This window comes from Mesorhizobium escarrei (assembly GCF_935825525.1).
GTDB classification, from domain to species: domain Bacteria; phylum Pseudomonadota; class Alphaproteobacteria; order Rhizobiales; family Rhizobiaceae; genus Mesorhizobium; species Mesorhizobium escarrei.
The window spans coordinates 94,508-324,607 of sequence record NZ_CAKXZT010000126.1; the positions used below are offsets into that span (position 1 = coordinate 94,508).

Sequence of the window (230,100 nt, forward strand, 5' to 3'; positions counted from 1 at the left end):
ATCTGGGAGCGGTAGCCGTCGAATTTGGCTTCATGCATCCAGTCATCGCCTTGGGGCGACTTTGCTACCAAGGTAGGCATCATCGGAGGAATAAAATCTAGCCGGCCGCCAGCACTCACTCATCTACGCACAGATTCGAGTCTAGGCCGGCCCGAACTGGCGAATAGGGGAACGGATCATGATCATTTTACTAAATTAGCAATTATGCATGAAATCGCCTATAATTCGCTCCAGCCGGCGAGTGCGAGACCTCACGAGCCGGTGAGGCCTGGCGGCCGGTTGGTTCACCCCCTAAGGCTGTCGGGCCATTCACAGACCACTGTAAATTGGTAGCGAGAAGATAAATAACTCCGTGTTGTCAAATATTGATACGACACGAGTATAAGCTTTGGAGGAATACCCATGAAAGTGACTATATTGGCAAACTATGCGCCCAATGCCTATAAAGGATTGATACAGGGCTCAGACCGAGAAGCTGCAATCAAAACGCTTTTTGAAAGCGTTGGCGGCAAGGTTTACAGTGTGATGTTTACTCGCGGCGCCTATGATATCGTGGTCAATGCTGAGGTGCCGGACCAGGCCGCTGGGATGGGGCTAGCCCTGGCGGTGCGGGCAAGCGGCTCGGTGACCGACCTCGTTGTCCTCGAAGAGCTCGACATGAAGGCGGTGCTCGCAGTGGCCAACAAAGCTGCCAAAGTCTACAAGCCAGCCGGCTGATTGGACTAACTGTGCATTGATGGCAGCACGGCCCACCGCACCGTAAAGAAAGCCCGCGCCTCTGGCGGAGAGCGCGGGCCCGATCGGGTTAAGGGCCCCGATCTGCAGCGGGCAACGGAGGTCATGCCCCGCTGGTCACAGACAATCATTAGGATTTACTAAAGTTCCACCGACGGCTGCCCTGGGTGTCCTCGCCCGCCGATGAAGAGCATGGCCCGTTGGTGCCCTGTGCTAAACTTCTAGGCTGACTTGCCGGACGCCGATCACGTCCATGCACATCATGAAGAACGCGGCAGTGAAGCTGTCCCGGCTTATCTTGTTGGCCAGAAGCGCCTCGGAATGGGCGGACAGTAGCATGGTCATTTCCTTGAACCTTTCGCGGTGCGCGCCTTTGCCCTGGCAACGGCTTGTTTCTGGGCCTTTCGCAGCTTGGCCGCGTTCGCGGGGGCTGAGTTGGTCGATGCAGACATTTCTGCCTCCTATTTCGGGTTGACGGGAAACCAGCTGTCCAGGTTTTCCCCGGCAGCCTTGCAAAGAAGGATCGCCTTGCGCGGATCGGCCCGGCACAGATTGGCGATTGCCGTCAGATTCGGGATCTTCCCGTCTTCGCCGCGAATGAACGGTTTTCGGCCGGCTTGGAGGAAGGCCACTTTTCGCCGATGGTGGTCATTTCTTTGATCCTTTCAGATTGCTGATCCTTTGCGCCCCTGTGCCCTGTGCAGCGGAATGCATCAGTATTCCTCCGCTAGCATGACCGTCATGATCCGAATAGTAACGGCCGGGTCAGCAGGATTCGGCGATAGGTTGCTCAGCGTCCGGTCATAGTAGTCGACCTTCCAGAAGAGCTGCCAGTCGCCCACGTGAAGCAGAGCGCAGTCGTGCTCGCCCCAAGGATCGTTGTCTCCATCGAAGGCGTCGAAGTTGGCGACGGCCATCAGAATATCGGCAATGTCCTTTGCTGACAGTGCTGCGATGCCAGCGGTGAGCACCACTCGCCCCCCGGTGCCGGTCTGGCGTAATTGGTCATTAAGCGTTCTGACGCGGGTCCGCTTTTCGGCCGCGGTTGTTCGATCGACGCACTCTGTCGAGCAGGTCATGGGTTTGGTTCCTTCGAATTGGTGATTGTCGAGGGGTGACGGGCCGGACGAACCCGGCCCGTTGCAGCGCCGGTTACTTGTTCGCCAGCTGGCGCGGGTGGATCAGCCCGAGTTGATAATAGCTACGATCGATCTGCGGCGTGTCCGGGTAGTCACGAAATTTTAGCGTGAACATCCCCTTGGCTTTGACCTTCATTATCCGGGCCTCGAAAAAACCCTCGTCTGGGCCTTCGGAGGCCAGCACGACGCTGCCGACGGCAAGGCCAGCCCAAGGGTCGGTCAACCCGCCGCTACCGCTTTGGTCGCCACTGCCGCCACCCTCGCTTTGGCCCGCCACGGGCTCAGACGAGGGCGCTGAAGCGTTTTCAGGGGTGTCGGCGGCCTTGTCATCGCCCGGCCCGCCGTCGCGCTCGTCAGCGACCCCCGCGAGGGCCACGATGCGCTCATAGACCTCCGCCTTGGTGAAGGGGACGAAAGCCTTGCCACTGTCAAACAGCTTGCCAGCCGGAAGACGCATGACGATCTCGGGCGCTTCGCCGGGCCCAATGCGGTGGGAGTGCATCCCCATTAGCTTCGCTGCCCCTTCCGCCGCCTCGACATCGGGCAGCAGGAAGACCGAGGCATGGGGTTTGCGGCTTTCATCTCGGCCAAAAACAATCAGCGAGGGAGTGGTTTCGGAGGCGACGTTCATTGGCCTACCTCCAGATATGACAAAGGGCCCAGAGGGCCCCTTTTGATGTGTGATTTGAGTGGTGCCGACATGGCGCGTCGGGTCGATCTGTCAAAGGCATGTTAAGGCTCCTGTTAGGGTCTGACCCAAGCCGCGCCAAACGACGCAACTGGCCGCCGTCAGCGTACAGGAATATTTTCCCAAAATCAAGTATCCCTGAAAAACCATCATCGACCGATTCAACTTTGCGCGCTGGGGCAAGATGGTTAGTTTGTTCGTCGATATTGGAGGGCGTGGTCATAAATGCCGTCTGCTTCCGGAAGACGACACTGCTGCTTACTCGGCAATTTTGCAGACTTGGATCTATCCGCTCAGCACCCGGGCATTGGCCTAAAACGAGCGCGCTCGACATACTCCCTTCTGTATCGCCCCAGCCCATGGCCGGGACGTGTTGCAAGTGCCCGCCCATTGCGGCAATCTCAGAGGAACAAGAGGTCATCAAGTGGATTGTCGGGTAAATGGCCTTGTCGCCTAGCTTGCGTACTGCCGCAGCCTTCGGGGTCCTTATTCTGGTGATCGCCATATTGATCGCAGGTTTGTTGACGGGCTTTTCCCTTGATGAGAAGCAAGCATCATTCTGGGACGTTGTACTGAAAGCAGTAGGTGGCATCATCGCGTTGGCGGGCGCGGGCGGCGCCGTTTATAAGTATTTTGAGGAAAAGGCCAAAGAGACCGACGAAAAAGCTAAGGCAAACCGAGCGGCCAAATCGAGGCAGACAAGCCATTCTTTGAGAAGCGCCAGCAGGTCTATTGGGAGCTATGCAACGCGACCTCCCTTATCGGGAACAACGACCCTGATACACTCCTACGCCAAAAAGGAGCTGAACAGTTCTGGCTTCTCTATTGGGGCGGCCTGCCGATGGTCTTAGACGAAAACGTAGCAAGCATAGTTGATAACTAGCACGATTTTCTTCTCGATCACCCAACCGAGATGGTGGAGCTAAGAAATCGTAGCCTGACCATTGCCAGAGCATGTCGGCACTCCCTTGGATACACCGAGCAATAATCTTCTCATGGGACTAGCGCCGCTGACCACCGCCAAGCTGCTCTCGAGGTCAAAGCCGAGAGGACCGTCCGCGACGGCGATGCTAACGCAAATGGGCCGTTCGGACTGGCTTCCCTTGGCTCGTGCAATATCAAAGCAACATCTCTACCGGCGGAGCGCGCATCTAACACGGCCCCGGACAAGCCTACTATGTCACTGGGATAAACGAGAGCGCCGGAGAGCGTTGGTTCTGTTCGGAAGCCGAGCCCCAGTCTGCGGATTGGCGGTGTTCAAAGTGATGATGATCGCTCGGTAGGCGCATGTCTCGCCTGACTGGCTCGACATTGCGCCACATCAGTGTTACACAGGCTGCAAATCAGGGCCAGCCAACAAATTGATTTTGCTGTCTTTTTTCTGCGTTTTGCTCATTCCGCCTCTGGGCACCATTTTTCCTAGCAATTTCATCAGCAAGTTGTGCATGACGCCCGCTTGGCTGAAATCGGTTGGAGGAATTCAGGTCGCCGCCTTTGCGGCGTGTTGCGTAGCGTTCTCGGCGACCTCCAATCATTTCCCGCGCCTGGCATGGCCGGCACATTGGCGAAACTGTTTGCTCGCATTGGGCGAATGACGGATTTGATTTGCTTGGTGATCGCCTATCCTTAGGGCAAAATGCCCGCAGGGGCTCCAGGAGGCGAAATGAGAGCACGCGCAGCAACGATTGGAGATCTGGAAAATGTCTTCCGTGATCTGTCCAAGCGGATATCGGACGAGTACGTCGCGGCCGGCAAGGACAGCAAGATCGCCTACGACAATCTGATGATGAACTTGAAAGAAGGCCGTGCTCATGCGCTCGTGCAGGGTGAAAAAACCGTAGCGCTCATCGCCTGGCACGAGAATAGCGACGCTGCTGATACGCTGTTCGCCGCGCAGGAAGATTTCTTCAGCGCCGCGACCGTTCGCTTCTGCAAGCGGCACATTCGCCATATCCAGGCGCTCGCCGGCAACCTCCCCATTCACTCGCGCAGCTGGCTCCATAGACCGGACGTCGCAAAATGGTTCCGGGTAATCGGCTATATCGAGCGGGGCCAGGAGAATGGCTCCAAACTGTTCGAGTTGCCGCCGGCTCCCGCAGCCTAAGAAATCCAGGCGTGCTGCGAAACGCTGCCACAACGGGCCCCGCTTTTGCTCCAATGCTCTAGCCAAAAAAGGCCCGCCGCTCCATTTGCGAAGCGGCGAGGCCCCATTTTCGGGAACAACTTCCGGGCCGTTGCCCGGCATTGCTTACGATGCAATTCAGGTGCCAGACGGTTTTGACCGATAATGGGACACCGCACAGGGAAAGCGCGAACCATCTTCCGCGATCACACCACTGCCATACCGCGCCATGCCTGTTATGTTTGCTTGCGGCGGACCTGATTTCCGCCTGGCCGGCGCCCATCAGGCAACCTACCCCAACGCCCCCCAAAGTGGCGCCGGCCACCCTTCACCACCGACCCAATCTTCGCCACCGGCCCAATCTTCGCCACCATTACGTCACGCGCGGTCAAGCCGAAGCCAGGGGCAGCGGTTCGTATCCGCCTCCAGAGCGGCGGACTTTCAGGTCAATACGCCCCGACTGGCGATTCCAGTGCGATAGATCGCCTGGAACGGCGGCACGATCCGACCTGAAGCGCGTCGCGCTTGACCGGGCGACGCGCTTCAGGTTGTTGTTTTTTGCATGTCGTTACCGCAAACCCGCTGCACAGTTTTGCGCGAGATGCATTAAATCCAAAAAAGACGGTAGCAAGCCGCGGCCAGAAAGTGTTGAAGACCGTGCCGATCGCATTGAACGCGTAGCGATCCGGTTGCACTCGGCAAGGCTTGATGATTTGTTGCCGCTTCAAGGAGAATGAACGATGCACGAGCCTGCCGGTCAAGACGAATATGGGTCGGCCAACCCCTTCGACCCGGACGACCTGACGACGTTGAACGTGATGGGTCCGGGGGTGGCCAACAACGATTTCGAGAAATACGCGGTCGCCGTGATCATCGTTTTCGGCGCTCTCATCATTGGTGGCTTGATGGCCGCAACCTTGGCCCTGGGGCACCGCAACGGCTTCCTCTACGCGCTTGGCGGCGCCACCGCGGCTTGGATATCGGGAAATGCGCTCCTGCTCGATCGGCCGCGTATCTATGCCTTGTTCGTCGGCATCGCGGCGGTGATGCTGATTGCGTCCACCATAACGCTGGTCATCTGACGGGTCTGCCGATATTCGGGTGATGCCGGCCTGCCCTGAATCTCAACAGACCCGGGCGCACGAATTCTAAAGCGCGTCGCGTTTGACCGGCCTCATGCGACGCGCTTTAGATTCTTGTTTTTATGCATGTCGTTATCGCAAAACCGCAGCACACTTTTGCGCGACATGCATTAATATCCGATCGCGTCGCCGGATGCGGCGCGGCTGTCGATAGCGCCGTTGTAGCGGGCGCCGCCCCCCTTTTCGATCTCGGCCAGGCTCTTGCCGCCGACCAGGATGCCAGCCGCCTGGCCCCAGGTCGCATCGGTGACATCGAGGCGGTAGCCCATGCCGGCAAGCAGTTTTTCGGTATCGGGCGACAGGCCGAACGGTTCGATATAGACCGTGTCGGGCAGCCATTGGTGATGGATGCGCGGCGCGTCGATCGCCTCCTGGATGTTCATGCCGTGATCGACGACATTGACGATCGCTGCCAGCGTGATGGTGATGATGCGCGAGCCGCCGGGGCTGCCGATGACCATGAACGGCTTGCCGTCTTTGGCGACGATAGTCGGGCTCATCGACGACAGCGGCGTCTTCCTCGGGGCGATCGCATTCGCCTCGCCCTGGACGAGGCCGTAGAGATTGGGCACGCCTGGTTTCTGGGTGAAATCGTCCATCTCGTTGTTGAGCAGGATGCCGGTGCCGCCGGCGACGACGGCGGCGCCGAACGAGCCGTTCAGCGTGTAGGTCACCGCGACGGCGTTGCCGTCATTGTCGACGATCGAATAATGCGTCGTCTCCTGGCTCTCGCCAAAGCCCTTCGGCATTAGATCCTGCGACACGCCGGCCCGGAACGGATCGATCTTTTCGCGGATTTCCTTCGCATAATTCTTGTCGAGCAGTTTTTCCACCGGATTGTCGACGAAGTCGGGATCGCCGAGCGCCGAGTTGCGGTCGACATAGGCATGGCGCATCGCCTCGACCATGATCCGGACCGTTTCAGCGGAACCCGCACCGAGATAGGACAGTGGGTAACCTTCCAGCACGTTGAGGATCTCGCAGATGATGACGCCGCCCGAACTCGGCGGCGGCGACGAGGTGATCTCATAGCCGCGGTAGTTGCAGGTCACCGGTTTTAGCTCGCGGACCGCGTAGGTCTCGAAATCCGCCTTGGCCAGAATGCCGCCCTTCTCCGCGCTCGCCTTGACGATGCCGTCGGCGATCGGTCCTTTGTAGAAGGCATCGTGACCTCGTTCCGAAATCGCCGAGAGCGAGGCGGCGAGATCGGCCTGGACAAGGCGCTCGCCGACGGCATAGGGCTTGCCGTCAGGCTTCAGGAAGATGGCGGCCGCGGCCGGGTCCTTGGCCAGTCGCTCAGCGCCGCCTTCGAGCGAAGCGACGTCGCCCTGCTCCAGCACGAACCCGTCTTTGGCATAGCGGATGGCCGGCGCCATCAAGTCCTGCCGCGTCAGCGTGCCGTATTTTTCCCGTGCCGTCTCGAATCCGGCCACCGAGCCCGGCACGCCGACAGCGAGATAGCCGTCGAGGCTGGCGCCTTTCACCGGCTTGCCGTCCTTGTCGAGATACATGGTTTTCGTCGAGGCGAGCGGCGCGCGCTCGCGGAAATCGAGGAACGTCGAGCGGCCGTCCTTGAAGCGGATGGTCATGAAGCCGCCACCGCCGATATTGCCGGCGTTTGGATAGACCACAGCCAGTGCGTAGCCAACGGCGACCGCGGCATCGACGGCGTTGCCGCCCTTCTTCAGCACCTCGACGCCGACTTCCGACGCCAGATGCTGGGCGGTCACCACCATGCCATGTTCGCCCATCGCCGGCTGCGGCGAGGCGGCGAATGCGGCCGCCAGCGGCGCAAAGGTCAAGGTGAGGGAAAGACTGAGTGCGATTAGGGTGCGGCGGTGCATGGCCGTTTCCTCCGAGGCGTGGGATGTGCCTAGAAGAAACTGTTGGAGGGGGCGAGTCCATGGCAATAGAACGGAAAGGGATTGGTGCAGCCATCACCGGCCGCTTCGCAAGCCGCCGTTGCGATCTTCGGCTGATGTAACGGCATGGATCCTAGGGTCTCCGCGACGTCGCTTCGCTCCTGCTCCGCCCTAGGATGACGAAAGCGTGTTGGCTTGTGGCTAATCGCGGATGTAGGAGATTGGCGGCTAATGGCAACCTTGGAGATTGGCCGATACGATTTTCCCTTCGTCATCCTAGGGCGGAGCAGTCGCGAAGCGACGTCGCGGAGACCCTAGGATCCATGCCGTGACCTCTCAGCGTCGCAGTGTTGATGGCAAGCCCCCAACCTCAACCTTCAGCCATTTTGTTCTTGCTTTGTGCCGGCAGTTATGCTAGTGATTTCCGCACGGTGCTGATTTGCGCTGCGACCCGCCTCAGGCGGGCTTTTTCGTTTTCAGGCCGATATCAAACAATCCCGCCGCCGCCGCTCGCGATCGCCGGCCGTTCTGCCGCGACCTTGGCTCGGTAGCCGGCGGCGCGATAGGTGGCGACCGGATCGATGGCGCCGCCCGTGTTCAGCCGCGCCATGGCGAGGATCGGCTCGACATCGGTGCGATAGGCGGTTTTCAGTGTCTGCGTCGCCATCAGCGCGTCATTGGCGTCCTGATGGCCTTCCAGCGCCTGGCGATCGACCAGCAGCGCCTGCGCATAGGCGCGCTGCACCTCGACCGCCGACAACATCAGGCTTTCGATCGGGTCGGTGACATTGTGGCTCTGGTCGAGCATGTGAGCCGGATCAAAACCTTCGGCGCCGGCAAGCTCGGCATCGACCAGCTCGTTGAAGACGAGGAACAGCCGGTAGGGATCGATGGAGCCGGCGTCGAGATCGTCGTCGCCATATTTCGAATCGTTGAAATGGAAGCCGCCGAGCTTCTTGAACTGGATCAGCCGCGACACGATCATCTCGATGTTGACGTTGGGCGCGTGATGGCCGAGGTCGACCAGGCAGAACGCCTTGTCGCCGAGCTCCTTGGCGATGATGTAGTTGGTGCCCCAATCCTGCACGACCGTCGAATAGAAGGCCGGCTCGTACATCTTGTGCTCGGTGAACAGTTTCCAGTCGTCCGGCAGTCCGGCGTAGATCTCCTTCATTGCGTCGAGATAGCGCTCGAACGCCTTGGCGAAATTGACTTGGCCGGGGAAATTCGAGCCGTCGCCGATCCACACCGTCAGTGCCTTGGAGCCGAGCATCTTGCCGATCTCGATGCATTCGAGATTGTGCTCGACCGCCTGCCGGCGGGTGCTGGCGTCGGCATGCGACAGCGAGCCGAACTTGTAGGACAGTTTTTGATCACTGGCGTCGGAGAAGGTGTTCGAGTTCATCGCGTCGAAGCCGAGGCCGAAGCGCGATGCCGCCTGCTTCAGCCGGTTCGGGTCGGCCTTGTCCCAGGGAATGTGCAGCGAGACGGTGGGTGTCGCCTGCGTCAACTGCCGGATCAAGGCGCAGTCCTCGATCTTGTCGAAAATATCGCGCGGTTCGCCGGCGCCGGGAAAGCGGGCAAAGCGGGTGCCGCCGGTGCCGACGCCCCAGGAGGGGATCGCCACTGCGAATTTTTCGACCTTGTCGCTGATAGCGTCGATGGCGATGCCGCGGCGGTCGAGGCGCTCGCCGAGCGAGTCGTAGTCGCGCTTGAGGTCGGCCGCGCGCGCGGCGTTGTCCTTGTCGATGATGTCGGCGGAGATGATGGTTTCGGACATGGTTCCTCCCAGTATATGTTTGGTCGGCCCTGCCGGGGCCTTCTGCCCGTATAGTGACGGGGAGAAGGGGGCGCGCCGGCGCTGGCTCCAAACCTCAAATGATCGGCTACCGCGTAAAGCTCTGCGCGTTGCCCGCGTCGACATTGACGATATTGCCGGTCGACTTGGCCGACATGTCGGAGGCGAAGAAATAGATCGCCTCGGCGATGTCTTCGGGGAACACCGAACGCTTCAGCATCGAGCGCGAGCGGTAGTGCTCCTCGAGGTCGTCGGTCGACATCTTGTAGGCGGCGGCGCGCTGTTCCTTCCACTCGCCGGTCCAGATCTTCGAGCCGCGCAGCACGGCGTCGGGATTGACGACATTGACCCTGATCTGGGCTTCCGCGCCTTCCAGCGCCAGGCAGCGCGCCAGATGGATCTCGGCGGCCTTGGCGGTGCAATAGGCGGCGGCATTGGGCGAGGCGGCAAGCCCGTTCTTGGAGGCGACGAAGACGACATTGCCGCCGATCTTTTGCGCCCGGAACAGCCGGAATGCTTCGCGCGAAACTAGGAAATAGCCGGTCGACAAGATGTCCATGTTCTTGTTCCACAGCGCCAGAGTCGTCTCCTCGATGGGCGCCGAGGTTGCCAGGCCGGCATTCGACACCAGAGTATCGATGCCGCCGAACTCGACCGCGGTTTCGGCGAAACCGGAGATCACCTGGTCCTCTGACGTGACGTCGATGACCAGCGGCCGCACGAAATCCTTGCCATGGGCTTTCGTCAGTTCGTCGTTGGCGCTGGCAAGGGCTGTCTCGTCGATGTCGGCCAGCACTACGCAGGCGCCCTCGCGCAACAGCCGGTTGGCCGTCGCCCGGCCGATGCCGCCGGCGCCGCCGGTGACCAGCGCGATCTGGCCGGCAAGCGCTTTCGGCTTGGGCAGGCGCTGCAGCTTTGCCTCTTCGAGCAGCCAGTATTCGATGTCGAACGCTTCCTGCTCGGGCAGTCCGACATAGGTCGACACCGTCGAGGCGCCGCGCATGACATTGATGGCGTTGACGTAGAACTCGCCCGATATGCGCGCCGTCGCCTTGTCGCCGGCGAAGGTGAACATGCCGACGCCGGGCATCAGATAGACCACGGCGTTCGGATCACGCACCGGTGGCGAATCCGCATGCTTGCACCTGTCATAATAGGCCTGGTAGCCAACGCGATACTCCGCCACATCGTCGGCAAGACGGGCAATGACGGCATCGACATCGGGATTGTCGGGATCGAACTCGATGACCAGCGGCCGGATCTTGGTGCGCAGGAAATGATCCGGGCAGGAGGTGCCGAGCGCCGCCAGCGGGCGCAAATCCTTCGAATTGACGAATTCGAGCACGGCGGGCGAATCGTCGAAATGGCCGAGCTTGTGGCTCTTCTCCGAGATCAGGCCGCGGATCCTCGGCATCAGCTTTGCCGCAATGGCGCGACGCGCCGGCGCGTCGCGCGATTTGACGACTTCGCCACCGAAGACCGGCTTGCCTTCAGACTTGCGCTCGAACCAGTCAATCGCCTGGTTGATCACCGAGATCGTCGTCTCGTAGCATTCCCGAGGGCTGTCGCCCCAGGTGAACAGGCCATGGCTTGCCAGCACAACGCCCTTGGCCTCGGGGTTTTCGGAGCAGAATTTTTCCAGCCACAGGCCGAGTTCGAAGCCCGGGCGCTTCCATGGCAGCCAGCCGATCGCGTCACCGAAGATCTCCCTGGTCAGCGCCTGCGAATCCTTGGCGGCGGCAATCGCGATGATGGCGTCGGGATGCATGTGGTCGACATGCCGCTTCGGCACGAAGGCGTGCAGCGGCGTGTCGATCGAGGCCGCGCGTGGGTTAAGATTGAAGGTGCAATGGGGCAGATAGGCGACCATCTCGTCCTCATGCTCGAGGCCACGGTAGAGACCCTTAAGCGCGCGTAACTTGTCCATGTAGAGGGTGGCGAAACCGTCTGTTTTAATCGAGGCGCTGTCGCCGCCCGAGCCCTTCACCCACAGCACTTCCACGCTTTCGCCGGTGAGCGGATCCTTTTGCCAGATCTTGGAAGAGGTGTTGCCGCCGCCATAGTTGGTGACTCGCCTGTCGGAGCCAAGAACATTCGAGCGATACACGAGACATTCCGGCTCGCTCATTCCCAGGGCTTTCGCCTCATCCCAAAGATTGGCGAGGCGCGTGCCGGAGCGCTTGTCAAGCATAGGTAATCCTCCCGTGACGTGAGACGCGCAAACGGTGCGGTCAATTGCGACCGCATAGCGGGTCAGCTTCGGTCGAATGTCCACGGAAGCGGCGTCATTGTCAATCACAAACGATCAAGATTGATCATATTGCACTGCACAATGGAATTATATGATCGGAAATGATTGACACTGCGCGTTTTGAGTGCCTAGATGTGCTGGCAGGGAGGAACCATGCACGAAAAAGAGCGCCACAGGATCATTTTGTCCGCCGTCCAGGAAAAGCCTGTGGTGACGGTGCAGGAGATGGTCGACCTGACGGACTCGTCCGAGGCGACGATCCGGCGCGACATCGCAGCATTGCATGTGCAAAAGCGCCTGCGCCGCGTGCGTGGCGGCGCCGAGGCGATCACGCCGCCGCAATTCATCGGCCTTGCCGGCCGGCCTTTTTCCGTCAACGAGACGATCAACGCTGCGCAGAAGCGAACGATCGCGCGGGACGCCGTGGAACTGTGCAAGGACGGCGAGCCGATCATCATCAATGGCGGAACCACAACCTTCCAGATGGTGCATTTCCTGACCGGCCGCCGCATGCCGATCTTCACCAATTCCTTTCCGATCGCCGAGCACCTGCTCAAGCACTCCAAGAACACGGTGATGCTGTCGGGCGGCACCATCTACCGTGAGCAGAACATCATCCTGTCGCCGTTCGACAATGACGTGACGCGCAATTTTTATGCGCGCCGCATGTTCATGGGCGCGCAAGGGCTCGGGCCGCTCGGCCTGATGGAAGGCGATCCGCTGCTGATCCAGGCCGAGCAGAAACTGATCGATCAGGCCGACGAGCTGGTGGTGCTGGTCGACTCGTCGAAATTCCGCAAACGCTCCAGCCTGATCCTGTGTGGCCTGTCGCGCATCGCCACCGTCATCACCGACGACGGCATCGAGGATCGCGAGGCCAAGATGTTGGAGGCCGCCGGTGTGACGCTGATCGTCGCCCGCACAACGGCAGCCAATAGGGAAGAATCTTCGCTGCAGGCCTGAGGGTTCGCAGCGGCGATGGAATGCAACGCTCAAGGGAGGATATTCGATGAGCTTTCTGAAGAAATTGATGGTTACGGCGGCGTTTTCCGCCGCCATGTTCGTGAATGCCGCCTATGCCGAGAACGTCAAGATCGCGCTGGTGGTGAAGTCGCTCGGCAACGGCTTCTTCGATGCCGCCAACAAGGGCGCCGAAGAGGCGGCCAAGGAACTCGGCGGCGTCGATATCATCTACACCGGCCCGACCAAGGCGACCGCCGAAGCGCAGATCGAGGTGATCAATTCGCTGATCGCCCAAAAAGTCGACGCGATCGCCATTTCGGCCAACGACGCCGACGCGCTGGTTCCGGCGCTGAAGAAGGCGATGGATCGCGGCATCACCGTCATCTCGTGGGATTCCGGCGTCGCTCCGGAAGGCCGCCAGCTCCACCTCAACCCCTCGGACACCAACCTGATCGGCGAGACCATCATCAAGCTTGCCGCCGACTATCTGCCGGAAGGCGGCGATGTCGCCATCCTGTCGGCTTCGTCGACCGCGACCAACCAGAACGCCTGGATCGACGCGGCCAAGAAGGTGCTGCCGGAGAAATTCCCCAAGATCAATCTCGTCGCCACCGTCTATGGCGACGACGACTCGGCCAAGAGCACGGACGAGGCCAAGGGCCTGCTAAAATCCTATCCGAACCTCAAGGCGATCATCGCACCGACCACGGTCGGCGTCGTTGCCGCCGCGCAGGTGGTGACCGACCAGGGCCTGATCGGCAAGGTCAACGTCACCGGCCTGGCGCTGCCGTCGGAGTTCAAGAAGTTTATCGACAACGGCGCCAGCCAGGCGGTTGCGCTGTGGAACCCGATCGATCTCGGCTACTCGGCCGTCTACCTCGCCCATGATTTGGCGGTGAAGAAGGAAGAAGCCAAGCCGGGTGCGACGCTGTCGATCGGCCGCGTCGGCAAGGTCACGCTGGACGATACCAATTCGGCTGCCATGGCTCCGCCCTTCAAGTTCGACAAGTCGAACATCGAAGAGTTCTCCAAGATCTATTGATCCTGGAGCGCCACCCTCCCTTTGTGGGGAGGGTCGGCGAGGCAGCTTCGCGAAGCGATGCAGGCGAGACGGGATGGGGGTGGCGACATCTCCATACACCAGGACCCAGATATGCTAGTAGACCCCCACCCCGCTCACTTCGTCCGCGACCCTCCCCACAAGGGGGAGGGTAAGGCGGCTCCGCGCCTGACCCTGTCAGGCATTTCGAAAAGTTTTCCCGGCGTGCGCGCGCTGCACGACGTCAGCCTGTCGCTCTACCCCGGCCAGGTAACCGCGCTGATCGGCGAGAACGGCGCCGGCAAGTCGACGCTGGTCAAGATCATGACCGGCATCTACCAGCCCGACGCTGGCACCATCAGCATCGACGGCCAGGCCGTCACACTGCCCAGCGCGCATGCCGCCTTCGGGCACGGCATCACCGCCATCCACCAGGAAACCGTGCTGTTCGATGACCTGACGGTGGCCGAAAACATCTTGCTCGGCCATGCGCCGCGATCGCGCTTCGGCACCATCGACTGGCGCACCATGCGCAAGAATGCCCGTGAAGTATTGAACACCATGGGTGCCGGCCACATCGACGCCGACGCGCGGCTGAAGGACCTTGGCATCGCCAACAAGCACCTCGTCGCAGTCGCCCGCGCCATGTCGATCGACGCCCAGATCGTCATCATGGACGAACCCACCGCAGCGCTGTCGCTGAAGGAGATCGAGGAGCTGTTTTTGCTGGTCGAGTTCCTGAAGAGCGAAGGCAAGGCGATCCTGTTCATCAGCCACAAGTTCGACGAGATCTATCGCATCGCCGACCGCTATACGGTGTTCCGCGACGGCGAGATGGTCGGCGAAGGCCTGATCAGGGATGCCGGCCAGAGCCAAATCGTGCGCATGATGGTCGGCCGCGCCGTCGATCACATCTTTCCGCAACGCAAGGCCGAGATCGGCGCGCCGGTGCTTGCCGTCTCCGGCCTGTCGCACCCGACCGAGTTCGACGACATCGGCTTCGAGCTGCACAGAGGCGAGATCCTCGGCTTCTACGGACTTGTCGGCGCCGGCCGCAGCGAGGTGATGCAGGCGATATCAGGCATCACCCGCACCAGCAGCGGAACCATCACGCTGGAAGGCAAGGCGATCGTGCCGAAATCGGCGGCGGATTCGATCGATGCCGGCATCGTCTACGTGCCGGAAGAACGCGGCAAGCAAGGCGTGGTGATCGGCCTGCCGATCTTCCAGAATATCTCGCTGCCCTCGCTGAAGCGCACGTCCAAATCAGGTGTGTTGCGGCTGGCCGAAGAGTTCGCGCTGGCCCGTTCCTACACCGAACGGCTCGACCTGCGCGCCTCCTCGCTCAGCCAGGATGTCGGCACGCTGTCGGGCGGCAACCAGCAGAAGATCGTCATCGCCAAATGGCTGGCGACCACGCCCAAGGTGATCATCCTCGACGAGCCGACCAAAGGCATCGACATCGGCTCCAAGGCCGCCGTGCACGGCTTCATGGCCGAGCTGGTCGCGCAAGGCCTGTCGGTGATCATGGTGTCGTCCGAACTGCCCGAGATCCTCGGCATGTCCGACCGCGTCGTCGTCATGCGCGAGGGCCGCATCGCCTCGGTCTATGACAATAAGAGGCTCGACGCCGAAACGCTGGTCAAGACGGCAGCGGGGATCGCAGCATGAAGGTTTTTCCTAGATACCGCGAAGTCTGGCTGCTCGCCGCCATCGTCGTGCTGATCGGGCTGATCTCGATGCGCTTTCCGGGCTTTGCTGCCTTCGGCAATCTGCGCCAGCTGTTCAACGACACCTCGATCCTGATGATCCTGGCGCTGGGGCAAATGGTGGTGATCCTGACCCGCTCGATCGACCTATCGATGGCGTCCAACCTGTGCTTCACCGGCATGGTGGTGGCGATGCTCAACGCCGCGCATCCGGCAATCCCGATCCCGCTGCTGATCGTCATCGCACTTCTGGTCGGCCTGGTGCTTGGCGCCATCAACGGTTTTTTGGTATGGCGGCTGAACATTCCCTCGATCGTGGTGACGCTCGGCACGCTCACCATCTATCGCGGCGCCACCTTCGTCATTTCAGGCGGTGCCTGGGTCAATGCCGATCAGATGAGCCCTGATTTCATCGGCCTGCAGCGCGCGGCCTTTCTCGGCATTCCGGTCCTGTCGTGGATCGCCATACTGGTCATCGCCTTGTTCTTCCTGTTGATGACGCGCACCGCGCTCGGCCGCTCGATCTATGCCATCGGCGTCAATCCGACCGCATCGGTCTACGCCGGCATCGATGTCGGCCGTACCAAGTTCATCGTCTTCTGCATCTCGGGGATGGCCGCCGGTCTGTGCGGCTATCTCTGGATCTCGCGCTATGTCATCGCCTCGGTCGAGGTCGCCAACGGCTACGAGCTCAACATCATCGCCGCCTGCGTCATCGGCGGCATCTCGATCGCCGGCGGCATCGGCTCGGTCGGCGGCGCGGTGCTCGGCGCGCTGTTCCTCGGCATCATCTCCAATGCGCTGCCGGTGATCAACATCTCGCCGTTCTGGCAGATGGCGATTTCGGGCAGCGCCATCATCCTGGCCGTGGTGCTCAACGCGCGCGGCGAACGCCGGCAAGGCCGCATCATTCTCAAGAAGGCGGAAGCGGCATGACCGACACCCCTGCCCCACGCTACATTCCCGACCGGCTCGACAAGCCGCTCAACGCGGCGATCTTCTCATGGGAGGCGCTGCTGGTCGCGGTGGCGGTCGCCATCTTTGCCGTCAACAGCTTCGCCTCGCCCTATTTCCTCGACGTGTGGTCGCTGTCGGACCTGACCTTCAACTTCACAGAAAAGGCGCTGATCGCGCTCGCCATGGCGCTGCTGATCATTTCCGGCGAGATCGACCTGTCGGTCGCCGCCATCATTGCGCTGGCCTCGACGATGATGGGCATGGCGATGCAGGCCGGCGCCGGCACACCGGTGCTGGTGGCGATCGGCATCCTGGTCGGGCTCGGCTGCGGCGCCTTCAACGGGCTGCTCGTCACCAGGCTGGGACTCCCGTCGATCGTCGTCACCATCGGCACGATGAGCCTGTTTCGCGGCATCGCCTTCATCGTCCTCGGCGACCAGGCCTACAAGGGCTATCCCTCTAGCTTCGCCTTCTTCGGCCAAGGCTATGTCTGGTGGGTGGTGTCGTTTGAGCTGACGCTGTTCCTCGTCGCGGCGGTCATCTACTGGTTCCTTCTGCACCGGACGAGCTTCGGCCGCCGCGTCTTCGCCATCGGCAACAACCCGGTCGCGGCGCAGTTTTCAGGCGTGCGCGTCGGCCGCATCAAGTTCATCCTGTTCTGCCTGACCGGGCTGATGGCGGGCATCGCCTCGGTGCTGATCACCTCGCGGCTCGGCTCGACCCGGCCATCGATCGCGCAAGGCTACGAATTGGAAGTCATCACCATGGTGGTGCTCGGCGGCGTCAGCATCCTGGGCGGCGCCGGCAGCATCGTGGGCGTGGTGCTCGCCGCCTTCATCATGGGGCTGGTGACTTTCGGCTTGGGGCTGCTCAACGTGCCTGGCATCGTCATGTCGATCTTCATCGGCCTGCTGCTGATCATCGTCATCGCGCTGCCCATCGTCTGGCGGCGGGTGCGGCGGGAGCGGTTGACCTGATGGCCGAAAAATACGCGTTCAAGATGAAACTAAATCCGGGGATGAAGGCCGAATACAAGAGGCGCCATGACGAGATCTGGCCGTCGCTGGTGGCGCTGCTCAAACAGGCCGGCGTTTCCGACTATTCGATCCATCTCGACGAAGAGACAAACATACTGTTCGGCGTGCTGTGGCGGCTCGACGACCATGGCATGGACGAATTGCCGAAGCACAAGCTGATGCAGCGCTGGTGGGCCGAGATGGCCGACATCATGGAGACCGGGCCTGATAACGAGCCGGTGGCGGTGCCGCTGGAGACCATGTTCCATATGAAATGACCCGCCACGTCGCCGTCATCGATATCGGCAAGACCAACGCCAAGCTGGCGCTGGTCGATCTCGCCGATATGCGCGAAGTTGCGCTGCGCCGCATGGCGAACGCGCCCGTCGCCGACGGTCCCTACCCGCACCACGATATCGAGCTTCTGTGGTCGTTCATCCTCGACAGCCTCGCCGGGATCAATCGCGAACAGCGCATCGACGCGATATCGATCACCACGCATGGTGCGACGGGCGTGCTGGTGGACGCTGCCGGTGAGCTGGCGCTGCCGGTGCTCGACTATGAATTCACCGGGCCCGACGCCCTTGCCCAGTACTATGACGCGATCCGTCCGGCCTTCGCCGAGACGGGCACGCCGCGCCTGCCGGTCGGCCTCAATCTCGGCGCGCAGTTCTTCTGGCAACAGAAGCGCCTCCCGGCGGAGTTCGGCAAGGCCGCCGCGATCCTGATGTATCCGCAATACTGGGCGTTGCGCCTGACCGGTGTCGCTGCCAACGAAGTGACCTCGCTCGGCTGCCACACCGACCTGTGGAACCCGTGGAGAGCGGATTTTTCGTCGCTGGTCGACAAAATGGAATGGCGCCGGCTGATGGCGCCGGTGCGGCCGGCCAAGGATCGCCTTGGCCCGATCCTGCCCGCGCTTGCGACACGGACCGGGCTCGACCCGCAGACGCCGGTGTTGTGCGGCCTGCATGATTCCAACGCCTCGCTGCTGCCGCATCTTCTGTCCGACAGACCGCCTTTCTCCGTGGTCTCGACCGGCACCTGGGTGGTGTCGATGGCGGTCGGCGGCAACAAGATCGCACTCGACCCGGCGCGCGACACGCTGGTCAACGTCAATGCGCTCGGCGATCCCGTGCTTTCGGCGCGGTTCATGGGCGGCCGCGAGTTTTCGCTGCTGACGGAAGGCCAATCGGAAGACTGGACAGAAGAGGGTGTCGCCGCAGTGCTCGCGCGGAAGACGTCCCTACTGCCTTCGACCCAACAGGGCTCGGGGCCGTTCCCGCATCACAGAGCCGCATGGCTCAACGCGGACGGCATCAATAACGGCCAACGCTTTGCCGCCATCTCTTTCTATCTGGCGCTGATGACCGCGGCCTGCCTCGATCTGATCGGCGCCGACGGCCCGACCATCGTCGAGGGCCCGTTCGCCCGCAACCGGCTTTTTGTCAGCATGCTGGCTGCGGCGACGGCGCGTGCGGTCATTGCGTCCGAGGCGGCGACCGGCACCAGCATCGGCGCTGCCTTGCTGGCGTCGGACCAAAGAATGGTCCAAGGCAAAGGCGAAAGGATCGAACCGCCGGCCGACCCAGCCTGGGCGGATTATGCACGTTCATGGCGCGCGGCGGTCGACGCGCAGGGCTGATCACAAAATCCGCTTGCCGAAAGCCGACATGACGAAGTTGACGGTGTCTATCGCAACCCGCGGTTCCAAACCTGATGTCAGGCCGGAAACATCCATCGACAACAGACCGCCGGACAGCGCGATCGCCTCCATCGCCTGATGCGTTTCGCGCACCGTGATGCCGCCGGAGCCAGCCGCCCAGCCGGCGAATTCGGTCACCTCAGGCGAATAGCTGACATGGAACCCCTGCGTGCCGGAGGTGGCGATGCGGATCGCCTCGTGCATCAGGTCGCGCATGCCCATAGCGTCGATGTCGGTCATGGTGAAGGCGGAGACGCGCGAATCCTTCAGCACCCGGGCCTCGGCCGGATCGGCATGGCGCAGCCCGACGATGACGACGTTTTCCGGCGACAGCTGCGGCTGCAGCGCGCCGGGCTTGTGATCGAGACCGAGCGCCCGCGCCAGCACCGAGCGTTCCGGCAGATCGATGCCGTCCTCGTCTTCGGGCATCAGTGCGGCGATGGAATCGATCCAGATCAGGCCGAAGGAGTGTGTCGCCCGCGCGGTCGTCGACAGCGCCTTGTGGGCGACGCGCCGGTCACTGCCGGCGGTGAGCCGGACCAGGCCGGATGGCGGCCGCTCGATATCGGCCAGTTCGACGACATCGAAATTCATCGCCTCCAGCCGGGCGCCGGTCGCTTCCCTGGCGAGGATGCCGGCGGCCGCCGGTTCGGCTGATATCGACACCATCTTGCGGCCGGAGAAATCCTCGACATCGTGCATTGGGGCCTTTTCGACATATTCCGAGGTCATCGCCAGCAGCATGGCGCCATAGCTCATGCGGAAAGCGACACGGTCGCCGACGGCGGGTGGCGGCTCGGCATCGGTCACGTCGAGAAGCAGATGGTCGCTGGAGGCGCCGAGCACCCGCACGCCCTTGGCAATCGGCGTCAAACCTTCGATCAACACGTCCTCGCGGCCGATATTGGCGATGGCGCGCAACCTGTCGCCCTCATCGGCAAACACCGGCTGGTTGCCGAAAGCGTCGTAGCCGGATTGGCCGATCGGCCGCGACGGCTTCAGCTTGACTTCGATGATGTCGCTGGTCACGCGGCAGGCATCGGGTTCCAGTTCGGCCCACGGCGTCTCGCGGAAGGTTTCGACGCCACCCTGCAGGATTGCTTCGCCGACCCGCAGATTGTTGATGCCGGCGGGCAGCCTGCCTTCGAGCAACAGTGTCAGCGACGATGACGCCCCACCAGAGATCCAGTCGAGCCTTGCGCCGGACAGACGCTCGGTCTTGTAGGCATGAGCGACAAGTTGCCCGAGATTTTCCTCCGTCGGCATGATGGCGCCGAAGCAGCCGAGATTGGTACCGATGCCGGCGATGCGCACGCCCCTGAGTGCCAGAATCTGCTCGACCGTCGGGATGAGGTCGTTCGGCCAGATGCCTTCCCTGAGATCGCCAAGGTCGATCATCAGCATGATGTGGTGGACCCGCCCCATGCGCTCGGCGATGCGCGATATCTCGCGGATGGTGGCGAGCTCGGATTGCAGGCTGATGTCGACGGTGCGCACCACTTCTTCGACGCGCGCCATCGGTGGACTGCGCAGCAGCATGATCGGCGCATTGATGCCGCTGTCACGCAGCCGGCGGATGTTTTCGAAACGCGATTCGGCAATGCCGGCGACGCCGCCGCGCAGCATGGCTCGCGCTACTTGCGGCATGCCGCAAGTGCCCTTGGTGACGCCGAAGACCCTGATACCGGACATGGCGCAGCGGTCGACGATCGTGCGTGCATTGCGCTCGATGCGGCCAAGGTCGATGGCGACTTGCGGTCCCGACATTGCTTAGTTCCTGTAGACCAGTCCTTGCGGGTCGATCTCCGGCTTGCGGCCGGCGACCAAATCGGCAAGGAATTTTCCCGAGCCGCAAGCCATGGTCCAGCCGACATGGCCGTGGCCGGTGTCGAGGTAGAGGTTCTTGTACCGAGCCTGCCCGATCACAGGCACCGAGTTCGGCATCATCGGCCGCAGACCGGCCCAAAGCTCGGCCTTGTTCTCGTCGAAGGCGCCGGGAAAAAGCTCCTTGCCGGTCCTGAACATGGCGGCGAAATCGCTTGGCTTGTGAGTCCGATCGAAGCCGGTGAACTCGGCGGTCGAAGCAAGCCGCAGCCGATTGCCGAGCCGCGAATAAGCGATAAGCTGATCCTCATCGGCGCCGCCCATGGTCGGCCCCTTGCTCTCGTCCTCCAGCGGCACCGTCGCGGTGTAGCCCTTGACCGGATAAACCGGCAGGTCGATACCATAGCGGCGACCGAGCAGGCCGCTCTCCGGTCCCATCGAGATGACCAGGGCGTCGCCTGTTATCGGGCCGGCCAAGGTCATCACCGCCCGCACCCGATCGCCTTCGATGTCGAGGCCTTCGACCGTCGTGCCGTAGAGAAACTGGACGCCGAGTTTCTCGGCGGCATAGGCAGCGATGTTTCGGGTGAACTGGCTGGAGTCGCCGGTCTGGTCGATCGGCGAATAGACGCCGCCGGCTATTCTGTCCCTGGCGCCGGCAAGGCCGGGCTCGAGCTCGACCAGCCGCTCGCGGCCGACGATCTCGATTGGCAGACCGTGCTCGGCGAGATAGCGGTAATTGTCGGTGCCGGCATCAAAACTCTGCTGCGAGCGGAAGAAATAGAGAATGCCCTTCTTGCGCTCGTCATAGTGAATGCCGATGTCGGCCGAGATGGCGTTGATGCAGTCGCGCGAATAAAGCGCCAGGCGCAGCTTGATGTCGGTGTTGGCGCGCAGTCTCGCATGCGTGCATTGGCGCAGGAAGCGCAGGCTCCAGGCGAAGAAATAGGGATCGAAGCGCAGCCGCACCTTGATGCCGAGATCGTGGTTGTAGAGCGCGCGCAAAAAAATCTTCAGCGCAGCGGGCGAGGCCCAGGCGGTGGCGTCGCCGGGCGACACCAGGCCGGCATTCGATTGGCTGGTGCCTCGCGCCGCCATCGGATGGCGCTCGATGACGGTCACCTCGTGGCCGTCGCTCGCCAGATAGTAGGCGGCCGCCGTGCCGACGACGCCAGCGCCAAGGACCAATATCTTCATGCCGCCCCCAAAGGATCAAATACGGCCGAAACGCCTCCACGTTTCAGCCGCAGCTCCTTCAATAGCGCTTCTACGCTCGATCTACGAGCCCACGGAGGAAAAACCGGGACTTCAGCTCCGCGCCGAATTCTTGCCGGTCAGGATACGCTCCCAGGCGAGCGCGTCGGCGACGATCTGGTCGAGGTCGTCGCGCTGTGGGGTCCAACCGAGTTCGCTGCGCGCCAGCTCCGAGTTGGCAACCACCGCAGCGGCGTCGCCCGCACGGCGCTCGCCGATCCGCACGTCGAAATCATGGCCAAAGACGCGGCGCACGCTGTCGATCACCTCGAGCACCGAATAGCCGTGGCTGTAGCCGCAATTGGCGACGAGGCTTCGTCCCCCGGCGCGCAGCCGTTCCAGCGCCAGCCGATGCGCCGCCGCCAGATCGCTGACATGGATGTAGTCGCGCATGCAGGTGCCGTCGGGCGTCGGATAGTCGGTACCGAACACCTGCATGAAGGGACGCTTGCCGAGCGCCGTCTCGCAGGCAACCTTGATCAGATGCGTGGCGCCAGGCGTCGACTGGCCGGTGCGGCCCTTCGGATCGGCGCCGGCGACGTTGAAATAGCGCAACGCCGTATAACGCAAGCCATAGGCGATTGCGGCGTCACGCAGCATCCATTCGCTCATCAGCTTGGACAGGCCGTAGGGCGATTCCGGTGCAAGGCGCCCATCCTCGCGCACCGGCTCCAGCCCGGCGCCGCCATAGACGGCGGCGGTCGAGGAGAAGATGAAATTGGGCACGCCTTCGCGCACCGCGGTCTCGATCAGCGTGCGCGTCTTGCAGGTGTTGTTCTCGTAATAGCCGAGCGGGTCGGCGACCGATTCGGGAACCACGATGGAGCCGGCGAAATGGATGATCGCGTCGACATGATTGTCGCGGATGACCCCGCCGACCAGCTCCTTGTCGGCGACATCGCCGACGACGAGCTTTGCCTCCGGCGCCACCGCCCACTCAAACCCAGTCGAAAGCCGGTCGAGGACGACAACGCTGTCGCCGGCGTCCAGCAGTTCCCAGACCATATGGCTGCCGATATACCCGGCGCCGCCTGTCACCAAAACCGTCATCCGCGTCCTCACTGCTCAAGATTTATCGGAAACTGTCTCAACACCCGCCCTACTGGAAAGCCTGCCGCCAGGCCATTGGTCCATGCCCATCAGTGCCTGGTAACCAGTCTCGTCGGCGCATGGCATCGTCCTGAAACAAAATTGATCCACATCAAGGGAATAGGCCACGATCCGTGGCCGTTAGGAACAGGCTTGGGGCGTGGCATTTTGACCAAAAAGGCCAAGTAGACGTCGAATAGGGCAATGATTATGATCCCACGCAAAAATTGGGAAGCCGAAATGAACTATCAGCGGTTCTTCGAAGACGCGATCGACCAGCTCCACGCCGAGCGTCGCTACCGCGTCTTCGCCGACCTGGAGCGCATCGTGGGGAAATTCCCACGCGCCATCTGGCGCGCCAACGGCCGCGCCCAGGAAATCACCGTCTGGTGCTCCAACGACTATCTCGGCATGGGCCAGCACCCAGACGTCATCGCCGCGATGCAGAACGCCGCCGGCAAGATGGGATCCGGCGCCGGTGGCACCCGCAACATCTCCGGCACCAGCAATCCGCTGGTCGAGCTCGAACTGGAACTGGCCGACCTGCACGACAAGGAAGCCGCACTGGCCTTCACCTCCGGCTTCGTCTCCAACGAAGCCTCGATCTCGACCATTGCGCGGCTGCTGCCCAACTGCCTGATCGTCTCGGACGAGTTGAACCACGCCTCGATGATCGAGGGCGTGCGGCGTTCGGGCGCCGAGAAGAAGATCTTCCGCCACAACGACGTTGCGCATCTCGAAGGCTTGCTGCAGGCGGCGGGCCGCGAACGCGCCAAACTGATCGTCTTCGAGAGCGTCTATTCGATGGATGGCGACATCGCGCCGATCAAACAGATCGTCGAACTTGCCGAGCGCTACAACGCCATGACCTATATCGATGAGGTGCATGCCGTCGGCATGTACGGACCGCGCGGCGGCGGCATCACCGAGCGCGAAGGGCTGGCCGACCGTATCGACATCATCGAAGGCACGCTGGCCAAGGCGTTCGGCACGCTCGGCGGCTATATCACCGGCACAAGTGCGGTGATCGATGCCGTGCGCTCCTATGCGCCGGGCTTCATCTTCACCACGGCGCTGCCGCCGGCCATTGCCGCCGCGGCGACCACGTCGATCCGCCATCTCAAGCGCTCGCAGGCCGAACGCGCCGCGCAGCAGCGCCAGGCGACGCGGACCAAGCAGGTTCTTACCGCCGCCGGCCTGCCGGTGATGGACTCCGCTACCCACATCGTGCCGCTGCTCGTCGGCGATCCCGAGCTGTGCAAGATGGCCAGCGACCGCCTGCTCGGCATCCACGGCATCTACATCCAGCCGATCAACTACCCGACCGTGCCACGCGGCACCGAACGGCTGCGCATCACGCCGACGCCGTTCCATTCGGATCATCTGATCGCAGAACTTCAGGACGCGCTGGTCGAAACCTGGGATGCTTTGGGTATCTCTTACGGTTCTGCGGGCCGGCCGGCGCTGAGGGAAAGCGACCGCGTCATTCCGCTGCTGGTGCCGAAGTCCGGCGGCTGAAGGTCGCCGCCGCGGGTGCCGTCTTGTTCTTCGACGCCGCGGCATTCGAAGGTCACGGCATGGATCCTAGGGTCTCCGCGACGTCGCTTCGCTCCTACTCCGCCCTAGGATGACGAAGGTGTGAAGGCCTGACTCTCACACACTCTTCATCCATTTCGCCAGGCGGTGCGCGGCCTCCTCGAGCTGGTCGAGGCGGCGGTGGAAGCACAGCCTGAGGAAGGCTTCGCCGCCGGGACCGAATGCCGTTCCGGGCGCCAGGCCGACATTGGCGCGGTCGACGATGTCGAAGGCGGCGGCGCGTGAATCGGTGATGCCGTCGACTGCGAAGAACAGATAGAACGCGCCCTGCGGCACGGTGAAGCGCGCCCTGCCGGTTGCAGCCAGGATGCCGCAGACCAGGTCACGCGCCGCCCTCGCCCGCTCCACCTGCTCGACGATGAAGGCGTCGCCTTCGTCGAGGGCGACGACGGCGCCACGCTGCATGAACTGGGCAACGCCGGAGGTCGAATACTGGACCAGGTTCTCGAACACCTGCTGCAGGCAAGGAGGGGTCTTGATCCAGCCGACCCGCCAGCCGGTCATCGACCAGTTCTTGGAAAAACTGTTGACGAACAGGATGCGATCCTCGTCGGCCATGATGTCGATGAAGGACGGCGCGCGACTGTCGCCATAATGGAACAGCGAATAGATCTCGTCGGCGATGATCCACAGGCCCCTTTCGCGGGCAAGATCGAGGATCGCCTGCAGCGTCTCGCTGTCGGCGGTCCAGCCGGTCGGGTTGGACGGCGAGTTGACGAACAGCGCCTTTGTCCTTGGCGTGATCGCCGCCTCGATCTTGCCGACGTCGCAGGACCAGCCATTGCCGGACTGGTCGAGCGTGACAGCGACCGGGACGGCGCCCGCCAGACTGGCGGCAGCGGCAAAGTTTGGCCAGGCCGGCGACAGATAGACGACCTCGTCGCCATTGCCGGCGACGGCGTCGAGCGCCAGCTGGATGGCGTGCATGCCCGACCCGGTGACGATGAATTCTTCCTCGGCGAAGCACTTGCCGAAATGCCTGACGTAGTAGCGGGCGAGCGCCTGCCGCAGCTCGGGGATGCCCCTCTGCCAGGTATAGAAGGTCTCGCCGCCGGCCAGCGCCCGGGCAGCGGCGTCGCTGATGAAGGCGGGCGTCGGCAGGTCGCCCTCGCCGGCCCAGAGCGGGATCATACCGTCGCGGTCGCGGCCGCGGTTCATGACGGCGACAATGCCGCTTTCCGGCGCGGCCCGGGCCTCGGCGCGCAAATTCTCGATCAAGGTCATGGATGGATCCGTTTTTCGCCTTCTGGACAGCTAGCGTGTTTTACGACAGGCGAAAATAGAAAACCCCGGCCGAAATCGACCGGGGTTTTGGTCCAGAGATCTTGCCCCTGCGCTATTTCCTGGCGAGGAGATCGCGAATTTCGGTGAGCAGCGCAATATCGGCCGGCGGAGCGGCGGGGGCGACCGGCTTTTCCTGTTGCAGCCGCCGGCGCAGATTGTTCACCGCCTTGACCATCAGGAAGATGATGAAGGCTAGGATGATGAAATTCAGCGCCACGGTGATGAAACTGCCATAGGCGAAGACTGCGCCCTGCTTCTTGGCCTCCGCCAGCGATGTGGCGTTGACGGCTGAGGACAAGGGCAGGAAATAATTGTTGAAGTCGAGTCCGCCGAAAATCGCTCCGATGATCGGCATGATGATGTCGCCGACCAGGGAATCGACGATCTTGCTGAAGGCGGCGCCGATGATGACGGCGACGGCCAAGTCCATGACATTACCCCGGGAAATGAATTCCTGGAATTCTTTCAGCACCCGACCCTCCTTGTTCTGACGGGCCAGGCTGCCGCCTCTGCCCGCTTCGTTCGGCCCCGCTTCGTTCCCCCACTGGCACAATAGCAAAAACCTGCGGTTGCAGCATTGGCAAAAGACCGGTTCCGGCCAAAATCTCCCGAAGCCGCGGCCATTCTGCGCCGAAAGCCGCGATGGACTTGATCGCCAAGCTGTGATTGCGTCTTAGCAGGCCGGATGCAAAAACCGGCAAGGGAGGATTATCGGGCCGTGCAGGGCTGGTTCATCGTCATCATCGCGATCGCCTATGTGACGTTGCTGTTCGTCATCGCCAGCCTCGGCGACCGGCGCTCAACGACATCCGGGCCTGACCGGGCCCGGCCCTTCATCTATGCGCTCAGCCTGGCGATCTACTGCACCTCCTGGACCTTCTTCGGTTCGGTCGGCCTTTCCTCCGAGCGCGGCCTCGAATTCCTCGGCATCTATATCGGCCCGGTGCTGGTATTCGTGTTCGGCTTTCCGCTGCTTCGGCGCATCGTCAGGCTGGCCAAAACAGAGAAGATCACTTCGATCGCCGACTTCCTCGGCGCCCGCTACGGCAAGAGTTTTGCCGTCGCAGCGATCGCCACGCTGATCGCGACGATCGGCGCGGTGCCTTACATGGCACTGCAGTTGAAGGCGATCTCCGGTTCGGTCAGCCTGATGGTCGAGCATTACACCGGCTCGCCACCTTCCTTCGATCCCTTCGTCAGCGACATCTCGCTGGTCGTCGCCATGCTGCTTGCGCTGTTTGCGGTGCTGTTCGGCACGCGCCATGCCGACGCCACCGAACACCAGGACGGGCTGGTGCTGGCGGTAGCGGTCGAAACCGTGGTCAAGCTCGCCGCCTTCCTGGCGATCGGCCTGATGGTGACGTTCCTGATCTTCGGCGGCCTGGGCGATATGGTCGACAAACTCGCCCAGAATTCGCAAGTTCAGCAAGCGATGGGCTACAGCACCTCGCTCGCCACCTGGCTGGTACTGACATGTTTGAGCGGTTTCGCCATCATCATGCTGCCGCGCCAGTTCTACGTCACCATCGTCGAGAACCGTAGCGAGGCCGAACTGCGCACCGCGACCTGGGTGTTTCCGCTCTATCTGGTGGCGATCAACCTTTTCGTGCTGCCGATCGCGCTCGCCGGCCTGGCGCTGGTCGGCACCAGAACCAGCAGCGATCTCTATGTCTTGTCGCTGCCGCTGCTCAGCGGTCACGATGTGCTGGCCATGGCGGCGTTCATCGGCGGCCTGTCGGCGGCGACCGCGATGGTTATCGTCGAAAGCGTCGCGCTGTCGATCATGATCTCCAACGACCTGGTCATTCCGCTGTTCGTGCGTCGCCTGCTCAAGACCACGACGTCCGAGAACGAGGACTGGTCAGCGCTTATCCTCAACGTGCGACGGGCGGCGATCTTCATCATGCTGTTCATCGCCTTCCTCTACTATCGCGAGAGCACCGACAGCGCGCGGCTCTCCTCGATCGGCCTGATGTCGTTCGCCGCGATCGCGCAGTTCGCGCCGGCCTTGATCGGCGGACTGATCTGGCGCGGCGCCAACGGCAGGGGGGCCGCACTCGGCATGGTCGCCGGCATCGTCGTCTGGAGCTACACGCTGCTGCTGCCTTCGCTTGCCGCGTCCGATACCGGCATCGTCGTCCACGGCCTGTTCGGTTTCGAAGCGTTGCGGCCGCAAGCGCTGTTCGGCACCGTCGCCGAGCCGCTGAACCACGGTGTCCTGTGGAGCCTGTCGGTCAACACGCTGTTCTTCGTGTTAGGCTCGCTGTCGCGCGCGTCGGTGCCGCTGGAGCGCATCCAGGCGTCGATTTTTGTGCCGCGCGAGGCGAGCCCGATGCCGAGCCTGCGCCGCTTCCGCACCACCGTCACCGTCAACGACCTCAAGGACACCATCGCGCGCTATCTCGGCGTCGAACGCACTGAACGGTCGTTTCAGTCGTTCGAAAAGAGCAACGGCGCTTCGCTGCACGGCAACGAGCAGGCCAGCATGGACGTCATCCGATTCTCCGAGCAGCTTCTAGCAAGTGCCGTCGGCTCCTCTTCGGCGCGGCTGATCCTGTCGCTGCTGCTGCGCCGCAACGATCGAGAGGCGAAGGACGCCTTTCGCCTGCTCGACGACGCCACCGAAGCGCTGCAGCACAATCGCGACCTGCTGCAGATCGCGCTCGACCAGATGGAACAGGGCATCACCGTCTTCGACAGGGATTTCCGGCTGATCTGCTGGAATCGCCAATATCGGGCGCTGTTCGACCTGCCCGACGAGATGGGCCAGGTCGGCGTCTCGCTCGACCGCATCCTGCGCCACCTTGCCGAGCGCGGCGACATTCCGGCCGACCAGCGGGTGGCGATGCTCAACCGCCTCACCAGTTTCGTCAGCCCCTGGCAGATGGAGCTGAAGACCAGCGGCCGCATCCTGGAATTGCGCTCCAACCCGATGCCGGACGGCGGCATCGTCGCCACCTATGCCGACATTTCCGGGCGCGTCGAGCAGGACCTGGCGCTGAAGCGCGCCAACGAAACGCTCGAACAGCGCGTCAAGAACCGCACTGTCGAACTGACGCGCGTAAACGAGGAGCTGGCACAGGCGCAGATGCTGGCGGAGGAGGCCAATCTCGGCAAGACCCGCTTCCTCGCTGCCGCCGGCCATGACATCCTGCAACCGCTGAACGCTGCTCGCCTTTATTGCTCATCGCTGATCGAAAAGGCCGGCAAGGGGCCAGCGGGCAAGGCCGCGACCAACATCGAATCCTCGCTGGAATCGGTCGAAACCATTCTTGGTGCGGTGCTCGACATTTCCCGGCTCGATGCCGGCGCGATGAAGCCGGACGATACGGCCTTCAGCCTGGACGAACTGCTGCGCCAGATCGGCAACGACTTTCAGCCGCTTGCCGCCGAGAAGAGACTCAGCCTGACGATCATGCCATCGTCGCTCAGCGTGACGACGGACCGCAATCTGCTACGCCGCCTGATCCAGAACCTGGTGTCGAACGCCATCAAATACACCCGCCATGGCCGCATCCTGGTCGGCGTGCGGCGGCGCGGCGAACTGGCCGAGATCCAGGTGATCGACACCGGAATCGGCATTGCCGCCGACAAGCTGAACACGGTCTTTCACGAATTCACCCGGCTCGACGAGGGTGCGCGCGAGGCCGACGGCCTCGGTCTCGGCCTTTCCATCGTCGACCGCATCGCTCGCGTCTTGCGCCTCGAACTCCAGATTTTTTCAAGCCCGGGCAAGGGCACGCGCTTTTCCGTCATCCTGCCGGTCGCGGCAGTCCAGCAGCCGCGGCGCGAGGTCGAGGCCAAGGCGCCGGTCCGCACTGCTGCTTCACTTGCCGGGCTGCGCGTGCTCTGCATCGATAACGACGCCCGCATCCTCGACGGCATGCGGCTGCTGCTCGAAGGCTGGGGCTGCAGCGTCGACACGTTTGCCGGCTCGGGGGATCTCGAGGGGTCCGGCATGCGTCGACCCGACATCGTGCTTGCCGACTATCATCTCGACGGCGAGACCGGCCTTGACGCGATCGCCAAACTGCGCGCTATCCATGGCCATGACATGCCGGCCGTGCTGGTCACCGCCGACCGCTCGAGCGAGGTGCGCGCCAGCGCCGGCAGGCTCGACGTGCCGGTGATCAACAAGCCGCTCAAACCAGCGGTGCTGCGCTCGATGATGGCGAGGGTCAGACCGCTGGCATCGGCGGCGGAGTAAAGCCTGAGGGTCAGCCGACCGCCGGCAGCGGGTCGCTGCCGATCTTGGACAGCAGGATCACCGCCTGGGTGCGGCTATCGACGCCAAGCTTCTGCAGGATGGCCGAGACATGCGCCTTGATCGTCGCTTCGGAGACACCGAGCTCGTAGGCGATCTGCTTGTTGAGCAGACCTTCGGCCAGCATGCCGAGCACGCGCGTCTGCTGCGGCGTCAGCGTCTGCAGCCGCTTGATCAGATCGGATATCTCGGGATCGCGCTCAACGCCGAGATCGATGCCGGTGGGCGCAGCGATGTCGCCGGCAAGCACCGACTGCACAGCACTGCGGATCTCCTCCATGCTGGCCGATTTTGAGATGAAACCCGAGGCACCAAGGTCGAGCGCGCGCCGGATGGTCACCGGGTCGTCATGTGCCGACACCACCACCAGCGGCACCGTCGGATGGATGCCGCGCAGCGAGATCAGGCCGGAAAGGCCGCTGGCGCCCGGCATCGACAGGTCGAGCAGCACCAGATCGACTTCCTCATTGGCCACGACCAGCGCCTTGGCGCTTTCGAAATCGCCGGCCTCGTGAATGCCGGCGACGTCGCCGATGCCGGCAAGCGCCTCTCTCAGCGCGCCGCGAAAAAGCGGATGATCGTCAGCGATGACGAAAGTGTAGCCTGGCGGCACATGACCCTCCCCGAATCCCATTGATGATTGTCTGCTTCTTACGGGATCAGTCGAACGATTATGCGGCGACATCAGCCGTTTTCAAGCGGCAAGCCTGTTCGCCGGGTTTCCCCGGTGAACGGTGCTCGGGTTTTTTGCGAATTGGGCCTGGCGCCATCCTCGCCGCTGTCCTTTTCCATGTCCTTGACGATCCCCATGAAGCCGCGCAGGAAGCGCTCCATGTAGCTCATCGTCTTGTTGAAATCCTCCTCGCTGGGCAATGTCGACTCAAAGCGGGCGGCAAGCGAGTTCTCGAGCTTGACGACGCGCTGGTCGAGTGCCTTCACCGAACTTTGCAGCCGGTCGATCTCGTCCTGGAAGGCCGCGCGTTCGTCGGCCGCCATCTTGCAGACGAGCTGGCCGGAACGCTCCTCGCAGATCGACATCGCACCAGTCTGCGTGTCCATGCGGACATAGCCGGTGGCCGACTTTTCCAGCCGGTAGCGGTCGGCTTCCTCGGAAAATGCTGATGCCGCGACGAGCGAGACGAGTGCTGCGGGAATCAAGACGTGCTGCGGACGCATTTTGTCCTCCATGGGCCAGTAAGCGCAATTTATCGCATGTTTGCGCCGGAAATGGGGAAGAACCCTGGCCTTTGCCTTAACGCAGATTCCTGTCGGAAAACCGTGTGACACTTTTCCGGAACCTGCTTGCCTCTTCCCCGTATGGTTGGTTCGGACTATAGCGCAATCATGTCTCAGAATATCTACAAGATAGTACCTGAACGGCTGTGGCGCGAGGCCGAAAGAAATGGCCGCTTCACCGGCGCGCCGATCGATGTCGCCGACGGCTTCATTCATTTTTCCACCGCCGGCCAGGCCAAGGAAACGGCGGCCAAACACTTTGCCGGCCAGACCGGGCTGCTGCTGGTCGCCATCGATGGCGCCAGACTGGGTGATGCGCTGAAATACGAGGTCTCGCGCGGTGGTGCGCTGTTCCCGCATCTTTACGGCCCGCTCGACCTCAACGCGGTCGTCTCGGTGCAACCATTGCCGCTCGGCACCGATGGCCTGCATCAATTCCCGATGCTGGAGGCCGAATGAGCGTGCTAGACCGGCTCGGCCAGAGGTTTCTGTTCGCATTCGATCCGGAAGCCGCCCACGGCCTGTCGATCGCGGCGCTGAAATGCGGGCTGCCGATAGGCGGGAGACCAGTGCGCGACGACAGGCTGAAAGTCAGCGTCTGCGACATCGATTTCCCCAATCCGCTCGGCATGGCCGCCGGCTACGACAAGAACGCCGAGGTTCCCGATGCGCTGCTTGGCCTCGGCTTCGGCTTTGCCGAGGTCGGCACGATCACCCCACTGCCGCAGGCCGGCAACCCGAAGCCGCGCATTTTCCGGCTGACAGCCGACGAAGCGGTGATCAACCGGCTGGGCTTCAACAATGAGGGTCACGCGGCTGCCGAACAACGGCTTGCCGCCCGCAAGGGCCGCGCCGGCATCGTCGGCGTCAATATCGGCGCCAACAAGGACAGCACCGACCGCGTCAGTGACTATGAACACGGCGTTGCCAGGTTTGCGCCCTTCGCCAGCTATCTGACGGTCAACATCTCCTCGCCGAATACGCCGGGCCTGCGCAACATGCAGGCGCGTGAACAGCTTGGCGAACTCTTGTCGCGCGTCATGGCCGCACGTACGGCAGCGGCCGCGCAGCCGGCCATCTTTCTGAAGATCGCGCCGGACCTGGTCGAGGCCGAACTGGAGGATATCGCCGCCGAGGTCACCGAGAAAGCAATAGACGGCGTCATCGTCTCCAACACCACCATCGCGCGGCCGCGGCTGCGCAGCGCCGATCTTGCCGGCGAGACCGGCGGGCTTTCGGGAAAACCGCTATTCGAGCGATCGACCATCGTGGTGGCAAAGATGCGCAAACTGCTCGGCCCGGACCCCGCCATCATCGGCGTCGGCGGCGTCGATTCCGCGGAGACGGCACTTGAAAAGATCCGCGCCGGCGCCGATCTCGTCCAGCTCTATACCGGCATGATCTATGCTGGGCCGGCACTGCCGGGCCGCATTCTTGCCGGTATGGCCCGGTTCGCGGACATGCAACGGCTCAAATCACTGCGCGAGTTGCGCGATACCAGCCTCGACCGATGGGCGTCCAAGCCGCTCTAAAACGCTGTCCGCATCCGCACGCGCAAAATGGCAAGCAGGCTGAAGCCGCGCACCAGCAGGAAGACGTGCAGCGCCGCCCACAGGCCGTGATTGCCGAAGGCCGGCGCCAGGATGAGCAAGGCCGCGCTGAAGACAAGGAACGACAAGAGCATCATGTTACGCATGTCGCGCGACCAGGTCGCGCCGATGAAGACGCCATCCATTTGAAACGCCAGCACGCCGCTGAGCGCGGTGAACGCCGCCCAGGGCAGATAGATGTCGACAACCGCGCGTACATCTTCCGACGTCGTGATCAGGGCGACCAGATCAGTACCGCCCAGCAAAAGGACAAGCGTTGCCGTGGCCGCCAACCCGAAGCCCCAGAACAGGGTCAACCGCACCGCCTGCCGGAATTGCATCGCGGCACGCGCGCCCACGGCACGCCCGGCGAGCTGTTCGGCCGCCGTGGCGAAACCGTCGAGGAAATAGCCGGCGATGAGGAAGAAGTTCATCAGCACCGCATTGGCGGCCAGCGTCACCGTGCCGAACTGTGCGCCCTGGCGGGTGAACAGCGCGAAAGCGGCGAGCAGCGAAAACGACCGGATCATGATGTCACGGTTGAGCGACATCATGCGCAGGAATGCCGACAGGTCGAGGATGCGATGGCGCGGCAGCCGGGGCGCTGCCCAGAAACGCCGGCCGATGATCGCCAGGCCAAGCAGCATGGCGACGAATTCACCGGTGACGGTCGCCCAGGCGACGCCGGCGACGCCCCAGCCGAGCTCCAGCCCCAGCAGGATGCAGAGCGCAATGTTGATGCCGTTCAGCACCAATTGCAGCATCAGTCCCAGCCCGCCCTCGCCGCGCCCCAGCACATAGCCGAGGATGGCGTAGTTGATCAGCGAGAAAGGGGCGGCGAGCAATCTGATGCGAATATAGACGGCCATCGCCTCGCTGACGCGCGTCTCGGCGCTCATGAACCATTGTCCGGCGATGGCGACCAGTGGCGCGAGGGCGGCAAGCACAATGCCGGCGACGACCGCGATCAGCACGGCGCGCCAGAACACCGCCTGTTCCTCCAGTTCGTCGCCGCGTCCGAGCGCCTGGGCGACGAGACCGGTGGTGCCGGAGCGCAGGAAATTGAAGGAGGTGAAGACGACGTCGAAGACCAGGGCGCCCGCCGCCAGGCCGCCGAGAAGGGCAGCGTCGCCCAACTGCCCGACCACGGCGGTGTCGACGACGCCGAGCAGCGGCGTCGTCAGATAGGCAAGCGTCATCGGCACCGCGATGGCGAGCACCGAGCGGTTGGTGACTACGAAAGACCGGCCGTTGGCCGCTGCTGACACCTGATCCAGGATCCGCTTCCCCATCGTGGCTTGATCGAACAGCCGATGTGGCCCAGATTCCGGACGCCGCGCAACCACTCATCCCGCCACGGCCAACCGAAACCCGCCTCTGGCGCACCCGCCGTAAACCACCCAAATGCCCCTGCAGATCGTTCATCATCCCGACTACGACGCCGGCTTCGCCGTCAACCATCGATTCCCGATGAGCAAATACAAACTGCTGATGGAAGCCTTGGGCGCGCGCGGGCTGGCTGGCCACGCCGCACTCAACATGCCCGAGCCGGCCCCGGCATCATGGCTGAAGCTTGCCCATGCCGCCGGCTATGTCGACCAGGTGCTGGCCTGCGAAGTGCCAGAAAAAATCGAGCGCGAGATCGGCTTTCCGGTAGGCCCGCGCGTCTCGCTCAGGGCGCAGCTCGCAACGGGTGGCACCGTGCTGGCGGCGCGGCTGGCGTTGCTGAACGGCATCGCCTGTAATACCGCCGGCGGCAGCCATCATGCGCGGCGCGCGCAAGGCGCCGGCTTCTGCACCTTCAACGATGTTGCCGTGGCTTCACTGGTGCTGCTTGCCGAAGCAGCCGCCGGCAATATCCTGATCGTCGATCTCGACGTGCATCAGGGCGACGGCACGGCCGACATTTTGGGCGATGAACGGCGCGTTTTCACCTTTTCCATGCATGGCGACCGTAACTATCCGACGCGCAAGATCGCTTCCGACCTCGACATCGCCCTGCCCGACGGCACCGGCGATGCGGCCTATCTCGAAAGGTTGGGCGGCATCCTGCCGGAACTCACCGCCAGGGCGCGCTGGGACATCGTTTTCTACAATGCCGGGGTCGACGCTCATGCCGAGGACCGGCTTGGCAGGTTGTCGCTGTCGAACGAAGGGCTGCGTGCCCGCGACGACATGGTGATCCGTCATTTCCGCGCGCTCGGCATCCCGGTCTGCGGTGTTATCGGCGGCGGCTATTCGACTGACGTGGCGGCTCTGGCCGCGCGCCATGCCATCCTGTTCGAAACGGCTTCAGGCTTCGCCTGACGGCCTTCGGTTTCGGCGTCTGCTCTATTTCCGGTAGTTGGCGATCCTGAGCAGGATGAAGGCTGGAAGGACGATCGCCGCGCCCAGCAGGATGTAGCCGAGGAAACGGTCAATAGCGCGGAAGCCCAGGTTCCAGAGATCGACGAAGAAATTGCGGATGCCGTAGAGCACATCCATCGGCGACCAGCCGAAAGCGTTCATGACAAGGCCGACGAGGAACGATACCACCAGCAGCTTCAGCAGCACCCGGAGCGGCGTGTCGCCGAGAAAGCGCGTCAGTGCGGACAAGGCGTGTCTCCAGATTCGGTTGCCCCGACTCGGGCACAGCTCCAGAAATACGCACTTGGCCGCCCGGCATCAAGGTGATCGCTCAGTTGCTCCGGTCGGCGCTTTGCCGAATTGTGCTCTTGACACTTATGTTGCAGCGCAGCAAAATTGGACGACAGAGGGTAACCAGTTGATATCGAACTGCCAGACTCATCGCCCGGCCATCGACGGACTGCGCTGTCTCGCCGTGACCTGCGAACACAGGACTTCTTGAATGCAGTACAGGCGCGATATCGATGGTCTTCGGGCCGTTGCGGTACTGCCGGTTGTACTCTTCCATTTCGGAATTTCGGCAATTCCAGGTGGTTTTACCGGCGTCGATATCTTCTTCGTCATATCCGGCTATCTGATCACCGGAAGCCTTCTGGACGACCTTGAACGCGGCCAATTTTCGATCATCAGCTTCTATTGGCGCCGTGCCCGGCGCATCCTGCCGGCTCTGATCTTTGTCACGCTTCTCAGCTGCATTGCGGCATTGTTCATTCTTCTGCCGTCGGATCTGCACGAATTCAGTCTCAGCGTCATCGCGGCCTCGACTTTCTGGTCGAACATCTATTTTTGGAAGACGTCAAATTACTTCTCGATCGATGCCGAACTCCGACCGCTGTTGCACACGTGGTCGCTTTCGGTCGAGGAGCAGTACTATATCTTTGCCCCGATCCTGATGTTCCTGATCTATCGCTATTTTGGCAAACGCTGGCTGACGATCCTCCTGCCGATCATTCTCGGCAGCTTCGTGCTGGCGGTCATGGCGACATGGCTGGCGCCAAGCGCGGGATTCTACCTGCTGCCGACACGGATCTGGGAACTCATGCTGGGCGCGGTGCTCATGCTGAAACGGCCCCCGCCCTTGAGCAGCCGGTTCCTTATGGAACTGCTGGGGCTGGCCGGATTTGGCCTTCTTGCCATCGGGTTCTTTGCGGTCTCGGAGAGCGACCCGTTCCCGGGCTACAACGCTTTGTATCCTTGCGTCGGAACGGCCCTCCTTATCTATGTCGGCCAAAACAGCCCCTCGACGATCGCCAGCCGCATACTCGAAGTCCGGCCGCTGGTCTGGATCGGTCTCATCTCGTATTCGCTGTATCTTGTTCACTGGCCGATCAATGCGTTCGCGCACTATCTCTCACTAGAAGAGCTCGACCCGTCGATGACCGTTGCGTTGACGGTTGCAAGCTTCGCATTGGCTGCATTTTCGTGGAAGTACATCGAGCAGCCGTTTCGGCAGAAAAGGAGCTTCACCGCCCCGGTGCCCATCTTCGCCTTTTCAGCGGGCGCGATCGCTGTTCTTTGCCTTGGCGGGGCGGCCGGGGCGCTCGGCAACGGCTTTCCGCAACGCTTTCCAGACTATGCCCAACAGCGGATTCCTGTCGGGGACTGGGGCAATGGCACCTGTTTCAACGAGGGCTCCAGCCGGATCGAAAGCTGGAATATCGAGGATTGCACGCGCACACGCGGCTTCCCGACAACCGTATTGTTGTGGGGTGACTCGTTCGCCGCCCACTATGTTCCAGGCCTGGACGCCAACATAAATCAGCTACAGGCCAACATCGTGGAATATACCTACGCAGGCTGTCCACCGATTCTCTCTTACTTCTCCTATGCACGCCCGGATTGCATGCGGTTCAATCAGCACGCCCTGAAGATCGTCCAGGACGCCGGCATCAAGACGGTTGTACTCAGCGGTCGGTGGACCGACTACGAGGCCAGAAGTTTCGACGGTCTCCAGCAAACGATCGATACGCTTCGTGGCCTGGGTGTGCGTGTGTTTGTCATCGGCCAGTCTCCACAGTTCATAACCGACGTTCGGAAAATCGCGTTCTTCGCAAAACGGGAAAATCTGGATGATGCGTCCTGGCCAATGGCCATGGATCCCGACATCAACAACCGTGTGCGCGCATTTACCAAAGGCGCCACCTTTATCGATCCCCTGAATTTCCTCTGTAGCGCGGGACGCTGCTCCTACGCCGACGCAGGCCAGTTCCTCTATTTCGACTATGGCCATTTCTCTTCAATCGGGGCCACGCTGGCAATTTCGAAATACTGGCCGGCCTTTGCCTCAGACGATGCCCTTGCCACGACGGAGTAACAGTCTGGCAAGGCACGAGTGCACGCTCAACCATTGCCCGAACGCCGGCTTGCGTGGTAACGAGGCTGCTGCGCGGGTATGATGTAATGGTAGCCTGTCAGCTTCCCAAGCTGAACGCGCGGGTTCGATTCCCGCTACCCGCTCCAGCTTGCCCAGAAAGGGATTGAGGTTGATGACGAACTGCGGTCGATAGAATCCGTTCGTCACTTTGGCGCGGCCTGGCCACCAAGGAAGGCATCACCTGCGCAATGAAGTCGGGCCGGCCGGCGCCGCACCTCACAGGACCACATGATCACGTCCCGGTGGGCGGCCTATATCAGCTGAACAGAACATAACGTGATTCTAATAAAAGGCGGCAACAAAAGACGCTGATCCGCGTTGCGTTTGATCTGAAGGCCAGCCAGGGAGGAACCGCAAATGGCCGACGACAAGAGCAATAGAGGTTCTGGCGACGGAAACCGCGTCGCGCGCGACCAAGACTATGAGTTCCGCTATTTCGCTACCAAGTTCGGCCTCTCAATACCGCAGATCCGCGAGCTTTTTGGCAAACACGGCACTGATCGCGAGACCCTGTATCGGGAGGCTCGGAAGCTCGGAAACGCCGTGACCACACAAGAGCGGATCTCGAACGACGACCGGACTTTTCACAACCAGGGCCGCCCATGACCGGCAAGCGACATAGAGAAGAAGTCGAACATGAGAGCGACCATATTTATGCGTATCCGACAGGCGGCCAAGTCGTAGATGCTCGGGACCTGCGGTACGTCAACTGGCACGAGCCGCTGGAACTCGATGCCTGATCTGCTCAAAAGGCACCGCGATGTTCGGCAAAGACCTCCTGGTTCGCATGCTCGACCGCCGCGACGCCCTGCCGCCAGACGAGATCGCGCTCATTGAGGCTCTTCCGGTTCGGCCGGTAACTTTCGGACCCGATGAGGAGATCGTCAGGGAGGGTTCCCGCCCCACCGAAAGCTGCCTTGTCGCGAATGGGTTCGCAGTTCGAAACCAGGCTATTCGGGAAGGAAAGCGTCAAATAACGGCAATTCACGTGCCGGGAGACTTTGTCGATCTGCATAGCTTACCGCTAAAAGTGATGGATCACAGCGTGAGCGCCCTGGGTTCGTGCGATGTAGCTTTCATTCGACACAAAGACCTGCTCACAGCAATGGGTGGAAGTCCACATCTCACCCGGATGCTCTGGCTTTCGACGACTATCGATGCCTCGATCCAACGAACTTGGATAACCTGCCTCGGGCGTCGCTCCGCCAAACAGCATCTCGCACATATAATTTGCGAGTTGTATGTCCGGTTAGAAATAGTTGGATTGGCCTCTGACCAGACGTTCGCAATTCCACTGACGCAAGCGGAATTGGGCGACGTGCTTGGTCTATCAGTAGTTCACGTGAACCGGACGCTGCAGGAACTTCGAGCGAAGGACCTGGTTAGCTGGAAAGACAGGAGGATTGTTATCCTGGATTTCCAGCGATTGGCCTTACTGGCCGACTTTGATGCGACCTACCTGAATCTCTTCCATGAACCGCGGTGACCGCCTCGGCCAGGATGCGCCAGCGCGCTGATGTGGGATCAAGATTTCTCGTCAACTAAACAATGTGAATGAGCCCTCGCTCCGGATCGATTACAGCGGGTTCAATTGGCACAGTTGACGTCAAAGAAGGATTGCATATGCGTGAACTCGAAAATCTCATCGAACATTATGTAAATATTCGGAGGCGGCGCCATAGTTTCATATCGACGGGGCTCGCCGTTAAGGCGCTCAAACAGATTGTTCCGGCATGTTCGGTCTCAGATTCCGACCTGGCGAACATGATTGCCAATCGTGCAATAGACTACAACCTTCCGGTGAGCTTTGACCTTAATGAGAGCTAGGCGTGGCGCGTCATTATGCTAGCCCGACCATGAGCCTATGAGGTCCGCTGCACCGAGGCGCGGACCTGGCTCCGCATGTCGGCCTAGGTCTCCGCGTCTTGGCTCACGGCGCGTGCGAAGTTCCGAGAGACTTCACCCGGCTCAGCGATTGGTTAGCGATTGCTATTTTAGCTGGAAGTGATGGAACATGTTTGCCCCCGGCAAGTTCGTTAGGCAATGGAGGAGATTGCCGCCATGAACAGTGTCATTTATCTCATCGGCCTTGTCGTCGTCGTGCTTGCGATCCTCTCCTTCCTCGGATTCCATTAGGAGACACCATGCAGGGCGAAGACGATCAGGGCCGTAAGCCGGCCGATTTCGAAACAGCCAGAAGCGAGCTGTCCGAACGGTTCCAGCAGGAATCGCAGACCGCGACAGAGGCGCTTCACGGCGCTCGCGACGAACTCGCCAGGAAGGCGGGCGACTACGCTGCTGAAGCGAAGCAGGCGTTGTTCGACAAGGCCGAGGGAACACAGCGCGATATCAGTTCCAGCCTAAAGGCCTTTAGCGGAGCCTTGCGAGCAGCAAGCGAGCATCTGGCCAATAATGATCAACGGACCGCTTCGAAGTTCACCCTCGATGCCGCCGGCTCGCTTGAACGCCTTTCATCTTCGTTGAAGGACAAACCATTCGAAGATGTTCTTGGCGAGATGCGGTCGTTCGGCCGCGAAAACTCAGGGGCGCTGATAGCCGGCTCAGTATTGGCAGGCTTGGCGCTGGGGCGGTTTATCAAGAGCTCGCCGCCATCTGCCCGCGCCGAAGCACAGCGTCGATCGGGAACAGATCGGCCGTCCGGAACGATTTCGAGCTCGGATAAGTCCGCCACGCGATCGGCAGAGGCACCCGACACGACGCCGCCCCGCTTCAATCAGCCCAGAGACGACAGGGCCGGCGAAAGCCTGGAGCGGAACCCATGACCAACAACCAGGAAAGTCGCGGCCTCGCAACCCTCGTCAGCGATCTGGCACAGCAGGTCACAACCCTGCTTCAAACCGAGAGTAGGCTGCTGCGGGCCGAAATGTCGGAAAAAATCAGCAAGGCCGGCGCAGGCGCCGCCGAGGTTCTGGCCGGCGCCATATGCCTTCTCGCAGCCTTGATGGTGCTTTTGCAAGCACTTGTAATCGCCCTGGCGAGTGCCGGCCTGGGAGCGGGATGGTCCTCGCTGCTGGTCGGGATCGTCGTCGCGGTACTGGGGATCATTCTCTTGCGCTCTGGCACGAAAAGCATGGCTCCTTCCGAGCTGACGCCCGATCGCACACAAGACCAACTGAAGCGCGATGCACGCGTGATCAAGGATCAAATGAGATGAGCGACAAATCCGCAGCCGAGCTTGAACGCGATGCCGAGATCGCCCGGGCCAAAGTAGCAGACACCGCCGATTCGATCCGCAGCAAGATGACACCGGGTCAATTGATCGATGAATTTACCGGAATGTTTTCCGGCGGCGAGGGGTCTGCTATGCTTGGCAACCTCAAGTCGCAAGTCAGGGACAACCCGTTGCCGCTGACGTTGATTGGAGCCGGCCTGGCCTGGCTGATCCTCGGCAACGGCGCGTCGGCAACCAACTCAGCTGCCGCCGCTTATCGGACAGGCACGGCTCGTGACGCGTTCTCGGACCCGCGCAGCGATGAGGATTTCAGCCAGGGCAGCGAAGCGTCCGGAATCGGGGCGATGCTCTCGGATACCGCCGGTTCGGTTACATCAGCAGCAAGCGGCGCGGCCGAAGCTGCGGCAAACGCTGCAACGGGCGCCAAGGAGAGGATGACAAACACCGCCGGCCAACTCGGCTCAAGCGCCAGCGATATAGCGGCGCGGACGCGCCAATCGGCACAAGACCTCTTCGAGCGCGAACCGCTGGCTATCGCCGCAGTCGGCCTTGCGCTGGGCACTGCCATCGGGGTGATGCTGCCACACACAGCCACAGAGGATGAGCAACTTGGCGCCTACCGCGACAAAATTCGCGACAGTGCGGAGGAGGTTTTCGAAACGGGCCTGGAGCAAGCAAAGCAAGTTGCCGCCGAGACCTACGAAACGGTCAAGGAAGAGGCCGACCGGCAAGGCTCGGGTGGAGATGCCGACACGCTGGCAGGCAAGGTCGGCAAAGTTGTCGAATCGGCGGCAAAGCGAACCGAGGAAGCCATTCGCGATCGTTTGCCGGGGTCGTCGGACGGGTCTTCCACCAACTCGTAGCTCGCCACCGGCCTGAAGGCCAGGTCCATAGGACGTCATCCGGCATCGTCTCCGGCGCGCGCCCGGGCCTTTGCGAGAGCAGGTGGCTGGCCAGTCCGCTTTGCTACGGAGCAAGCTCGTCGACGGCGCCGGCGATCTCGTTCTTGAACTCGACTTTCGTGCCCGGCTGCACCATGGAGCCGAGATCTTCGGCATCCCAATTGGTCAGCCGGATGCAGCCATGCGAGAAGGTCGTGCCGATCTTACCAGGTTCGGGCGTTCCGTGGATGCCGTAGCTTTCGATGGAGAGATCGATCCACACCGATCCCACAGGATTGTTCGGCCCGGCAGCGATGGTGAAGGGACGCTTGGCCTTGACTCCCTTGAAAGCGAAATCCGGATCGTAGTGATAGGTCGGGTTGCGCACCACGCGCTTGACCTCCGCCATGCCGCTTGGCGCCGGGTTTTCATCGCTGCCGATCGAGGCGGGGTAGACTGCGAGCCATTTGCCGGAAGGATCGAGCACGCGCACCAGGCGAGCGCCCTTGTCGACCTCAATGCCGGCAACGGCCGCGGGAGGATCGCCCCGGCCAACATCAGGCACGATCAAGGTCTTGCCGGGCCTCCTGAAGCCGACGCCCGGATTGAGCATCTTGAGCAACTCTTCGCTGACATGGAAGCGCTCCGCCAGCTTCTCCGCCGCGTTGCGATAGGCGAGCCGCCGCAGACGGGCCATCCTCTCCATGCGAGCCGGAATACGCCTGGTGAAGGGTCCGCGCACATCCTTGCGCGTCACCTCATAGGTGACCAGCACCGGGTCGGAGGAGGTCTCCGTGAGCTTGCTCCAGGTCTCCGCAGTGAGCTTGCCATCGGATCGGAGTCCGTTCGCCTGCTGAAAGGCGCCGACTGCCTTAGCGAAGTTCTCTGAGAGGCGACCGTCGATCAGCCCCGGCGAGAAGCGGGCGCGATCCAAAAGAATCTGCGCCTTGAGCAGCGTCGGATCGACATCCTCTGATTCGCCGGCGGTGAACTGGGCCTGATTGACGGTCGCCAAGTCCAGTTTGGCCGAACGCGCCCCGCCGCATGCGAGGGCAAGCATCGCGGCGAAGACGAGGAGAAGCCTGACCATCGATAGCCTTCCTGGGACCCGCAACAGGAGCCCGCTTCTATGACGCGGCACGGCCCTGTGTGGTTCCTTCGCTCGAGCGATATTCTGATTGAAGCGACATGGGATTGAAGCGACTTGCTGAATTGAAGCGACTCGGGCCGAAGCGCCGTAGCGCCGTCAGCCCACCTCTCGCAAAATGAAGTCGTGCAGCATCTTGGCTGCCGGCGACAGCACGCGATTTTTAACGGTGATCAGGCTGTAAGGCCTGACCTCGATGTCGAATTCGGTCTGGACGACGTCGATGGCGCCGGCCAGCCCCTCTGGGTTCTGGATGAATTTCGCCACCTGGATCGACACCGGCGCGATGGCGTCCGACTGTGCGACCATGACCAGGGTGAGCAGCAGCGAGCTGGTGTTGAGGATGCGGTCCGGCAGCGCGATGTTGCGGTTCAGGAAATTGCTCTCCATCGCCTGGCGCAGCGGCGAGCCGCCCGACTGGAAAACCCAGTCATAGGCGGCGGTCTCCTCCAGCCGCACCGCCTTGCCCTTAGCCAGCGGGTGGCCGCGGCGCACGATGAGGCAGGCTTTTTCGACGCCGATGACGCGGGCCTCGAACAGCCGCGGATTGAGGTCCTCGGGGATGCGCGCGATGATGAAATCGTGACGTGTGGCGATCAGCTCGCGCGCCAGCACATTGGAGGTCTCGACCTGCATGGTGATCTCGATACGCGGATAGATGCGCCGGATCTCGCGGATCGCCGGCACGGCGAGCTCGATTGCAGGGGCCGTCACCGCGCCCAGGAACACCGAACCGCCCTTGCCCGCCTTGAGCTCGGATATCTCGCGGTCGACTTCACGCATCTCGAGCAGGATCGAACGCGCGCGCCTCGCCAACGCCTTGCCATAGGGCGTCAGCGTGATGCCGCGCGGCAGCCTCTCGCACAGCTTGACGTCGAGCACCGCCTCCATCTCGGCGATCATGCGCGAGGCGGCGGGCTGGGAGATGTTCATGACCTGGGCTGCCGCGCTGACCCGGCCATGGTCATCGAGGGCTGCGATCATGCGCATGTGGCGCAGACTGAGGCCGCTGCGCAGCAAGGTTTCACTCCTGCCGGGACTTTCCCCATAACCCTCTGAAAGTCCGCCAGGATCCCGTAGCGCCGCCATGATGTCCGTTTGCTCCTCGCTGGTGGCCGGCCGGCAATCCCGGCCCGATCTTTTGGCCACTTTGAATTCTTTTGGCCAGTTTCAGTATATCAGCTTGGGTATAGCAACTACCAAAGATCGCATTTGACAGTTATGGCAAAGCGCCACACGTTTGCGCGTCCTGAAACCTGACCGTCGCCAGCGAGAAAGATCGCATCGACCGGAACCAGAGTCTCAGGGCCGATTGGGAGGATACCGGAGATCGATATGGCGGCAGCGGCGCGTTTTGGCGCTCCTGCACGATCGCGCGGCCCACGAAACCCAGGGTGCGCGTCCATCAACCAGGGAGAGTTAATGTGAAGATCATCAAGACACTGGCCGCCGTCGCGGCCCTTAGCATCGCGGCCATGACGGTCCCGGCGCAGGCAGGCGAAGGCCTCATCGGCGTGCTGATGCCGACCAAGACCTCGCAGCGCTGGATCAACGACGGCGACGCCGTCAAGTCCCAGCTCGAGGCTCTGGGCTACACTGTCGACCTGCAATATGCGCAGGACGACATCCCCAACCAGCTCAGCCAGCTGGAAAACGAAATCACCAAGGGCCCAAAGGCGCTGATCATCGCCTCGATCGACGGCACCACTTTGTCGGACGCGCTGCAGAAGGCGGCTGACGCCGGCGTCGTCGTCGTCGCCTATGACCGACTGATCAAGAAGACTCCGAATGTCGACTACTACACCACTTTCGACAATTTCGGCGTCGGCGTCATCCAGGCGAAATCGCTGCTCAAGGGCCTCGGCTATCCTGAGAACAAGGGTCCGTTCAACGTCGAACTGTTCGGCGGCTCGCCCGACGACAACAACGCCTTCTTCTTCTACGACGGCGCCATGTCCGTTCTACAGCCGCTGATCGACGACAAGACCCTGGTCGTGAAGTCCGGCCAGATGGGCATGGACAAGGTCGGCACGCTCCGCTGGCTGGCAGCCACCGCCCAGGCCCGCATGGACAATCTGCTCTCCGCCAACTACTCGGATGGCAGCCGCGTCGATGGCGTGCTCTCGCCGTATGACGGCCTGTCGCGCGGCATCATCGCCTCGCTTCGCGCCGTTGGTTACGGCACGGCCGATCAGCCATGGCCAATCGTCACCGGCCAGGATGCCGAAACCGCTTCGGTCAAGGCGATCATCGCCGGCGAGCAGTACTCGACCGTGTTCAAGGACACCCGCGAACTCGCCAAGGCGACGGTCGAGCTCGTCGACAAGGTGCTCTCGGGCGGCAAGCCGGAAGGCCTCGACACCAAGACCTACAACAACGACGTCAAGGTCGTCCCCTCGATCCTGCTGACGCCGCATGATGTCGACAAGTCGAACTACCAGGCCCTGGTGGTCGATTCCGGCTACATCAAGGCCGAAGAGCTGAAGTAACCGCAGACGTAAAACCCGGGGTCCTGCGTAACGCAGGGCCCCGCTTCGTCAGTGAACGACCCCGGTATGTTTCCGGACCTCGCAGGAGTGATATTGCCGATGGCCTCGACGATTTTGGAGATGCGTGACATCACCAAGACGTTTCCCGGCGTCAAGGCGCTTTCGAATGTCAACCTCAGCGTCGAGGAAGGCGAGATCCACGCCGTGGTCGGCGAGAACGGCGCCGGCAAGTCGACACTGATGAAGGTGCTGTCGGGCGTATATCCAGCCGGCACCTATGACGGCGAAATCGTCTATCGCGGCGATGAGTGCCATTTCAAAGGCATCCACGACAGCGAGCGCCGCGGCATCGTCATCATTCACCAGGAACTCGCGCTGGTGCCGATGCTGTCGATCGCCGAAAACATCTTCCTCGGCAACGAGCACGCCAGCTACGGCATCATCGACTGGAACGCCAACGAGACGCGCACCAGCGCTCTGCTCAAGAAGGTGGGCCTTAGGGAAGACCCCAAGACGCTGATTACCAATATCGGCGTCGGCAAGCAGCAACTGGTCGAGATCGCCAAGGCGCTCAGCAAGGAAGTGCAGTTGCTGATCCTCGACGAGCCGACGGCGAGCCTGTCCGAAAAGGACAGCCAGGCGCTGCTCGAACTGCTGCTCGAATTCAAGCGGCAGGGCATCACCTCGATCCTGATCTCGCACAAGCTCAACGAAATCAACCGGGTCGCCGACAAGGTCACGATCATCCGCGACGGGCGGACGATCGAGACGCTGGCGAAAAAGGACATCTCGGAAGACCGCATCATCACCTCGATGGTCGGCCGCTCGCTGGACGACCGTTATCCGTCGCGCGAGCCTAACATCGGTGAGATCGTGCTCCAGGTGAGGAACTGGTCGGTCTATCATCCGATCCATGCCGAGCGGCAAGTGATCAAGGGTATCGATATCGACGTCCGCAAGGGCGAGGTGGTGGGTATCGCCGGGCTGATGGGCGCCGGACGCACCGAATTCGCGATGAGCCTGTTCGGCCGCTCCTATGGCCGCCGCATCACCGGCGAGGTGCTGCTCAACGGCAAGCCCATCGATGTCTCCTCTGTCAGCAAGGCAGTGGAACACGGCATTGCTTACGTCACCGAAGACCGCAAGACCTACGGTCTCAACCTGATCGATCATATCAAGCACAACATCACGCTGGCCAATCTTCCCGGCGTGTCGCGCCACAGCGTGATCGACGACATGCGCGAGCTGGCCGTCGCCAACGACTACAAGGCCAAGACCAACATCCGCTCGTCCAGCGTTTATCAGATGACCGGCAATCTATCGGGCGGCAATCAACAGAAGGTGGTGCTGTCGAAGTGGCTGTTCGCCAATCCGGAGGTGCTGATCCTCGACGAGCCGACGCGCGGCATCGACGTTGGCGCCAAGTATGAAATCTACACGATCATCGCGCGTCTCGCCTCGGAGGGTAAGGCGATCATCGTCATCTCGTCGGAGATGCCCGAACTGCTCGGCATCACCGACCGTATCTATGTCATGAACGAAGGACGTATCGTCGGCGAAATGGCGGCGAGCGATGCCAGCCAGGAAAAGATCATGCGCGCCATCGTTCGCGGAGAAGGAAAAGCATCATGAGCACCGAAAGCGGTCCCGTCCCGAAAAGCGGCGTCGCCGAAGATGTGCAGCAAGGGCCGCGCGTTGCCGTCTCGGCGCTGGTCACCAATTTGCGCGAATACGGTCTGATCCTGGCGCTTATCGCCATCATGGTGTTCTTCCAGTACACGACGTCCGGAACGCTGTTCAAGCCGGTGAACTTGAGTAACCTGGTGCAGCAGAACAGCTTCATCATCGTGATGGCGCTGGGCATGCTGCTGGTGATCGTCTCCGGCCATATCGATCTCAGCGTCGGCTCCGTCGCCGGTTTTATCGGCGCGCTGGCGGCGATGATGATGGTCATCTGGCCGCTCGGCCCTTTCAGCAATCCGCTGGTGGTGTCGATCATCTGCCTGATCGTCGGTGGTGCAATCGGCGCGGCACAAGGCTACTGGATTGCCTATCACCGAATACCGAGCTTCATCGTCACGCTGGCGGGGATGCTGATCTTCCGCGGCATCTGCCAGGCGCTGCTGGGTGGGGGGTCTTCCGTGGGGCCGCTTCCGGTCGGCTTCAAGGCGCTCAGTTCCGGCTTCATTCCCGACGTGATCGGCTCATTGACGCTGATACCGCCGGTCGTGAACGCCGCCGGCAAGACAATCGTCGGCAGCGGCCTGACGCTGCACATGACGACGATCCTGCTCGGCATCGTCGCCGTGGTCGCCTATGCATATTTCGGGCTCAGGGCACGGCGCAGCCGCGAGCGGCATGGCTACGAAGCCGAGCCGTTCTCGCTGTTCGTCATCAAGACCCTGGTGACCAGCGCGCTGGCGCTGTTTCTGGTCTACCAATTCGCCACCTACAGGGGTCTGCCAATCGTTCTCGTGGTGATGGGCGTGCTGATCGCGCTGTTCGTCTTCGTCACCAAACGCATGACGGTCGGCCGCCGTATCTACGCAATGGGCGGCAATGCCAAGGCGGCGCAGCTTTCGGGTATCAAGACCGAGCGGCTGACCCTGATGGTGTTCATCAATATGGGCGTGCTCTCGGCGCTCGGCGGGCTGATTATTGCGGCGCGCCTTGGTCAGGCGGTGCCGGCGGCCGGCCTCGGCAGCGAGCTCGACGTCATCGCCGCTGTGTTCATCGGCGGCGCTTCGGCGATGGGCGGCGTCGGCCAGGTTGTTGGCGCGGTGGTCGGCGGTTTCATCATGGGCGTCATGAACAACGGCATGTCGATCATGGGCGTCAATGTCGATTGGCAACAGGTGGTCAAAGGCCTGGTGCTGCTCGGCGCAGTGGTCTTCGACGTCTACAACAAGAACAAGGCTTGAGGGCGAGGGAACTCATGCATGTCGCCAAAAATGTGCAGCGTATTGGGACAACGGCATCAATAAAAGCAAGGATTAAAGCGGGCCCCTTTTCAAACGCGGCGCGCTTTTAGGAGGCACGGGTCACATCGCGGCGCTGCCGGGCGGCGCAAGGAAGTCCCCCAGGGGACCGGGCCCGCGAGCGCAATCCGGACGAAGAATTTCACCCGTGGCGCGGACACCGTCCGAGCTGCGCCAGGAAAGGCTTGCCAGACCGGCAGGCCGGCCAAGGCAATTGAGAGAGGGTACGTCATGCTGATTTCCCAGATCCTCGACGAGGCGGAGACCATCCGCGTCGTCGCCCGCAACGGCGGCAAGACCAGAATCATCAACGGCGCCCGCAGCGTCTATTCGCTGGCGATGGAGGCCGCGCGCACCGGCACCGGGCTCGTCGCCCTCATCGAGCGCAAGGGTTTTGGTGAAGCGGTCGACCTCGATGCCGCATACAAGAAGGGGCGGCTGTTGTCGCCGATCAACCATCCCGACCCGGCGCATCTCCACCTCACCGGCACCGGGCTGACACATCTCGGCTCCGCCGCGACCCGCGATTCCATGCACAAGAAGCTCAGCAGCGACAGCGAGGAGCAGCTCACCGATTCCATGAAGATGTTCCGCATGGGGCTGGAGGGCGGCAAGCCAGCCAAGGGCCAGACCGGCGTGCAGCCGGAATGGTTCTACAAGGGCAACGGCACCATGGCAGTGGCGCCCGGTGCGGCACTTCTGTCGCCCGCCTTCGCCCAGGATGCCGGCGAGGAGCCGGAAGTCGCCGGCATCTATGTCATCGGCGACGACGGCGTCCCGTTCCGCGTCGGCTTCACGCTGTCAAACGAGTTTTCCGATCACGTCACCGAGCGCGTGAACTATCTTTTCCTCGCGCATTCCAAGCTGCGCAACGCTTCGTTCGGGCCGGAGATCCTGATCGGCGACCTGCCGTCCGACGTCAGGGGTTCCTCGCGCATCCTCCGCGACGGCGAGCTGCTGTGGGAGAAGCCGTTCCTGTCGGGCGAGGCGAACATGTCGCACACCATCGCCAATCTCGAACATCACCACTTCAAATATTCGGCCTTCCGCCAGCCGGGCGACGTGCATGTGCACATGTTCGGCACCGCGACACTGTCCTTCGCCGACGGCGTCAGGACCGAGGCCGGCGACGTCTTCGAGATCGAGGCCAGGGATTTCGGCCTGCCGCTGCGCAACCCGCTTGAAATCGAGCAGCCGGTGAAGGTGGCGGTGAAGGCGCTTTGAACGCCAGCCTTCTCCTTCTCCCCTTGTGGGAGAAGGTGGATCGGCGCCCAGCGCCGAGACGGATGAGGGGTGCTGGACGGAATGAGGCGTCGGCGCTCCCTGGAACACCCCTCATCCGACCGAGCGGAGCCTGTCCTCGGGCTTGCCGGAGGCAAGACCCGTGGGCTCGGCCACCTTCTCCCACAAGGGGAGAAGGAAGAAAGCGCACCCCTCAACCTCAATAAATATCGAAATCGAAATATTTGGCCTGGATCTTCTTGTAGGTGCCGTCTGCGACGATCGCATCGATCGCGGCGTTGAGCTTTTCGCGCAGCGCATTGTCTTCCTTGCGCACGGCGATACCGGCTTCGGTCTCTGTGCCCTTGACGTCGCCGACCATCTTGCAGCAGCCGTCGCTCGATTTCTTCATCCAGTCCATCAGCACGAATTTGTCTGAAAGGACGGCATCGAGACGGCCGTTCATCAGGTCGGCGACCGCCTCCTCCTGGGTTGGATAGAGCTTCGCCTCGGCGCCCGCCTTGCTATAGACATCCTGGGCATAGTCGGCCTGGGTGGTCGAAGCCTGGGCGCCGACCGTCTTGCCGGCGAGTGCCGCCGGTTCGGTCGAGGCAATATCGCTGTCCTTCAAGGCCACCAGCGAAAGCGGCGTCGTATAGTATTTGTTGGTGAAGGAGACCTGCTTCTTGCGCTCCTCGGTAATGCTCATGGACGCGATGATGGCGTCGAACTTTCTGGCCTGGAGCGCCGGGATCATGCCGTCCCAGTCCTGCGTGACAAGTTCGCATTCGACCTTCATCTGAGCGCAAAGCGCATTGGCGATGTCGATGTCGAAGCCGACGAGCTTGCCATCGGCGGTGATGGTGTTGAATGGCGGATAGGCGCCTTCAGTGGCGATCTTCAACTTTTCCTGTGCTTGCGCCGACAGGGAACCGGCTGATATCGCCAGCATGACGGCTGTTGCTGCCGATGCGATCCATCTTGAAATCTGCATTTTTTGTTCCCCTTGTTCCAACCGTATTGACGGCCAGGCACAGCCAAGCACGACCCGCGGGGTTCAGGCAAGCACGGTCTGGTCGTGACGAGCGATCAGCGCGCCGCGCGAAAATGCTTGGACAGTTTCAGGCCCTGTGCCTGATAGTTCGAGCCGAGATCTGTGCCGTAGAGCGCCTGCGGCCGCTTCAGCATGTGCTCGTAGACCAGCCGTCCGACGATCTGGCCGTGATCGAGGATGAACGGCACTTCGTGGCTGCGCACCTCGAGCACGGCCCGGCTGCCGGTGCCGCCCGACGCCGAATGGCCGAAACCCGGATCGAAAAAACCGGCATAGTGGACGCGGAATTCGCCGACCAGCGGATCGAAGGGCGTCATCTCGGCGGCATAGAGCGGCGGCACATGCACCGCCTCGCGGGACACCAGGATGTAGAATTCGTCCGGGTCGAGCACCAGTTCGCCGGCGCCGCTCTTATAGAGCGGCTCCCAGAAATCGACGACATCCTGCGCGGCGCGCTTATCGACATCGACCAGGCCGGTGTGGTGCTTGCCGCGGTAGCCGACCAGCCCGTCCTTGTCGCCATCGAGGTCGATCGACAGTGCGATGCCGCCGCCGGAAATGTTCGGCGGCTCGGTGGCGACGAGCGTCTCGGCACGATGCAATTCGTGCAGCTCGCTTTCCGACAAAAGCGCATTGCCGGTGCGGAACCGGATCTGCGACAGCCGCGAGCCGGCGCGAACGACGATCGGAAACGTGCGCGGGCTGACTTCCAGATAGAGCGGGCCGTTGTAGCCGGCAGCGATCTTGTCGAACTCGTGGCCGCGATCGGTCATCACGCGGGTGAAGATGTCGAGCCGTCCGGTCGAGCTCTTCGGGTTGGCCGAGGCGGAAATGTTTGCCGAAAGCGCCAGGCTCTCGAGCAGCGGCACAATATAGACGCAGCCCGTCTCCAGTACCGCACCATCGGCGAGATTGATTTCGTGCAGCTTCAGGCGGTCGAGTTTTTCAGCAACCCTGTGGTTGGGGCCGGGCAGGAAGGAGGCGCGCACCCGCCAGGCCTTGTCGCCAAGCCTGAGGTCGAGGCTGGCCGGCTGCACCTGGTCGGCGTCGAGCGCGCGCGCTGACTTCAGGGCGCCCGACTGGTACAGCGCGGAAATATCCTGATCCGGAAGAATGCCTGTCTGCCGCAAAGTCTGGCTCCGCTCCAAGGCCGGGCGTGGTCTCGCCTGTCGCAGGTTCTTGCCGTGGAACCCGCTGGTACAAACCTCTTAATCATGCCGGCAATTGACGCAAGCGCGGTGCAGGTCTAAAGGATCGTTATCCCGTGGTGATTTGGCCGGTCGGCTTGCAGCCACGTTAAACAAGTCGCTAAAGGACCGTCGGGCCGAAAGGCCGTATGGACCGGTTGCGACTTTCGCGGCCGGTTTTTTTGTGTTTGAACCATTTTTTGTGTTTGGAACAAGGTGATGACGAGCAACACGCGCAACTGGAAGCCTCAGACCGCCCTCGTGCATGCAGGAACGCTGCGTTCCGGCTTCGGCGAAACCTCCGAAGCGATGTATCTCACGCAGGGCTATGTCTACGACACGGCGCAGGCGGCGGAAGCCCGCTTCAAGGGCCAGGAACCGGGCTTCATCTATTCGCGCTATGCCAATCCGACGGTCGACATGTTCGAGAAGCGCATGTGTGCGCTTGAAGGTGCCGAAGATGCCCGCGCCACCGCATCCGGTATGGCGGCGGTGACAGCGGCGTTGCTGTGCAGTGCCCGGGCGGGCGACCACATCGTGGCGGCGCGCGCGCTGTTCGGCTCCTGCCGCTGGGTGGTCGAGACGCTGGCGCCGAAATACGGCATCGAGGCGACGCTGGTCGACGGCACCGAAATCGTCAATTGGGAAAAGGCGGTCAGGCCCAACACCAAGTTGTTCTTCCTTGAAAGCCCGACCAATCCAACGCTGGAGGTCGTCGACATCGCAGCCGTTGCCTCGCTTGCGGATTCGATCGGCGCGCGGCTGATCGTCGACAACGTCTTTGCCACGCCCTTGCAGCAGAAGCCGTTGCAGCTCGGCGCCCATATCGTCGTTTATTCGGCGACCAAGCACATCGACGGCCAGGGGCGCTGCCTCGGCGGCATCATACTGTCGGACAAGAAGTGGATCGACGAGAATTTGCACGACTACTTCCGCCACACCGGTCCCAGCCTCTCGCCCTTCAATGCCTGGACGCTGCTGAAGGGCCTGGAGACGCTGCCGCTGCGCGTGCGCCAGCAGACGGAAAGTGCCGGCCGGATCGCTGACTTCCTCGCCGAGCGATCGGAAATTGTCCGCGTCATCTATCCCGGCCGAGCCGATCACCCGCAGGCGGCGGTCGTCAAGAAGCAGATGTCGGGCGGCTCGACGCTGATCTGCCTCGACGTCAAGGGGGGGAAGCAGGCGGCCTTCGCCTTCCAGAACGCGCTCGATGTCGTGCTGATCTCCAACAATCTCGGTGACGCCAAGAGCCTGATCACCCATCCAGCGACGACGACACACAAGAACCTGAGCGACGAGGCGCGGGCCGAACTTGGTATCGGGCCAGGCACGCTCAGGCTGTCCGTCGGACTGGAGGACACTGACGACCTGCTCGAAGACATCGAGCAGGCCTTGAAAGCCGCTGGATAGGGATACGCGCCGAACTGCTGCGCTCTATTCTGCAAAGCAGGCGCGGTCAGGCGCCCGACGGCGTCTCTTCCAATTCCGCAACGGCGCTGGTGTGGATGGTCATCGTGTTGCCGCGCCAGTCGACGGCACCGCTGAGCCAGCCGCGCACCCAGATGGCGGGAAGCATCACATCCCGCGCAACCAGCGCCGGGATCATGCGCAGCGACAGGTGCCAGCCCTTGGCCGAGGCGAGAGCGCATTCCGGGAGATAGGCGACGATCAGCACGGCGATGGCTGTAGCCGGCAGGCTGAAACCGGCGCCTGCTGCCGCAACCAGCGCAAGCACCAGCGGCGGCGCCGCTCCGATCAGGATCTCGGGCGCGAAGAACAGTGGGAAGGTGACGCGACGCAGTCGTGCCCAGCGGGCCTGGCGCGACCAGATTTCGCCAAATGTGCGCAAACCGAGCGGCTGCTCGAAGGGTGCGGCAACGAGATTGACGCGCAGTCCGAGCCCGTTGACCAGCTTGGTCGCAGCGGCATCCTCGGCAATCTCAGCAGCAAGCGCACGGATGCCGCCATTGGCGTCGAGCAATGGCTTGTTCCACAACATGCTCTTGCCCTGGGCAAAACCGAGCCCGAGCGCCTCGCCGGTATATTGCCAGCGCGCCTGCAGCGTATTGAGGAAAGCGCATTCGACCTCCGCCCAGAACCCGTCCGGCCGCGAGCCGATCGGCGTCGAGCAGACGAGGCCGGTGTCCTGCCGCCATGCCGTCATCAGATGCTGGACATAGTCCCTCGGCATCAGGACGTTGGAATCGGCAAGGATGACCCAGTGGTGGCGCGCGGCCTCCCAGCCCTTCACGCAATTGTTGAGTTTCGGATTGCCGCTGATGCGGTCGTCGCCGACCAGCAGCCGGGCCGGCACGGCCGGAAAGCGGGCGATCGCATCGGTGATCGGCCCGACCACCGAGTCGTCGGCATGGGCGACGCAGAAGATGAGCTCATAATGCGGCCAGTCGAGAGAGAAGGCGCGCTCGAGCGTCTCCTCGGTAAACGGCTCGACGCCGCGCGACGGCACGACGATCGACACCGGCGGCGCCTTGCCGGCTGGCGGCGTGATCCTGCCAGGCCGCTTCAGCTTCAACGAAGCGAGCAGGATGCTGGCGAGATTGACAAGAAGCAGAGCTATGGAAAGCAAGGCGGCTGTGACTGTCAATTCCATCAATATCTGGTCGCTCCAGAAAAAAACCGGCCGCATGAAAGCCGTTTTCAACAGTTCGACAGAATGCTGAGTCGCCCGGCCCTGCACACCATCATTGTCATGTGTCACTTAAATGACATTGTTCTTCGGCACCTGCGCTCAACAGATTCGGGCAACGATGGCAGGCACCGAACGAAGGGAGGCCCCCGTTGACCGAACTGCGGAGAGCGTCGAATGTTCCGTCTGCATACTGTGGAGTAATTTATGTACAGCGCCGTAACGCGCAACATCGAAGTTCAGGTCAGGCCGTTCTATCTGGAAGATCGCTCCGACCCTTCGGAGAACCGCTATGTCTGGGGCTACCAGGTAACCATCGACAACCAGTCGGATGAATTCGTGCAGCTTCTGTCACGCTACTGGCATATCACCGACGGCACCGGCCGGGTCGAGGAGGTGCGCGGCGCTGGCGTTGTCGGCGACCAGCCTGAACTCAATCCCGGCGATAGTTATCAGTATACGTCTGGCTGCCCACTCTCGACGCCATCCGGCATCATGGTCGGCCACTACACGATGCGCAACAAGCGGGGCGAGACGTTCGACGTTGCCATCCCCGCCTTTTCGCTCGACCTGCCGGGCACGCGGCGCACCGTCAACTGAGGCTCACTTGGGCTTCTCGCCCCAATGCGTGGGGCGAGAAACCAAGCTCTGCGAAGACACCGAGGCAGCACTGACGCCCGCTATTGAGCCGCAGCAAATTCCGCCGGATCGAAGTCATATTGCTTCGAGCAGAATTCGCAGGCGACGTGAATGCCGCCATCCTCCGTGCTGTCCCTGATCTCGTCTGCGGAGAAGCCTTCGAGAATGCCGCGGATCTTCTCCCTGGAACATGAGCACTGGTCGGCTACCGGTACGCCGCCGAAGACGCGCACGCCGTGCTCGTGGAACAGCCGGTAAAGCAACCGCTCGGCGCCGATCGTCGGGTCGATCAGTTCCGTCGGCTCGATGGTGCCAAGCAACGCCAGCAGCTCCTGCCAGGAATTGTCGGCCGGATCATGGATCTCCTCGCGCGGATCGCCGTCGCCACCCGGAAGATCGGGCACGCGCATGCGTTCGGGCGACTGCGGCAGGAACTGCGCCAGGATGCCACCGGCGCGCCATTGCTCGCGGGCACCGCCGATGCCGGGCGTCAACAGCTTGGCCACCGAAAGCCTGAGATCGGTCGGGATCTGCTCCGACTGCCGGAAATAGGTGCGGGCGGCCTCCTCCAGCGTCTCGCCGTCGAGCTGGACGATGCCCTGATAGCGCTGCGTGTGGGCGCCCTGGTCGATAGTCAGCGCCAGGACACCACTGCCGAGCAGCGTCCGCTGCGAGGTCTCGCCGGCAGACGTCAGTGCCTCCAGCCGGTCGGCGTCGTAGCGGGCATAGGCGCGCAGCGCATGCGGCGTGGAAAAATCCGCCACCAGCATGTCGACCGGCCCGTCGGTGCGGGTCTGCAGGATGAACTTGCCTTCGAATTTGAGCGAGGTGCCGAGCAGCACCGTCAGCACGCAGGCTTCCGCCAGCAGGCGGGCGACCGGCTCGGGATAGTCATGACGGCTGAGGATCGCGTCGAGCATCGGCCCGAGCTGGACGGTGCGGCCGCGCACGTCGAGCGGGCCGACCTCGAAGGGCACGACATGATCGTCGCCGGCGTAGCCGAATTCGCCGAGTTTGGGTTGATGTTCAGCCAATTGACGGGTTTCCAACATGACAAAGCTCCGGGGCGCGGCGATGCCGCCCTCCGGGGCGCATGCGTCGAAACGCGCTCGATTTGCGTGATGCGCCTGAGATAGGCATCACGCACTCCCGGATCAAGGCGGCCCGGATCACGGCGGCCCGGATCAAGCGCCGAGGCACCAAGCCAAAACCGCCTTCTGGGCGTGGAGCCGGTTCTCGGCCTCGTCGAACACCACCGAATGCGGCCCGTCGATTACTTCGTCGGTGACCTCCTCGCCGCGATGCGCTGGCAGACAGTGCATGAACAACGCGTCGGGCTTTGCCCTCGCCATCAGTGCCGCATTGACCTGATAGGGTGAGAAGACATTGTGGCCGCGAGCACGGTGCTCCTGGCCCATCGACACCCAGCAATCGGTAACGACACAGTCGGCCTCGTGGACGGCCTCCTCGGGCGAGCGGGTGAAGTTCAACTTGCCGCCATGCGCCCTCGACCAGTCGACATGCTTCTGCGCCGGCTCGCTGCCTTCCGGCACGGCGACGTTAAGGTTGAAGCGGAACCGTGCCGAGGCCTCCAGCAGCGAATGCAGCACGTTGTTGCCGTCGCCGGTCCAGGCGATGGTCTTGCCGGCGACCGGGCCGCGATGCTCCTCGAAGGTCATGATGTCGGCCATCAGCTGGCAGGGATGGGTATCGTCGGTCAGCCCATTGATGACGGGGACGGTGGCGTTCTCGGTCAGCTCCAGCAGCCGGTCATGCGATGTGGTGCGGATCATGATCGCATCGACATAGCGCGACAGCACCTTGGCCGTGTCGGCGATGGTTTCGGAGCGGCCGAGCTGCATCTCGGCGCCGGTCAGCATGATGGTTTCGCCGCCGAGCTGGCGCATGCCGACGTCGAAGGACACGCGCGTGCGCGTCGACGGCTTGTCGAAGATCATCGCCAGCACCTTGCCTTCAAGCGGTTTTGTCCGCTCGCCAGCCTTGAGCCTTGCCTTTCGCACGACGGCATCGTCCAGCATAAGGCGCAGATCGCCCTCGGAAACGGCGGAAAGATCGGTGAAATGGCGAAGGCTCATTTGGGTCTTCCGACTGTTATTTCGCCGCAGCCGCGGCGATGGCGTCCGACAGACCCCGGGCGCCGGCGCGGATGCGGTCAAGCGCCTCATGGATCTCGGCGTCGGTGACGGTGAGCGGCGGCAGCAGGCGAAGAACGTTGTCGCCGGCCGGAACCGCCAGCAGATGCTGGTCGCGCAACGCCATGTTCACCTTGGTGTTGGGCGCGGCGCATTTCAGGCCGAGCATCAGGCCGGTGCCTCTGATGTCTTCAATGACATCGGGAAATTCGTCGGCGATACCCGCCAGCCCCTGCTTCAGCAGCAACGCTTTGCGCTGCACATCCTCCAGAAAACCGTCTTCCAGCACCACGTCGAGCACGGCGTTGCCGACCGCCATCGCCAGCGGATTGCCGCCGAAAGTGGTGCCGTGCACGCCGGCGGTCATGCCGACGGCCGCCTCGTCGGTGGCGAGGCAGGCGCCCACCGGGAAGCCGCCGCCGATGCCCTTGGCGACGGCCATGATGTCGGGCGTGACGCCAGCCCATTCATGCGCGAACAGTTTTCCGGTACGGCCGATGCCGCACTGGACCTCGTCGAAGATCAACAGCAGATCATGCTGTTCGCAGAGCTGCCTCAGCCGCCTCAGCGACTGCGTCGGCACCGGGCGAATACCGCCCTCGCCCTGCACCGGCTCGATCAGGATCGCGGCGGTCTCTGATGTGATCGCCCTTTCGACGGCGTCGATGTCATCGAAGCCGACCTGGTCGAAACCTTCGACCTTGGGGCCGAAACCTTCCAGGTATTTGTACTGGCCGCCGGCGGCGATGGTCGCCAGCGTGCGGCCATGAAAGGCGCCTTCGAAGGTGATGATGCGAAAGCGCTCGGGATGGCCGTTGACGAAATGGTAGCGCCGCGCCGTCTTGATGGCGCATTCCAGCGCCTCGGCGCCGGAATTGGTGAAGAACACCTTGTCGGCGAAGGTTGCGTCGGCCAGCCGCTCGCCCAGACGGCTCTGCCCCGGAATCTCGTAGAGGTTGGAAACATGCCAGAGCTTGGCCGCCTGCTCGGTGAGTGCCGAGACCAGATGCGGATGGCTGTGGCCCAGCGAATTCACGGCAACGCCGCCGCCAAAATCGAGATATCGCTCGCCCTTCTCGGTGACCAGCCAAGTGCCTTCCCCATGGTCGAAGGCCAGGGGTGCGCGGGTAAAGGTCTCGAAAAGCGCCGAACCGCTCATTATATGCGTCTCCGGAACCGGAAAATCAAAAAGCCGCCAAAGCGGCGGCTTGTGCGGCTTATCGTGTTTTTCGGCCATGAAGTCAACGAAAACGTCGCGCAAGAACGCGCGGCAAGCTTTCCAGCGAGACGCCGGCTCATCAGCGACCGGGCAAGTTGGGGAAAACCGAAAAAACCGATTCGTGTTGGCCCTCGGACTCTTGTCACCGAGTCAGCGCATAAGGTAATTATAGGTCGAGAAATAACTAGATTTCGTGCGGCGGACCTAATCACCCGATATATGTGGTGTCTGCCCGGCGGAAGCCGGATCGTGGAAGGATTCCGATCGCCGCACATTTCAGCAGGAGCGCGGTCTCATGAATTGGACTGACGAGCGGGTCGAACTTCTTAGAAAATTGTGGTCGGAGGGACTGAGCGCTAGCCAGATCGCCGCCCAGCTCGGGGGCGTCAGCCGCAATGCCGTCATCGGCAAAGTGCATCGGCTGAAACTGTCGGGCCGCGGACGCTCGACCGCCACGCCGGCACGCCAGAAGAAGAGCGTGCAGGGATCGAGCGTCCAGAAATCGGTGTCGCGGGCGGCAAGCACCGCGCGGCATATCACCACGTCGATCGGCGCGACCGCGTTGCAGGCGCAATTCGACACCGTACCGGTGGCGCGTCATTACGTCCGTCCGGTCGAGAACGTCGTCGTGCCGATCTCGCGGCATCTGCAGCTGGTCGAGTTGACCGAGCGGACATGCAAATGGCCGAATGGCGATCCGCTTTCGGAGGAGTTCCATTTCTGCGGCAACGACGCGGCCGAAATCGGCCCCTATTGCAAGTACCACGCCCGCATTGCGTTTCAGCCCGCTTCGGAGCGGCGCCGCAGTAGGTAAGCGAATAGCGAATAGCGAATAGAAGTAGCTTGATCGCTTGTGAATCGGAAGCAAGCCGTCTTTCGCTATTCGCTATTCGCTATTCCCTGCCCTTCGAGAGCTCACTTCGCGTTCCCGGAATAACAATCCTGTCTGTCTTGTCGCCCTTCGGCCGCTCGGGCGGCATCTGGTCGCCGGTGACGATGTAGTAGATCGTCTCGGCGATATTGGTGGCGTGGTCGCCGATCCGCTCGATGTTCTTGGCGCAGAACAGCAGGTGCGTGCAGGGTGTGATGTTGCGCGGATCTTCCATCATGTAGGTCAGCAACTCGCGAAACAGCGAGGTGTACACGGCGTCGATCTGATCGTCGCGGTCACGCACGAAGCCGATCTTTTCCACCGAGCGCGACGCATAGACGTCGAGCACTTCCTTGAGCTGCGTCAACGCCAGATCGGCTAAGGCCTCGATGCCGCGGAACAGGCTAGTCGGCTGGCGCCCTTCTATGACGGCAACCACGCGCTTGGCGACATTCTTGCCGAGGTCGCCGACCCGCTCGAGATCCGCCGAGATGCGGATCGCGCCGACGATCTCGCGCAAATCCGTCGCCATCGGCTGGCGCCTGGCGATGATGATGATCGCCTTATCGTCGATCTCGCGCTGCCCTTGGTCAAGAACGGCATCGTCGCGGATGACCTTCTGGGCAAGGCCGGGGTCGGCGTTGACCAGGGCAGCAATCGCCTGTTCGACCATGCGTTCGGCATGCCCGCCCATCGCGGCAATGCGCTTCGACAGATATTTCAGTTCCTCGTCATAGGCGCTGACGATGTGCACGGACTGCATGGAGATGCCTTCCCGGGTCTTCAGGTCCGAGTCGTTTCCTCGAATCCCCGCTGATACGCTAGCCGGATGACAGAAAAAAGAAACCGTTGGAGCGACGTGCGTCCACTTGGAAACAGAGTACGCTCTAAGCGCCTTATCCACGCATTCGGCTATCTTAAAATCTTCCGGTCTTCGGGCCGGCGCGTTTCTTAGATAGTGAGGCGTCAGTGCGCCGGCAAATGCACCGTGAAAGCTGCGCCGTGGCCGACCTCCGACTTGATCGAGAGTCTGGCGTTGTGGCGCGTCAGGATATGCTTGACAATGGACAGGCCAAGGCCGGTGCCCTTCTGGGTCCGGCTGTTTTCGACATCGACGCGGTAGAAGCGTTCGGTGATGCGCGGGATGTGCTCCTCGGCAATGCCGGGGCCGAAGTCCCGGATGGTGATGTCGATGCCCGGTTCGGGACCGTCATCGCTGTGGGCAATCGTCACCACGACACGGCCACCCGACTGTCCGTATTTGCAGGCGTTTTCCAGCAGATTTTCGAAAACCTGGAAAAGTTCGTCGCGATCCCCCGGCACATTGAGTGGTCCTTTCGCGAAATCCCGCTCGATGGCAACGCCGTTTTCCCTGGCAAGCGGCCCAAGCGAATCGATAACGCTGTCGAGGGTCCGGTGGAGATCGACCTCGGTTCCCTGCTTCAAATAGGGTTTCATCTCCAGCCGCGACAGCGACAGCAGGTCGTCGATCAGGCGCGCCATGCGGCCAGTCTGGTCGTGCATGATCTGCAGGAACTGCTCGCGCGCCGCCGGGTCGTTGCGGGCCGGGCCGCGCAGCGTCTCGATGAAACCGGAGATCGAGGCGAGCGGAGTTCGCAGCTCATGGCTGGCATTGGCGATGAAGTCGGCCCGCATCCGGTCGATGCGGCGCGCTTCGCTCTGGTCCTTGAAGACCAGCACATAGAGGTCGGTGCCGTGGCCGACCGACGATGCACTCACCCGATAGGCCCGTTCGACCGGCAGCTTTTCGGTATAGTCGACGACATCCGAAGCGGCGGCGCCCGACAAAATACTGTCCAGCAGGGCCTGCATCTCGGGCGCGCGGAATTTCAGCGACAGCGACATGCCCGGTGCGATGCCGCCGAAGGCGGCGAAGGCGGCGGCGTTGGCATGGACGATCGTCGCGGTGCGATCGAAGATGATCAGCGGATCGGCAACGGCGGCCGCCAGATATTCTCCCGACAGCTGTTGTAGCCCGCCTGCCTCGATCGCCGCGGCATCCTCCGGGGACTGGCGCGCAACGCCGGCCGGCAGCATCGCGGCGGCAAGCAGCAGCACAGTACATGCCAGCAGCACCACATAGCCAGACATGTCCGCGAAACCATAGACCGTCAGCACCGCGACGATGCCGGCCGCCAGCAGCCAGCGGCTGTTCCACAACCGGGTGGCGACCGCTTGCGCCGTGCTTCGCTCTTCTGCGCCGCCCATATCAGCCATTGTCAGCCACTGTCAGCCATTCGCGCGCACTGTGCCTCCGTCCCGACCCGGCCGGCCGGGTGGACCTTCCCGCTGGCCGGCGCTAGAGCGCCTTGCGTCCAATTGGACGGACCAAGGACGCTCTACCACTTCTAATCCGCTGCATCGTTCTTTCCGAAATCGATTCCGATTTTCGGGCCGATGCAGTAAGGCTCCCAATAGCATGTGTCCGGAAACTGGAAAGGTTCGTCTCGATGAAAAACCCCAAGGAAGATGCCGCCGCGCCCGTTCCAGGTCCGCTCAAGATCCACATCGACGGCAAGGAACGCGAGTTCGACATCGAGGATCCCAAGCTTCCCGACTGGGTCGAAGACAACAAGCTGACCGCCGGCGGATACCCCTATGACAAGAAAATGAATAGCGAGGAGTATGACGAGACGCTCGAGCGGCTGCAGATCGAGCTGGTCAAGGCGCAGGCATGGCTGCAATCGACGGGCAAGCGGGTGATGTCGCTGTTCGAAGGACGCGATGCCGCCGGCAAGGGCGGGACGATCTTCGCGCTGCGCCAGTACATGAACCCCAGGACAGCGCGCAACGTAGCGCTGACCAAGCCGAGCCCAACCGAACTCGGGCAATGGTATTTCCAGCGCTATGTCGCGCACTTTCCGACATCCGGCGAGTTCGTCACCTTCGACCGCTCCTGGTACAATCGCGCCGGCGTCGAGCCGGTCATGGGCTTCTGCACGCCGGAGCAGCATCAGAAATTCCTGGACGAGACGCCGTATTTTGAACGGATGATCTGCAACGAGGGCATCCATTTCTTCAAATTCTGGCTGAACATCGGACGGGAAACACAGCTTGAGCGGTTTCACGATCGCCGCTGGAGTCCTTTGAAGAGCTGGAAATTCTCGCCGATCGACATTGCCGGCATCTCCAAATGGGACGATTACACCAAGGCGCGCGATCTCATGTTCGAACGCACGCATAAGGAATTCTCGCCCTGGATCATCGTACGGGCCAACGACAAGCGGCGCGCGCGACTTGCCGTCATCCGGCGCATCCTGTTGTCGCTTCCCTATGGCGGCCGCGATCTCGACGCCATCGGCAAGGAAGACAGGAAGATCATCGGGGAAGGGCCTTCGTTCCTGGGAACACAGGGCTGAAGCACCCGCCGCGCGCCCGCAAAGGACGCGCGGCACGATTCCGGATGTTCCTGTCATTCTGCCGAATGACTTCTCATGCCGCCAGCCGGGCAATCCGCTGCAGCCGCCGCAGCGTGGTATCGTCCTGCAAAGCCTGCTGAAACAGCGAAATCTCCTGGTCGATGCGATCGCAGAGCGCGCCTGTATCGCCCTTGAGCAGGTCGCGGGTCTGCAGCAGTGCGGCAACCGGCTTCTTGGCGAGTTGCCTGGCTCTGCCAAGTGCGGCTTCCTCGACGTCGCCCACCACGATCTCCGTGACCAGGCCAAGCATCCTGGCGTCCGCGGCACTGAGCGTGTCGCCCAGGCAGAAGAAACGGAAAGCGCCGGCATAGCCGAGTTTCTGCGGCGCCAGGATGCTGGTCGCCGCGTCCGGCACGAGGCCGAAATCGACGAACGGCACCCGAAACGTGCTTTCGTCAGATGCGATCACCATGTCGCAATGGAACAGGATGGTGCAGCCGACTCCGACGGCGTCGCCGTCGACACAGGCAAGGACCGGTTTGGGGAACGTCGCCAACGTGCGGAACATGTCGGTGACGGCAGCGATCAACCGTTGATGCTTGGTGGCGTCGAGGAACTCGGAGAAATCGCCGCCGAGGCAGAAGCAGCCGGCGAGGCCGCGCAGCACCACGACGCGCACATTGTCGTCGATTGCGGCTTCGTGGAAGATCCTGGCCAGGCTTTCATAGGCTCGACCGTCCAGCACCGGCCGGCCGTCATCCGACGACACCGTGACGATCAACGTATGATTGCGGAACTCTGTTTGCGGGTGGATGTTCATGGCTGTCTCCAATTCTCACGAGGCCTGCCTCATTCCGAGCCTGTCGGGATATCCCCTGGCCAGCACTGGCGCGAAATGACTGCGACGCGACCGCACCACATCAAGCGTATGCTCGTTGAAGGTGAGCAGTGTGGCGACGACCTGCTGGTTGCCATAGGTGCGCTGGTAGCCAAGCGGCTTCGCCAGGAAGTGCAACTGCAGCGCCCGCAGAACCCACATCGGCTCGAACTCGATGATCACCTGGTTGACGTTCCGCTTCAGCCCCCACTCGACGAAGCCGGCAATGAGCTCGGTGCCGACCGTCGAGACGCCGCGCTTGCCGTCGCGAAAGCCCGGCGCCACCGCATAACGGGTCAGTTCCCACACGTTCGGCCCGGATGGCGGCGTCCCTTCATAGAGGTCCGCCAGCACCTCGGTCAGAAGATGCGCACGCGTTGTCGGCAACATCCGCTGATAACCGGCGAGCTCGCCATTGCGGATGACGAGCTGGTGCACCGCCTCGTCATGGTCGAACTGATCGATCTCAAGGCCGTCGGGGCGCTGCAGATCGGTCCACCCCATCTCCTCGACGAAAATCTTGTAGCGTAAGCGATGAACGGCCTCCCAAAGGTCGGGACGTTCCATAAGTTCTTGTGTGGTAAGGGAAAAAAGCATCTGCCGTCTCCTAGGTTCAATAGGAAGATACGGCCGGGCTGTCCCGAGAAAATTACGCGATCACGTAGGCAAGAATTTCTAGGCCGGCACGGCCGAGCTAGCTAATATAGCCGCGCCTTATCGCTTCCGCGACCGCCTGCACCCGGTTGACGGCACCGAGTTTGCTTTTGGCGTTAAGAAGGTGTTTCTCTGATGTGTGTTCCGAAATGCCGAGAATCTGTGAAATCTCCCATTCGGACTTGCCGACGGCGGCCCATTGCATGCATTCGCGCTCACGCGGCGTCAGTTCGACGTGGTCAATGGTCTTGGCCGCCATCGTGTGGATCTGCATGGCGCGACCAATCGCATAGGTCGCCACCAGCGACACCAGCCCAAAATCGGCGCCCGACAATTCGACGGCCTCGCCGCCCAGCGACACCATGACGATCTCGCCATCGAGCGTGATCAGCGGGAAGGCCAATCCGTCGCGCAGCTTGAATTCGCCGGCGTCGCCCATCACTTCGCCGCTGCTCTTGTCGATGCGGATGCTCTGGGACGCTTCCCGCCACTGGAACGGCGCCTGCAGCCGCTTCATGTGGCTGACAACGGGGTCATGGTCGACATAGTTGCGCGCCACATAGCGCTCCAGCCATTCTCCCGGCCACTCGCAAAGCAGCACATGGTCCTTTTGCTGGCCTCTTGGCGTGCCCGGTTGCGGAACCGTTCCGGCCATCAGCGCCGTCAGGCCGAACTCCGAGGTTATCCCAAGCAGCTTTTCGCAGACCGCGGCCGCCGTATCGGCGTGCTGCAGCTGATCTATGAATTCCAGTGTGCGATCGAAGTGGCCCATTGCAACATCTACCCCATGTTGCCTTCCCGCGTTGAGATCAACGGCCCAGTGCTTGACCCGCACTTTGCCTCGACCCCGGATTACAAACCTGCTCCTCCCAGTTTGCAGCGGCTTGCGGCTACCCTCCCAGCCGACCGCCACACATGTTTGCAAGCTCGCTGAAGCATAGCCCTAAATCGGCGTGATGAAATCAAAAACCGTTGTGCCTGTGGCATTTTCGTACCAAAAGCCACATTGGACAGGACAGGGCGGAGCTCGATCGTGGCAATTCGGTGGATAACCATCGTCTTGATGCTGGCAATCACCGGGGCACAGTGGCTCACGGGAGCGCGTGCCGCGGAGCCGCAAGTGCCGGTGCTGTGGGATGCCAAGGAGCGGCTGCCGAAGCCTGACCTTGCCGCGCTGCCGCGTCTGAGATTCCTGACCACCATCGATTTCCCGCCGTTCAACTTCTTCGACGGGGCGGGCCGCTTGTCCGGCTTCCACGTCGATCTGGCGCGCGCGATCTGCGCCGAACTCGGCATCGCCGAAAAATGCCAGATCCAGGCGCTGCCCTGGGCCGAGCTCGATGTGGCGCTGCAGAAGGGCGAAGGCGAAGCGATCATTGCCGGCATCGCCGCCACGCCGGAGTCGCGGTCCAAATATGCCTTCTCGCGTTCCTACCTGCAGTTTCCGGCGCGCTTCATCATGCCGAAGACAAACGCGCTCACGGAACCTATCTTCGACAGACTGCGCGGCAAGCGCGTCGGCGTGGTCGCAGGCTCCGCGCATGAGCGGATGCTGCGCGATTACTTCGGGACCGTTCAGGTCGTTCCCTTCGCGCAGTTGGAAGAGCTCTACGATGGTCTCAAGGCCGGCAAGGTCGACGCCGGCTTCGGCGACGGCATGCGCTTCGCCTTCTGGCTGGGCAGTTCGAATGCCGCAGCCTGCTGCCGCTTTGCCGGCGGTCCCTACCTGGCGCCCGAATATCTGGGGTCGGGTATGGCCATCGCCACCAGGGCCAACGATCCAGCGCTGGCCGCAGCGTTCGACTACGCACTGCAGGAGATTTCGGTGAAGGGCATCTTTGCCGAATTTTATCTGCGCTATTTCCCGGTCAGCTTTTTCTGATCCGGCCCCGGTCAGTTTCTTCTGATCCGGCCCGGTCAGTTTTTTCTGATCCGGCCCGGTCAGCTTCTTCTGACCCGTTGGGTCTAATCAAGTCAGCGTGCGCAAGCGGGCCTTGGCAGCACGGGCGATGGCGGCGACGGTGAGCGTGTCGAGATCGAGCTGGCGACGGATAAGCTGCAGCACCCTCACCTCCTCCAGGCGCATTTCGAGGTCGACGGCCGCAACCTCGAAGGCTGCGGCATAGGCAGTGTCAAGCAGGCGTTCGGGCAGCGCCTCAGCGACGCGCGTCAAAACGCCTTCCAGCCCTTCCTTTTCGTGCAGCATCTTTTGGCAGTCCTGGGCGACGCCGACCAGCCGGCCGTGGTCGAAATCCTCGAACACCGGCCATGAGCGGACGACGTCGCCGATCCGCGCCAGCTCGACATCGGTCATGTCGCGGTCGGACGCGGAGGTGATGACCATCAGATAGATCAGGGCTTCATGCAGCGGCAATGGCATTTAAAAACTCCTCAAACGGGCTCCGAAGTTAGGAACGAGGCACCGACGTCGCAAGGAAAAAGAGCCGCGGTCGTTGACGCCCACGGCAGGCGCGCCTAGAGACCGATTGAAAAAATCATCCAGCCCCATTTTTTGCGGCGATGCCGGCGAATAATTTGGAAAACAGTGACATGGCGGGATCAAACATCATCGATCTCAATCCCGAGGTGCTTGCGGCAGCGGCTGAAAGCAAGGCGTGGCCGTTCGAGGAAGCCAGGAAGATCGTCGAGCGCTACAAAGGCACTGACTTTCCCGAGACCGTCCTGTTTGAGACCGGCTATGGTCCGTCGGGGCTGCCGCACATCGGTACTTTCGGCGAGGTCGCACGCACCTCGATGGTGCGCCACGCCTTCCGCGTGCTCACCCGGGACACGGTCAAGACCAAGATCTTGTGCTTTTCCGACGACATGGACGGTATGCGCAAGATTCCGGACAACGTCCCCGATCGCGCCGCACTCGAGCCGCACCTGCACAAGCCGCTCTCGTCCGTCCCTAATCCTTTCGGCGGCGACTATGCGAGCTTCGCAGACCACAACAACGCAATGCTTTGCCGCTTCCTGGACACGTTCGGCTTCGACTACGAGTTCGCCAGCGCGACGGAATACTACAAGGCTGGCCGTTTCGACGACGTTCTGCTGCGCGCTGCCGAACGTTTCGATAAAATTATGGACGTGATGCTGCCGACGCTCGGAGAGGAGCGTCAGGCGACCTACAGCCCGTTCTTGCCGATTTCTCCCAAAAGTGGCCGCGTGCTTTACGTCCCGATGAAGCATGTCGACGCCAAGGCGGGCACTATCACCTTCGATGATGACGGCACCGAAACCACGCTGCCGATAACCGGCGGCAGGGTGAAGCTGCAGTGGAAGCCGGATTTCGGCATGCGCTGGGCGGCGCTCGGCGTCGATTTCGAAATGTTCGGCAAAGACCATCAGACGAATGCGGTGATCTACGACCGTATCTGCAATATACTGGGCGGGCGCGCGCCCGAGCATTTCGTCTATGAGCTGTTCCTCGACGAGAACGGCCAGAAGATTTCGAAGTCGAAGGGCAACGGACTCACCATAGACGAGTGGCTCACCTACGCGCCGACCGAAAGCCTCGAGCTCTACATGTACCAGCGGCCGCGGCAGGCCAAGAAGCTTTATTTCGATGTCATTCCGAAGGCGGTGGACGAGTATTACGCCTTTCTGTCCGCCTATCGCCGACAGGAGTGGAAGGAGCGGCTGGGAAATCCCGTCTGGCACATGCATGACGGTAACCCGCCTGTCGTAGACCTGCCGGTGTCGTTCGCGCTGCTGCTCAATCTGGTCAGCGCCTCGAACGCCCAGAACAAGGACGTGCTGTGGGGGTTCATTTTGCGCCACACATCGGGCGTGACGCCGAAGACCCATCCCGAGCTCGACCGGCTGGCCGAGTATGCGATCCGCTATTTCGACGATTTCGTGAAGCCGGCCAAGGTGTATCGGGCCGCCGATGCGGTCGAGCGCGAGGCGCTGACGAAACTATCCGAAGCGCTCGCCGCATTGCCGCCAGGGGCCGATGGCGAGGTGATCCAGAATGCCGCCCTCAACGTCGCGCGCAAGATCGACCGCTATCAGGACCATTCGAAGCAGAGCCCGGAGGGCGGGCCGGGCGTCTCCGTCGCTTTCTTCCAGATGATCTACCAGGTTTTGATCGGACAGGAGCGCGGCCCGCGCTTCGGTTCCTTCGCTGCGCTCTACGGCATCGCAGAAACCCGGGCGCTCATTCAGAAGGCGCTGGCTGGTCAGCTGGCGGCGTAGCCGTCGTCTCTGTTGGCGTAGCCGCCGCCGAAGGATCGAGAATCGGCTGCGTCGGCGGCGCTGTGGCCGCAAAAGGGGCTGGTGCCGGAGGCAGGCCGGAGAGGCTCGGCGCCGGCCCGAAAATACCCTTCCTCGCCATACGGGCCTTCTCGCCGGCCTCGACGTAAGGGCCACCCTTGGCGGCGCGCGCCCAGCCGTTTTCGATCAACCACTGGCCGACATCCTGGTTGCCAACGCGGCATTCGGCGGTGATCAGGTCGCGGCCGCCCTCGGGTGGCACCGTGCAGACCACTGCCCGGCCGCGCAGGAAGGCACGGAACGCCGTTCGCGCCCGGGTGCCGCACGTCCAGGACTTGCCGCCGTCCGTGCAAGTTTCGTCCTGCCTGACGATGTCGACGCCGGAAATCGCGACGGAGTAGCCCCTGGCCTGGATCACACCGGCGGCCGATGCAACCGGCTGGAACAGTTTTGTCCCGTTCCAGTCGTCAGGCATTTTCGTTTTGGGCGGCTTGGGCGGTCCGGCCAGCGCCAGCTCACTCAACGGCGCGCGCGGCTCGACCCGTTCAAGCTCTTCGGCCTGAAGCTGCGGCGGCGCGACGATTTTGGGATCGATGGCCCTGGAATACACCTCCGGGCGTGCCATCTTGGGCTGCGGAATCGCTGACGTGGCGGGCGCTTTGGATTGCGCCGCCATGCCGGCCTGCGCCCGAGCTGCCACTCGACCGTTTTCGCCATGCAGCACGGCGCGGCCACCGGCGGCAATCGCAGCCCCCATCGCGAGGATCGTCAACACAGCAGCGGCTGCATGAAGCGGGCGCACCGGCGGCCCTTACTGGCTTGCCCAGACAATCCGCGCCACCCATTCGACATCGCGCATCGGGATGTCGCGGTCCGGGTGATCGGGATTGAGCGAGACCAGAACGATAGACTTCGCCGTCTGACGGTCCAGCACCTTGGCCATCACCTCGCCGGCATTGGTCTTGACGACGACGCGGTCGCCCTTGCGGGTGGTGGCGCCCGGCTCAACGATCAGCACGTCACCATTGCGGTAGAGCGGCAGCATGGAATCGCCCTGGACCTGCAACGCATAGGAGGTTTCGGTCGCCCGTGCCGGAAGCTCGATCAGGTCCCAGCCCTGCCCCACGGGAAAGCCGGCATCGTCGAAGAAGCCGCCGGCGCCGGCCTGGGCGAAGCCGAGCAGCGGCACCGAAGACGTCTGTGCCGGCAGAGATCCGGGAACGGTCTTGCCCCGGCCTTCGACCAGTCCGGTGAATTCGTCGAGCGAGGCACCGGTCGCCTCGATGATCTTGGCCAGCGACTCGGTCGACGGCCAGCGCGGCCGCCCGTCCGAGGACAGCCGCTTGGACTTGTTGAAGGCGGTCGAATCGAGGCCCGCGCGTTTTGCTAGCCCCGAGGCCGAGAGCGAATAGCGCTCGGCGAGAGCATCGATTGCGGCCCATACGCGGTCATGCGAGAGCACTTTTGCTCTCCTTCCGGACAGGAAAAAATACCTTGTCCGTTCTAACCGGTGGCCGTGATTTTGTCCACCACCGAAGGCGGCGTCACGCCGCCTTCTTGGCCTCGCTCCTGGCATAGGGATCGAAGCGTTGGTAGAAAGTCTCGCCCTTCTCTGCCATGTCGAGCAGGAGCTTCGGCGCTTTGAACTCGGCGCCGTACTTCTTTTGAAGACCCTTGGCGATCTTGACGAATTTCTTGGCGCCGATGCCGTCGATGTAGGACAGCACGCCGCCGGTAAAGGGCGCGAAGCCAAAGGCGAGGATCGAGCCGACATCGGCCTCGCGCGGATCGGTGACGATGCCCTCCTCTATCACCCGGGCCGCCTCCAACGCAATGGTGACCAGGAGCCGCTGCTTCAGTTCCTCATAGTCGACCCTTTCAGGCGGCAACTGCCCATAGAGATCCTTCAGGCCCGGCCACAATTTCTTCTTGGCAGGTTTTTGCGGGTAGTCGTAAAAACCCTTGCCGTTCTTGCGGCCGAAGCGGCCATGCGTATCGACCAGCGTGTTGATCAGCGCCATCTGCTTCGGGTCGACCGCCTTTTCGCCGAGATCGCGCATGGTCTGCTTCATGATCTTCTGCGCGAGGTCGATCGCCGTTTCGTCGGTGAGCGCCAAAGGACCGACCGGCATGCCGGCGGCCTTCGCCGCATTCTCGATCATCGGCGCCGGAACGCCCTCGATAAGCATCTTGTAGGCTTCCGACATGTAGCGCAGCACGCAGCGGTTGACGTAGAAGCCGCGCGTGTCGTTGACGACGATCGGCGTCTTCTTGATGGCGCGGACGAAGTCGATCGCGGTGGCCAGCGCCTTGTCGCCCGTCTTCTTGCCCAAAATGATCTCGACCAGCATCATCTTGTCGACCGGCGAGAAGAAATGGATGCCGATGAAATTCTTTGGCCGCACCGAATTCTTCGCCAGCGACGTGATCGGGATGGTGGACGTGTTCGACGCGAAGACCGCCGCCGGCTTCAGCACGGCCTCCGCCTTTTCGGTGGCGTCCTTCTTGACGCCCGAATCCTCGAATACCGCCTCGACCACCAGGTCGCAGCCTGCGAGGTCGGCATAGTCCGCCGTCGGCGTGATCAGCGACAGCAGCCTGTCCTTGTCCTCAGGCTTGGCGCGGCCTTTCCTGACCTGATCCGAGATCAGGCTGTCCGAATGCGCCTTGCCCTTGGCGGCAGCTTCCATGTCGCGGTCGAGCAGCACCACCGGAATGCCGGCCTTGGCCGTGACATAGGCGATGCCGGCACCCATGAAGCCGGCGCCGAGCACGCCGATCTTCTTGAACTTGGTTTCCGGCATGCCGGCCGGGCGACGCGCGCCCTTGTTCAGTTCCTGCAACGACACGAACAGCGAGCGGATCATCGCCGCCGCTTCCCTGGTCTGCATGATCTCGGTGAAATAACGCTGCTCGATGCGCAAGCCGGTGTCGAACGGCACCAGCAAGCCTTCATAGACGCATTTCAGGATGGCCGCGGCGGCCGGATAATTGCCATAGGTCTCGCGACGCAGGATGGCGATTGCCGGTGGCCACAGATTGGCGCCGGCCACCGAATAGACCGGGCCGCCGGGCAGCTTGAAGCCCTTCTCGTCCCACGGCGCCACTGGCTTCAAGCCATTTTTGATCATGGCCTTGGCGGTTTCGACCAGCTTCGTCGGTTCGGCAATCTCATGGATCAGGCCCATCGACTTGGCCCTCTGCGGCGACAGCGCCTGACCGGAAGTCAGCATCTGCAGCGCCTGCTGCTGGTCGGTCAGCCGAGGCACGCGCTGAGTGCCGCCGGCACCCGGGAAGATGCCGATCTTCACTTCGGGGAGCGCCATCTTGACCTTGTCGGAATTGGCCGCGACGCGGCCATGGCAAGCGAGCGACAGCTCGAAGGCGCCGCCCATGCAGGTGCCGTTGATCGCCGACACCCACGGCTTCCCCGAGGTTTCCAGCTTGCGGAACAGGCCGGTCATGTAGCCGGCATTGTCGAACAATACCTTGGTCGCCTTGTCCAGGTCCTTGGCTTTATCGGCCGCGAACTTCGACAGCATCTTCTGCAGCATGGTGATATCGGCGCCGCCCGAGAAACTATCCTTGCCGGAGGTGATCACCGCCCCCTTTATCGACGCGTCGCTCGCCACCTTGTCGACAATGGCGTTCAGCTCCAGCATCGCCGCTTCGGTGAAGACGTTCATCGAGCGGTCGGGCATGTCCCAGGTGACCAGCGCGATGCCATCGATGTCGATATCGAACGTGAAATTGGTGTAGCTCATCGGTCTCTCTCCCGTCAGACGCGTTCGATGATCGTTGCGGTGCCCATGCCGGCGCCGATGCAGAGCGTCACCAGCGCGGTGTTCAGGTCGCGGCGCTCCAGTTCGTCCAGCACCGTTCCGAAGATCATCGCACCGGTGGCGCCGAGCGGATGGCCCATGGCGATGGCGCCGCCATTGACGTTGATCCTGTCATGCGAAATGTCGAAAGCCTGCATGTAGCGCAGCACCACCGAGGCGAACGCCTCGTTGAGCTCGAACAGATCGATGTCCGACAGCTTCATCCTGGCGCGCTTCAGCAGCTTCTCGGTCACGTCGACCGGACCGGTCAGCATCAGCACCGGTTCAGAACCGATATTTGCGAATGCACGGATGCGAGCGCGCGGCTTCAGGTCGAGCGACTTTCCAGCCTTCTTTGAGCCGAGCAGAACGGCCGCCGCGCCGTCGACGATGCCGGACGAATTGCCGGCGTGGTGGACGTGATTGACCTCCTCCACCTCGGGATGCTTCTGCACCGCGACGGCATCGAAGCCGCCCATTTCGCCGGGCATGACGAAAGACGGGTTGAGGGCCGCCAGCGACTGCATATCGGTCGAAGGCCGCATGTGCTCATCGTGGTCGAGGATGGTCAGGCCGTTCTGGTCCTTGATCGAGATCACCGAATTCTTGAAGCGGCCCTCGCCCCAGGCTTTGGCGGCGCGCTTCTGGCTTTCGACCGCATAGGCGTCGACGTCGTCGCGCGAAAAGCCGTACTTCGTGGCGATCAGATCGGCCGAGATGCCCTGCGGCACGAACCAGCCCGGCAGGCCGACCGAGGGGTCCATGAACCAGGCGCCGCCGGATGCGCCCATGCCGACGCGCGACATCGATTCGACGCCGCCGGCGATGACGATCTCGTCGGCGCCTTGCGCGATCTTGGCGGCGCCGAAATTGATGGCGTCCAGGCCAGAGGCGCAGAAACGCGAGATCTGCATGCCTGGCGCTTTCGTGTCGTAACCGGCCTCGAAGGCGGCGGCGCGCGGAATGACAGAACCCGCCTCGCCGACCGGATCGACGCAGCCGAAGATGATGTCGTCGACGGTGCCGGTGTCCAGCCCATTGCGGTCACGGATCGCCTCAAGCACCTTGGCGCCGAGCCGCACCGCCGGCACCTCGTGCAGCGAGCCATCCTTCTTGCCCCTGCCGCGCGGCGTGCGCACGGCGTCATAGACATAAGCTTCGGCCATTTTCCTGCTCCTTGGTTTGCTGAAAGTCTCTCAGAGAGAGCGCGCGATCAGCAATTTCATGATCTCGTTGGTGCCGCCGTAGATGCGCTGGACGCGGGCGTCGCGGAACATGCGGGCGATGGGATACTCATTCATGTAGCCATAGCCGCCATGCAATTGAAGGCATTCGTCGACGACTTTTCCCTGCAGGTCGGACAGCCAGTATTTGGCCATCGAGGCCGTCACCGGGTCGAGACCACCATCGATATGGCGGGCGACGCAGTCATTGTAGAAGACCCGGCCAATGGTCGCCTCGGTCTTCAGTTCGGCCAGCTTGAACTGGGTGTTCTGGAAATCGATGATCGCCTTGCCGAAGGCCCTGCGCTCCTTGACGTAGTCGATGGTCAACGCCAGCGCCCGTTCGACCATGGCGATGGCGCCAGTGCCGATCTGCAGCCGCTCCTGCGGCAATTGCTGCATCAGCTGGGCGAAGCCCTGGCCTTCCTCGTGGCCGAGCAGATTGGAAGTCGGCACACGCATATCGTTGAAGAACAGTTCCGACGTGTCGTTAGCCTTGAGCCCGATCTTGTCGAGGTTGCGGCCGCGCTCGAACCCTTCCACCTCGTCGGTCTCGACGACGATCAGCGAAGTGCCCTTGGCGCCCTTCTCCGGATCGGTCTTGGTGACGATTATGATGAAATTGGCGAGCTGGCCGTTGGTTATGAAGGTCTTCGAGCCGTTGATCTTATACTGGTTGCCGTCCTTCTCGGCGCGCGTCTTGACGCCTTGCAGGTCGGAGCCGGCGCCGGGCTCGGTCATGGCGATGGCGCCGATCAGCTCGCCGGTCGCCAGTTTCGGCAGCCATTTGTTCTTCTGCTCCTCCGAGCCGTAGTGGAGGATGTAAGGGGCGACGATCGAATTGTGCAGGCCGATGCCAAAACCGTCGACGCCGACATGGCCGATCGCCTCGATGATGGCGCTCTCATGCGCGAATGTCCCGCCCGAACCGCCATATTCCTCCGGCATCGAGGCACAAAGCAGACCGGCCGCACCTGCCTTCAGCCAGCTCTCGCGGTCGACCATCTCGTTCTTCTCGAACTCGTCATAGCGCGGCGCGATCTCTTCCGACATGAAGCGGTGCGCCATGTCGTAGAGCATGCCGACCTCGTCCGCCGCCCAGGCGGGTTTGCGCAAAGCAAGTACTTCGGCAGGATTTGTCATGCTACTTCCCCCTTGCGCCGGCGTTCCCCTCCCCCTTGAGGGGAGGGTGGCCCGAAGGGCCGGGTGGGGTCGCCGATGAAGTGCTCGATCTTATCTCTTACAACCTGCGCCACATGCCACAGCATTGCGATCATTCTCCTCCCAAGGCGCCAACCAGGTCGGCGCGCTACACGCAGGACCCCTCCCGGCCGCTTCGCGGCCACCCTCCCCCTCGAGGGGGAGGGTAACGTCGAGCTTAGAACGCTTCCGCCGGCAGCGCCATTAGCGTGTCCGCGCCGCTGGAGATGCGGGCGAGATGCGCCGACGTCTCCGGCATGATCCGCTCCATGAAGAAGCGCGCCGTCACCAGCTTGCTGCCGTAGAAGGCCGAAGAACCATTGGCGTCATTCGCCAATCTCGCCCCGGCTGCCTTGGCCATCTGCGCCCACATATAGCCCAGCGCCACCAGACCGAAGAGATGCATGTAGTCGGTCGAGGCGGAGCCGGCGTTATCGGGCTTGGCCATGCCGTTCTGCATCAGCCACATCGTCGCCGCCTGCAGATCGTTGAGGCCCTTCTTGAGCGCCTTGGTGAAGGGCGCCATCTTGTCGTCAGTGCGGTTCTCCTCGCAGAATTCGACGACCTCCTTGAAGAAGGCCTGCACGGCGCGGCCGCCATTCAACGCCAGCTTGCGGCCGACCAGGTCAAGGGCCTGGATGCCGTTGGCACCCTCGTAGATCATGGCGATGCGGGCATCGCGCACGAACTGGCTCATGCCGTGCTCTTCGACATAGCCGTGCCCGCCGAACACTTGCTGCGCCATCACCGCGTGGTCGAAACCCTTGTCGGTGAGCACGCCCTTGACCACCGGCGTCATCAGGCCGGTGTAGTCGTCGGCGGCCTGGCGGTCGTTGTCGTCGCTGGCGCGGTGGGCGATGTCCGACTTGATCGCCGTCCACAGCGCCAGCGCGCGACCGGCCTCGTTGAAGGCCTTCATGGTCATCAGGCTGCGGCGGATGTCGGGGTGGACGATGATCGGGTCGGCCTTCTTGTCCGGCGCCTTCGGCCCAGACAGCGAGCGTCCCTGCAGGCGATCCTTGGCATAGGACACAGCGTTCTGGTAGGCGACCTCCGACAGAGAAAGCCCCTGCAGGCCGACGCCGAGCCTCGCTTCATTCATCATGGTGAACATGGCTTTCAGCCCGCCATTCGTCTCGCCAAGCAACGTGCCTTGTGCCTCGTCATAATTCATGACGCAGGTCGAATTGCCATGGATGCCCATCTTCTCCTCGATCGAGCCGCAGGAGACGGTGTTCTTCTCGCCAGGATTGCCTGATGCATCGAGCTTGAGCTTCGGCACGATGAACAGCGAAATGCCCTTCACGCCTTCCGGCGCGCCCTCGATGCGGGCCAGCACCAGATGGACGATGTTGTCCGACATGTCGTGCTCGCCGGCCGATATGAAGATCTTCTGGCCTGAGATCTTGTAGGTGCCGTCGCCGTTGGGAACCGCCTTGGTGCGCAGCAGGCCGAGATCGGTGCCGCAATGCGGCTCGGTCAGGTTCATGGTCCCGGTCCAGACGCCCTCGACCAGCTTCGGCAACCAGATCGCCTTCTGCTCCTCGGTGCCATGGGTAATGATCGCCGCGATCGCGCCCTGCGTCAGGCCGGGATACATCATCAGCGACATGTTGGCCGAAATCATATATTCGGAAACAGCGGTATGCACCGCGTAAGGCAGGCCCTGGCCGCCAAATTCGACGGGTGCGGCCAGCCCCATCCAGCCGCCCTCGCGGTATTGGTCGAAGGCCTCCTTGAAGCCTTTCGGCGTTGTCACCGAACCGTCGCCATGGCGCACGCAACCTTCCATGTCGCCGACGCGGTTCAGCGGCTGCATGACATTTTCAGCGAGCTTGGCGCCCTCGGCGAGGATGGCCTCGACCACGTCCGGCGTCGCGTCGGAAAATCCGGGAAGATTGGAATAGCGCTGGTAGCCCAGCACTTCGTTCAGCACAAACAGCGTGTCCTGCACCGGCGCCCTGTAGATCGGCATGCTTTCCCTCCACCATGCGGACTTGGCCCCAAAATCCCCCAATGTGAAGTCAGGGGGACATACGGACCAATATTCAGGTCGGAATAGCAAAAGTTGACGTTTGCGTAAACGTCAATTTTTTGATGCGACAAATTATCCCCGCCGCTCGCTCATAAGCGTAACGGCGCTGGCCGTAGCCAGTCCGGACAGATTAAAAAATATTCGTCCCGACGCAGCCGCAAGACAGCGGAAAGAGCCGCGCAGCCAAGGCCCACGCGGCTCTCTCCCAGAAGGCCGTTCACCGGAGGCCGGCGAAGAATTATCTGGCGACGCTGGCCTGCGGCGCCGAGCGTTCGCTCAGCATCTGACGCACCGACGCCATAGAGTTGCTCAACTCGTTGATGGCATCGTCGATCAGCGCCCGCTGCTTCTGCAGACGGGCAAGCTGCTTCTCCGACTTGTCGAGCGTCAGCCGCAACTGCTTGGTGTTGGAGCCGGTTGGGTCATACAGATCCATCATCTGCTTGACGTCGCGCAGCGAGAATCCGACCTTGCGACCGAGCAGGATCAGCTTCAGCCGCGCCTTGTCGCGGCGCGTGTAGAGACGGGTCGAGCCGTCGCGCTGCGGATTGAGAAGGCCCTTGTCCTCGTAGAAACGCAGCGTACGCAGCGTTACTCCGTATTTCTTGGCCATCTCTCCGATGCGGACAAGATCCTCGCCGGCTTTGTCAGAAATGTCATTGGTATTGGCCGCGGCTTCGCCGGGCGAAACAAGTTTCATGGTCACTGGCTTTCCCCATCTGGTGGCGCCGCGGTCCCGGACCGTGCGTCGCCTAAGTCGAAGCGGGGGCGTGCTTCCACTCGTGGTTTCAACAAACAAATCGCAAACGGCACGTCTGTGCACCCTTACGTTTACGTCAATTCTATACCGATAGCCGCCTCACGAAGCAAGGGCGTTGTGCGGGACGAACTTTTTGCCGCATCCGCCAGCACATGGCCCGGCGGCGCTTCAGGCGCTCGCAACAACGTTGTAACTTCTTAAGCTTGGTTAACGCGTTGTTTACCACGTTGGGCGAAATGTGCGCATGTCGGTTACCCGTGGTTATCCTGTAGCGAGTTTTTTCACGGTTTTTCGGAGCGCGGGTGAAACCCGGGAAGCTGGTCTTCCACCGCAGCAAAGCCGCGCGGCCGCCTTCGTTTCCGGCAGGACTTTGGGAAACTGGTCATAAAGCCAGCAGTGAAACTGAACGGGCGCATCGATGAACAGCAAGCGGTCCTATCTCGATACACTCAACGCAGGCCGGCAGCGCAGGCCGCACACCACGCTTGAACAGCTCAATCGTTCTCTGGAAACGCTGGAGCAGCGGCTTGAGCGGACGCGCGAGGACATGAGCGAGCGTCCCGATCCGCGCCGGCTGAGCGCGGAACCGCGCTATGCCAGCGCCCGGCCCTATGAGGATCCGCGCCCCGCGCAGCCGCCGAAAAGCCCGGCGCCGACTGGCTTCGACCAGAATTACCAATCGATCGCCCGCGACATCGACCGCGTGCGCGGCCAAGAAGACGGCGTCGCCGTGGTCGGCAAGATCGCCGGCGAATTGCGCGGCCTGCGCGAGGAACTGCGCCACCAGATGACCGCCGGCCTGCAGCGCGAATTCGAAGCGCTGCGCAAGGATATCGAGCGGGCTTTCCAGGCAAGCGCCCAGCCGGGTGGCCAATCGGCAGGGGGCAAAGGCAGCGCCGAACTCGGCGTCGAGTTCGAGCGGCTTTCCGGCGCCATCCAGTCCCTGGCCGAAAAGAGCGACGACAGAAGCGTCAACATGCTCCGGCTCGAGCTAGAGCAGGTCAAGGCCGCGCTCGACACGTTGGCGCGCGAGGAGAGCGTGCAGGCGGTCGGCCGCCGTTGGGACGAGTTCGACCGCCGCTGGACCGCGTTCGAGGACCGTGTCGACGCCGATCAGCGAAAGCGGTCGGAGGCGCCCGGTCTTTCGATGCTGACCGAACGGCTTGAACAGATCAGCAATGCCGTCAACAATCTGCCGGAATCGCTGTCGCTGCGTTCGCTCGAAGAGAAGGTCCGCACGCTTGCCGGCGCGGTCGAACATTTCGCCCGCCAGCAGGACAATCGCGGCAGCGATACATTCAGCCAGATCGACGAGCGACTCGACGAGATTTCCCGCGCCATCGTCGCCTCGACCGTCGCTGCGCAAGCCAATTCGTTTGACCCGGAGCCATTCGAACGCATCGAGAAGCGGATTGATTCGCTGGCCCAGCAAATCGATGAAGTGTCGCAGGATCGTCCGAGCCGGGAGGTCATCGACCGCCTCAACACATTGTCGAGCCGCGTCGACGAGTTGGCCAGCCGAGCCAATCTGCCGGAGCAGGCGATGGAGCGCCTTGCCAGGCAAGTCGCGCTTATCGCCGACAAGATCGACCACGCACCTGCCATGCCCGACGCCGACCACATCTTCCATGGGATCGAGCAGCGCTTCGACGTGCTGTCCAGCATGATGGAGCGCCGCCAAGGCGACGCGATCGAGCAGGGCAACCTGCTGTTTCGCGATCTCGAGCGCCGTCTGGACGAGGTCGCCGACAGGCTGGACCAGCGCATGCCGCAGCAGATCGACGGGGCCGGCATCATGGACGCCATCGACGCCCGCTTCAGCGCGCTGGCCAAGCGCTTGGAGACGCGCGTCCCCGATCCCGCAGGTGAAGCGGCGATCCGTGGCCTGGAAAGCCGGCTCGAAGACATTTCAAGCCGGCTGGATTCATCCGCGGCGCAGGTCGCCGGCATCGACCCGGCCCTGATCCGTAGCCTGGAAGCGCAGGTCGCAGGTCTGTCGGCACACCTTTCGAAACCCGAAACGCCACTGCCGGAATTCGAGGATATCAGCCCGCGTCTCGACGAAATCGAGAGGTCGCTGGCTGGCACCCGCGATTCCATCCTCAGCGCGGCGCGCGAGGCAGCCGAGAGCGCCGTCCGTTCGCTGGCGGGCTCCAGTGCCAACACGGCGGCCGTTTCTGGCCTCGCTCAGGATCTGAAGACACTCGAAGCACTGACGCGCCGTTCCGACGAGCGCAATTCGAGGACCTTCGAAGCCATCCACGACACGCTGCTCAAGATCGTCGACCGACTGGGCTCACTGGAAACCGGCGAGCCGACCGACGCGGTGAGCGAACTTCTGAATACGCAACCGGCCGAGCCGGACAGCTGGCGCGGCGTGCGATCGTCAAAGATGGCCGTACGTGACGCTCCGTCCATGGACATCGACCAGCCATTGCCGCTGACGGAAGACATGGCCGACCTCGACAGCCATGTCTCTGCCATGATGAGCAATGAGCAGGGTTCGCGTAGCGAACCGGGTACGCATAGCGAACCGGGTACGCGTAGCGAACCGGGCACGCGTAGCGAACCGGGCACACGTACGCCAGCCGAAGCCGCCGCGGCCGCGGCCATGGCGGCGCTTGGCTCGGACACGGCGGAAAAGACCCAGCCGACCGGCGGCCGGAAGTCGATGCTCGGCGGATTGGCGCGCGCCTTCAAGGCCAAGAAGGAGACGATCGTTCCACCGCTTGCCGGCTCCGCGCCTGATGTCGAGATACCGATTGCCGATCTCGATGAGCCGCTGGACCCGAAAGTTGCCAACCGGCCGCTGGAGCCCGGTTCCGGCCCACCTGACCTCAACGCCATTATGAAGCGCGTGCGCGACGAACGCGGCCCGCCCGTCAGGGCCGGCAATGCCGATGCATCGAAATCCGACTTCATCGCCGCAGCCAGGCGCGCGGCGCAAGCGGCCGCTGCCGAGGCCGACGCTCTCAAGCGGCAATCGACGATGAGGGGGCCGGTAAAGGCGCTCAGGATCGGCGATCTGCTCAAGGCGCGACGCAAGCCGATTCTGATGGCAGCCGCCGCGGTCATGCTGGCGCTCGCCGGCCTGCAATTGGGCAAGGCCTTTGTCTCCGACCCGGTCGAAATGGCCAGCAACGATACGGCGCCGATGGCGGCAGCGCAGCCAACGGAAACCGCATCGATCGGCACCGTCAACGAGCCGAAGACGGACGCAGAAACTGCAGCACAGGATAGCGCACCAGACCGCGCTGTCCGACGGGCAGAGCCATCCGAATCGGTAGCCGAGGACGACATGCCGGCGCAGGCCGCCATCGCCACGCCGTCATATAGCGAAATATCGGCGAATGCCGAAACGCCGATGGGCCCAGGGTCCGCGGCCGAGCCTATTCCTGCGCCAATGGCTTCAACGACGTCGCCCGATCCGGCGGCGGCCGCCGTGACAGCGTCGGCACCTGCGGGCCCGACGGCTGCGGACGCCGAGCCAATGGCGACGGCGCCGGCCGCCACGCCCGCGACCCAGGACATGACCGGCACGGTCACGCCGGCGGATGCTTCGACAGCGACGGCCCCTGACAAGATCGACATTCCAGCCGATGCCGGCCCGGCTGCCTTGCGTGACTCAGCGGCCGGCGGCGACGCCAAGGCACTGTTCGAAATCGGCTCGCGCTACGCCGAATCGCGCGGCGTCAAGCAAGACATGGCAGCGGCGGCAAAATGGTACGAGAAATCAGCCGAACTCGGCTTCGCACCGGCGGAATACCGCATCGGCAACTTCTACGAGAAGGGCACCGGCGTCGCGCGCGACGTCAAGAAGGCGAAGACCTGGTACCAACTCGCCGCCGAGCAGGGCAACGCCAGCGCCATGCACAATCTCGCCGTGCTCTTCGCCATGGCGGCGGACGGCGTGACCGACAATGAATCGGCCGCGCACTGGTTCCAGGCCGCCGCCGAGCTCGGCGTCAAGGACAGCCAGTTCAATCTCGGCATCCTGGCGGCGAAGGGCGTCGGCATGAAGCAGGATCTCGAAGAGTCCTACAAATGGTTCGCGCTCGTCGCCAAGACCGGCGACAAGGATGCGGCGGCAAAGCGCGACGAGATCGCCAAGGCGCTCAGGCCCGAGCAGCTCGAACGCGCACGCGCCGCCACGGAACTGTGGAAGGCAAAGCCGCTCGATCCTGCGGCCAATTCGGCCGATATTCCCGAATCGTGGCAGGACGGCACGCCGCAGACGACCGCCAGCGTCGACATGAAGAAGGTCGTTCAGAACATCCAGCGCATTCTCAACAAGAACGGCTATGCGGCCGGCAATGACGACGGCGTGATGGGCCAGAAAACCAAGGATGCCATCATGGCTTTCCAGACCGACAACGACCTGAAGCCGACCGGCGCGGTCGACGAAAAGCTGGTCAAGGCGCTGCTCGCGCGCAAATAACGTCAGATGCGTCGTTTCCGCGACGCCTTTGCCACACATTTGCCTGTTAACTGATTGAGTTGTTTTTTGTTTCGGCGACGTGGCGAGGTTTGACTTCGCCGCCCGGCCGGCGCAAGAACGAGACAGGCTTTTTGGCGCGAATGCCCGCAATGGTTGCATTCGCTGACGGGCAAACTGATCGAGACTGACGGGTGGGCATCTATCTCCCGATCGCGGAAATTTCCGTCAACATCTTCGTGCTGCTGGCCATGGGCGCGGCGGTGGGTTTCCTTTCGGGCATGTTTGGAGTGGGCGGCGGCTTTCTGATCACGCCGCTGCTGATCTTCTACAACATACCGCCGGCGATCGCGGTCGCCACCGGCGCCAACCAGGTCATCGCCTCCTCCTTCTCCGGCGCATTGTCGCACGTGAAGCGCGGCACGCTCGACTTCAAGCTCGGCGGTGTGCTTTTGGCAGGCGGTATCGTCGGCTCGACCGGCGGCATCTTTGTCTTTGGCTTCTTGCGCCGGCTCGGCCAGCTCGACCTGTTCATCTCGCTGCTCTATGTCGTGCTGCTCGGCACCGTCGGCGGGCTGATGCTGGTCGAGAGCGTCAATGCGCTGCGCGCCACGCGCAGCGGCGCGGCGCCAGTGCTGAAGAAATCCGGCCAGCACAATTGGATCCACCGCTTGCCGCTGAAAATGCGGTTCAGGGCCTCGAAGCTTTTCGTCAGCGTCATCCCGGTGCTCGGCCTCGGCGCCGGCATCGGCTTCCTGTCGTCGATCATGGGCGTCGGCGGCGGCTTCATCATGGTACCGGCGCTGATCTATCTCTTGAAGGTGCCGACCAACGTCGTTATCGGCACCTCGCTATTCCAGATCATCTTCACCTCGGCCTACACCACGCTGGTCCATGCCACCACCAACCAGACGGTCGACGTCATGCTCGCCTTCCTGTTGATGGCGGGCGGCGTCGCCGGCGCGCAATACGGCGCCAAGGCCGGCCAAAGGCTGCGCGGCGAGCAGCTCAGGGCGCTGTTGGCATTGCTGGTGCTGGCGGTTGCCTTCCGGCTCGCCATCGATCTGTTCGTGACGCCGCCCAGCCTGTATTCGCTGTCCGGCGTGGACCCGACCTGATGGCGGATTTTAGGGCGTTCCTGGCTGCTGCCTCGCTGTCGCTGTTCGCCGCAGCGTCACCGGCAAGAGCGCAGACGCCGGCTACCGAAAACATCCAGATCGGCCTGTCCACCGACCATGTCTCGATCACCGCCGGCTTTTCCGGTGCCGACCTCACCATTTTCGGCTCCTTGGAAAATGCCGACCCGCGTGTCGCCCGCCAGGGGCGCTACGACATCGTCGTCGTGCTCGAGGGTCCGGCTCGGCCGGTCGTCGTGCGCCGCAAAGACCGGGTGCTCGGCATCTGGATCAACCTGGAGTCCGAGACCTTCGAGAATGTGCCGGTGTCCTATTCGGTGGCGACGACGCGCCCACTGCAGGACGTCACCGACCCCAACAGCTACAAGCAACTGTCGCTCGGCGCCGCCAACATCTACATGCAGCCCGCCGACGATGGCGACAGTCCGGCGACCATCCAGGAATTCACCGCGGCGCTGCGCGAGCGCAAGACGGCGACCGGCCTCTACAGCGTGAATGTCGGCGGCGTGCAGTTCCTGTCGCAGAACCTGTTCCGCGCCACCGTCAGGCTCGCCCCCAATGTTCCGGTCGGCACCCACAAGGCGCGAGCGTTCCTGTTCAAGAGCGGCCTGTTCATCAAGGAAAGCTCCGCCCAGCTCGAAATCCGCAAATCCGGTTTCGAACAGTCGATCTTCCGCGTCGCCCACGATTTTTCTTTCCTGTATGGCGTCTTCGCGGTGTCGTTGGCCATGCTGACAGGCTGGCTCGGAAGGCTCGTCTTCCGGAAAGATTAAACTCTCTTCAAAAGGCGGTTCCCCTTTTTACGCTCGTGGGTTAGACCGCGACCCCGGCCCGACCGGACACGAGCTGTCGCTCCCCACCATCAAAAGTACAGGACTTTGCGATGCGACCAGCATTCGGCGGTATCGACTTCGGCACTTCGAATTCCACCGTCGGCGTGATCAGGAACGGGCAGCCGCGATTGGTGGCGCTGGAAGACGGCGAGGTGACGCTGCCGAGCGCCGTGTTCTTCAATTTCGAGGACAACCGCACCTGTTTCGGGCGCCGCGCCATCGCCAATTATACCGACAGTATCGAAGGTCGCCTGATGCGCTCGCTGAAGAGCGTACTCGGCGGTACGCTGGTCCATGAAAAGACGCGCATCAAAGCCCGATCGATCGCCTTCACCGAGATCATCGGTCTGTTCGTAGGTCACCTCAAGAGAAGGCTGGAAGAGGATGCCGGCGACGTGGTCGAGAGCGTGGTGCTCGGTCGTCCGGTGCAGTTCGTCGACGACGACGCCGAGGCCGATGCCAAGGCCGAAGGTGAACTCGAAAACGCGGCCCGCACCCAAGGCTTCAAGCATATTGCGTTCCAGTTCGAGCCGATCGCGGCGGCGCTCGACTACGAGCAAAAGGTGACGCGCGAAGAGCTGGCGCTGATCGTCGACATGGGCGGCGGCACGTCCGACTTCTCGATCGTGCGGGTCTCGCCCCAGCGCGCCGGCTCCCTCGATCGCAAGGACGACATCCTGGCCAGCCGAGGCATCCACATCGGCGGCACCGACTTCGACCGGCTGTTGAACATCGCCCATGTGATGCCGCAGCTCGGCTATCTCTCGCCGACCAAGGACGGCAAGCGCAACTTGCCGGCCAGCTACTTCATCGACCTGGCGACATGGCAGCGCATCAATCTGGTCTACACCGCCCGGGCGATGACGCATCTGCGCCAGATCCGCTACGAGGCGGAACGCGCCGACCTGGTCGACCGTTTCATCCACATCGTCGAGCATCGTTACGGGCACGCGCTGGCGGCTTTGGTCGAGAGGGCCAAAATCGCGCTGACGGAGCAATCGTCCGCAGAGGTGATGGTGGCGCTGACGGGAGCGAAGTTTGCGACCGAAATCACGCGCGCCGGGCTCGACGCCACGATCGCCAGGGATATCGAACGGGTGGTCGCGACGGTTGGTGAGACCATCCGCGACGCGCAGCTGAAACCGTCCGACATCACCGCGGTGTTCCTTACCGGCGGATCGACCGCCATCCCGCTGGCAAGGCAGCAGATATTGGCCCTGGTGCCGCAGGCGTCCGTCATCGAAGGTGATATGTTCGGCTCGGTCGGGCTTGGGCTGGCGCTCGATGCGCAGCGGAAATTCGGTTGACCCGGCTACCCGCGGACGGTCTCGCCGGCCTTCGCGCCGAGATGCGCCTTGAGCGCCATCTGGGCCAGACTTGCCTGCCGGTCACGATGCGTGATCATGGCGAAATCGCGTTTCGGCAGATCGATCGACACGGACCGCAAGCTGCCTTCGGCAACCGCGCGTTCGACGACGAGCTCCGAAATGATGGTTGCGCCGGCGCCGGCCTCGACCGCCTGACGGACCGCCTCGTTGCTCGGCAGCACCAGGAATATCCGCAAGTCTGCGAACGAGATCCCTTCGCGGCGGGCAAGATCTTCCAGCACCTCGCGCGTGCCTGATCCGCCTTCCCTGATGATCCAGCGGAGCTCCCTGATATCGGGATGCCCGCGTGAGACTTCGGCGATCTCGGGATGCGAATGCGCCACGACCAGCATCAGGCGATCCACATCGACCTTGGCGCGCCGCAATATGTCGGATTCAGTGCGCCCCTCGACCAGGCCAAAATCAGCCGTACCGTCCAGTACGGTGGTCTCAACCTGCCTGGTGTTGCCGATGGTCACGCTCAGCCTGACGGCGGGATAGGCCTCGTGGAAGGAGGCCAGCCGGCGCGGCAGCCAGTAGCTGGCGATGGTTTGGCTGGCGGCGATGGAAAGGCTGCCGGTGATCGTCTGCGAGACGTGCTCCAGCACGTCGTGGGCGGCAGCCGCCCGTTCGAGCACGGCCTTGGCCTCGGGCAGAAACCTGCGCCCGGTCTGCGCCAGCTCGATGTTGCGACCGACCCGGTTGAACAGCTGGACGCCATGCTGCTGCTCGAGCGAGCGGATGGCGGCCGAGGCGGCCGACTGGGAAATGCCCAGCAGTTCGGCCGCCTTGGTCATGTGGCCCCGTTCGGCGACAGCAACGAATATCCGCAGTTGGTCCAGGGTCATGGGGAGAATTAAGAAAGAAATTCGATTGGAATTACAAGAGCAACTTGTTAGACGGATCGATTGCTTTGTTCTAATTTTCGGGGCGGAGTGGGAAAAAAATCGCGGCCAACCTGCAACGGGTAGAAAAGTGATCGGGCAGTTCAAATCCTTGTTTGCCCATTGGACCCGCGCTCTGCGGCGTCGGCTTGCCGGCAACATTTATCATCCGGAAGAACACTACATGCGCGGCCCCGGGCCGAAGACGAGAGCCAAATTCGCAGACCGCAAAAGCGCCGGATCATGAACCACGGACCGTTGCGCGGCGCCAATTCCGCACCGTCCCAGCGGTCGCTTGCCGACACGCGCGCCCCCAACGAGGGTGATGGCGTCGATACGTCGCCTGACGTCTCCGACAGCATAGCCAAGACCACCTGCTACATGTGCGCCTGCCGCTGCGGCATCGAAGTCCACATCAAGGACGGCAAGGTCCGCTACATCAACGGCAACAAGGACCATCCGGTCAATCGCGGCGTGCTGTGCGGCAAGGGCAGCGCCGGCATCATGCAGCACTACAGTCCGGCCCGGCTGAAGAAACCATTGCTGCGCACAGGTCCGCGCGGCTCGGGAGAGTTTCGCGAGATCGAGTGGGAGGAGGCCTTCTCGATCGCGACGGAACGGCTTTCAAGGATACGCCGCACCGACCCGAAGAAACTCGCCTTCTTCACCGGGCGCGATCAGTCGCAATCGTTGACCGGCTGGTGGGCGAGCCAGTTCGGCACGCCGAATTTCGCCGCCCATGGCGGCTTCTGCTCGGTCAACATGGCGGCCGGCGGGCTCTATACGATCGGCGGCTCGTTCTGGGAGTTTGGCGAGCCCGACTGGGACAACACCAAGTACTTCATGCTGTTCGGCGTCGCCGAAGACCATGATTCCAATCCGATCAAGATCGGCCTCGGCAAGCTCAAGGCGCGCGGCGCCAAGGTGGTTTCGATCAATCCGTGCCGCACCGGCTACAACGCCATTGCCGATGACTGGATTGGCATCCGGCCCGGCACCGACGGCCTGTTCGTGTTTGCTCTCATCTACGAACTGCTGAAGGCCGGCCGCGTCGATCTCGATTATTTGCTGCGCTACACCAACGCCCATGTCCTCGTCATCCAGGAGCCGAATGCTGCCGATGACGGGCTGTTCGCGCGCGACAGTGGCGGCAATCCGCTGGCCTGGGACAGGGTGGCGAAAGCGCCGGTCAGCGCCACCGATAGCGATGCAAAACCGGCGCTGACCGGCAACTTCCAGGTCGATGGCCGCCGCTGCGTTCCGGTCTTCCAGCTCGCTGCCGAGCGCTATCTGCAGGAGAGCTATTCTCCCGATGCGGTCGCCGAGCGCTGCGGTGTTGCCGCCGACACCATCCGCCGGATTGCCGCCGAACTGGCGCATGTCGCCTTCGAGCAGGCGATCGAACTGCCGGTGGCGTGGACCGACTGGGCCGGCCGCCGGCATGAGACGATCAAGGGCCGGCCGGTGTCGATGCACGCGATGCGTGGCATCTCGGCGCATTCTAACGGTTTTCATACCTGCCGCGCCATCCACCTGCTCCAAGTACTCCTGGGTACGGTGGACGTGCCCGGCGGATTTCGCTTCAAGCCGCCCTATCCGCGGTCGGCGCCGCCGGGTCCGAAGCCGGCGGGCAAGGACGTCGGGCCGATGACGCCGCTCGAAGGCATGCCGCTTGGATTCGTCTGCGGCCCGGACGATCTGCTGGTCGACGACGTCGGCACGCCGATCCGTATCGACAAGGCCTATTCCTGGGATGCGCCGCTGGCAGCACACGGGCTCATGCACACGGTCATCCGTAACGCCTGGGCCGGCGATCCCTACAGGATCGATACGCTGATGATGTTCATGTCCAACATGGCCTGGAACTCGTCGATGAACACCGTCGAGACCATGGCGATGCTGACCGACAGCGACGAGGCCGGAAACTACAAGATCCCGTTCATCATCTATTCCGACGCCTATTATTCCGAGACCGTGCCGTTCGCCGATCTCGTGCTGCCGGACACGACCTATCTCGAGCGTCATGACTGCATCAGCCTGCTCGACCGGCCGATCAGCCATGCCGATGGACCGGGTGACGCCATCCGTCATCCGGTCGTCGAGCCGGATCGTGATGTCAGGCCGTTCCAGACGGTGCTGATCGAACTCGGCGCGCGGCTCGGCCTGCTCGGCTTTGTCGACGACGACGGCTCGGCCAAATACCGCGACTATGCCGATTACATCGTCAATCATGAGCGCACGCCCGGCGTCGGCCCGCTCGCCGGCTGGCGCGGCAAGGACGGAACTTCGATCGGCAGGGGCGAGGCCAATCCCGACCAGCTTCAGCGCTACATCGACAATGGCGGCTTCTGGCACCATGATTTTGCCGACGACCAGCGCTATTACAAGATGGCCAACCGCTCCTATCTCGACTTCGCCGAGTATATGGGTTTTATCCCGAAGGCCGAGCCGATTGTGTTCCAGCTCTATTCCGAGCCGATGCAGCGGTTTCGCCTCGCCGCGCGCGGCCATGGCCGGGTGCTGCCGCCGGAGGCGGAGCGCAGCCGCATCGAGACCTATATGGACCCGCTGCCGTTCTGGTACACGCCCTTCGAGGAGGCGGCTGTCGACCTCGAGAAATACAAGCTGCACGCGCTGACGCAGCGGCCGATGCACATGTATCATTCCTGGGGCTCGCAGAACGCCTGGCTCAGGCAGATCACCAGCCAGAACCGGCTGTTCGTGCACAGCCGGACCGCCGCCGGCCTCGGGCTTGTCGACGACGACTGGGTTTGGATCGAAAGCATCAACGGCAGGGTCAAGGGACAGATCAAGCTGGTCGACGGCGTCAACGTGGACACGGTATGGACCTGGAACGCGATCGGCAAGCGGCGCGGCAGCTGGGGTCTGAAGGACGACGCGGCCGAATCCAACCGCGGCTTCCTGCTCAATCACATCATCGGTGACCAGACTTCTGCCGATGCGAACGGCAAGCGCTACTCGAATTCCGATCCGGTCACCGGCCAGGCGGCATGGTTCGACCTGCGCGTCCGCATCGTCAAATGCGCGGCTGAAGAAGCCGGCTTTACCGAGCCGCAGTTCGAGCGCTTCCGGCAGCCACCGCGTTTCGAACCCTCGCCCGACAAGCTCAGTTTCGGCGCTGAATTCCGCCGGGAAAGAGAAGCTGCCGAATGACCTGCCTTCCCGCCCATACCGACAAAAAACTCGGACTGGTCATCGACCTCGACACCTGCGTCGGTTGCCAGGCCTGCGTTACCGCTTGCAAGGAATGGAACACCGGCGGTTACATGGCGCCGCTGACCGACATCGATCCCTATGGCGGCGATGCCGACGGGGTCTGGTTCAACCGCGTGCACAGCTATGAGCACATGACGGAGATGGGCGGGCGAACGGTCAATTTCCCACGCTCCTGCCTGCATTGCGAAACACCGGCCTGCGTCACCGTCTGCCCGACTGGCGCCTCCTACAAACGGGCCTCGGACGGCATCGTGCTGGTCGACGAGGACAAGTGCATCGGCTGCAAATTATGCAGCTGGGCCTGCCCTTATGGGGCGCGCGAGTTCGATACCGATGTCGGCGTGATGAAGAAATGCACGCTGTGCGTCGACCGCATCTACAACGACAATCTGGCGGAAGAAGACCGGGTGCCGGCCTGCGTCGCCGCTTGCCCGACCAGCGCGCGGCATTTCGGCGATCTCGGCGACCCGGCGTCGGCGATCTCGCAACTGGTGGCCGAGCGCAGCGGTGTCGACCTGATGCCCGAACTCGGCTATCACCCGACCAACAAATATTTGCCGCCGCGCGCCCACACGCCGCGCGCCGCATCGGTGCCGGCGCCGAGGCTCGAACCGGTGCAGGCCGAAGGCGGTTTCCTTGGCTGGGTCGACCGCATGCTTTCGCATTGATCAGCATCCAGCCTCATGCATCCAGCCTTCTCCGTCGTCTTCTTCACCACTGCCACGGGCGCCGGTTACGGCCTGCTCGCGCTGCTCGGCGTGCTGGCCGGACAAGGATTTGTCTCGCCTGACTTCTGGCTCGGCCTCGTTAGCATGGGGCTGGCGCTCGGCCTGATCTCGGCCGGCCTGTTGTCGTCGGCCGGCCATCTCGGCCGACCAGAACGCGCCTGGAGAGCATTCTCGCAATGGCGCAGCTCATGGCTGTCGCGCGAAGGCGTTGCGTCGGTCGCGACCTTCGTGCCGGCGGGATTGTTCGCCGTCGGCTGGGTGTTCTTCGGCCGCACAACCGGCTGGGTGGCCGTCGCCGGGCTGCTGGCTGCGGTCGGCGCGGTCGCCACCGTCTGCACCACCGGCATGATCTACGCCTCGCTGAAGCCGATCGCCCAGTGGCACAGCCGCTTCACTTTGCCCGGCTATCTCATCTTTTCGGCGATGAGCGGCAGCGTGATTTTGAACGCGCTGCTGCAGGGCTTTGCCGTTGGCTCAAAGACTATGGTGGCGTTCTCGCTGCTCCTCACCTTTTTCGGCTGGGGCTGGAAGCTGGCGACCTGGCGCCACAACGACAGGCTGGAAATCCCGACCAACGCCAACACCGCGACCGGACTTGCCGGCGGTACGGTGCGGTCGCTGGAATGGCCGCATACCGAGGAAAACTACCTGCTCAAGGAGATGGGCTTTCGCATCGCGCGCAAGCACAGCGCGAAGCTAAGGCGGATCACGCAGGTGCTGGCCTTCGCTCTGCCCGTCTTGCTGCTGATTGCTGCGTTCGCCTTGCCATGGCCCTATGCGGCGGTGCTGTCGGCACTCGCCACAATCGCCCAGTTCGCCGGCATGCTGGTCGAACGCTGGCTGTTCTTCGCCGAGGCGAAACACACCGTCACCCTCTACTATGGCCGGTAGAGCAGCTCAGCCTGGTCGCAGCATCGAGCCGGAAATCGCAAAAATGCGCTCCGTGCCGAGCATATAGGCCATCAGTGTTTCGCGGCGGAACAGCCCGGCATAGGCGCGGTCGAGCACATTGAGCGAGCCGGTATAGGCGCCGAAGGCCGGCATGATCATACGGCCGCCGTCGCCGGCAAAGCAGCGCCGTCGCACCGAGCGGCCTTGCTGCACGACGCGGGCGCAAGGGTGCAGATGGCCCGAAATCTCGCCTTCCACTCTCACCGCCGAAGGCTCGTGCCGGAATACGAGAGCGCCTATGGCCAGGTCGCGCACCGTCTCGCCGGGCAGATCGGCCGGCGCATCCGGGTCATGATTGCCGGCAACCCAGAACCAGTCGCGGCCGGCCATCAGCGCTTCCAGGCGTTCGCGAAAGCTTGAATGCATGCGCGCGGCGCCGCCGCCGTCATGAAAGCTGTCGCCGAGGCTGATGACGATCGCCGGCTGATAATCGGCAATCACCGCCTGCAATCGCAGCAACGTCGCACCGGTATCATAAGGCGGGATCAATGAACCGCGCCGGGCCAGCGACGAACCCTTTTCCAGATGCAGGTCGGACACGGTCAAAAGCCGAAGCTCGGGAAAATAAAGCACGCCGCGCCGATCGCAGATCGCACGCTCGCCGGCGATGCCGATGGGATCGGCATCCGCCAGGAGCGCAGTCATGGCGAGTGCGAATGTCATTTCGTCCCCATGGCCTCCTCGACCAGCGTTGCCGCATCCATCAGCAGCGTATCATCAGCCTCGCCATGCACCGGCATCTTGCCGATCTCGAGCATGATCGGCACGGCGAGCGGCGAAATCTGCTCGAGGTGCTTATGCACGATTCGGCCCTGGATGCGCGAGAGCATCTCGGCAAGTCTGCTGACATCCAGCAGACCAGTGGCCGCGTCGGCACGCGTCGCCTGCAGCAGGATGTGGTCGGGCTCATGGCTGCGCAGAACGTCGTAGATGAGGTCGGTCGAGACGGTGACTTGACGGCCGCTCTTCTCCTGGCCCGGATGTCGTTTTTCGATCAGTCCGGAGATGAGCGCGCAATTGCGGAAGGTGCGCTTCAACAGCCAGCTGCCGGCCAGCCAGGCTTCGAGATCGTCGCCCAGCATGTCCTGGTCGAAAAGCTGGCTGAGCGATGGTTTCTTCGCCAGGAACATCCTGCCCATATCGGCCAGCGACCATATGGCAAGTGCATAGTCGGTGGCGACGAAGCCGAGCGGCCTGGCTCCCGCCCTGTCGAGGCGGCGGGTAAGCAGCATGCCGAGCGTCTGGTGCGCCAGCCTGCCCTCGAACGGGTAGGCCACCAGATAGAAGCGGTTGCCGCGCGGAAAGGTCTCGATCAGCAGGTCGTCGCGTTTCGGCAGCACCGATTTGTCGGCCTGGAAGCGTAGCCAGTCGGCAACCTGTTCCGGCAGCTTCTTCCAGCGCTGCGGGTTGTCCAGCATGATGCGGACCTGTTCGGCGAGGTAAGTCGAAAGCGGGAATTTGCCGCCGCCATAATAGGGCACCTTGGCGTCACTGCCGGGCGCATTCGACACGAAGCACTCATTCTCGCGGATGCCCTCGAAGCGCAGCACCTTGCCGGCGAACATGAAGGTGTCGCCATGCGTCAGCGTCTCGAGAAAAGCCTCCTCGATCTTGCCAAGAACCCGGCCGCCACGTGAGGCAGAGCCTTTGCTGCCGGCCTTGATATAACGCACGTTGAGCGCCGGCACCTCGATGATGGTGCCGACATTCAGCCGGTATTGCTGGGCGATGCGAGGATTGGACACGCGCCACAGCCCGTCCTTGTTCAGGCGGATGCGGGCGTAGCGCTCGTAGTTCTTCAGCGCATAGCCGCCGGTGGCGACGAAGTCGATGACACGATCGAACGTCGGCCGATCAAGACTGGCATAGGGCGCAGCGGTTCGCACCTCCTCGAACAGCGCATCGGCATGAAAAGGCGCGCTGCAGGCGCAACCCAAAACATGCTGCGCCAGCACATCGAGCCCGCCATTGACCAGCGGCGGCGTGTCCTGGGCGCCGAGATAATTGGCGTCGAGCGCAGCCCTGCATTCCAGCACCTCGAAGCGGTTGGCGGGGATCAGGATTGCCTTCGACGGCTCATCCATGCGGTGGTTGGCGCGGCCGATGCGCTGCGCCAGCCGGCTGGCGCCCTTCGGCGCGCCGACATGCACGACCAGGTCGACGTCGCCCCAGTCGATGCCGAGGTCGAGCGTCGAGGTGGCGACGATGGCGCGCAGCGCGTTTTCGCCCATCGCCTTTTCGACGCGCCGGCGCTGCGCGACATCGAGCGAGCCGTGATGCAGCGCGATCGGCAAGGTGTCCTCATTGACCCGCCACAATTCCTGGAACAGCAGCTCCGCCTGGCTGCGCGTGTTGACGAACAGCAGCGTCGTCTTGTGGCGTTTGATCTCGTTGTAGATTTCCGGTGTGGCGTAGCGGGCCGAATGTCCAGCCCACGGCACGTGCTCCTCCGAATCGAGAATGGAGATCTCGGGCTTGGCGCCGCCGGTGACCACGATCAATTCGGCCATGCTGCCCGGTGGATTCTGGCTGACCAGCCAGCGCCGCAATTCGTCCGGCTCGGCGACCGTCGCCGACAGGCCGATCGTCTGCAAGCCGGGAACAAAGGATCGCAGCCGGGCCAGCCCGAGCGACAGGAGATGCCCGCGCTTCGACGTCACCAAAGAATGCAGTTCGTCGAGCACGACGTAGTGCAGATCCTCGAAGAAGCGCCTGGCGTCGGGTGCCGCAATCAGCAGCGCCAGTTGCTCGGGGGTGGTCAGGAGGATTTCGGGCGGCGCCAGCTTCTGCCGCTGGCGCTTGTGCGCGGGCGTGTCGCCGGTGCGCGTCTCGATGGTGATAGATAGACCGATCTCTTCCACCGGCTTGCCGAGATTGCGCTCGATGTCGACGGCCAGCGCTTTCAGCGGCGAGATGTAGAGCGTGTGGATGCCGCGACGCGCCTGCCCCGGTCTTTTCCCTGGCCGCCCGGCCAGTTCGGTCAGTGAAGGCAGAAACCCGGCCAGCGTCTTGCCGGCGCCGGTCGGCGCGATCAGCAGGACCGACTGGCCGGCCTGGGCAGTCGCCAGCAACTCGACCTGATGGGCGCGCGGTGACCAGCCTCTTTGCGCGAACCATTGGAGAAATGGCTCGGGCAAGCGCACGGCGGCAATTTGTTCGGTGAGGCGCGGCTGCTCTGTCACCCGCCAGAGGTAGCGCGGCGGCGCGTAATCGCCAAGAAGAATCGGAACAAAAGGTGATCGTTTTGTTTCCTTCCCCCCTTGTGGGGGAAGGTGGATTGGCGCGTTAGCGCCAAGACGGATGAGGGGTGTTGGACGAAGTGCGGCAATGCCAAGCTGGAACACCCCTCATCCGACCGAGCTTCGCTCGGCCACCTTCTCCCACAAGGGGAGAAGGAAAAGCGCTTACATCACGGCCGCCGGAACCCTGTCGGGCCGCCATAGAGATAGCCGATGCGGGCGACGGCTCCTCTGAACCCTTCACGCGAGACCAGCATGGTGTGGCCGTTGGCGTGGATCATCGTTTCCGGGTCGGTCATAACAGCGACATGGCCTTTCCAGAACACCAGGTCGCCGCGCCGCAACCCGGCAAAATCCGGGCCCGGGTCGAGCGGCTCGCCGATGGTCGCCGCCTGCATGTCGGAATCGCGCAGCACTTGCCTGCCGGCCATGTGCATCGCCAGTTGCACGAGGCCGGAGCAATCGATGCCGAAGCCGGAGGCGCCGCCCCACAGATAGGGCGTACCGAGAAAAGCCTCCGCGACCGCGACATAGTCGGCAGCCGGCTCTCCCAAGGGCCTGAGATGGCCTGATATGACAGCCTCGCCGGACGGCAGCAGCGCATAATGCGTGCCGCGCGTTTCTGCCGCGCCGGTCACCGTCACCGCCGATCCCATCGACAGTTGCCCGCTCAGCGGAAGCCGCAAATCGGGTCCGGGATAGAGGAAGGTGCGCGGCACGGAGACGACATGGGTTGGCTCATGGTCCCGCGCGCTTAGCACGGTGTCGGCGACATAGCCGACATAGCCGTCGCGCTCGGCCTGGATCCAGGCCCAGCCCTCAACGTCTTCGAAGACGAGGACGTCGTCGCCGAACAGGGCTTGCGTGTTGACGCCGACATCCGGCCGCGGCGCCTTGCGGATATCGGCCACTGCGGCTGAAACCCGCGCTGGCCGCCCGGCGACGAAGCGATCGGCGGCGACCTCGCCCTCCAGCCTGGCATCGGCGAGATCGGAACGGAAGGCGTGAAGGCGGGCATTCCTGGCGGTCAAATCGGCAACTCGGTCAGAAGGGGGGTCGTTCAGAAGGGCATTTCAGTCAGATAGGCAATTCCTGGGCTCTGGCGATGATAACATCGCCGAAGCGCTCGACAAAGAGAGCACCTTCTACGGTTCGCTTGACCAGCACGTTGCGCTTGTCGAGCTCATCGCGATGGCGCGAAACCAGCTTCATTGCGCCCATCGTGTCGAGCGCGCGGGTGATCACCGGCTTGGTGACATTGAGCCGGGCGGCGAGCCCGCGCACCGTATGCGGCGGCGGGTCGAGATAGATGGTGAACAGGATCGCCGTCTGGCGCATGGTGAGGTCCGGGGCGTCGTCGCGCACCTGAGACAGCACCACCTGCTGCCACAGTCGCAAGGCCTGGCTTGGACGCATGGAGATCGACATCCGACCAGAATGACGGCAAATTGTTTCGGTTCCGTTTCAGTCCTGAGACCTTCGCGCTGAACAGGAACTGTCAGGCGTAGCGTTTCGAAATAACCCTTTCCAGCGCGCGGATGCCTTGCGCCTCGCCGCCGGCCAGGCCCTGCGGACGATCGGACGGATTCCAGGCGAAGATGTCGAAATGCGCCCAGGCGGCGGTCTTCTCGACGAAGCGCTTCAGGAAAAGCGCCGCGGTGATCGAGCCGGCGAAACTGTCTGACGTGACGTTGTTGATGTCGGCGATCTTCGACGACAGCTTTGCGTCATAGGGTTTCCACAGCGGCATGCGCCATAGAGGATCCTCGACCGCGACAGAGGCCGCAGCCAGGTCGCAGGCCAACGCTTCATCGCCGGTGTAGAAAGGCGGCAGATCGGGACCGAGCGCGACGCGAGCAGCCCCGGTCAAGGTCGCCATGTCGATCAGCAGCTGCGGCTCGTCGTCGTCTGCCAGTGCCAAGGCGTCCGCCAGCACCAGCCGCCCCTCGGCGTCGGTGTTGCCGATCTCGACGGTGATGCCCTTGCGGCTCACCAGCACGTCGCCGGGCCGAAAGGCGTTGCCGGCAATCGAATTTTCGACCGCCGGGATCAGCACACGCAGCCGGACCTCCAGCCCTGCGGCCATGATCATCGAGGCGAGGCCCAATACGTTGGCCGCGCCACCCATGTCCTTCTTCATCAGGAGCATGCCCGAGGACGGCTTGATGTCGAGACCACCGGTGTCGAAGCAGACGCCCTTGCCGACCAGCGTCACCTTCGGGGCGTTCTCCGGTCCCCAAATCATGTCGATCAGCCGCGGTGCGCCGACGGAAGCGCGGCCGACCGCATGGATCATCGGGAAATTCTTTTTGAGCAGGTCGTCGCCCTTGGTCACCCACACTTCGGCCTTGTACGTCCCTGCCAAGGTCCGAACTGCCTTCTCCAACTCGTCCGGTCCCATGTCGCTGGTCGGCGTGTTGACCAGATCGCGCGTCAGGAAAACGCCATCGGCGATGCGACGAACGTAAGCCTCTTCAGCGCCCGGCGGCAGCGAAAAGCGCAGCGTCTTGCCAGGCTTTTTGCCGTAGCGGGTGAAGACATAGCCGCCGAGCGCCAGTGCGATGGCCGCGATTTCCGGCTCGGCCAGCGTGGAGGCGAAATGCCAGTCGCCTTCGGGCAAGGCTCTCGCCAGCGCGCCGATGGCAAGCGCGCCTTCGCCGTCGCCCGTGCCGAACAGTGCTCCGGCAAGCGCGCCGTTTTCGTCGGGCAGGATCAGCGTCCTGCCGGCCTGACCGGAAAAGCCGTTGGCCTTAGCCCAGGCGAGCGAAGACGAGGCAAGCGCCGCTGCATCCAGTCTATTCTTCGCCACCAGATAAACCGGCAGCGTGGTCTTCAGTTTTCCCTCGATGAATTCGACTGGCATTCGATCGTCTCCGGCTTCCGAGTCGGCGCTTTTTAACTATCCGTTAGGGTTAACAGAATATTTCTGCGGGAGGGAAGATGGCCACGTAATAGCCACGTTGACGAATGGAGGCCCTGGTGCAGATGCCGACCAACAGCATGACGAACGCCAGGGGAAAGCGGCTGATCACCACGGCATTCATAATAGCGCTCGCGGCCAGCGTTGCAGGCTGCGGAACCAGCAAGTTGACGACCGGCTCGATCGGACGCCCCAGCGGCAAACCCTTGGAAACTATGTCGGCCGGCGAGTTGCACAAGGCGACGATCGCGCTGGGTCAATCCTACGCCAAGAACCCCAACGACAAGCGGATCGCGACGAATTATGCCGCGGCGCTGCAAATGGATGGCGACGCCGACCAGTCGCTCGCGGTGATGCGCAAACTGGCGATCGTCCTGCCGAAAGACCGCGACGTGCTCGCCGCCTATGGCAAGGCACTTGCCGCCAACGGGCAGTTCGAGCCGGCGCTCGACGCGGTGCGCCGCGCGCAGACACCGGAATATCCCGACTGGAAGCTGGTGTCGGCGGAAGCCGCGATTCTCGATCAGCTTGGGCAGAGAGACGAGGCGCGCCAGAATTACCGCAAGGCGCTTGACCTCAAGCCGAACGAACCTTCGATCCTTTCCAATCTTGGCATGTCCTATGTTCTGGAAGGTGATCTGCGCACGGCTGAAACCTATATGCGCTCAGCCGCCCAGCAGCCGAACGCCGACAGCCGCGTCCGCCAGAACCTGGCGCTGGTCGTCGGCCTGCAGGGCCGCTTCGACGAGGCCGAGACGATCGCCTCGCAAGAACTCTCGCCCGAGCAGGCACAGGCGAATGTGGCTTATCTTCGCCAGATGCTCGCCCAGCAGAACGCCTGGAGCCAGCTCAAGGACCAGGACAAGACAAAGCCCGCCACCAACTGACCGCGCTTCGTCCCGGCGCCGGACCGGCCAGTCCTGACGCGCGCAAAATTGCGCAGCGGTTTCGCGCGACATGCACTAGGTCCTCGACAGATTGATTTTGACAGATCGGCAATCGGCAGCGAAGGTCGATAATTCGCGTCAGTGGCAAATCGCAAACCTCTAGGATTGGCTGAGACACCCCTCCACTTCGTCATCCCAGGGCAAGCAAGGATCGAAGCGACGCGGCGCAGACCCTGGGATTCATTCCGTGACATCAGAGCGTCACGACTGTGCAGAACCTTTGATGGCCGAGCGAGGCGCCCTCCTCTGTCCTGCCGGACATCTCCCCCACAAGGGGGAGATTGGCAGCTTCCACGCTCCGCTCATTCCTACAACGTTGGCGATTTGCGAAGCTGGCGTAACATCCAATCTCCTCCCTCGTGGGGGAGATGTCCGGCAGGACAGAGGGGGGCGCCAAGGATCGCTACATTTATCCTGAGCCGCTGCATTCTTCGGCTGATGTAACGGCATGGATCCTAGGGTCTGCGCCGCGTCGCTTCGCTCCTTGCTCCGCCCGAGGATGACGAAGACATGGCGGCCTGTGGCATTGCCGCCTGAGCTATTGGCTGCTCGATGCCGGCGGGTCGCCGAAGATACCGCGCTCGCTCACCTGGATGCCGGCGGGACCCAGAATGATAGCGAACAGCACCGGCAGGAAGAACAGGATCATCGGCACGGTGAGCTTCGGCGGCAAGGCCGCGGCCTTCTTCTCGGCGGCGTTCATGCGCATGTCGCGGCTTTCGCCGGCAAGCACGCGCAGCGCGTGCGCCACCGGCGTGCCGTAGCGCTCGGCCTGGACCAGCGCCTGCGACACCGACTTGACCGATTCCAGGCCCGTGCGGCTTGCAAGGTTCTCGTAAGCCTGCTTGCGTTCTTGCAAGTAGGAAAGCTCGGCATTGGTCAGGATGAACTCTTCGGCAAGCGCCACCGACTGCGCGCCGATCTCGTCGGCGACCTTGCGAAACGCCGCCTCCACCGACATGCCGGATTCGACGCAGATAAGCATCAGATCGAGCGCGTCCGGCCACGCCATCTGGATCGACTGCTTGCGCTTGGTGGCGCGGTTGTTGACGTAGAGCACCGGCGCGTAAAAACCCGCATAGGCGACGACGACACAGACGAACAACTTGATGACAGGCGGCTGCTCCGGCAACCCCCCGAGCACGAACAGATAGATCGCAGCCAGGGCAAAGCCGACAAAGGGCAGGATCAGGCGGAAGAAAAGGAAACGCGTCAACGGATTCTGCCCGCGGAAGCCGGCCACCTTGAGTTTCTGCAAGGTGCCTTCATCGGCCAGGGCGCGCCTCAGGTCCAGCCGGTCGACAATATTGCGCATGCCGATCGACTGTTCCTCGCGCAGGCCCTTGCGGCGGCGATCGGACTCGAGGGCAAGCCGCGCACGCTGCTTGGCGCGCAGCTCGTCGCGCTCCAGCGCCACCGATTTCATGCGCGCCTTGAGCTGGTTTCCGCCAAAAGCAGGCAGCAGCGTGAACACGGTCGCAAACACCGCAACGCCGACCAGCAGAGCAATCAGAAATGCCGGATCGGTAAGGGTTTTGACGACGTTCTCGGTCATGCGCTCGGAATCCTAAACCTCGAAGTTCATCATCTTGCGCATCACCAGGATGCCGATCGACATCCAGGCCGCGGAGCAGCCGAGGATCAGATTGCCGACGCTGGTGGTGAACAATGGCATGATGTAGTTCGGGCTTGTCAGGTAGACGAGAAAGGCGACGACGAATGGCAAGGCGCCGATGATCACCGCGGACGCCTTCGCTTCCATCGACAACGCCTGGACCTTGGCCTTCATCTTCTTGCGGTCGCGAAGCACCCGCGAAAGATTGCCCAGAGCCTCGGACAGATTGCCGCCGGCCTGCGACTGGATCTGGATGACGATGCCGAAGAAACTCGCCTCGGTGCACGGCATCGTTTCGGCCATGCGCATGCTGGCGTCAGGGATCGACAGGCCCATCTGCTGCGAATCGACGATACGGCGGAACTCGGTTTTGACCGGTTCGGGGGATTCATTGGCGATCAGGCGGACGGCGTCGTTCAGCGGCAGGCCGGATTTGACCGCGCGCACGATGATGTCTAACGCATTCGGAAATTCGTTGAGGAACGCCTTGACCCGGCGAGCGCGGCAAAACGAAACGAACCAGCGTGGCAGGCCGAGGCCACCGACCAGGAGCGCACCCGGCAAGACATACAACGGCGCACCGAGGAAATAGGCAAGAAACGTCAGGACGACGCCGCAAACCGCCGAGTAGAGATAGAAGCGCTCGAGCGAGACCTTCATGCCCGCCTGACGGATCTGGGCCTTCAGTGGCGGCTTTTTGACGATGCTCTGGCTGGTTTTGTGCTTCTGTTCGAGGTCCTTCAGTGAATCCTGAACCGATTTGCGCCGCTTGGCCGCTTCCGCCACGCGATCGCGCGAAGCCTTGACGACGGCCCCATCCGTCTCGGCGGTCTTGATCGTTTCAAGCCGCCTGCCGACCTGCTTCTCGGTGCTGATCCGGTTGAACAGAAAAGCATAGGCGACCGCGCCGGCGCTGAGGCCGGCGAGCACGATGAATGCCAACACGGTGCCGTCAATTCCAAACATCGGCCCTGGCTCCTACGCCTGCAGATGAATCAGTCAGCGCGTTTCTCCATTGCCTCGAGCGCATTGGCGAGGCGCTGTTCCTCGCCATAGTAGCGGGCGCGCTCCCAGAAATGCGGACGACCGATGCCTGTTGAAACATGTTCGCCCAGCAGTCTGCCGTTCGCGTCCTCGCCTTTGATGTTGTAGAGAACGATGTCCTGCGTGATGATGACGTCGCCCTCCATTCCGATCACCTCGGTGATGTGGGTGATGCGCCGCGATCCGTCGCGCAGGCGTGCGGCCTGGATGATCACGTCGACGGAACCGACCACGATTTCACGCACGGTTTTCTGCGGCAGCGTGTAACCGCCCATCGCGATCATCGATTCGATACGGTTCAGGCATTCGCGTGGGCTGTTCGAGTGGATGGTGCCCATCGAGCCGTCGTGGCCGGTGTTCATCGCCTGCAGAAGGTCGAACACTTCAGGTCCGCGCACTTCGCCGACGATGATGCGCTCGGGCCGCATGCGCAGGCAGTTCTTGACCAGATCGCGCATGGTCACCTCGCCCTCGCCCTCGAGGTTGGGCGGGCGGGTTTCCAGACGCACGACATGCGGCTGCTGCAGTTGCAGCTCGGCCGAGTCCTCGCAGGTGATGACGCGCTCATCGCGGTCGATATAGTTGGTCAGGCAGTTGAGCAGCGTCGTCTTGCCCGAGCCGGTGCCGCCCGAAATGACGATGTTGCAGCGGACGCGGCCAATGATCTTGAGAATCTCGGCGCCGTGCGGTGAAATGGCGCCGAACTTGACCAGCTGGTCGAGTGTCAGCTTTTCCTTCTTGAACTTGCGGATGGTGAGCGCGGCGCCGTCGATGGCGAGCGGCGGCGCGATGACGTTGACGCGGGAGCCATCGGGGAGACGCGCGTCGCAGATCGGGCTCGATTCATCGACGCGGCGGCCAACCTGGCTGACGATGCGCTGACAGATGTTGAGGAGCTGCTGGTTATCGCGGAAACGAATGCCGGTCTGCTCGACCTTGCCGTTGACCTCGATATAGACGTCCTTGGAGCCGTTGACCATGATGTCGGCGATGTCGTCGCGGGCGAGCAACGGCTCCAGCGGCCCGTAACCGAGCACGTCATTGCAGATATCCTCCAGCAGTTCTTCCTGCTCGGCGATCGACATCGCGAAATTCTTGATCGCGATGATGTCGTTGACGATGTCGCGGATTTCCTCGCGTGCGCTTTCGGGATCGAGCTTGGCGAGTTGCGACAGATCGATGGTGTCGATGAGCGCGGCAAAGACCTGGCTCTTGGTGTCGTAATAGGTTTCGCTCTTTTGACGCTGGAGCTTTTTCGGCTCCGGCGCCAATGGCGGCGCCTCGACCGCACGGCGTGCGGGCGGCGGCGCAGCAGACGCGCCAGGTGTGCCAGATGGCGGCGGTGCGGGTTTGGCAAGAACCGCCGTTTCCGCAGGTTTTGCCGCCGGCGCGGCAGGCGCGGGTGCCGGCTGACGGAATTCCGGGGTGAACCGGCTGCCGTCGTCGCTGCCTCTTTTACCAAACATGATCGATTACCAATTCCGCTCCAGGAGCATCACTTCTTGCCGCGCGAGAGCTTGCCAAGCAGATTGCCGAGGCCCGCTTTCTTTCTTGCCTTGATTTCGCTGCGCCCGGTCAGCACATGCGCAATCTCGTTGATCGTGCCGACAACCGGGTTCCTGGCATCCATTTCGCCGAGCATGCGCCCGTTGTTGGCGGCGTTTCCGAACAACAGCGGATCGAAGGCAATGACCGACATCGGCGACAGGCCGAGCGAGTCGGCGAAGTCGGATGACGAAATCTCCGGGCGCTTCGGCACGCCGGCCTGGTTGATGATCAGCTTCGGCGGCGGATCGTTCGGGCGAAGCCGTTTGAACATGTCGGCCAGATTCTTTGTGTTTCGCAAATTGGCCAGCTCCGGCGTCGCCGTGATCACGATCTCGTCGGCTTTGACCAGTATGTTCTTGGTCCAGCCTGTCCAGATGTGCGGAACATCGAGCACCAGAAGCGGCACGCTGCGCTGCGCCGTGTCGATAAGCTGCGTGAAAGCCTCTGGATCGAAATCGTAGACCCGATCGAGCGTTGAAGGCGCTGCAAGCAGCGACAAATGCTCGGCGCACTGGGCAAGCAGCCGATCGAGATAGACCTCGTCGAGGCGCTCCGGTGAGAAAACGGCTTCGGCAATGCCTTGCGCCGGATCCTGATCGAAATTGATGTTGGCGGTTCCGAAAGCCAGGTCGAGATCGGCGACAACCACTTCGGACTTGAACAGCGACGACATCGCCCAGGCCACATTGTGGGCAATGGTCGAGGAGCCGACGCCACCCTTGGCGCCGATGAAGGCGATCGAGCGGCCGATCGGCTCTGCTTCCGGATCAACGAAAATCGTCGATATCACGCTGACGATATCGGCCATCGACACCGGCGCGATGACATATTCGGAAATGCCGGAGCGGATGAGTTCGCGATACAACCCGACATCATTGTAGTGGCCGATGACCACGACCTTTGAGGTCGGATCGCAATATTCGGAGAGCTGCGTGAGCTGCTCGAGCAATTGCTTCGGCTCGCTGCGCGATTCCAGCAGGATCAGGTTCGGTGTCGGCGCCGATTGGTAGAATTCGATGGCCGTGGCGACGCCGCCCATATAGACCTTCAGATGGGCCTTCGCCATGCGACGATCCTCGCCGGCGCGCTCGACCGGATTGGCAACGCCGTCGGTCTCGCAAAATGCCTGGATAGAGATGCGCGGAATCGGCCGCAAAGCCTGCATGGCGGCGATGTCCTGCTGCGAGCTTTCGCCGCCATCTATCCCCGTGTCGAAGGCAAGGTTGCTCATCGTCATTTCTTTCCGTGGCTTGGGCGGCTCAAGCTCAATACTCAACTTCCGAATTGCCGAGGAACTCTTCCGAGATGCCTCTCTGGCGGTAGACGTCGACTACCGCGCCGCGATTTTCCGCGTCGATATCGGATTGCTTGCGTGGCCCCAGCAGATCGGTCGGATTTGCCATCTGGGCGGCAAGATTGTTCTGATACGAGCAGCCGAAATCGGCGTGGTGCTTGTTTTCCGAGGTCTGCAGCAGGTCTTCGGGCCAGCGTCCGCATCTGCCGGTCTGCGCCTTCACCGAGACATAGGCGACGCGGATCGGCGCGGACGCTTCAGGCGAAGCCGACTGGTAGGTGGTGATGATGATCCGGTTCCGGCTGATGCCGCTGGCAATCGCAAGCCTGGCGAAATCGCGACCGGCCGCGGCCGCGGCGATCTCGTTGGCCGAACCGCTCGGGATCGAGATCGTCAGGGTCGGAGCGGCGCTCTTGTCATAGCCATCCAGGAAGCCCAGAAGCGTGTCGCGCTGTGACCCGGTCATGCCGCGATCGCCGGCGCCGACCGGAAGGTCGATCTTCTCGTTTTTCTCGGCAATGACGATGGGATGGTTGGTGCGATAGTCGTCCGGAACAGCGCCGACCGTGATGCTGTCCCGGTTGGCGCAGCCCGCCAGCAATGCTGCGACCGCACCCGCCAGGACCGGAAGGACCGGCCGGCAGATCCGCGAACGGCCGGACCGCATTGTCGCGGTGACCGTCCTTGGCTTCAACGCTGACTGAGACATGTCCGCTTCCCCGCTTACTTGTAGATGAAGCCGACAACGCCGTGGTAACGGCCGTTGGGCTTGTCGGTCTGCATGGTGCCGTAGACGCGATTGACACGGCCAAGGAACATGCCGGCGCCGTCGCTTGCGGCATTGAAATTGTCGTCCGGCTTGGCAAGGGCGTTGCGCGTCACCGGCTTGACCAGATATGGCGTGATGATGATGACCAGCTCGGTCTCGTTGCGGACGAAGTCCCGGCTGCGGAACAGCGTGCCGAGCACTGGGATTTTGGTCAGCCCAGGCAGCCCGGCAACCGCCTGCCTGATGTCGTCCCGAACCAGGCCGGCGATCATCATCGAACCGCCGGAAGGCAGTTCAACGGTGGTGTCTGCCAGGCGCTTACGGATCGACAGCAAAGTGGTGCCGGGCAAGTCACCACCCCCTTCGAGCACTGTGGCGCCTTCCGTCGTAGGCTCCGAAACCGACGTCCTCACTTTAAGGCTGATGCGGCCCGCCGAGAGCACGACAGGCTGGAATTCGAGGCCAATTCCATATTCGAGCTTTTCGTTGGTGTAAGTAACCTGGCCCGTTTGATTGTCGGCTGAAACGTTGTTCGTTCGGCTTGTGATGAGATTGAATTCACCGCCGACTTTGAAAGTCGCTTTCTCACCCGAGACTGCGGTCAATGTCGGCTCGGCCAGCGTCTTCATGACACCGCTTTGCTCCATGGCGTTGATGTACGCTTGAAGCGCCGAGGTGCCGATTGAAAGTCCCGAGTTTTGCGACAGTGGCTTTCCCAATCCGTATGCGGGGCTGGTCAGTGCGCTCCAACTGATGCCGTTGCTGCCGCCGTCGCCAATAAGGTTGACGCCGAGCTGCTTCATCACCGAGCGGCTGACTTCGGCCACCGTCACTTTCAGCGTCACCTGGTCGTCGCCGATGATCTGCAGCAGGTTGACGATCTGGCTGACGCGACGCTCGGAATCCGGGTTGTCGATGTCGACACCGGCTTCGGCCGAGCCGCCGGAGGCGGTCTGCGAATACTGTCCCGTGGTCGCTTCACCGCCGGACACGAAGATGGTGGCCAGATCGACCGCGCGCTTGGCATCCAGGGGAGTGTCCACGGTTCCGGTCAGGACGACGTTGTCGTTCAGCAATTCGACCGTGATGCTCGATGACGGTATGAAGCGCCTTATATAGTCTTCTAGTCCGGCGACGTCGCGTTCGACTGCCAGGTCCAGGCTGACGATCTGTTCGCCATTAGGGCCGAAGACGAAGATGTTGGTGTCGCCCACCGCCTTTCCGAAGAGGTAGATGCGCCTGGCGGTGCGGGTCACCGCATCGGCGACCGCCGGGTTGGCGACGAGAATATCGTAGGCATCGCTCGGCAGGTCGATGACCACGGATTTGTTGAGACCGAGCTTGATGCGCTGGGTGGCGGTCGAAGCCGACACCTCGGCGCCTGCCGCATTCGCCTCGACAGGGCCTTGTGCGTTTGGTCCAAGAAGAAACAGGCCGATTGCCGCAGCCAGTGTGACCGGCAGTCCAGCGTTTAGCCTCATTGCCTTGCTCCCACTTCGGACACTTCGCCCGACTTGATCAGGCGCACTGTTCCGCGCCGCCCATTGCCGGAAACGAGATAGTCGGCCTCGCCCAGGTTCTTCTCCTGGGTGTCGGTGATCGACCGCAGCGCTAATGTCAGGCGATCCGCCATCTGCTGGGCGACGGTGATGATTTCCGCCTGCTGCGGAGTCAGTTCCAGGGTGGCGGTCTGGCCGACCCTGGTCCGCTTGCCTTCCTCGTCCTCCTGGATGGTCTGGTCGATCGCCAGGACGCGAATGTTCTTGAGGATGGTCTCGGTCGTAAAACCGCTGCCGCCGCCTGCCGCATCGGCTCTGCGGGTCATGATGACGTCGACGAAATCGTTGGGAAGAATGAAGCCGCCGGCCGACGTGTCGGCCGATACGGCTGTAGCGACGGCCCGCATGCCGGAGGGCAGGATCGATGACATGAAGCTCTGTCCCTCGCCGATCAGCTTGGAGCGCCGCAGCGGCTCACCGGCATACATCGCCACTCGGGCGATGCCGCCTTTCAGCTTCTCCAACGCATCGGGCTCGGCGGCGCGGGTAATGAAATTCGCGTTGACGCCGTCCGCCGGCCAGGACTGCCAGGTGATGTTGTTCTCGAGCGGACTGCCCATCGGAACGTCGCCGGACAGGACAAGCACGTCCTGCAGCGCGACTGCCGGCGCCTCGGGGCCAGAATCGACGATTTGAGGCGGCGGCGCCGCCACCATGTTTTTTGCAACATATCCTGCGCCACCCGCCGCGGCCACCGCCACGCCTAGAATGATCAATCGGGATGCTGGCATCTGTCCGAACCTCGCCTTGGCAAAACCACGTAGCCAAGCCAGACCTTGCAGCGGCAATCGTCAAAACAAGGTTAATTTAATACTTACGATCGTGATTAATTTAAGGTTTACATAAATTTGAGGCATCTGGTCCGGCCAGAAAAAAGGCGGCCAAGCCGCCTGCTTCAACGCCAGATCGAATGTGGAAGGCTGGCCTGACGAGGGAATAATTAGGCCGCCAACCTGGCAAGTGCCCACGCCATCAACGGCGAACCCGGAAAGGTGAGCAGGCCGCCAACGCCAAGCGCGATACCATAGGGAACGCCGGTCGTCTCGTCGGCGAAATGGCGTAAAAACGGATTGTGGCTTGTGACGGCCGCAAGCGGCGATTTCCGATAGACGAGGATGGCGAGCGTCAGCAGGCCACCGAAGAAGGTCGAGACCACGAGATATTCGACGAGATGGATGTTCAGCCCCATCCAGACGGCGCTGGCAGCCAGCAATTTAGCGTCGCCGCCCCCCATGCCGCCGAGCGCGAACAGCCCAAAGGTTACGGCGAGAACCAGGCCACCGGCGGCGAAATGCCAGCCATAGCTTGCCCAGTCCATGCCGGTCAGCGGCGCGACCAGTGCGAAGACGGCCACAAGCAGCACTGGCACGCGATTGGCGATCGTCATCGACAGCATGTCGGAGATCGCGGCGAAAAGCATGCAGAACGGAAAGACGACGAAGATCAGGGCTTCAAGCATCGGCGCGGCGCCTGTGGTCAAACTGTACCTGGCCAAAGCCTAGGCACGTTCGATTAACGATTGATGAGGCCGAAATTTCAAATCGTGCGGCACGATTAGATAAGGGCCGCCGGTGTGGCGGCCCTTATCTGGAAGACAACCGAACGTCGTTGTCTATTTCGGGGTGTTGACCTTGTCCGCGATGTTGGTGAACTTGCCGTTGAGCGCGTTGCCCAGCGAGCCGGCGCCGACCATGATGGCGAGCGCGATGAGAGCGGCGATCAGACCGTATTCGATGGCGGTCGCGCCGGATTCGTCCTTCACAAAACGTGCAATGAGATTAGACATTCGAGAGCTCCTACTCCAGGTGTTACAGCAATTCCGTCAACTTCTCTGGTGGCTGATCGGATGCTGCCAATCTATGGAGAAGCTCTTTCAATCGGCTTAATAAACAGCCTTACCGATTCCTTTCCGGCTTCGATGACATTGCGTGGTTAACCGTGAACTAAGCGACGCCCATGGGCCCGACTGGAACGGCAGGCTGCGAAAGGCGCGATTAGCGATCTGGGAAAGGGGCGGACCGCTCCAGGCGATAAGGTGCCGAGCCCGACGTTTTGACGGCCCTCCTCCGCTTAACCGTTGGTTCACCAATGTCGTTCATGTTCCGTTGAGCAATTTGCCGCTGTGGAGCGCTTCAATGACCGGGCCGAGATCGTCCTTTCCGATTGCAGCACTTCTTGCCGCCACGGCTCTTGTCGTGCCGGCCAAGGCCGGCGCCGGCATCGAGGTCACGATGCACCAGGCAAAGATCGTCAAACTGTCGCGCGCCGCCGATACGATCGTCGTCGGCAATCCGGCGATCGCCGACGCCTCGGTGCAGGATGCTTCGACGATCGTGCTGACGGGCAAGGGCTTCGGCGTCACCAATCTCGTCGTCCTCGATCAAGAGGGTCGTCCGATCGTCGACGAGCAGATCACCGTCGTGCGACAGGGCGCGTCGTCGGTGCGCATCTATCGACGTGCCGAAATACAGACCATGTCCTGTACGCCGTATTGCGAAAGCTCGTACAAAAGCGATGCGGAGAAGGCCTCGGAAGCCGAGATGAGCGCCGGCCAGTAAGCGACCCGACTGTTTCGTCTCGCCGAAAATGCCGCTTCGGTTATCGGCCTGTTAAAACCTTCCCGTCGAATTTAACGATCATCCAAACCGCACTTCAATGGGTTTGCGCTAATGTTGCCTCCGACACCCCCTCAGGGATTGGCAGGCACGAGACATGAGCAAAGCAGGACGATCAAGCCTTTCCACGCGCTTCCTTGCCGACCGGCGCGGCAGCACGGCTCTGGAGTTCGCGATGCTTGCGGTGCCGTTTGCGCTCCTCGTCTTTGCCATACTGGAGAGCTGCATTTCATTTGCCGGGCAAGAGGTGATGGCCAATATTACCGACGATGTCGCGCGCCAGCTACGAACGGGCCAGGTAAGGCAGGCCAACGTAACCGAGGCCACGCTGAAGACCATGATCTGCACCCGGCTGGAGATCATGGTCGCCAAGGACTGCCCCGGATTGGAAGTGGATCTGCGCGCCTATCCGAGCTTCGCCGCCGCAGCCCAGGCGGGCTTCAAGATCCAAGACGGCGAAATCGCGCTGACCGGCACGACTCCCGCGACTTTTACGGTATCCCCAGGCTTGGCTGAATCGATAAACATGCTGCGGGTTTTTTACAAATGGCCCGTCATGACCGATTTCATGGCCAAGTCGATGGCCAATCTGAAAGACGGCAACACGCTGCATTTCGCATCGATGACCTGGAAGAACGAGCCGTTCGACGACTGAAAACGCAAACCGCTGGGTGGGAAAAGGACGATAGCATGGGGCGTGCGGGGGCACACATGAGGACCGCTGGGATCTGCGCGAAAGCCATCCGGTTCTGCCGTGATCGCCGCGGTGTCGCGGCGGTTGAGTTTGCCTTTATCGTGCCCGTCCTGCTGATCATGTACTTCTTGACCATGGAAGCCTCGCAAGCCATCGAGACCAGCAAGAAAGTCAGTCGCATCGGCAGCATGGTGGCGGATCTCGTTACCCAGCAGCAGGCCATCACGCCAGCCGAACTCGATGCGATCATGCAGATCGGCAACTCCACCCTTCAGCCGTACAACCGATCGACCCCGGAAATCATCATCACCGCAATAGAGGTCACGAATGAACCGACGCCGAAGGTGCTGGTCGTTTGGTCACGCAAGATGGTCGGCGGCGCCTTCAGCGCCGGCGCCGCCAAAAACTCCGTCACCACGGTTGCACCGACGCTCAACGTCAAGGGCACGTTTCTCATTCGCGTCGAAAGCAATCTCGCATACGAGCCGATCATCACCTGGTCGGCGGACAGTGAACAGCGGCTTGGCTTCAGTTCGGCTTTCAACTCGATATCGATGGGCGAAACTTATTATCTCAGGCCCCGCAGGAGCCCGACCATTGATTGCAGCACTTGCTAAAAGACTCCGATCCTCGGGTCTTTGCCTGACACCAGGCGAACGATGGCCGCGGACGCCTTCAACGCATGTCGCATGTGAGTTCCCGCTCGTTTCTTCGTCGATCCACGCCGATGCCGGCCATATCTCAACTGTCGCGCCCGGTCGTGCACACAGCGCTGGTTCCGAATTGCCAATGGCGGCGCGGCCGCCTATGTCTGGGCAGACAGACAAACGATAGTAATGAATCCCTGCGATGGCGCGCGCCTTCCTTTTTGTTCTCGATTCCTTCGGCATCGGCGGCGCGGCCGACGCCGAGCGCTATGGCGACACCGGTTCCAACACGTTCGGACACATCGCTGAAGCCTGCGCGGAAGGCCGGGCGGATCGCGAGGGGCTGCGCAGGGGCCCGCTTTTCATACCCAACATGCTCTCGCTCGGTCTGGGCCACGCGGCGAAAACCGCGACAGGATTCTGCTTCGACACCGGCGGCAAGGTCCAGCTTGCCTCCGCCTTGCACGGCGCGGCGCAGGAGATTTCGAGCGGCAAGGACACGCCGTCAGGCCATTGGGAAATCGCCGCCCTGCCGGTCCGCTTCGACTGGGGCTATTTCCCGGACATGGTTCCCGCCTTTCCGGCCGACCTGACCGAGGCGATCATTCGCGAAGGAGAGGTGCCGGGCATTCTTGGCAATTGCCATGCTCCGGGCACCGAGATCATCGAGCGGTACGGCGAGGAGCATGTCCGCACCGGCAAGCCGATCTGCTACACTTCGGTCGACTCCGTCCTGCAGATCGCCGCGCATGAAGTTCACTTCGGCCTGGAACGGCTATACGAATTCTGCAAGGTGGTGCGCAGGCTGGTCGATCCGCTGAACATCGGACGGGTGATCGCGCGGCCTTTCATTGGGGAAGCCGCCGCCAGCTTCGAACGGACGCACAACCGCCGGGACTATTCGGTGCCGCCGCCCGAACCGACCCTGCTCGACCGGCTGACGGCGCGCGGCAGCCGGGTCATCGCGGTCGGCAAGATCGGCGACATCTTCGCCCATCGCGGCATTTCGGAAGTGCGCAAGGCCGCCGGCAACATGGCGATGTTCGACAAGGCGCTCGGCGCGATGGATGACGCGGGCGACGGCGATCTCGTCTTCGCCAATTTCGTCGATTTCGACACCGAGTTCGGCCATCGGCGCGACGTTGCCGGCTATGCCGCCGCGCTCGAGGCCTTCGACCGGAGGCTGCCGGAGGCGCTTGCACGGCTCAAGGCAGGCGACCTTCTCATCCTCACAGCCGATCATGGCAACGATCCGACCTGGCACGGCACCGATCATACGCGCGAACGCATTCCGGTGATCGGCACCGGACCAGGCTTTGGCGGCGACATCGGGCTTCGAACGACGTTCGCCGACATCGGTGAAACCGTCGCCGAGCATCTTGGTTTGGGACGCGGCCGTCACGGCACCTCGTTCTATGCAGAGATAGGTGGCCATGCCCGAGTTGCCTGAGGTCGAAACGGTGCGGCGGGGCCTGCAGCCGGTTCTGGAAGGCGCCCGCATCGCCCGCGTCGAGGCGCGCCGGCCCGATTTGCGCTTTCCGTTTCCCGAAAAATTCCTGGAGAGGCTGACCGGCAAGACGATTACGGCGCTCGGCCGCCGGGCCAAATACCTGACGATGCATCTCGAAGGCGGTCCGGTGCTGATCTGTCATCTCGGCATGTCGGGTTCGTTCCGCATCGAAACGACCGATGACATGCCCGATAACGGCGAAATGTTGGGCGCGTTCTATCACGAGCGCCCGAAGAGCGCGGTGCACGACCATGTCGTCTTCCATATCGTCTCTCCCGAAGGCGCCCGGTCCCGGGTGACCTTCAACGATCCGCGCCGTTTCGGCTTCATGCTGTTTTCGGAAGGGACGCCTGACACGCATCCGATGCTGGCGGGGCTTGGCGTCGAGCCGACAGGCAATGCGTTGGACGGCGAGCTGCTCGCCTCGCTGCTGAAAGGCCGGAAGTCGCCGCTAAAGGCAGCACTTCTCGATCAGCGGCTGATCGCCGGGCTCGGCAATATCTATGTGTCGGAGGCGCTGTGGCGCGCCGGCCTGTCGCCGTTACGCGAGGCGGGCACCATCGCAAAGCCTGGAAAGAAGGCCAAACAGCAGCGCGACGCTCTGGCCGAAGCAATCCGCGCGGTGATCGCCGATGCGATCGCCGCCGGTGGATCGTCGCTGCGCGACTACGTGCAGACTGACGGGTCTCTGGGCTATTTCCAGCATTCGTTCGCGGTCTATGATCGCGAGGGCGGGGCCTGCTCCAAGCACGGCTGCGGCGGCCATATAGAGCGCATCGTGCAAAGCGGGCGTTCCACCTTCTATTGCCGGACCTGTCAGTTGTGAGCTAGGTGCGGGTGTGACTTAGGTGCGGGTGTGAGCCAGGTGCCAGGGTGTGAGCTGGATGCCGAGTGTGGGACGCCTGATGTAAGCTAGACGACCGAGTGAGGAGATACAGTCATGGCCTATGAAACGATTATCGTGGAAACCCGCGGCAAGGTCGGGCTGATCACGCTGAACCGGCCGAAGGCGCTCAATGCGCTGAACTCGCAGGTCCTGGCGGAATTGGTCGCGGCCGTGAACGGCTTCTGCGCGAATGCCGACATCGGCGCGATGGTCATCACTGGCTCCGAAAAAGCCTTCGCGGCAGGTGCGGACATCAAGGAAATGCAGGCGATCTCCTTTGTCGACGCCTATGTGCAGGATTTCTTTGTCGGCTGGGAAGAGCTCACCCGGGCGCGCAAGCCTGTCATCGCGGCGGTGGCCGGCTATGCGCTCGGCGGCGGCTGCGAATTGGCGATGATGTGCGATTTCATCATCGCCGCTGACAACGCCAAGTTCGGCCAGCCCGAGATCACGCTCGGCGTCATGCCGGGCATGGGCGGATCGCAGCGCCTGACCCGTTTCGTCGGCAAGTCGAAGGCGATGGACATGTGCCTGACCGGACGGATGATGGATGCGGCGGAAGCCGAGCGTTGCGGCCTGGTGTCGCGTGTCGTGCCCGCCGGCGAGCTGCTCGAGGAGGCGTTGAAGGCGGCGGCCAAGATAGCCGATTTTTCGCTGCCGTCGGTGATGATGGCGAAAGAGGCCGTCAACCGCGCCTATGAAACCACACTGGCCGAGGGGCTGCGGTTCGAGCGCCGGCTGTTTCACTCACTGTTTGCGCTCGATGACCAGAAGGAAGGCATGGCGGCCTTTGTCGAGAAGCGGAAGCCAAATTTCTCGAACCGATAGATCGTGACGACACCGGCCAGAAGCGAGCGACGGCAGCGGCCAAAAAGAAAGCGAAGCAGCGTTGACGCACCGGAAAAGCTGAACTATAAGCCGCACCAACCGAGGCGGCCCTGTGGCTGCCCGTTTGTTTTTTGCGCCTTGCGGCATCCCGCATGCGCCCACCAGATCAGAAGAGAGGCATCATGGCCAATACCTCCTCGGCCAAAAAGGCAACGCGCAAGATCGCCCGCCGCACGGCGATCAACAAGAACCGCCGCTCGCGCGTGCGGACCTACATCCGCCAGGTCGAAGAGGCGCTCGCCTCGGGCGACAAGGCTGCCGCGCAGGCTGCTTTCAAGGTGGCTGAGCCGGAATTGATGCGCGCCGCGAGCAAGGGCGTGGTGCACAAGAATACGGCATCCCGCAAGGTGTCGCGCTTGGCCCAGCGACTCAAGGTGTTGTCGGCCTAATATACCTTTATTAAACTTGTCGTTTTCAGACCCGGCCGCTCGTGCCGGGTTTTTTCGTTTGCCGGCAAGTACTTAAAAAGAAAGCCCGCAAGCAACACTCCGCACGATTTCGAAGTTCGAAATGCTTTGCCGGCATATACATGCCGGCTGACAGGCGCAGCCGCTGAAAGCGTTCGCGGCGAAAATATCAACAGTCAAAAATCACCTTTATTTTTCAAAAGGTTGCGGACGGTCATCCACAGCTTGTTCACATCGGGTGCGGGGGATGGGGGACAATTGCCTGTCAAGAAAATTATTTCATAAAATTTCGTGCGAGGCGGCCTTTTTCATATTCGCCGGAAAAGGGTTTGAATCACAATGGGTTTGTCAAAACAAGCCAGTGCAACGCAGGCTCCGAACCCGTTTGCGCTAACCACATTCCTTAAAAATCCGTTAGTCGTGGCCTTGCCCTATCCACAGCGATTTCGCTAAGGTCTGTCTATCGAGAGGGACGGGCGGTTGGCCCTTAACCCAGCCTGAATCGGCCAGCACAAAAGTGGCAGAATTCATGACGTGGATCATCTCCGCGTACGGGTTTGGTTTGCCTTTTCGATACGGTAGGGGAATGGCGTAATTGTACATGGCAGATCAATGACGCGCCGGCGTTTCGCCGGGCGGAATTGTATTGCCCTGACATGACCAAAGCGGGCTGGCTCCGAGGAGCCGGCGCCGGTTCCCGGACAATGAGGCGACATCATCTGCCGGCGGCGGCGATGGTGTCGCTGCGAGGACACGGTCGCCGGAAACATGGATGCAGGAGGCGCATTCCCGGCGGAAAAAGGTACAAAAGGACAAGGAACTCGATCATGCAGAGCGGCATCGAAAGGGAGCTTACGGGCGACCTCCCATTCCCTGGGACCGTAACCGGAGGGGACGCTATGTCGGCTTCCATCGACGCGGAACAAAAGTTCGACCGGGTCAAGGCTCAGTTGAAGGCGCGTCTGGGAACCGAAGTCTATTCGAGCTGGTTCGGACGCATGAAGGTCGCCGAGGCGTCCCGGGGCATTGTCCGCATCTCGGTGCCCACCGCCTTCCTGCGCTCGTGGATCAACGGCCACTACCTCGACCTCATCGCCGAGCTGTGGAAACACGAGGATCCTGAAATCCTCAAGATCGAGATCGTCGTGCGCACCGCTACCCGTCCGGGGCGCAACGGCGTCGAGCCCGAAGTGGCCCCGGCGCGCAAGATGACCAGGCAAGCGCAAACGGCGCTGGCCGCGGGAACAGCGGGCCCAGGCAGGGTGGAGCGAGTACCGGCACCTCGCCCGGGAATGCCTGCCGAGACCGAGTTCCGGCACAATGTGCTCGGCTCGCCGCTCGACCCGCGCTACACGTTCGGCTCCTTCATCGAAGGACCGTCGAACCGGGTGGCCTTCGCCGCCGCCAAAGCGGTGGCGGAATCGCAGTCGAGCGCGGTGCGCTTCAATCCGCTTTTTCTGCACGCGACGGTGGGGCTGGGCAAGACGCACCTGCTGCAGGCGATCGCGGCGGAATCGCTGAAGCAGAATCCGAAGTCGCGCGTCGTCTACCTCACGGCCGAATATTTCATGTGGCGGTTTGCCACCGCGATCCGCGACAACAACGCGCTGACGCTGAAGGAACAGTTGCGCGACATCGACCTCCTCATCATCGACGACATGCAGTTCCTGCAAGGCAAGTCGATCCAGCATGAATTCTGCCATCTGATCAACATGCTGCTCGACAGCGCCAAGCAGGTGGTGGTCGCCGCCGACCGGCCGCCGTCGGAACTGGAATCGCTGGAGCCCCGCGTCCGCTCGCGCCTCAACGGCGGCGTCGCGCTCGAAATGTCGGCGCCGGATTTCGCCATGCGGATCGGCATGCTCAAGCTGCGCCTTGCCACCGCCAAGGCCGACGACGCATCGCTCGACATCTCGGAGGAGATCCTCAACCATGTCGCTCGCACGGTGACCGGCAGCGGGCGCGAACTTGAAGGTGCGTTCAACCAGCTTCTGTTCCGCCAGTCGTTCGAACCGCAGATCACCATCGACCGCATCGACGAGATCCTCGGCCACATCTATCGTTCCGGCGAGCCGAAGCGGGTGCGCATCGAGGACATCCAGCGCATCGTCGCGCGCCACTACAATGTGTCGAAGACGGAACTTCTGTCCAACCGGCGCACCCGCACCATCGTCAAGCCGCGGCAGGTCGCGATGTACCTGTCGAAGGTGATGACACCGCGCTCCTTGCCGGAAATCGGACGGCGTTTCGGTGGCCGCGACCATACGACGGTATTGCATGCCGTGCGCAAGATCGAGGATCTTTCGGGCGTCGACAACACGCTGGCGCAGGAGCTCGAATTGCTGAGAAGACTGATCAACGATCAGGCCTGACCGGCCCGGACGGCTGTGACGCGCTTGAAATTGTTGTTTTATGCACGTCGTTGCCGCAACACCGCTGCGCACCCTTGGGTCAGGCCGAGGGCATGCTTTTGGGCGACAAGCATTGGCTTGCGGGCTTCGCCAATTTATCCCAAGAAAGCCCGCGTAACCGGCCCGAACCCGCAGCGCGGGCTTGCGTTTACAGGTTTTTTCCTGTCAGTTTGTGCAGATTCTGAGCCTGTTCAGACCTTTCGCGGGTTGCCGCTTGCCGGAGACCCGCTCATTCATTCAAGTGAGCCTGTTTCGTCATGCGTGTTATCCTGGAACGGTCAAATCTCCTGAAGTCGCTCAACCATGTTCATCGCGTGGTCGAGCGGCGCAACACCATACCGATCCTGTCGAACGTGCTGTTGAGCGCCGAAGGCGCCACCCTTGAAATGAAGGCGACCGACCTCGATCTGGAGGTTACCGAAGCCACGCCCGCCAAGGTCGAGCGCGGCGGGGCGACCACGGTTCCGGCGCATCTGCTCTACGACATCGTGCGCAAGCTCGCCGACGGCGCGGAGGTCATGCTGAAGACCGACGAGGACGGCAACGCCATGACGGTGACCTCGGGCCGCTCGAGCTTTCGCCTCCAATGCCTGCCGCAATCCGATTTCCCGGAGCTTTCGGCTGGATCGTTCTCGCACATCTTCCGGCTCGATTCGGTCGCGCTCAAGGGACTGATCGAGAAGACCCAATTCGCCATCTCCACCGAAGAGACGCGCTACTACCTGAACGGCATCTACCTGCACACGCATGACGCCGACGGCAAGCTGAAGCTGCGCTCGGTAGCGACCGACGGCCATCGGCTGGCGCGCGCCGAGATCGACGCGCCGGCAGGATCCGAAGGCATGCCGGGCATCATCATTCCGCGCAAGACGGTCAGCGAATTGCAAAAGCTCGTCGATGACCCTGATATCGCCGTGACCACCGAATTGTCCGACACCAAGATCCGCTTCACCATCGGCAGTGTCGTTTTGACCTCGAAGCTGATCGACGGCACCTTCCCGGACTATCAGCGGGTGATCCCGACCGGCAACGACAAGAAGCTGATCATCGACCGCCAGAGTTTCGCCGCCGCCGTCGACCGCGTCTCGACCATTTCGTCCGAACGCGGCCGGGCGGTGAAGCTTTCGATTGGAGAAGGCCAGGTCACGCTTGCAGTCAACAATCCGGATTCGGGCAGCGCCACCGAGGAACTGGCCGCGGACTATTCGTCCGACGCGATCGAAATCGGCTTCAACGCCAAGTATCTGCTCGACGTCGCCGCCCAGTTGACCGGCACCGAGGCAAAATTCATGCTGGCGGATGCCGGCTCGCCAACGCTGATCCACGACATGGCCGACGAAACCACGCTTTACGTGCTGATGCCAATGCGGGTATAGGCCGGAACGAGGCCATCTTTGCTGTCATGACCGGAGTTGCGAAGCAGCCTGAGCACGACCAGCAGACTCATTTAAGTAATCTATCGCTTACCAATTTCCGCAATTACGCAATGCTGTCGATCGACCTCGATCCCGGCGCTGTGATTTTTTCCGGTGACAATGGCGCCGGCAAAACCAACCTGCTGGAAGCGATTTCCCTGTTGACGCCGGGGCGCGGCCTGCGCCGTGCGCCTTATGCCGACGTGGCGCGCGAAGGCGGCGACGGCGGCTTCGCCATCCATGCCCGGCTCGATGGGCCGGACGGCCCGGTCGAGATCGGCACTGGCATTGCAGGCGGCGACGCCGCCGGCGAGGGCGGCCGGCGGGTGCGGATCAATGGCGCGGCGGCGCGTTCGGCGGAGGACATGCTGGAATGGTTGCGCGTCGTCTGGCTGACACCGGCGATGGATGCATTGTTCACCGGGCCGGCCGCAGATCGCCGGCGCTTTCTCGACCGGCAGGTTCTGGCGATCGATCCGGGCCACGGCCAGCGCGCGCTCGACTATGAAAAAGCGATGCGGGGCCGCAATCGACTGCTCGCCGAAGGCTCGCGCGACGGCGCCTGGTTCGATGCGATCGAGACGCAAATGGCCGAAACCGGTGTCGCGATTGCCGCGGCGCGTGCCGAACTGGTGCGCCTGCTCGCCGCCATGATCGACAGGCTGCCAAGCTCCGGTCCGTTTCCGCAAGCCGACATCGGCCTGTCCGGCGCGCTGGAAAGCGAGGTCGCAACCAGCGCGGCTGTCGATGTCGAGGAGCGGTTCCGCCGCGCTCTCGCCGAAGCTCGCGATCGCGACCGCGCCGCCGGGCGCACGCTCGACGGCCCGCACCGGTCGGATCTCGTGGTGCGGCACCGGCCAAAGGCGATGCCGGCCGAACTCTGCTCGACCGGCGAGCAGAAGGCGCTGCTGGTCGGCATGGTCCTGTCGCATGCCCGGCTGACCGGCGAGATGTCGGGCATGACGCCGATCCTGCTGCTCGACGAGATCGCCGCCCATCTCGACGCGGGCCGGCGCGCCGCGCTGTTCTCGATCCTCGAAGAGCTGAACTGCCAGGCTTTCATGACCGGAACCGATGCGGCGCTGTTTTCCAGTCTCAAGGGACGCGCGCAGTTTTTGACCGTCGATCACGGCACGGTTGGGCCAACCAAAAGTAGTAGTGAATAGTGAGAGCACCCTTATTTCACTATTCACTATTCACTATTCACTATTCACTATTCGACTGCTGCGCACCCGATGGCCAAGCTCGATGGCAGGCTTTGGCAACACGCATTGGCGCCTGACAAGGTTTTTGTCCCGCTATATGATCGGGCGATGATCACCACCGCGCTCACCGACGAAGAACTCGAACGCTACGCCCGCCACATCGTGCTGCCTGAGATCGGCGGCGCCGGCCAGCAGCGACTGAAGCGGGCTCGAGTCCTGGTCATCGGCGCCGGCGGGCTGGGAGCGCCGGTGCTTGAATATCTTGCCGCAGCCGGTGTTGGCACACTCGGCATCGTCGATGACGACAGCGTCTCGCTGTCGAACCTGCAAAGACAGGTGATCCACGGCACCGGCGCTGTCGGCATGGCGAAGACCGACAGTGCGAAAGCGGCGATCGCCCGCATCAACCCCAACGTCGCCGTGGAACTGCACAATCTCAGGCTGACGGCGGACAGCGCCGCTGCCCTTATCTCCGGTTATGACATCGTCGTCGACGGCTCCGACAATTTCGAAACCCGTTATGCGGTGGCCGACGCCTGCGCCGCGGAAAAGCGGCCGCTGGTCCATGCCGCCGTCGGCCGCTTCGACGGCTCGGTGACCGTGCTGAAACCGTTCGAGACCGGCACGGACGGCAGGCCGAATCCGAGCTATCGCGATCTTTTCCCGGAACCGCCGCCGGCGGGCCTGGTGCCATCCTGCGCCGTGGCCGGCGTGCTCGGCGTGCTGACCGGCGTCGTCGGCACGCTGCAGGCCATGGAGGCGATCAAGCTGATCGCCGGCATCGGCGAGCCGCTGGTCGGCCGGCTGCTGCTTTACGATGCGTTGGCCGCGCGCTTCGACACGATCCGCTACAAGAGCATCTAGATCTTGGAGCAACTAGATTTTGGGCAGCCTGGTTTCTGTCGCGCAGCTTCCGGCCGATTTCGACCGTTGGGACGAGGTGCTGGCGCTGATCATGCGCGCCTTCGCTTCCATGGACGGCGTCATCGATCCGCCATCCTCGGCGCATCGGCTCACGGTCGAAAATCTCCGGGACAGGGCCCGGCAAGAGACGGGCTTTGCGGCGCTGAAGGACGGCGGGATTGTCGGCTGCGTTTTTGTCCTGGAGCGGGCCAACGACTTCTATGTCGGAAAGCTCGCGGTCGAACCGGACTTTCAGGGACAAGGCATTGCCAGCCGGCTGATGCAAGCTGTCGAGAACCTTGCCCGCAACCGCGGCAAGCCTGCGATCGAGCTTCAGACGCGGATCGAACTGACCGGGAATCAGGCGGCCTTTGCCCGCCTTGGCTTTCGCGAAACGGAACGGACGGCGCACAGTGGCTATGACCGACCGACCTCGATCACCATGCGCAAGGTGCTTTCGTAAGCCTGCGCTAACTTAAAATGCCAGCCGGTCACGTCCGCAGTGGCAGCACGCGATCCGGCGGCCGATGGCCATCGAAGAAGGCGCGGATGTTGATGATCACCTTCTCGCCCATGTCGATCCGGCCTTCTAGCGTCGCCGACCCCATATGCGGCAACAGCACGACCTTGCCCTTGGCGGCGAGCTTTAGCAATTTGCTGTTCAGCGCCGGCTCATGCTCGTAGACATCGAGCCCGGCGCCGGCGATCTTGCCGTCCTGGATCAGCTTGACCAGAGAGTCCTCGTCGATGATGTCGCCGCGCGCCGTGTTGACGATGTAAGCGGACGGTTGCAGAAGCGCCAACCGCCGCGCCGAAAGCAGATGGAAGGTCGCCGGCGTCGACGGACAATTGACCGATATGATGTCCATGCGGGCAAGCATCTGGTCGAGGCTTTCCCAGTAGGTCGCCTCCAGCTCATCCTCGACCGCGGCCAGCACGCGATGGCGGTTGTGATAGTGGATCGACAGGCCAAAGGCCTTGGCCCGTCGGGCGACGGCGGTGCCGATGCGGCCCATGCCGACAATGCCGAGGCGTTTGCCCCAGATACGCCGGCCAAGCATCCAGGTCGGCGACCAGCCGGCCCATTTCTTGTCGCTGGTCAGCACATTGGCGCCTTCCGCCAGCCGCCGTGGCACCGCCAGCATCAGCGCCATGGTCATGTCTGCCGTATCTTCGGTCAGCACGTTCGGGGTGTTGGTGACGGTAATGCCCTTCTTCGCTGCTGCCGACACGTCGATCTTGTCAACGCCGTTGCCGAAATTGGCGATCAGCTTGAGATTGTCGCCGGCCTGGGCGATCAGCGCTGCGTCGACATGGTCGGTTATGGTCGGCACCAGCACGTCGGCTTCCTTGACCGCCGCGACCAGTTCCGGCTGCGTCATCGGTCTGTCTTCGACATTCAGCCGGGCGTCGAACAGCTCACGCATGCGGGTCTCGACCGGGTCGGGCAGCTTGCGCGTGATGACGACGAGGGGCCTTTTTCTGCCTACCATTGTTTCCTCAAACCCGACCTCGTTGAGACCTCTTTAACCAAGACAGGCGAAACTGGAGGCCGGTCGCGGTGCCAGTTCTTCATGTAACAAGAGGTTCCGCCGAAGACAAAGAAAAAGGCGCGCCAGGGCCGTTGAGCCGGCGCCGAAAGGAACGAAAGTGTCTGGTTTCGCGTCGCTCCGCCTGGCCCTCTCAGCACTTCTCGGCGCTCTCCTTTATTCCCCGCAGGTGGCGGCACAGAATGCGGCAGCACCGACCCAGAGCGTCACGCTCGGGCCGAGCGGCCTGCCGCTGCCGCGCTTCGTCAGCCTGAAAGCCGGCCGCGTCAACTCCCGCGTCGGACCAGGCGTCAACTATTCCGTCGACTGGATGTATATGAAGCCCGGCCTGCCGATGGAGATCATCCAGGAATTCGACACCTGGCGTCGTGTGCGCGATGCCGACGGCTCGGAAGGCTGGATCAACCAGTCGCTGCTTTCAGGTCGCCGCACGGCGATCGTAGCACCCTGGCAGCGCGGCAAAGATGCCCGAATCAACCTACTCGACGACCCGGAAAAGGACGCCAGCATCGTCGCGATCGTCGAGCCGGGCGCCATGGGCACGATCAAGTCCTGTGACGGCCAGTGGTGCGAAATGACCTTCAATGGCCACACCGGCTGGCTCGCCCAGTCGCTGGTCTGGGGCGCCTATCCGGGCGAACGGGTCAAGAACTGACCTCTTCTTGCCGGTTCGGGATCATGGTCCAACGCATGTCGCGCAAAAGTGTGCAGCGGTTTTGCGATAACGACATGCGTAAAAACAACAACCTGAAGCGCGTCGCATGAGGCCGGCCAGACGCGACGCGCTTTAGAGGCCGATACTGGCGAGACGGTATCTCGCGGCCTTATGAAGCGCGGGTCAATCGGAGCGCTTGGGGCGCAGCCTGACCACGATATCGACATTGGCGATCTCCATGCCCTCCGGCGGCTCCGGCAGGTTGGAGACCGTGACAGGACCGCTGGCGATGTCGAAGATCCTGTTTTCGCCCTCAATGTAGAAATGATGGTGATCGGAGGTGTTGGTGTCGAAGTAGGTCTTCGACCCCTCGACGGCCAGGATGCGCAAAAGGCCCGCCTGGGTGAATTGATGAAGGGCGTTGTAGACGGTGGCGAGCGATACCGGCACGCCGGCGGCGACCGCCTCCTCGTGCAGTTCCTCGGCCGACAGATGGCGGTCGCCCTTGGCGAAAAGCAGATCGGCCAGCGCGATGCGCTGACGCGTCGGCCTCAGACCAGCTTCGCGAACCCGCTTGTCCACAGCGACATTTTCCTTCCGGCAGCCCAGATCCATCTATCCGCCCAAGCTCAAGTTTCGCCTCAATATCTGCCCAGAATGGCAAAAAACGGACATTGACCGAAACTGGACATCCCCCGACATATATTCTGTCGGCCGAATACGATCAATAGCGCGCATTGACCCCGGCAGGCGGGCAGGTTAAGCGCAAACGCCGGTTTCCGGCCGGAAATGGATTGTGTTAGGAAACCAACGACAAGGGCGCGCTACCGCCCGGACGATTAGGGGGACGAGATTGATGGCGGTTTCGAAATCCAGCTACGATTACGAGGAACTGCTTGCCTGCGCCCGCGGCGAGCTGTTCGGACCTGGAAACGCCCAGCTCCCCTATCCGCCGATGCTGATGTTCGACCGCATCACCGAAATCAGCGAGACGGGCGGTGCGTTCGACAAGGGCTTCATCCGCGCAGAATTCGACATCAAGCCGGACCTGTGGTTTTTCGCCTGCCACTTCATCGGCAACCCGATCATGCCGGGGTGCCTGGGCCTCGACGCGATGTGGCAATTGACGGGATTCTATCTCGGCTGGCTCGGCGAGCCGGGCAAGGGCATGGCGCTCTCGACCGGCGAAGTGAAATTCAAAGGCATGGTGACGCCGTCGGTCAAGACGGTAGAATATGGCGTGGACTTCAAGCGCGTGATGCGCGGCCGGCTGGTGCTTGGTATCGCCGATGGCTGGCTGAAGGCGGATGGCGAACCCATATACGCAGCAACGGACCTCAAGGTGGGTCTGTCCAAGCAATCTGCCGCCGCCTGACCGGCGCCTGCGCAGCGCCGCGAGTCCGCGGGACGCGCAAAGGAAGCTGTAGAACTTAATTTGCGCATCCTTGTCCGGCAGGTTTCGGGTTCATGCGCTGGAAGGAGTTGCGAATGAGACGGGTCGTAGTGACAGGCCTCGGCATCGTGTCGTCGATCGGCAACAATGCCAACGAGGTGCAGGCCTCGCTCCATGATGCCAGATCAGGCATCAGCTTCTCCGATTCCTTCGCCGAACACGGCTTCCGCTGCCAAGTCTGGGGAGCGCCGACGCTCGACCCCTCGGCGCTGATCGATCGCCGCGCCATGCGCTTCCTGTCGCAAGGTGCGGCCTGGAACCACGTCGCCATGGACCAGGCGATCGTCGACGCTGGACTTGGCGAGAACGACATCACCAATGAGCGCACCGGCATCGTCATGGGATCGGGCGGACCATCGACCAGAACCATCGTCGAAGCCGCTGAAACCACGCTCAAGAACGGCAGCCCCAAGCGCATCGGCCCGTTCGCGGTGCCGAAGGCGATGTCGTCGACCGCTTCGGCGACGCTCGCCACCTGGTTCAAGATCCACGGTGTCAATTATTCGATCTCTTCGGCCTGCTCGACCTCGGCGCATTGCATCGGCAATGGCTACGAACTGATCCAATGGGGCAAGCAGGACATGGTCTTCGCCGGCGGCCATGAGGATCTCGACTGGACGATGTCGGACCTGTTCGACGCGATGGGCGCCATGTCCTCCAAGTTCAATGACCGGGCATCGGCCGCCTCGCGCGCCTATGACGTCGATCGCGACGGCTTCGTCATCGCCGGCGGCGCCGGCGTGCTGGTCCTGGAAGAGCTCGAGCACGCCAAGGCGCGCGGCGCAAAGATTTACGCCGAGGTCGTCGGTTATGGCGCGACCTCCGACGGCTACGACATGGTGGCGCCCTCGGGCGAAGGCGCGGTGCGCTGCATGCGGCAGGCGCTGGCCACCGTCGCTTCGCCGGTCGACTACATCAACACGCACGGCACCTCGACGCCGGTCGGCGACTCCAGGGAAATGGGCGCGATCCGCGAGGTGTTCGGCGATAACATGCCGTTCATCACCTCGACGAAATCACTGACCGGCCATTCGCTGGGTGCGGCCGGCGTGCAGGAATCGATCTACTCGATCCTGATGATGCAAGGCGGCTTCATCGGCGAGAGTGCCCATATCGAGCAGCTCGATCCGGAATTCGAGGGTATGCCGATCGTGCGAGAGCGCATCGACGATGCCAGGATCGACACTGTCTTGTCCAACTCGTTCGGTTTCGGCGGCACCAACGCAACGCTGATTTTCCAGCGCTATTCCGCATAAGGATTGCCTTCCATGGACGGATTGATGAAGGGCAAGCGCGGGCTTGTCATGGGTGTCGCCAACGACCATTCGATCGCCTGGGGTATCGCCCGAAAACTGTCCGAACATGGGGCGGAACTCGCCTTCACCTATCAGGGCGAAGCCTTCGGGCGCCGGGTCAAGCCGCTCGCCGAGAAGCTCGGCTCCTCGCTGGTCGTGCCTTGCGACGTCGAGGACAGCGCATCGGTTGCCGCTACGTTCGAGACCTTGGGCGAGGCCTGGGGCGGGCTGGACTTCGTCGTCCACGCTATCGGCTTTTCCGACAAGAACGAGCTGAAAGGCCTTTACGCCGACACCAGCCGCGACAATTTTGTCCGCACCATGGTCATCTCCTGCTACTCCTTCACCGAGGTCGCCCGCCATGCGGCCGCGTTGATGAAGGACAGCGGCTCGATGATCACGCTGACCTATGCCGGTTCGGTCCGCGTCATGCCGAACTACAACGTCATGGGCGTCGCCAAGGCCGGGCTTGAAGCCAGCGTCCGCTATCTCGCCAACGACTACGGCCCGCGCGGCATCAGGGTGAACGGCATATCCGCGGGACCGGTGCGGACACTGGCCGGCGCCGGGATTTCCGACGCACGCCACATGTTTTCCTACCAGCAGCGCAACTCGCCGCTGCGCCGTACTGTGACGATCGACGAAGTCGGTGGTTCGGCGCTCTATCTCCTGTCCGATCTGTCCTCGGGCGTCACCGGCGAGATCCATTATGTCGATTCCGGCTACCACATCGTCTCGATGCCGGCGCTCGACGAGCTGAAGCGGACCGACAGCGGACGGGATTAATTCGGCCGGTAAAAATGCGACGGCCTTGCCGGCAACTTCAGCGGCGCGCCGCGAAAACCTTGAACATGCCGTCGCGGGCGATCTCGGCATGGCTGGAGAATGCGGCCGCCAGCACCGGCTCGTAGGGAAGCTGGCGGTTCGCCACCATGAACAGCCGCCCGCCCGGCTTCAGCGCGTTCGCCGCGGAACGGATCATGCCGGCGCCGATCTCCGGCTCGGCCGCCCGGCTGCGATGGAAGGGTGGGTTCATGACGATGGCGTCATAGCGGCGCTCGACCGGCTCGCCCAAAAGATCGATCCAGAAGAAATCGGGTTCCGCCGCTGTTTTGCCGATATTGCCTTTCGCCGCCTCCAGCGCATCGAACTCGGCCTCGTAGAGATCGAGCGCCGATATGCCAGGCGAGCGGGCGGCGACCTCGGCCGCCACATAGCCCCAGCCGGCGCAGAAATCGGCAACGCTGCCACGCAGGTCGCCGGGCAGATTGTCGACCAGCAATCTCGAACCTGCATCGATCTTGTCGAAAGAGAACATGCCTGGTGCGGTGCGGAACTTGTTCTCGACCAGAAGGGCTGGATTCGCGGCGCGAAGTGCCGCTGCGGCCGCAGCATCGGCCGGTCGATGGAACCAGAAGGCGATGCCGTGATGTTTCGGCAAATGGCCATCGAGCGGCACAAGCTCGTCGATGCGCTTGCGTAGGCTGGCGATGCCATCGTCCTTGGCGCCGGCAACGACAATCGATCCGGCCGGCTTAACACACTCGATCGCCTCGGCGATGCGCAATTCGTTTTGCCCGCGATGACGGCCGGCAAGCACCAGTGCCAAATCGAAACCTTCGCCCTCCGAACGCGGCGTGACGGTGAAACCCGCCCCCTGCAGCGCGCGAAAATGCGGCCGGAAGCCTTGCACCAGATGCAGTTCTGCATCGAAGCCTTCGGGCGGGCGAAAACCCGGTTCGGCGCCCAGAAAGAGGACGCGCTCGCCCTTACGCGGCAAGGAAACAGCCTCGGCATCGAACGGATGGAACAGTGTCTTCAGCGGCTCGGCGGACATTTTTCGATCTCGAAGCGCAGCTGGCTTTGTTTGAAAATGAAAACGGGCGCCACCTTCCGGCGCGCCCGCTTCGATTGGTTCGTCAGATCCGCTCAGGCGGCGTCTTCTTCGCCTTCGGCCTTCTTGTCGCGGGCGATTTCCTTGCCGGTGGCCTGGTCGACGACCTTCATCGACAGGCGGACCTTGCCGCGCTCATCGAAGCCCATCAGCTTGACCCAGACCTTGTCGCCTTCCTTGACGACGTCGGAGGTCTTGGCGACGCGATCATTGGCGAGTTGCGAGATGTGGACGAGGCCGTCACGCGGACCGAAGAAGTTGACGAAAGCGCCGAAGTCGGCGGTCTTGACGACCGTGCCCTCGTAGATTTCGCCGACTTCCGGCTCAGCAACGATGGTGTGGATCCACTTCTTTGCCGCTTCGATCTCCTTGGCGTTGGACGAAGCGATCTTGACCGTGCCGTCGTCCTCGATGTTGATCTTGGCGCCGGTCTTTTCGACGATCTCGCGGATGACCTTGCCGCCCGAGCCGATCACGTCGCGGATCTTGTCGGTCGGGATGTGCATGACCTCGATGCGCGGCGCGAATTCGCCGAGTTCGGAGCGCGCGCCGGACAGCGCATGGCCCATTTCGCCGAGGATATGCTGGCGGCCGTCCTTGGCCTGGTCCAGCGCGATCTTCATGATCTCCTCGGTGATGCCCTCGATCTTGATGTCCATCTGCAGCGAGGTGATGCCGTTGGCGGTGCCGGCAACCTTGAAGTCCATGTCGCCGAGATGGTCCTCGTCGCCGAGGATGTCGGAGAGCACGGCGAAGCGCTCGCCTTCCTTGATCAGACCCATGGCGATGCCGGCGACCGGCTTGGCCAGCGGCACACCGGCATCCATCAGCGCCAGCGAGGTGCCGCAGACGGTAGCCATCGACGACGAGCCGTTGGACTCGGTGATCTCCGAAACGACGCGCAGCGTGTAGGGGAACTGGTCAGATGTCGGCAGCATCGGGCGGATCGCGCGCCATGCGAGCTTGCCGTGGCCGATTTCGCGGCGGCCGGGCGACCCCATGCGACCGGTTTCACCGACCGAATAGGGAGGGAAGTTGTAGTGAAGGAGGAACTTCTCCTTGTACATGCCGGTCAGCGAATCGACATATTGCTCGTCCTCGCCGGTGCCGAGCGTGGCAACGACCAGCGCCTGGGTCTCGCCGCGGGTGAACAGCGCCGAGCCGTGGGTGCGCGGCAGGACGCCGACTTCGGAGACGATCTTGCGGACCGTCTTCAGGTCGCGGCCATCGATGCGCGAACCGGTGTCGAGGATGTTCCAGCGCACGACCTTGGCCTGGAGCTCCTTGAACACGGTGCCGATCTGCTCGGACGTATACTTGGCTTCTTCGCCTTCTGCGGGCGCGAACGCAGCCTTGACCTTCGCCTTGACGGCGTCGACGGCGGAATAGCGCTTCTGCTTGTCGGTGATCTTGTAGGCATCGCGAAGCTCGCCTTCGATGATCTTCAGCATCTCGGCTTCAAGCGCCGAATAATCCGGCGCGGTGAAGTCACGCGGGTCCTTGGCGGCGACTTCTGCCAGCTTGATGATGGCGTCGATCACCGGCTGGAAGCCGCGATGGCCGAACATGACGGCGCCGAGCATCAGATCCTCGCCGAGTTCCTTGGCTTCGGACTCGACCATCAGCACGGCGTCAGAGGTGCCGGCGACGATCAGGTCAAGCCTGGATTCCTGCATCTCGTCGACATGCGGATTGAGCACATATTCGCCGTTGATGTAGCCGACGCGGGCGCCGCCGATCGGGCCCATGAAAGGGACGCCGGACAGCGTCAAAGCCGCCGAGGTGGCGACGATCGACAGAATGTCCGGGTCGTTTTCGAGGTCATGCTGGACGACGGTGACAACGATCTGCGTGTCGTTCTTGTAACCGTCAGCGAAGAGCGGGCGGATCGGCCGGTCGATAAGACGGGAAACCAGCGTTTCCTTTTCGCTCGGACGGCCCTCGCGCTTGAAATAGCCGCCCGGGATCTTGCCGGCGGCATAGGTCTTTTCCTGGTAGTTGACGGTCAGCGGGAAGAAATCGAGGCCGGGCTTCGGTTCCTTCATCGAAACGACGGTGGCGAGAACCTTGGTTTCGCCGTAGGTGGCGAGCACCGCGCCGTCAGCCTGGCGCGCGATCTTGCCGGTTTCGAGGATGAGCGGACGGCCGCCCCATTCGATTTCCACTTTGTGGTGATTGAACATGTCTTGTCCTTCATATGCGGAAAGGGCCGCGCCGTTCACCGTGCGCGAATGCCCCTTTCCCTTGGCTTCGTTTCTCGGGCAGCCACGGGCAAGACAACGGGAAGCTCGGTTATCGGCGTGTGCCGCGCGAGCATCCTGCAATCCTGCCCCATGACCGTCCATGGGCGGTTTCGAAAGGCCCTGTGCTATCTCGAAACCGGTCTGGCCAGTCGATCCGATCGGCCTTTGCGCATGACCCGAAAACCGCGGCTCTCGGAAATGCCTTGCGCAAATTCAAAGTTTCAGAGCGTCCTATGTGCGCGTCCAGATCGAAGCGCGGCGCTCTACTTCCTTCATTAGAGCAATGGACTGCTCCAATGCGCGACCGGCGGGCTCTCGAAAGAACCCGCCGGTCAATTCGTCAACGGCGCAGACCGAGCTTCTCGATCAGCGTCTGATAGCGCGCGTCATCCTTGCGCTTGAGATAATCAAGCAGGCTGCGGCGCTGGGAGACGAGAGCGAGCAGACCACGGCGGGAATGGTTATCCTTCTTGTGGTCCTTGAAATGGTCGGTCAGGTTCTTGATGCGCTCGGAAAGGATGGCCACCTGGACTTCCGGAGACCCGGTATCGCCCTTGGCGGTTGCGAATTCACCCATCAATTCCTTCTTACGCTCGGCAGTAATCGACATCGTGTTTTTCCTTATCTGTTTGAGGAAACGGGACGCCCTCGGCCGGGATGTCGTCCAGCAGGGGCCGGTACAAGCAACGTGGCATTGCACGATGCTGCGGCGCGTATAGTGCAATTCAGGCAAAAACACCAGCCCAATTCACAAGCCGGCTTTTTGCTGCACAAACGAAGATTTAGCTTCGGCTAAAGCCACTTCTTCCATCTGAAGAAGGCGACAAGCCCGAGCGCGACAAGGGCCATGAACAGGAGCGCTGCCGGATAGCCGTATTGGGCCTTCAGTTCCGGCATGTTCCATGGCGAGGCTTCGGGATCGAAGTTCATGCCCCACACGCCAGCGAGAAAGGTGAGGGGGATGAAGATCACCGAAACAATCGTCAGATAGCTGATGACGTCGCTGGTTCGTGCCTGGCTCAGCGACAGATGCATCTCGATCAGACCGGTCAGCATGTCGCGCTGGGTTTCGACCAGCTCGATGAGCCGAAGCGAGTGATCGAGCGTGTCGTTCAGGAAGATCTTGGTCTCGGGCTTCACATAGGGCACGTCGTTGCGGATCAGCGTCGCCAGCGCGTCGCGCATCGGCCAAAGCACCCCCTTCAGCACATTGGCGTCGCGCCGCAACTCGTGAAGCCGCGCATCTGGTGCTTGTCCGACGCGCGCAGCATCTGGTCCTCGATGCTGTCGACCAATTCGCCGGCAGTCTCGATCGGCGGGAAATAGCTGTCGACAATGGCGTCGATCAGCGCATAGGCGAGACAGTCGGCGCCGCGTGCGCGCAGCCGGTTGGGGATCGAGCTTTCGATCCGCTTGCGCACGGGATCGAACGGATCGCCTTCGCGCTCCTGGAAGGTGACGACAAAGTTCCTGCCGAAGAAGACCGCGATCTGCTCGTAGCGATGCGCGGTGACGTCGTCGATCATCCTGACGACGACGAAGGCATGGTCCTCGAAGAAATCCACCTTGGGCCGCTGGCCGGTGTTGACGACGTCTTCCAGCGCCAGCGGATGCAGGCTGAAAATCCGGCCGATCTCCTCGATCAGCGGGATGTTGGCGAGACCGGTGCAGTCGAGCCAGATGACCGGCCATACGTTGCAATGAGCATTCAGGTCGTCGATGCTGGCATCTTCGATTGTCTCGAATTTGTCGGGCGACATCAGTGTCAGTCGCAGTTCGCTGCGCCGCGCCGCAGGGTCGGCGATCAGTGTCCCCGGTGATGCGCCGACCGGCGGCCGCCGTGCTGTCACCGGCGCCCGCTTCTTGATCGTCTCGGCCTTTGCCATGTGCCCCTCGAATGTAGCTCTGATCGAGATTAGACGACGGGACTCACCCGGCAAAGACCCGCTTCGGCTTGAACATGCCTTGCTCGATGGCGCCGATGGCGACCAGCTTGCCGCGCGCAGTGGCGCAGGCTTCCTCGGCTTCCACCGGCGCGTCGCGGCCACGGATGATGACCGGATTGCCGAGCCGGATCTTTGTTGCCGCGTCGTCGCTGATCGCGATCTGCGGCAGGCAGTCGAGCGCGGCTGATGTGTCGACCAAAAACGCGTCGATGGAATCGAAGTCGACCGGCACCGTATCCGCTGAATCCAAACCTTCGTCGCCCTGTTCGCCGAAGCGGGCGGCTTCCAGCTCGGCGATAGTGACGAAATCTTCCTGCGTGAACGGCTCGACCTCGATCCGGCGCAGTTCGGCGATGTGACCGAAACAGCCGAGATCGCGGCCCATGTCGCGCGCCAGCGAGCGGACATAGGTGCCCTTGCCGCATTCGACCTCGAAAATGCTGCTGTCAGCATTGTGCTCGATCAGATCGAGGCGGCCGATCTCGACCTCCCGCGCCGGAATGTCGACTGTCGCCCCGTCGCGGGCAAGATCATAGGCGCGCTCACCTGCGATCTTGATGGCCGAAAATTGCGGCGGCGTCTGCATGATGACGCCGGTGTATTTCGGCATCAGCAAAAGCACATCGGCTTCAGCCGGACGCTGGTCGGAGCTTTTCGTCACCGGCCCTTCGAGGTCATCGGTCGAACGCTCCTCACCCCAGGCAACCGTGAAGCGGTAGACCTTGGCGCCATCCTGGACATAGGGCACCGTCTTGGTCGCTTCGCCGAGCGCGATCGGCAGCATGCCGGAAGCGAGCGGGTCGAGCGTGCCGGCATGGCCGGCTTTTTCCGCCTGGAACAGCCATTTGATCTTGGAGACGGCTTCGGTCGAACCCATGCCGACTGGCTTGTCCAGCACCAGCCAGCCGGAGATCGGCCGGCCCTTCTTCTTGCCGCGACGCGCCACTATTTTTCATCCTTGTCGTTGTCTTTGATCTGGTCGCCGATCTGGGCGTCGGGGCCGAGATCGCGCGCCACTTCGGGCGAGTGCAACAATTCGTTGATCTTCTGGAAATTGTCGTAGCTGGTGTCGAGCCGGAAGCGGAATTCCGGCATGTACTTCATCTGCCGGAGCGCGCTGGAAACGCGGCCGCGCACGAATTTCGCATGCTTGTTGAGCGCCTCGACCACCGCATCGGCATCACTGGCGCCAAGCGGCGAGACGAAGGCGGTGGCGATCTTCAGATCGGGCGACATGCGCACCTCGGAGACCGAAACCACGGAATTCTCGATCAACGGATCGAGGATCTCGCGACGCTGCAAGGTTTCCGACAGCGCATGACGCACCTGCTCGCCGACGCGAAGTATGCGCTGGGATGGACCTGACGTGGTTGAACGGGGCATTTTTCTCTATCCTGAAATCGTGCGGCACGGGATGGGACCGCGCCGCATGTCTCATAAGCTTTGGGCGGCAGCCTTTCGACCACCGCCCGGTCTCAGTAGATGCTCGAACTCAAGTTGCTCGAACTCAGAGCGTTCTGGTCACCATCTCGACGCGGAAGCACTCGATGACGTCGCCGACGCGCATGTCTTCGTAGTTCTGGAAGGCCATGCCGCATTCCTGGCCACCCGGAACCTCCGCAACTTCGTCCTTGAAGCGCTTCAGCGTCTTCAGCGTGCCTTCGTGGATGACGACGTTGTCGCGGATCAGGCGAACGCCCGCACCGCGCTCGACCTTGCCTTCGGTGACACGGCAGCCGGCGATCTTGCCGACCTTGGTGATGTCGAAGATCTCGAGGATTTCCGCATTGCCGATGAAGGTCTCGCGACGCTCCGGCGACAGCAGGCCGGACAGCGCCGCCTTCACGTCATCCACGAGGTTGTAGATGATCGAGTAGTAGCGGATCTCAATGCCTGCAGCCGCGGCCGCCGCACGCGCCTGCACATTGGCGCGAACGTTGAAGCCGATGATTGCGGCACCCGAGGTTTCCGCCAGCGACACATCGCTTTCGGTGATGCCGCCGGCGCCCGCATGAACGATACGCGCACGCACCTCGTCGGTGCCGAGCTTGTCCAGCGCCGCGCTGATCGCCTCGATCGAGCCCTGCACGTCGCCCTTGATGACCAGCGGGAATTCCTTCAGCCCGCTCGTCTGCAGTTGCGACATCATCTGTTCGAGCGAGCCGCGCTGGCCGGCATGCTTGGCCACCGCCTTCTCACGCGCCAGACGCTGGCGATATTCGGTGATCTCGCGGGCGCGGGCCTCGTTGTTGACGACGGCGAAGCGGTCGCCGGCCTGCGGGGTTCCCTGCAGACCGAGCACTTCCACCGGCATAGCCGGCGGCGCTTCCTTGATCTGCCCGCCGCGGTCGTTGACCAGCGCGCGCACCCGGCCCCATTCGTTGCCGGCAACGAGGATGTCGCCGGGCATCAGCGTGCCGGTCTGGACCAGCACGGTGGCGACGGGGCCGCGGCCTTTGTCGAGCTGGGCTTCGATGACGACGCCCTCGGCGGTGCGGTCCGGATTGGCTTTCAGGTCGAGGATTTCGGCCTGCAGCAGGATCGCTTCGAGCAGCTTGTCGAGATTGGTGCCCTTGGTCGCCGAGACTTCGACGTCCAGCACCTCGCCGCCCATCGATTCGACGAAGACTTCGTGGCGCAGCAGTTCCGAGCGTACCTTCTGCGGGTCGGCGTCATGCTTGTCGATCTTGTTGATCGCCACAATGATCGGAACGCCGGCCGCCTTGGCATGGCTGATCGATTCGATCGTCTGCGGCATCACGCTGTCGTCGGCCGCCACAACGAGGATTGCGATGTCGGTCGCCTGGGCGCCACGGGCGCGCATCGCTGTGAAGGCGGCGTGGCCGGGCGTGTCGATGAAGGTGATCTTGTGACCGTTCTTCTCGACCTGATAGGCGCCGATATGCTGGGTGATGCCGCCGGCTTCGCCGGATACGACATTGGCGTTGCGGATGGCGTCGAGCAGCGACGTCTTGCCGTGGTCGACATGGCCCATGATGGTCACCACCGGCGGACGCGGCTCGAGATCTTCGGGGCGATCGGCGATGTTGAAGAGGCCTTCCTCGATGTCGGACTCGGCGACGCGGCGAACCGTGTGGCCGAATTCGGTAGCGACCAGCTCGGCCGTGTCGGCGTCGATGACGTCACCCGGCTTCAGGATCTGGCCCTGTTTCATGAAGAACTTGACCACATCGACGGCGCGCTCCGACATGCGCTGCGCCAGCTCCTGGATCGTGATGGTTTCGGGCAGTATCACTTCGCGCATGACTTTCTCGCGCGGTTCATTATGCAGCGCGCGCTTGAATTTCTCCTGGCGCCGACGCATCGACGACAGCGAACGCGCACGCGCATCCTCATCGGAAAGTGCGGCATTCAGCGTCAGCTTGCCGCGGCGGCGATCTTCCTCGCCCTTGGTCGGCTTGGCCGGACGCGCCACTTCGGGCGTGACCGGACGTCGCACCGGGGCACCGGCGCCGGTGCGCTTCGGCTTGACGTCCTCGTCGTCGACTGTCGCCAGTTCGGCTGCCAGCGGCGCACGGCGGCGCGCCTCTTCCTCGGCACGCCGGCGGGACTCGGCCTCGGCCTGGAGTCGGGCTTCTTCCTCGGCCTGGCGGCGCGCGGATTCCTCGCGCTCGCGACGGCGGCGCTCTTCATCCTCGGCGCGGCGCTTTGCCTCTTCGATGGCGCGCTGGCGATCTTCGACATCGCGCACCTTCGAGCCCTCAAGGGCCCGGCGGCGCGCCTCCATCTCATTGCGCGACAATTCGTTCAGCACCATGCCGCCGCGTTCGACCGGCGGCGGAGGCGGCGGCGCCTTGGGCGCTTCCTGCACAACCGGCGCTGCCGCGACCTGCGGCTTCGGCGTAAAGACGGACACAGGAGCAGCGGCCGGCTCCGGCTTGTCGCCGGGCAGCGAGAACTTGCGCTTCTTGGTCTCGACCACGACCGCCTTGGTGCGGCCATGCGAGAAGCTCTGGCGCACGGTGCCCTGCTCCGTACCGGGGCGCTTCAGCGTCAAGGTCTTCTTCGGCGTAACACTCAGCGTCTTGTCGTCGCCCGATTTCGTATCGTTCATTCCACATCCTCTGCGGCATCATCTTCGTCAGCAACGGCCGCAAGCATTGCCAGATCGTCCGGGGAACCGCCCCGATACCGGTCGAGCGCAACCATGCGCTTCTGGACCGCCCTGCCCGCGTCTCCCGCGAGAACGGCAGCATGTATCACATTTGTACCCCCCAATGCCAAGCTCAACTCGGCCTCGGAGAAAAGTTTGTAGGCAGGGATGGCGGGGCCGCCGAGGTGGACGGTTGCCCGTCGCGCCTGGCTGATCTTGCGGACGCCGTCATCTGACGCCTCGGTCGCATGCAACACGAAAAGCGCCAGCCCACCACGCACCGCGCTCTCGACCTTGGTGGCGCCGAGCGCGATCGCGCCTGCCTTGCGGGCGAGACCGAGCATGCCCAGAGCGTATCTGGAAAGCAGCCCATCAACTATGCCGCCGAGATCGGTCGGCACGGTCACCTGCGCCTTGAAGGCGCGAGCGAACAGGTTTTTCGCTGCCGCCTTGTCGATATGTAGGCGGTCGGCAGTCACCCAGCAACCGCGGCCCGGCAGGTTTTTCTTGATATCCGGAACGACGGCCGAATCCGGGCCGACGACGAAACGGATCAGCTCATCCGGTTCGGCCTGTCTGCGCGTGACGATGCAAGTGCGATCGTTCATCTCGTCCAAGGGCGGGTTGTGTGCGATGCGGTTTCACCTCACGCACCAACGGCTTCGTCAGCCGGCACGTCTTCGGCTGCAAGCTCGTCTTCGGTGATCCAGCCGGCCTTGAGGCGGGCAGCCAGAACCATCTGCTCGGCATCGGCGCGCGACACGCCGTGGTTGGCGAGCACACCCGGGAATACCTTCGTCTCGCCGTCCTTGCGTTCCTTCCAGCCGGTCAGGTCATCGGCCGCATAGCCGGCGAAATCCTCGATCGTCTTCACGCCGTCCTCGCCGAGCGTCACCATCATGGCGGTGGTCACACCTGGAATCTCACGCAACTCGTCCTTGACGCCGAGCGCCTTGCGCTTCTCGTCATGCTCGGCTTCGATCTTCTCCAGATATTCGCGGGCGCGGGCCTGGATTTCCGACGCGGTGTCCTCGTCGAAGCCGTCGATCGAGGCGATCTCGTCGGCATCGACATAGGCGACTTCCTCGACGCTGGTGAAGCCTTCCGAGGCGAGCACCTGGCCGACCATCTCATCGACGTTGAGCGCATCCATGAACAGCGCCGAGCGTTCGACGAACTCCTTCTGGCGGCGCTCGCTCTCTTCCTGCTCGGTCAGGATGTCGATATCCCAGCCGGTGAGCTGCGAGGCGAGCCGGACGTTCTGGCCGCGGCGGCCGATGGCCAGCGACAGCTGGTCGTCCGGCACCACCACCTCGATGCGTTCGGCGTCCTCGTCGAGCACGACCTTGGCGACTTCCGCCGGCTGCAGCGCGTTGACGATGAAGGAAGCGGCCGAAGGCGACCACGGAATGATGTCGATCTTCTCGCCCTGCAATTCGCCGACCACCGCCTGAACGCGGCTGCCGCGCATGCCGACGCAGGCGCCGACCGGATCGATGGAACTGTCACGCGAGATGACGGCGATCTTGGCGCGCGAACCTGGATCGCGGGCGACCGACTTTATCTCGATGATACCGTCGTAGATTTCCGGCACTTCCATGGTGAACAGCTTCGCCATGAACTGCGGGTGGGTACGAGACAGGAAGATCTGCGGACCGCGCTGCTCGCGGCGCACGTCATAGACATAGGCGCGGACGCGATCGCCATATTTGTAGTTTTCGCGCGGGATCAGCTCGTCGCGACGAATGATCGCCTCACCGCGGCCGAGATCGACGATGACGTTGCCATATTCGACGCGTTTGACAGTGCCGTTGACGATCTCGCCGATACGGTCCTTGTACTCGTCGTACTGGCGGTCACGCTCGGCCTCGCGCACCTTCTGCACGATGACCTGCTTGGCCGACTGGGCGGCGATGCGGCCGAAATCCATCGGCGGCAGCTGTTCGGCAATGAAGTCGCCGAGCTGCGCGTCGGGATTGCGCTCGCGCGCCGAGGATATGGCGATCTGCGTCGCATAATCGTCGACCTTCTCGACCACCTCCATCAGCCGCTGCAGCTTCATCTCGCCGGTATTCGGATTGATGTCGGCACGGATGTTGGTTTCCTGGCCATAGCGTGAGCGCGCCGCCTTCTGGATCGCATCGGCCATGGCGGCGATGACGATCGACTTGTCGATCGACTTCTCCCGCGCGACCGCATCGGCGATCTGCAGCAGTTCAAGCCTGTTTGCGCTTACAACCATCTTTTTTCTCCCGAGCTTGTTGCCGAGCCTTTGCGCCCGGCAGCCCAATCACATTTCCTGTTCGGTTTCATCTTGCGCGCCCGCTTCTACGCCCTCTGGCGCGTCTTCGGGCTCGCCGCGGCGCTTCTTGGCTTCCTTGCGCGCCCTGTTGTCCTTCGACAGTGCGTCGCGGATAAGGTCGTCGGTCAGGATCAGCCGTGCTTCGGCAATCGCATCGTAGGGCACGCGAACCGTCGGCTGTTCGCCATAGGCGGCCTTGTGGCGCTCGATCAGCACGCCATCCGCGTCGCTCTCGGCGATCTTGCCCTTGAAGCGCTTGCGGTCGGCGACGAGGACCGAGGTTTCCATCTTCACCAGATGACCCGTCCAGGTCGCGAAATCCGACTTGCGGACCAGCGGCCGGTCGATTCCCGGCGACGACACTTCGAGATGATACGCCTTTTCGATCGGATCATCGACATCAAGCGCCGGCGACACCGCCCGGCTGACCTCTTCGCAATCCTCGACGGTCATGGTGCCGTCCTCGCGTTCGGCCATGATCTGCAGCGTCAGTCCGTTCTGGCCCGTCAGATGCACTCTGACAAGGCGGAAGCCGATGGCACGCAGCACCGGCTGCACGATCAGCGCGATGCGCGCATCGATGCCGCTTTCGCGGATGATGCGGTCGTCGCTGTCGGGTACCGTTGCCGTCATTCTATTCCTGTCGCTTCACGGCGGCCGGAAGCTAACAAAAAAGAGCGGGACCGGGTGGACCCACTCTTCGCCATACCGACCAAGAATTTGAGCTTGATATAGACGATCGCGGCCGTCGTTTCAAGTCCGCATGCAGTCCGTGTCGTAAGCAGATGTGTTGCCCGCATGCAGGGTAGGGCGAAACTGTCGGGGGCGGCAGCGTTGCACAGGGCGCATGGCGGCCATGCGGCAACGGCCCTGTGATATCAGGCAGTACGCGCCTATCTATGTTGCGCTGCACAAATTCAATCAGCCATCGCAGCAGGCGAAAGGGCATAATCATGACCAACCGCAAGGTTTTCTCGGCCATCGGCGATTTCTTCACCGTGTTCGGCAGCGCCGTCGCCGCTTCGCAGGCCGTCGAAGCCGGCCGCAAGCCGCGCGCGCACGATCTGCGCAATCTCGGCATGGATCCGGCCGCCTTCAACAAGATCGGCCGGATTTAAGTCCGGCGACGCAGGGGCGAGGACATGGTCCTCGTCGACGGCAAAGCGCGCCAGGCGCGCTTTGAATAGGACTATCTTCGGACGAAGGTGAGGTAGGCTGGCCGACGGCCTTCGCGAACGGCCTTGGCCTCGTAGCGTGTACCCGGCCAACCCTCATAGGGCCGATGCCAGTCGGCTGCCTCTTCAGCCTGCCACGCGAACGCATCATGTACCCGGCAATGCAGCAGCGTCCAGTTCACATAGCTGTCGATATCGGAAGCAAAGCGGAATGTTTCGCCTGACTTCAGGACGCGCGCGAAACGGTCGAGATTGACCGGACTGACGAAGCGTCGCTTCCAGTGTTTCTTCTTCGGCCAGGGATCGGGATAGAGAAGGTCGATGCCGTCGAGCGAGGCTCGCGGGAGCCAGTCGAGCAGGCGCGTGGCGTCGTCGTCATAGACCCGAAGATTGGCAAGCGGCCGTTCCCTGACCGCCATCATCATCTTGGCCATGCCGTTGACGAAAGGCTCGACGCCGACAAAGCCGGTCTCAGGAGCCGCTGTCGCCCGATGCAGCAGGTGCTCGCCGCCGCCGAACCCAATTTCGAGATGGATGGCGCGGACATCGGCTTCGAACAGGCTGCGCAAGTCGGCCGGCGCTGCGGCCGCCAGATCGAGCCGGTAGGTGGTGAAGCCGCTTTCCAGTGCCGCCGCCTGCTGCGGACGGATGGTCTTGCCGCGCCGGCGACCGAAAAATGCTTCGGTCGCACGGCTTGGCCGGTCTTTCGGATCCACGTTTTGCGGATCCAGGTCTTTCGGATCCATGTCTTCCGGATCCATGTCTTCCGGATCTATGGACGCCGCGGCTAGGCCGCGACTGCTTCGGCGGGCGCTTCGGTGAGTGCGTCCTTGAGCGCCTTGGCGAGGTCGGTCTTTTCCCAGGAGAAGGACCCGTCGCGCCCGGCCTTGCGGCCGAAATGGCCATAGGATGAGGTCTTGGCGTAAATCGGCCTGTTGAGATCGAGATGGCGGCGGATGCCGGACGGCGACAGGTCCATCACGGTGCGCAGCGCCTGCTCGAGCTTTGCCTCATCGACCTTGCCGGTGCCGTGCAGGTCGACATAGACCGACAGCGGCTGGGCGACGCCAATGGCATAGGAAAGCTGGATGGTGCAGCGATCGGCGAGCTTGGCCGCCACCACGTTCTTGGCAAGGTAGCGGGCCGCATAGGCTGCGGAACGGTCGACCTTGGTGGTGTCCTTGCCGGAAAAAGCACCGCCGCCATGGGGCGCAGCACCGCCGTAGGTGTCGACGATGATCTTGCGCCCGGTCAGGCCGGCGTCGCCGTCCGGCCCGCCGATGACGAACTTGCCTGTCGGGTTGATGTACCAGTTGCAGCTGTCGGCAATCTTCAGGTCGCCCAGCGCCTCGCGAATGTAGGGTTCGACGACGTTGCGGACCTTCTTCGAATCCCAGTTGGCGTCGAGGTGCTGGGTGGACAGCACGATCTGCGTCACTTCCGCCGCCTTGCCGTCGATATAGCGGACGGTGACCTGGCTCTTGGCGTCCGGCCCGAGCCGGCCGGCATCGCCGTCGCCCTCATGGCGCGCGGCGGCCAGCAATTCGAGGATCTTGTGGCTGTAGTAGATCGGCGCCGGCATCAGATCCGGCGTCTCGCGGCAGGCATAGCCGAACATGATGCCCTGGTCGCCGGCTCCTTCCTCGCCTTGCCGGTCGGAGGCATTGTCGACGCCCTGGCCGATATCTGGCGACTGGCCGTGCAGCAGAACCTCGATCTTTGCCGTCTTCCAATGGAAACCGGCCTGTTCATAGCCGATTTCGCGGATCGCCTTGCGGGCGGCCGACTTGAACTTCGCCGGATTGACGAGCGGATGACCGGCGGCATCCATCAGGATGTTGCCGGCCTTGTCCTTCTTGAGCAGGGTCTCGGGGACGCGCACCTCGCCGGCGATGACGACGCGATTCGTGGTCGCCAGCGTCTCGCAGGCGACGCGGACCTTCCAGGGGTCCATGCCGGTCTTTCTGGCCTCGCGATAGACCAGATCGACGATCTCGTCGGAGATACGGTCGCAGACCTTGTCGGGATGACCCTCGGCTACGGATTCCGAGGTGAATAGATAATTTTGCCGCGTCACGGGTGTCCCCTCTTGAAAAAATCTCGGCACGCTGCCGATTGGCGCGCCACGTGTTAGCTGTGCCGGGCGGCGCTCGTCAAGCGGCGCGGCCATTCTGGCATGAAAATCGCGCTATTATGTTGTACCAGTGTGACCTTGTAGTGTGCTTAAAGCGCGTCGTGGCTGAGCGGATCCATGCGACGCGCCTTAAGTTCTTGTTTTTATGCATGTCGTCATCGCAAAATCGTTGCGCACCCTCGGTTCAAGCCCGAGGGCATGCCTTTGCGACATGCATCAGCCCCAACGCGTATTCAGCTTCAACACGTTGATGAAAAAGACTTTGAGCATGGGTGTCGAGCAAAATCGATCCGCTCTCGGCATGCCTGCGGGATGCCAATTCCACGATGCGCGAGATCGCGAGAATTTTCCTGCCCCGCTATGACGGCCTCGCCATTTCGGACTTTAGCGGCCGCCAAATCAATCGGCCTAAGTCAATCGGCCAAAAATCAATCGACTTCGTCGGTGGAAAGCGCCTTCACAAGCTCGATAACCTTGCGGCGTACCTTCACGTCGGCGATCTTGACGAAGGCCCGGTTGAGTTGAAGACCTTCAGGACTGCCGCAGAATTCGACGGCAGAGGCCATTGATGCATCCTCGGCAAATCCGCGGTTGCCCACGGCCTCCTGGCCCGGCGCGTCCTCGAAAAAGAATGCGACAGGCACGCCCAGTATCGAGGCGATTGCCTGCAAACGGCTGGCGCCAACGCGATTGGTCCCCTTTTCGTACTTCTGTATCTGTTGAAACGTTATGCCGAGGTTCTCGCCGAGCTTTTCCTGACTCATTCCCAACATATTGCGACGAAGCCTGATGCGACTTCCGACATGGATGTCGATAGGATTCGGCTTCTTCTTGTTTTCTTCTGCCATTTTTTCCTCGCCGAATTTTTCCGGCTTTTTGTGTTTTTTCTGCCCAAACGAAGCCGGCGGCCAATGCCCCAACACAACGACGTACTGACTTCGAGAAATTTCAGGCCGTTACAGTATGAGTTTCTAATGTGTCGACTGTCAATTCGCCCGTAGCCGTTGCCTTACATTCATTGTGAAAGCAGCGAGAGCGAACAGCACCATGATCATCAGTCCGTTAATGCTTCTTTGGCGGGAAGAAATGATGGCTTGATCGGAAATCGGCACGTGGACATCGATGGCTCCGCGTGCGTCGATCGCCAGTGCGTCCAGAATGCGTCCGCGCGGATCGACGACAGCGGAGATTCCGTTATTGGCTGCTCGCAACAAGGGCACCCCGTTCTCCACCGCACGAATCTGCGCCTGCCTGAAATGCTGGTACGGACCCGGCGTGTCACCGAACCACGCGTCGTTCGTGACGTTCACAATAAGCTCGGCTGACGTAGCGTCAACTGCCACCAGATCGGGAAAGATGACTTCATAGCAAATGAACGGGAGCACGCGGATGCCGCCGGGCAGCGCGATCGGGTGCCGCTCATTGCCCGCCGCGTAGGTTGTCGGCCCGGCGACGAGTTGTTTGAGCCCGAAGCGGCCAAGCAGGTCGGCAAAAGGCAGATATTCGCCAAAGGGCACCAGATGAACCTTGTCGACGGCATCTGCGATTTGACCCTTGTCGTCGATTGCCACTACCGAATTGTAGTACCGCCTGTCGGCATTTTCCGCCGACCCGCCCTCCTCCCGGACGACGCCGGCGATGAGCGTCTGGCCGTCGTTAAGCATCTCTCCCAGCGCGGTCAGCGCATCGGGACGCTCGGCGAAAAAAAACGGCACGGAGGTTTCCGGCCACAGGATCAATTGCGGCTTGTCATGACCGGCCTCCGGCGCCTTGGCCGAAAGCCCCATCAGCGTGGCGAAGATACGGTCGGGCACCGAAGCGTCCCACTTTTCGCTGAGGTCGACGGCCGGCTGCACGATGCGGACGTCGATTGCGCGGGTTGCGGGCTCGACCTTGGCAGCAAGCCTGATATAGCCGAAGCCGAGATGGGCCGCGACGAGAACGGCAACCAGTGCAGCCCCCAGGCGGACATGCCGGCGCGCCGCAAGCAGGGCCGGCAATGCAAAGACGAAGACCGCCAGCGCGTTGATGCCGACCATGCCGGTCACCGACACGCTCTGCATAAGCAAGGGCACCGGCATCGCCGCGTAGCCGACGGCATTCCAGGGAAAGCCGGTGAACAGAAAGTCGCGAAGCCATTCCGCCAGGCCGAAGCCGAAGGCGAGGGCGGCGATGCGGCCGATGTCGTTGCTCCACAGCAGCCGGGCAACCGCTGTCGCGAAGCCATAGAAAAAGGCGAGCGCCAGCGGAATTCCGACCACTGCGAAGGGAAGCGCCCAGGCGAAACTGTCGGCCTCGACCAGAAGTGCTGAGCCGATCCACCACAGGCCAGCGAGAAAATAGCCGAAGCCGAACCACCAGCCGACGGCAAAGGCCGGCCGCAAATGCCGGAACCAGCCATCGGAGGCTTCGCCGGTTGCGCCGTCGAGGAGCCAGACCAGCAGCGGAAACGAAACGAAACAGACGGCGAAGAAATCGTAAGGCGCCTGGGCAAGAACCGCCAGCGCACCGGCAAGAAACGCCACAAGTGCGCGGCGCCAGCCCCACAGCAGAATTATCCGGCCGGCCAGGCGCTTCATCGATGCTTCCGAGTCGTGCGAATCACGGCAGAAGATTTATCAGGCCGCAGTCCGCGCTCCAAACGCCACCGGATAGATGAACGAACGACTCAAGCCTCAACTCTCTAAGGTCTGCTGGATAGGTGGGGCGACTGACGCCGGCAAGACAAGCGTCGCATGTGAATTGTCGCGCAGGCATCGCGTGCCGGTATATCACTAGGATTTGCGCGATAGAAATGCGTTCAGCCGCTCCAGGACGAGATCCGGGGCTTCGAGCTGCGGTAAGTGACCGGCGCCAGGCAGTGTTTCGAACGATGCCTGCGGGATCAGCGCATGAAGCGCTTCGCCTCGCTCCAGCGGGATCCATGGATCGTCCTTGCCCCAGATTATCTTTACCGGACACCTGATATCCCCGAACGCCGGCTCGACTTCGGCGGTATATTTTTCGTCGGCTTGCGCGAATTGCCGATAGAAGCTTCCTCGTCCCTCCTCGGCAAGCCACGGCTCGACCAGTTTTTCGAAATCTCCGGAATCGAGGTCATTTGCGATCGCCTCTTTGATATATGCCTCCACGACCGCTCTGTGGATATGCGGCGGCAGGCCCAGAAAGGCATCCACATGGCGACCGACATGATCGAAGAACTCCGATCCCCAAGGGCGCATGGCGACGACATTCATCAGGACATACCGCTCGAAGTCGCAGCCATGCAGCAAATGCGCCCGTAGCGTCGTCGCTCCGCCAAAGTCATGGGCAACGACCATAGGCTGCTCAAGGTCCCAATGCGCAAGCATCTCGGCGAATACTTCTCCTTGCACATCGAGTGAGGTGCGCTGCTCCGCGGCTTTGGCGGATCGCCCGTATCCGGGCATATCGTACCAATGGACACGATACCGCCTTGCAAGGTCTGGAATAATCCGATGCCATGAGAATGAAGACCACGGCCAGCCGTGAGCCAGCACGAGCGCAGGCCCCCTACCAAATCGACCCGCTGCCACAGCGCCCGCAGACGTTTCCACGGTCTCATCGAGTTTCCACGACATCAGATATTCTCCTAGAGCACCGGCCCCATCCATTACTGAAACTCAGACGAAGCGTGATCGGTGCCAGCCTTCGATCTGCAAATCGTCCAGCCGCTCAGCCTCCTCGCGTGGAACGGAGCGTCACCGACCGCATCTCGGAATGGACGAGCCTGCCGTCAGCGTCGCTGACCACCATGCTCTGCTCGAGCCGAAAGCATTTTCAAGCCAGATCAATGCGGCGCGCGGGCCAGTGCAGAATATGCCTGAGCCCAAGGTTGAGCGCTTGAACGGATTTCGACCGTCATCGGGCGAGCGGCGTCTTTCAAGCCTGCTCGGCGCGGACGGCGCGCCGCCGGCGCTCGCCCTTCTGGGTCTCCACGATGCGCACACGCTTGACGCGGCGTGGATCGGCGTCGAGCACATGGAATTCGAAGCCGGGGATGGCCTGCACCACTTCGCCGCGGGCCGGGACCCGGCCAAGCGTGTTGAAGATCATGCCGCCGATCGTGTCGACATATTCGCCATGCTCGCCGGCGGCGAAATCCTCGCCGATCATCTTGGCGACATCGTCGATCTCGGCCTTGCCGTCGACGACGAACACCCCCTCGCCGGTCTGGGTGATCATCGGCTCGTCCTCGTCGTGCTCGTCCTCGATGTCGCCGACCACCATCTCGACGATGTCCTCGAGCGAGACCAGACCATCGGTGCCGCCATATTCGTCGATGACCAGCGCCATCTGGGTGCGCATCGCCTGCATCCGCCCCATCAGATCGGAGGCGAGCATCGACGGCGGCACGAAAAGCACCGGGCGGATCAGGGTCAGGTCGCCGATGGTGCGCGTGAGATCGACCTTGGCGAGATCAAGAAGCGTGGCAGGGGCGGCCTTCCTGGTCGTCCTGCCCTTTCTGACGCGGGCGATCTTGGTGATGTGAGCGAGCACGTCGCGGATGTGGATCATGCCGCGCGGGTCGTCGAGCGTCTCCGAATAGACCGGCATGCGGGAATGGCCGGACTGCTCGAACAGTCCCAGAAGATCGCCCAGGTTCGTCGTGATCTCGACCGCCTCGATGTCGGCGCGCGGCACCATGACATCCTCGACGCGAACCTCGCGCAGGCGCAGGATGTTGTTGAGCATGGCCCGCTCGCCGGGCGAAAATGCGCCGGCATCACTCGCCGTTTCGGCAAGCGCGTCGGCGATCTCCTCGCGCAGGCTGGTGCCGTTGCGTTGCCTGAACAGGCCGAGCACGCGATCGAACAGGGAAGGACCGGCAGGCGATGACTCGCTGGCGAAGCTGCCGGTCGTGGTACTCGGACTAGAGTCCTCTTCCGTCTGTTCGGATGGCTTGGTCGCACTGCCGGCGTCTGGGCGGGCAGTCTCTGGTTTGTCGTTCATCGTCGTCCGGTCATTTGATCTTTTTAGTTACGCGTAGGGATCGGGAATGGCAAGCCTTGCAAGTGCTGCGCGTTCGACGGCTTCCATTTCTTCGGCCTCGGCGTCGGTCTCGTGATCGTAGCCCAGCAAATGCAGCAGGCCGTGGATGACGAGATGGGTGATATGGTTGTCGACAGGCTTGTCTTCCAGTGCGGCTTCCCGCGCAACCGTCTCGGCGGCCAGCACAATGTCGCCCAGCATGGGCGGCAGCGGACCGCCCTTGGCGAGCTGAAAAGCCGGGAAAGACAGGACGTTGGTCGGTTTGTCCTTGCCGCGCCAGCCCGCATTGAGACTGCGGATATGGGCATCGTCAGAAAAAACGATGCTGAGCTCGGAACGGCCGGCGGCGCCGGTTTCGGCAAACGCGGCGGCAACGGCGCCATCGACCAGCCGCGTCAGCGCGGCCTCATCGGGCCAGTCGCCCGCTTCGACTGCTATATCGATGTCGACGGGAACCGGAAGATCCCCGCCTACAGATTTTTTGTCATCAGCCATAAGGCCGCATCATCACATCAGAGCGGCGAGCTTCGGCTTCACGCCGTGCCGCCGCTGTGTTTTCTTGTTTGAGCATCGGATTGCCCCAAAACCGGTTCCCACTTTTGGGTCCGATGCTATTTTTTTTTGAGCATCGGATTCTCCCAAAACCGGTTCCCACTTTTGGGTCCGATGCTCTAGCCTTCGGCGCCCAGGCCCCGGGCCAGCTTGCCGTCGCGGTCGTAGGCCTTGACGATCTCGGCGACCAGCGGATGCCTGACGACGTCGCCTTCATTGAAGCGCACCGTCACCATGCCGGTGACGCCGTCGAGGATCCTGAGCGCCTCGACGAGGCCGGATTTGGTGTTTTGCGGCAGGTCGATCTGGGTCGGATCGCCGGTGACGATCATGCGGGAATTCTCGCCGAGACGGGTCAGGAACATCTTCATCTGCATCGGCGTGGTGTTCTGCGCCTCGTCGAGGATGACGGCGGCGTGCGCCAGCGTGCGGCCGCGCATGAAGGCCAGCGGCGCGATCTCGATCACCTCGGCGGCAATCGCCCGCTCGACCTTGTCGGCCGGCATCATCTCGTAAAGCGCGTCATAGAGCGGCCGAAGATAGGGATCGACCTTCTCCTTCATGTCGCCGGGCAGGAAGCCGAGCCGCTCGCCGGCCTCGACGGCCGGCCGCGACAGCACGATGCGCTCGACCATGCCGCGTTCGAGCAGCATCGCCGCATGCGCCACCGCCAGGAAGGTTTTTCCCGTGCCAGCCGGGCCGATGCCGAAGACGAGTTCGGACCGCTCCAGCGCGCGCATATAGGCGTCCTGGTTGAGCGAGCGGGCATAGATCGTCTTCTTGCGCGTGGATATCTGGGCGGCGGACACCTTGCCCTTGCGCTCCAGTGTCGGCAGCGTCAGTTGGTCGTCGGCGGCGATCGCCATGCGGACGGCGCCGTCGACGTCCGACTGGCCGATGTCAGCGCCTTTCTGGAGAATGCCGTAGAGATTATCCAGGGCGCGGCGCGCCTGCTCGGCGGCCGAGGCGGAGCCCTTGATGGTCAGCTGGTTGCCGCGCGAGCGGATATCGACGCCAAGCTTCTGCTCGAGCCTGGCAAGATTCTCGTCGAACTGGCCATAAAGGGCGCTGGCAAGCTTGTTATTGTCGAAAGTCAGAACGATGTGCGCCATATCCGAAGCCCCCGATGGTAGGTTCTGGGGCAGGTTCTTCACTTCCGCAGCGCTCAACCGTCTCTCCTCATCTGCCGAGACCTTCAGGCCAATTCGGCGAACAGGCTGTTGTAACCCGTCTTCGTGATTCGTACCTGGATAATCTCACCGATTTCGCCGGACTTTTCATCAACAATAACCGGCTGCAGCCACGGTGAGCGGCCGACCTTCTGGCCAGCCTGGCGGCCCGGCTTCTCGATCAGCGTGTGGATGGTGCTGCCGACCAGGCTGGCGCCGAAATCCTGCTGCTGGGTCAGCAGCAGCGCCTGCAGCCGCTGCAGGCGCTCGTCCTTGACCGCTTCCGGCACATGATCGGCCATTTCCGCGCCCGGCGTGCCGGGGCGGGGCGAATATTTGAACGAGAAGGCCGAGGCATAGTTCACCTGGCGGACAAGGTCCATCGTCGCCTCGAAATCCGCATCCGTCTCGCCGGGAAAGCCGACAATGAAGTCGCCCGAAAGCGCGATGTCGCTCCGTGCGGCGCGGATCCGGTCGAGCAGTGTCAGATAGTCTTTTGCCGTATGCCTGCGGTTCATCGCCTTGAGGATGCGGTCGGAGCCGGATTGCACAGGCAAATGCAGATAGGGCATCAGTGCCGGCAAGTCACGGTGAGCGCCGATCAATTCGTCGTCCATGTCGCGCGGATGGCTGGTGGTGTAGCGCAACCGCGCCAGCCCGGGAATCTCGGCCAGCCGGAAAAGCAGGCGGCCAAGGCCCCATTCCTCGGCGTTTTCGCCTTCGCCGTGCCAGGCATTGACGTTCTGGCCAAGCAGCGTCACCTCGCGCACGCCGGCTTGCGCCAGCCGCTCGGCCTCGGCGACGATTTGCGCCACCGGCCGCGACACTTCCGAGCCTCTGGTATAGGGCACGATGCAGAAGGTGCAGAACTTGTCGCAGCCTTCCTGCACGGTCAGGAACGCGGTGACGCCGCGCCTGATGATCTCGGCGCGCTTCGGCTGCGGCAGATGCTCGAACTTGTCCTCGATGGCGTAGTCGGTCTCGACGATCTTGTCGCCGCCGCGCACCCGTGCCAACACATGCGGAAGCCTATGATAGGTCTGCGGGCCGATGACCAGATCGACGGAAGGCGAGCGGCGGATGATCTCGGAGCCCTCGGCCTGCGCCACGCAGCCGGCGACGCCGACCAGCATCTCGCGGCCGGCCCGAGCCCGTTCGGCCTTCATCTCACGAATGCGGCCGAGTTCGGAATAGACCTTTTCGGCGGCTTTCTCGCGGATATGGCAGGTGTTGAGCAGCACCAGATCGGCCTCGCCGATCGCATCCGTCGCAGTATAGCCGTCGGCGGCCAGCGCGTCGGTCATGCGCTGCGAATCGTAGACGTTCATCTGGCAGCCATAGGTCTTGACGAAGACCTTCCGGCTCGCGGCAGGCGGCGCGACCGCAGTTTCGGTCGCAGTATCGATGTCGTCCCGTTCGATCGTGTTCAATTCCATCTGGCGGCTTCTAACGCCTTTCCCTGACAAAAAACAGACGATTCTGCTTTGCAGCGCCGCGCCTCCCTTGGACGCGCAAAGCGCTGGAGCTTTTCCGGCTTACCGGCTCGGGCGCGGATCGGCGAGCGCCGCCTGCACCATATCACGCACCTGACTTTCCATCAGCCTGGCCGTTTCTTTGCGGCTGGAGCCCTTGGAGAAGGCGACCGCCTCGCCGAAATACACTTCGACATCGAGCCCGCCCTCCGCCATCAGCACCTTGAGATGCGGCATCAAATCCTCGTCGCCGATCCAGGCGGCAATCGGCCGGTGCCTGCGGCCGAGCGGCACGCCATGCAGGCGCGTGTAGACGATCGCCACCGGCTGGATGAAGACCTTTTCGGCCGCCCCTTCCGAAATCGCGATCGAGGCGGCGCCGAACAGCGTGCTCTTGAACGGCAGGATCATGTTGCCGTCGCTGGTCGAACCTTCGGCAAACAGCACCATGGCGTCGCCCTTGGCCATGCGGCTGGCGATCTCGCTCGCCTGGTCGCCCGACGAACGTTTGCGCTCGCGTTCGATAAAAACGGTGCGCTGCAACTTCGACAACATGCCGATCAATGGCCAGCCGGCCATGTCGGCCCTGGCGATGAACGTCACGTCGACCATCGACCCCAGCACCATGATGTCGGTCCAGGAAACGTGGTTCGACGCAACCAATAGCGGGCGCTGATTGGACAAGGTCCCCTTGACATGGATGCGCATACCGAGCGCCCGGATGATGAGCCGGTGCCAGATCCTGAGGATGAGAGTCTCGCGCCAGAGCCCGGTCTTCATCGACAGGATCTGCAACGGCACGAGGATCAACGAGCCGACGACAACGAGGCTCAGCGCCAGGAAGATCCTGATTTTTCCGATCATCCGCTCTTGGCCCTGTCCCGAGTTCTGGCTAGAGCGACGCGTCCAACTGGACGCCCAAAGCACGCTCTAGCGCTTTGAATCTGCGCATCTCGACCTGCGCATCGTGCTTTCCGAAAATCGGTTCCGATTTGCGGGCCGCAGCGCTAGCGAAGATCGCGGCGCATGACAAGCGCTCCGGTCGGCCCGTGCTCGGGCGATCTGTAATAGTTGGCACGTTTGCCGACCTCGCGGAATCCCAGACGCCGGTAGAGCGCGATCGCGGCGACGTTGGTCTCGTCGACCTCCAGGAAAAGCGCCTCGGCGCGTTGCGCATGCAGTTCGCGCAGCACCGCATCCATCAATTGCCAGCCGAGCCCCTGGCGGCGATGGGAGCGCGCCACCGCGACAGTCAGGATCTCGCCTTCGCCGGCTGCCAGGCGCGCCAGCACGAAACCGACCGGCGGCTTGGCACCCTGGCCGGTCTCGCGCGCGGCATAGCCGAACACCGTGTCCTGTTCGAGCAGTGCGGCGAATTCATCATCACTCCACGGCCGGACGAAATCCTCGCGATGCAGCACCGACAGAGCCGCGCTGTCGGCAATCGTCAGCGGCTCGAGCGCAAAGTCCCTGCGGCGCGGCTTGAGGAAAGGAATGCGCATCAGTTTTTCTTCCCGGCTTTCTTCCTGGACAGGATAAACCCGGCCTGCGGCTTGGCGTCCGCCCCGCGCAAATAAAGCGGTTTCGGCTTTTCGCCTTCACCCTTGGCAGCGGCCAGCTGGGCATAGATGGCGATATCCGCAGTGGCACTTGTCGGGCCGACGTCGAAGGCGCGCCCGGCCGATGCGGCGATTTGCGTGGCCGCCGTGCCGGCCAGAACCGGAGACCTGTCAACCGCCATGGCGACGGCTTGCGAGATCGTCGTCACGGCCGGACCATAGCGCAGAACCGACACTTCGTCGTAAAGTGCTGCATGGATCTCCTCGCGGCCGGCGTCGAGCGCGGCCAGCACGGCGCGGCCGGGAAATGTCGCTTTCGCTTGCGCGGCCAGCGCTTCCAGCGTCGTCACCCCAATTGCCGGGATTTTCAGCGCCAACGCCAGGCCCCGCGCTGCCGAGACGCCGACGCGCAGTCCTGTGAAGGAGCCCGGGCCGGTGGAGACAGCGATTGCGCCGAGGCCGGCATAGTCGGCGCCGCCGATCGTCAAAGCCTCTTCGATCACAGCCATCAGATGTTCGGCATGGCTCTTGCCGAGATCGAGCACCGAGCGGCCGAGTTCCTTCCCGGCCGCCGCGTCGTAGACACAGGCGGCGCAGAGATTGGCGGCACAATCGATGGCAAGCAACTTCATGAGGCGGCCGGTTGGGAGCACCCGCTTGGGGCACAGGGGGTTCGAAAGACAATTTCCCTGTGCCTGCCATGGCTCATCCCTGCAAGGGGATAATGCATAAATCGTTTGGCGGCTTCGCTTCGACCTCGCCCAAAAGAGGCAACTTTCGGCGAACCCAATCCTCAATGAACCAGTGCCGCACTATGCGGCCTGGTCGATGCGCAGCATGTGATTGTCCCAGACATAGTCCGGCTCGGACCGTGTCGCGCCGCCGGCTTGGGCTATTTGCCCCGTGCCGGTCGTCGCCATGAAGCTCGCCCCGTCGGGCGCCACGCCGCAGACCTCGGCCAAAGCGTTGGTGGCGACGATCCGACCGCTGGCCGCATCGATCACCGCAAGCGAGTTGCCTTCCGGCGAGGACACGGCGACGGTGCCGGCAGCGGGGTTGGCGGCGACCGAGCCGATGTAGTTCCTGAAGCCGGACAGCACGTCCTGCGGCATGTCGAGCAGTTGCAGATCCTTGCCGCGCGCGGCGCGGCCGACCAGCAGCGGACGATCGCTGCCCGGCCCCCTGTACTGGCAGCCGAACCAGACCGTGCCGGATTTGTCGGTATCCATGTGCCGGATCGAAAGCTGGTGCAGCGCCGGCGGCAATTCGTGCTTTTCGACAAGGTCGCCGGTAAGGCGGTCGACCAGAACATAGGATGGCTTCATCGTCGCGATATTGAGCTCGGCGCGGCCATAATCCGGATGCGTCTCGATGCCGCCATTGGCGACGGCAATCGTCCTGCCGTCGCCGAGCAGCAGCAGCTCGTGCGGACCCATGCCATAGGTCGGGAACTCACCAACGCGCTTGAATTTCGCACGCGCGTCATAGACGCCGACCACGCCGGCGGCACTGTCGAAATCGTTCTCGGTGGCGTAGAGCAGCGCACCATCGGTCGAAAACACGCCGTGGCCGAAGAAATGCCGTCCACTGACGCTGGCGATGATCAGCGGCTCGTCGCGGCCGGTGTGGTCGAAGACCACCGCGAAGGTGCCGGGCTGCCTGGCAAACACCACGGAGCGCTTTGACACCGGATCGAAGGTGACATCGTGACCGCGGGCGGGCAGATCGATGGCATGCAGCACCTTACCGGCCTCGGACAGGATCGCCGCGCCATAGCTGCCGTCGCGCTTGACGAAAGCGCTGGCGAAGACGGCGTCCGTGCTAAGCGTCTTCGCCCATGCCGATGGCGCCATTGCGGCAACAAAGCCTGCCCCGGCAGCCCTCAGGAAGTCGCGGCGGTCGATCAAAGGCGTTTTCAACAGACGGTCCTCTCGGACCCGGTCTCATTCCTCGACACGGTGCAGCACCGACCGATCGTTATGACTATCGCAGACGTCCGAGATTGGCCGAAGCCTCCCAACTTCGTCATCCTTGGGCGGAGCAGGAGCGAAGCTCCGTCGCGGAGACCCAAGGATGACGAAGCGATGGGCGTTTCGGCCAACCTCCAAAGCCTGCGATCCGCATGATCTTGTCCAAAAAATCTGCAACTTTTTGGGATCATGCTCAGTCTCCGTCGAGCGACGAGAAACCGGCGGTCAGGCCGAATTCGGCGGTCAGCCTGGTGCCGATCAGGGTCGACAGGCTGGATGTCACCAGCGAGAAGTGGTCGAGCTTCTGGCGCAGCGTCGGGTCGGCGAGCGCCTTGTCGATCGGGCCTCTGATGGCGGTAGCGTCGGCGGCGCCGTTGACGAGCTGGATGTGGATCGATTCCGCCATCCAGCGCGCATCGGGCGACAGCGCGTCGCCAAGCTGCGAAGCCTGGAACAGAGCGTCCATGCCCGAAAGGTTTCCGGTCAGCGAACGCGTGGTGTTTTGTGAACGCCAGTAGATCGCCTGTTTCGGCTTGTCGGCCTCCGGGCTACTCCCCAGAAAACCTTTCAGGCGCACGTCACGGACCATCTCCAGTTCGTTGATGAAGACGCCGACCAGTTCGGTCACCGCTTCCGTGCCGTCGCGGTAGAGTGCGTTTTGCGGCCCCGGATTGGCCCAAAGTGCTGCAAAGCCGTCGGGCTTGTTCCAGGCGTCGCTGACCTCGGCGGCAATCGTTTCGATGTTGCCGGCGACGGCCGCGCCGTAAGCGCAGCGATAGGGATCGTCCTTGCCGGCGAGCCGCTCGGCGCCATCGCCGTAAAGCACGAATTCAAGCGCGCCGAGCCCCTGCATGGCGACGCTCTTTGTCGCCAGCTGGGCCGGATCGGCGGCGGTCCGGTCTTTACTGGCCAGCGCCGCCTGCACCTGCCTCAGGCCGATGCTCTTTCGGTCCGGCCAGAACAGCATGCGCTCCAGCCGGTTGTCCTGCGTGATCGGTCCGATGCGGATGATCTCGACGACGGACCAGGCGTCCACAATGCCGGAGAATTCGGCGCGCGCCGCATCGAGACGGTCCTGCGAAGGCGCGTCGCACAGCGTTCGCATTGCCTTGGTCAGGCTGTCCGCATCGTCATGCAGGCGCGCATAGGCGGGGCGGACAAAGCCGTCGATTGCGCGCTGGATCACGTCGGAAGCCTTCGCCGCTGCGGACGCCAGCAATGCGCCGGCGAGGACCAACGGGAGAGCCATGACAACCGCCAGACGCTTCGACATCATAACGACTCCAGGAATTTGACCAGTGCGGCGCGATCGGGCGCGTCGGCGGCGGCAAAACGGTCACGCGCCTTCTGCCCCTCGCCGCCATGCCACAGGATCGCCTCGGTCAGCGTGCGCGCCCGCCCGTCGTGCAGGAAGAAGCTGTTGCCGTTGACGGTCTGGGTAAGACCGATGCCCCACAACGGCGGCGTGCGCCATTCGCTCCCACTAGCATCGCCCACCGCTTGCCCGTCGGCGAGGCCCGGCCCCATGTCGTGCAGCAGAAAATCGGAATAGGGCCAGATCAGCTGGAAGGCCTGCGCCTTGTTGGGCGAGCCGCGGCGGGTGACAAATTTCGGCGTATGGCAGGAAATGCAGCCCATGTCGTAGAACAGCTTCTTGCCGGCCAGCACATCGGGCCTGTCGAGGTCGCGCCGCGCCGGCACGGCGAGGTTTTGCGAATAGAAGGTGACCAGGTCCATGACCGGCGGCGGCGCCTCGACCGGGCCGAGGCGCTCCTGGGCGCCGTTGGGCATGGCAAGGCAGTGCTTTTCGGCCGCGGTGCAATCGCCCCAGTGGTTTGGCACTTCCGGCGTCGAAATGCCGATGTCGCCGGCGAACGCGTCCGCCGCTTGCTGGCGGATCGAAGGGGTCTGCGCCTTCCAGCCGAAGCGGCCGAGCGTCAACTCGCCGGTCTGGCCGTCGCGCACGATGTTCGGCTTGCCGGAGATGCCGTCACGATCCCGATCGTCCGGATCGGCATCGGCGAGAATGTCCGCCGGCGCGATTTGCTCGACCAGGCCGAGGCCGATCATCGGCGGCGTCAAGCGCGGCGAAAGCGTGGTGTGCGGATCGAGCGGCCCGTTGGCGAGATCATCGACCGAATAGCTCGGCTTGCGCAGCCAAACCACGGCGCCGTCCGGCAGCGTGACTTTTTGCTCCTGATAGACGACACGCATCCTGCCTTCGCCCCGAAGGCCCGGAACGGCCAGTTCCTGCAATTGCGAGCCGTAGACCGGATCGGGGAAGTTGAGCACCTTGCGGGCGGCCAGCGCTGCTTTCTCCTCCTCGGTGCTCGCCTGCCGCGCCAGCCGCAGGAACATCGAGGTGGTACCGCTGTCGGCTTCCGGCGGATGACCGCGACCGTCCTTCAGATGGCAATTCTGGCACGCCCGCTCGTTGAACAGCGGACCAAGCCCGTCCGATGCCTGGGTCGACGAGGGCGACGACACCCAGTTCTTGCGAAAAAGGGCATTGCCGAGCTTGAACGTGCCTTCTTCCTCGAAAGTGATACTGGCGGAAGATTGCGAGAAAGCGTCCTTGTTGGCGCCTTTCCGCGACGTGCCGGCGCCGCCCTGCATCGGCTCGAACTGTTCGGGCTTAGAAAAATCCCTGGTCGGCCTGGTGATGGCAATGACGCGCGCCAGATCCTTCGGCGTCAGATCGGTACGGCTGGTGGCGAGGCCCGCCGGTTCGGGCGCACCGGCCAGCGCCGAGGCGGTCAGCGCGACCACTACGGCAATCGAAAGCCCGCGAACCCAGCCGTATCGCGGGTTGTGCTGGGACGGCAGGCCGTAATCCTCGGCCCGCCGCAAGCGGCGCAAGAAATCTAAGGGGCGCCGCATTCCCGCATGTCCCTAATCCGCCTCGTCGGCCGATGCGGCGTTGAGCTGGCCGTATTTTTCCTCGCCGATCGAGGCGAGCAGGTCGAGTTGCGTCTCGAGGAAGTCGATGTGACCTTCCTCGTCAGACAACAAATCCTCGAACAGCTTCATCGTTACGTAGTCGCCTGCTTCTTCGCAAATCTCGCGCGACCGCTTGTAGGCAGAGCGCGCGTCATATTCGCCGGCAAGATCCGATTCGAGCACTTCCTTGACATTCTGTCCGATGCGCAGCGGTGCTACCGACTGCAGGTTCGGATGGCCTTCAAGGAAGATGATGCGGGCCACGAGCCGGTCGGCATGGTGCATCTCCTCGATCGATTCGGCGCGTTCCTTCTTTGCCAGCTTGGCGTATCCCCAGTCCTCCAGCAGCCGGAAATGCACCCAGTACTGATTGACCGCTCCAAGTTCCAGAAACAGAGCCTCATTAAGCCGCTCTATGATCTGCTGTTCGCCTTTCATGGGTTCTGCTCCCGTATTGGACGCGCAGGCCTCTGACGCGATCCAGGTGTGAAACGACATCCACCCCGCTCGCCTCCGAGCGGGCGTGGTAATTTTCGGTTACCCGAATGATCGTTTCGACCACATTTGGGAAGCAGCCGCAACAGCGACCACGCTTCTGCATGGCATGATAGATTTTCGCCGGCACGATAAGCTGCCAGGGATCCTGATCCAGCAGCCCGACGATCGTCTGCTCAATCTCCTTCTCGGTGATGATGTTGCAATGGCAGATCAGCATTATTTGCTCTGTGTGGCTGACAGCGCGTGCTCGGCGCCGTTTGGCTTATTCTCTTAGGTGGAGCCTGATACCGATTTCAACTTTCGCGACGCGGACTTTCGGTTCAGCTCCGGGCATCGACGCCTTACTGAAACACCTTGTCTGGCGCATCGAGGCTGTCCGAGCCCTCGAAGGCGATGGCATTGAGTTTCAGGGTGCCGACGGCGCGCTCGATCGACTTGGTCTGGTCGACCAGCGCGTCGATCGCCGCCTGCACGGTGGCGTTGCCCTGCGTATTGCCTTCGCCGATCTGCTGGTCATAGGCCTCACCGCCAAGCGCCCGCGCCTTGATGGCTTCCATCTTGGCGACGGTGACATCAAGCTTGTCCGACAGTTCCTTGTCGATCGCCGGATCGGCCTCCTTGACCATGTCGGACACCGAAGGGCCTTCGACGACCGTGCCGTCGAGACGCGTGTAGCTGCCCTTATAAGCGGCACGAATGCCGACGGCATCGTAGAGGTGGGAATCGTAGGTGTTGTCAGCGAAGCAGTCGTGCTCCTCTTCCGGGTCGTGCAGCAGCAGGCCGAGCTTCATGCGCTCGCCGGCGAGTTCGCCGTAGGACAGCGAGCCCATGCCGGTGAGGATAGCCGAGATGCCGGCTTTCGGCTCGCCATCGGCAATGTTCTTGCGGGCAGCGCCGCCTTCCTTCCAGTCGTTGACCATGTCCTGCAGATCGGAAACCAGAAGCTCGCTCGCCGACTTCAGGTACTGCGCGCGTCGATCGCAATTGCCGCCGGTGCAGTTGGCGAGGTCGTAGTCGGTATAGGGCCGTTCGCCGGCGCCCGGGCCGGTGCCGTGCAGGTCCTGACCCCACAGCAGGAATTCGATGGCGTGATAACCGGTCGCCACATTGGCCTCGATGCCGCCGGCTTCCTGCAGCGTGCCGGAGAGGAACTCGGGAATAAGATTGGTGGCGTCGATCTTCTTGCCGTCGATTTCTATCGACTTGTTGGCGATCACATTGGCGGTGTAGAGCGCATTCGCGTCCGACTCGGTGCCGTAGTTTTCGGCGACATAGTCGATCAGGCCTTCATCCAGCGGCCAGGCATTCACCTTGCCTTCCCAGTCGTCGACGATGGCGTTGCCGAAGCGATAGACTTCGGTCTGCTGATAAGGAACGCGCGACGCTTTCCAGGCCTCGCGGGCGGTAGCCAGCGTCTCCACCGAAGGCTTGGCGAGCAGCGCATCGACGGCTTTGTCGAGCGCCTGCGCCGTGGTCAGCGAATCTTCATATTTGGCGAGCGCAATATCGGAATAGGTCTTGATGACCGCCTTGGCGTCGGTTTCCGCCTTGGCCGGCAGCACGAATATCGCCGCCGTCAATGCCGCCGTGGCGCCGATCGCTGCAAGCCTGCTGCCATATCGCGCCGTGATCATCGCTCTCATGATTGTCATCTCCCTCGGGAATTCAGTGAAATGCCGGCGCCAAAGGCGCGTCGGCAGGCAATCGGCGCCAAGGCAGGTCCATGCCATTGGGCGTGATACAGGCCGCGGCATAGCGCGGTTTGCGGAAGAAAGACATCGAAATGCCTCCAATCGAAAGGGTTCAAGGCCCAGACATCAAAGGGATGCGCTTGACGCGCAAGCTTCCATAAAGCGATGAAGGTGCCGGAAGTCAACCGATTTCAGAAAGAAAAGCCAATTGAAACAACAGTTTAGAATTATTCTAAACTGCAAGTATCAACTTTAGCTGCATTTGCCGTGCCGCCGTCGAACGAGACGATTGACAGACCGCCATTCCGGGTGCGACCCACAAAGGTGGTCTTGCGGCGGCGTCAGACAATCGCCACTTGGCGAGACGTCCTAGACTTGGATGACGTGTTGGAGAGATGAGGAATTGGGGCTGCGATGAAAAACGGTGTGGTCATTGTCGGTGCGGGTCATGCGGGCGTGCAAGCGGGCGCCAGCCTGCGCGAGGACGGCTACGGCGGACCCGTGATCCTCCTCAGTGACGAGAACGAACCGCCCTACCACAAGCCGCCGCTGTCGAAGACCTTCATCAAGGATCAAGAGGCCAAACCGCAGCCGCTGCGCGGCGAGGCCTTTTATACCGGCAGCGCGATCGACTACCGGCCGGGCGTCCGCATCGATCGCATCGATGCCGGCGGCCGCCGGCTGGAGCTATCAGATGGCGGCACACTGCCGTTCGACCGGCTGATCCTGGCGACCGGTTCGCGGCCGCGCATGCTGTCGTTGCCGGGTTCGGATTTTTCAGGCGTGGTGTCGCTGCGCTCGCTCGCCGACGCACGCCTGATCCGCGAATTGAGCGCGCAGAGCGATGATGTCGTCATCCTCGGTGGCGGCTTCATCGGGCTGGAGATCGCCGCTACGCTCAAAGCGGCCGGCCGCAAGGTCATCGTGGTCGAGGCCGTCGACCGGCTGCTTGGCCGGGCGGTGGCGCCGATCATCGCGAGCCACGTGCGGCAGCGGCTGGAAGCGACCGGCGTGCGCATCCTCACCGGCACCACGATCGCGCGGCTCGAAGGCGAGAACGGCCATGTCTCGGCGGCAATCACCGCATCCGGCGAGCGGCTGCCGGCGCAGATGGTGATCATCGGCGTCGGCGTGGTGCCGAATGTCGAACTGGCGCAGACCGCCGGCATCACAATCGCCAACGGCATCCGCGTCGACCAGCAGATGCGCACGTCGGTGCCCGAAATCCTCGCCATCGGCGACGTCGCCTCCTACCGGCACTGGCTCACCGGCGGTGATGTGCGGCTGGAATCGGTGCAGAATGCGACCGACCAGGCGCGTCTTGCCGCGCGCACCGTTGTCGGCCATGCGGAGGCCTTTGCGGCGGTGCCATGGTTCTGGTCTGATATCGGCGACATCAAGCTGCAGATGGTCGGCCTGATTTCGGGAGGCGACAGCCATGTCGTGCTGGGCGACGTCAACGAGAACAGATTTTCGATCTACCATTATGCTGGAAATCGTTTGCTCGGCATCGAGTCGGTCAATCGGCCGGGCGACCACATGCTTGGCCGCAAGATGCTCGGCGCCGGCTTCTCGCCGACGCCGCAGACGGTTGCGACGGGACCGGACGGACTGAAGGCGGCGCTCGCCGCCTTCCAGCAGGTAGAGCCTGTCCGCGCCGCTGAATAAGGATATGTTGATATTCAGGTGATGCCGGGTTGCGAGCGGCGATATCCTGCGCCGCCGGTGCCGACCGCCAATTGTCGATCTCGGCGCTGCCCCTCATCGCCCTGCCGGGCACTTCTCCCCGTGAAGAACGGGGAGAAGGGGCTGATCGCAACGCTGGCGTCCCCCTCTCCCCGTTTTTCACGGGGAGAGGGTAAGGGTGAGGGGCAGCGCCAACGCCCGGAAAGATCACCTCAGGCGGCGCGGACCTCGCGGATCGAGCTTTCCAGGATGTCGAGCGCTTCGTTCATGACGCCGTCCTGGATGGTGATTGGCGCCAGGAAACGGATGACGTTGCCGTAGACGCCGCAGGTGAGCAGAATCAGCCCCTTGTCGAGCGCCTTCAGCCGGACGGCATTGGCGATCTCGGCCGATGGCAGGCTCTTGTTCACATCGTTGAACTCGACAGCGTTCATGAAGCCGGGGCCTCTGATATCGACGATCTCCGGGGTGTCGTCGCGGATCGATTGCAGCCGCTGCTTCAGCCGGTTGCCCAGCGTGTTGGCGCGGTCGCAGAGCTTTTCCTCGTCGATGACGTCGAGCACGGCATGCGCCGCGGCGACACCGATCGGGCTGCCGCCATAAGTGCCGCCGAGCCCGCCGGGGTTCGGCGCATCCATGATTTCGGCACGCCCGGTGACCGCCGCCAACGGAAAGCCGCCGGCCAGGCTCTTGGCCATGGTGGTGATGTCGGGCGCCACCTCGTGATGATCCATGGCGAACATCTTTCCGGTGCGGGCAAAGCCGGTCTGCACCTCGTCGGCGATCAACAGCATGCCGTGCTGGTCGCAGATCTTGCGTAGCGCCGTCATGAAGTCGCGCGGCGCCTCGTAGAAGCCGCCCTCGCCCTGCACCGGCTCGACGATGATGGCCGCGACGCGGGCCGGATCGACATCGGCCTTGAACAGCCGGTCGAGCGCGGCCAGCGAATCGGCGACCGTGATTCCATGCAGCGCCACTGGGAACGGCGCGTGGAAAACATCAGCCGGCATGGCGCCGAAGCCGACCTTATAGGGCACGACCTTGCCGGTCAGCGCCATGCCCATGAAGGTGCGGCCATGGAAGCCGCCGGCAAAGGCAATGACCGCCGGCCGGCCGGTGGCGTTGCGGGCGATCTTGATGGCGTTCTCCACCGCTTCGGCACCGGTGGTGACGAAAATCGTCTTCTTGTCGAATTTGCCCGGCAGCATGCCGTTCAGCCGTTCGGCCAGCCTGACATAGCTCTCATAGGGCACCACCTGATGGCAGGTGTGGGTGAAGCGGTCGAGCTGCGCCTTGACCGCCTCGATCACCTTCGGGTGACGATGGCCGGTGTTGACGACGGCGATGCCGGACGAGAAATCGATGTAGCGACGGCCTTCGACATCCCAGATTTCCGAGTTCTCGGCGCGGTCAGCATAGATTTGCGTGGTCATGCCGACACCGCGCGAGATCGACTGGTTCTTGCGTTCGGAAATGGCTGAATTCTTCATGATGTCCCTCGCCGGGCCGGCGCCCGTTCTCGGTTGGATGACTGCCGGGAATTGTTCTGATCTTATTTCACGTTTTCCTCAAGTTGGCACCGCCGCCAGGCGATTGGGCCTACCATTAACGTCGTGTTCCTTCGCGCCCCCCTCTGGCCTGCCCTCTTTGCCAAAACTTGGCATCTCCCTCACAAGGGGGAGATCGGCAGCTTCGTCGACGGCGCTCCTTCTACAACGTTCGCGATTGGCGAAATCAGTGGTGGCGGCCAATCTCCCCACCCGTGGGGGAGATGGCCGGCAGGCCAGAGGGGGGCGCGAAGGAACGCGACGCGGACAGCTGATTGACTCACGCCGTCCGCACAAACCCCTCGCTCGCCCTGAGCAAATTGCGCGTGTAATCCTTGCTGACGCGGCGCTCTACGAGGTCGCCCGCGGTGAGATGCTCGACCGCCTCGCCGTTCTGCATCACCATCAGCCGCTCGCACATATGGGTGATGATGGCGAGGTCGTGGCTGACCATCAGGAAGGTCAGCTTGCGCCGCCGCCGGATCTCTTCCAAGAGGTTGAGCACCTCGGCCTGAACGGAAGCGTCGAGCGCCGAGGTCGGCTCGTCGAGCAGCAGGATCGACGGCTCGAGGATGAGCGCCCGCGCGATCGCCACGCGCTGGCGCTGGCCACCCGACAATTGATGCGAATAACGGAAGCGGAAGCCGGTACCGAGCCCGACCTCGTTCAGCGCCCGCTGGATGCGCTTCTCGCCATCGGCAAAGCCGTGGATGGCGAGCGGCTCCTGCAGCAGCCGGTCGACGGTCTGGCGCGGATGCAGCGAGCCGTAGGGGTCCTGGAAGACCATCTGCACTTCGCGATAAAAGGCCTTGTCGCGGCGCGTGCCGAGCTTTTTGCCGTTGACGGTGATGCTGCCCGAAGCGGCCGGTGCGAGGCCGGCAATCGCGCGCAGCAGCGTCGATTTGCCGGAGCCGGATTCGCCGACCAGCCCAAAGGATTCGCCGGATTGCACTTCGATGCTGACACCCTTGAGCGCGCGAAAGCGATCGAAGACCACCTCCAGCCTGTCGACGGAAAGCGCTGCCGTCATGCCGCCCACTCCGGCTTGCGGTCGAGCACCGGCAGCGGGTGGCGGTCGGCGCCGATCTTCGGCATGCAGTTGAGCAGGCCGCGCGTATAGGGATGCTGGGCGCGGCCGAGCTCCGACGCCTTGAGCTGCTCGACCACCTTGCCGGCATACATGACGATCACCCGGTCGCAGAAGGACGAGACCAGGCGCAGATCGTGCGAGATGAAGATCAGGCCCATGCCGCGCTCGCTGACCAGCCTGTCGAGGATGCCGAGCACGTCGAGCTGCACGGTGACGTCGAGCGCCGAGGTCGGCTCGTCGGCGATCATCATCTCCGGCCCGGCGATCAGCATCATGGCGATCATGGCGCGCTGGCCCATGCCGCCCGAAACCTCGTGCGGATGCAGGTCGAAGACACGGGCGGGATCGCGGATCTGCACCGCCTCCAGCATGGCGAGCGCCCGCGCGCGGGCTTCGGCCTTGCCGACCTTCTCATGCGTGCGCAGCGTTTCGACGATCTGGCGGCCGATGCTCATCACCGGATCGAGCGAATATTTCGGGTCCTGGAGGATCATGGCGATGCGCTTGCCGCGCAGCGCCCGGCGGTCGCGGGGCGAGGCCGCGAGCAGGTCGATGCCGTCAAAGGCAAGCTTGCTGGCCGTGACCTCGGCCTGCGGCGGGGTCAGGCCCATGATGGCGCGGCCGGTCTGCGACTTGCCGGAGCCGCTCTCGCCGACGATGCCGAGCCGTTCGCGACCGAGCGAGAAGGAAACGCCGCGCACCGCCTCGATCCGGCCGGTGCGCGTCGGGAAGGTGACGCGCAGATCGTCGACCTCGAGAAGCGTGCTCATTGATCGCCCTTCATTGGTCACCACTCATTGGTCACCACTGCGGGGGTCGAGCGCGTCGCGCAGGCCGTCGCCGAGCAGGTTGAAGCCGAGGCTGACGATGAGGATGGCAAAGCCCGGTGCACCGGCCACCCACCATTGGTCGAGCACGAAGCGGCGGCCCGACGCGATCATCGCGCCCCATTCCGGCAGCGGCGGTTGCGCGCCGAGGCCGAGGAAGCCGAGACCGGCGGCGGTCAGGATGATGCCGGCCATGTCGAGCGTCACCCTGACGATCAGCGACGAGATGCAGAGCGGCATGATGTGGCGCAGCACGATGCGGAACGGCGAGGCGCCCATCAATTGCACGGCCTTGATGTAATCCGAATTGCGCACGGTGAGCGTTTCGGCACGCGCAATACGGGCGTAGGGCGGCCATGAGGTGATGGCGATCGCGAGCACCGCATTCTCGATGCCGGGGCCGAGTGCTGCGACGAAGGCCAGTGCCAGGATCAGCTTCGGAAAGGCGAGAAAGATGTCGGTGATACGCATCAGGATCGCATCGATCCAGCCGCCGGCATAACCGGCGACGGTGCCGACCAGCAGGCCGATAGGAGCGGCGATGACTGCGACGAGAATGACGACGTAAAGCGTCCATCGCGAGCCGAAGATGACGCGCGAAAGGATGTCGCGACCGAGGTCGTCGGTGCCGAACCAGTGCTCTGCACTTGGCGCCAGCAGCCGCGAGCCCTTGAGGTCGCCGAATGTCGGCGAATAGGGCGCCAGCACATCGGCAAAGGCGGCGACCACCAGCAAAGCGATGATGATTAGCAGGCCGAGAAACGCCAGCCGGTTGGCGGAAAAGCGCCGCCACGCGACATAGGCACGACCGAGCCTGGCTTGCATGCGCGACGCCGGCCGCTCGCTGAGCAGCCAGTCGCGACGGCTTTGTATCACCTCAACGCTCATCTCACTTTGGTCCTCGGATCAAGCACCCGATAGAGCAGGTCGGACAGCAGGTTGATGCCGATGAACACCGAGCCGATGATGATGGTGCCGCCGAGCACCGCGTTCATGTCGGCGTTCTGCAGGGAATTGGTGATGTAGAGGCCGATGCCCGGCCATGAGAACACGGTCTCGGTGAGCACCGAGCCTTCGAGCAGGCCGGCATAGGAAAGCGCGATCACGGTGACCATCGGCACCGCCGCGTTGCGCAGCGCGTGGCCCCAGATGATGCGTGTTTCCGACAGGCCCTTGGCGCGCGCCGCGACGATATATTCCTGGGCAAGCTCGTTCAGCATGAACGATCGGGTCATCCGGCTGATATAGGCGAGCGAGAAATAGCCAAGCAGCGAGGCCGGCAGGATGATGTGGCGGAAGGCATCGCGAAACACATCCCACTGCCGCTGCCACAGCGCATCCAGGAGATAAAAGCCGGTGATCGGCGTGAAGGTATATTCATAGACGATGTCGAGGCGGCCGGGAAAAGCCACCCATTGCAGCCTGGCGTAGAACAGCACCAGCGCCAGCAGTCCCAGCCAGAAGATCGGCACGGAGTAGCCGACCAGGCCGATGATGCGCACGATCTGGTCGATGATGCTGCCGCGCCGGACCGCCGCCAGCACGCCGAGCGGCACACCAAGCAATGCGCCGATCAGCGTTCCCAGCGTCGCCAGCTCGATCGTCGCCGGAAAGGCGCGGCGAATGTCGGTCATCACCGGATTGGTGGTCAGCACCGAGGTGCCGAAATTGCCGTTCAGGGCATTCTTCACATAGATGTAGAACTGCTCGATCAGCGGCAGGTCGAGCCCCATCTCGCGACGCGTGCGCTCGACGACATTGGCCGGCGCCCGGTCGCCGAGCACCGCCAGCACCGGGTCGATCGGGATCACCCGGCCGATGAAGAAGGTCACCGCGAGAAGACCGAGATAGGTGGTTATTGCGATGACCAGGAAACGGGCGATCGACGACGCGACGGCGCGGGCGCTGCCGCGGCCCGCCGTCGCTTCGCTTTCAACAGTACTCATGCGGCGCGTCCGCCGGCATCATTCCTTGGAGATCTGGCCGACGAAATTGGTGTCGAAGCTCGGGCCGAGCGCGAAGCCCTTAAGGTTCTTGCGCAGGCCGGCCACTTCCAGCTGCTGGTGAACGATGATGAAAGGGCTGGTTTCGAGAATCTTCCTCTGCAGATCCTGGTACATTGCGGCGCGCTTGGCCGGATCCTTCTCGAGCAGGGCCGCTTCGGTCTGCTTGGTCAACTCCGGAATGTCCCAGGCGTTGCGCCAGGCCAGGGTCTTGGTCTTGCCTTCATCCGAATTGTCGGGGTTGCTGGCGAAGGTCTGGGCGTTGGAGTTCGGATCGAAATAATCCTGGCCCCACTGGCCGATATAGATGTCGTGATTGCGGGCGCGGTATTTGGTTAGCGTCTGCTTGCCGTCGCCGGGAATGATCTCCAGCTTGACGCCGGCCTGGCCGAGCGTCTGCTGGAACGATTCCGCCATGCCGGTCACCGGCTGGGTGTTGCGGACGTCCATGGTGACGCTGAAGCCGTCGGCCAAGCCGGCCTTGGCGAGCAGTTCCTTGGCCTTGGCGAGGTCGAATTTGAACGGATTTTCGTCCAGCTCGCCGAGCACGCCTTTTGGCAGGAAGGTCTGGTGGATCTCGCCGATTCCCTTGAGGATGGTCGAGCTCAAGGCATCGTAGTCGACAAGATGTTTGAAGGCCTGGCGAACCTCAGGCTTGGCGAGGTTCGGGTTCTTCTGATTGAGGCTGATGTAGAAGACCGTGCCCTTCGGCGCGCTGGTGGTGGTGAGATCGGCGTTCTTGGCGATGGCGTCGAGGTCGTTTGGCTCGAGATTGCGGGCAACGTCGATGTCGCCAGCCTCCAGCGCCAGGCGCTGGCCCGAACTTTCCTTCATGTTGCGATAGATGACGCGGGCAAGCTTGGCCTTTTCGCCGTGATAATTGTCGTTGCGCTCCATGACGACGACCTCGTTGGCCCGCCATTCGCGCAGCTTGAAGGCGCCGGAGCCGGCATAGCCGGTCTTCAGCCAGGCGTTGCCGAAGTCATTGTCGTATTTGTAGTCGGCGCTGGGCGTCACCGCGGCGACATGTTCCTTGACCAGCTTGGCGTCAACGACCGACGCGACGGTTGCCGACAGACAGTTCAGGACGAAGCTCGGCGCATAGGTCTTGTCGACGGTGAACTGGAACGTCGTGTCATCGACGGCCTTGGCCTTCTCGGTGACGTCGTCGCCGGTGATGCCGAACTGGCCGATGATGAAGGCCGGGCTCTTGTCGAGCTTGATGGCGCGCTCGAACGAATAGGCGACGTCCGCCGCCGTAATCGGATTGCCCGAGGCGAATTTCAGACCGGGCTTGAGCTTGAAAGTGTAGGTCAATCCGTCGTCGGAGACAGTCCAGCTTTCGGCGAGATCGCCCTTGACCTTGGACGTATCACTGAGATCGAGGCGGACAAGAAGATCGTAGGTGTTGCCGGTGACCTCGGCGGTCGACAGCTCGAACGCCTCGCCCGGATCCATTGAGATGATGTCGTCGATGGCGAAACCCTCGACCAGCGTGTCGGCCGGCGTGACCGCCAAGGCAGGCGCGCCGGCCAGAAGCAACGCGGACATGGCTGCGCCGGCGAGCAGGACGCGGGAGCGTAGAGCAAACTTTTCCATCATCATTTTTAACTGTTCCCTGTTTTTGTTGACCTGAGTTCCCGGCTCAGGGTTTGGCATTCACCTGCCTAATCGAACTATGACCCTGAACCGGTCGTCCTGGTGATTTTTATCCAGTTCCGCCTCACCTTATCCGGCGGTTTCAGGCGCGGCAACGAGCATTTGCAAAGCTGTTTGTTGGACCAGGATCAGCCAGCCGCCGCCACCGGAAGCGACACAAGGAGTGCAGCTATTTCAACGCGGTGACCAGGTCGGCGTCGGGAAAACAGGTGGCGGCGCGACCGTTCCTGGCCTGCCACTTGCCGATCGAGCGGCGGGTCTTGAAACCGGGCAGGCCGTCGGCGCTGCCGACGTCGTGGCCCTCGGCCTCCAGCGCCCGCTGCAAGGCGGCGATATCGGACCTGTGGAGCCCGCCGACCGCACCCCAGCGCCCTGAAAAATTGCTGTCGCCATTGGCGATGCGGTCGGCGGCGTGGCCGATGAACAGGGCGTAGAGATCGCTGGTGTTGTATTGCTTCAAGACGTAGAAATTGGGCGTGACGATGAAGGCCGGACCGCTGCGCCCGGCCGGCATAAGAAGAAAGCCTTCGGCCTTCAATTCGCGCGCCGGAAACGGTCTTGCCGCGACACGCTTGATGCCCATATCAGCCCACGCGGAAATTCTCTTGCCTTGGTCCGGACCTTCGAGCGAACAGGAGACCGCGTCCGGCACCGTCACCTCAAAACCCCAGCCGCGGCCTTTTGCCCAGCCATAGTGGACGAGATAGTTGGCGATCGAGGCCAGCGTGTCCGGCACCGAGTTCCAGATGTCGACCCGGCCGTCGACATCGAAATCGACGGCATGTCTGAGGAACGAAGTCGGCATGAACTGCGGCTGGCCGAGCGCGCCGGCCCAGGACGATTTCATCGCGCCGACCGGGGCCAGCCCGCGCTCGACGATCTCGAGCGCCGCCATAAGCTCGGTGCGGAAGAAATCCTTCCTGGTCGCCATGAAGGCCTTGGTGCCCAGCACTTCGAAAGCGTCGTAGGGCATTTTCGCCGCGCCAAAGCCACTCTCGCGACCCCAGATCGCCAGCAGCACCTCGCCCGGCACGCCGTAGCGCTTCTCGATCGCGGCGACGGTCCTGGCATTGGCCGCCTTGCGCGTGCGGCCACCAGCGGTCACGGCGCGAACCGTCTTTTCGGCGAAATAGGCGCCGGGCGAACCGAACTCCGCCTGATGCTGCTTCTGCGGCGTCGTGGCCTTTTTGCCCGGCATCACCAGGTCGGGCAGTTTGAGGTTCGGTTTGATGCCATCGAAGGCGGCGTCGAAGGTTTTTCTGGAGATGGCCTTGGCGCTGGCTTCGGGCCAGAGGTCGTTGTTGAGCCAGGCGTGGAACTGGGTGTCGAGTTTTGTGGCGGAGGCGGAGGTGGCGAGGAGGAATGCAGTCAGTGCTGCGAGGAGAAAAGCGACGGCCAGCCTGCAAAGTCCGCGTTCCGTGGCGCCCCCCTCTGTCCTGCCGGACATCTCCCCCACGAGGGGGGAGATTGGCAGCTGCACTGACCGCGCCTTCCCTTCATCGTCGGAGATAAGCGAAGCCTTCGATGACAGCCGATCTCCCCCCTCGTGGGGGAGATGTCCGGCAGGACAGAGGGGGGCGCCACGGAACGCAGTCATTTCAGAAGCACCTCCCAACCGCCTCAAAACGCCGTCCGCGAGCGCAGCGCCGCGGCCAGCGTGCCTTCGTCGAGATAGTCGAGTTCGCCGCCGACCGGCACGCCATGCGCCAGCCGCGTCACCTTGATATCGAAGCCGGACAATTGGTCGGTGAGATAGTGCGCGGTGGTCTGGCCCTCGACCGTGGCGTTGACCGCAAGGATCACCTCCTTGACCTCGCCGCCGGCGACGCGGTCGACCAGCGAGCGAATGTTGAGCTGCTCGGGGCCGATGCCGTCGAGCGGCGACAGCGAGCCGCCGAGCACGTGGTAGCGGACATTCATGGCCGCCGCCCGCTCCAGCGCCCATAGGTCGGCCACGTCCTCGACGACGATCAGCGTGCCGGCGTCGCGGCGCGGATCGGTGCAGATCATGCAGGGGTCGGATGTATCGACATTGCCGCAGGTCGAGCAGATGCGCACCTTGTCGACCGCCTCGCTCATGGCGGCGGCGAGCGGCGACAGCAACTGCTCCTTCTTCTTGATGAGGTGAAGCGCTGCTCGCCTGGCCGAACGCGGCCCAAGCCCCGGCACCTTGGCCAGAAGCTGGATCAGGCGTTCGATCTCGGGACCGGCGATTCGCTTCGACATCGCATCGGTTTAGGATTTTTCAATGGGTTTTGGAACACCGCAGCGGCGCGTGTCATTCAAACGCAACGACGCTGCTGCGGAACAATCGCGTCGGCTTGCGCTGCCCCTCATTGCCCTGCCGGGCATTTCTCCCCGTATAGTGACGGGGAGAAAGAGCCTTCGCAAAGGATTTCGCCAATCGCACGCGTTGCAGAAAGGGTGCCAAGGTTGCGGCCAGCTTCTTTCTCCCCGATAACGGGGAGAAATGCCCGGCAGGGCAATGAGGGGCGGCGCCAACGTTGACTATCCGACCGTCTCAGTAGGCTTCCAGCGGCCTGCCCTGGCCGGCGATCATCGCGCCGATGGCATCGGTGTTCTCAGGCGTCGATTCAAACGACATCGTCGGCTCGGCCGGCGCCGCCGGGAATGACGTGACCGGTTGCGCACCGGCGGTGCCGCCGAAACGGGCCGCGTCCGGCTCCTGCATCGCCACAAAGGTCACCTTCTCCGGCGTCGCCTTGTCCGGAGTTGCCTTTGCCGGTTGCGATGCGACCGCGGTCACATAGGTTAGCTTGGCGAATGTTGCCTTGGTGACTGGCGCCGCCGAGGCGACGAGCGTGGCCGGAGCGCGCGACCCCCGCGGCGTTGCCTGCGCCACCGCGACAGTCGGCTCGTCCGGCAATGGTTTCCAGTTCCGGCCGCGCTTTTCGTAGAAGGCGTTGCCGCCGGCGACCATGGTGTAGTGCATGTTCTTGTAGGGGAAACGCAGGCCGGCGGTGTGAAAGAACATCGAGTTCTTCAGCTTGGCCTTGCGCTCGCCCCTGAGCACCGCCTCGGCGGCTTCCTCGACATCGGGCATCGCCTTCGAATTCATCGGCCGCGTCATCACGCCCGGCGCGAACTGGCCGCGTTCGCCGACCACCTGGCAGATGGTGTTGCCGTGCTTGCCGGAGCGCAGCCGGTTCATCACCACCGTGCCGACGGCAATCATGCCGTCACGGCTCGACCGGTTGGATTCGAAGAACATCGCGCGCTGGAGGCACTCCTTGTCATTCGCTGTGTGGCTGTAGGGCCGGGACCTGACGGTATCGGTCAGGCTGGCCACGGACAGGCCGTGCGTGGTCTGACTGCAAGCGGCCAAAAACAGCGGAGAGGTGATGACGCCGAGCAGCAACGGCGTCTTCCATCGGGTCGCGATCAAAGATATCCCCTCATTCTGTCGCCAGCCCGCCTCTGGTTGCGGCAAGAATGAGACACTTTCGGGCAAAAAGATGGCTAAAGCGTTATTAAGTATGCGGAGTTGCCGAATGGACACAGTGGCTGACGGGCAGGCGTCGATGTAAGGGCATGACCTTCCAATCGTCGCAGCGTTCGCAGCGTGGCCCGCCGGGCCTAAGCCATGGGCTCGCTCGACCGGCAGAACCGCCAACACAGCTCAGAGGCTGTTTGGAAAGTCGCTCCGGCGAGTCATATGGTGGTGGTTTCGAGAACCGGAGCGCGGCGGACATTTGGGTCCGCGAGCACCGGAAGCGCAGAAAACGCCATCAGATGGCCGCCGGAGTAGAGTTTCCAAGCAGCCTCTTAGAACGGCAGCTTCATTCCCGGCGGTATCGGCAGTCCGGCGGTCAGTGCCTGGGTCTTTTCCTGCATCATCTGCTCGACCTTGGCCCTGGCGTCATTGTGGGCGGCGAGAAGCAGATCCTCCAGAATCTCGACCTCGTCCTCCTTGAACAGCGACGGATCGATCTTCAGCGCCTTCATCTCGAATTTGCCGGTCAGCGTCACGCTGACCAGGCCACCGCCGGCCTGTCCGGTGGCTTCCAGTGTGGCGATCTCATCCTGCATGGCCTGGAACTTGGCCTGCATTTCCTTTGCTTTGCCCATCAGGCCGAGAAGATCTTTCATCACGGTTCCTTTACGATTGGTATCAGGTTTCGTCTTCGTCAGCGGGCGGCTCGATCGGAACCTCGGCCTCCACCGCATCGGCTTCCGGTGCGTCGGGAATGCGCACGTCGATGATCCTGGCGCCGGGAAAACGCGCCAGGATGGCGGCGACGGTCGGGTCGCTCTTGGCATCGAGGAGCGCGTTTTCGCGCTTGGTCGATTCCATCTCGGCCAGCGTCTGGCCGCCCTCTTCCTTCGACAGCGAGACCAGCCAGCTGCGGCCGGTCCAGGCACGCAATTTGGCGGTCAGATCGTTGAGCAGCATCTTCGGCGCGTCATCGGTCAGGCTGACGTCGATGCGGCCCGGCTCGATGCGCACCAGGCGCACGCAGCGCTTGACCAGCACCTTGAAGGCCATGTCGCGCTGGGCATCGGCCAAGGCGACGATGTCGGCCAGCGATTTCACCGGCACCGACGGCGCATCGGCGACCGGCTCCGGCGCCGGAACGAAGGCCGCGGGCATCGGCTCGGGTTCGACCAGCCGCATGGTCTGGGCGCCGCCATTGACCGCCGGTATCCGCGTGTGCGCAACGGCGCTGGCGCCGCCGTTACCGGAACTTGCTGGGCCAGTATTTGCTGGGCCAGAATTTGCTGGGCCGGGGCTTGCCGGCGCAGCATTCAAGCGTGGCGCGCCATTCGACACCGACGCTCCACTCTCCAGCGATTTCAGCGCCTCGTCCAGAGTCGGCAGGTCGGCGGCATGCGCCAGCCGGATCAGCACCATTTCGGCGGCACTGACCGGCCGGTTGGAGGACTGCACCTCGGGAATGCCTTTCAACAGCATCTGCCAGGTCCGCGACAGCACCCTGACCGACAGCGCCTTGGCGAAATCCGCGCCGCGCCGGCGCTCGTCCTCGGACAGCGAGGCGTCATCGAGGGCTGTCGGCACGAAGCGCAGCCGGGTGACGAGATGGTTGAACTCGGCCAAGTCGGTCAGCACAGCGGCCGGATCGGCGCCGGTGTCGTACTGGTTGCGGAATTCGGCCAGTGCGGCCGCCACATCGCCCTTCATCACATGTTCGAACAGGTCGACGATGCGAGCGCGGTCGGCCAGCCCGAGCATGGCGCGCACCGCTTCGGCGCTGACTGCGCCGCTGCCATGGGCGATCGCCTGGTCGAGAATGGACAGCGAATCGCGCGCCGAGCCCTCGGCCGCCCGGGCGATCATCGCCAGGGCGTCGTCATCGACCGCGATGCCTTCTTTTCCGGCGATCGAGGAGAGGTGCGCGACCAACGTGCCGGCATCGATACGCCTGAGATCGAAGCGCTGGCAGCGCGACAGAACGGTAATCGGAACTTTTCTGATTTCGGTGGTGGCGAAGATGAATTTGACGTGCGGCGGCGGCTCTTCCAGCGTCTTCAAAAGGCCGTTGAAGGCCTGCGTCGAGAGCATGTGCACTTCATCGATGATGTAGACCTTGTAGCGCGCCGACACCGGCGCGTAGCGCACGCGCTCGATGATGTCCCTGATATCGTCGATGCCGGTGTGCGAGGCGGCGTCCATCTCGATGACGTCGACATGGCGACCTTCCATGATCGCCTGGCAATGCTCGCCCAGCACGGCAAGATCGACCGAAGGCTGGTCGACGGTCGATGTTTTGTAGTTCAGGGCCCGCGCCAGTATGCGCGCCGTCGTCGTCTTGCCGACACCGCGCACGCCGGTCAGCATCCAGGCCTGGGCGATGCGGCCGGTGGCGAAAGCGTTGGTGAGGGTGCGGACCATCGGCTCCTGGCCGATCAGTTCGGAGAAATTGGCAGGACGGTATTTGCGCGCCAGAACGCGATAGGCGGCGGCCTTTTCCGTTCCCGAATTTCCGGCTTCGCTCATTCGCCCGTAAAGCTCCAAGGGCCGCGGCTTAAGGCGGCCGATTCCTGCGCATAGTTTCGCCCGCAGGGCTTGGCGCCGTCAATGTCGCGGGAGAAAGGCGAAGAGGTGGGAGGCTGGAACAATGACCCGTTCCGGGCTCGTTAGGGCTGCTTCCTTCCGGACCTGACCCGGTTGGCGAGTGGACCGTCCACCACCAACCTCCCGCTTTCATATCGGCAATCCGGCAATGAAATGCAAGAGCGCAGTGACGGGCAGCGAAACCAGAAAATAAAAACCGCCTCGGCGGGCGGATCGCTGGCGCGAATAGGCACCATGTCGAAACCACTAGCATAGCTGCCGGCACAAAGCAAGAACAAATGGGCGAAAGGTATGGCCGGCGGACCAGAGGGGGCGCGAGATGGTGGCTTCATTCCAGCCCAGCTCTTGACAGGCCATGCCCCGAGTTCTTCGCCGGACCATCATCGTCACGATAGAACTTGATTCGCTTGCCGCCCTCTTGCGGGCTAACGGCAGCCGCTCTAGCGTCCATGAAGTAAAAAATACTACAAAAGTGAAGGAAACGCCGATGTCGCCGGGCCTCGAGGCCGGATTCACGCTGGATGCTCGTCTGGAGGCGGACAGCGAGCAGTTGATGTGGCTCGGCCTGTGCGAGTTGCGGGTGATGAACGACCGCCGCTGGCCGTGGCTGCTTCTGGTGCCGCAGCGGCCAGGCGCGGAGGAAATCCATGATTTGACGCCGCTCGACCAGGCGATGCTGACCTTCGAGACCAACATGGTGGCGCAGGCGCTGAAAAGCGTGACCGGCTGCACCAAGATCAACAGCGGCGCACTTGGCAACATCGTGCGACAGTTGCATGTCCATGTCGTCGCGCGCTCGGAAGGCGATCCCGGCTGGCCGGGCCCGGTGTGGGGGCACGGCATGCGCGAGCCCTATGAGCGCTCGGACCTGCGCCGGTTTGCGCAGAAGATAAAGGCGGCGCTATAAGCCTGTCCCGTGTCCATCTTGAACCTTGAGTCTCCGATGAGCTTCCGCCTGTTTGACGCGCCCTTGCGCGAGCCGAGCCAGTTCGTCGGCTTCGCCGGCAATGTGATCGACCGGCAATCGGAAAACCGCGCCGACGATTCCGTCGAAAATGCGCTCGCCGACCCCTCGGTCAGGCTTTTGCTGATGCATGGCGGCCGGCTCTACCTCAAGCTCAGCGATGGCGGCTTCGACCCCTGGTTCAGCGCCGAGGAAAGCCAGCCGCTCGAGGTGTCGCTCGACCGTGGCGTCCTGCTCGGTTTTTCCGACAGCGGCCCGGTGCTCGCGGTGCCGGCCGGCATCGACCCCGAACAGCTGCCAGAAACCATCAAGGCCATCGACTATCGCTCGGTCTATATGCAGGGGCTGATCGACGAGGCGGCGGCCGGCGCGATGGCGCAAGGAGCAGCGCTGCTCGCCTGGCATGCCAGCCATCGCTTCTGCAGCAAATGCGGCGCTGAAGCCGCGATGCGGGCCGGCGGCTACAAGCGGCTTTGCCCGGCCTGCGCCACCGAGCATTTTCCGCGCACCGACCCGGTGGCGATCATGCTGACGGCGACTCGCGAAAAATGCCTGCTCGGCCGCGGCCGGCATTTCGCGCCCGGCATGTATTCGGCGCTTGCCGGCTTCATCGAACCGGGCGAGACGATCGAGGCGGCGGTGCGCCGCGAAACGTTGGAGGAAGCCGGCATTCGGCTTGGCCGCGTCGTCTATCACGCCAGCCAGCCCTGGCCATTTCCCTATTCGCTGATGATCGGCTGCTTCGGCGAACCGCTTAACGACGACATCCAGGCAGACTTCAACGAGTTGGAAGACTGCCGCTGGTTCTTTCGCGACGAGGTGCTGTCGATGCTGGCCCGCGAGCATCCGGGCGGCCTGGTCACGCCGCCGAAGGGGGCGATCGCCTACAATCTCATCCGCGCCTGGGCCGACAGCGCGCAAAACTCATAGGGGAGCAAAATGATCCGACATACAGTGGTGTTTAGGCTGAAGCACAAGGAGAGCTCGGCCGAGGAGGCAAAATTTCTAGCAGACGCCAAAATACTGGCGGCGATCCCGGGCGTCGAGAACTTCGAGCAGTTGCGGCAGGTCAGCCCGAAGAACGATTATCGCTTCGGCTTCTCAATGGAGTTCGCCGACCAGGCTGCCTATTCCCGCTATAATGACCATCCCGACCACGTCGCCTTCGTCCGCGACCGCTGGATTCCAGAGGTCGAGGCGTTTTTGGAGATCGACTACGCGCCGCTGAGCTAAGTTGGTGACTTGCCGGTGAAAACCGCCAATTGAGCGGCGAAAGCACGCTTGTAGGCGGGCCGGGCTTCGCCGCGGGCGACATAAGCCGAGAGGTATGGATATTCGTCCAGCATACCCGATGTTTTTAACCTTAGCAGCACGTGCACCATCATCAGGTCGCCGGCGCTGAACGCACCATCGAGCCAGTCGGCATCGCCAAGACGAGCGGAAAGCTCGCCCAGCCGGTCACGGATGCGATCCTCGACCATAGGCAGGCGCTGTTCGTGCCAGGTCTCGTCGCGCTCCAGGAGCACGGCGGTTTGGCGTTCGAGGATCGGCGGCTCCACGGTGTTGAGCGCGGCAAACATCCATGAGATTGCGCGCGCCCTGGCATTCGCATCGTCTGGCAACAAGCCCGCATGGCGCCCGGCGATATGGAACACAATCGCCCCCGACTCGAACAGCGCGAGATCGCCTTTCTCATAGGTCGGAATCTGCCCGAAAGGATGGAGTGCCCGATGCGCGGGTTCGTTCATCGCCTTGAACGAAACTAGACGAACCTTGTAGGGCTGGCCGACTTCTTCAAGCGCCCAGCGAACGCGCATGTCGCGCGCCAGTCCCCTGCCGCGATCGGGCGACCGTTCAAAGGCGGTGATGGTGGGGGTCATTGGCAGGCCTCATCTCGTCGTGTCCCTTCTTCGACTGTGGCAAGCAAAGGACGAATGTCGCGCCGGAATTCCGACATCTGGGACTGCTTTTCAATCGCGCATAACCGCCGCGACGGAGGCGCGTAGCGCGCCAGCGAAGTCGGGATGGCCATACAGGTCGTTGTGGCCAGCCGCTATGGCGATGTGGCTGCGCAGGTCACGGGCCGCCTCGCGCAGAGGTGCCGAACGCGCCGCAGGTACGATGGTGTCGTCCTCGGCGGTGATGACCGCCGTCGGCACATTGAGGTCGCGCAGAGATCCTGCCGCCTCCATGCGGTGCCGCAGCAAGAGGCGCACCGGCAGCCAGGGATAGTGGTGAGCGGCGAGTTCTCTCAGCGAATCGAAGGGCGTCACCATGACGATGCCGCGCAGGGGCCTGGCCGTCGCCAGGTCGGCCGCAACCGCAGCGCCGATGCTAAGGCCGATGGCCACGATGCCGGCTTTGGCGTCGCTGGCAAGGTGGTCATGGGCGCGTCGGGCGTCCTCGAACAGGGCGGCGGCCGACGGGCTTCCGCTGCTCGGCGCATAGCCGCGGTAGTGCAGCGCAGCGACCTCATGTTCGGGAAATAGCTGGTGCAGCATCAGGGCAAGTGCGTCGGCATTCCAGGCATTGCCGGCGAAGCCCAGCAGCAGCGGGCGTGGCTCGGCCGGCGCCTGCCTTGCCGGCAGGCGGACCAGGACGACGCGCTCGCCATCCTCAGCCGCCAGTTCGACATGACGGGCCCCGACCGGCAGATCGGGTCCGAACGCCGCAAGGCCGGCCGGAAAGATCAGCCAGGACTGGAGCACATACACGACGGCGACAATCACCGCATAGAATCCAGCGACCGCGAGCATCAGTTTCAAAAGCCACATCGCAGGAATGTCGCCCGATGCTCGTCACCTGGCAAGGCGCTGAGCTAGTCCGCCACCTTCCATTGCTCGCGCGACTGGCTGGCCGGGTAGACGCCCAGAATCCGCATTTCGCGCGAGAAGAAGGCAAGCTCGTCGAGCGCCAGCTTGACCAGCGGATCGTCGGGATGACCCTCGATATCGGCGTAGAACAGGGTCGCCGTGAATGCGCCGAGCTGGTAGCTCTCCAGCTTGGTCATGTTGATGCCGTTGGTCGCAAAGCCGCCCATCGCCTTGTAGAGCGCGGCCGGCACGTTGCGGACGCGGAAAATGAACGTCGTCATCATCCTGGCTTCGGCGGAAGGGCGTTCTGCCCACTGCCTGTTCCTGGTCAGCACGACGAAGCGGGTGACGTTGCTGTCGGTGTCCTCGACATTCTGCTCGATGATGTCGAGCCCGTAGAGCGTCGCGGCCAGCGCCGGCGCCAGCGCGGCCATGGTGCGGTCCTTCAGCTCGGCAACCAGCTTGGCGGCGCCCGCCGTGTCGCCGGCGACCACCGGCTTCCAGCCGTTCTTGCGGATGTATTTGCGGCACTGGCCGAGCGCATGGATGTGGCTGTGCACGGTCCTGATCTCGTCGCGCCTGACGCCGGGCAGAACCATCAGCTGGAAATGGATCGGCAGGAAATATTCGCCGACGATGTGCAGCTTCGATTCCGGGAGAAGATGGTGGATGTCGGCGACGCGCCCGGCAATGGTGTTCTCGATCGGGATCATGGCGAGGTCGGCCTTGCCGGTCTCGACCGCGTTGAAGGCATCCTCGAAGGTCGGACACGGCAACGGCTCCATATCAGGGAACATGTTGCGGCAGGCGGTGTCGGAATTGGCGCCAGGCTCGCCCTGGAAGGCTATTCTGTTGGTTTTCTCAGGCATGCCAAATGTCTCAGGTGTCCGAATGTCTCAGCTTGAAAGGACGGTTCTGGCGCGTTCGAGATCGTCCGGCGTGTCGACGCCGAACGGCGCCGACTTTACGATCTCGGCATCGATGCGCATGCCGGCCTCCAGCGCCCGCAACTGCTCGAGCTTCTCGCGCCGTTCCAGCGGCGACGGCTGCAGCGCGACAAAGCGCTCGAGCGCCGAGCGGCGATAGGCATAGAGGCCGATGTGATGATAGAGTGGCCCATCGCCCCAGGGTGCGGTGGCACGGGTGAAATAGAGTGCCCGCAGCCGTGTCTCCGACAGCGGCGAGCCGACGATCTTGACGACATTCGGATTGTTCTTTTCCTCGTCGCGGACGATCACGATGCCGAGCGTGGCGATGTCGACCGACGCATCCTCGAAAGGCTTCAGCGCGGCCTTGATGATGTCGGAATCGATGGTCGGCAGGTCGCCTTGCACGTTGACGATCGTTTCGACCTTGCGCCCGGGATCCAGCGTGGCCAGCGCCTCGAAGATGCGGTCTGAGCCCGATTCGTGGTCGACGCGCGTCATCACCGCCTCGAAACCGTGCGTACGCACCGCCTCCGCCACGCTGTCAGTATCGGTGGCGACCACCACCCGGCCGAGCCCGGCCTCGGCAGCGCGGCGGGCGACATGGACGATCATCGGAACGCCGGCGATGTCGGCCAGCGGCTTGCCCGGCAGGCGGGTCGAGGCCATGCGGGCCGGGATGAGGATGAGCGTGGACATCGGGTGATGAAGCATCCGAAAAAGAGGAAGGGAAAAGTGGCAAAAGGTCTCACTGGAAGCGCCCTTATAGGTGTTGCAACACCAGAGCAAAAGACCTAGTTTCCGCCCGATTTGACCGCCTCGCGGGGTGGTTCACGATTACCGACGGACGGAGTGGACAAATCGGTCCGCCGGAAAAGGGAGCCTGGGGCGTATGGACTCTTTCGAAATCAACAAGCTGATCGGCGGCCTGCTCGGAACCGTGTTCGTCGTCTTCTCGGTCGGCATCGTGTCCGACGCGCTGTTCGCCTCCCCCGCACCGGAAAAGCCCGGCTACGCCATCGAGGCGACCGAGGAGCCTGCCGAGGGCGGCCCGGCGGCCCCCGCTGCAGAAGCCAAGCCGATCGCCGACCTCCTGGCCAACGCCAATGTCGAGGCCGGTGCGGCCGTGTTCAAGAAGTGCCAGGCCTGCCACTCCGGCGAGAAGGGCGGCCCGAACAAGGTCGGCCCCGATCTTTGGGACATCATCGACCGCCCCGTCGCCGAGCATGGCGGCTTCGCCTATTCGGCCGGCTTGAAAGAGTTCTCCAAGGGCGGCGCCGAAAAGTGGACCTACGACAACCTCAACCATTTCCTGCTCTCGCCGAAGAAACTGGTGAAGGGCACGGCGATGGGCTTCGCCGGCCTGCCGAAGGACGAGGACCGCGCCAACGTCATCGCCTATCTGCGCACGCTGTCGGACAGTCCGAAGCCGCTGCCGACACCTGGCGCGTCGGCGGCGGCACCCGCAGAGGGTGAGGCCAAGCCGGCAGGGGGTGCAGCACCGGCAGCGCCGGCCGAGGGTGCGGCACCGGCCGCACCGGCGCCGGCCCCTGCTGCTCCCGCACCGGCGCCGGCGCAATAACGCAATTGTAATCGAAACATTCCTTGAAAAAGCCGGGTTCAGCCCGGCTTTTTCAATGGGAAAAGCGCATGTGCGGCGACAAAGCCGGCCTGTCGCGGTTTTCATGAGCGTCAAATGATCTAGATTGTCGCTAACAGCTATCGCACAGAGGAGAAGGCATGACGGTTGGCCGAACGTTTCTCAGATCGATGCTGGTTGTGGCGACTTTTGCCGGCGGCCTGCAGGCAGCTTTCGCGGACGAATGGCGCACCACCTCGTCGCTGATCGGCGAATCCAAATATGGCGACAACTTCCAGCACTATGATTACGTCAATCCGGACGCGCCGAAGGGCGGCACGCTCAATTCGGCGGTGCTTGGCACGTTCGACAGCTTCAATCCCTATATCGTCCAGGGCTCGCCGCCAGCCGGTTTTGCACAATTCGGCGGCGGCTTGCTTTACGACACGCTGATGGAGCAGGCGACCGACGAAGGCAGCGTCAGCCATCCGCTGATCGCCGACGCCTACAAACATCCGGACGACTATTCGTCGGCGACCTACCGTCTTGATGCGCGGGCCAAATGGCATGACGGCAAGCCGATCACCACGGACGATGTAATCTGGTCGTTTCAGGTGCTGAAGGCCAACAGCCCGATGTACAGCCGCTATTTTGAGAATGTCACCGAGGCGATTGCGGTTTCCGACCGCGAAGTCGAGTTCCATTTCAACCAGAAGGGCAACCGGGAGTTGCCGAAAATCCTCGGCGATCTCGTTGTGCTGCCGAAGCACTGGTGGGAAGGCACCGACGCCAACGGCAAGAAGCGCGACATCACCAGGCCGACACAGGAGCCACCGCTCGGCTCCGCCGCCTACAAGATCGCCAGCTTCAAGCCAGGCTCCGAACTCGTCTGGCAGCGCGTGCCCGATTACTGGGCCGCCAAGCTGCCGGTGAAGATCGGGCGCGAGAATTTCGACAGGCAGCGTTTCAGCTACTTTCTCGACGACAATGCGGCCTGGCAAGCCTTCACCAAGGGCGGACTGCATGACATCCGGCCGGAAAACAGTTCGAGGCGCTGGAACACGGCCTATAATTTCCCGGCAGTCCAGGCCGGCGACGTTATCAAGCAGGAATTCAAGACCGCCTCACCCGAGCCGATGCAGGCCTTCATGCTCAACACAAGGCGTCCGCTGTTTGGGGATCGTCTGGTGCGCGCGGCGCTGACTTACCCGCTCGATTTCGAGACCATGAATCGTACCTTGTTCTTCGGTTCCAATACCCGTACCAGCAGTTACTTCCAAGGCACCGAACTGGCATCGAGCGGCCTGCCGCAAGGCAAGGAGTTGGAAATCCTCGAGCAGTATCGCGACAAGCTGCCGCCCGAAGTCTTCACGCAGGAATTCAAGCTGCCGGTCTACGATTCGCCACAGGCGGAACGCAAGTATCTCAAGACTGCGGTCGATCTCTTCGCCAAGGCGGGCTGGGTGATCAAGGGCGGCAAGATGGTCAATGCCAAGACGGGCGAGCCTTTCAAGTTCGAAATCCTCGGCTGGAACGATACCGACCAGGTCCTTTCCAGTCCCTACATCGCCAATCTGCGCAAGATTGGCGTCAACGCCACGCTGCGGCTGATCGACCAGACCCAATACATCAACCGCGTCAACAATTTCGATTTCGACGTCACCATATCGCAGTTGGGGCAGTCGGATTCGCCGGGCAACGAGCAGCGTGACTTCTGGAGCTCCAAGGCCGCCGACACGCCCGGATCCCGCAACTACGCCGGCATCAAGAATCCGGTCGTCGATGCGCTGGTCGATCGCGTCATCTTTGCGACCGACCGCGACGATCTGGTTGCCGCCACCCATGCGCTCGACCGGGTGCTGCTTTGGAATTATTATGTCGTGCCGCAACACCATCGGTCGGTGGTCTGGATAGCCTACTGGAACAAGTTCGGCATCCCCGGGAAGCAGCCGGCCTATAGCGGCGTCGACCAGAATTCCTGGTGGATCGACCCGGACAAGGAAAAGGCGCTGGCGGCAAAATACAAGAGTGGAAATTGATGGCAGCGCTGCCTCGCCGCGCCGCTCTGCCCCGCCGCGACTTTCTGGCTCTGGGCGCGGCGGCCACGGCGGCAGCTTTGCTGCCCGGCCGGGCCTTCGCCGCCATCCCGACCGGCGTCAAGCTGCACGGCCTGTCGGCCTTCGGCGACCTCAAGTATTCCCAAGGTTTCAGGCATTTCGGCTATGTCAATCCGGACGCGCCGAAAGGCGGCCAGATGAATTTCGCACCGCCGAACTCCACCTTCAATCAGAGCTTCCTGACGTTCAACACGCTGAATTCGCTGGTGTTGAGGGGGGAATCGCCGCCGCGCACCGAACTCTGTTTCGATTCGCTGATGGCAAGCGCTCTCGATGAGCCGGATGCGGTCTATGGCCGGCTTGCCGCAACGGTTACTTTATCGCCGGACCGCAATGGCTTCCGCTTCGACCTGCGGCCGCAAGCGCGCTTCCACGACGGCTCGCCACTGACGGCTGAGGACGTCGCCTTCGCATTGAAGCTCTACAAGGACAAGGGCCACCCGAACCTTTCCCAGGCGTTGCGGCATATGACGGAAGCGGTCGCCGTCGACCCGGTTACCGTCGACCTCACCTTCAACGGCAAGCAGTCGGCGCAAAATATCCTTGCGATCGTCGCAATGCCGATCGTGTCCAAGGCTTTCTATACGGTCAACGAATTCGATGCCTCGACGATGAAACCGCCGCTCGGCTCCGGGCCCTATAAAATAGGGCGCGTGGCGGCCGGGCAGACCGTCGAATATGAGCGCGTCGCCGACTATTGGGGCAGCGATCTGGCGGTGAACCGCGGCCTCTATAATTTCGACCGCATCCGCATCGACTTTTACATCAATCGCCAGGCAGCGTTTGAAGCCCTGAAAAAGGGGGACACGCATTTTCGCGAGGAATTTACCTCGCGGGTATGGGCGACTGGCTACGACTTTCCGGCGCTGAAGGACGGCAGGGTCGTCAAACGCGAATTTCCCGGCGAGAAAACGCCATCCATGCAGGCTGTCGCGCTGAACCAGCGTCGTGCGCAATTCCGCGATGTGCGCGTCAGACGCGCCATCGCCAATTGCTTCGATTTCGAATGGACCAAGCGCGTTCTGTTTTACGGCGCCTACGAGCGCTCGCAATCGAACTTCGAACGGTCGGATTACAAGGCCGAGGGCCTGCCCTCGCCCGAGGAATTGACCCTGCTTGAGCCGTTCCGAGCCGAGTTGCCGCCGGAAACCTTCGGCGAAGCGGTGATGCAGCCTGTCTCCGACGGTTCGGGCCACGACCGCAAGCTGCTGCGCGCGGCTTCGAGGCTGCTTGCCGAAGCCGGCTGGAAGCGGGCCGGCAATTTCGTCGTCAATGAAAAGGGCGAGCGACTGCGGGTGGAAATGCTGGCCGAGGACGATGGCATCGTTCGGCTTTTCTCGCCGTGGGCCGAGAACATGAAAACGATCGGCATCGACGCTTCGATCCGGCAGGTCGATTCGACGCAATATGAACAGCGGCAGAGCAATTTCGACTTCGATTTCAACCTGCTCGCGTGGTCGATCGGGGCGACACCGACTGCCGACGGCCTGGATATACTCTATGGTTCCCGGATGGCGAAAACGCCGGGAATGCGCAACTATCCCGGTACGGAAAGCAAGGCCATCGATGCGCTGATCGAGACAGCCGGCAAGGCGCAGAGCCGGGTCGAACTGGTCACGGCGCTCAAAGCACTCGACCGGGTCTTGCGCGCGCGGCTAGACTGGATTCCAACATATTATCTCGCGAATCACCGAGTCGCCTATTGGGACATGTTCGGCTTTCCCGAGCAGAAGCCCGATTTCGACTTTCCGGTCGAAGCGCTGTGGTGGTTCGACAAGGACAAGGCGGCAAAGATTGGCAAAGGGTGAATTTCCTGCGGGCGTCGGCGCCGCCCCTCACCTGCCTGCCGGCATCCTCTCCCCGTATAGCGACGGGGAGAGGGGCGCTCTCATCGAGGGTTTCGCCAATCACAAGCGTGGCAATAAAAGCGCCGAGATTGCGGCCAGCCCCTTTCTCCCCGTCACTATACGGGGAGAAATGTCCGGCAGGACAATGAGGGGCGGCGCTGGCGTCGACAATTGGTCTGAAGCAGTTGCCTTGGGCGGCCTTCCAGACACAGTGCTGCTCCGCAAGAGGGGCACCAGCTGATGGGCGCCTATATCCTGCGCCGCATCCTGCTGATGATCCCGACCCTGTTCGGCATCATGGCGGTGTCGTTCGCCGTCATCCAGTTCGCGCCGGGCGGGCCGGTGGAGCAGGTCATCGCCAGGCTGACCAATCAGGGCGGCAGCGATCGCCTTGGCGGCGGCGGCGGTGATGCCGGTGCCAGCAATTTCGACGTGGCCGGCGACGTCGGTTCGAGATATCGCGGCGCCCAAGGGCTCGACCCCGAATTCATCGCCAAGCTGGAAAAGCAGTTCGGCTTCGACAAGCCGCCGCTCGAGCGCTTCGGCATGATGCTGTGGAACTACATCCGGTTCGATTTCGGCGACAGCTATTTCCGTGACATCTCGGTGATCGATCTTATCCTGGAGAAGATGCCGGTGTCGATCTCGATCGGGCTGTGGATCACGCTGCTGTCCTACTTGATCTCGATCCCGCTCGGCATCCGCAAAGCAGTCAAGGACGGCTCGGCATTCGACGTATGGACCAGCGGCGTCGTTATTGTCGGCTACGCCATTCCGGGCTTCCTGTTCGGCATCCTGCTGATGGTGCTGTTTGCCGGCGGATCGTTCTATGACTGGTTTCCGCTACGCGGCATCACCTCCGACAATTGGGAACAACTGTCCTGGCCGGCGAAGATCGTCGACTATCTCTGGCACATGACCTTGCCGCTGACGGCGCTGGTACTGTCGGCCTTTGCCACTACGACGCTGCTGACCAAGAATTCGTTCCTCGAGGAAATCCGCAAGCAGTATGTGGTGACCGCGCGCGCCAAGGGCCTGTCGGAACGGCAGGTTCTCTACGGCCACGTCTTCCGCAACGCCATGCTGATCGTTGTCGCCGGCTTTCCCGGCGCCTTCATCTCGGCCTTCTTCACCGGCTCGCTCCTGATCGAGAACATCTTTTCGCTCGACGGCCTCGGGCTGCTCGGTTTCAGGTCGGTGGTCGAGCGCGACTACCCGGTGGTGTTCGCCAATCTCTACATCTTCTCGCTGCTTGGCCTGATCGTCGGGCTGCTGTCCGACCTGATCTATACCTGGGTCGACCCGCGCATCGACTTCGAGCGGAGAGACGTCTGATGGCCGGGGCCGCAGCCGAAACGGCGCCGGAGCGGATCGCCCGGCCCTGGCTGTCGCCGCTCAACCAGCGGCGGCTGCAGAATTTCAGGGCCAATCGGCGCGGCTACTGGTCGTTGTGGATCTTCCTCGTGCTTTTCGTGCTGTCGCTGTTTTCCGAATGGATTGCCAACGACAAGCCGGTCCTCGTTTCCTACAAGGGCGAGATCCTGTTTCCGGTCGTGGTCGCCTATCCCGAGGAGAAGTTCGGCGGCTTTTATGCGGTCACCGACTATCGCGACCCGGTCATCCAGGACGAGATCAATGCTCATGGCTGGATGATCTGGCCGCCGGTCCGCTACTCCTACCGGACCGTCAACAACGCCATCCCGGAGGCGGCGCCGACCAAGCCCTCCTGGCTCTATGACGCCAAGACACGTTGCAACCAGTATCCGCAAGGTGCGGCCGACCCCAATTGCGTTGTCGGCAACTGGAACTGGCTGGGCACCGACGACCAGGCCCGCGACGTGCTGGCGCGCGTCATCTACGGATTCAGGGTCTCGGTGCTGTTCGGCCTGATCCTCACCGCCGGCTCGGCGGTGATCGGCGTGACGGCCGGCGCATTGCAGGGCTACTTCGGCGGCTGGACCGACCTTCTGTTCCAGCGCTTCATAGAAATCTGGTCGGCGATCCCGGTGCTTTATCTGCTCCTCATCGTCGCCGCCATCCTGCCGCCCGGCTTCTTCATCCTGCTCGGGCTGATGCTGCTGTTCTCCTGGGTAGCGCTGGTCGGCGTGGTGCGGGCCGAGTTCCTGCGCGCCCGCAACTTCGAATATGTCAACGCCGCCCGCGCGCTGGGCGTACCCAACGGCACGATCATGTTCAGGCATCTGCTGCCCAACGCCATGGTGGCGACGCTGACCTTCCTGCCCTTCCTGCTCAGCGGCTCGATCTCGACGCTGACCTCGCTCGACTACCTTGGCTTCGGCCTGCCGCCCGGCTCGGCCTCGCTAGGCGAACTCCTCAAGCAGGCGCAGCGCAACCTCAACGCGCCATGGCTGGGCATCTCCGGCTTCGTCGTCATCTCGCTGATGCTGTCGCTGCTGGTCTTCGTCGGCGAGGCGACCCGCGACGCCTTCGACCCGCGCAAGACGTTCAGATGAGCGAAGCCCCTCTCCTTTCGGTGCGCGACCTCAGCGTCGCCTTCACGCAAGGCGGCAACCAGTCGATGGCCGTCGACCACATCTCCTTCGACATCGCCGAGGGCGAGACGGTGGCGCTGGTCGGCGAATCCGGCTCCGGCAAGTCGGTCTCGGCGCTGTCGGTGCTGAAGCTGCTGCCCTATCCGACTGCCAGCCATCCGTCGGGAAAGATCCTGTTCCAGGGCGCCGACCTGCTCGCCGCCGACGAGAAGGCATTGCGCCGCGTGCGCGGCAACAAGATCACCATGATCTTCCAGGAGCCGATGACCTCGCTCAACCCGCTGCACACGATCGAGCAGCAGATCGTCGAGGTGCTGACGCTGCACCAGGGCCTGCGCGACCGCCAGGCCAAGGCGCGCACCCTGGAACTGCTCAACGAGGTCGGCATCCGCGAGCCGGAGAAACGGCTCGACGCCTATCCGCACCAGCTTTCCGGCGGCCAGCGCCAGCGAGTCATGATCGCCATGGCGCTGGCCAACGAGCCGGAACTGCTGATCGCCGACGAGCCGACGACCGCACTCGACGTTACCGTGCAGGCGCAGATCCTCGAACTGCTCGCGGAGCTGAAGAGCCGCAAAGGCATGTCGATGCTGTTCATCACCCACGATCTCGGCATCGTCAGAAAGATCGCCGACCGGGTCTGCGTGATGACCAAGGGCAAGATCGTCGAGACCGGGCCAACGAAGGAAATCTTCGCCAACCCGCAGCACACCTATACGCGCCATCTGCTTGCCGCCGAACCGAAGGGCAAGCCGCCGGCCGCCAATGCAGCCGCCAGGCCAGTCATGACCGGCCAGGACATAAAAGTCTGGTTTCCGATCAAGAAAGGCTTTTTCCGGCGCACAGTCGACAATGTGAAGGCGGTCGACGGCATCGACGTCACCGTGCGCGCCGGCCAGACGCTCGGCGTCGTCGGCGAATCCGGCTCGGGCAAGACGACGCTCGGCCTGGCGCTGGCCAGGATGATCTCGTCGACCGGGACCATTCAGTTCAACGGGCGCGATATCAACGAGCTGTCATTCAACGCCATGCGGCCGCTGCGGCGCGAGCTGCAGATAGTCTTCCAGGATCCGTTCGGGTCGTTGAGCCCTCGCATGTCGGTCTCCGAGATCATCGAGGAAGGGCTGAAGATCCACGAGCCGAAGCTGTCGCCCGATGAGCGCGACAAGCGCATCGTCGATGTGCTCGGGGAAGTCGGGCTCGATCCCGCCACGCGCAACCGCTATCCGCACGAGTTTTCCGGCGGCCAGCGCCAGCGCATCGCCATCGCCCGCGCCATGGTGCTCAACCCGCGCTTCGTCATGCTGGACGAGCCGACCTCGGCGCTCGACATGAGCGTGCAGGCGCAGGTGGTCGACCTTCTGCGCAGCCTGCAGGCGAAGCACGACCTCGCCTATCTGTTCATCAGCCACGATCTGAAGGTCATCCGCGCGCTCGCCAACGACGTCATCGTCATGCGCAATGGCAGGATCGTCGAAGCCGGCCCGTCCGAACAGATTTTCGAACGGCCGCAGACCGACTATACCAAGGCGCTGATCTCGGCCGCATTCAAGATCGAAACGGCGCCGGTCGGCATCGTCAGCGAGTAGGCTGTACCGCATAAGGAACAAGAATCCGCCATGGAAAAAGGCCGTGTCCTGCTTGCCCTCACCGGTATCCATCCAGGCCGTTGGCGCGAACTCTTGTCGGGCGAACGCGAGGTGGTGCTCGAGCCGGACGGCGCCAGCGATCCTTCGATCACCTATGCGGTGGTTTGGAAGCAGCGGCCGAACCTTCTGTCGTCCCTGCCCAATCTGCGCGCTGTCTTTTCGATCGGCGCCGGCGTCGACCACATCTTCGCCGATCCCACCTTGCCCGACGTACCGATCGTGAAGGTCGTGGCCGACAATTTGACGCAATACATGACCGAATATGTCGTCTGGCGGGTGCTCGATCACCATCGCCAGGGCCTGCTCTACCGGTCGCAGCAGCAAAAGAAGATCTGGCACGAGCCGCCGCAGCGACCGGCCGGCGACATCTCCGTCGGTATCATGGGGCTTGGCACGCTTGGCCGCGCGGCGGCGTCGGTGCTTTTGTCGCTCGGCTTTGCGGTCAATGGCTGGTCGCGCAGCGACAAGCCGATGAAAGGCGTTTCGACCTATGCCGGCGAGGCCGGATTGATCCCCTTCCTCAACGCCACCGACATCCTGGTGGTGCTGTTGCCGCTTACGCCGCAGACGCAAGGCATCATCAATTACGGCGTGCTGAAGGAGTTGAGGAAACGCAACGGCCTCGGCGGCTCAGTGCTGATCAACGCCGGGCGCGGCCGCCTGCAGAAGGACGCCGACATTCTGCGTGCGCTGGAGGACGGCACACTCAAGGAAGCGAGCCTCGACGTATTCGAGGTCGAGCCGCTGCCGAAAACCAGCCGGCTATGGAGCCACCCGAAGGTGTTCGTGACGCCGCATGCGGCGGCGACCTCCGATCCCGTGCATCTGGTGCCGATCATGCTGCGCCAGATGGCCGCCTTGGAGCGCGGCGAGAAGCTCGAGAACGTGGTGGATCGCAAGGCGGGGTATTAACCCGGCTTGCCACATTCGCGGCGGGCGATCGACCGGTTCATGGCGTCGATCCGGCCGCTTACCTGTTCGACGTCGCGCTGGGCCTTGGAACGGGTGTCCGGCGTGAACGGGCCGAGTCCCACACCCGGATCGGAGAAGGACGGCTTGGCGTCCTGCGGAAGGCGATATCGCTGCGCCAGCGCGTTGCGTTGCGCCAGCAATCGATTGCAAGGCACACTGTCATATTGCAGCGAGGATTGGACATTCGCGTCCTGTCGCTCAGCAATCGAAGTGCCGACGCAACCGGCTATTGCCAGGCAGGATGCCAAGACCACCAAGTTCCAGCGCATGCAACGTCCTCCGTGTCGGTGTCCTGCCCTTTCAGGCATGCGAGTCGGACTTTTTCGCAGCCGCCGCCACGTGTGGCCCGCCGGCAGTTGCCTGTATGCCAAGTCAGCAGTCACTTGCAACAGGCTTCCCGCGCCGGAATTAGCAACTATCTTGGAGCCATGCGCGCCAGCGACCTGCTTCACCCCCGGCCCGAGGGCCTCTATTGCCCGCCCGGCGATTTCTTCATCGATCCGGTGCGGCCGGTCAGCCGGGCGCTGATCACGCACGGCCATTCCGACCATGCCCGTTCCGGCCACCACTCGGTGCTGGCTACACAACAGACGCTTGACATCATGGGGCTGCGCTACGGCGAGGGTTTTGCCGGGACGACGCAAGCGGCAGCACTTGGCGAGACGATTGCGCTGAACGGCGTCAGCGTAACCTTCCATCCGGCCGGCCATGTGCTGGGCTCGGCGCAGATTGAGGTCGTGCATCAGGGCTCATGCATCGTCGCTTCGGGCGACTACAAGCGCCAGAGGGACGCGACTTGCGAGCCGTTCAAACCGGTCAAGTGCGACGTGTTCATCACCGAGGCGACCTTCGGCCTGCCGGTGTTCCGTCATCCGCCCGATACCGAGGAGATCGCCCGCCTGCTGAAATCGACGGCGCAGTTTCCCGAACGCGCGCATCTGGTCGGCGCCTATGCGCTCGGCAAGGCGCAGCGCGTCATGCGCTTGCTGCGCGACGCCGGCTACGACAGGCCGATCTACATCCACGGCGCGCTAGCCAAGCTCAGCGACTACTATCAGAGCCAGGGCATCGAGCTCGGGACGCTGGAGCCGGCGACCGTCGAAAGCGGTGGCAAGCAGGATTTCACCGGGGCCATCGTCGTCGGCCCGCCCTCGGCCTTCGCCGACCGCTGGGCGCGGCGCTTTCCCGATCCGATTTCGTGCTTTGCGTCGGGCTGGATGCGCATCCGCCAGCGCGCCAAGCAGGGCGGCGTCGAGCTGCCGCTGATTATTTCCGACCATGCCGACTGGGACGAGCTGACCGCCACGATAAGGCAGACCGGCGCCGGCGAAATCTGGGTGACGCATGGCCGCGAGGAGGCCCTGGTGCGCTGGTGCGAGCTCGAAGGCATTGCCGCCAGGCCGCTGCATCTCGTCGGCTACGAGGACGAGGGCGATTGATGGCGCTCATGGCCGATGTAGCACTCTACGGCGCCCCCCTCTGGCCTGCCGGCCATCTCCCCCACTTGGGGGGAGATTGGCAGCTTCGACGCCGTGCTCATTCCTGCAACGTTGGAGATTGGCGAAACCAGTGGCGACATCCAATCTCCCCCCTCGTGGGGGAGATGTCCGGCAGGACAGAGGGGCGCGCGACAGAACGCGACGCTCGCCCATGGTTCTCACCCTCATGAACCGCTTCGCCGAACTCCTCGATCGACTCGTGCTGACGCCGTCGCGCAATGGCAAGCTGACGCTGCTGAGCGATTATTTCCGCAGCGTCGAGGATCCGGATCGCGGCCTGGCGCTGGCTGCGATCACCGGGGACCTGACCATCGCGGCGATCAAGCCGGCGATGCTGCGCGCGCTGGTCATGGAGCGCATTGACCCGGTGCTGTTCGGCTATTCCTACGACTATGTCGGCGACCTGGCGGAGACCGTGTCGCTGGTCTGGCCGCAATCGCCGACGGGTGTCGCGAACCATGAGCCGACGCTCGCCGAGGTCGTCGCGAAATTGCAGGCGGCGAGCCGTTCCGACGGGCCGAAGGTGCTGGCCCGGCTGCTTGACAGCGCGAGCATCTCGGCGCGCTTCGCCATCATCAAGCTGGTCACCGGCGGCCTGCGCATCGGCGTTTCGGCGCGATTGGCCAAGCAGGCGCTGGCCGATCTCGGCAAGGTCGACATCGCCGAGATCGAAGAACTCTGGCATGGGCTGGCGCCGCCCTATGCCGAGCTGTTCGCCTGGCTGGAGGGCAAGGCAGACAAACCCAAAAATACGGCGCTGGCACTGTTCCGGCCGGTGATGCTGTCGAACCCGATCGGTGACGGCGACCTCGAAAAACTCGACCCGGCCGACTACGCCGCCGAGTGGAAATGGGACGGCATCCGCGTCCAGGCGGTTTCGGAAGATGGTGTTCGACGGCTCTATTCGCGCACCGGCGACGACGTCTCCGGGGCTTTTCCTGACCTCGCAGAGGCGATGGATTTCTCCGCCACCCTCGACGGCGAGCTTCTGGTCGGCGATCCCCGGCAGGCGACCGGCACGTTCTCGGACCTGCAGCAGCGGCTGAACCGCAAGAGCGTGACGCCGAAGATCCAGCAGCAATACCCGGCGTTCATGCGCTGCTACGACGTGCTTCAGATCGGCGACGAGGACTTGCGCACGCTCCCTTTTAGCGAGCGGCGCGTCCGCCTCGAAGCCTTCGTGCAGACGCTCGATCCGAGCCGCTTCGATCTTTCGCCGCTGGTCGAATTCACCGACTGGCAAGCACTGGAGGAATTGCGCCGCAAGCCGCTGCATCCGGTGATCGAAGGCGTGATGCTGAAGCGCTGGGATTCGCCCTATCTCACCGGCCGGCCGAAAGGCCCGTGGTTCAAATGGAAGCGCGATCCGCATACGATCGACGCCGTGCTGATGTACGCCCAGCGCGGCCACGGCAAGCGTTCGAGTTTTTATTCCGACTACACGTTCGGCGTGTGGTCCGGCCCGGAAGGATCGGAGGAACTGGTGCCGGTGGGCAAAGCCTATTTCGGCTTCACCGACGAGGAACTGAGGCAGATCGACAAATATGTCCGCGACAACACGATCGAGCGCTTCGGCCCGGTCCGCTCGGTGCGGGCCGACCGCAGGCAAGGCCTCGTGCTGGAGGTGGCGTTCGAAGGGCTTAACCGCTCGACACGGCACAAATCCGGCGTCGCCATGCGCTTTCCGCGCATCTCACGGCTGCGCTGGGACAAGCCGGCGGCCGAAGCCGACCGCATCGAGACGCTGCAGGCGCTGCTTGATTAGGACGGATGAGGAAAGGCAAAAGGGTGCCGGTTCAACGTGCTGCTCTGCCATTCGTCGCTGCGAGGCTCGAAGGCCACGGCATCGACCTATGCCGTAACCGTGGTTACGGCAGCGGTGCAGCGGTTTCATGCACGCCCGCCGCTCCAGAAATCAACGGACAATCGAGACGCGGATCTCGTAGATGTCGACCGACTTGCCCTGCTTGTCGAAGTCGGAATTGATGGCGATGGTGCCGGCCGCGCCCGGACGCTTGTCGGGAAAGCGCACGTCGAAGAGGTATTCGTTCCGCTCGTGGCCGACCGCGTAGCGCTTGCGGCCGCAGTCGCCGAGCTCGCCGAAGTTGCAGTCGACGGAGATCTGCGTCTCCTGGCCCTCCTCGGAGCGGGCGATGATGTCGAACGTGGCGTGCTTGCCGGCGAGTTTTTCCAAGACGCCTTGGCCGACGTCGAAACTGATCGCCGAACCGGAGGCGCCCGACCGGATGCGCAGGAAGGAACCGCTGTCGTCCTGCATGACTTCGGCCTTGGCATCCGAAGGCGCGCTGACAAGCGCCGGGTCGCCCGGTGAAAACACATTGATCCAGTCGCGCTCCGCCTCGCCGGGGTTCAGCGGCGAGGCCGTGTCGCTTGGCGGCGTGAAATCATCGTCTTCCACCGTCGGTTCCATTTGCGGCGGGGCGGTGTCGAGTTCGGCCGCCGACTTGAAGACGCCGGTCTGGGCAGCGAAATAGAGGCCGATGCCGGCGGCTGCGAGCAGCGTCACGCCGAGGAAGATCGCGGTGAGAGGCAGGCGGGGGCCTCTCACCCGCCTGTCGTCGCGGTCGGGCATCACCTCTGCGTCGCCGTCTCCGGCCGATGGAGGGGACGACATGTCGATCTCCGGCACACTGGGAAAAACCGGTTCGGGCATGATATCGGGAACGACCGGCAAAACGCGCGAGCGCGGTTCATCGGAAGCAGGGGGCGCGACCGATGCAGGAGGCTCCGCCGGACCGTCGACAACGACCTCAGGCGGCGGCGCCGGTTCAGCGTCGGCGCCGGCATCCGGTTCGGCATCGGCTTCGGTATCGGCCTGCGGTTCGGCATCGGCTTCGCTGCCAGCCGGCTGCTCTACAGCCGGTGCTGCAGCGTCGTCATCGGTCGGCCGGCCGACAGCGGGAACCGCCGGCAGGAATTCGGATTCGATTTCGGTTATCTTGGCCTGCACCGCCTTGCGGCGCTTGATGGCGACTTCCACCGTCACGTTCGGGTTGGCCTGCAGGGCACGGTCAAGTGCGGCGAAGGCCGATCGGTAGACCCGCTCGCGAAACGCGCGGTCTTCGGCATTGCCTTTCTCGAAGGCATTCCGGATCGCTTTTTCGATCGCGTCCAACGGGGACCCCCTGCACGTATGGTCACATTGTCATGATCGTTAGCCGCAGGCGACCTATCAATCAACGGGCCAGCGGCCGCATTCTGCCTTGGCGATGCATCCAAAGCCGATTTCGGCGGTTTTCAGTAACGGAATCAACATTTTTCGCCGATTTCCCGATGCAGCGCCAACGCCGCGCGCAACCTGGCGTTGAGTCTTCGCGCGCCCGCATGGCGAGATCGGTGGGCGGTCGCCTATAGGGCCGGGCATGAGTTCGCACGAAATGCCAAGTCCCATCTTGAATTTGCGGCGGGTTGCGTCTATCACCCAGCGCATCTTGGAGGCCTTGGCTTCCCGGGCCGCTTTAGCTCAGTTGGTAGAGCACATCATTCGTAATGATGGGGTCAGGTGTTCGAGTCACCTAAGCGGCACCACTATCCACTGATATCATTACGATTTTTGCCGTATCGAAACGCAGCGTTTCGAATAGATTCGGGTCTGCCAAAAAGTGTGGCAGAGATGATATTCGCCCCTTTCAAGACGCCTTCCGCGCATCACTGCGACGCTGCCCGCGTCAGTCGCAATATCTTTCCGGCTGGCTCGTCGGTCAACGCCATCACCGCGCCGTCGGGAGCCTGCACCACGTCTCGGATACGCCTGCCGAGAGCGAGGACTTCCTCGCCGGCGAACTGCTTTCCGTCGATCCTGACACGAACGATGCCTTTCGCCGACAGCCCGCCGATCAGCAGGTCGCCTCGCCAATCGGCAAACATGTCGCCGGTGTAGAAGGTCATGCCGGAAGGCGAGATGACGGGCGTCCAGCTATGGATGGCGTCGGCAAACTCCGGGCGTGTCGAAGGATCGGGGATGCGTTTGCCCGAATAATGCCGGCCGTGGCTGACCGCGGGCCAGCCGTGATTCCTGCCCGCTTGCGGAATGTTCAGCTCATCGCCGCCGAGCGGTCCCATTTCCGCCGTCCAGAGCACGCCGGTTTCGGGATGGAGCGCAGCACTTTGCACATTGCGATGACCGTAGGACCAGGTCTCGTCGGCGCCGTCCTTGCCGACGAAAGGATTGTCGTCGGGCACAGAACCATCGGGATTGATGCGGACGATCGTGCCGAGATGATTGTTCGGGTCCTGCGCCTGCCGCATCTTGAAGCGCTCGCCGAGCGTGACGAAGAGCTTGCCGTCCGGCGCGAATACCAGGCGGGAGCCGTAGTGGAGCCGGCCGGAGACGGCCGGCTCCTGCCGGAAGATCACTTCGAAGTTGGAGAGCGCGCTGCCGTTCTCGTCGAGGCGTCCACGGCCGACGGAGGTGGCCGCGCCGCCGCCGCGTTCCTCCGAGTAGGAGAGATAAACCGTCCGGTTGTTGGCAAAGTCCGGATCGACCGCCACATCCAGCAGGCCGCCCTGTCCGCCGGCGAGGACGTCCGGCACACCGTCGATCGGATCGGAAACGGCGCCGTCGGTGGAGACGAGCCGGAGGCGCCCCGGACGCTCGGTGACCAGCAACGCGCCGTCGGGCAGGTAGGTCGCGCCCCAGGGATGTTCGAGCCCTTCGGCAAAGGTCTCGACCGTAATGCGGCCTGTTTCGCTCTCGACGCTGCTGTCCTGCGCGAACGTGGTCGAGGGCGCAGCGAAGGCGAGAAGGAAAGACGAAGCAATGAATATCCGCAGCATGATTTTTCCATCCGAACGGAGCCATAGGGGAGGAGCCGCCGGCTCCCCGATATAATGACCCGACTGCCGATGCGGTTCCAATCTGGCCACGCGCGCCCAGATTTTCAGCTATGGCACGCGAAGGAACTTGGATTGCGCGCGGGCATGGGTGTCGCTGCAGCCTTTGATCAGCCGGCGCCCTGAAGCTCAGCATGGATTACGCGCCGCGCGCTACCTCTGGCGGGTGACAGAGCAGCCCTCGCCCGCATCGGCTATCTATATGGCGGGCCGACAGAGTTCCGGCGGCCGTGATGGAAGCGCTTTTCCTTCTCCCCTTGTTGTGGGAGAAGGAAGGCGCGCGCCATCACTTTTTGTTCCAATGCTTCTTGGCGTGGGTGCCGCAATTGCGGCGTCAGGCGGCTTTCTTCTTCGCCAGCCTCGCCTTGATGCTGGCGACGTCGGCGCGCGGCGTCGCCGCGAACAGCGTCTTGGTGTAGCTGTGCTTGGGGTCGGCAAAGACCTCGTCGCGCGAACCATATTCGACGGCCTCGCCATAATACATAACCATCACGTCATCGGCGATGTAGCGCACCACAGAAAGGTCGTGGCTGATGAAGACATAGGTCAGCTCGAACTCGTCCTGCAGGTCGGCGAGCAGGTTGAGCACCTGCGCCTGCACCGACAGATCGAGCGCCGAGACCGGCTCGTCGAGCACCAAAAGGCTCGGATTGAGCATCAGCGCGCGGGCAATGGCGATGCGCTGGCGCTGGCCGCCCGAGAACATGTGCGGGTAACGGTTGTAATGCTCGGGTCCGAGGCCGACCTTCTTCAGCATCCTCATGGCGAGATCGCGCCGTTCGTCGGCCGGCCTGTCAGTGTTGATGAGCAGCGGCTCGCCCAGCACGTCGCCGATCTTCTGGCGCGGATTGAGCGACCCATAGGGGTTCTGGAAGACGATCTGCACCTTTCGGCGCATCTCCTTCGACAGCCCATCCTTGGCGATGTCAACCTTGTTGCCGTCGATGAAGAGCTCGCCTGCTGTCGCCGGATCGATCAGCGTGATGATGCGGGCAAGCGTCGACTTGCCGCAGCCGCTTTCGCCGACGATGGCCAGCGTCTTGCCCTTGTCGACGCTGAACGAAACGCCCTTGACCGCATGCACCGTGCGCGAGGGACGAAACAGGCCGCCGCCGACATGATAGTCGCGCACGATGTTCTTGCCTTCGAGAACCGTCACGCTCATGACGCGGCTCCCGTTGCCGGCTGGGTTGCCGCAGCAGAGGGGGCCGGTTCGAACAGCATGTCGGAAATGGTTGGCAGCCGGTCGCCGACGGCGTTCTCCGGCAGCGCCGACAGCAGCGCCCGCGTGTAGTTGCTCTTCGGCTGCTCGAACAGCGACAGAACGTCGGCCTCTTCCATCTTGCGGCCCTTGTATTGGACGATGACGCGGTCGGCTGTCTCGGCGACGACGCCCATATTGTGGGTGATCATGATCAGCCCCATGCCGTATTTGGCCTGCAGGCCGACCAAAAGATCGAGGATCTGCTTCTGGATGGTGACGTCGAGCGCGGTGGTCGGCTCGTCGGCAATCAGCAGCTTGGGATTGCAGGCGATGGCGATGGCGATCATGACGCGCTGGCACTGGCCGCCCGACATCTGGTGCGGGAACGAGTTCAGCCGCTCTTCCGGATCGGCAATGCCAACCAGCTTCATCAATTCGATGGCGCGGGCCCGGCGCTGGGCGCGGTCCATACCCATATGGAAGCGCAGTACCTCCTCGATCTGGAAGCCGGCGGTGAAGCACGGATTGAGACTGGCGATCGGCTCCTGGAAGATCATCGAGATGTCCTTGCCGACGATCTTGCGGCGCTCGGACGGACTGAGCTCAAGCAGGTCGACGCCGTCGAAAGCCATACGATCGGCCTTCACCGTCGCCGTGTTCGGCAACAGCCCCATCACCGCCAGCATCGCCACCGATTTGCCGGAGCCGGATTCGCCGACGATCGCCAGCACCTCGCGCGGCTCGATCGACAGGTCGATGCCTTGCACGGCCATGAACGGTCCGGCGGCGGTATCGAACGACACGGTGAGGTTCTTGATCTCGAGAAGAGGCATGGTCACGACCTCTTCAGCTTAGGGTCGAAGGCATCGCGCAGGCCATCGCCGATCAGGTTGATGGCGAGCACGGTGATCAGGATGGCAAGGCCGGGGAAGGTTACCACCCATGGCGCGCGCAGGATGAACTCGCGCGCCGTGGCCAGCATGGTGCCCCATTCCGGCGTTGGCGGCTGCGCGCCGACGCCAAGGAAGCCGAGAGCCGCGGCCTCGAGAATGGCGTTGGAGAAGGACAGCGTCGCCTGCACGATCAACGGCGCCATGCAATTCGGCAAGATCGTCTTCACCATCAGCCTGAGATGGCTGGCACCGGCCACCTTGGCGGAGATGACGTATTCGCGGTTCTTTTCGGCCATCACCGCCGCGCGGGTGAGCCGCGCGAAATGCGGCTGCAGCACCAGCGCGATCGCCAGCATCGCGTTGAACAAGCCGGGTCCGAGGATCGCCACCAGGACCAGGGCAAGCAGCAGCGACGGGAAGGCCAGGATAACGTCCATGACGCGCATGATCAGCGTATCGACCCAGCCGCGGAAATAACCGGCGAGCACGCCGAGGACGATGCCGCTGGTCAGCGAGAAAACGACGACGACCAGTCCGATGAACAGCGAGAACCGCGCCCCGAAAATCAGCCGCGAAAGCATGTCGCGGCCGACGGCGTCGGTGCCGAGCAGGAACATCGATCTGCCGCCCTTCTGCCAGGCCGGCGGCGCCAGCAGCGCATCGCGAAACTGTTCGTCAGGCGAATGCGGCGCGACCAGCGGCGCGAAGATCGCCACCAGCACCAGGGCAGTGAACACGACCAGGCCGATGACGGCGCCGGTGTTCATCGAGTAGTAATGCCAGAACTCGGTGAAGGCGCGTTGCCGGCCGCCGGTCGGAATGGAGGCGGCGGTGGCTTCTGCCGTGGTTTGGTCGGTCATCTCACTGCACCCGGATACGTGGGTTGATGACGGCATAGAGCACGTCGACGATCAGGTTCACCGCCATGACGATCAGCGCGATGATCAGCAAGCCGCTCTGGACGACGACATAGTCGCGCTTGGCGATCGCGTCGATCATCCACTTGCCGATACCGGGCCAGGAAAAGATCGTTTCGGTCAGGATGGCGCCCGCCATCAGCGTGCCGACCTGCAGGCCGATGGTGGTGACGACGGGGATCAGCGCATTGCGAAAAGCGTGGAGCCCGATGACACGGCGCGGCGCCAGGCCCTTGGCGCGGGCGGTGCGGACGTAGTCTTCGCCCAGCACCTCCAGCATCGCCGACCGCGTCTGGCGCGCTATGACGGCGAGCGGGATCGTCGCCAGCACGATCGCCGGCAGGACCAGATGACTGGCGGCGGACCTGAAAGCGCCGCTCTTGCCGGAGATCAGGCTGTCGATCAGCATGAACCCTGTCGTCGGCTTGAAGAAATATTGAAGGCCGATGCGGCCGGAAACCGGCGTCCAGCCGAGATAGCCGGAAAAGAAGATGATGAGCAGCAGCCCCCACCAGAAAATCGGCATCGAATAGCCGGTCAGCGCCACGCCCATCGTCGCCTGGTCGAACCATGATCCGCGCTTGACCGCGGCGAAGATGCCGGCGGGAATGCCGATGAGCACGGCGATGATCAGCGCGATCGTCGCCAGTTCCAGCGTCGCCGGAAACAGCGCCTGGAATTCACCGAGCACCGGCCGCTTGGTGGCGATCGATATGCCGAAGTCGCCGGTCAGGACCCTGCCGATATATTCGAGATACTGGACGACATAAGGCCTGTCATAGCCAAACCGCTCGACAAGCTCGGCGTAGCGTTCGGGACTGACGCCGCGCTCGCCGGCGAGCGCCGTGATCGGGTCTCCCGGCAAAAGCCGGACGAAAGCGAACGCCGCCAGCGATATGCCGAACACGGTCGGGATGATCAAGGCGAGCTTGTGAAGGAGATAGCGGAGCATCTTACTTCATAGAACGGCGGCGCCGGAAGTCCAGCGCCGCCGTTCTATTTCTCAGGAGTTATTCGGCGACGTCGACGCCGTCAAACCGGTGGATGCCGAGCGGATCCATGACGAAGCCCATAACTTTCTTGTTCATCGGCATGAAGACCTTGGAATGGGCGATGGTCAGCCACGGCGCCTCACGCTTGAACACGACCTGAGCCTCCTCGTAGATCTTGGTGCGCATGGCGACGTCGGTGGTCGCCTTGCCCTTCTGCAGCAGGGCTTCGAACTCCTGGTTGCACCAGATCGCATAGTTGGACTGGCCGATGGCATCGCAGCCGAGCAGGAACAGGAAGTTGTCCGGATCGCCATTGTCGCCGGTCCAGCCGAGTTGGAAGGCGCCGTCACGGTCCTTCTGCTTGCCGCGTTCGCGGTACTCGGTCCACTCGTAGCTGACGATCTCGGCCTTCACGCCGATCTTGGCGTAGTCGGCCTGGATCAGTTCCGCGACTCTTTGGGCGTTCGGATTGTACGGGCGACTGACGGGCATTGCCCAGATCTTCATCGAGAGATCCTTGACGCCGGCGTCGGCCAGCATCTTTTTGGCCGCGTCCGGATCGTACGGGTCGTCCTTTATCTCCTTGTTATAGGACCACATCGTCGGCGGGATCGGGTTGATGGCCGCCTGGCCGGCGCCCTGGTAGACCGCATCGAGAATGGCCTGCTTGTTGACGGCCATGTTGAGGGCCTTGCGGACCTCGACCTTGTCGAAGGGCGCCTGCGTCGTGTTGTAGGCCATGTAGCCGATGTTCAGGCCTTCCTGCTCGTCGACCTTGAGGTTCGGGTCGGCTTTCAGGCCGGCAATGTCGGCCGGCGCCGGGTACGACATGATATCGCACTCGCCCGCCTTCAGCTTCTGCGCGCGCACGGCCGGATCGGTCGTGATGGCGAAGATCAGATCGTCGATCTTCTGGCGGCCGCCATAGTAGCCGTCCCATGCCGCATAGCGGATGACCGCATCGACCTGGTAGTCGACGAACTGGAACGGACCGGTGCCGATCGGCTTCTGGGTGAATTGCTGCCTGGTGCCGGCCTTGTCGAGCTGGTCGGCATATTCCTTGGAGACGATCGAAGCGAAATCCATGCCGAGATCCGGCAGGAAAGCGACCTCAGGTTTGTTCAGCACGAACTTCACCGTCAGGTCGTCGACCTTGACGATTTCCTTGAGCAGATCCGGGAAGCCCATGCCGGCAAAATATTCCCAGCCGGTGCCTGCCAGATAGTCGAACCACGGGTTTTCCTTCTTCCACTGGCGTTCGAAGGAGAAGATCACATCGTCGGCGTTGAGATCGCGCGTCGGCGTGAAATAGTCGGTGGTCTGGAACTTCACGCCCGGCCGAAGCTTGAACGTGTATTCGAGACCGTCGTCGGAAACCGTCCAGCTCTCGGCGAGGCCGGGTGTGATTGTGGTTTTGCCGTGCTCGAACTCGACCAGGCGCGAATAGATGGTGCGCGACGACGCGTCGAAGTCGTTGCCACCGCTCCACGGCGACGGGTCGAAGCCGGCCGGCGACGCCTCCGAGCAGTAGACCAGCTGTTTCGCATTGGCCATGCCACCGAGGACGCTTGCGGCCAGCAACGCAGCCGCAAAAGTCAGTTTCTTTTTCATGGAGGACTCCCTGATGTTCTTCCAAGCCCCTCTATCAGGCTCGCGAAGCGCGCATATAAGCACCGTTTTTCCGGGTTTGGAACACCTGGCTTGCCTACCCCATGGGAAGCAGAATTTCTTTCTTCGCACTGGCCAAAAGAGAGAATGAAATGTCAAATCTAATCGATCACGACATTGTTAACGACTGCATTTTTTTATCATCTTCAGCGCATCCGACGGCGAGGACCCGCCGCCTTCGGCTTGTCATTGGCGCGGACGATTTCTTCCCGCCTTGCCGCAGGGGCAGACTTGCACGGCTGCCGATAGTCGCAATACATAGATGACAGGCTGGGATGACAGGCTGGATTTCCTGGATGCCGGCAACAGCGGAGGACGTCTCTGTCACTCGGAGGCGGTGCGGCGGGCAGGCTGAGACAACAAGAACAATCGAGGGAGGGACGAGTGGCAAAAACACCAAGGACGGCGGCACCAGCGACAGCCAAGGCCAAAACTGCTGCGAAACCGGCCAGCCCCGACAAGCCCCCGACAAGCCAAAGGCCAAAGGCGCCGACGGCCAAAGCCAAGCCGAAGGCGGCCGCCGCGGCCGCGAAAACCAATGCATCCGCGAAGACCGATGCATCCGCGAAGGTTGGCGCCAAGCCCGCCGCCGCCAAACCAGCGGCGAAGGCGGCACCGACAGCGGCTGCATCGGCGTCAAAGCCAGATCCGGCCGGAAACTTGCCGAATGTGGTTGCCGCCGGATTGCCGGAAAAGCCCTGGCTCAAAAGCTACCCGAAAGTCGTTCCGGCCGAGATCGGCGCCCTACCCTTCGGCTCCATCGGCGATCTGCTCGCCGACGTCTGCAAGCGGTACGCCAGCCGGCCGGCCTTTACCTGCATGGGCAAGACCATCACCTACGCGGAAGTCGAGCGGCAATCGGCCGCCTTCGGCGCCTATCTGCAATCGACGGGACTGCCGAAAGGCGCACGCGTGGCGCTGATGATGCCGAACGTGCTGCAATATCCGGTGGCGATGATGGCAGTGCTGCGCGCCGGCTATGTCGTGGTCAACGTCAACCCGCTCTACACGCCGCGCGAGCTGGAACATCAGCTCAAGGATTCCGGCGCGCAAGCCATCGTCATTCTCGAGAATTTCGCCAGCACCTTGCAGGCGGTGATCGCTAAAACGGCGGTCAAGCATGTCGTGGTCGCGGCGATGGGCGACATGCTTGGCGGCCTGAAGGGGACGATCGTCAATCTGGTCGTGCGCCGCGTGAAGAAGATGGTGCCGGCCTGGTCGCTGCCGGGCCATGTCAAGTTCAACGCGGCGTTGAAGGCAGGCGCCGGCATGAATTTCAAGCCGGTGAAGGTCGCTGCCGACGACGTCGCGTTCCTGCAATATACCGGCGGCACCACCGGCATCTCGAAGGGCGCGGTGCTGCTGCACAGCAACGTGCTGGCCAACGTCGCGCAGAACGCGCTGTGGATCGAGGACGCCTTCACGGTCAAGCCGAAGCCGGCGGATCTCAACTTCATCTGCGCGCTGCCGCTCTACCATATCTTCGCGCTGACGGTGAACGCGCTGATGGGCATGCAGCTGGGCGGTCAGAACATACTCATTCCCAATCCGCGCGACATTCCCGGCTTCGTCAAGCAACTCGGCAAATACCCGATCCACATCTTTCCTGGCCTCAACACGCTGTTCAACGCGCTGCTCAACAATGAGGATTTCCGCAAGCTCGACTTCAGGCCGCTGATCCTGACGCTGGGTGGCGGCATGGCGGTGCAGAAGGGTGTCGCCGAACGCTGGAAGAATTTGACCGGCTGCCCGGTCACCGAGGGCTACGGGCTTTCGGAAACCTCGCCGGTGGCTACCGCCAACACGTTCAGCAATGGTGCCTTCACCGGCACGATCGGCCTGCCGCTGCCCTCGACCGAAATCGCCATCCGCGACGACGACGGCAACGATTTGCCGCCAGGCGAAGTCGGCGAGATCTGCATCCGCGGACCGCAGGTGATGGCCGGTTACTGGAACCGGCCGGACGAGACCGCCAAGGTGATGACCAAGGACGGTTTCTTCAAGTCGGGCGACATGGGCTTCATGGACGAGCGCGGCTACACCAAGATCGTCGACCGCAAGAAAGATATGATCCTCGTGTCCGGCTTCAACGTCTATCCGAACGAACTCGAGGAAGTGGTGGCCCTGCATCCGGGCGTGCTCGAAGTGGCCGCGATCGGCGTGCCGGACGAGCATTCAGGCGAAGTGCCGAAGCTGTTCGTCGTCAAGAAGGACCCGTTGCTGACCGCAGAGGTGCTGACTGTCTATTGCCGCGACAACCTGACCGGTTACAAGCGGCCAAAATACATCGAGTTCCGGACCGAACTGCCGAAAACGCCGGTCGGCAAGATCCTGCGCCGGGCATTACGGGAATAGGGACAACTTTGGGCGATAGCCTTACTGTCGATGACGCGGCGGATACGCTTTCCCGTCCCGATCCGCTGACATTCATCAAGGCGAACATGCGTATCGCCCCTGTTCCGGCACTTCCCGAAATCCGGCTTTATAGAGCCCATCCAGCGAGCGGCCTGTGGCGGCTCACGCGTCCACAAGGACGAGCAGCCGAGCCGGAAGAAGGAAGCGAAGCCGACGAGGATGGCCCCGAGCCGCAGCCTCCTTACTGGGCCTATGCCTGGGCCGGCGGCGCTGTGCTTGCCCGCTACATCCTCGATCGGCCGGAGACCGTGGCCGGGCTTCGCGTGCTCGACATCGGCGCCGGGTCTGGCCTCGTCGGTATCGCCGCGGCAAAGGCCGGCGCCAGCGAAGTGGTTGCATCCGAGATCGACCGCAACGGCGTCGCCGCGCTTGGTCTCAATGCGGCGGCGAACGGCGTCGCAATCACGGTCGTCAGCGAGGATATCACCGCTGGGCCGCCGCCGCCGGTGGACGTCGTGGCAGCTGGCGACTTGTTTTACCGGCAAGATCTCGCCGACCGGGTCATCCCCTTCCTCGACCGCTGCCTGGCCGCCGGCATCAATGTGCTGATCGGCGACCCGGGCCGCGCCTACCTGCCCCGCTCGCGGCTTCGCCTGCTGGCCGAATACGAGGTGCCGGATGTCGGCCAAGCAAATGGCTCAGCGACGAAGCCGAGCGGCGTCTTCTCGTTCGAGCCGGAGCAGTTCGAAGGCGAGTTCAGATCGTCTCCTTGACCTTTGCCGAAAGAAAGTCGGGCAGGTCGGCAACCGAATCCAGAATGACGTCGGCGATCTGCGACAGCGACTCCCGCGTGCCGGTGCCGGAGAGCACGCCGATCGCCAGACCGCAGCCGCCGGCCCGCGCCATCTCCAGATCGTGGCGATTGTCGCCGACCACGGCGATCACGGCCGGCCTCAGGCCGGTCAGGTCCGAGAAGGCGAGGATCGTGTCGGGCGCCGGTTTCGGATTGGCCACCGCGTCGTAACCATAGGCGGCGTCGAACAGCTGCGCGACACCCAGCGTCAGCAATGTCTTTTCCGCGCCAGTGGTCGAATCGTTGGTGGCGACGCCGAGCCGGTAGGATTTCCTGTGAAGAACGCCAAGCGTCTCGACGATGCCCGGCAGCGCCACCGCCATCGCCGAACCCTGCACCGAGGTGATCTCGTTGAAGCGGGCGACGGCAAGCATCTGGTCTTCATCAGACAGCCGCGGAAACCAAAGCTCGACGACATCCATGTTAGTGCCGGAGGCAAAGATGGAATCGGGCTTGAAGCGTTTGGTGGCGAAATCATAGCCCGCCGCGGCAAGCAGCCTGTCGGCCTTCCAGCGGTCGCCCTCCGCCGCATCCATCGCCATGAAATCGGCAACGCCGAGCCATGTTGCGTTGAAGTCGACAAGGGTGCCGTCCTTGTCGAACAATATTCCCTTGATCTCGGCCAAGCCGCTTACTCCGATCCGCGCAATCGATGGATGTGTCCCACCAGTCCGGCGGTCGAAGCGTCCCGCTTTGCGGCATTCTCCTTGCCTTCCACGACAGGCAGCAGTCCGGTCGCCAGTTCCTTGCCCAGCTCGACGCCCCACTGGTCGAAGGAATTGATGTTGAAGAGCGTGCCTTCGACGAAGACGCGGTGCTCATAGAGCGCGATCAGCCGTCCGAACGTATGCGGATCGAGTTGTCTGTAGAGGATCGTCACCGAGGGCCGGTTGCCAGAGAAGACGCGGTGCGGGGCGATCCTGTCGACTTCGGCGGGCGCCATGCCCTTTGCCAGCATCTGCGCGCGCGCTTCCTCCAGCGTGCGGCCCTTCATGAACGCCTCCGACTGAGCCAGGCAGTTGGCGAGCAACAGGTCGTGGTGATGCTTGAGATCCGGCTCATGGCCGATGGCTGCGGCGAGGAATTCGACCGGAATGAAATCGGTGCCCTGGTGCAGCAGCTGGAAGAAGGCGTGCTGGCCATTGGTGCCGGGCTCGCCCCAGACCAGCGGGCCGGTCGGCGTAGTGACAGCGCCGCCGTCGAGGGTGACGCTCTTGCCGTTCGATTCCATGTCGAGCTGCTGCAGATAGGCCGGCAGCCTCGACAGGCGCTGGTCGTAGGGAATGACGGCGCGGGCGGGGTATTGGCAGATCACCCGATGCCACCAGCCGATCAGCCCCATCAGCGCCGGCAGGTTGCTGGCCAGCGGCGCCGTCTGGAAATGTTCGTCCATCGCATGCGCGCCATCGAGAAAGGCGCGAAAATTCTTCGGGCCGACGGCGATCATCACCGGCAGGCCGATCGCGCCCCACACAGAATAACGTCCGCCGACCCAGTCCCAGAAGCCGAAGACGCGATCGGACGCAATACCGAACTTGGCCACCAGGTCGAGCGCCGTCGAGACGGCGGCGAAGTGCTTTCCGACCGCTTCCTTGCCGAGCGTCTTCTGCACCCATTCGCGCGCCGTCTCGGCATTGGTCATCGTCTCGATGGTGGTGAAGGTCTTGGAAGCAACGATGAACAGCGTGGTTTCGGCGGACAGGCCCTTCAGCGTGTCGTGGATATGGGCGCCGTCGACGTTCGACACGTAATGCGTGCGCGGCCCGTCGTGATAGGGCGCCAGCGCCAGCGTCGCCATGGCCGGGCCAAGATCGGACCCGCCGATGCCGATGTTGACGATGTCGGTGATCTTCTTGCCGGTGGCGCCGGCCGCCTTACCGGAGCGCACCGCATCGGCGAAGGCGCCCATCGCGTCGAGTACGGCGACAACCTCCGCCTTCACGTCCTGACCGTCGAGCACGATACCCTTGCCGTTCAGGTTGCGCAGCGCGGTGTGCAGCACGGCGCGGCCTTCGGTTACGTTGATCTTCTTGCCTGAGAACATCGCGGCGCGCCGGCCTTCGAGATCCGCGGCTGCCGCCAGCTGCTCCAGCAGATCCATCGCCTGCGCATCGACCGCGCATTTCGACCAGTCGAGCAGCAGGTCGCCGTCGCTGGCGGAGAATTTTTCGAAGCGCTGCGGATCAGCAGTGAAAGCCTCGCGCATGCTGCCCGATTTGGCCGCACGGTGATCGCGCAGGGCGTCGAGCTGTTTTTGAAAGGACGATTGATCCACTGCCTCACTCCGAGCCTTGAAATGCCAACATAACAGACCGGATGTTTCCGGCGCGTGTCGTCGCGGCGAACTATCTAGCCGAAATCGACTGGTTTCAATGCGCCGCGATGACGCGTTGCGTCAGGCAGCGATGACGCGTTGCCTCACAGCTGGGGATGAAGGCGTTGCGTCAGGCAGCGACGACGCGTTGCGTCGCGCTGGGGATGGTGCGTTGCGTCGCGCTGGGATGACGCACGGCGTCACGCTGGGATGACGCGTTGCGTCGCGCTGGGATGACGCGTTGCGTCACGCTGGGGAAGGATCACTGGCGTAAATCCCAGCAATCAGAAAAATTGATTGGCGCAACAGCTTGTGCCACCAGTACATTCGACTGGTCCAGCCAAGTGAAAAAAGCTGGCCATCCGAGGAACACTCCCATGCCACAGCGAAACGACACGGCCATATGGTCCGGCCTGTTCCGGATTTCGGCGGAATCCGGCCAGACCCTGCAGGCGCAAATCCGCCAAGCGATCGTCGCCGCTATCCTAGACCGGCAGATTGCCGCTTCGATGCCGCTTCCGTCCTGCCGAATCTTGGCCGAGAAACTTGGCGTGGCGCGCGGCACCGTGGTGCTGGCCTTCCAGCAGCTCGTCGACCAGGGTTTCCTGGTGGCGCGCGAACGGCGCGGCCATTTCGTCAATCCGGACGTGCTGGCGACGCCGGCCAAACCGCACCAGAAGGCGCCAGACCAGGCCAATGAGATCGACTGGAAGGCGCGCCGGCAGATCGCGGCCAGCGACATGCCGCCGCCGGCCAAGCACGACAACTGGATCAAGTCGTCCTACCCCTTCGTCTATGGCCAGTTCGATCCGGCACTATTCCCGACCGCCGAGTGGCGCGAGTGCAACCGCATGGCGCTCGCCGTGCTCGAGATCCGCAACTGGGCGTCCGACATGGTTGATCGCGACGATCCGCTTTTGATCGAGCAGATCCAGGCGCGGCTGTTGCCACGGCGCGGCATCTTCGCCAATCCCGATGAGATCATCGTCACGCTCGGCGCGCAGAACGCGCTCTACATGCTGGCGACGCTGCTGATGACCAAGGGCTCCAAGGTGGCCATGGAGGACCCCGGCTATCCCGACGCACGCTCGATCTTCCGACTGGCGGGCGCCGACGTCATACCGGTCCCGGTCGACCATTCCGGCATTGTAACTGCTTCTATTCCCAGCGATTCCGGCTTCGTCTTCGTGACGCCCAGCCACCATTGCCCGACTATGGTGCCGCTGTCGGCGGAGCGCCGGCAGGATTTGCTGGCGCGCGCCAATCGCCACAACCAGATCATCATCGAGGACGGCTATGACAGCCAGCTTCTGGACGAGGCGCCGCAGCAGGCGCTGAAGAGCCTCGACCGTTCCGGCCGGGTCATCTATGTCGGCTCGATGTCGAAGACGCTGGCTCCGGGCCTCAGGCTCGGCTACATCGTCGCCTCGGCCGGGCTGATCTCCGAGCTTCGCGCGCTGCGTCGCTTCATGCTGCGTCATCCGCCGGCCAACAACCAGCGCGCGGTCGCGCTGTTCCTGTCGCTTGGCCATCACGAGGCGCTGGTGCGGCGGCTGTCGAGCGCCTTCGACGAACGGCGCAAGCGTCTGATCCATGCGATTTCCGCCTTCCTGCCGGAGTGGCGCTCGACCGATTCCGCCGGCGGCGCGTCGCTCTGGCTCGAGGGGCCGCGCGGCACCGATTCGCGCGGGCTGGCCGAGGCCGCCGCCTCGCGCAGCGTCATCATCGAGCCTGGCGACCGTTTCTTCGACCGCACCGAAAAGCCGTCGCGCTTCATGCGGCTGGGCATCTCCTCGATCGCGCTGCAGCACATCGAGCCCGGCATCCGAGAACTGGCGACGGCGGCCGGGCGCAGGCCGGCCGCCGCTTGAGGCCTCGGCCTGGCCGGCACCGGCCGCCGTTCTTTAGCCCCCTGGCATATGTGACGGGATCGCCTGGCCCATAGGCTGTGCCAATGCCGGCGGCATAGTTCGATGGATAAGGGGACGAAGCGGGCCGATGGTGGACCAACCACCGCCGCCCGCTTCGCAGCTAAGGTGGAGTGCCTCCCATGTCAGTGGCTGTAGAGAAGCCGGATATGTCCTCGGACCAACGTTCGCGGCGTTCTGGCGGGCGCGAAGCGCGTCGCGCCATGCGGGCAGCACCGCTTGCCGACGATATCAAGCCGGTGCGCGCCGGCCTCGAAGGCGGAAGCTACGGGCCGCTCAGCGACAACGACCGCGAGCGCATTCACGAAGCGGTGCTGACGCTGCTTGAAACGGTCGGCTTCGCCAATGCCATCCCGTCCTGCATCGAAGCGCTGACCAAGGCCGGCGCCACCCTCGGCGAGGACGGCCGCATTCGTTTTCCGCGCGCGCTCGTTCTCGATACCATCAAGAAGGCGGCGCGCCATTTCACCCTGCATGGCCAGGATCCCAAGCACGACATGCTGATCCAGGGCAAGCGCGTGCATTACGGCACGGCCGGTGCTGCGGTGCATCTGGTCGACGTCGAGAAGCGCTGTTATCGCGAGTCGCTGCTGCAGGACATCTATGACGCCGCCCGCATCGTCGAAGGGCTCGACAACATCCATTTCTTCCAGCGGCCGATGGTACCGCGCGACATTCCCGATCCGCTCGATATGGATTTCAACACGCTTTACGCCTGCGTGATGGGCACGTCGAAGCATGTCGGCACATCCTTCACGGTGCGCGAGAACGTCAAGCCGGCGCTCGACATGCTCTATGCGATTGCCGGCGGCGAAGAGAATTTTCGCGCGCGGCCCTTCGTCTCCAATTCGAACTGTTTTGTCGTGCCGCCGATGAAGTTTGCCGAGGACGCCTGCGGCGTGCTCGAGGCCTGCGTCGAAGGCGGCATTCCGATCCTGCTGCTGTCGGCCGGCCAGGCGGGCGCCACGGCGCCGGCGGCGATCGCCGGTGCGGTGGTGCAAGCCGTGGCCGAAGTGCTCGCCGGCCTCGTCTATGTCAATGCCATCAAACCCGGACATCCTGCGATCTTCGGCACTTGGCCGTTCGTCTCCGACCTGAGGACTGGCGCCATGTCCGGCGGCTCGGCCGAGCAAGCGGTGCTGACCGCGGCCTGCGCGCAGATGGCGCAATTCTACGACCTGCCCGGCGGTTCGGCCGCCGGCATGACGGATTCGAAACTGCCCGACATTCAGTCCGGTTACGAAAAGGGCATCACTGACGTCATGGCCGGCCTTGCCGGCCTCAACCTTGTCTATGAATCAGCCGGCATGCACGCCTCGCTGCTCGGCTTCTGCCTGGAAAGCCTGATCATCGACAACGACATGCTCGGCCATTGCCTGCGCTGCGTGCGCGGCATCGAGGTGACCGATGAGTCGCTGTCGATAGACACCATCGCCGACGTCTGCCTGAAGGGGCCAGGTCATTATCTCGGCAACGAGCAGACGCTGCGGCTGATGCAGACGGAATATTTCTATCCGGCGGTCGGCGACCGCTTTTCGCCGAAGGAATGGAACGAGAAAGGCAGGCCCGACATCCTGCAGCGGGCGATCATCGAGAAGAAGCGCATCCTCGCCGAGCGCTTCCCGCGCCACGTGCCGAAGCCGGTCGACGACAAGCTGCGCGCCCGCTTCGGCAATCTGATCCATCTGCCGCGCAGCGGCATGGGCGGCTGAAGACTGTTCTCTCGTCAAAACTGAAACGGTCAGAGCCTAATCCATCCCGACAAATCGGGATGGGGCTCTAGCTTTCTGTTTGACCATGATCTTTTCCGAAAACCGGGTTCCAATTTTCGGGATCATGGTCTAGTCGGCGCTCAACCCGTAGCGCTCGACGACCTCGCCACTGATCAGCTTGGCATGCAGCGTCATCAGTATGATTTGCGCATCGAAGCTGCCGCCGGCCTCAAGTGCCGCCTCAAGCCGGCGCTCCGCATCCAGCCTATGCCTAAGGCCGTTGGATTGCTCGAATGCTTCCGGCCCGGCAATACAATAGCCAAGCAGCTGGGCCACCGGCGGGTAGGCTTGTGGCGGCGGCTCGTCGGGCCAGTGGTCCTTCATCAGATTGACGATGGTGAGCTTTGCTCCTTCCGGCATAAGGGCGGGATGAAGGTCGACGTTGCGTAACGCGGCGTCGAGTTGCCTGAGGTCGCCTGAACGGCCGAACATTCCAAGGAAGCCAAGGGAAGAGCGTCGTCTCGCCATGATGTTCCTATCCGAATGCCCGAAACGCCGCAAAGCCCCGCCGCAGGCAGCCGCTATGCGCTCGCCGCCAGCAACAAAACACCGGCGAGGGCCGATCCTGCCAGCGTCGGCAGCATGCCGATCTTCAGCTTCAGGATAGCGATCATGGCAGCACACGACAGCAGCGCCGCACGCCAGTCGATGGATGAGAGCACCGGCACGTCCGTTCCAAGCCCGATGTTGCGCACCTCGCCGAAAATGACGTGCAAGCCGAACCACAGAGCGAGATTCATGATGACGCCGACGACGGCAGCGGTGATCGCGCCCAGCGCCGCCGACAGCGCCTTGTTGCCGCGCAGGGATTCGATATAGGGCGCGCCGAGGAAGATCCAGAAGAAGCAAGGCGTGAACGTCGCCCACAGGGTGAGCATCGCGCCAAGCGATCCGGCAAGCAGCGGGCTCAACGATCCCGATTGGCGGAACGCGGCCAGAAAGCCGACGAACTGCAGGACCAGAATGAGCGGGCCGGGCGTGGTTTCGGCAAGCCCGAGACCATCGACCATTTCACCGGGTGCGAGCCAGCCGAAGGACTCGACCGCTGCCTGCGCGACATAGGCAAGGACCGCGTAGGCGCCGCCGAAGGTGACGACCGCCATGACGCTGAAGAAGCCACCGATCTGCGTCCATACGCTGGCGGATCCGGTGAACGCCCAGATCAGCAGCACCGGCCCGAGCCAGATCGGCAGCCAGATTGCAACGGTGCGCGGCGCATGCCATCGCGTCGGCTGGGTGTGGGCCAGTTCGCCGCGCTCGAACATCAGGTCGACCGCGCCCTTGATGTCGGGAACCGCGTCCTTGCCGTGCGCCGCGCCGGAAAAAAGCGCCGGCGCAACACGATTTCCAATCCAGCCCGCCAGGCCGGCAAGCAGGACGATGAGCGGAAACGGCATGTTCAATGCATAGATGGCGATAAAGGCGGCGAGCGCGATCGAAACCATGACCCGGTTCTTCAGGGCACGTCGTCCGATCCGGATCATCGCCTCGATCACGATCGCAAGCACGGCCGCTTTCACCCCGAAAAACAGCGCCTCGACCAGAGGAGCGTCGCCATACAGCGCATAGAGGATGCTCAACGTGAGCATCACAAGCGCACCCGGCGCGACGAACAGGATGCCGGCGACCAGGCCGCCGATCGTCCGGTGCAGCAGCCAACCGATATAGACGGCGAGTTGCTGGGCTTCGGGGCCTGGCAGCAGCATGCAGTAGTTCAACGCATGCAGGAAACGTTGCTCGCCGATCCAACGCCGTTCCTCGACCAATTCCCTGTGCATGAGCGCGATCTGCCCGGCCGGCCCGCCGAAGCTGAGCAGGCCGATTTTTGCCCAGAGTTTTACGCCTTCGCGGAAGGTAGGCGCTGCCGGCACGTCGACGATCTCGTTCGTTTTGGCAGAAGTCCCCGTTTCGCTCATGACGGCTTGCCTGGCCAGTTGTGCGTCTCCTCGGTGGCATCGCGGCACCATCGGAAAAACGCATCGTAGAGCAGCATTCCTGCCTCCAGCTGTTCCAGATCGTCGCGAAACATCCGCGACAGGCCAAGCGAGGCGGCCAGGAATCCGGCAGCCTGTGGCACCAGATCGAGGCTTGCGGTGTCGGCTGCGCGTACGATCACGGCGAGGCGGTCGAGCGCCTCTGATTCGAGCCCGAACTCTTCGATCATCGTGTCGAAGGTGCAGCACTCGCCCCGATGAGTCCAGAACACATTGTCGATGTCGAAAGGCACGGCCTGAAAGCGATCCGCAACCGCCGACACTTCGGCCGCCTCGACAAAGAGGAAGACCGCGCTCGAATCGATGAAGCGACGGATCAGCCAGGGGCAGGCGATGCGATCGACCTTCGGGCGGCTCCGCGTCACCCACACGGTGCGGCCTTTTTCATCGCGGGGCGGTATCTTGCCGGCATGGATCAAAGGCCCCTTGGCATCGCGCCAGGCTTCAAACCCGCCTTCGAGGGATTCGGCACTGACGCCCTCATGCCGCAGCCATGCGGCCACGCCTTGTGAAAGCTTTTGCCCTTTTTGGCAGACGACGGTCACTCGGCTGCCGGCGAATTCGGATGCCCAGGTCGAGACGGTTTTGAAATCACGCCGGTTTGAGGCCGGCAGCAGGCGCGGATCGGCGCTGTAGTCCTCCTCGATGCGAACATCGACGATCGCGGGCGCACCCGGCAGACCAATCAGACGGGACAGTTGCGGAACGGTGATAGCGGTTGTCGACGGCATGGCGTCCACCCTCCTTGAGAGAGAAGCTTGGACGCGAACGTTGGGCTGACGCCTCACGGGGTCGTCGCGATGCACCCCTTGCCATGATCGTGGATTTGTCGCGCCCGCTTGTCAAGCGTCATGCCTGGAGCAAAGGATGCTCTGGCTCTGGCTCCGGCGGCCGGTTTGGCGGAGCCACGACATGTCTGGGAGGAAAACCATGAAAAAGACCTATCACGGCAGCTGCCATTGCGGTGCGGTGCGTTTCGAAGCCGAAATCGACCTCACTGAGGGCATCCGCAAATGCAATTGCAGCTTCTGCTGGAAACTCGGCTACCGGAAATCCTTCGCCGCCTATGAGGCCGTGCGGGTGACGGACGGCCGCGAGCGGATGCGGGAGTACAAGGCGACGCCGTCGAACTGGCCGGCAGGCGACATCAACCACTATATGTGCCCGAACTGCGGCGCGAATTTTCTGTCGCGCGGCTATCTCGACTTCATGGGCGGGAATTTCTGGGCGGTGAACGTCGCCTGCCTCGACGACGTTACCGAAGAGGAACTTGCGGCAGCCCCAATCGTCTACGAGGACGGCAAGCGCGACAGGCAGGACCAAGCGCCTGACATCACCGGCTATCTATAGTTGCTGCTTGGCGCTCTGCCTTCTCCCCTTGTGGGAGAAGGTGGCCTCGCGAAGCGAGGTCGGATGAGGGTGTTCCAGCTTGGCACCGACCGCGCTCCGTCCAGCACCCCTCTTCCGTCTCGGCGCTGCGCGCCGATCCGCCGCCCGGGGCGAGTCACGGGCCTCGCCCGCCCTTCGGGCCCCACAGGAGAGAAGGCAACAAGAGGCGTTCAGTGATTGTCCCGCGGCACGCCGCTGGTGTGCGCTACATCCTGGTATTTCACCGCCGGCTTCAGCACCATTCCTTCGGAAAACTGGTCGACCATGCCGCGCTGGATCTCCTGCCATGGCGTCTGGTGCTTGGGGTAGCGATAGCCGCCATTGTTCTGCAGCTCGGCGCGCCGGCGCGTGATCTCTTCGTCGGTGACGAGAATGTCGGCGGTGCCCTTGCGCAGGTCGATGCGGACGCGGTCGCCGGTCTTCAACAGCGCCAGCCCGCCGCCTATGGCGGCTTCGGGCGAGGCGTTGAGGATCGACGGCGAGCCTGACGTGCCCGACTGGCGGCCGTCGCCGATGCAGGCCAGCGCATGGATGCCCTTCTTGATGAGATGGGCCGGCGGCTGCATGTTGACGACTTCGGCGCCGCCGGGATAACCGATCGGGCCGGCGCCGCGCATGAACAGAATGGTGTGCTCGTCGATGCCTTGCGCCGGATCGTCGATGCGGGCGTGGTAGTCTTCGGGCCCGTCAAAGACCATGGCGTTGCCCTCGAAGGCCTCGGGGTCGTTCGGGTTCGACAGATAGCGTTCGCGGAATTCGGGCGAGATGCCGCTGGTCTTCATGATCGCCGAATCGAACAGATTACCCCTAAGATTGATGAAGCCGGCATTGGCCTTCAGCGGCTCGGCGACGGTGCGGATAACATCGAGATTCTCGTTGACGGCCCCACTGCAATTGGCGCCAATCGTCTTGCCGTTGACAGTCATGGCGTCGGGATGGGGCAGCAGCCCAGCCTTCATCAGTTCGGCGACCACCGCCGGCACACCGCCGGCATGGTGATAATCCTCGCCGAGATATTCGCCCGACGGCTGCAGGTTGACGATGAGCGGCACTTTCAGGCCGACCTTCTGCCAGTCGTCATTGTCGAGCGGCACGCCGAGATGGCGGGCGATGGCGTTGAGATGGATCGGCGCGTTGGTCGAGCCGCCGATGGCCGAGTTGACGACGATGGAGTTCTCGAAGGCCTGGCGGGTCATGATGTCGGACGGCTTCAGATCCTCATGCACCATGTCGACGATGCGTTTTCCTGTCTCATAGGCGATCTGGCCGCGCTCGCGATAGGGCGCCGGAATGGCGGCCGAGCCCGGCAGCTGCATGCCAAGCGCCTCGGCCAACGAGTTCATCGTGGTGGCGGTGCCCATTGTGTTGCAATAGCCGGTGGACGGCGCCGAGGAGGCGACGATGTCCATGAACTCGTCATAGCCGATCTCGCCGGCCGACAGGCGCTGACGCGATTCCCAGACGATGGTGCCGGAGCCGGTGCGCTTGCCCTTGTGCCAGCCGTTGAGCATCGGGCCGACCGACAGCGCGATGGCCGGGATGTTGACGGTGGCGGCGGCCATCAGCAGGGCCGGCGTCGTCTTGTCGCAGCCGATGGTGAGCACGACGCCGTCGAGCGGATAGCCATAGAGCACCTCGACCAGGCCGAGATAGGCAAGGTTGCGGTCGAGCGCGGCGGTCGGGCGTTTGCCCGTCTCCTGGATCGGGTGACACGGGAACTCGAAAGGGATGCCGCCCATCGACACGATGCCCTCGCGCACGCGCTTGGCCAGCTCGATATGATGGCGGTTGCAGGGCGACAGATCCGAGCCGGTCTGGGCGATGCCGATCAGCGGCTTGCCCGACATCAGTTCGGCGCGCGTCAGCCCGTAATTGAGGTAGCGCTCGAGGTAAAGCGCCGTCATCCCCGGATTGTCGGGATTGTCGAACCACTCCTGCGAGCGAAATTTCTTTTTCTGCGTGGGGGCGCCGGCCATCATGGTCTCCGTATTTGTATGACAAATCGATAGGACAACGCGCGAGAGCAGGCAAGAGGCACGCGCCATCCGATTCCCGGACTTTGGTGCGATAGACATGCGTTTACCCCCACGCTAGACCGCATCGGGGCTTGTCAATTTGTATCCGGGAGATTTTGATGGCTTTGGTGATCGAAGGCGAGGAACGCATCGCCGCACCCCTGCAAAAGGTGTGGGAAGCGCTGAACGACCCGGACATTCTGAGGCAGACCATCCCAGGCTGCCAAAACCTCGAAAAAAAGTCGGACACCGAGATGGCGGCGACCGTGGTGGTCAAGATCGGCCCGATCAAGGCGACGTTCAACGGCGAGGTGACGCTCAGGAATCTCAACCCGCCGCATTCCTACACCATCCAGGGCGAAGGCAAGGGCGGCATCGCCGGCTTCGCCAAAGGCGGCGCCGATGTAACGCTGACCGCCGACGGCCCGGAGGCGACGATCCTCAGATATGCGGCCAAGGCCGATGTCGGCGGCAAGATCGCCCAGCTCGGCAGCCGGCTGATCGAATCGACATCGAAGAAACTGGCCGGACAGTTTTTTTCGAGTTTTGGCGAGAAGGTGGGCGCAGCCCCTCCCCCTTGAGGGGAGGGTGGCCCGCAGGGCCGGGTGGGGTCGGTGGCGACGCGCTCCGGCATTTCTTTCCTAAGAGGTCGAGGCAGTTGAGGCGACCCCTCCCGCCTCGCTTCGCTCGGCACCCTCCCCTCGAGGGGTGTTTGAACTTGGGGGGAGGGTCACTCGAACACGATGTTCGGCACGGCGGCTTCGGCCGCGCCGCGTTCTTCGTTGACCCTGCCCCAGACGTTAGACGCGATGTCGCGGTAGATCTTCGCCTCGGCGCTATCGGGCTTCGAGACCACCACCGGCGTGCCGGCGTCTGAGCTTTCGCGGATGCCCATTTCGAGCGGCACTTCGCCGAGGAAGCTGACGCCGAGACGCTCGGCCTCGCGGCGCGCGCCGCCATGACCGAAAATGTCGTAGCGCTTGCCGGTGTCGGGGGCGAGGAAATAGCTCATATTCTCGACGATGCCCAACACCGGCACGTCGACCTTCCTGAACATGTTGAGGCCTTTTCGCGCATCGATCAGGGCCAGATCCTGCGGCGTCGAGACGATGACGGCGCCGGCCAGCGGCACCTGCTGGGCCATGGTCAGCTGCGCGTCGCCAGTGCCGGGCGGCATGTCGACGACGAGCACGTCGAGCGGACCCCACTCAACCTCGCGCAGCATTTGCGTCAAAGCCGACATCACCATCGGTCCGCGCCAGATCATTGGCGTCTCCTCATCGACGAGGAAGCCCATCGACATGACCTTCAGGCCGTAGTTCTCCATCGGCTTCAGGACCTTGCCGTCGACGGTCTGCGGCCGGCCATGGATGTTGAGCAGCCGCGGCATCGACGGGCCGTAGATGTCGGCGTCGAGCACGCCGACCCTCAGGCCGTTGGCGGCGAGGCCAAGCGCGATGTTGACGGCAGTGGTCGACTTGCCGACGCCGCCCTTGCCGGAAGCGACAGCGATGATCGCCTCGATGCCGGGCACGCCGCGCCTGCCCTGGCCGTGCGAGGCTGGAGCGTGCGGGGCCGGACGTGGCGCGGCAGCGGCTGCGGCCGCAGGTGTGGGCCTTGGGGCGGGCCTGGGGGCAGGCCTTTGCGGAACGGGAGCTTCCATGCCGCCACCCTTCTTTTCCGCCGTCAGCGCGACCACGGCGCCGGCGACACCCGGGATTGCCTTGACGACACGCTCGGCGGCGGCACGCAGCGGCTCCATCTCCTGGGCCCGGGCAGCCGGCACCGTGATCGAAAAGAACACCTTGGCATCGGCGATGAAAATCTCGGAGACCATGCCGAGGTCGACGATGTTGCCGGTGAAGTCCGGTCCGTTGACCGTCTTCAGGCGCTCGATGACGATTTCCTTGGTGACGTTTTCCTGGACGGCGGGCATCAGCTTTTCCTCTGCTTTTGCGCCTGAGATAATGCAGTTCCCGAACAGAACCAAGCGGCGGAACGACACGCACGGGCGTGGCTGCAAAAACTTGCGTCCGTTTGTCGGGCTTGCAGAGGACAAAACGTCTTTAGGGTAGAGGCACGCCGATAGCGCAAGCTGCGGTCGCCGGAAGACCAAGCAGCCCTATCTTTGCAGGGCTTCGGACGTGCTCGCCAGCAAGCAAAGGAGACCAATCATGCTCGCAAACAGCAACGCAACCGCCAATCTCGCAGTGAAGGACCTGGCCAGGGCCAAGGCCTTCTATGAAGACGTTCTGGGGCTGACGGAAGTTCACAACGAGGGTGGCGAACTGATCGTCTACAAATGCGGCGACACCAGCATCAATGTGTATCGCTCGAACTTCGCCGGAACCAACAAGGCGACGGCGGTGACCTTTATGGTCGGCGACGAGATCGAAAAGATTGTCAGCGCGCTAAGGTCGAAAGGTGTTGTTTTCGAACATTACGACATGCCTCACACGACGATCGAGGGCGACATCCACGTCGGTCACGGCATGAAGGTCGCCTGGTTCAAGGATCCCGACGGCAACATCCTGAACCTTGTGGACAGGTAGAACCTTGTGGACAGGTAGGGCTTTGTGGACAGGTAGAACCTTGTCGACACGTAGACTGGGGCGACGGCAACTTCGGTCGTATGACGATTTCGCCAGGAACAACAGCGTGCGTCTGGCGCAGCCTCACTTGGCCTTGTAGCGTCTACCCATGATCGACAAGCTGGAATTCTTCATCGCGCTGGCCAGGGAAGAGCATTTCGGCCGGGCGGCGGAGGTGTGCGGCGTCACCCAGCCGACGCTTTCGGCCGGCATCAAGCAGTTGGAGGGCCAGCTCGGCGTGATGCTGGTGCTGCGCGGCTCGCGCTTTCAAGGGCTGACGCCGGAGGGCGAACAGGTGCTGGTGTGGGCGCGCCGCATCGTCGGCGATACCCGCACCATGCGCGAGGAGATGCGGGCGGCGCGTCACGGCCTTTCGGGGCGCATCCGCATCGCCGCCATCCCGACGGCGCTGGCCATGGTGGCGCGGCTGACGACACCCTTTCGGGCAAAACATCCCGGCGTCACCTTTTCGGTGCTGTCGCGCACCTCGATCGAGGTGCTGTCGCTGCTCGGCAATTTCGACATCGACGCCGGCATCACCTATCTCGACAACGAGCCGCTGGGGCGGGTGACCAGCGTGCCCCTCTATGACGAGCGCTATCAGCTGATCACCGCGATCGGAAACCCCTATTCCGACCGCGACAAAGTGACATGGGCGGAGCTCAGCCAGCTGCCGCTCTGCCTGTTGACGCCCGACATGCAGAACCGCCGCATCATCGACCAGCATTTGGCCGAAGCCGGCACGCAGGTGCGGCCGACACTCGAATCCAATTCGATGATCGTGCTGTTCTCCCATATCCGTACCGGCAAATGGTCGTCGATCATGCCGCTCAACCTCTCGGAAACATTCGGCTTTTCCGAGCCAATCCGAGCCATTCCGATCGTCGAGCCGGACGCCAGCCACACCGTCGGGCTGGTGGCGACGCTGCGCGAGCCGCACACGCCACTGGTCTCGGCGCTGCTGGACGAGGCGATGGCGCTGGCAGACGATTTCCGCGCCCGCCACTGAGCTAGAGATTGCAGGCTGGACGGCAGCGATAGAAAATTTCTATCGAGCAACGGATCAGCTTTATTGATTTAGCGGGTTTCCTCCGATTTACTAAGCACTTAGCGGATTACTACGACCAGGGAGGGCGCTGCGTGATCATGCAGCCTGCAAGTACCGAGATCGCGTCGCGCACGGCGGCGATCGTCCAGGAGCTGAAGGGCCTCGAAGGCCCGCTGCTGCCGATCCTGCACGGCATCCAGGAAGAGTTCGGCCATGTGCCGCAGGACGCGCTGCCTGTCATCGCCGAGGCGCTGAACATCTCCAAGGCGGAGGTGCACGGCGTCGTCACCTTCTACCACGATTACCGCAGCCACCCGGCCGGCCGGCATGTGCTGAAGCTCTGCCAGGCCGAAGCCTGTCAGTCGATGGGCTCGGACGTGGTTGCCGCCAAGCTCAAGCAATTGCTGGGCATCGGCTTCCATGAGACGGCCCGCGACGGTTCAGTGACGCTGGAGCCGGTCTATTGCCTCGGGCTTTGCGCCTGCGCGCCATCGGCGATGCTGGACGGCGAGGTGATCGGCCGGCTCGATGACGAAAAGCTCGACGAGATCGTTGCCGAGGTGCGCTCATGATCCCGCGCATCTACGTTCCCGGCGATTCCGGCGCGCTGGCGCTCGGTGCGGAAAAGGTCGCCATCGCGATTGAAAAGGAATTGGCTGATCGCGGCATCGAGGCCAAGATCGTGCGCAACGGCTCGCGCGGCGCCTATTTCCTCGAGCCGATGGTCGAGGTGGCGACAGAAAAGGGCCGCGTCGCCTATGGGCCCGTGCAGCCGTCCGAGGTCAAAAGCCTGTTCGACAGCGGCTTCCTCACCGGCGGTCATCACAACCGCTGGCTGGGCGCGCCCGACAAGATCCCGTTCCTGGCCAGGCAGACGCGACTGACCTTTGCGCGCTGCGGCGTCATCAATCCGCTGTCGCTCGATCACTACAAGGCGCATGGCGGGCTGAAGGGGCTGCAGAACGCCGTGGCTATGGCGCCGGCCGAAATCGTCAAACAGGTAACGGAATCCGGCCTGCGCGGTCGCGGTGGCGCCGGCTTCCCGACCGGCATAAAGTGGAAGACGGTGCTCGATACGACCGCCGACAAAAAGTACATCGTCTGCAATGCCGACGAGGGCGACAGCGCCACCTTCGCCGACCGCATGATCATGGAGGGCGATCCCTTCGTGCTGATAGAAGGCATGGCGATCGGCGGCATCGCCACCGGCGCAACCAAGGGCTTCGTCTATATCCGCTCGGAATATCCGCATGCGGTGGCGATGATGCAAAAGGCGGTCGAGGCCGCCCGCAAGGCAGGCCTGCTCGGCCTAAACGTGCTGGGCTCGCCCAACGCCTTCGACATGGAAATCCGCGTTGGCGCCGGCGCTTATGTCTGCGGCGAGGAAACCTCGCTGCTCAACAGCCTCGAAGGCAAGCGCGGCGTGGTTCGCGCCAAGCCGCCACTGCCGGCGATCCAGGGCCTGTTCGGCAAGCCGACGGTGATCAACAACGTCATCTCGCTGGCCTCGGTGCCCGTGATCATGGACAAGGGTGCTGCCTTCTACAAGGATTTCGGCATGGGTCGCTCGCGCGGCACCATTCCGATCCAGATCGCCGGCAACGTCAGATATGGCGGCCTGTTCGAGGCGGCATTCGGCATGACGCTTGGCGAGATCGTCGACGACATCGGCGGTGGCACGGCGACTGGACGGCCGGTCAAGGCGGTGCAGGTCGGCGGGCCGCTCGGCGCCTATTTTCCACGCAGCCTGTTCGATACGCCGTTCGATTACGAAGCCTTTGCCGCCAAGGACGGGCTGATCGGCCATGCCGGCATCACCGTGTTCGACGATAGCGCCGACATGCTGAAGCAGGCGCGTTTCGCCATGGAGTTCTGCGCCATCGAAAGCTGCGGCAAGTGCACGCCCTGCCGCATCGGCTCGACGCGCGGCGTCGAGACGATCGACAAGATCGCCAGGGGTATCGAGCCGGAAAGGCAGATCGAGCTGGTGACAGACCTCTGCAACACGATGAAGTTCGGTTCGCTCTGCGCGCTGGGTGGCTTCACGCCTTATCCGGTGATGAGCGCAATCAACCACTTCCGCGATGATTTCAAGCCGGCGCCAGTCGCCGAAGCAGCAGAATAGGAGTCTCGCCATGGGTCTCATTCGGGAAATCGACTACGGCACGCCGGCCTCGACATCCGAGAAGCAGGTGACGCTGACCGTCGACGGCTTCACCGTCACCGTGCCGGAAGGCACCTCGATCATGCGCGCCTCGATGGAGGCGGGCATTGCCATTCCAAAACTCTGCGCCACCGACATGGTCGACGCTTTCGGCTCCTGCCGGCTCTGCCTGGTCGAGATCGACGGCCGCAACGGCACGCCCTCCTCGTGCACGACGCCGGTGGCGCCGGGGATGGTCGTGCACACCCAGACCGGTCGGCTGAAGGACATCCGCCGCGGCGTGATGGAGCTCTATATCTCCGACCATCCGCTCGACTGTCTGACCTGTGCTGCCAATGGCGACTGCGAATTGCAGACGCAGGCCGGCGTCGTCGGCCTGCGCGACGTACGCTACGGCTATGAGGGCGACAACCACGTTTTCAAGAAGAACGACGGCGCAGAAAACTTCAAATGGATGGCGAAGGACGAGTCCAACCCGTACTTCACCTATGATCCATCGAAATGCATCGTCTGCTCGCGCTGCGTGCGCGCCTGCGAGGAGGTGCAAGGCACTTTCGCGCTGACCATCGAGGGCCGCGGCTTCGAAAGCCGCGTGTCGCCCGGCTTGCACCAGCTTTTCATCGACAGCGAGTGCGTGTCCTGCGGCGCCTGCGTGCAGGCCTGCCCGACGGCGACGCTTTCCGAGAAATCGGTGATCAAGATCGGCCAGCCGGAGCATTCGGTCGTCACCACCTGCGCCTATTGCGGCGTCGGCTGCTCGTTCAAGGCCGAAATGCGCGGCGACGAACTGGTGCGCATGGTGCCCTACAAGAACGGCAAGGCGAACCGTGGCCATAGCTGCGTCAAGGGCCGTTTTGCCTACGGCTACTCGACCCACAAGGAGCGCATCCTCAATCCGATGATCCGCGAAAAGGTCACCGATCCATGGCGCGAGGTGTCGTGGGAAGAAGCGCTGACCCACACCGCCAGCGAGTTCCGCCGCATCCAGTACCAGTATGGCCGCACCTCGATCGGCGGCATCACCTCGTCGCGCTGCACGAATGAGGAAACCTATCTGGTGCAGAAGCTGATCCGCCAGGGTTTCCGCAACAACAATGTCGATACCTGCGCCCGCGTCTGTCATTCGCCGACCGGCTATGGCCTTGGCCAGACATTCGGCACCTCGGCCGGCACCCAGGATTTCGATTCGATCGAGCAGACCGACGTGGTGATGATCATCGGCGCCAATCCGACCGACGCACATCCGGTGTTTGCGTCGCGCATGAAGAAGCGGTTGCGCAAGGGCGCCAAGCTGATCGTGCTCGACCCGCGCCGCACCGACATCGTGCGCTCGGCCCATATCGAGGCGCAGCATCATCTGCCGCTGAAGCCCGGCACCAATGTCGCCGTGGTCACCGCGCTTGCCCATGTCATCGTCACCGAAGGCCTGTTCGACGAGGCCTTCATCCGCGAGCGCTGCGACTGGGACGAGTTCCAGGACTGGGCGTCGTTCGTGGCGCTGCCGGAAAACAGCCCGGAAGTCGTCGGACAGCTTGCCAATGTCGATCCCGAAGAGATCCGCGGCGCCGCACGGCTGTTTGCCACCGGCGGTAACGGCGCGATCTATTACGGCCTCGGCGTGACCGAGCACAGCCAGGGCTCGACCACCGTCATCGCCATCGCCAACCTCGCCATGGCGACCGGCAATATCGGCCGGCCGGGCGTCGGCGTGAATCCGCTGCGCGGCCAGAACAATGTCCAGGGCTCCTGCGACATGGGTTCGTTCCCGCATGAGCTGCCCGGCTATCGTCACGTCTCCGGCGATGCGGTGCGCGATATCTATGAGAGCCTTTGGGGCGTCAAGCTCGACGACGAGCCCGGCCTGCGCATCCCCAACATGCTGGACGCCGCCGTCGACGGCTCGTTCAAGGGCCTCTATGTGCAGGGCGAGGACATCCTGCAGTCCGACCCCGACACCAAGCATGTCGCCGCGGGCCTCGCCGCGATGGAATGTGTCGTCGTGCACGACCTCTTCCTCAACGAGACCGCCAACTACGCGCATGTCTTCCTGCCGGGCTCGACTTTCCTCGAGAAGGACGGCACTTTCACCAACGCCGAGCGCCGCATCAATCGCGTGCGCAAGGTGATGGCGCCGCGCAACGGCTTTGCGGACTGGGAAGTGACGCAGAAGCTCGCACAGACGATGGGGCTTGACTGGAATTACCAGCATCCGTCGGAAATCATGGACGAGATCGCCAAGACGACTCCGAGCTTCGCCAAGGTCTCCTTTGACTATCTGGACAAGATGGGCTCGGTGCAGTGGCCGTGCAACGAGCAGGCGCCAGAAGGCACGCCGATCATGCATATCAGCGGCTTCGTGCGCGGCAAGGGCAAGTTCATCCGCACCGAATATGTGGCGACCGACGAGAGGACGGGACCGCGCTTCCCGCTGCTGCTGACCACCGGCCGCATCCTGTCGCAGTACAATGTCGGCGCGCAGACCAGGCGTACCGACAACGTTATGTGGCACAGCGAGGACCGGCTCGAGATCCACCCGCATGACGCCGAAAACCGCGGTCTGCGCGACGGCGACTGGGTCCGCCTGACCAGCCGCTCCGGCGAGACGACGCTGCGCGCGCTGATCACCGACAAGGTGTCGCCGGGCGTGGTCTATACGACGTTCCACCACCCCGACACGCAGGCCAACGTCATCACCACCGACTTTTCCGACTGGGCGACCAACTGCCCGGAATACAAGGTGACGGCGGTGCAGGTCGGCGCGTCCAACGGACCGTCGGAATGGCAGCGCGACTATGACGAGCAGGCCCGCAACAGCCGTCGCATCGCGACCCTGGAAGCAGCGGAGTAATCTTTGAGCGCGCCCCGCAAAGCGACGACGCAGATTTCGCGGCTGGCGCACCGCGCCGGCGGCACTGCGGCCGCCAACCGGATGGTACCGGAAGAGACGCCGGTGGCGTTCTCCTTTGCCGGCACCACCCATGCGGTGATGATGGCAAGTCCAGCCGATTTCGAGGATTTCGCGCTCGGCTTCTCGCTGACCGAAGGCATTATCGCCGACGGCCGGGAAATCGAGGCGATCGAAGTCGAAGATCACGGCGCCGGCATCGACATCCAGATCAGGCTCAAGGACCAGGCCAATAGGCGCTTCGAGGCGCGGCGCCGGCGGCTGGCCGGCCCGGTCGGCTGCGGGCTGTGCGGCATTGAGTCGATCGAGGAGGCGATGCGCTCGGTCGAGGCGGTCGGTTCGTCAAAACTTACGCTTGCTGGGAGCGACATCGTCCGTTCGGTCAAGCTTTTGTCAAAAGTGCAGCCGCTGCATGCCGAGACCGGCGCGGTCCATGCCGCCGGTTTTTACGTCCCCGGCAAGGGCATTGTCATGGCGCGCGAGGATGTCGGCCGTCATAATGCGCTCGACAAGCTGGCCGGTGCGCTTGCCAAAGCCGGTATCGATGGCACCTTGGGTGCCGTTGTCGTGACGTCGCGCGTTTCGGTCGAGATGGTGCAGAAGACGGCGGCGATCGGTGCGGCCTTCGTCATCGCCGTCTCGGCGCCGACCGCGCTTGCCATCCGCACCGCCGAGGACGCCGGCATGACGCTGGTGGCTCTCGTGCGCGGCGATGATTTCGATATCTTCACCCACCCCGAACGCGTGGTTTCCGGAGTTGCCAAGCATGTCGCATGACGAAGGCCACCTCATGAGCACCAGCGAGAAGCTGGTCCGCATGGCCAACCAGATCGCCGCCTTTTTTCAATCCAAGCCGCGCGAGGAAGGCATTGCCGGCGTCGCCGAGCACATCAACAAGTTCTGGGAACCGAGGATGCGGCGGCAACTGTTCGAAATGCTGGACAATGGCGGCGAAGGCTTCAACGAGCTTGTCGTGGCCGCCTCGGCAAGGATCAAGCGGCCGGCTGCACCGGAAGCAATGGGCTTCGGCGCCGATGCCGGGGGCGTCGTTCTAGGCGGCAAAGGCCCCGGGGCCGGTGAGTTGAATGCCGGGATCGCCGCTTCGCAGAAGTAGGCTAACGGACGTGCCTCTGACGGCTCGCCGGCTTCTATTTCCGTCCACTAAAGTTTGATCTGCCGCAAGCGATACGCCTCTGCTATGTTGGGCGATCAGAAATCGTCGGGCCGGGCGGACAAATCTCGTGAGGCCGATCCAAACTCGATACGCTCGAAGTGGCGACGTGCGGATCGCCTATCAGGTGGTCGGCCAAGGTTCGTTCGATCTCGTTTTCGTGCCGGGCTTCATTTCCAATCTCGACCTGCACTGGGAAGACGAAGGCTACAGCCGGCTGCTGAAGCGGCTTTCGGCCTTCTCGCGGCTGATCCTCTTTGACAAGCGCGGCACCGGTCTATCGGACCGCATCGATACCAATCACCTACCTAGCCTTGAAACCCGCATGGACGACGTGCGGGCGGTGATGGACGCCGCCGGCAGCGGGCGTGCGGCATTGCTCGGTGCCTCGGAAGGCGCGCCAATGGCGATGCTGTTCGCTGCCACCTATCCGGAGCGGACGCGGGCACTGGCGCTCTATGGCGGCTATGCGCATTTCTACAAATGGGTAATGCCGCCCGAACGCCTCGACGCCTTCATCGAGATGGCCGAGACGGCATGGGGCACCGGCGCCACCTTGCCGCATTTCGCACCTGGCCGGGTCGACGATCCTCGTTTTGCAACATGGTGGGGGCGTTTCGAGCGGCTGTCGGCAAGCCCGACGGCGGCAGCGGCCTTGGCGCGCATGAATGCGGCGATCGACGTGCGCGGCGTGCTGGCGGCGATCAGCGCACCGACGCTGCTGGTCCATCGCCGCAACGATGCGCGCGTCGACCCCGATGCCAGCCGCTTCCTGGCAAGGAAGATCGCGAATTCGCGATTGGTCGAGGTCCCCGGGCGCGACCACCCGATCTGGACCGGCGATGTCGATGGGGTGGCCGACCTGATCGAGGAGTTCCTGACCGGAGCGCGCGCGATAGCCGAGGTGGAGCGTGTGCTGGCTGCGCTTTTGGTGACGCGCATTTACGATTCGGCACGGCTCGGTGACCGCATGTGGAGCGAGCGCAGCCAGCGCTTCCAGGAGACTTGGCGGCTGCTGGTCGGGCGCCATGGCGGCCGCGCGGCAGGCACGCATGGCGAGATGATGATCTCACGCTTCGACGGACCGGCGCGCGCCATACGCTGCGCGGCGGCGCTACGTGATGCGGCACTGGGAATCGGCGTGGCCAGCGCGCAGGGCGTGCATGTTGGTGAGGTCGAGTTGCGTGGGCCGCCAACCGGACTGACGGCGCGCGTGACGATGCAGCTTGCCACCCATGCCGGCCGCGGCGACATCATCGCTTCGCGGCTGGTGGCCGACCTGGCAACCGGCTCGGGACTTCATTTCGCCGATGCTGGCCGGATCACGCTCGACGAGCTGAGCGAGCCGCTGGCGCTGGTCCAAGTGACCTCGGAACAGCATCTGGAGCCGGCCTGCCGGCCGAAGGCCAAGACGGCCGAGCCTGCCGCGTTGACGGAACGCGAAAGCGAGGTGGTGAGCCTGATTGCCGACGGCAAGAGCAATGCCGCGATCGCCGCCGAACTCAGGCTGAGCGAGCATACGGTCAAGCGCCACGTCGCCAATATTCTGCTCAAGCTGGACCTGCCGTCGCGGGCCGCGGCTGCGGCGTTCTCGGCCAGGCACGCTGGCCCGGACGGGCCATAGGAGCCATGGCGCTTTCAGGCGAAGCGGCCGACCGTGCGCAAGTACTATCAATTCTCCATGCAGGCCAGGCGGATGCCCGCCGGGAAAGGTGCTGCAAATGGATAAAAAAATGCTGAAGTTGACACTCAAATCGCTGGTGCTGGCGGCGGGCGTTGGCGCGCTGTTGGCGATAACCCCTGCCAAGGCCGAGGACGCCTCGGCGACTGCTGCCTACAAGGATATCGAGGCGACGCTCGGCTCGGTGCCGGACATGTTCAAGACGCTGCCTGAAGTCGCTGTCGCCGGCGCCTGGGCCGAGATCAAGTCGGTGCAGCTGAACCCAAACACTGCGCTCGACGGCAAGACCAAGGAGTTGATGGGCCTGGCTGTGGCGACCCAGATCCCCTGCCAGTACTGCGTCTATTTCCATACGCGGGCGGCCAAGCTCAACGGCGCCACCGACGAGGAGATCAAGGAGGCGGTGGCGATGGCGGCGATCGTGCGTCACTGGTCGAAGATGCTGAACGGCAGCCAGGTCGATCTCGCGACTTTCAAGCAGCAGGCGGATGAGGTGTTCGCCGCCGTCAGAGCGAAGTCGCAGTGAAAAAGTCACTGCCCGACGATGAGCGCCGGGCAGCGTTTTTGATCATCAACCGCCCGATCGTGAAGACGGGCACATGGAGGAAAAAATGCAGACCAAGACACTGGCCGTGGACGGCGCGGCGATCAAGAATGCGATCGAAGGCCGTGACGGAAAGATGCTGTCGAGCTTCTATGCCGATGACGCGCTGGTGCGGGTGATCGACCGCAACAACCCGCCGAGCAAGCCGCGTGAAATCCGCGGGCGCGCGGCGATCAGCACGTTCTGGGACGACATCTGCAGCCGGGCGATGACCCACAAGGTCGACACCACCATCGCCGATGGCAACAATCTCGCCTTCACTCAGGCCTGCAGCTACCCGGACGGCACAAAGGTGTTCTGCGCGGCGATGCTGGAGCTGAAGGACGGCCAGATTGCGCGGCAGACCGTCGTGCAGGCCTGGGACGAGTGAGGAGGCAGCCATGTTCAGCGCCAGATGGCAGATCGACGCCAAGTTCGGGCACAAGCAGACAGTGCTCGACTTGTTGAAAAAATGGGAACACGAGATCGGCTCGCAGGTCGGTCTGGCCGACCTCGAGTTCCAGATCATGACCGGCTCGATCGGCGCAAGAGAGGCAACGGTCGAGTCGCATCATCAGGTCGAAAGCCTTGCCCATCTGGAGGAGTTCTTCGCCAAGATCGGCAAGATCGACGCCCACGCCAAATGGGGCAAGGAGATGGAGCCCTATGTCGTGTCGGGCACCAGCCTGTGGAACATCTATCGCATCGTGGAGTAGCAGTTCTTCTCTTCATTTACGGGAGAAGACGCCGACCGGCGGATGAGGGTTGGCGCCAGCTTGGCAAAGGCTGTGCTGCCCCTCATCCGGCCCTTCGGGCCACCTTCTCCCCGTCACGGGGAGAAGGGAGACTACCCGTGCGCAACCATCACATGGCGGACGGCGGTATAATCCTCCAGCGCATAGAGCGACATGTCCTTGCCGTAGCCGGACTGCTTCAGCCCGCCATGCGGCATCTCGTTGGTCAGCATGAAGTGGGTGTTGATCCAGGTGCAGCCATATTGCAGACGGGCCGCTGTCGCCATGGCGCGCGAGACATCCTTTGTCCACACCGAGGATGCGAGGCCATAGTCGCTGTCATTGGCCCAGTTCACCGCCTCGTCGACGTCGGAAAAACGGGTGACGGAGACGACTGGCCCGAACACTTCGCGGCGCACGATCTCGTCTTCCTGCAGCGCGCCGGCGACGACGGTCGGCTGATAGAAGAAGCCGGAGCCCTCGCCCGGCTTGCCGCCGGTGGTGATCTCGATGTGCTTCAGCTCCGAGGCGCGCTCGACGAAGCTCGAGACGCGGTCGCGTTGGCGGCGTGAGATCAGCGGCCCGATCTCGTTTTCGGTGTCGTCGGGGCGGTTGTATTTGATGGTCGAGACGGCGGAGGAAAGATCGGCGACGAGCTTTTCGTAGATCTTCCTGCCGGCATAGATGCGGCAGGCGGCGGTGCAGTCCTGGCCGGCATTGTAATAGCCGAAGGCGCGCAGGCCGTTGACCACCGCGCCGAGATCAGCGTCGTCGAAGACGATGACCGGCGCCTTGCCGCCGAGCTCGAGATGCGTGCGCTTGACCGATTTGGCGGCGGCCTGCAGCACCTTCTTGCCGGTGGCGACATCGCCGGTGATCGAGATCATGTTGATTTTCGGGTGGTTGATCAGCGTGTTGCCGACACTGTCGCCTCTGCCGAGCACGACGTTGACGACGCCCTCGGGCAGGATCTCGGCAAGGATTTTTGCCAGCTTCAGCGCCGTCAGCGGCGTCTGCTCGGACGGCTTGAAGACGACCGTGTTGCCGCCGGCAATCGCTGGCGCCAGCTTCCAGGCCATCATCATCAGTGGGTAGTTCCACGGCGCGATCGAGGCGACGACGCCGATGGCATCGCGGCGAACCATCGAAGTGTGGCCCGGGATGTATTCACCGGCGACTTGGCCGGGCATCGAGCGGACAGCGCCGGCAAAGAAGCGGTAGCAGTCGACGATCGCCGGGATTTCGTCGTTGAGCACGGCATTGATCGGCTTGCCGCAATTGAGCGCCTCGAGGGCGGCGAAATCTTGTGCCGCGGCCTCGATGCGATCGGCGATCTTCAGGAGATAGGCTGAGCGCTGCGCCGGCGTGGTGCGCGACCAGGTGACGAAGGCGTTTTCGGCCGCCAGCACCGCGGCCTCGATCTGCGACTGGCTGGCTTCGGGCAGGTTGAGGATGGTCGCCCCGGTCTTCGGATTGAGGATCGGCTCCTCGGTCTCGGCGCCCTTCTCGAATTTCGAGCCGATCAGCATCTTTGTGTCCATGGCAGTCTCTCCCTTATGGATTCTTGACGTCATTTGCCCGAACCGGCGATCTGGTCGCCGTTCTGGGTGAGGTAATACGCGACGAGGATGGGCAGCAGCGTCACCAGCACGACGACCATGGCCACGACGTTGGTGACCGGGCGCTGGCGCGGACGGATCAGCTCCTCCAGCATCCAGATCGGCAGCGTCTGCTGCTGGCCGGCGGTGAAGGTGGTGACGATGACCTCGTCGAACGACAGCGCAAACGCAAGCATGCCGCCGGCAAGCAGCGCGGTGGCGATGTTGGGCAGCACGACATGGCGAAAGGTCTGGAAGCCGTCGGCGCCGAGATCCATCGACGCCTCGATCATCGAGCCGGAAGTGCGGCGGAGGCGGGCGACGGCGTTGTTGTAAACGACGACGACGCAGAAGGTGGCGTGGCCGAGCACGATCGTCCAGAACGAGAACGGAATCTCGGCCAGCGAAAAGGCCGAACGCAGCGCGATGCCGGTGATGATGCCGGGCAGCGCGATCGGCAGGATGACCAGCAGCGAGATGGTTTCACGGCCAAAGAACCGTGTTCGCGAAACGGCGGCGGCGCAGAGCGTGCCCAGGACCAGGGCGACGAGTGTCGAGATGGCGGCGACACGGACCGACAGCGACAGCGCTTCCCACACGTCCGGGCGGTTCCAGGTGACGGCGAACCATTGCGTGGTCAGCCCCGGCGGCGGCCAGACGAAGCTCCTTTCCTCGGTCGTGAAGGCATAGATGAAGATCAGCAAGATCGGCAGATGCAGGAACAGCAGGCCGCAGGCTGCGGCGACCTTCAGGCCGAGAGGGGCCGATGATGAGCCATCAGAGCGCATCGAAGGCCCCCATGCGCTTGGCGCCCCAAAGGTAGAAGCCCATGATGACGATCGGCACAACGGTGAAGGCGGCTGCGAGCGGAATGTTGCCGGCGGTGCCCTGCTGCGAATAGACGGCCTGGCCGATGAACAGCCGCGAGGTGCCGATGATCTGCGGGATGATGTAGTCGCCGAGCGTCAGTGAGAAGGTGAAGATCGAGCCGGCGACGATGCCCGGCAGCGCCAGCGGGAACAGCACGTTGCGGAAGGTCTGGCCGGGCGAGGCGCCGAGATCGGATGAGGCCTCGACCAGATTGCCCGGCACGCGCTCGAGCGCCGCCTGCACCGGCAGGATCATGAACGGCA

General features: G+C 62.9%; 201 protein-coding genes, 2 tRNA genes, 1 other RNA gene, 1 pseudogene and 1 riboswitch (1 of these 206 running past the window's edge). Of the genes and pseudogenes, 90 read left to right on the forward strand and 115 right to left on the reverse strand.

Going from position 1 to position 230,100, the window contains the following annotated elements; genetic code table 11:
• Positions 1–402 precede the first annotated feature (402 nt).
• Complete coding sequence (locus NMG80_RS16280) at positions 403–717, forward strand: GYD domain-containing protein (protein ID WP_254019021.1); 315 nt, start codon at positions 403–405, stop codon at positions 715–717.
• Positions 718–948: 231 nt separating this feature from the next.
• Here the strand turns inward: NMG80_RS16280 and NMG80_RS16285 are convergent, their stop codons facing one another.
• From NMG80_RS16285 to NMG80_RS16295, 3 genes are all read right to left on the reverse strand, one after another.
• Positions 949–1,074: a DUF6471 domain-containing protein gene (locus tag NMG80_RS16285; protein WP_254019022.1), complete on the reverse strand. Its 126-nt coding sequence runs from the start codon at positions 1,072–1,074 to the stop codon at positions 949–951.
• Positions 1,075–1,448: 374 nt separating this feature from the next.
• Positions 1,449–1,814: a DUF3768 domain-containing protein gene (locus NMG80_RS16290; RefSeq protein ID WP_254019023.1), complete on the reverse strand. Its 366-nt coding sequence runs from the start codon at positions 1,812–1,814 to the stop codon at positions 1,449–1,451.
• Positions 1,815–1,887: 73 nt separating this feature from the next.
• The gene (locus NMG80_RS16295) at positions 1,888–2,505 is read right to left on the reverse strand and encodes a hypothetical protein (RefSeq protein ID WP_254019024.1); all 618 of its coding nucleotides are present in this window, start codon (positions 2,503–2,505) and stop codon (positions 1,888–1,890) included.
• Between the two features lie 497 nt (positions 2,506–3,002).
• On the opposite strand from NMG80_RS16295, the gene NMG80_RS16300 reads away from it, so the two are divergent.
• The 3 genes from NMG80_RS16300 to NMG80_RS16310 all read left to right on the forward strand — a co-directional run bounded on the left by NMG80_RS16300 (position 3,003) and on the right by NMG80_RS16310 (position 5,766).
• A complete protein-coding gene (locus NMG80_RS16300) occupies positions 3,003–3,413 on the forward strand; it encodes a hypothetical protein (RefSeq protein WP_254019025.1) in 411 nt (136 codons plus the stop codon).
• Positions 3,414–4,225: 812 nt separating this feature from the next.
• Complete coding sequence (locus tag NMG80_RS16305; protein ID WP_254019207.1) at positions 4,226–4,666, forward strand: hypothetical protein; 441 nt, start codon at positions 4,226–4,228, stop codon at positions 4,664–4,666.
• 758 nt (positions 4,667–5,424) lie between these two features.
• Complete coding sequence (locus tag NMG80_RS16310; protein WP_254019026.1) at positions 5,425–5,766, forward strand: hypothetical protein; 342 nt, start codon at positions 5,425–5,427, stop codon at positions 5,764–5,766.
• Between the two features lie 170 nt (positions 5,767–5,936).
• Here the strand turns inward: NMG80_RS16310 and ggt are convergent, their stop codons facing one another.
• The 3 genes from ggt to NMG80_RS16325 all read right to left on the reverse strand — a co-directional run bounded on the left by ggt (position 5,937) and on the right by NMG80_RS16325 (position 11,677).
• Complete coding sequence (gene ggt, locus NMG80_RS16315) at positions 5,937–7,670, reverse strand: gamma-glutamyltransferase (protein ID WP_254019027.1); 1,734 nt, start codon at positions 7,668–7,670, stop codon at positions 5,937–5,939.
• 505 nt (positions 7,671–8,175) lie between these two features.
• The gene (rhaI, locus tag NMG80_RS16320; RefSeq protein ID WP_254019028.1) at positions 8,176–9,468 is read right to left on the reverse strand and encodes an L-rhamnose catabolism isomerase; all 1,293 of its coding nucleotides are present in this window, start codon (positions 9,466–9,468) and stop codon (positions 8,176–8,178) included.
• Positions 9,469–9,574: 106 nt separating this feature from the next.
• Entirely contained in the window at positions 9,575–11,677 is a 2,103-nt protein-coding gene (locus NMG80_RS16325) for a bifunctional rhamnulose-1-phosphate aldolase/short-chain dehydrogenase (protein WP_254019029.1), read from the reverse strand.
• A gap of 213 nt (positions 11,678–11,890) precedes the next feature.
• Between NMG80_RS16325 and NMG80_RS16330 the strand changes: the two genes are divergently transcribed.
• From NMG80_RS16330 to NMG80_RS16360, 7 genes are all read left to right on the forward strand, one after another.
• Positions 11,891–12,700, forward strand: a complete 810-nt coding sequence (locus tag NMG80_RS16330; protein WP_254019030.1) for a DeoR/GlpR family DNA-binding transcription regulator — start codon at positions 11,891–11,893, stop codon at positions 12,698–12,700.
• Between the two features lie 46 nt (positions 12,701–12,746).
• Positions 12,747–13,742, forward strand: coding sequence for a rhamnose ABC transporter substrate-binding protein (gene rhaS, locus NMG80_RS16335; protein WP_254019031.1), 996 nt, complete (start codon positions 12,747–12,749; stop codon positions 13,740–13,742).
• Positions 13,743–13,853: 111 nt separating this feature from the next.
• Positions 13,854–15,410: a sugar ABC transporter ATP-binding protein gene (locus tag NMG80_RS16340; protein WP_254019032.1), complete on the forward strand. Its 1,557-nt coding sequence runs from the start codon at positions 13,854–13,856 to the stop codon at positions 15,408–15,410.
• Positions 15,407–16,384, forward strand: a complete 978-nt coding sequence (locus NMG80_RS16345) for an ABC transporter permease (RefSeq protein WP_254019033.1) — start codon at positions 15,407–15,409, stop codon at positions 16,382–16,384. Before NMG80_RS16340 ends, NMG80_RS16345 begins: the two co-directional genes overlap by 4 nt.
• On the forward strand, positions 16,381–17,382 hold the full coding sequence (locus tag NMG80_RS16350; protein ID WP_254019034.1) for an ABC transporter permease: 1,002 nt from the start codon (positions 16,381–16,383) through the stop codon (positions 17,380–17,382). The genes NMG80_RS16345 and NMG80_RS16350 overlap by 4 nt, the downstream gene beginning before the upstream one ends.
• A complete protein-coding gene (rhaM, locus tag NMG80_RS16355; protein WP_254019035.1) occupies positions 17,382–17,699 on the forward strand; it encodes an L-rhamnose mutarotase in 318 nt (105 codons plus the stop codon). The genes NMG80_RS16350 and rhaM overlap by 1 nt, the downstream gene beginning before the upstream one ends.
• Complete coding sequence (locus NMG80_RS16360; RefSeq protein WP_254019036.1) at positions 17,696–19,066, forward strand: FGGY-family carbohydrate kinase; 1,371 nt, start codon at positions 17,696–17,698, stop codon at positions 19,064–19,066. Before rhaM ends, NMG80_RS16360 begins: the two co-directional genes overlap by 4 nt.
• On the opposite strand, the gene NMG80_RS16365 is transcribed toward NMG80_RS16360, so the two are convergent.
• From NMG80_RS16365 to galE, 3 genes are all read right to left on the reverse strand, one after another.
• Entirely contained in the window at positions 19,067–20,893 is a 1,827-nt protein-coding gene (locus NMG80_RS16365; RefSeq protein ID WP_254019037.1) for an alanine racemase, read from the reverse strand. It abuts the gene before it with no gap.
• Between the two features lie 3 nt (positions 20,894–20,896).
• Positions 20,897–22,147 (reverse strand): D-amino acid dehydrogenase, encoded by a 1,251-nt coding sequence (locus tag NMG80_RS16370; RefSeq protein ID WP_254019038.1) that lies wholly within the window; start codon positions 22,145–22,147, stop codon positions 20,897–20,899.
• Positions 22,148–22,258: 111 nt separating this feature from the next.
• Positions 22,259–23,254 (reverse strand): UDP-glucose 4-epimerase GalE, encoded by a 996-nt coding sequence (gene galE / locus NMG80_RS16375; RefSeq protein ID WP_254019039.1) that lies wholly within the window; start codon positions 23,252–23,254, stop codon positions 22,259–22,261.
• Positions 23,255–23,533: 279 nt separating this feature from the next.
• Between galE and hemA the strand changes: the two genes are divergently transcribed.
• Positions 23,534–24,811, forward strand: a complete 1,278-nt coding sequence (gene hemA / locus NMG80_RS16380; protein WP_254019040.1) for a 5-aminolevulinate synthase — start codon at positions 23,534–23,536, stop codon at positions 24,809–24,811.
• A 135-nt stretch (positions 24,812–24,946) separates the two neighbouring features.
• Here the strand turns inward: hemA and NMG80_RS16385 are convergent, their stop codons facing one another.
• Together NMG80_RS16385 and mscL are read right to left on the reverse strand one after the other, a co-directional pair.
• A complete protein-coding gene (locus tag NMG80_RS16385; protein WP_254019041.1) occupies positions 24,947–26,113 on the reverse strand; it encodes a pyridoxal phosphate-dependent aminotransferase in 1,167 nt (388 codons plus the stop codon).
• Between the two features lie 112 nt (positions 26,114–26,225).
• Positions 26,226–26,645 carry a large conductance mechanosensitive channel protein MscL gene (gene mscL, locus NMG80_RS16390; protein ID WP_254019042.1) on the reverse strand — a complete coding sequence of 140 codons (420 nt, stop codon included), beginning with the start codon at positions 26,643–26,645 and terminating at the stop codon, positions 26,226–26,228.
• A 246-nt stretch (positions 26,646–26,891) separates the two neighbouring features.
• On the opposite strand from mscL, the gene NMG80_RS16395 reads away from it, so the two are divergent.
• Positions 26,892–30,380, forward strand: a complete 3,489-nt coding sequence (locus NMG80_RS16395; protein WP_254019208.1) for a hybrid sensor histidine kinase/response regulator — start codon at positions 26,892–26,894, stop codon at positions 30,378–30,380.
• Positions 30,381–30,390: 10 nt separating this feature from the next.
• On the opposite strand, the gene NMG80_RS16400 is transcribed toward NMG80_RS16395, so the two are convergent.
• Positions 30,391–31,050, reverse strand: a complete 660-nt coding sequence (locus NMG80_RS16400; protein ID WP_254019209.1) for a response regulator transcription factor — start codon at positions 31,048–31,050, stop codon at positions 30,391–30,393.
• A gap of 71 nt (positions 31,051–31,121) precedes the next feature.
• The gene (locus NMG80_RS16405; RefSeq protein ID WP_254019043.1) at positions 31,122–31,613 is read right to left on the reverse strand and encodes a hypothetical protein; all 492 of its coding nucleotides are present in this window, start codon (positions 31,611–31,613) and stop codon (positions 31,122–31,124) included.
• Positions 31,614–31,781: 168 nt separating this feature from the next.
• Between NMG80_RS16405 and NMG80_RS16410 the strand changes: the two genes are divergently transcribed.
• Positions 31,782–32,132, forward strand: coding sequence for a DUF952 domain-containing protein (locus NMG80_RS16410; RefSeq protein WP_254019044.1), 351 nt, complete (start codon positions 31,782–31,784; stop codon positions 32,130–32,132).
• Positions 32,129–33,205: a quinone-dependent dihydroorotate dehydrogenase gene (locus NMG80_RS16415; RefSeq protein WP_254019045.1), complete on the forward strand. Its 1,077-nt coding sequence runs from the start codon at positions 32,129–32,131 to the stop codon at positions 33,203–33,205. Before NMG80_RS16410 ends, NMG80_RS16415 begins: the two co-directional genes overlap by 4 nt.
• Here NMG80_RS16415 and NMG80_RS16420 read toward each other — a convergent pair.
• Positions 33,202–34,554, reverse strand: a complete 1,353-nt coding sequence (locus NMG80_RS16420; RefSeq protein ID WP_254019046.1) for an MATE family efflux transporter — start codon at positions 34,552–34,554, stop codon at positions 33,202–33,204. The two genes, NMG80_RS16415 and NMG80_RS16420, sit on opposite strands and share 4 nt — an antisense overlap.
• Positions 34,555–34,666: 112 nt before the next feature.
• On the opposite strand from NMG80_RS16420, the gene NMG80_RS16425 reads away from it, so the two are divergent.
• Positions 34,667–35,569 (forward strand): histone deacetylase family protein, encoded by a 903-nt coding sequence (locus NMG80_RS16425; protein ID WP_254019047.1) that lies wholly within the window; start codon positions 34,667–34,669, stop codon positions 35,567–35,569.
• Positions 35,570–35,593: 24 nt separating this feature from the next.
• Here NMG80_RS16425 and NMG80_RS16430 read toward each other — a convergent pair whose 3' ends face one another.
• Positions 35,594–35,857, reverse strand: a complete 264-nt coding sequence (locus NMG80_RS16430) for a DUF6460 domain-containing protein (RefSeq protein ID WP_254019048.1) — start codon at positions 35,855–35,857, stop codon at positions 35,594–35,596.
• A gap of 253 nt (positions 35,858–36,110) precedes the next feature.
• Here NMG80_RS16430 and NMG80_RS16435 point away from each other — a divergent pair, with 253 nt between their 5' ends.
• From NMG80_RS16435 to NMG80_RS16465, 8 genes are all read left to right on the forward strand, one after another.
• A complete protein-coding gene (locus NMG80_RS16435) occupies positions 36,111–37,982 on the forward strand; it encodes an acyltransferase family protein (RefSeq protein WP_254019049.1) in 1,872 nt (623 codons plus the stop codon).
• Positions 37,983–38,054: 72 nt separating this feature from the next.
• Positions 38,055–38,128, forward strand: a tRNA-Gly gene (locus NMG80_RS16440).
• A gap of 271 nt (positions 38,129–38,399) precedes the next feature.
• Complete coding sequence (locus tag NMG80_RS16445) at positions 38,400–38,648, forward strand: DUF3606 domain-containing protein (protein WP_367185962.1); 249 nt, start codon at positions 38,400–38,402, stop codon at positions 38,646–38,648.
• A gap of 154 nt (positions 38,649–38,802) precedes the next feature.
• On the forward strand, positions 38,803–39,528 hold the full coding sequence (locus NMG80_RS16450; RefSeq protein WP_254019050.1) for a Crp/Fnr family transcriptional regulator: 726 nt from the start codon (positions 38,803–38,805) through the stop codon (positions 39,526–39,528).
• Between the two features lie 137 nt (positions 39,529–39,665).
• Positions 39,666–39,869 carry a hypothetical protein gene (locus tag NMG80_RS37885; protein ID WP_127316415.1) on the forward strand — a complete coding sequence of 68 codons (204 nt, stop codon included), beginning with the start codon at positions 39,666–39,668 and terminating at the stop codon, positions 39,867–39,869.
• Positions 39,870–40,060: 191 nt separating this feature from the next.
• Entirely contained in the window at positions 40,061–40,825 is a 765-nt protein-coding gene (locus NMG80_RS16455; RefSeq protein ID WP_254019051.1) for a WXG100 family type VII secretion target, read from the forward strand.
• A complete protein-coding gene (locus NMG80_RS16460; RefSeq protein WP_254019052.1) occupies positions 40,822–41,217 on the forward strand; it encodes a phage holin family protein in 396 nt (131 codons plus the stop codon). Before NMG80_RS16455 ends, NMG80_RS16460 begins: the two co-directional genes overlap by 4 nt.
• Positions 41,214–42,098, forward strand: a complete 885-nt coding sequence (locus NMG80_RS16465) for a hypothetical protein (RefSeq protein ID WP_254019053.1) — start codon at positions 41,214–41,216, stop codon at positions 42,096–42,098. The genes NMG80_RS16460 and NMG80_RS16465 overlap by 4 nt, the downstream gene beginning before the upstream one ends.
• Positions 42,099–42,201: 103 nt before the next feature.
• On the opposite strand, the gene NMG80_RS16470 is transcribed toward NMG80_RS16465, so the two are convergent.
• Positions 42,202–43,206, reverse strand: a complete 1,005-nt coding sequence (locus NMG80_RS16470) for a L,D-transpeptidase family protein (RefSeq protein ID WP_254019054.1) — start codon at positions 43,204–43,206, stop codon at positions 42,202–42,204.
• 156 nt (positions 43,207–43,362) lie between these two features.
• On the reverse strand, positions 43,363–44,352 hold the full coding sequence (locus NMG80_RS16475; protein WP_254019210.1) for a LysR family transcriptional regulator: 990 nt from the start codon (positions 44,350–44,352) through the stop codon (positions 43,363–43,365).
• Positions 44,353–44,687: 335 nt separating this feature from the next.
• Between NMG80_RS16475 and chvE the strand changes: the two genes are divergently transcribed.
• The 4 genes from chvE to araD1 all read left to right on the forward strand — a co-directional run bounded on the left by chvE (position 44,688) and on the right by araD1 (position 49,954).
• Positions 44,688–45,752, forward strand: a complete 1,065-nt coding sequence (gene chvE / locus NMG80_RS16480) for a multiple monosaccharide ABC transporter substrate-binding protein (RefSeq protein ID WP_202364657.1) — start codon at positions 44,688–44,690, stop codon at positions 45,750–45,752.
• 99 nt (positions 45,753–45,851) lie between these two features.
• A complete protein-coding gene (gene mmsA / locus NMG80_RS16485; RefSeq protein WP_254019055.1) occupies positions 45,852–47,384 on the forward strand; it encodes a multiple monosaccharide ABC transporter ATP-binding protein in 1,533 nt (510 codons plus the stop codon).
• On the forward strand, positions 47,381–48,673 hold the full coding sequence (mmsB, locus tag NMG80_RS16490; RefSeq protein WP_254019056.1) for a multiple monosaccharide ABC transporter permease: 1,293 nt from the start codon (positions 47,381–47,383) through the stop codon (positions 48,671–48,673). The genes mmsA and mmsB overlap by 4 nt, the downstream gene beginning before the upstream one ends.
• Before the next feature lie 288 nt (positions 48,674–48,961).
• On the forward strand, positions 48,962–49,954 hold the full coding sequence (araD1, locus tag NMG80_RS16495) for an AraD1 family protein (protein ID WP_254019057.1): 993 nt from the start codon (positions 48,962–48,964) through the stop codon (positions 49,952–49,954).
• 217 nt (positions 49,955–50,171) lie between these two features.
• On the opposite strand, the gene NMG80_RS16500 is transcribed toward araD1, so the two are convergent.
• Both NMG80_RS16500 and NMG80_RS16505 read right to left on the reverse strand, forming a co-directional pair.
• A complete protein-coding gene (locus tag NMG80_RS16500; RefSeq protein ID WP_254019058.1) occupies positions 50,172–50,945 on the reverse strand; it encodes an ABC transporter substrate-binding protein in 774 nt (257 codons plus the stop codon).
• 95 nt (positions 50,946–51,040) lie between these two features.
• Positions 51,041–52,153, reverse strand: coding sequence for a 2'-deoxycytidine 5'-triphosphate deaminase (locus NMG80_RS16505; RefSeq protein WP_436798629.1), 1,113 nt, complete (start codon positions 52,151–52,153; stop codon positions 51,041–51,043).
• A gap of 106 nt (positions 52,154–52,259) precedes the next feature.
• Positions 52,260–52,337: riboswitch (SAM riboswitch) on the forward strand.
• Between the two features lie 74 nt (positions 52,338–52,411).
• Here NMG80_RS16505 and NMG80_RS16510 point away from each other — a divergent pair.
• Positions 52,412–53,602: an O-succinylhomoserine sulfhydrylase gene (locus NMG80_RS16510; protein ID WP_254019060.1), complete on the forward strand. Its 1,191-nt coding sequence runs from the start codon at positions 52,412–52,414 to the stop codon at positions 53,600–53,602.
• 46 nt (positions 53,603–53,648) lie between these two features.
• Here NMG80_RS16510 and NMG80_RS16515 read toward each other — a convergent pair whose 3' ends face one another.
• Positions 53,649–54,803, reverse strand: a complete 1,155-nt coding sequence (locus NMG80_RS16515; RefSeq protein WP_254019211.1) for a ceramide glucosyltransferase — start codon at positions 54,801–54,803, stop codon at positions 53,649–53,651.
• A gap of 243 nt (positions 54,804–55,046) precedes the next feature.
• Here NMG80_RS16515 and apaG point away from each other — a divergent pair, with 243 nt between their 5' ends.
• Positions 55,047–55,439 (forward strand): Co2+/Mg2+ efflux facilitator ApaG/CorD, encoded by a 393-nt coding sequence (apaG, locus tag NMG80_RS16520; protein ID WP_065005838.1) that lies wholly within the window; start codon positions 55,047–55,049, stop codon positions 55,437–55,439.
• Between the two features lie 80 nt (positions 55,440–55,519).
• On the opposite strand, the gene NMG80_RS16525 is transcribed toward apaG, so the two are convergent.
• From NMG80_RS16525 to NMG80_RS16535, 3 genes are all read right to left on the reverse strand, one after another.
• A complete protein-coding gene (locus tag NMG80_RS16525; protein WP_254019061.1) occupies positions 55,520–56,530 on the reverse strand; it encodes an Hsp33 family molecular chaperone in 1,011 nt (336 codons plus the stop codon).
• 132 nt (positions 56,531–56,662) lie between these two features.
• On the reverse strand, positions 56,663–57,574 hold the full coding sequence (gene argF, locus NMG80_RS16530; protein WP_254019062.1) for an ornithine carbamoyltransferase: 912 nt from the start codon (positions 57,572–57,574) through the stop codon (positions 56,663–56,665).
• 16 nt (positions 57,575–57,590) lie between these two features.
• Positions 57,591–58,790 (reverse strand): aspartate aminotransferase family protein, encoded by a 1,200-nt coding sequence (locus NMG80_RS16535; protein ID WP_254019063.1) that lies wholly within the window; start codon positions 58,788–58,790, stop codon positions 57,591–57,593.
• A gap of 355 nt (positions 58,791–59,145) precedes the next feature.
• On the opposite strand from NMG80_RS16535, the gene NMG80_RS16540 reads away from it, so the two are divergent.
• Complete coding sequence (locus tag NMG80_RS16540; protein WP_254019064.1) at positions 59,146–59,664, forward strand: GcrA family cell cycle regulator; 519 nt, start codon at positions 59,146–59,148, stop codon at positions 59,662–59,664.
• A gap of 79 nt (positions 59,665–59,743) precedes the next feature.
• Here NMG80_RS16540 and phoU read toward each other — a convergent pair whose 3' ends face one another.
• Positions 59,744–60,484, reverse strand: a complete 741-nt coding sequence (phoU, locus tag NMG80_RS16545) for a phosphate signaling complex protein PhoU (protein ID WP_254019065.1) — start codon at positions 60,482–60,484, stop codon at positions 59,744–59,746.
• 203 nt (positions 60,485–60,687) lie between these two features.
• Positions 60,688–61,959 carry a sensor histidine kinase gene (locus tag NMG80_RS16550; protein ID WP_254019066.1) on the reverse strand — a complete coding sequence of 424 codons (1,272 nt, stop codon included), beginning with the start codon at positions 61,957–61,959 and terminating at the stop codon, positions 60,688–60,690.
• Between the two features lie 233 nt (positions 61,960–62,192).
• Here NMG80_RS16550 and ppk2 point away from each other — a divergent pair, with 233 nt between their 5' ends.
• Positions 62,193–63,101, forward strand: coding sequence for a polyphosphate kinase 2 (ppk2, locus tag NMG80_RS16555; protein WP_254019067.1), 909 nt, complete (start codon positions 62,193–62,195; stop codon positions 63,099–63,101).
• A gap of 73 nt (positions 63,102–63,174) precedes the next feature.
• On the opposite strand, the gene NMG80_RS16560 is transcribed toward ppk2, so the two are convergent.
• The 3 genes from NMG80_RS16560 to NMG80_RS16570 form a co-directional block, all read right to left on the reverse strand.
• A complete protein-coding gene (locus NMG80_RS16560) occupies positions 63,175–63,921 on the reverse strand; it encodes an enoyl-CoA hydratase-related protein (RefSeq protein ID WP_254019068.1) in 747 nt (248 codons plus the stop codon).
• A gap of 15 nt (positions 63,922–63,936) precedes the next feature.
• Entirely contained in the window at positions 63,937–64,575 is a 639-nt protein-coding gene (locus NMG80_RS16565) for an acyl-homoserine-lactone synthase (protein ID WP_254019069.1), read from the reverse strand.
• A gap of 97 nt (positions 64,576–64,672) precedes the next feature.
• Complete coding sequence (locus NMG80_RS16570) at positions 64,673–65,404, reverse strand: helix-turn-helix transcriptional regulator (protein WP_254019070.1); 732 nt, start codon at positions 65,402–65,404, stop codon at positions 64,673–64,675.
• A gap of 291 nt (positions 65,405–65,695) precedes the next feature.
• Here NMG80_RS16570 and NMG80_RS16575 point away from each other — a divergent pair, with 291 nt between their 5' ends.
• The gene (locus tag NMG80_RS16575; RefSeq protein WP_254019212.1) at positions 65,696–66,514 is read left to right on the forward strand and encodes an ABC transporter substrate-binding protein; all 819 of its coding nucleotides are present in this window, start codon (positions 65,696–65,698) and stop codon (positions 66,512–66,514) included.
• A gap of 87 nt (positions 66,515–66,601) precedes the next feature.
• On the opposite strand, the gene NMG80_RS16580 is transcribed toward NMG80_RS16575, so the two are convergent.
• Complete coding sequence (locus tag NMG80_RS16580) at positions 66,602–67,012, reverse strand: tellurite resistance TerB family protein (protein WP_254019071.1); 411 nt, start codon at positions 67,010–67,012, stop codon at positions 66,602–66,604.
• Positions 67,013–67,182: 170 nt separating this feature from the next.
• Here NMG80_RS16580 and NMG80_RS16585 point away from each other — a divergent pair, with 170 nt between their 5' ends.
• Positions 67,183–68,832, forward strand: coding sequence for a lysine--tRNA ligase (locus tag NMG80_RS16585; RefSeq protein ID WP_254019072.1), 1,650 nt, complete (start codon positions 67,183–67,185; stop codon positions 68,830–68,832).
• Here NMG80_RS16585 and NMG80_RS16590 read toward each other — a convergent pair.
• The 7 genes from NMG80_RS16590 to NMG80_RS16620 all read right to left on the reverse strand — a co-directional run bounded on the left by NMG80_RS16590 (position 68,795) and on the right by NMG80_RS16620 (position 77,829).
• Positions 68,795–69,652 carry a thermonuclease family protein gene (locus NMG80_RS16590; RefSeq protein WP_254019073.1) on the reverse strand — a complete coding sequence of 286 codons (858 nt, stop codon included), beginning with the start codon at positions 69,650–69,652 and terminating at the stop codon, positions 68,795–68,797. The two genes, NMG80_RS16585 and NMG80_RS16590, sit on opposite strands and share 38 nt — an antisense overlap.
• 9 nt (positions 69,653–69,661) lie before the next feature.
• On the reverse strand, positions 69,662–70,312 hold the full coding sequence (locus NMG80_RS16595) for a S24 family peptidase (RefSeq protein ID WP_254019074.1): 651 nt from the start codon (positions 70,310–70,312) through the stop codon (positions 69,662–69,664).
• A gap of 82 nt (positions 70,313–70,394) precedes the next feature.
• Positions 70,395–72,614, reverse strand: coding sequence for a 3-hydroxyacyl-CoA dehydrogenase NAD-binding domain-containing protein (locus tag NMG80_RS16600; protein WP_254019075.1), 2,220 nt, complete (start codon positions 72,612–72,614; stop codon positions 70,395–70,397).
• Positions 72,615–72,628: 14 nt separating this feature from the next.
• Positions 72,629–73,837 carry an acetyl-CoA C-acetyltransferase gene (locus tag NMG80_RS16605; protein ID WP_254019076.1) on the reverse strand — a complete coding sequence of 403 codons (1,209 nt, stop codon included), beginning with the start codon at positions 73,835–73,837 and terminating at the stop codon, positions 72,629–72,631.
• Positions 73,838–73,867: 30 nt separating this feature from the next.
• Complete coding sequence (locus NMG80_RS16610) at positions 73,868–75,037, reverse strand: acyl-CoA dehydrogenase family protein (RefSeq protein ID WP_254019077.1); 1,170 nt, start codon at positions 75,035–75,037, stop codon at positions 73,868–73,870.
• Between the two features lie 235 nt (positions 75,038–75,272).
• Positions 75,273–77,069 carry an acyl-CoA dehydrogenase gene (locus NMG80_RS16615; RefSeq protein WP_254019078.1) on the reverse strand — a complete coding sequence of 599 codons (1,797 nt, stop codon included), beginning with the start codon at positions 77,067–77,069 and terminating at the stop codon, positions 75,273–75,275.
• A gap of 298 nt (positions 77,070–77,367) precedes the next feature.
• Positions 77,368–77,829: a MerR family transcriptional regulator gene (locus NMG80_RS16620; RefSeq protein WP_254019213.1), complete on the reverse strand. Its 462-nt coding sequence runs from the start codon at positions 77,827–77,829 to the stop codon at positions 77,368–77,370.
• A 478-nt stretch (positions 77,830–78,307) separates the two neighbouring features.
• On the opposite strand from NMG80_RS16620, the gene NMG80_RS16625 reads away from it, so the two are divergent.
• The 4 genes from NMG80_RS16625 (at position 78,308) to NMG80_RS16640 (ending at position 85,600) form a co-directional block, all read left to right on the forward strand.
• Positions 78,308–82,327: a peptidoglycan-binding protein gene (locus NMG80_RS16625; RefSeq protein WP_254019079.1), complete on the forward strand. Its 4,020-nt coding sequence runs from the start codon at positions 78,308–78,310 to the stop codon at positions 82,325–82,327.
• Between the two features lie 191 nt (positions 82,328–82,518).
• The gene (locus tag NMG80_RS16630; RefSeq protein WP_077377364.1) at positions 82,519–83,442 is read left to right on the forward strand and encodes a sulfite exporter TauE/SafE family protein; all 924 of its coding nucleotides are present in this window, start codon (positions 82,519–82,521) and stop codon (positions 83,440–83,442) included.
• Positions 83,442–84,233, forward strand: a complete 792-nt coding sequence (locus tag NMG80_RS16635) for a TIGR02186 family protein (protein ID WP_254019080.1) — start codon at positions 83,442–83,444, stop codon at positions 84,231–84,233. Before NMG80_RS16630 ends, NMG80_RS16635 begins: the two co-directional genes overlap by 1 nt.
• Positions 84,234–84,343: 110 nt before the next feature.
• The gene (locus NMG80_RS16640; RefSeq protein WP_254019081.1) at positions 84,344–85,600 is read left to right on the forward strand and encodes an Hsp70 family protein; all 1,257 of its coding nucleotides are present in this window, start codon (positions 84,344–84,346) and stop codon (positions 85,598–85,600) included.
• A 5-nt stretch (positions 85,601–85,605) separates the two neighbouring features.
• On the opposite strand, the gene NMG80_RS16645 is transcribed toward NMG80_RS16640, so the two are convergent.
• Positions 85,606–86,508 carry a LysR substrate-binding domain-containing protein gene (locus NMG80_RS16645; protein WP_254019082.1) on the reverse strand — a complete coding sequence of 301 codons (903 nt, stop codon included), beginning with the start codon at positions 86,506–86,508 and terminating at the stop codon, positions 85,606–85,608.
• 279 nt (positions 86,509–86,787) lie between these two features.
• Between NMG80_RS16645 and NMG80_RS16650 the strand changes: the two genes are divergently transcribed.
• The 3 genes from NMG80_RS16650 to NMG80_RS16660 are packed head-to-tail and all read left to right on the forward strand — an operon-like array spanning position 86,788 to position 91,400.
• A complete protein-coding gene (locus NMG80_RS16650; protein WP_254019083.1) occupies positions 86,788–89,718 on the forward strand; it encodes a molybdopterin oxidoreductase family protein in 2,931 nt (976 codons plus the stop codon).
• Positions 89,715–90,449: a 4Fe-4S dicluster domain-containing protein gene (locus NMG80_RS16655; RefSeq protein WP_254019084.1), complete on the forward strand. Its 735-nt coding sequence runs from the start codon at positions 89,715–89,717 to the stop codon at positions 90,447–90,449. The genes NMG80_RS16650 and NMG80_RS16655 overlap by 4 nt, the downstream gene beginning before the upstream one ends.
• A 15-nt stretch (positions 90,450–90,464) precedes the next feature.
• On the forward strand, positions 90,465–91,400 hold the full coding sequence (locus tag NMG80_RS16660) for a dimethyl sulfoxide reductase anchor subunit family protein (protein WP_254019085.1): 936 nt from the start codon (positions 90,465–90,467) through the stop codon (positions 91,398–91,400).
• A 6-nt stretch (positions 91,401–91,406) separates the two neighbouring features.
• Here NMG80_RS16660 and pdeM read toward each other — a convergent pair whose 3' ends face one another.
• The 5 genes from pdeM to NMG80_RS16685 form a co-directional block, all read right to left on the reverse strand.
• Positions 91,407–92,123 (reverse strand): ligase-associated DNA damage response endonuclease PdeM, encoded by a 717-nt coding sequence (gene pdeM / locus NMG80_RS16665; protein WP_254019086.1) that lies wholly within the window; start codon positions 92,121–92,123, stop codon positions 91,407–91,409.
• A complete protein-coding gene (locus NMG80_RS16670; RefSeq protein WP_254019087.1) occupies positions 92,120–94,642 on the reverse strand; it encodes a ligase-associated DNA damage response DEXH box helicase in 2,523 nt (840 codons plus the stop codon). The genes pdeM and NMG80_RS16670 overlap by 4 nt, the downstream gene beginning before the upstream one ends.
• Positions 94,643–94,869: 227 nt before the next feature.
• Positions 94,870–95,730, reverse strand: coding sequence for a C40 family peptidase (locus tag NMG80_RS16675; RefSeq protein WP_254019088.1), 861 nt, complete (start codon positions 95,728–95,730; stop codon positions 94,870–94,872).
• Between the two features lie 46 nt (positions 95,731–95,776).
• Entirely contained in the window at positions 95,777–96,127 is a 351-nt protein-coding gene (locus tag NMG80_RS16680) for a MarR family winged helix-turn-helix transcriptional regulator (RefSeq protein WP_202364692.1), read from the reverse strand.
• Positions 96,128–96,197: 70 nt separating this feature from the next.
• Positions 96,198–97,562: a leucyl aminopeptidase family protein gene (locus NMG80_RS16685; RefSeq protein WP_254019089.1), complete on the reverse strand. Its 1,365-nt coding sequence runs from the start codon at positions 97,560–97,562 to the stop codon at positions 96,198–96,200.
• Positions 97,563–97,684: 122 nt separating this feature from the next.
• Between NMG80_RS16685 and NMG80_RS16690 the strand changes: the two genes are divergently transcribed.
• The gene (locus tag NMG80_RS16690; protein ID WP_254019214.1) at positions 97,685–98,506 is read left to right on the forward strand and encodes a tetratricopeptide repeat protein; all 822 of its coding nucleotides are present in this window, start codon (positions 97,685–97,687) and stop codon (positions 98,504–98,506) included.
• 598 nt (positions 98,507–99,104) lie between these two features.
• Here the strand turns inward: NMG80_RS16690 and NMG80_RS16695 are convergent.
• The 9 genes from NMG80_RS16695 to NMG80_RS16735 form a co-directional block, all read right to left on the reverse strand.
• A complete protein-coding gene (locus tag NMG80_RS16695; protein WP_254019090.1) occupies positions 99,105–100,121 on the reverse strand; it encodes a type II secretion system F family protein in 1,017 nt (338 codons plus the stop codon).
• A gap of 12 nt (positions 100,122–100,133) precedes the next feature.
• On the reverse strand, positions 100,134–101,147 hold the full coding sequence (locus tag NMG80_RS16700) for a type II secretion system F family protein (RefSeq protein WP_254019091.1): 1,014 nt from the start codon (positions 101,145–101,147) through the stop codon (positions 100,134–100,136).
• A 29-nt stretch (positions 101,148–101,176) separates the two neighbouring features.
• Positions 101,177–102,691 (reverse strand): TadA family conjugal transfer-associated ATPase, encoded by a 1,515-nt coding sequence (locus NMG80_RS16705; protein ID WP_254019092.1) that lies wholly within the window; start codon positions 102,689–102,691, stop codon positions 101,177–101,179.
• A 29-nt stretch (positions 102,692–102,720) separates the two neighbouring features.
• Positions 102,721–104,004 carry a CpaE/TadZ family protein gene (locus NMG80_RS16710; protein ID WP_254019093.1) on the reverse strand — a complete coding sequence of 428 codons (1,284 nt, stop codon included), beginning with the start codon at positions 104,002–104,004 and terminating at the stop codon, positions 102,721–102,723.
• Positions 104,005–104,038: 34 nt separating this feature from the next.
• On the reverse strand, positions 104,039–104,776 hold the full coding sequence (locus NMG80_RS16715) for a CpaD family pilus assembly protein (RefSeq protein WP_254019094.1): 738 nt from the start codon (positions 104,774–104,776) through the stop codon (positions 104,039–104,041).
• Between the two features lie 14 nt (positions 104,777–104,790).
• The gene (locus NMG80_RS16720) at positions 104,791–106,317 is read right to left on the reverse strand and encodes a type II and III secretion system protein family protein (RefSeq protein WP_254019095.1); all 1,527 of its coding nucleotides are present in this window, start codon (positions 106,315–106,317) and stop codon (positions 104,791–104,793) included.
• A complete protein-coding gene (cpaB, locus tag NMG80_RS16725; RefSeq protein WP_254019096.1) occupies positions 106,314–107,126 on the reverse strand; it encodes a Flp pilus assembly protein CpaB in 813 nt (270 codons plus the stop codon). The genes NMG80_RS16720 and cpaB overlap by 4 nt, the downstream gene beginning before the upstream one ends.
• A 209-nt stretch (positions 107,127–107,335) precedes the next feature.
• Positions 107,336–107,854 (reverse strand): A24 family peptidase, encoded by a 519-nt coding sequence (locus NMG80_RS16730; RefSeq protein ID WP_254019097.1) that lies wholly within the window; start codon positions 107,852–107,854, stop codon positions 107,336–107,338.
• A gap of 153 nt (positions 107,855–108,007) precedes the next feature.
• Positions 108,008–108,181 carry a Flp family type IVb pilin gene (locus NMG80_RS16735; RefSeq protein WP_254019098.1) on the reverse strand — a complete coding sequence of 58 codons (174 nt, stop codon included), beginning with the start codon at positions 108,179–108,181 and terminating at the stop codon, positions 108,008–108,010.
• Between the two features lie 349 nt (positions 108,182–108,530).
• Here NMG80_RS16735 and NMG80_RS16740 point away from each other — a divergent pair, with 349 nt between their 5' ends.
• The 12 genes from NMG80_RS16740 to NMG80_RS16795 all read left to right on the forward strand — a co-directional run bounded on the left by NMG80_RS16740 (position 108,531) and on the right by NMG80_RS16795 (position 120,439).
• A complete protein-coding gene (locus NMG80_RS16740) occupies positions 108,531–108,953 on the forward strand; it encodes a pilus assembly protein N-terminal domain-containing protein (protein ID WP_254019099.1) in 423 nt (140 codons plus the stop codon).
• Between the two features lie 154 nt (positions 108,954–109,107).
• A complete protein-coding gene (locus NMG80_RS16745; protein ID WP_254019100.1) occupies positions 109,108–109,665 on the forward strand; it encodes a TadE/TadG family type IV pilus assembly protein in 558 nt (185 codons plus the stop codon).
• Positions 109,666–109,700: 35 nt separating this feature from the next.
• A complete protein-coding gene (locus NMG80_RS16750; RefSeq protein ID WP_254019215.1) occupies positions 109,701–110,321 on the forward strand; it encodes a TadE/TadG family type IV pilus assembly protein in 621 nt (206 codons plus the stop codon).
• A gap of 232 nt (positions 110,322–110,553) precedes the next feature.
• Positions 110,554–111,801 (forward strand): phosphopentomutase, encoded by a 1,248-nt coding sequence (locus tag NMG80_RS16755; RefSeq protein WP_254019101.1) that lies wholly within the window; start codon positions 110,554–110,556, stop codon positions 111,799–111,801.
• Positions 111,785–112,687 (forward strand): bifunctional DNA-formamidopyrimidine glycosylase/DNA-(apurinic or apyrimidinic site) lyase, encoded by a 903-nt coding sequence (mutM, locus tag NMG80_RS16760; RefSeq protein WP_254019102.1) that lies wholly within the window; start codon positions 111,785–111,787, stop codon positions 112,685–112,687. The genes NMG80_RS16755 and mutM overlap by 17 nt, the downstream gene beginning before the upstream one ends.
• Before the next feature lie 114 nt (positions 112,688–112,801).
• Entirely contained in the window at positions 112,802–113,575 is a 774-nt protein-coding gene (locus NMG80_RS16765) for an enoyl-CoA hydratase (protein WP_254019103.1), read from the forward strand.
• Positions 113,576–113,757: 182 nt separating this feature from the next.
• Positions 113,758–114,024, forward strand: coding sequence for a 30S ribosomal protein S20 (gene rpsT, locus NMG80_RS16770; RefSeq protein ID WP_023802137.1), 267 nt, complete (start codon positions 113,758–113,760; stop codon positions 114,022–114,024).
• A gap of 917 nt (positions 114,025–114,941) precedes the next feature.
• A complete protein-coding gene (gene dnaA / locus NMG80_RS16775; protein ID WP_254019104.1) occupies positions 114,942–116,414 on the forward strand; it encodes a chromosomal replication initiator protein DnaA in 1,473 nt (490 codons plus the stop codon).
• Between the two features lie 296 nt (positions 116,415–116,710).
• Positions 116,711–117,829 (forward strand): DNA polymerase III subunit beta, encoded by a 1,119-nt coding sequence (gene dnaN, locus NMG80_RS16780; protein ID WP_023802134.1) that lies wholly within the window; start codon positions 116,711–116,713, stop codon positions 117,827–117,829.
• A 26-nt stretch (positions 117,830–117,855) separates the two neighbouring features.
• The gene (gene recF, locus NMG80_RS16785) at positions 117,856–119,034 is read left to right on the forward strand and encodes a DNA replication/repair protein RecF (protein WP_254019105.1); all 1,179 of its coding nucleotides are present in this window, start codon (positions 117,856–117,858) and stop codon (positions 119,032–119,034) included.
• Between the two features lie 147 nt (positions 119,035–119,181).
• A complete protein-coding gene (locus NMG80_RS16790) occupies positions 119,182–119,937 on the forward strand; it encodes a molybdopterin-synthase adenylyltransferase MoeB (protein ID WP_254019216.1) in 756 nt (251 codons plus the stop codon).
• Positions 119,938–119,956: 19 nt separating this feature from the next.
• Positions 119,957–120,439 carry a GNAT family N-acetyltransferase gene (locus NMG80_RS16795; RefSeq protein ID WP_254019106.1) on the forward strand — a complete coding sequence of 161 codons (483 nt, stop codon included), beginning with the start codon at positions 119,957–119,959 and terminating at the stop codon, positions 120,437–120,439.
• A 28-nt stretch (positions 120,440–120,467) separates the two neighbouring features.
• Here NMG80_RS16795 and NMG80_RS16800 read toward each other — a convergent pair whose 3' ends face one another.
• Positions 120,468–121,469: a 2-hydroxyacid dehydrogenase gene (locus tag NMG80_RS16800; RefSeq protein WP_254019107.1), complete on the reverse strand. Its 1,002-nt coding sequence runs from the start codon at positions 121,467–121,469 to the stop codon at positions 120,468–120,470.
• A 157-nt stretch (positions 121,470–121,626) separates the two neighbouring features.
• Between NMG80_RS16800 and NMG80_RS16805 the strand changes: the two genes are divergently transcribed.
• Positions 121,627–122,181 carry an SH3 domain-containing protein gene (locus tag NMG80_RS16805; RefSeq protein WP_254019108.1) on the forward strand — a complete coding sequence of 185 codons (555 nt, stop codon included), beginning with the start codon at positions 121,627–121,629 and terminating at the stop codon, positions 122,179–122,181.
• Between the two features lie 183 nt (positions 122,182–122,364).
• On the opposite strand, the gene irrA is transcribed toward NMG80_RS16805, so the two are convergent.
• Positions 122,365–122,796 carry an iron response transcriptional regulator IrrA gene (gene irrA, locus NMG80_RS16810; protein WP_254019109.1) on the reverse strand — a complete coding sequence of 144 codons (432 nt, stop codon included), beginning with the start codon at positions 122,794–122,796 and terminating at the stop codon, positions 122,365–122,367.
• A gap of 241 nt (positions 122,797–123,037) precedes the next feature.
• Between irrA and fabA the strand changes: the two genes are divergently transcribed.
• The 3 genes from fabA (at position 123,038) to fabI (ending at position 125,715) form a co-directional block, all read left to right on the forward strand.
• A complete protein-coding gene (gene fabA / locus NMG80_RS16815) occupies positions 123,038–123,556 on the forward strand; it encodes a 3-hydroxyacyl-[acyl-carrier-protein] dehydratase FabA (RefSeq protein ID WP_254019110.1) in 519 nt (172 codons plus the stop codon).
• Between the two features lie 113 nt (positions 123,557–123,669).
• Complete coding sequence (fabB, locus tag NMG80_RS16820; protein ID WP_254019111.1) at positions 123,670–124,890, forward strand: beta-ketoacyl-ACP synthase I; 1,221 nt, start codon at positions 123,670–123,672, stop codon at positions 124,888–124,890.
• Between the two features lie 12 nt (positions 124,891–124,902).
• Positions 124,903–125,715, forward strand: coding sequence for an enoyl-ACP reductase FabI (fabI, locus tag NMG80_RS16825; protein WP_254019112.1), 813 nt, complete (start codon positions 124,903–124,905; stop codon positions 125,713–125,715).
• A 37-nt stretch (positions 125,716–125,752) separates the two neighbouring features.
• Here fabI and NMG80_RS16830 read toward each other — a convergent pair whose 3' ends face one another.
• From NMG80_RS16830 to rimP, 10 genes and pseudogenes are all read right to left on the reverse strand, one after another.
• Entirely contained in the window at positions 125,753–126,766 is a 1,014-nt protein-coding gene (locus tag NMG80_RS16830; RefSeq protein ID WP_254019113.1) for a class I SAM-dependent methyltransferase, read from the reverse strand.
• Between the two features lie 92 nt (positions 126,767–126,858).
• Complete coding sequence (gene pnp, locus NMG80_RS16835) at positions 126,859–129,006, reverse strand: polyribonucleotide nucleotidyltransferase (protein WP_254019114.1); 2,148 nt, start codon at positions 129,004–129,006, stop codon at positions 126,859–126,861.
• Positions 129,007–129,406: 400 nt separating this feature from the next.
• The gene (gene rpsO, locus NMG80_RS16840; protein WP_301943367.1) at positions 129,407–129,769 is read right to left on the reverse strand and encodes a 30S ribosomal protein S15; all 363 of its coding nucleotides are present in this window, start codon (positions 129,767–129,769) and stop codon (positions 129,407–129,409) included.
• 89 nt (positions 129,770–129,858) lie between these two features.
• Positions 129,859–130,952, reverse strand: a pseudogene (gene corA / locus NMG80_RS16845) (magnesium/cobalt transporter CorA).
• Between the two features lie 43 nt (positions 130,953–130,995).
• Positions 130,996–131,958, reverse strand: coding sequence for a tRNA pseudouridine(55) synthase TruB (gene truB / locus NMG80_RS16850; RefSeq protein WP_254019115.1), 963 nt, complete (start codon positions 131,956–131,958; stop codon positions 130,996–130,998).
• A complete protein-coding gene (rbfA, locus tag NMG80_RS16855; RefSeq protein WP_254019116.1) occupies positions 131,958–132,395 on the reverse strand; it encodes a 30S ribosome-binding factor RbfA in 438 nt (145 codons plus the stop codon). The genes truB and rbfA overlap by 1 nt, the downstream gene beginning before the upstream one ends.
• A gap of 124 nt (positions 132,396–132,519) precedes the next feature.
• Entirely contained in the window at positions 132,520–135,087 is a 2,568-nt protein-coding gene (gene infB, locus NMG80_RS16860; protein WP_254019117.1) for a translation initiation factor IF-2, read from the reverse strand.
• Entirely contained in the window at positions 135,084–135,734 is a 651-nt protein-coding gene (locus NMG80_RS16865) for an RNA-binding protein (RefSeq protein ID WP_254019118.1), read from the reverse strand. Before NMG80_RS16865 ends, infB begins: the two co-directional genes overlap by 4 nt.
• 38 nt (positions 135,735–135,772) lie before the next feature.
• A complete protein-coding gene (nusA, locus tag NMG80_RS16870) occupies positions 135,773–137,368 on the reverse strand; it encodes a transcription termination factor NusA (protein WP_023802116.1) in 1,596 nt (531 codons plus the stop codon).
• A gap of 48 nt (positions 137,369–137,416) precedes the next feature.
• Positions 137,417–138,061, reverse strand: a complete 645-nt coding sequence (gene rimP, locus NMG80_RS16875; protein WP_254019119.1) for a ribosome maturation factor RimP — start codon at positions 138,059–138,061, stop codon at positions 137,417–137,419.
• 320 nt (positions 138,062–138,381) lie between these two features.
• On the opposite strand from rimP, the gene NMG80_RS16880 reads away from it, so the two are divergent.
• On the forward strand, positions 138,382–138,546 hold the full coding sequence (locus tag NMG80_RS16880; protein ID WP_254019120.1) for a hypothetical protein: 165 nt from the start codon (positions 138,382–138,384) through the stop codon (positions 138,544–138,546).
• Between the two features lie 71 nt (positions 138,547–138,617).
• Here NMG80_RS16880 and trmB read toward each other — a convergent pair whose 3' ends face one another.
• The 18 genes from trmB to NMG80_RS16970 all read right to left on the reverse strand — a co-directional run bounded on the left by trmB (position 138,618) and on the right by NMG80_RS16970 (position 157,541).
• Positions 138,618–139,349 (reverse strand): tRNA (guanine(46)-N(7))-methyltransferase TrmB, encoded by a 732-nt coding sequence (gene trmB / locus NMG80_RS16885; protein WP_254019121.1) that lies wholly within the window; start codon positions 139,347–139,349, stop codon positions 138,618–138,620.
• A 41-nt stretch (positions 139,350–139,390) separates the two neighbouring features.
• Positions 139,391–140,680 (reverse strand): methionine adenosyltransferase, encoded by a 1,290-nt coding sequence (metK, locus tag NMG80_RS16890; RefSeq protein WP_367185963.1) that lies wholly within the window; start codon positions 140,678–140,680, stop codon positions 139,391–139,393.
• A gap of 485 nt (positions 140,681–141,165) precedes the next feature.
• Positions 141,166–141,585 (reverse strand): helix-turn-helix domain-containing protein, encoded by a 420-nt coding sequence (locus NMG80_RS16895; RefSeq protein ID WP_254019122.1) that lies wholly within the window; start codon positions 141,583–141,585, stop codon positions 141,166–141,168.
• Positions 141,586–141,723: 138 nt separating this feature from the next.
• Positions 141,724–143,316 (reverse strand): apolipoprotein N-acyltransferase, encoded by a 1,593-nt coding sequence (gene lnt / locus NMG80_RS16900; RefSeq protein WP_254019123.1) that lies wholly within the window; start codon positions 143,314–143,316, stop codon positions 141,724–141,726.
• A gap of 195 nt (positions 143,317–143,511) precedes the next feature.
• On the reverse strand, positions 143,512–144,369 hold the full coding sequence (locus NMG80_RS16905) for an alpha/beta fold hydrolase (RefSeq protein WP_367185964.1): 858 nt from the start codon (positions 144,367–144,369) through the stop codon (positions 143,512–143,514).
• Positions 144,370–144,637: 268 nt separating this feature from the next.
• Positions 144,638–145,708: a hemolysin family protein gene (locus NMG80_RS16910; protein WP_254019125.1), complete on the reverse strand. Its 1,071-nt coding sequence runs from the start codon at positions 145,706–145,708 to the stop codon at positions 144,638–144,640.
• A 27-nt stretch (positions 145,709–145,735) separates the two neighbouring features.
• Complete coding sequence (ybeY, locus tag NMG80_RS16915) at positions 145,736–146,242, reverse strand: rRNA maturation RNase YbeY (RefSeq protein WP_254019126.1); 507 nt, start codon at positions 146,240–146,242, stop codon at positions 145,736–145,738.
• A 176-nt stretch (positions 146,243–146,418) separates the two neighbouring features.
• Positions 146,419–147,411, reverse strand: coding sequence for a PhoH family protein (locus NMG80_RS16920; RefSeq protein WP_436798370.1), 993 nt, complete (start codon positions 147,409–147,411; stop codon positions 146,419–146,421).
• Positions 147,412–147,494: 83 nt separating this feature from the next.
• Positions 147,495–148,904 carry a tRNA (N6-isopentenyl adenosine(37)-C2)-methylthiotransferase MiaB gene (miaB, locus tag NMG80_RS16925; RefSeq protein ID WP_301943365.1) on the reverse strand — a complete coding sequence of 470 codons (1,410 nt, stop codon included), beginning with the start codon at positions 148,902–148,904 and terminating at the stop codon, positions 147,495–147,497.
• A 99-nt stretch (positions 148,905–149,003) separates the two neighbouring features.
• On the reverse strand, positions 149,004–149,804 hold the full coding sequence (olsA, locus tag NMG80_RS16930) for a lyso-ornithine lipid O-acyltransferase (RefSeq protein ID WP_254019128.1): 801 nt from the start codon (positions 149,802–149,804) through the stop codon (positions 149,004–149,006).
• Between the two features lie 143 nt (positions 149,805–149,947).
• Positions 149,948–150,442, reverse strand: a complete 495-nt coding sequence (gene rimI, locus NMG80_RS16935) for a ribosomal protein S18-alanine N-acetyltransferase (RefSeq protein ID WP_254019129.1) — start codon at positions 150,440–150,442, stop codon at positions 149,948–149,950.
• Complete coding sequence (gene tsaB, locus NMG80_RS16940; RefSeq protein WP_254019130.1) at positions 150,442–151,131, reverse strand: tRNA (adenosine(37)-N6)-threonylcarbamoyltransferase complex dimerization subunit type 1 TsaB; 690 nt, start codon at positions 151,129–151,131, stop codon at positions 150,442–150,444. The genes rimI and tsaB overlap by 1 nt, the downstream gene beginning before the upstream one ends.
• Before the next feature lie 180 nt (positions 151,132–151,311).
• On the reverse strand, positions 151,312–152,418 hold the full coding sequence (locus NMG80_RS16945) for a DUF1513 domain-containing protein (protein ID WP_254019131.1): 1,107 nt from the start codon (positions 152,416–152,418) through the stop codon (positions 151,312–151,314).
• Positions 152,419–152,662: 244 nt separating this feature from the next.
• The gene (locus tag NMG80_RS16950) at positions 152,663–153,742 is read right to left on the reverse strand and encodes an imelysin family protein (protein ID WP_254019132.1); all 1,080 of its coding nucleotides are present in this window, start codon (positions 153,740–153,742) and stop codon (positions 152,663–152,665) included.
• Positions 153,742–155,349, reverse strand: coding sequence for a di-heme oxidoreductase family protein (locus tag NMG80_RS16955; RefSeq protein ID WP_254019133.1), 1,608 nt, complete (start codon positions 155,347–155,349; stop codon positions 153,742–153,744). The genes NMG80_RS16950 and NMG80_RS16955 overlap by 1 nt, the downstream gene beginning before the upstream one ends.
• A gap of 12 nt (positions 155,350–155,361) precedes the next feature.
• Complete coding sequence (bfr, locus tag NMG80_RS16960; protein ID WP_254019134.1) at positions 155,362–155,847, reverse strand: bacterioferritin; 486 nt, start codon at positions 155,845–155,847, stop codon at positions 155,362–155,364.
• Positions 155,813–156,124: a (2Fe-2S)-binding protein gene (locus NMG80_RS16965; protein ID WP_065005901.1), complete on the reverse strand. Its 312-nt coding sequence runs from the start codon at positions 156,122–156,124 to the stop codon at positions 155,813–155,815. Before NMG80_RS16965 ends, bfr begins: the two co-directional genes overlap by 35 nt.
• A 124-nt stretch (positions 156,125–156,248) precedes the next feature.
• Positions 156,249–157,541: an imelysin family protein gene (locus NMG80_RS16970; RefSeq protein WP_254019219.1), complete on the reverse strand. Its 1,293-nt coding sequence runs from the start codon at positions 157,539–157,541 to the stop codon at positions 156,249–156,251.
• A 471-nt stretch (positions 157,542–158,012) separates the two neighbouring features.
• Here NMG80_RS16970 and NMG80_RS16975 point away from each other — a divergent pair, with 471 nt between their 5' ends.
• Positions 158,013–159,266, forward strand: coding sequence for an NAD(P)/FAD-dependent oxidoreductase (locus NMG80_RS16975; protein WP_254019135.1), 1,254 nt, complete (start codon positions 158,013–158,015; stop codon positions 159,264–159,266).
• 230 nt (positions 159,267–159,496) lie between these two features.
• On the opposite strand, the gene NMG80_RS16980 is transcribed toward NMG80_RS16975, so the two are convergent.
• From NMG80_RS16980 to ffs, 12 genes are all read right to left on the reverse strand, one after another.
• Positions 159,497–160,774, reverse strand: coding sequence for a 4-aminobutyrate--2-oxoglutarate transaminase (locus tag NMG80_RS16980; RefSeq protein WP_254019136.1), 1,278 nt, complete (start codon positions 160,772–160,774; stop codon positions 159,497–159,499).
• 337 nt (positions 160,775–161,111) lie between these two features.
• A complete protein-coding gene (locus NMG80_RS16985; RefSeq protein ID WP_254019137.1) occupies positions 161,112–161,861 on the reverse strand; it encodes an ABC transporter ATP-binding protein in 750 nt (249 codons plus the stop codon).
• Positions 161,858–162,691, reverse strand: a complete 834-nt coding sequence (locus NMG80_RS16990) for an ABC transporter ATP-binding protein (protein ID WP_254019138.1) — start codon at positions 162,689–162,691, stop codon at positions 161,858–161,860. The genes NMG80_RS16985 and NMG80_RS16990 overlap by 4 nt, the downstream gene beginning before the upstream one ends.
• A 24-nt stretch (positions 162,692–162,715) precedes the next feature.
• The gene (gene nikC / locus NMG80_RS16995) at positions 162,716–163,636 is read right to left on the reverse strand and encodes a nickel transporter permease (protein ID WP_254019139.1); all 921 of its coding nucleotides are present in this window, start codon (positions 163,634–163,636) and stop codon (positions 162,716–162,718) included.
• Complete coding sequence (locus tag NMG80_RS17000; protein WP_254019140.1) at positions 163,633–164,694, reverse strand: ABC transporter permease; 1,062 nt, start codon at positions 164,692–164,694, stop codon at positions 163,633–163,635. Before NMG80_RS17000 ends, nikC begins: the two co-directional genes overlap by 4 nt.
• 18 nt (positions 164,695–164,712) lie before the next feature.
• Positions 164,713–166,356 carry an ABC transporter substrate-binding protein gene (locus NMG80_RS17005; protein ID WP_254019141.1) on the reverse strand — a complete coding sequence of 548 codons (1,644 nt, stop codon included), beginning with the start codon at positions 166,354–166,356 and terminating at the stop codon, positions 164,713–164,715.
• Positions 166,357–166,579: 223 nt separating this feature from the next.
• Positions 166,580–167,857 carry a lytic murein transglycosylase gene (locus NMG80_RS17010; RefSeq protein WP_254019142.1) on the reverse strand — a complete coding sequence of 426 codons (1,278 nt, stop codon included), beginning with the start codon at positions 167,855–167,857 and terminating at the stop codon, positions 166,580–166,582.
• 173 nt (positions 167,858–168,030) lie between these two features.
• Positions 168,031–168,636: a recombination mediator RecR gene (gene recR, locus NMG80_RS17015; RefSeq protein ID WP_023802085.1), complete on the reverse strand. Its 606-nt coding sequence runs from the start codon at positions 168,634–168,636 to the stop codon at positions 168,031–168,033.
• A 295-nt stretch (positions 168,637–168,931) separates the two neighbouring features.
• Positions 168,932–169,816, reverse strand: coding sequence for a cell wall hydrolase (locus NMG80_RS17020; RefSeq protein ID WP_254019143.1), 885 nt, complete (start codon positions 169,814–169,816; stop codon positions 168,932–168,934).
• Positions 169,817–170,196: 380 nt separating this feature from the next.
• A complete protein-coding gene (locus NMG80_RS17025) occupies positions 170,197–170,520 on the reverse strand; it encodes a YbaB/EbfC family nucleoid-associated protein (RefSeq protein WP_065005911.1) in 324 nt (107 codons plus the stop codon).
• Positions 170,521–170,542: 22 nt separating this feature from the next.
• A complete protein-coding gene (locus tag NMG80_RS17030) occupies positions 170,543–172,387 on the reverse strand; it encodes a DNA polymerase III subunit gamma/tau (protein WP_254019144.1) in 1,845 nt (614 codons plus the stop codon).
• Positions 172,388–172,492: 105 nt separating this feature from the next.
• Positions 172,493–172,589, reverse strand: an RNA gene (gene ffs / locus NMG80_RS17035) — signal recognition particle sRNA small type.
• Between the two features lie 363 nt (positions 172,590–172,952).
• Between ffs and NMG80_RS17040 the strand changes: the two genes are divergently transcribed.
• The 3 genes from NMG80_RS17040 to NMG80_RS17050 are packed head-to-tail and all read left to right on the forward strand — an operon-like array spanning position 172,953 to position 174,662.
• Positions 172,953–173,372: an HIT domain-containing protein gene (locus tag NMG80_RS17040; RefSeq protein WP_027151663.1), complete on the forward strand. Its 420-nt coding sequence runs from the start codon at positions 172,953–172,955 to the stop codon at positions 173,370–173,372.
• A gap of 36 nt (positions 173,373–173,408) precedes the next feature.
• On the forward strand, positions 173,409–174,359 hold the full coding sequence (nudC, locus tag NMG80_RS17045; RefSeq protein WP_254019145.1) for an NAD(+) diphosphatase: 951 nt from the start codon (positions 173,409–173,411) through the stop codon (positions 174,357–174,359).
• A gap of 9 nt (positions 174,360–174,368) precedes the next feature.
• Positions 174,369–174,662 carry a Dabb family protein gene (locus NMG80_RS17050; RefSeq protein WP_254019146.1) on the forward strand — a complete coding sequence of 98 codons (294 nt, stop codon included), beginning with the start codon at positions 174,369–174,371 and terminating at the stop codon, positions 174,660–174,662.
• Here the strand turns inward: NMG80_RS17050 and NMG80_RS17055 are convergent.
• The 4 genes from NMG80_RS17055 to NMG80_RS17070 all read right to left on the reverse strand — a co-directional run bounded on the left by NMG80_RS17055 (position 174,659) and on the right by NMG80_RS17070 (position 177,867).
• Positions 174,659–175,309 (reverse strand): glutathione S-transferase family protein, encoded by a 651-nt coding sequence (locus NMG80_RS17055; protein WP_254019147.1) that lies wholly within the window; start codon positions 175,307–175,309, stop codon positions 174,659–174,661. The two genes, NMG80_RS17050 and NMG80_RS17055, sit on opposite strands and share 4 nt — an antisense overlap.
• A gap of 90 nt (positions 175,310–175,399) precedes the next feature.
• Positions 175,400–176,203 (reverse strand): alpha/beta hydrolase, encoded by an 804-nt coding sequence (locus NMG80_RS17060; RefSeq protein WP_254019148.1) that lies wholly within the window; start codon positions 176,201–176,203, stop codon positions 175,400–175,402.
• A gap of 44 nt (positions 176,204–176,247) precedes the next feature.
• A complete protein-coding gene (locus tag NMG80_RS17065; protein WP_254019149.1) occupies positions 176,248–177,111 on the reverse strand; it encodes a prephenate dehydratase in 864 nt (287 codons plus the stop codon).
• A gap of 27 nt (positions 177,112–177,138) precedes the next feature.
• Positions 177,139–177,867, reverse strand: coding sequence for a 3-deoxy-manno-octulosonate cytidylyltransferase (locus tag NMG80_RS17070; protein WP_254019150.1), 729 nt, complete (start codon positions 177,865–177,867; stop codon positions 177,139–177,141).
• Positions 177,868–178,060: 193 nt separating this feature from the next.
• Here NMG80_RS17070 and NMG80_RS17075 point away from each other — a divergent pair, with 193 nt between their 5' ends.
• From NMG80_RS17075 to NMG80_RS17105, 7 genes are all read left to right on the forward strand, one after another.
• On the forward strand, positions 178,061–178,750 hold the full coding sequence (locus tag NMG80_RS17075; RefSeq protein ID WP_254019151.1) for a c-type cytochrome: 690 nt from the start codon (positions 178,061–178,063) through the stop codon (positions 178,748–178,750).
• Between the two features lie 158 nt (positions 178,751–178,908).
• Positions 178,909–180,786: an extracellular solute-binding protein gene (locus NMG80_RS17080; protein ID WP_254019152.1), complete on the forward strand. Its 1,878-nt coding sequence runs from the start codon at positions 178,909–178,911 to the stop codon at positions 180,784–180,786.
• Positions 180,786–182,672, forward strand: a complete 1,887-nt coding sequence (locus NMG80_RS17085) for an extracellular solute-binding protein (protein WP_254019153.1) — start codon at positions 180,786–180,788, stop codon at positions 182,670–182,672. The genes NMG80_RS17080 and NMG80_RS17085 overlap by 1 nt, the downstream gene beginning before the upstream one ends.
• Positions 182,673–182,951: 279 nt before the next feature.
• On the forward strand, positions 182,952–184,046 hold the full coding sequence (locus NMG80_RS17090) for a microcin C ABC transporter permease YejB (protein ID WP_254019154.1): 1,095 nt from the start codon (positions 182,952–182,954) through the stop codon (positions 184,044–184,046).
• Positions 184,046–185,185: an ABC transporter permease gene (locus tag NMG80_RS17095; RefSeq protein WP_254019155.1), complete on the forward strand. Its 1,140-nt coding sequence runs from the start codon at positions 184,046–184,048 to the stop codon at positions 185,183–185,185. The genes NMG80_RS17090 and NMG80_RS17095 overlap by 1 nt, the downstream gene beginning before the upstream one ends.
• Positions 185,182–186,813 (forward strand): ABC transporter ATP-binding protein, encoded by a 1,632-nt coding sequence (locus tag NMG80_RS17100; protein WP_254019156.1) that lies wholly within the window; start codon positions 185,182–185,184, stop codon positions 186,811–186,813. Before NMG80_RS17095 ends, NMG80_RS17100 begins: the two co-directional genes overlap by 4 nt.
• A 30-nt stretch (positions 186,814–186,843) precedes the next feature.
• Positions 186,844–187,785, forward strand: coding sequence for a 2-hydroxyacid dehydrogenase (locus NMG80_RS17105; RefSeq protein WP_254019157.1), 942 nt, complete (start codon positions 186,844–186,846; stop codon positions 187,783–187,785).
• Here the strand turns inward: NMG80_RS17105 and NMG80_RS17110 are convergent.
• On the reverse strand, positions 187,782–188,114 hold the full coding sequence (locus NMG80_RS17110) for a hypothetical protein (RefSeq protein WP_254019158.1): 333 nt from the start codon (positions 188,112–188,114) through the stop codon (positions 187,782–187,784). The genes NMG80_RS17105 and NMG80_RS17110 overlap by 4 nt on opposite strands.
• 159 nt (positions 188,115–188,273) lie before the next feature.
• Between NMG80_RS17110 and NMG80_RS17115 the strand changes: the two genes are divergently transcribed.
• Positions 188,274–189,284, forward strand: a complete 1,011-nt coding sequence (locus tag NMG80_RS17115; RefSeq protein WP_254019159.1) for a ligase-associated DNA damage response exonuclease — start codon at positions 188,274–188,276, stop codon at positions 189,282–189,284.
• A 226-nt stretch (positions 189,285–189,510) separates the two neighbouring features.
• The gene (locus tag NMG80_RS17120; protein ID WP_254019220.1) at positions 189,511–191,109 is read left to right on the forward strand and encodes a cisplatin damage response ATP-dependent DNA ligase; all 1,599 of its coding nucleotides are present in this window, start codon (positions 189,511–189,513) and stop codon (positions 191,107–191,109) included.
• Between the two features lie 150 nt (positions 191,110–191,259).
• Here NMG80_RS17120 and NMG80_RS17125 read toward each other — a convergent pair whose 3' ends face one another.
• Positions 191,260–192,480, reverse strand: coding sequence for a hypothetical protein (locus NMG80_RS17125; RefSeq protein ID WP_254019160.1), 1,221 nt, complete (start codon positions 192,478–192,480; stop codon positions 191,260–191,262).
• Between the two features lie 337 nt (positions 192,481–192,817).
• Between NMG80_RS17125 and NMG80_RS17130 the strand changes: the two genes are divergently transcribed.
• A tRNA-Thr gene (locus NMG80_RS17130) sits at positions 192,818–192,893 on the forward strand.
• 120 nt (positions 192,894–193,013) lie between these two features.
• Here NMG80_RS17130 and NMG80_RS17135 read toward each other — a convergent pair.
• From NMG80_RS17135 to NMG80_RS17160, 6 genes are all read right to left on the reverse strand, one after another.
• Positions 193,014–194,141, reverse strand: coding sequence for a PQQ-dependent sugar dehydrogenase (locus NMG80_RS17135; RefSeq protein WP_254019161.1), 1,128 nt, complete (start codon positions 194,139–194,141; stop codon positions 193,014–193,016).
• Between the two features lie 391 nt (positions 194,142–194,532).
• Positions 194,533–195,363, reverse strand: a complete 831-nt coding sequence (locus tag NMG80_RS17140) for a dipeptide ABC transporter ATP-binding protein (RefSeq protein WP_254019162.1) — start codon at positions 195,361–195,363, stop codon at positions 194,533–194,535.
• Positions 195,360–196,235, reverse strand: coding sequence for an ABC transporter ATP-binding protein (locus tag NMG80_RS17145; RefSeq protein WP_254019221.1), 876 nt, complete (start codon positions 196,233–196,235; stop codon positions 195,360–195,362). Before NMG80_RS17145 ends, NMG80_RS17140 begins: the two co-directional genes overlap by 4 nt.
• A gap of 2 nt (positions 196,236–196,237) precedes the next feature.
• Entirely contained in the window at positions 196,238–197,155 is a 918-nt protein-coding gene (locus tag NMG80_RS17150) for an ABC transporter permease subunit (protein WP_254019163.1), read from the reverse strand.
• 1 nt (position 197,156) lies between these two features.
• Positions 197,157–198,164, reverse strand: a complete 1,008-nt coding sequence (locus NMG80_RS17155; protein WP_254019164.1) for an ABC transporter permease subunit — start codon at positions 198,162–198,164, stop codon at positions 197,157–197,159.
• Between the two features lie 58 nt (positions 198,165–198,222).
• Positions 198,223–199,815 (reverse strand): ABC transporter substrate-binding protein, encoded by a 1,593-nt coding sequence (locus NMG80_RS17160; protein ID WP_254019165.1) that lies wholly within the window; start codon positions 199,813–199,815, stop codon positions 198,223–198,225.
• Between the two features lie 441 nt (positions 199,816–200,256).
• Here NMG80_RS17160 and NMG80_RS17165 point away from each other — a divergent pair, with 441 nt between their 5' ends.
• Both NMG80_RS17165 and NMG80_RS17170 read left to right on the forward strand, forming a co-directional pair.
• Positions 200,257–202,227 carry a long-chain fatty acid--CoA ligase gene (locus NMG80_RS17165; protein ID WP_254019166.1) on the forward strand — a complete coding sequence of 657 codons (1,971 nt, stop codon included), beginning with the start codon at positions 200,257–200,259 and terminating at the stop codon, positions 202,225–202,227.
• Positions 202,228–202,235: 8 nt separating this feature from the next.
• The gene (locus NMG80_RS17170) at positions 202,236–203,000 is read left to right on the forward strand and encodes a class I SAM-dependent methyltransferase (protein WP_436798630.1); all 765 of its coding nucleotides are present in this window, start codon (positions 202,236–202,238) and stop codon (positions 202,998–203,000) included.
• On the opposite strand, the gene NMG80_RS17175 is transcribed toward NMG80_RS17170, so the two are convergent.
• Together NMG80_RS17175 and pgi are read right to left on the reverse strand one after the other, a co-directional pair.
• Positions 202,984–203,706 carry an HAD family hydrolase gene (locus NMG80_RS17175; RefSeq protein ID WP_254019167.1) on the reverse strand — a complete coding sequence of 241 codons (723 nt, stop codon included), beginning with the start codon at positions 203,704–203,706 and terminating at the stop codon, positions 202,984–202,986. The two genes, NMG80_RS17170 and NMG80_RS17175, sit on opposite strands and share 17 nt — an antisense overlap.
• A gap of 5 nt (positions 203,707–203,711) precedes the next feature.
• A complete protein-coding gene (pgi, locus tag NMG80_RS17180) occupies positions 203,712–205,355 on the reverse strand; it encodes a glucose-6-phosphate isomerase (protein WP_254019168.1) in 1,644 nt (547 codons plus the stop codon).
• Positions 205,356–205,771: 416 nt separating this feature from the next.
• On the opposite strand from pgi, the gene pdxR reads away from it, so the two are divergent.
• Together pdxR and NMG80_RS17190 are read left to right on the forward strand one after the other, a co-directional pair.
• Positions 205,772–207,265: a MocR-like pyridoxine biosynthesis transcription factor PdxR gene (gene pdxR / locus NMG80_RS17185; RefSeq protein WP_254019169.1), complete on the forward strand. Its 1,494-nt coding sequence runs from the start codon at positions 205,772–205,774 to the stop codon at positions 207,263–207,265.
• Positions 207,266–207,444: 179 nt separating this feature from the next.
• Positions 207,445–209,034, forward strand: coding sequence for a trimethylamine methyltransferase family protein (locus tag NMG80_RS17190; protein ID WP_254019170.1), 1,590 nt, complete (start codon positions 207,445–207,447; stop codon positions 209,032–209,034).
• Between the two features lie 129 nt (positions 209,035–209,163).
• On the opposite strand, the gene NMG80_RS17195 is transcribed toward NMG80_RS17190, so the two are convergent.
• From NMG80_RS17195 to NMG80_RS17205, 3 genes are read right to left on the reverse strand one after another with little or no spacing between them, the layout of a single operon-like run.
• Positions 209,164–209,562 carry a hypothetical protein gene (locus tag NMG80_RS17195; RefSeq protein ID WP_254019171.1) on the reverse strand — a complete coding sequence of 133 codons (399 nt, stop codon included), beginning with the start codon at positions 209,560–209,562 and terminating at the stop codon, positions 209,164–209,166.
• Between the two features lie 53 nt (positions 209,563–209,615).
• Positions 209,616–211,010 carry a chromate efflux transporter gene (gene chrA / locus NMG80_RS17200; RefSeq protein WP_254019172.1) on the reverse strand — a complete coding sequence of 465 codons (1,395 nt, stop codon included), beginning with the start codon at positions 211,008–211,010 and terminating at the stop codon, positions 209,616–209,618.
• The gene (locus NMG80_RS17205; RefSeq protein ID WP_254019173.1) at positions 211,007–211,819 is read right to left on the reverse strand and encodes a chromate resistance protein ChrB domain-containing protein; all 813 of its coding nucleotides are present in this window, start codon (positions 211,817–211,819) and stop codon (positions 211,007–211,009) included. The genes chrA and NMG80_RS17205 overlap by 4 nt, the downstream gene beginning before the upstream one ends.
• A 199-nt stretch (positions 211,820–212,018) precedes the next feature.
• Here NMG80_RS17205 and NMG80_RS17210 point away from each other — a divergent pair, with 199 nt between their 5' ends.
• Positions 212,019–212,438 (forward strand): GFA family protein, encoded by a 420-nt coding sequence (locus tag NMG80_RS17210; RefSeq protein WP_254019174.1) that lies wholly within the window; start codon positions 212,019–212,021, stop codon positions 212,436–212,438.
• Positions 212,439–212,647: 209 nt separating this feature from the next.
• Here NMG80_RS17210 and NMG80_RS17215 read toward each other — a convergent pair whose 3' ends face one another.
• Entirely contained in the window at positions 212,648–214,453 is a 1,806-nt protein-coding gene (locus NMG80_RS17215; protein ID WP_254019175.1) for an IlvD/Edd family dehydratase, read from the reverse strand.
• 158 nt (positions 214,454–214,611) lie between these two features.
• On the opposite strand from NMG80_RS17215, the gene NMG80_RS17220 reads away from it, so the two are divergent.
• Positions 214,612–215,073: an SRPBCC family protein gene (locus tag NMG80_RS17220; protein WP_254019176.1), complete on the forward strand. Its 462-nt coding sequence runs from the start codon at positions 214,612–214,614 to the stop codon at positions 215,071–215,073.
• Positions 215,074–215,222: 149 nt separating this feature from the next.
• Here NMG80_RS17220 and NMG80_RS17225 read toward each other — a convergent pair whose 3' ends face one another.
• Positions 215,223–216,428: an Mrp/NBP35 family ATP-binding protein gene (locus tag NMG80_RS17225; protein WP_254019177.1), complete on the reverse strand. Its 1,206-nt coding sequence runs from the start codon at positions 216,426–216,428 to the stop codon at positions 215,223–215,225.
• Positions 216,429–216,666: 238 nt separating this feature from the next.
• Here NMG80_RS17225 and NMG80_RS17230 point away from each other — a divergent pair, with 238 nt between their 5' ends.
• The 11 genes from NMG80_RS17230 (at position 216,667) to NMG80_RS17280 (ending at position 227,351) form a co-directional block, all read left to right on the forward strand.
• Complete coding sequence (locus NMG80_RS17230) at positions 216,667–217,044, forward strand: VOC family protein (RefSeq protein WP_254019178.1); 378 nt, start codon at positions 216,667–216,669, stop codon at positions 217,042–217,044.
• A gap of 148 nt (positions 217,045–217,192) precedes the next feature.
• Complete coding sequence (locus NMG80_RS17235) at positions 217,193–218,092, forward strand: LysR family transcriptional regulator (RefSeq protein WP_254019179.1); 900 nt, start codon at positions 217,193–217,195, stop codon at positions 218,090–218,092.
• A gap of 131 nt (positions 218,093–218,223) precedes the next feature.
• Positions 218,224–218,703 (forward strand): formate dehydrogenase subunit gamma, encoded by a 480-nt coding sequence (locus tag NMG80_RS17240; RefSeq protein ID WP_254019180.1) that lies wholly within the window; start codon positions 218,224–218,226, stop codon positions 218,701–218,703.
• Positions 218,700–220,256, forward strand: coding sequence for a formate dehydrogenase beta subunit (locus NMG80_RS17245; RefSeq protein WP_254019181.1), 1,557 nt, complete (start codon positions 218,700–218,702; stop codon positions 220,254–220,256). Before NMG80_RS17240 ends, NMG80_RS17245 begins: the two co-directional genes overlap by 4 nt.
• 10 nt (positions 220,257–220,266) lie before the next feature.
• Positions 220,267–223,143 carry a formate dehydrogenase subunit alpha gene (gene fdhF, locus NMG80_RS17250; RefSeq protein ID WP_254019182.1) on the forward strand — a complete coding sequence of 959 codons (2,877 nt, stop codon included), beginning with the start codon at positions 220,267–220,269 and terminating at the stop codon, positions 223,141–223,143.
• Between the two features lie 3 nt (positions 223,144–223,146).
• Positions 223,147–223,977 carry a formate dehydrogenase accessory sulfurtransferase FdhD gene (gene fdhD, locus NMG80_RS17255; RefSeq protein WP_254019183.1) on the forward strand — a complete coding sequence of 277 codons (831 nt, stop codon included), beginning with the start codon at positions 223,147–223,149 and terminating at the stop codon, positions 223,975–223,977.
• Entirely contained in the window at positions 223,967–224,314 is a 348-nt protein-coding gene (locus NMG80_RS17260; RefSeq protein WP_254019184.1) for a formate dehydrogenase subunit delta, read from the forward strand. The genes fdhD and NMG80_RS17260 overlap by 11 nt, the downstream gene beginning before the upstream one ends.
• Positions 224,315–224,441: 127 nt before the next feature.
• Complete coding sequence (locus NMG80_RS17265) at positions 224,442–225,995, forward strand: alpha/beta fold hydrolase (protein ID WP_254019185.1); 1,554 nt, start codon at positions 224,442–224,444, stop codon at positions 225,993–225,995.
• A gap of 109 nt (positions 225,996–226,104) precedes the next feature.
• Positions 226,105–226,578, forward strand: coding sequence for a carboxymuconolactone decarboxylase family protein (locus NMG80_RS17270; RefSeq protein ID WP_254019186.1), 474 nt, complete (start codon positions 226,105–226,107; stop codon positions 226,576–226,578).
• 85 nt (positions 226,579–226,663) lie between these two features.
• Complete coding sequence (locus tag NMG80_RS17275; RefSeq protein ID WP_254019187.1) at positions 226,664–227,026, forward strand: nuclear transport factor 2 family protein; 363 nt, start codon at positions 226,664–226,666, stop codon at positions 227,024–227,026.
• Between the two features lie 10 nt (positions 227,027–227,036).
• Complete coding sequence (locus NMG80_RS17280) at positions 227,037–227,351, forward strand: hypothetical protein (RefSeq protein WP_254019188.1); 315 nt, start codon at positions 227,037–227,039, stop codon at positions 227,349–227,351.
• Positions 227,352–227,482: 131 nt separating this feature from the next.
• On the opposite strand, the gene NMG80_RS17285 is transcribed toward NMG80_RS17280, so the two are convergent.
• The 3 genes in view from NMG80_RS17285 to NMG80_RS17295 are tightly spaced (at most 29 nt apart) and all read right to left on the reverse strand, a layout consistent with a single transcriptional unit that may run on beyond the window.
• Positions 227,483–228,910: a gamma-aminobutyraldehyde dehydrogenase gene (locus NMG80_RS17285; protein ID WP_254019189.1), complete on the reverse strand. Its 1,428-nt coding sequence runs from the start codon at positions 228,908–228,910 to the stop codon at positions 227,483–227,485.
• Positions 228,911–228,939: 29 nt separating this feature from the next.
• On the reverse strand, positions 228,940–229,755 hold the full coding sequence (locus NMG80_RS17290) for an ABC transporter permease (protein ID WP_254019190.1): 816 nt from the start codon (positions 229,753–229,755) through the stop codon (positions 228,940–228,942).
• Positions 229,745–230,100 carry the end of an ABC transporter permease gene (locus NMG80_RS17295; protein ID WP_254019191.1) on the reverse strand. 610 nt of this gene lie beyond the right edge of the window, so 356 of the gene's 966 nt are visible here — the last part of the coding sequence; the start codon falls outside the window, past its right edge — the gene reads right to left on this strand; its stop codon occupies positions 229,745–229,747. Before NMG80_RS17295 ends, NMG80_RS17290 begins: the two co-directional genes overlap by 11 nt.

What these genes read in the sequence shown, in the direction of transcription:
- NMG80_RS16600 (WP_254019075.1), bottom strand. Translation starts at nt 72,614, where the DNA reads ATGAGCTACACCAATTTCACGTTCGATATCGACATCGATGGCATCGCG.
- NMG80_RS16475 (WP_254019210.1), bottom strand. Translation starts at nt 44,352, where the DNA reads ATGGCGGCGCTACGGGATCCTGGCGGACTTTCAGAGGGTTATGGGGAA.
- lnt (WP_254019123.1), bottom strand. Translation starts at nt 143,316, where the DNA reads ATGAAGCGCCTGGCCGGCCGGATAATTCTGCTGTGGGGCTGGCGCCGC.
- NMG80_RS16635 (WP_254019080.1), top strand. Translation starts at nt 83,442, where the DNA reads ATGGCGGATTTTAGGGCGTTCCTGGCTGCTGCCTCGCTGTCGCTGTTC.
- NMG80_RS17225 (WP_254019177.1), bottom strand. Translation starts at nt 216,428, where the DNA reads ATGCCCGCCGTCCAGGAAAACGTCACCAAGGAAATCGTCATCGAGCGC.
- NMG80_RS16680 (WP_202364692.1), bottom strand. Translation starts at nt 96,127, where the DNA reads ATGTCGATCTCCATGCGTCCAAGCCAGGCCTTGCGACTGTGGCAGCAG.
- NMG80_RS16990 (WP_254019138.1), bottom strand. Translation starts at nt 162,691, where the DNA reads ATGAGCACGCTTCTCGAGGTCGACGATCTGCGCGTCACCTTCCCGACG.
- mmsB (WP_254019056.1), top strand. Translation starts at nt 47,381, where the DNA reads ATGAGCACCGAAAGCGGTCCCGTCCCGAAAAGCGGCGTCGCCGAAGAT.
- NMG80_RS16735 (WP_254019098.1), bottom strand. Translation starts at nt 108,181, where the DNA reads ATGTCTAATCTCATTGCACGTTTTGTGAAGGACGAATCCGGCGCGACC.
- fabB (WP_254019111.1), top strand. Translation starts at nt 123,670, where the DNA reads ATGAGACGGGTCGTAGTGACAGGCCTCGGCATCGTGTCGTCGATCGGC.
- NMG80_RS17150 (WP_254019163.1), bottom strand. Translation starts at nt 197,155, where the DNA reads ATGACCGACCAAACCACGGCAGAAGCCACCGCCGCCTCCATTCCGACC.
- NMG80_RS37885 (WP_127316415.1), top strand. Translation starts at nt 39,666, where the DNA reads ATGCGTGAACTCGAAAATCTCATCGAACATTATGTAAATATTCGGAGG.
- NMG80_RS16285 (WP_254019022.1), bottom strand. Translation starts at nt 1,074, where the DNA reads ATGCTACTGTCCGCCCATTCCGAGGCGCTTCTGGCCAACAAGATAAGC.
- NMG80_RS16410 (WP_254019044.1), top strand. Translation starts at nt 31,782, where the DNA reads ATGTCTCAGAATATCTACAAGATAGTACCTGAACGGCTGTGGCGCGAG.
- pnp (WP_254019114.1), bottom strand. Translation starts at nt 129,006, where the DNA reads ATGTTCAATCACCACAAAGTGGAAATCGAATGGGGCGGCCGTCCGCTC.
- rimI (WP_254019129.1), bottom strand. Translation starts at nt 150,442, where the DNA reads ATGCGCATTCCTTTCCTCAAGCCGCGCCGCAGGGACTTTGCGCTCGAG.
- NMG80_RS16745 (WP_254019100.1), top strand. Translation starts at nt 109,108, where the DNA reads ATGAGCAAAGCAGGACGATCAAGCCTTTCCACGCGCTTCCTTGCCGAC.
- NMG80_RS16800 (WP_254019107.1), bottom strand. Translation starts at nt 121,469, where the DNA reads ATGGTAGGCAGAAAAAGGCCCCTCGTCGTCATCACGCGCAAGCTGCCC.
- NMG80_RS17100 (WP_254019156.1), top strand. Translation starts at nt 185,182, where the DNA reads ATGAGCGAAGCCCCTCTCCTTTCGGTGCGCGACCTCAGCGTCGCCTTC.
- NMG80_RS16450 (WP_254019050.1), top strand. Translation starts at nt 38,803, where the DNA reads ATGTTCGGCAAAGACCTCCTGGTTCGCATGCTCGACCGCCGCGACGCC.
- NMG80_RS16580 (WP_254019071.1), bottom strand. Translation starts at nt 67,012, where the DNA reads ATGCCATTGCCGCTGCATGAAGCCCTGATCTATCTGATGGTCATCACC.
- NMG80_RS16755 (WP_254019101.1), top strand. Translation starts at nt 110,554, where the DNA reads ATGGCGCGCGCCTTCCTTTTTGTTCTCGATTCCTTCGGCATCGGCGGC.
- nikC (WP_254019139.1), bottom strand. Translation starts at nt 163,636, where the DNA reads ATGAGCGTTGAGGTGATACAAAGCCGTCGCGACTGGCTGCTCAGCGAG.
- NMG80_RS16570 (WP_254019070.1), bottom strand. Translation starts at nt 65,404, where the DNA reads ATGGGCCACTTCGATCGCACACTGGAATTCATAGATCAGCTGCAGCAC.
- NMG80_RS16535 (WP_254019063.1), bottom strand. Translation starts at nt 58,790, where the DNA reads ATGAGCGGTTCGGCGCTTTTCGAGACCTTTACCCGCGCACCCCTGGCC.
- mmsA (WP_254019055.1), top strand. Translation starts at nt 45,852, where the DNA reads ATGGCCTCGACGATTTTGGAGATGCGTGACATCACCAAGACGTTTCCC.
- miaB (WP_301943365.1), bottom strand. Translation starts at nt 148,904, where the DNA reads ATGGAATTGAACACGATCGAACGGGACGACATCGATACTGCGACCGAA.
- NMG80_RS17210 (WP_254019174.1), top strand. Translation starts at nt 212,019, where the DNA reads ATGAAAAAGACCTATCACGGCAGCTGCCATTGCGGTGCGGTGCGTTTC.
- NMG80_RS16340 (WP_254019032.1), top strand. Translation starts at nt 13,854, where the DNA reads ATGCTAGTAGACCCCCACCCCGCTCACTTCGTCCGCGACCCTCCCCAC.
- rimP (WP_254019119.1), bottom strand. Translation starts at nt 138,061, where the DNA reads ATGACGGCAACGGTACCCGACAGCGACGACCGCATCATCCGCGAAAGC.
- NMG80_RS17205 (WP_254019173.1), bottom strand. Translation starts at nt 211,819, where the DNA reads ATGCCGTCGACAACCGCTATCACCGTTCCGCAACTGTCCCGTCTGATT.
- NMG80_RS17275 (WP_254019187.1), top strand. Translation starts at nt 226,664, where the DNA reads ATGCAGACCAAGACACTGGCCGTGGACGGCGCGGCGATCAAGAATGCG.
- NMG80_RS16905 (WP_367185964.1), bottom strand. Translation starts at nt 144,369, where the DNA reads ATGGATGGGGCCGGTGCTCTAGGAGAATATCTGATGTCGTGGAAACTC.
- NMG80_RS17025 (WP_065005911.1), bottom strand. Translation starts at nt 170,520, where the DNA reads ATGAAAGATCTTCTCGGCCTGATGGGCAAAGCAAAGGAAATGCAGGCC.
- NMG80_RS17280 (WP_254019188.1), top strand. Translation starts at nt 227,037, where the DNA reads ATGTTCAGCGCCAGATGGCAGATCGACGCCAAGTTCGGGCACAAGCAG.
- NMG80_RS16625 (WP_254019079.1), top strand. Translation starts at nt 78,308, where the DNA reads ATGAACAGCAAGCGGTCCTATCTCGATACACTCAACGCAGGCCGGCAG.
- NMG80_RS16310 (WP_254019026.1), top strand. Translation starts at nt 5,425, where the DNA reads ATGCACGAGCCTGCCGGTCAAGACGAATATGGGTCGGCCAACCCCTTC.
- NMG80_RS17195 (WP_254019171.1), bottom strand. Translation starts at nt 209,562, where the DNA reads ATGGCGAGACGACGCTCTTCCCTTGGCTTCCTTGGAATGTTCGGCCGT.
- argF (WP_254019062.1), bottom strand. Translation starts at nt 57,574, where the DNA reads ATGAGCCTTCGCCATTTCACCGATCTTTCCGCCGTTTCCGAGGGCGAT.
- NMG80_RS17145 (WP_254019221.1), bottom strand. Translation starts at nt 196,235, where the DNA reads ATGCCTCTTCTCGAGATCAAGAACCTCACCGTGTCGTTCGATACCGCC.
- NMG80_RS16655 (WP_254019084.1), top strand. Translation starts at nt 89,715, where the DNA reads ATGACCTGCCTTCCCGCCCATACCGACAAAAAACTCGGACTGGTCATC.
- NMG80_RS16565 (WP_254019069.1), bottom strand. Translation starts at nt 64,575, where the DNA reads ATGCTTTTTTCCCTTACCACACAAGAACTTATGGAACGTCCCGACCTT.
- NMG80_RS17120 (WP_254019220.1), top strand. Translation starts at nt 189,511, where the DNA reads ATGAACCGCTTCGCCGAACTCCTCGATCGACTCGTGCTGACGCCGTCG.
- NMG80_RS17005 (WP_254019141.1), bottom strand. Translation starts at nt 166,356, where the DNA reads ATGATGATGGAAAAGTTTGCTCTACGCTCCCGCGTCCTGCTCGCCGGC.
- recF (WP_254019105.1), top strand. Translation starts at nt 117,856, where the DNA reads ATGACCGGAGTTGCGAAGCAGCCTGAGCACGACCAGCAGACTCATTTA.
- NMG80_RS17235 (WP_254019179.1), top strand. Translation starts at nt 217,193, where the DNA reads ATGATCGACAAGCTGGAATTCTTCATCGCGCTGGCCAGGGAAGAGCAT.
- NMG80_RS17065 (WP_254019149.1), bottom strand. Translation starts at nt 177,111, where the DNA reads ATGCCTGAGAAAACCAACAGAATAGCCTTCCAGGGCGAGCCTGGCGCC.
- ppk2 (WP_254019067.1), top strand. Translation starts at nt 62,193, where the DNA reads ATGAAAAACCCCAAGGAAGATGCCGCCGCGCCCGTTCCAGGTCCGCTC.
- NMG80_RS16515 (WP_254019211.1), bottom strand. Translation starts at nt 54,803, where the DNA reads ATGGAATTGACAGTCACAGCCGCCTTGCTTTCCATAGCTCTGCTTCTT.
- NMG80_RS16650 (WP_254019083.1), top strand. Translation starts at nt 86,788, where the DNA reads ATGAACCACGGACCGTTGCGCGGCGCCAATTCCGCACCGTCCCAGCGG.
- NMG80_RS16370 (WP_254019038.1), bottom strand. Translation starts at nt 22,147, where the DNA reads ATGAAGATATTGGTCCTTGGCGCTGGCGTCGTCGGCACGGCGGCCGCC.
- NMG80_RS16405 (WP_254019043.1), bottom strand. Translation starts at nt 31,613, where the DNA reads ATGCGTCCGCAGCACGTCTTGATTCCCGCAGCACTCGTCTCGCTCGTC.
- NMG80_RS16965 (WP_065005901.1), bottom strand. Translation starts at nt 156,124, where the DNA reads ATGCTGATCTGCCATTGCAACATCATCACCGAGAAGGAGATTGAGCAG.
- chrA (WP_254019172.1), bottom strand. Translation starts at nt 211,010, where the DNA reads ATGAGCGAAACGGGGACTTCTGCCAAAACGAACGAGATCGTCGACGTG.
- fabI (WP_254019112.1), top strand. Translation starts at nt 124,903, where the DNA reads ATGGACGGATTGATGAAGGGCAAGCGCGGGCTTGTCATGGGTGTCGCC.
- cpaB (WP_254019096.1), bottom strand. Translation starts at nt 107,126, where the DNA reads ATGCCAGCATCCCGATTGATCATTCTAGGCGTGGCGGTGGCCGCGGCG.
- NMG80_RS17220 (WP_254019176.1), top strand. Translation starts at nt 214,612, where the DNA reads ATGGCTTTGGTGATCGAAGGCGAGGAACGCATCGCCGCACCCCTGCAA.
- NMG80_RS16980 (WP_254019136.1), bottom strand. Translation starts at nt 160,774, where the DNA reads ATGAAGAATTCAGCCATTTCCGAACGCAAGAACCAGTCGATCTCGCGC.
- hemA (WP_254019040.1), top strand. Translation starts at nt 23,534, where the DNA reads ATGAACTATCAGCGGTTCTTCGAAGACGCGATCGACCAGCTCCACGCC.
- NMG80_RS16540 (WP_254019064.1), top strand. Translation starts at nt 59,146, where the DNA reads ATGAATTGGACTGACGAGCGGGTCGAACTTCTTAGAAAATTGTGGTCG.
- bfr (WP_254019134.1), bottom strand. Translation starts at nt 155,847, where the DNA reads ATGAAAGGCGAACAGCAGATCATAGAGCGGCTTAATGAGGCTCTGTTT.
- irrA (WP_254019109.1), bottom strand. Translation starts at nt 122,796, where the DNA reads ATGGATCTGGGCTGCCGGAAGGAAAATGTCGCTGTGGACAAGCGGGTT.
- NMG80_RS17075 (WP_254019151.1), top strand. Translation starts at nt 178,061, where the DNA reads ATGGACTCTTTCGAAATCAACAAGCTGATCGGCGGCCTGCTCGGAACC.
- NMG80_RS17010 (WP_254019142.1), bottom strand. Translation starts at nt 167,857, where the DNA reads ATGTCCGGCAGGACAGAGGGGGGCGCCACGGAACGCGGACTTTGCAGG.
- NMG80_RS16500 (WP_254019058.1), bottom strand. Translation starts at nt 50,945, where the DNA reads ATGCAGATTTCAAGATGGATCGCATCGGCAGCAACAGCCGTCATGCTG.
- NMG80_RS17070 (WP_254019150.1), bottom strand. Translation starts at nt 177,867, where the DNA reads ATGTCCACGCTCATCCTCATCCCGGCCCGCATGGCCTCGACCCGCCTG.
- NMG80_RS16715 (WP_254019094.1), bottom strand. Translation starts at nt 104,776, where the DNA reads ATGTCTCAGTCAGCGTTGAAGCCAAGGACGGTCACCGCGACAATGCGG.
- recR (WP_023802085.1), bottom strand. Translation starts at nt 168,636, where the DNA reads ATGTCGAAGCGAATCGCCGGTCCCGAGATCGAACGCCTGATCCAGCTT.
- NMG80_RS16365 (WP_254019037.1), bottom strand. Translation starts at nt 20,893, where the DNA reads ATGTCGGGACCGCAAGTCGCCATCGACCTTGGCCGCATCGAGCGCAAT.
- NMG80_RS16895 (WP_254019122.1), bottom strand. Translation starts at nt 141,585, where the DNA reads ATGGCAGAAGAAAACAAGAAGAAGCCGAATCCTATCGACATCCATGTC.
- NMG80_RS16575 (WP_254019212.1), top strand. Translation starts at nt 65,696, where the DNA reads ATGCTGGCAATCACCGGGGCACAGTGGCTCACGGGAGCGCGTGCCGCG.
- NMG80_RS16445 (WP_367185962.1), top strand. Translation starts at nt 38,400, where the DNA reads ATGGCCGACGACAAGAGCAATAGAGGTTCTGGCGACGGAAACCGCGTC.
- NMG80_RS16720 (WP_254019095.1), bottom strand. Translation starts at nt 106,317, where the DNA reads ATGAGGCTAAACGCTGGACTGCCGGTCACACTGGCTGCGGCAATCGGC.
- NMG80_RS17040 (WP_027151663.1), top strand. Translation starts at nt 172,953, where the DNA reads ATGTCGCCGGGCCTCGAGGCCGGATTCACGCTGGATGCTCGTCTGGAG.
- NMG80_RS17230 (WP_254019178.1), top strand. Translation starts at nt 216,667, where the DNA reads ATGCTCGCAAACAGCAACGCAACCGCCAATCTCGCAGTGAAGGACCTG.
- nusA (WP_023802116.1), bottom strand. Translation starts at nt 137,368, where the DNA reads ATGGTTGTAAGCGCAAACAGGCTTGAACTGCTGCAGATCGCCGATGCG.
- NMG80_RS16685 (WP_254019089.1), bottom strand. Translation starts at nt 97,562, where the DNA reads ATGCCAGTCGAATTCATCGAGGGAAAACTGAAGACCACGCTGCCGGTT.
- rhaM (WP_254019035.1), top strand. Translation starts at nt 17,382, where the DNA reads ATGGCCGAAAAATACGCGTTCAAGATGAAACTAAATCCGGGGATGAAG.
- NMG80_RS16985 (WP_254019137.1), bottom strand. Translation starts at nt 161,861, where the DNA reads ATGACGGCAGCGCTTTCCGTCGACAGGCTGGAGGTGGTCTTCGATCGC.
- NMG80_RS16420 (WP_254019046.1), bottom strand. Translation starts at nt 34,554, where the DNA reads ATGGGGAAGCGGATCCTGGATCAGGTGTCAGCAGCGGCCAACGGCCGG.
- NMG80_RS16950 (WP_254019132.1), bottom strand. Translation starts at nt 153,742, where the DNA reads ATGTCGAAGCGTCTGGCGGTTGTCATGGCTCTCCCGTTGGTCCTCGCC.
- NMG80_RS16610 (WP_254019077.1), bottom strand. Translation starts at nt 75,037, where the DNA reads ATGACAAATCCTGCCGAAGTACTTGCTTTGCGCAAACCCGCCTGGGCG.
- galE (WP_254019039.1), bottom strand. Translation starts at nt 23,254, where the DNA reads ATGACGGTTTTGGTGACAGGCGGCGCCGGGTATATCGGCAGCCATATG.
- NMG80_RS17050 (WP_254019146.1), top strand. Translation starts at nt 174,369, where the DNA reads ATGATCCGACATACAGTGGTGTTTAGGCTGAAGCACAAGGAGAGCTCG.
- NMG80_RS17060 (WP_254019148.1), bottom strand. Translation starts at nt 176,203, where the DNA reads ATGTGGCTTTTGAAACTGATGCTCGCGGTCGCTGGATTCTATGCGGTG.
- NMG80_RS17095 (WP_254019155.1), top strand. Translation starts at nt 184,046, where the DNA reads ATGGCCGGGGCCGCAGCCGAAACGGCGCCGGAGCGGATCGCCCGGCCC.
- NMG80_RS16830 (WP_254019113.1), bottom strand. Translation starts at nt 126,766, where the DNA reads ATGTCCGCCGAGCCGCTGAAGACACTGTTCCATCCGTTCGATGCCGAG.
- NMG80_RS16700 (WP_254019091.1), bottom strand. Translation starts at nt 101,147, where the DNA reads ATGTTTGGAATTGACGGCACCGTGTTGGCATTCATCGTGCTCGCCGGC.
- NMG80_RS16690 (WP_254019214.1), top strand. Translation starts at nt 97,685, where the DNA reads ATGCCGACCAACAGCATGACGAACGCCAGGGGAAAGCGGCTGATCACC.
- NMG80_RS17135 (WP_254019161.1), bottom strand. Translation starts at nt 194,141, where the DNA reads ATGCTGCGGATATTCATTGCTTCGTCTTTCCTTCTCGCCTTCGCTGCG.
- NMG80_RS16620 (WP_254019213.1), bottom strand. Translation starts at nt 77,829, where the DNA reads ATGAAACTTGTTTCGCCCGGCGAAGCCGCGGCCAATACCAATGACATT.
- NMG80_RS16560 (WP_254019068.1), bottom strand. Translation starts at nt 63,921, where the DNA reads ATGAACATCCACCCGCAAACAGAGTTCCGCAATCATACGTTGATCGTC.
- pdeM (WP_254019086.1), bottom strand. Translation starts at nt 92,123, where the DNA reads ATGACATTCGCACTCGCCATGACTGCGCTCCTGGCGGATGCCGATCCC.
- NMG80_RS16385 (WP_254019041.1), bottom strand. Translation starts at nt 26,113, where the DNA reads ATGACCTTGATCGAGAATTTGCGCGCCGAGGCCCGGGCCGCGCCGGAA.
- rhaS (WP_254019031.1), top strand. Translation starts at nt 12,747, where the DNA reads ATGAGCTTTCTGAAGAAATTGATGGTTACGGCGGCGTTTTCCGCCGCC.
- ybeY (WP_254019126.1), bottom strand. Translation starts at nt 146,242, where the DNA reads ATGGCTGATGACAAAAAATCTGTAGGCGGGGATCTTCCGGTTCCCGTC.
- NMG80_RS17110 (WP_254019158.1), bottom strand. Translation starts at nt 188,114, where the DNA reads ATGCGCTGGAACTTGGTGGTCTTGGCATCCTGCCTGGCAATAGCCGGT.
- NMG80_RS16470 (WP_254019054.1), bottom strand. Translation starts at nt 43,206, where the DNA reads ATGGTCAGGCTTCTCCTCGTCTTCGCCGCGATGCTTGCCCTCGCATGC.
- nudC (WP_254019145.1), top strand. Translation starts at nt 173,409, where the DNA reads ATGAGCTTCCGCCTGTTTGACGCGCCCTTGCGCGAGCCGAGCCAGTTC.
- NMG80_RS16705 (WP_254019092.1), bottom strand. Translation starts at nt 102,691, where the DNA reads ATGTTTGGTAAAAGAGGCAGCGACGACGGCAGCCGGTTCACCCCGGAA.
- NMG80_RS17190 (WP_254019170.1), top strand. Translation starts at nt 207,445, where the DNA reads ATGTCAGTGGCTGTAGAGAAGCCGGATATGTCCTCGGACCAACGTTCG.
- NMG80_RS17030 (WP_254019144.1), bottom strand. Translation starts at nt 172,387, where the DNA reads ATGAGCGAAGCCGGAAATTCGGGAACGGAAAAGGCCGCCGCCTATCGC.
- NMG80_RS16325 (WP_254019029.1), bottom strand. Translation starts at nt 11,677, where the DNA reads ATGCTTGACAAGCGCTCCGGCACGCGCCTCGCCAATCTTTGGGATGAG.
- dnaN (WP_023802134.1), top strand. Translation starts at nt 116,711, where the DNA reads ATGCGTGTTATCCTGGAACGGTCAAATCTCCTGAAGTCGCTCAACCAT.
- dnaA (WP_254019104.1), top strand. Translation starts at nt 114,942, where the DNA reads ATGTCGGCTTCCATCGACGCGGAACAAAAGTTCGACCGGGTCAAGGCT.
- NMG80_RS16765 (WP_254019103.1), top strand. Translation starts at nt 112,802, where the DNA reads ATGGCCTATGAAACGATTATCGTGGAAACCCGCGGCAAGGTCGGGCTG.
- phoU (WP_254019065.1), bottom strand. Translation starts at nt 60,484, where the DNA reads ATGCAGTCCGTGCACATCGTCAGCGCCTATGACGAGGAACTGAAATAT.
- fabA (WP_254019110.1), top strand. Translation starts at nt 123,038, where the DNA reads ATGGCGGTTTCGAAATCCAGCTACGATTACGAGGAACTGCTTGCCTGC.
- infB (WP_254019117.1), bottom strand. Translation starts at nt 135,087, where the DNA reads ATGAACGATACGAAATCGGGCGACGACAAGACGCTGAGTGTTACGCCG.
- olsA (WP_254019128.1), bottom strand. Translation starts at nt 149,804, where the DNA reads ATGATCGGAAAAATCAGGATCTTCCTGGCGCTGAGCCTCGTTGTCGTC.
- ggt (WP_254019027.1), bottom strand. Translation starts at nt 7,670, where the DNA reads ATGCACCGCCGCACCCTAATCGCACTCAGTCTTTCCCTCACCTTGACC.
- NMG80_RS16330 (WP_254019030.1), top strand. Translation starts at nt 11,891, where the DNA reads ATGCACGAAAAAGAGCGCCACAGGATCATTTTGTCCGCCGTCCAGGAA.
- NMG80_RS16300 (WP_254019025.1), top strand. Translation starts at nt 3,003, where the DNA reads ATGGCCTTGTCGCCTAGCTTGCGTACTGCCGCAGCCTTCGGGGTCCTT.
- NMG80_RS16425 (WP_254019047.1), top strand. Translation starts at nt 34,667, where the DNA reads ATGCCCCTGCAGATCGTTCATCATCCCGACTACGACGCCGGCTTCGCC.
- mutM (WP_254019102.1), top strand. Translation starts at nt 111,785, where the DNA reads ATGCCCGAGTTGCCTGAGGTCGAAACGGTGCGGCGGGGCCTGCAGCCG.
- pdxR (WP_254019169.1), top strand. Translation starts at nt 205,772, where the DNA reads ATGCCACAGCGAAACGACACGGCCATATGGTCCGGCCTGTTCCGGATT.
- NMG80_RS16350 (WP_254019034.1), top strand. Translation starts at nt 16,381, where the DNA reads ATGACCGACACCCCTGCCCCACGCTACATTCCCGACCGGCTCGACAAG.
- NMG80_RS16290 (WP_254019023.1), bottom strand. Translation starts at nt 1,814, where the DNA reads ATGACCTGCTCGACAGAGTGCGTCGATCGAACAACCGCGGCCGAAAAG.
- NMG80_RS16955 (WP_254019133.1), bottom strand. Translation starts at nt 155,349, where the DNA reads ATGCGGCGCCCCTTAGATTTCTTGCGCCGCTTGCGGCGGGCCGAGGAT.
- araD1 (WP_254019057.1), top strand. Translation starts at nt 48,962, where the DNA reads ATGCTGATTTCCCAGATCCTCGACGAGGCGGAGACCATCCGCGTCGTC.
- NMG80_RS16970 (WP_254019219.1), bottom strand. Translation starts at nt 157,541, where the DNA reads ATGATCACGGCGCGATATGGCAGCAGGCTTGCAGCGATCGGCGCCACG.
- NMG80_RS16465 (WP_254019053.1), top strand. Translation starts at nt 41,214, where the DNA reads ATGAGCGACAAATCCGCAGCCGAGCTTGAACGCGATGCCGAGATCGCC.
- NMG80_RS17090 (WP_254019154.1), top strand. Translation starts at nt 182,952, where the DNA reads ATGGGCGCCTATATCCTGCGCCGCATCCTGCTGATGATCCCGACCCTG.
- NMG80_RS17215 (WP_254019175.1), bottom strand. Translation starts at nt 214,453, where the DNA reads ATGGCCGGCGCCCCCACGCAGAAAAAGAAATTTCGCTCGCAGGAGTGG.
- NMG80_RS16605 (WP_254019076.1), bottom strand. Translation starts at nt 73,837, where the DNA reads ATGGCCGAAGCTTATGTCTATGACGCCGTGCGCACGCCGCGCGGCAGG.
- NMG80_RS16865 (WP_254019118.1), bottom strand. Translation starts at nt 135,734, where the DNA reads ATGAACGATCGCACTTGCATCGTCACGCGCAGACAGGCCGAACCGGAT.
- NMG80_RS17105 (WP_254019157.1), top strand. Translation starts at nt 186,844, where the DNA reads ATGGAAAAAGGCCGTGTCCTGCTTGCCCTCACCGGTATCCATCCAGGC.
- NMG80_RS16880 (WP_254019120.1), top strand. Translation starts at nt 138,382, where the DNA reads ATGACCAACCGCAAGGTTTTCTCGGCCATCGGCGATTTCTTCACCGTG.
- rhaI (WP_254019028.1), bottom strand. Translation starts at nt 9,468, where the DNA reads ATGTCCGAAACCATCATCTCCGCCGACATCATCGACAAGGACAACGCC.
- NMG80_RS16695 (WP_254019090.1), bottom strand. Translation starts at nt 100,121, where the DNA reads ATGACCGAGAACGTCGTCAAAACCCTTACCGATCCGGCATTTCTGATT.
- NMG80_RS17260 (WP_254019184.1), top strand. Translation starts at nt 223,967, where the DNA reads ATGTCGCATGACGAAGGCCACCTCATGAGCACCAGCGAGAAGCTGGTC.
- NMG80_RS16345 (WP_254019033.1), top strand. Translation starts at nt 15,407, where the DNA reads ATGAAGGTTTTTCCTAGATACCGCGAAGTCTGGCTGCTCGCCGCCATC.
- NMG80_RS16790 (WP_254019216.1), top strand. Translation starts at nt 119,182, where the DNA reads ATGATCACCACCGCGCTCACCGACGAAGAACTCGAACGCTACGCCCGC.
- NMG80_RS16360 (WP_254019036.1), top strand. Translation starts at nt 17,696, where the DNA reads ATGACCCGCCACGTCGCCGTCATCGATATCGGCAAGACCAACGCCAAG.
- NMG80_RS17055 (WP_254019147.1), bottom strand. Translation starts at nt 175,309, where the DNA reads ATGACCCCCACCATCACCGCCTTTGAACGGTCGCCCGATCGCGGCAGG.
- NMG80_RS16920 (WP_436798370.1), bottom strand. Translation starts at nt 147,411, where the DNA reads ATGGCGCACATCGTTCTGACTTTCGACAATAACAAGCTTGCCAGCGCC.
- tsaB (WP_254019130.1), bottom strand. Translation starts at nt 151,131, where the DNA reads ATGAAGTTGCTTGCCATCGATTGTGCCGCCAATCTCTGCGCCGCCTGT.
- NMG80_RS16305 (WP_254019207.1), top strand. Translation starts at nt 4,226, where the DNA reads ATGAGAGCACGCGCAGCAACGATTGGAGATCTGGAAAATGTCTTCCGT.
- NMG80_RS17270 (WP_254019186.1), top strand. Translation starts at nt 226,105, where the DNA reads ATGCTGAAGTTGACACTCAAATCGCTGGTGCTGGCGGCGGGCGTTGGC.
- NMG80_RS16710 (WP_254019093.1), bottom strand. Translation starts at nt 104,004, where the DNA reads ATGAGCAACCTTGCCTTCGACACGGGGATAGATGGCGGCGAAAGCTCG.
- NMG80_RS17000 (WP_254019140.1), bottom strand. Translation starts at nt 164,694, where the DNA reads ATGAGTACTGTTGAAAGCGAAGCGACGGCGGGCCGCGGCAGCGCCCGC.
- fdhF (WP_254019182.1), top strand. Translation starts at nt 220,267, where the DNA reads ATGGGTCTCATTCGGGAAATCGACTACGGCACGCCGGCCTCGACATCC.
- NMG80_RS16750 (WP_254019215.1), top strand. Translation starts at nt 109,701, where the DNA reads ATGGGGCGTGCGGGGGCACACATGAGGACCGCTGGGATCTGCGCGAAA.
- NMG80_RS16415 (WP_254019045.1), top strand. Translation starts at nt 32,129, where the DNA reads ATGAGCGTGCTAGACCGGCTCGGCCAGAGGTTTCTGTTCGCATTCGAT.
- NMG80_RS16585 (WP_254019072.1), top strand. Translation starts at nt 67,183, where the DNA reads ATGGCGGGATCAAACATCATCGATCTCAATCCCGAGGTGCTTGCGGCA.
- NMG80_RS17245 (WP_254019181.1), top strand. Translation starts at nt 218,700, where the DNA reads ATGATCCCGCGCATCTACGTTCCCGGCGATTCCGGCGCGCTGGCGCTC.
- NMG80_RS16640 (WP_254019081.1), top strand. Translation starts at nt 84,344, where the DNA reads ATGCGACCAGCATTCGGCGGTATCGACTTCGGCACTTCGAATTCCACC.
- NMG80_RS16730 (WP_254019097.1), bottom strand. Translation starts at nt 107,854, where the DNA reads ATGCTTGAAGCCCTGATCTTCGTCGTCTTTCCGTTCTGCATGCTTTTC.
- NMG80_RS17080 (WP_254019152.1), top strand. Translation starts at nt 178,909, where the DNA reads ATGACGGTTGGCCGAACGTTTCTCAGATCGATGCTGGTTGTGGCGACT.
- NMG80_RS16280 (WP_254019021.1), top strand. Translation starts at nt 403, where the DNA reads ATGAAAGTGACTATATTGGCAAACTATGCGCCCAATGCCTATAAAGGA.
- NMG80_RS17115 (WP_254019159.1), top strand. Translation starts at nt 188,274, where the DNA reads ATGCGCGCCAGCGACCTGCTTCACCCCCGGCCCGAGGGCCTCTATTGC.
- NMG80_RS16435 (WP_254019049.1), top strand. Translation starts at nt 36,111, where the DNA reads ATGCAGTACAGGCGCGATATCGATGGTCTTCGGGCCGTTGCGGTACTG.
- NMG80_RS17140 (WP_254019162.1), bottom strand. Translation starts at nt 195,363, where the DNA reads ATGAGCGTGACGGTTCTCGAAGGCAAGAACATCGTGCGCGACTATCAT.
- NMG80_RS17285 (WP_254019189.1), bottom strand. Translation starts at nt 228,910, where the DNA reads ATGGACACAAAGATGCTGATCGGCTCGAAATTCGAGAAGGGCGCCGAG.
- NMG80_RS16550 (WP_254019066.1), bottom strand. Translation starts at nt 61,959, where the DNA reads ATGGCTGATATGGGCGGCGCAGAAGAGCGAAGCACGGCGCAAGCGGTC.
- NMG80_RS16615 (WP_254019078.1), bottom strand. Translation starts at nt 77,069, where the DNA reads ATGCCGATCTACAGGGCGCCGGTGCAGGACACGCTGTTTGTGCTGAAC.
- NMG80_RS16660 (WP_254019085.1), top strand. Translation starts at nt 90,465, where the DNA reads ATGCATCCAGCCTTCTCCGTCGTCTTCTTCACCACTGCCACGGGCGCC.
- NMG80_RS16975 (WP_254019135.1), top strand. Translation starts at nt 158,013, where the DNA reads ATGAAAAACGGTGTGGTCATTGTCGGTGCGGGTCATGCGGGCGTGCAA.
- NMG80_RS16510 (WP_254019060.1), top strand. Translation starts at nt 52,412, where the DNA reads ATGACGAGCAACACGCGCAACTGGAAGCCTCAGACCGCCCTCGTGCAT.
- trmB (WP_254019121.1), bottom strand. Translation starts at nt 139,349, where the DNA reads ATGGATCCGAAAGACCTGGATCCGCAAAACGTGGATCCGAAAGACCGG.
- NMG80_RS16525 (WP_254019061.1), bottom strand. Translation starts at nt 56,530, where the DNA reads ATGTTGGAAACCCGTCAATTGGCTGAACATCAACCCAAACTCGGCGAA.
- rpsT (WP_023802137.1), top strand. Translation starts at nt 113,758, where the DNA reads ATGGCCAATACCTCCTCGGCCAAAAAGGCAACGCGCAAGATCGCCCGC.
- NMG80_RS17155 (WP_254019164.1), bottom strand. Translation starts at nt 198,164, where the DNA reads ATGCTCCGCTATCTCCTTCACAAGCTCGCCTTGATCATCCCGACCGTG.
- rbfA (WP_254019116.1), bottom strand. Translation starts at nt 132,395, where the DNA reads ATGCCCCGTTCAACCACGTCAGGTCCATCCCAGCGCATACTTCGCGTC.
- NMG80_RS16910 (WP_254019125.1), bottom strand. Translation starts at nt 145,708, where the DNA reads ATGAACGACAAACCAGAGACTGCCCGCCCAGACGCCGGCAGTGCGACC.
- NMG80_RS17085 (WP_254019153.1), top strand. Translation starts at nt 180,786, where the DNA reads ATGGCAGCGCTGCCTCGCCGCGCCGCTCTGCCCCGCCGCGACTTTCTG.
- NMG80_RS17290 (WP_254019190.1), bottom strand. Translation starts at nt 229,755, where the DNA reads ATGCGCTCTGATGGCTCATCATCGGCCCCTCTCGGCCTGAAGGTCGCC.
- NMG80_RS16740 (WP_254019099.1), top strand. Translation starts at nt 108,531, where the DNA reads ATGACCGGGCCGAGATCGTCCTTTCCGATTGCAGCACTTCTTGCCGCC.
- NMG80_RS16645 (WP_254019082.1), bottom strand. Translation starts at nt 86,508, where the DNA reads ATGACCCTGGACCAACTGCGGATATTCGTTGCTGTCGCCGAACGGGGC.
- NMG80_RS16295 (WP_254019024.1), bottom strand. Translation starts at nt 2,505, where the DNA reads ATGAACGTCGCCTCCGAAACCACTCCCTCGCTGATTGTTTTTGGCCGA.
- apaG (WP_065005838.1), top strand. Translation starts at nt 55,047, where the DNA reads ATGTACAGCGCCGTAACGCGCAACATCGAAGTTCAGGTCAGGCCGTTC.
- NMG80_RS16460 (WP_254019052.1), top strand. Translation starts at nt 40,822, where the DNA reads ATGACCAACAACCAGGAAAGTCGCGGCCTCGCAACCCTCGTCAGCGAT.
- NMG80_RS17160 (WP_254019165.1), bottom strand. Translation starts at nt 199,815, where the DNA reads ATGAAAAAGAAACTGACTTTTGCGGCTGCGTTGCTGGCCGCAAGCGTC.